This window comes from Paraburkholderia sp. EG286A (assembly GCF_040965375.1).
Lineage (GTDB): Bacteria > Pseudomonadota > Gammaproteobacteria > Burkholderiales > Burkholderiaceae > Paraburkholderia.
In genome coordinates, this window is record NZ_JBFRCB010000001.1 from 1 (window position 1) to 225,106 (window position 225,106).

General features: G+C 66.0%; 214 protein-coding genes and 1 pseudogene (1 of these 215 cut by a window edge). 110 read left to right on the forward strand and 105 right to left on the reverse strand.

Annotation, left to right across the window (positions count from 1 at the left end; all coding sequences use genetic code 11):
* A partial coding sequence (locus tag AB4Y35_RS00005; RefSeq protein ID WP_368702878.1) for a hypothetical protein occupies positions 1-330 on the reverse strand: 330 nt, incomplete at its 3' end.
* A gap of 334 nt (positions 331-664) precedes the next feature.
* On the opposite strand from AB4Y35_RS00005, the gene AB4Y35_RS00010 reads away from it, so the two are divergent.
* Both AB4Y35_RS00010 and AB4Y35_RS00015 read left to right on the forward strand, forming a co-directional pair.
* The gene (locus tag AB4Y35_RS00010; RefSeq protein ID WP_368702879.1) at positions 665-1,132 is read left to right on the forward strand and encodes a hypothetical protein; all 468 of its coding nucleotides are present in this window, start codon (positions 665-667) and stop codon (positions 1,130-1,132) included.
* A gap of 4 nt (positions 1,133-1,136) precedes the next feature.
* Entirely contained in the window at positions 1,137-1,541 is a 405-nt protein-coding gene (locus tag AB4Y35_RS00015) for a helix-turn-helix domain-containing protein (RefSeq protein WP_028202557.1), read from the forward strand.
* A gap of 43 nt (positions 1,542-1,584) precedes the next feature.
* Here the strand turns inward: AB4Y35_RS00015 and AB4Y35_RS00020 are convergent, their stop codons facing one another.
* Positions 1,585-3,210, reverse strand: a complete 1,626-nt coding sequence (locus tag AB4Y35_RS00020; protein ID WP_368702880.1) for a diguanylate cyclase — start codon at positions 3,208-3,210, stop codon at positions 1,585-1,587.
* Positions 3,211-3,371: 161 nt separating this feature from the next.
* On the opposite strand from AB4Y35_RS00020, the gene AB4Y35_RS00025 reads away from it, so the two are divergent.
* Positions 3,372-4,961 carry an inorganic phosphate transporter gene (locus AB4Y35_RS00025; RefSeq protein WP_368702881.1) on the forward strand — a complete coding sequence of 530 codons (1,590 nt, stop codon included), beginning with the start codon at positions 3,372-3,374 and terminating at the stop codon, positions 4,959-4,961.
* 84 nt (positions 4,962-5,045) lie between these two features.
* On the opposite strand, the gene ppk2 is transcribed toward AB4Y35_RS00025, so the two are convergent.
* From ppk2 to AB4Y35_RS00040, 3 genes and pseudogenes are all read right to left on the reverse strand, one after another.
* A complete protein-coding gene (ppk2, locus tag AB4Y35_RS00030) occupies positions 5,046-5,996 on the reverse strand; it encodes a polyphosphate kinase 2 (protein WP_368688480.1) in 951 nt (316 codons plus the stop codon).
* 89 nt (positions 5,997-6,085) lie between these two features.
* Positions 6,086-6,466, reverse strand: a complete 381-nt coding sequence (locus AB4Y35_RS00035; RefSeq protein ID WP_368702882.1) for a VOC family protein — start codon at positions 6,464-6,466, stop codon at positions 6,086-6,088.
* A gap of 246 nt (positions 6,467-6,712) precedes the next feature.
* A pseudogene (locus AB4Y35_RS00040) lies at positions 6,713-7,366 on the reverse strand (FadR/GntR family transcriptional regulator); the annotation flags it as partial.
* Between the two features lie 205 nt (positions 7,367-7,571).
* On the opposite strand from AB4Y35_RS00040, the gene AB4Y35_RS00045 reads away from it, so the two are divergent.
* The 11 genes from AB4Y35_RS00045 to AB4Y35_RS00095 all read left to right on the forward strand — a co-directional run bounded on the left by AB4Y35_RS00045 (position 7,572) and on the right by AB4Y35_RS00095 (position 19,816).
* Positions 7,572-8,363: a (Fe-S)-binding protein gene (locus tag AB4Y35_RS00045; protein ID WP_368702883.1), complete on the forward strand. Its 792-nt coding sequence runs from the start codon at positions 7,572-7,574 to the stop codon at positions 8,361-8,363.
* 11 nt (positions 8,364-8,374) lie between these two features.
* Positions 8,375-9,094 carry a lactate utilization protein C gene (locus AB4Y35_RS00050; RefSeq protein WP_368703807.1) on the forward strand — a complete coding sequence of 240 codons (720 nt, stop codon included), beginning with the start codon at positions 8,375-8,377 and terminating at the stop codon, positions 9,092-9,094.
* Positions 9,091-10,557, forward strand: a complete 1,467-nt coding sequence (locus AB4Y35_RS00055; protein ID WP_368702884.1) for a LutB/LldF family L-lactate oxidation iron-sulfur protein — start codon at positions 9,091-9,093, stop codon at positions 10,555-10,557. Before AB4Y35_RS00050 ends, AB4Y35_RS00055 begins: the two co-directional genes overlap by 4 nt.
* Positions 10,558-10,648: 91 nt before the next feature.
* Complete coding sequence (locus AB4Y35_RS00060; protein WP_368702885.1) at positions 10,649-12,352, forward strand: lactate permease LctP family transporter; 1,704 nt, start codon at positions 10,649-10,651, stop codon at positions 12,350-12,352.
* 384 nt (positions 12,353-12,736) lie between these two features.
* Positions 12,737-15,550, forward strand: a complete 2,814-nt coding sequence (locus AB4Y35_RS00065; protein WP_368702886.1) for a monovalent cation/H+ antiporter subunit A — start codon at positions 12,737-12,739, stop codon at positions 15,548-15,550.
* Entirely contained in the window at positions 15,550-15,903 is a 354-nt protein-coding gene (locus AB4Y35_RS00070; protein WP_368702887.1) for a Na+/H+ antiporter subunit C, read from the forward strand. The genes AB4Y35_RS00065 and AB4Y35_RS00070 overlap by 1 nt, the downstream gene beginning before the upstream one ends.
* The gene (locus AB4Y35_RS00075) at positions 15,900-17,564 is read left to right on the forward strand and encodes a monovalent cation/H+ antiporter subunit D (RefSeq protein WP_368702888.1); all 1,665 of its coding nucleotides are present in this window, start codon (positions 15,900-15,902) and stop codon (positions 17,562-17,564) included. The genes AB4Y35_RS00070 and AB4Y35_RS00075 overlap by 4 nt, the downstream gene beginning before the upstream one ends.
* Before the next feature lies 1 nt (position 17,565).
* Positions 17,566-18,060, forward strand: coding sequence for a Na+/H+ antiporter subunit E (locus tag AB4Y35_RS00080; RefSeq protein WP_368688488.1), 495 nt, complete (start codon positions 17,566-17,568; stop codon positions 18,058-18,060).
* Positions 18,054-18,329 (forward strand): K+/H+ antiporter subunit F, encoded by a 276-nt coding sequence (locus tag AB4Y35_RS00085; protein WP_368688489.1) that lies wholly within the window; start codon positions 18,054-18,056, stop codon positions 18,327-18,329. The genes AB4Y35_RS00080 and AB4Y35_RS00085 overlap by 7 nt, the downstream gene beginning before the upstream one ends.
* A 9-nt stretch (positions 18,330-18,338) precedes the next feature.
* The gene (locus AB4Y35_RS00090; RefSeq protein WP_368702889.1) at positions 18,339-18,737 is read left to right on the forward strand and encodes a Na+/H+ antiporter subunit G; all 399 of its coding nucleotides are present in this window, start codon (positions 18,339-18,341) and stop codon (positions 18,735-18,737) included.
* 287 nt (positions 18,738-19,024) lie between these two features.
* On the forward strand, positions 19,025-19,816 hold the full coding sequence (locus AB4Y35_RS00095) for a DUF4397 domain-containing protein (protein WP_368702890.1): 792 nt from the start codon (positions 19,025-19,027) through the stop codon (positions 19,814-19,816).
* A gap of 52 nt (positions 19,817-19,868) precedes the next feature.
* On the opposite strand, the gene AB4Y35_RS00100 is transcribed toward AB4Y35_RS00095, so the two are convergent.
* Complete coding sequence (locus AB4Y35_RS00100; RefSeq protein WP_324151088.1) at positions 19,869-20,777, reverse strand: LysR family transcriptional regulator; 909 nt, start codon at positions 20,775-20,777, stop codon at positions 19,869-19,871.
* Between the two features lie 159 nt (positions 20,778-20,936).
* Between AB4Y35_RS00100 and AB4Y35_RS00105 the strand changes: the two genes are divergently transcribed.
* From AB4Y35_RS00105 to AB4Y35_RS00125, 5 genes are all read left to right on the forward strand, one after another.
* Positions 20,937-23,060 (forward strand): 3-hydroxyacyl-CoA dehydrogenase NAD-binding domain-containing protein, encoded by a 2,124-nt coding sequence (locus tag AB4Y35_RS00105; RefSeq protein WP_368702891.1) that lies wholly within the window; start codon positions 20,937-20,939, stop codon positions 23,058-23,060.
* A gap of 25 nt (positions 23,061-23,085) precedes the next feature.
* Positions 23,086-24,282: an acyl-CoA dehydrogenase family protein gene (locus AB4Y35_RS00110; protein WP_368702892.1), complete on the forward strand. Its 1,197-nt coding sequence runs from the start codon at positions 23,086-23,088 to the stop codon at positions 24,280-24,282.
* A gap of 10 nt (positions 24,283-24,292) precedes the next feature.
* Positions 24,293-25,429 carry an acyl-CoA dehydrogenase family protein gene (locus tag AB4Y35_RS00115; protein WP_368702893.1) on the forward strand — a complete coding sequence of 379 codons (1,137 nt, stop codon included), beginning with the start codon at positions 24,293-24,295 and terminating at the stop codon, positions 25,427-25,429.
* 52 nt (positions 25,430-25,481) lie between these two features.
* Complete coding sequence (locus AB4Y35_RS00120) at positions 25,482-26,696, forward strand: CaiB/BaiF CoA transferase family protein (protein WP_368702894.1); 1,215 nt, start codon at positions 25,482-25,484, stop codon at positions 26,694-26,696.
* A gap of 266 nt (positions 26,697-26,962) precedes the next feature.
* Complete coding sequence (locus tag AB4Y35_RS00125) at positions 26,963-29,035, forward strand: VTT domain-containing protein (protein WP_368702895.1); 2,073 nt, start codon at positions 26,963-26,965, stop codon at positions 29,033-29,035.
* Positions 29,036-29,051: 16 nt separating this feature from the next.
* Here AB4Y35_RS00125 and AB4Y35_RS00130 read toward each other — a convergent pair whose 3' ends face one another.
* Positions 29,052-29,324 (reverse strand): hypothetical protein, encoded by a 273-nt coding sequence (locus AB4Y35_RS00130; RefSeq protein ID WP_368616668.1) that lies wholly within the window; start codon positions 29,322-29,324, stop codon positions 29,052-29,054.
* A 400-nt stretch (positions 29,325-29,724) separates the two neighbouring features.
* Here AB4Y35_RS00130 and AB4Y35_RS00135 point away from each other — a divergent pair, with 400 nt between their 5' ends.
* Both AB4Y35_RS00135 and AB4Y35_RS00140 read left to right on the forward strand, forming a co-directional pair.
* Entirely contained in the window at positions 29,725-30,810 is a 1,086-nt protein-coding gene (locus AB4Y35_RS00135; protein ID WP_368702896.1) for a Dyp-type peroxidase, read from the forward strand.
* On the forward strand, positions 30,803-31,603 hold the full coding sequence (locus tag AB4Y35_RS00140; protein WP_324161712.1) for a family 1 encapsulin nanocompartment shell protein: 801 nt from the start codon (positions 30,803-30,805) through the stop codon (positions 31,601-31,603). Before AB4Y35_RS00135 ends, AB4Y35_RS00140 begins: the two co-directional genes overlap by 8 nt.
* Before the next feature lie 97 nt (positions 31,604-31,700).
* Here the strand turns inward: AB4Y35_RS00140 and AB4Y35_RS00145 are convergent, their stop codons facing one another.
* Positions 31,701-33,962, reverse strand: a complete 2,262-nt coding sequence (locus tag AB4Y35_RS00145) for a TonB-dependent receptor (protein WP_368702897.1) — start codon at positions 33,960-33,962, stop codon at positions 31,701-31,703.
* Positions 33,963-34,197: 235 nt separating this feature from the next.
* Here AB4Y35_RS00145 and AB4Y35_RS00150 point away from each other — a divergent pair, with 235 nt between their 5' ends.
* The gene (locus tag AB4Y35_RS00150; RefSeq protein WP_368702898.1) at positions 34,198-34,518 is read left to right on the forward strand and encodes a pyrimidine/purine nucleoside phosphorylase; all 321 of its coding nucleotides are present in this window, start codon (positions 34,198-34,200) and stop codon (positions 34,516-34,518) included.
* Positions 34,519-34,692: 174 nt separating this feature from the next.
* Complete coding sequence (locus AB4Y35_RS00155) at positions 34,693-36,081, forward strand: chloride channel protein (RefSeq protein ID WP_368702899.1); 1,389 nt, start codon at positions 34,693-34,695, stop codon at positions 36,079-36,081.
* 4 nt (positions 36,082-36,085) lie between these two features.
* Here AB4Y35_RS00155 and AB4Y35_RS00160 read toward each other — a convergent pair whose 3' ends face one another.
* From AB4Y35_RS00160 to AB4Y35_RS00175, 4 genes are all read right to left on the reverse strand, one after another.
* Positions 36,086-37,234: an enoyl-CoA hydratase/isomerase family protein gene (locus tag AB4Y35_RS00160; RefSeq protein ID WP_368702900.1), complete on the reverse strand. Its 1,149-nt coding sequence runs from the start codon at positions 37,232-37,234 to the stop codon at positions 36,086-36,088.
* 3 nt (positions 37,235-37,237) lie between these two features.
* Positions 37,238-38,023, reverse strand: a complete 786-nt coding sequence (locus tag AB4Y35_RS00165; protein ID WP_368688503.1) for an enoyl-CoA hydratase — start codon at positions 38,021-38,023, stop codon at positions 37,238-37,240.
* Between the two features lie 19 nt (positions 38,024-38,042).
* The gene (locus tag AB4Y35_RS00170; protein WP_368702901.1) at positions 38,043-39,755 is read right to left on the reverse strand and encodes an AMP-binding protein; all 1,713 of its coding nucleotides are present in this window, start codon (positions 39,753-39,755) and stop codon (positions 38,043-38,045) included.
* A 109-nt stretch (positions 39,756-39,864) separates the two neighbouring features.
* Positions 39,865-40,998, reverse strand: a complete 1,134-nt coding sequence (locus AB4Y35_RS00175) for an acyl-CoA dehydrogenase family protein (protein ID WP_368702902.1) — start codon at positions 40,996-40,998, stop codon at positions 39,865-39,867.
* Positions 40,999-41,176: 178 nt separating this feature from the next.
* Between AB4Y35_RS00175 and AB4Y35_RS00180 the strand changes: the two genes are divergently transcribed.
* The 4 genes from AB4Y35_RS00180 (at position 41,177) to AB4Y35_RS00195 (ending at position 44,912) form a co-directional block, all read left to right on the forward strand.
* The gene (locus AB4Y35_RS00180; RefSeq protein WP_368702903.1) at positions 41,177-42,235 is read left to right on the forward strand and encodes an AraC family transcriptional regulator; all 1,059 of its coding nucleotides are present in this window, start codon (positions 41,177-41,179) and stop codon (positions 42,233-42,235) included.
* A gap of 84 nt (positions 42,236-42,319) precedes the next feature.
* Positions 42,320-42,589 (forward strand): DUF4148 domain-containing protein, encoded by a 270-nt coding sequence (locus tag AB4Y35_RS00185; RefSeq protein ID WP_324155253.1) that lies wholly within the window; start codon positions 42,320-42,322, stop codon positions 42,587-42,589.
* A 334-nt stretch (positions 42,590-42,923) separates the two neighbouring features.
* Complete coding sequence (locus AB4Y35_RS00190) at positions 42,924-44,225, forward strand: NCS2 family permease (RefSeq protein WP_368702904.1); 1,302 nt, start codon at positions 42,924-42,926, stop codon at positions 44,223-44,225.
* A 153-nt stretch (positions 44,226-44,378) separates the two neighbouring features.
* Entirely contained in the window at positions 44,379-44,912 is a 534-nt protein-coding gene (locus AB4Y35_RS00195; protein WP_368688509.1) for a cytochrome b, read from the forward strand.
* Between the two features lie 104 nt (positions 44,913-45,016).
* Here AB4Y35_RS00195 and AB4Y35_RS00200 read toward each other — a convergent pair whose 3' ends face one another.
* Positions 45,017-45,307, reverse strand: coding sequence for a DUF1488 domain-containing protein (locus tag AB4Y35_RS00200; protein WP_042266602.1), 291 nt, complete (start codon positions 45,305-45,307; stop codon positions 45,017-45,019).
* Positions 45,308-45,652: 345 nt separating this feature from the next.
* On the reverse strand, positions 45,653-45,874 hold the full coding sequence (locus AB4Y35_RS00205; protein ID WP_324155259.1) for a DUF2964 family protein: 222 nt from the start codon (positions 45,872-45,874) through the stop codon (positions 45,653-45,655).
* Positions 45,875-46,105: 231 nt separating this feature from the next.
* Here AB4Y35_RS00205 and AB4Y35_RS00210 point away from each other — a divergent pair, with 231 nt between their 5' ends.
* The 3 genes from AB4Y35_RS00210 (at position 46,106) to AB4Y35_RS00220 (ending at position 49,612) form a co-directional block, all read left to right on the forward strand.
* Positions 46,106-48,076, forward strand: a complete 1,971-nt coding sequence (locus AB4Y35_RS00210) for a sigma-54-dependent Fis family transcriptional regulator (RefSeq protein WP_368702905.1) — start codon at positions 46,106-46,108, stop codon at positions 48,074-48,076.
* Between the two features lie 88 nt (positions 48,077-48,164).
* Complete coding sequence (locus AB4Y35_RS00215) at positions 48,165-49,283, forward strand: VIT1/CCC1 family protein (RefSeq protein ID WP_368702906.1); 1,119 nt, start codon at positions 48,165-48,167, stop codon at positions 49,281-49,283.
* Positions 49,280-49,612, forward strand: coding sequence for a 2Fe-2S iron-sulfur cluster-binding protein (locus AB4Y35_RS00220; protein ID WP_368688512.1), 333 nt, complete (start codon positions 49,280-49,282; stop codon positions 49,610-49,612). The genes AB4Y35_RS00215 and AB4Y35_RS00220 overlap by 4 nt, the downstream gene beginning before the upstream one ends.
* 89 nt (positions 49,613-49,701) lie before the next feature.
* On the opposite strand, the gene AB4Y35_RS00225 is transcribed toward AB4Y35_RS00220, so the two are convergent.
* Positions 49,702-49,992 (reverse strand): DUF4148 domain-containing protein, encoded by a 291-nt coding sequence (locus AB4Y35_RS00225; protein WP_368688513.1) that lies wholly within the window; start codon positions 49,990-49,992, stop codon positions 49,702-49,704.
* A 390-nt stretch (positions 49,993-50,382) separates the two neighbouring features.
* Here AB4Y35_RS00225 and AB4Y35_RS00230 point away from each other — a divergent pair, with 390 nt between their 5' ends.
* The gene (locus tag AB4Y35_RS00230; protein WP_069261728.1) at positions 50,383-50,646 is read left to right on the forward strand and encodes a DUF4148 domain-containing protein; all 264 of its coding nucleotides are present in this window, start codon (positions 50,383-50,385) and stop codon (positions 50,644-50,646) included.
* 113 nt (positions 50,647-50,759) lie between these two features.
* Here the strand turns inward: AB4Y35_RS00230 and AB4Y35_RS00235 are convergent, their stop codons facing one another.
* The 4 genes from AB4Y35_RS00235 to AB4Y35_RS00250 all read right to left on the reverse strand — a co-directional run bounded on the left by AB4Y35_RS00235 (position 50,760) and on the right by AB4Y35_RS00250 (position 52,493).
* Positions 50,760-51,149 carry a hypothetical protein gene (locus AB4Y35_RS00235; RefSeq protein ID WP_368702907.1) on the reverse strand — a complete coding sequence of 130 codons (390 nt, stop codon included), beginning with the start codon at positions 51,147-51,149 and terminating at the stop codon, positions 50,760-50,762.
* Between the two features lie 127 nt (positions 51,150-51,276).
* On the reverse strand, positions 51,277-51,471 hold the full coding sequence (locus tag AB4Y35_RS00240) for a YqaE/Pmp3 family membrane protein (RefSeq protein ID WP_133185186.1): 195 nt from the start codon (positions 51,469-51,471) through the stop codon (positions 51,277-51,279).
* 44 nt (positions 51,472-51,515) lie between these two features.
* Positions 51,516-51,710 (reverse strand): DUF1653 domain-containing protein, encoded by a 195-nt coding sequence (locus AB4Y35_RS00245; protein ID WP_028202597.1) that lies wholly within the window; start codon positions 51,708-51,710, stop codon positions 51,516-51,518.
* A 114-nt stretch (positions 51,711-51,824) separates the two neighbouring features.
* Complete coding sequence (locus AB4Y35_RS00250) at positions 51,825-52,493, reverse strand: TetR/AcrR family transcriptional regulator (RefSeq protein WP_368702908.1); 669 nt, start codon at positions 52,491-52,493, stop codon at positions 51,825-51,827.
* Between the two features lie 79 nt (positions 52,494-52,572).
* On the opposite strand from AB4Y35_RS00250, the gene AB4Y35_RS00255 reads away from it, so the two are divergent.
* A complete protein-coding gene (locus AB4Y35_RS00255; protein ID WP_368702909.1) occupies positions 52,573-53,196 on the forward strand; it encodes a glutathione binding-like protein in 624 nt (207 codons plus the stop codon).
* Between the two features lie 91 nt (positions 53,197-53,287).
* Positions 53,288-53,500: a hypothetical protein gene (locus tag AB4Y35_RS00260; RefSeq protein ID WP_069261722.1), complete on the forward strand. Its 213-nt coding sequence runs from the start codon at positions 53,288-53,290 to the stop codon at positions 53,498-53,500.
* 16 nt (positions 53,501-53,516) lie between these two features.
* Here AB4Y35_RS00260 and AB4Y35_RS00265 read toward each other — a convergent pair whose 3' ends face one another.
* Positions 53,517-54,242 (reverse strand): GntR family transcriptional regulator, encoded by a 726-nt coding sequence (locus AB4Y35_RS00265; RefSeq protein WP_028202601.1) that lies wholly within the window; start codon positions 54,240-54,242, stop codon positions 53,517-53,519.
* Positions 54,243-54,425: 183 nt separating this feature from the next.
* Here AB4Y35_RS00265 and AB4Y35_RS00270 point away from each other — a divergent pair, with 183 nt between their 5' ends.
* From AB4Y35_RS00270 to AB4Y35_RS00315, 10 genes are all read left to right on the forward strand, one after another.
* Positions 54,426-55,730: a cyanate transporter gene (locus AB4Y35_RS00270; protein WP_368702910.1), complete on the forward strand. Its 1,305-nt coding sequence runs from the start codon at positions 54,426-54,428 to the stop codon at positions 55,728-55,730.
* Between the two features lie 234 nt (positions 55,731-55,964).
* On the forward strand, positions 55,965-56,297 hold the full coding sequence (locus tag AB4Y35_RS00275; RefSeq protein ID WP_368702911.1) for a hypothetical protein: 333 nt from the start codon (positions 55,965-55,967) through the stop codon (positions 56,295-56,297).
* Positions 56,298-56,709: 412 nt separating this feature from the next.
* Positions 56,710-57,402 carry an NADPH-dependent FMN reductase gene (locus AB4Y35_RS00280; RefSeq protein WP_368702912.1) on the forward strand — a complete coding sequence of 231 codons (693 nt, stop codon included), beginning with the start codon at positions 56,710-56,712 and terminating at the stop codon, positions 57,400-57,402.
* A 356-nt stretch (positions 57,403-57,758) separates the two neighbouring features.
* On the forward strand, positions 57,759-57,974 hold the full coding sequence (locus AB4Y35_RS00285; protein WP_368702913.1) for a transcriptional regulator: 216 nt from the start codon (positions 57,759-57,761) through the stop codon (positions 57,972-57,974).
* A gap of 63 nt (positions 57,975-58,037) precedes the next feature.
* On the forward strand, positions 58,038-58,958 hold the full coding sequence (locus AB4Y35_RS00290; protein ID WP_368702914.1) for a ferritin-like domain-containing protein: 921 nt from the start codon (positions 58,038-58,040) through the stop codon (positions 58,956-58,958).
* 63 nt (positions 58,959-59,021) lie between these two features.
* Positions 59,022-60,476, forward strand: coding sequence for an indoleacetamide hydrolase (gene iaaH / locus AB4Y35_RS00295; RefSeq protein ID WP_368702915.1), 1,455 nt, complete (start codon positions 59,022-59,024; stop codon positions 60,474-60,476).
* A 264-nt stretch (positions 60,477-60,740) separates the two neighbouring features.
* Positions 60,741-60,992 carry a FeoA family protein gene (locus tag AB4Y35_RS00300; RefSeq protein ID WP_342918972.1) on the forward strand — a complete coding sequence of 84 codons (252 nt, stop codon included), beginning with the start codon at positions 60,741-60,743 and terminating at the stop codon, positions 60,990-60,992.
* Positions 60,989-62,836, forward strand: a complete 1,848-nt coding sequence (locus AB4Y35_RS00305; protein WP_368702916.1) for a ferrous iron transporter B — start codon at positions 60,989-60,991, stop codon at positions 62,834-62,836. Before AB4Y35_RS00300 ends, AB4Y35_RS00305 begins: the two co-directional genes overlap by 4 nt.
* Positions 62,833-63,135, forward strand: coding sequence for a DUF6587 family protein (locus tag AB4Y35_RS00310; protein WP_368702917.1), 303 nt, complete (start codon positions 62,833-62,835; stop codon positions 63,133-63,135). Before AB4Y35_RS00305 ends, AB4Y35_RS00310 begins: the two co-directional genes overlap by 4 nt.
* Before the next feature lie 128 nt (positions 63,136-63,263).
* On the forward strand, positions 63,264-64,058 hold the full coding sequence (locus tag AB4Y35_RS00315) for a CDP-diacylglycerol diphosphatase (protein ID WP_368703808.1): 795 nt from the start codon (positions 63,264-63,266) through the stop codon (positions 64,056-64,058).
* 23 nt (positions 64,059-64,081) lie between these two features.
* On the opposite strand, the gene AB4Y35_RS00320 is transcribed toward AB4Y35_RS00315, so the two are convergent.
* Positions 64,082-64,588: a MarR family winged helix-turn-helix transcriptional regulator gene (locus AB4Y35_RS00320; protein ID WP_368702918.1), complete on the reverse strand. Its 507-nt coding sequence runs from the start codon at positions 64,586-64,588 to the stop codon at positions 64,082-64,084.
* A 66-nt stretch (positions 64,589-64,654) separates the two neighbouring features.
* On the opposite strand from AB4Y35_RS00320, the gene AB4Y35_RS00325 reads away from it, so the two are divergent.
* On the forward strand, positions 64,655-65,131 hold the full coding sequence (locus tag AB4Y35_RS00325; protein WP_368688528.1) for a carboxymuconolactone decarboxylase family protein: 477 nt from the start codon (positions 64,655-64,657) through the stop codon (positions 65,129-65,131).
* 220 nt (positions 65,132-65,351) lie between these two features.
* On the opposite strand, the gene AB4Y35_RS00330 is transcribed toward AB4Y35_RS00325, so the two are convergent.
* From AB4Y35_RS00330 to AB4Y35_RS00340, 3 genes are all read right to left on the reverse strand, one after another.
* The gene (locus tag AB4Y35_RS00330; RefSeq protein ID WP_368702919.1) at positions 65,352-65,570 is read right to left on the reverse strand and encodes a hypothetical protein; all 219 of its coding nucleotides are present in this window, start codon (positions 65,568-65,570) and stop codon (positions 65,352-65,354) included.
* Positions 65,571-65,615: 45 nt separating this feature from the next.
* Positions 65,616-65,783 (reverse strand): hypothetical protein, encoded by a 168-nt coding sequence (locus AB4Y35_RS00335; protein WP_368702920.1) that lies wholly within the window; start codon positions 65,781-65,783, stop codon positions 65,616-65,618.
* 66 nt (positions 65,784-65,849) lie between these two features.
* Positions 65,850-66,017, reverse strand: coding sequence for a hypothetical protein (locus AB4Y35_RS00340; RefSeq protein WP_368702921.1), 168 nt, complete (start codon positions 66,015-66,017; stop codon positions 65,850-65,852).
* Between AB4Y35_RS00340 and AB4Y35_RS00345 the strand changes: the two genes are divergently transcribed.
* Positions 66,007-66,150, forward strand: a complete 144-nt coding sequence (locus AB4Y35_RS00345; RefSeq protein ID WP_368702922.1) for a hypothetical protein — start codon at positions 66,007-66,009, stop codon at positions 66,148-66,150. The two genes, AB4Y35_RS00340 and AB4Y35_RS00345, sit on opposite strands and share 11 nt — an antisense overlap.
* A 94-nt stretch (positions 66,151-66,244) precedes the next feature.
* Here AB4Y35_RS00345 and AB4Y35_RS00350 read toward each other — a convergent pair whose 3' ends face one another.
* The 3 genes from AB4Y35_RS00350 to galU all read right to left on the reverse strand — a co-directional run bounded on the left by AB4Y35_RS00350 (position 66,245) and on the right by galU (position 69,431).
* The gene (locus tag AB4Y35_RS00350; protein WP_368702923.1) at positions 66,245-67,573 is read right to left on the reverse strand and encodes an ATP-binding protein; all 1,329 of its coding nucleotides are present in this window, start codon (positions 67,571-67,573) and stop codon (positions 66,245-66,247) included.
* Positions 67,570-68,307: a response regulator gene (locus AB4Y35_RS00355; protein ID WP_028202613.1), complete on the reverse strand. Its 738-nt coding sequence runs from the start codon at positions 68,305-68,307 to the stop codon at positions 67,570-67,572. The genes AB4Y35_RS00350 and AB4Y35_RS00355 overlap by 4 nt, the downstream gene beginning before the upstream one ends.
* 179 nt (positions 68,308-68,486) lie before the next feature.
* The gene (galU, locus tag AB4Y35_RS00360) at positions 68,487-69,431 is read right to left on the reverse strand and encodes a UTP--glucose-1-phosphate uridylyltransferase GalU (RefSeq protein ID WP_368702924.1); all 945 of its coding nucleotides are present in this window, start codon (positions 69,429-69,431) and stop codon (positions 68,487-68,489) included.
* A 313-nt stretch (positions 69,432-69,744) separates the two neighbouring features.
* Here galU and AB4Y35_RS00365 point away from each other — a divergent pair, with 313 nt between their 5' ends.
* A complete protein-coding gene (locus tag AB4Y35_RS00365; RefSeq protein WP_368702925.1) occupies positions 69,745-70,590 on the forward strand; it encodes a helix-turn-helix domain-containing protein in 846 nt (281 codons plus the stop codon).
* 143 nt (positions 70,591-70,733) lie between these two features.
* Here the strand turns inward: AB4Y35_RS00365 and AB4Y35_RS00370 are convergent, their stop codons facing one another.
* From AB4Y35_RS00370 to AB4Y35_RS00385, 4 genes are read right to left on the reverse strand one after another with little or no spacing between them, the layout of a single operon-like run.
* A complete protein-coding gene (locus AB4Y35_RS00370; protein WP_368702926.1) occupies positions 70,734-72,743 on the reverse strand; it encodes an acetyl-CoA carboxylase biotin carboxylase subunit in 2,010 nt (669 codons plus the stop codon).
* A 33-nt stretch (positions 72,744-72,776) separates the two neighbouring features.
* Complete coding sequence (locus AB4Y35_RS00375; RefSeq protein ID WP_368702927.1) at positions 72,777-73,565, reverse strand: enoyl-CoA hydratase/isomerase family protein; 789 nt, start codon at positions 73,563-73,565, stop codon at positions 72,777-72,779.
* An 18-nt stretch (positions 73,566-73,583) separates the two neighbouring features.
* A complete protein-coding gene (locus AB4Y35_RS00380; protein WP_368702928.1) occupies positions 73,584-75,191 on the reverse strand; it encodes a carboxyl transferase domain-containing protein in 1,608 nt (535 codons plus the stop codon).
* 35 nt (positions 75,192-75,226) lie between these two features.
* A complete protein-coding gene (locus AB4Y35_RS00385; protein WP_368702929.1) occupies positions 75,227-76,408 on the reverse strand; it encodes an isovaleryl-CoA dehydrogenase in 1,182 nt (393 codons plus the stop codon).
* A 194-nt stretch (positions 76,409-76,602) separates the two neighbouring features.
* Here AB4Y35_RS00385 and AB4Y35_RS00390 point away from each other — a divergent pair, with 194 nt between their 5' ends.
* On the forward strand, positions 76,603-77,328 hold the full coding sequence (locus tag AB4Y35_RS00390; protein WP_069261702.1) for a TetR/AcrR family transcriptional regulator: 726 nt from the start codon (positions 76,603-76,605) through the stop codon (positions 77,326-77,328).
* A gap of 21 nt (positions 77,329-77,349) precedes the next feature.
* Here AB4Y35_RS00390 and AB4Y35_RS00395 read toward each other — a convergent pair whose 3' ends face one another.
* The 4 genes from AB4Y35_RS00395 to AB4Y35_RS00410 are packed head-to-tail and all read right to left on the reverse strand — an operon-like array spanning position 77,350 to position 81,939.
* Positions 77,350-78,837, reverse strand: a complete 1,488-nt coding sequence (locus AB4Y35_RS00395) for a chemotaxis protein CheW (RefSeq protein WP_368702930.1) — start codon at positions 78,835-78,837, stop codon at positions 77,350-77,352.
* Positions 78,838-78,848: 11 nt separating this feature from the next.
* Entirely contained in the window at positions 78,849-79,400 is a 552-nt protein-coding gene (locus AB4Y35_RS00400) for a chemotaxis protein CheD (RefSeq protein ID WP_368702931.1), read from the reverse strand.
* Complete coding sequence (locus AB4Y35_RS00405; RefSeq protein ID WP_368702932.1) at positions 79,384-80,226, reverse strand: protein-glutamate O-methyltransferase CheR; 843 nt, start codon at positions 80,224-80,226, stop codon at positions 79,384-79,386. Before AB4Y35_RS00405 ends, AB4Y35_RS00400 begins: the two co-directional genes overlap by 17 nt.
* A 15-nt stretch (positions 80,227-80,241) precedes the next feature.
* Positions 80,242-81,939, reverse strand: coding sequence for a methyl-accepting chemotaxis protein (locus AB4Y35_RS00410; RefSeq protein WP_368702933.1), 1,698 nt, complete (start codon positions 81,937-81,939; stop codon positions 80,242-80,244).
* 840 nt (positions 81,940-82,779) lie between these two features.
* Here AB4Y35_RS00410 and AB4Y35_RS00415 point away from each other — a divergent pair.
* Together AB4Y35_RS00415 and AB4Y35_RS00420 are read left to right on the forward strand one after the other, a co-directional pair.
* Positions 82,780-83,178, forward strand: coding sequence for a hypothetical protein (locus AB4Y35_RS00415; protein ID WP_368702934.1), 399 nt, complete (start codon positions 82,780-82,782; stop codon positions 83,176-83,178).
* Between the two features lie 25 nt (positions 83,179-83,203).
* Entirely contained in the window at positions 83,204-83,752 is a 549-nt protein-coding gene (locus AB4Y35_RS00420) for a hypothetical protein (RefSeq protein WP_342918989.1), read from the forward strand.
* A 94-nt stretch (positions 83,753-83,846) separates the two neighbouring features.
* Here AB4Y35_RS00420 and AB4Y35_RS00425 read toward each other — a convergent pair whose 3' ends face one another.
* The gene (locus AB4Y35_RS00425) at positions 83,847-87,020 is read right to left on the reverse strand and encodes a transglycosylase domain-containing protein (protein ID WP_368702935.1); all 3,174 of its coding nucleotides are present in this window, start codon (positions 87,018-87,020) and stop codon (positions 83,847-83,849) included.
* 225 nt (positions 87,021-87,245) lie between these two features.
* Between AB4Y35_RS00425 and AB4Y35_RS00430 the strand changes: the two genes are divergently transcribed.
* Both AB4Y35_RS00430 and AB4Y35_RS00435 read left to right on the forward strand, forming a co-directional pair.
* On the forward strand, positions 87,246-87,578 hold the full coding sequence (locus tag AB4Y35_RS00430; RefSeq protein ID WP_028202622.1) for a hypothetical protein: 333 nt from the start codon (positions 87,246-87,248) through the stop codon (positions 87,576-87,578).
* A gap of 221 nt (positions 87,579-87,799) precedes the next feature.
* Positions 87,800-88,069: a hypothetical protein gene (locus AB4Y35_RS00435; protein WP_368688721.1), complete on the forward strand. Its 270-nt coding sequence runs from the start codon at positions 87,800-87,802 to the stop codon at positions 88,067-88,069.
* 107 nt (positions 88,070-88,176) lie between these two features.
* Here the strand turns inward: AB4Y35_RS00435 and AB4Y35_RS00440 are convergent, their stop codons facing one another.
* Positions 88,177-88,911, reverse strand: a complete 735-nt coding sequence (locus AB4Y35_RS00440) for a response regulator transcription factor (RefSeq protein ID WP_368702936.1) — start codon at positions 88,909-88,911, stop codon at positions 88,177-88,179.
* A gap of 373 nt (positions 88,912-89,284) precedes the next feature.
* On the opposite strand from AB4Y35_RS00440, the gene AB4Y35_RS00445 reads away from it, so the two are divergent.
* Together AB4Y35_RS00445 and AB4Y35_RS00450 are read left to right on the forward strand one after the other, a co-directional pair.
* Positions 89,285-90,586: an MFS transporter gene (locus tag AB4Y35_RS00445; RefSeq protein WP_368702937.1), complete on the forward strand. Its 1,302-nt coding sequence runs from the start codon at positions 89,285-89,287 to the stop codon at positions 90,584-90,586.
* 127 nt (positions 90,587-90,713) lie between these two features.
* A complete protein-coding gene (locus AB4Y35_RS00450; protein WP_368702938.1) occupies positions 90,714-92,183 on the forward strand; it encodes an MFS transporter in 1,470 nt (489 codons plus the stop codon).
* A 25-nt stretch (positions 92,184-92,208) separates the two neighbouring features.
* Here AB4Y35_RS00450 and AB4Y35_RS00455 read toward each other — a convergent pair whose 3' ends face one another.
* The 3 genes from AB4Y35_RS00455 to AB4Y35_RS00465 all read right to left on the reverse strand — a co-directional run bounded on the left by AB4Y35_RS00455 (position 92,209) and on the right by AB4Y35_RS00465 (position 93,379).
* The gene (locus tag AB4Y35_RS00455; protein ID WP_324160986.1) at positions 92,209-92,478 is read right to left on the reverse strand and encodes a hypothetical protein; all 270 of its coding nucleotides are present in this window, start codon (positions 92,476-92,478) and stop codon (positions 92,209-92,211) included.
* A gap of 70 nt (positions 92,479-92,548) precedes the next feature.
* Complete coding sequence (locus tag AB4Y35_RS00460) at positions 92,549-92,983, reverse strand: DoxX family protein (RefSeq protein WP_368688546.1); 435 nt, start codon at positions 92,981-92,983, stop codon at positions 92,549-92,551.
* 234 nt (positions 92,984-93,217) lie between these two features.
* Positions 93,218-93,379 carry a hypothetical protein gene (locus AB4Y35_RS00465; protein ID WP_165979491.1) on the reverse strand — a complete coding sequence of 54 codons (162 nt, stop codon included), beginning with the start codon at positions 93,377-93,379 and terminating at the stop codon, positions 93,218-93,220.
* A gap of 187 nt (positions 93,380-93,566) precedes the next feature.
* Between AB4Y35_RS00465 and AB4Y35_RS00470 the strand changes: the two genes are divergently transcribed.
* From AB4Y35_RS00470 to AB4Y35_RS00500, 7 genes are all read left to right on the forward strand, one after another.
* Complete coding sequence (locus AB4Y35_RS00470) at positions 93,567-94,397, forward strand: helix-turn-helix domain-containing protein (protein WP_368702939.1); 831 nt, start codon at positions 93,567-93,569, stop codon at positions 94,395-94,397.
* 521 nt (positions 94,398-94,918) lie between these two features.
* A complete protein-coding gene (locus tag AB4Y35_RS00475; protein ID WP_368702940.1) occupies positions 94,919-98,710 on the forward strand; it encodes a nitrate reductase subunit alpha in 3,792 nt (1,263 codons plus the stop codon).
* Positions 98,707-100,230, forward strand: a complete 1,524-nt coding sequence (gene narH / locus AB4Y35_RS00480) for a nitrate reductase subunit beta (protein ID WP_028202631.1) — start codon at positions 98,707-98,709, stop codon at positions 100,228-100,230. The genes AB4Y35_RS00475 and narH overlap by 4 nt, the downstream gene beginning before the upstream one ends.
* 2 nt (positions 100,231-100,232) lie before the next feature.
* On the forward strand, positions 100,233-100,928 hold the full coding sequence (narJ, locus tag AB4Y35_RS00485) for a nitrate reductase molybdenum cofactor assembly chaperone (RefSeq protein WP_368702941.1): 696 nt from the start codon (positions 100,233-100,235) through the stop codon (positions 100,926-100,928).
* 56 nt (positions 100,929-100,984) lie between these two features.
* Positions 100,985-101,668, forward strand: a complete 684-nt coding sequence (gene narI / locus AB4Y35_RS00490; RefSeq protein ID WP_368688550.1) for a respiratory nitrate reductase subunit gamma — start codon at positions 100,985-100,987, stop codon at positions 101,666-101,668.
* Positions 101,669-101,702: 34 nt separating this feature from the next.
* Complete coding sequence (locus AB4Y35_RS00495; protein ID WP_368703809.1) at positions 101,703-102,491, forward strand: peptidylprolyl isomerase; 789 nt, start codon at positions 101,703-101,705, stop codon at positions 102,489-102,491.
* 33 nt (positions 102,492-102,524) lie between these two features.
* Complete coding sequence (locus AB4Y35_RS00500; protein ID WP_368702942.1) at positions 102,525-103,811, forward strand: nitrate/nitrite transporter; 1,287 nt, start codon at positions 102,525-102,527, stop codon at positions 103,809-103,811.
* Between the two features lie 43 nt (positions 103,812-103,854).
* On the opposite strand, the gene AB4Y35_RS00505 is transcribed toward AB4Y35_RS00500, so the two are convergent.
* Positions 103,855-104,316, reverse strand: a complete 462-nt coding sequence (locus tag AB4Y35_RS00505; protein ID WP_133187752.1) for a universal stress protein — start codon at positions 104,314-104,316, stop codon at positions 103,855-103,857.
* Between the two features lie 901 nt (positions 104,317-105,217).
* Here AB4Y35_RS00505 and flhD point away from each other — a divergent pair.
* A complete protein-coding gene (gene flhD, locus AB4Y35_RS00510) occupies positions 105,218-105,538 on the forward strand; it encodes a flagellar transcriptional regulator FlhD (RefSeq protein ID WP_042266670.1) in 321 nt (106 codons plus the stop codon).
* 11 nt (positions 105,539-105,549) lie between these two features.
* Positions 105,550-106,152: a flagellar transcriptional regulator FlhC gene (gene flhC, locus AB4Y35_RS00515; protein ID WP_051481243.1), complete on the forward strand. Its 603-nt coding sequence runs from the start codon at positions 105,550-105,552 to the stop codon at positions 106,150-106,152.
* A gap of 148 nt (positions 106,153-106,300) precedes the next feature.
* Here the strand turns inward: flhC and AB4Y35_RS00520 are convergent, their stop codons facing one another.
* The 9 genes from AB4Y35_RS00520 to AB4Y35_RS00560 form a co-directional block, all read right to left on the reverse strand.
* Positions 106,301-107,626: an Nramp family divalent metal transporter gene (locus AB4Y35_RS00520; protein WP_368688553.1), complete on the reverse strand. Its 1,326-nt coding sequence runs from the start codon at positions 107,624-107,626 to the stop codon at positions 106,301-106,303.
* Positions 107,627-107,678: 52 nt separating this feature from the next.
* Positions 107,679-108,869, reverse strand: a complete 1,191-nt coding sequence (locus tag AB4Y35_RS00525) for an acyl-CoA dehydrogenase family protein (RefSeq protein WP_368702943.1) — start codon at positions 108,867-108,869, stop codon at positions 107,679-107,681.
* A gap of 84 nt (positions 108,870-108,953) precedes the next feature.
* Positions 108,954-109,610: a methionine ABC transporter permease gene (locus AB4Y35_RS00530; RefSeq protein ID WP_368695411.1), complete on the reverse strand. Its 657-nt coding sequence runs from the start codon at positions 109,608-109,610 to the stop codon at positions 108,954-108,956.
* Entirely contained in the window at positions 109,603-110,718 is a 1,116-nt protein-coding gene (locus AB4Y35_RS00535; RefSeq protein ID WP_368702944.1) for a methionine ABC transporter ATP-binding protein, read from the reverse strand. The genes AB4Y35_RS00530 and AB4Y35_RS00535 overlap by 8 nt, the downstream gene beginning before the upstream one ends.
* Positions 110,719-110,747: 29 nt before the next feature.
* Positions 110,748-111,584 carry a MetQ/NlpA family ABC transporter substrate-binding protein gene (locus AB4Y35_RS00540; protein ID WP_368695409.1) on the reverse strand — a complete coding sequence of 279 codons (837 nt, stop codon included), beginning with the start codon at positions 111,582-111,584 and terminating at the stop codon, positions 110,748-110,750.
* 213 nt (positions 111,585-111,797) lie between these two features.
* Entirely contained in the window at positions 111,798-113,366 is a 1,569-nt protein-coding gene (locus tag AB4Y35_RS00545; RefSeq protein ID WP_368702945.1) for an efflux transporter outer membrane subunit, read from the reverse strand.
* Between the two features lie 23 nt (positions 113,367-113,389).
* Positions 113,390-116,575, reverse strand: a complete 3,186-nt coding sequence (locus tag AB4Y35_RS00550) for an efflux RND transporter permease subunit (RefSeq protein WP_368702946.1) — start codon at positions 116,573-116,575, stop codon at positions 113,390-113,392.
* A 103-nt stretch (positions 116,576-116,678) separates the two neighbouring features.
* Positions 116,679-117,896, reverse strand: a complete 1,218-nt coding sequence (locus AB4Y35_RS00555; RefSeq protein ID WP_368702947.1) for an efflux RND transporter periplasmic adaptor subunit — start codon at positions 117,894-117,896, stop codon at positions 116,679-116,681.
* A gap of 69 nt (positions 117,897-117,965) precedes the next feature.
* Positions 117,966-118,859, reverse strand: a complete 894-nt coding sequence (locus tag AB4Y35_RS00560) for an alpha/beta hydrolase (protein WP_368702948.1) — start codon at positions 118,857-118,859, stop codon at positions 117,966-117,968.
* 188 nt (positions 118,860-119,047) lie between these two features.
* Between AB4Y35_RS00560 and AB4Y35_RS00565 the strand changes: the two genes are divergently transcribed.
* Both AB4Y35_RS00565 and AB4Y35_RS00570 read left to right on the forward strand, forming a co-directional pair.
* On the forward strand, positions 119,048-120,052 hold the full coding sequence (locus AB4Y35_RS00565) for a LysR family transcriptional regulator (RefSeq protein ID WP_368688562.1): 1,005 nt from the start codon (positions 119,048-119,050) through the stop codon (positions 120,050-120,052).
* A 254-nt stretch (positions 120,053-120,306) separates the two neighbouring features.
* Positions 120,307-120,579, forward strand: coding sequence for a DUF4148 domain-containing protein (locus AB4Y35_RS00570; RefSeq protein WP_254316690.1), 273 nt, complete (start codon positions 120,307-120,309; stop codon positions 120,577-120,579).
* Positions 120,580-120,782: 203 nt separating this feature from the next.
* Here AB4Y35_RS00570 and AB4Y35_RS00575 read toward each other — a convergent pair whose 3' ends face one another.
* The 4 genes from AB4Y35_RS00575 to AB4Y35_RS00590 form a co-directional block, all read right to left on the reverse strand.
* The gene (locus AB4Y35_RS00575; RefSeq protein ID WP_368702949.1) at positions 120,783-121,688 is read right to left on the reverse strand and encodes a cation diffusion facilitator family transporter; all 906 of its coding nucleotides are present in this window, start codon (positions 121,686-121,688) and stop codon (positions 120,783-120,785) included.
* A 7-nt stretch (positions 121,689-121,695) separates the two neighbouring features.
* Positions 121,696-122,763: a selenide, water dikinase SelD gene (gene selD / locus AB4Y35_RS00580; protein WP_368702950.1), complete on the reverse strand. Its 1,068-nt coding sequence runs from the start codon at positions 122,761-122,763 to the stop codon at positions 121,696-121,698.
* A gap of 97 nt (positions 122,764-122,860) precedes the next feature.
* Complete coding sequence (locus AB4Y35_RS00585) at positions 122,861-123,643, reverse strand: alpha/beta fold hydrolase (protein ID WP_368702951.1); 783 nt, start codon at positions 123,641-123,643, stop codon at positions 122,861-122,863.
* A complete protein-coding gene (locus AB4Y35_RS00590; RefSeq protein ID WP_368702952.1) occupies positions 123,640-124,674 on the reverse strand; it encodes a M14 family zinc carboxypeptidase in 1,035 nt (344 codons plus the stop codon). Before AB4Y35_RS00590 ends, AB4Y35_RS00585 begins: the two co-directional genes overlap by 4 nt.
* A gap of 390 nt (positions 124,675-125,064) precedes the next feature.
* Here AB4Y35_RS00590 and phnC point away from each other — a divergent pair, with 390 nt between their 5' ends.
* The 4 genes from phnC to AB4Y35_RS00610 all read left to right on the forward strand — a co-directional run bounded on the left by phnC (position 125,065) and on the right by AB4Y35_RS00610 (position 128,800).
* Positions 125,065-125,892: a phosphonate ABC transporter ATP-binding protein gene (phnC, locus tag AB4Y35_RS00595; protein WP_368702953.1), complete on the forward strand. Its 828-nt coding sequence runs from the start codon at positions 125,065-125,067 to the stop codon at positions 125,890-125,892.
* A gap of 58 nt (positions 125,893-125,950) precedes the next feature.
* Positions 125,951-126,937, forward strand: coding sequence for a phosphonate ABC transporter substrate-binding protein (gene phnD / locus AB4Y35_RS00600; protein ID WP_342919012.1), 987 nt, complete (start codon positions 125,951-125,953; stop codon positions 126,935-126,937).
* 8 nt (positions 126,938-126,945) lie between these two features.
* Positions 126,946-127,827 carry a phosphonate ABC transporter, permease protein PhnE gene (phnE, locus tag AB4Y35_RS00605; protein WP_368702954.1) on the forward strand — a complete coding sequence of 294 codons (882 nt, stop codon included), beginning with the start codon at positions 126,946-126,948 and terminating at the stop codon, positions 127,825-127,827.
* A gap of 178 nt (positions 127,828-128,005) precedes the next feature.
* On the forward strand, positions 128,006-128,800 hold the full coding sequence (locus AB4Y35_RS00610) for an EamA family transporter (RefSeq protein ID WP_368702955.1): 795 nt from the start codon (positions 128,006-128,008) through the stop codon (positions 128,798-128,800).
* 28 nt (positions 128,801-128,828) lie between these two features.
* Here the strand turns inward: AB4Y35_RS00610 and AB4Y35_RS00615 are convergent, their stop codons facing one another.
* Entirely contained in the window at positions 128,829-130,466 is a 1,638-nt protein-coding gene (locus AB4Y35_RS00615) for a PLP-dependent aminotransferase family protein (RefSeq protein WP_368702956.1), read from the reverse strand.
* A 127-nt stretch (positions 130,467-130,593) separates the two neighbouring features.
* Here AB4Y35_RS00615 and gabT point away from each other — a divergent pair, with 127 nt between their 5' ends.
* A complete protein-coding gene (gene gabT / locus AB4Y35_RS00620; RefSeq protein ID WP_368702957.1) occupies positions 130,594-131,886 on the forward strand; it encodes a 4-aminobutyrate--2-oxoglutarate transaminase in 1,293 nt (430 codons plus the stop codon).
* A gap of 115 nt (positions 131,887-132,001) precedes the next feature.
* Positions 132,002-133,453: an NADP-dependent succinate-semialdehyde dehydrogenase gene (gene gabD, locus AB4Y35_RS00625; RefSeq protein WP_368702958.1), complete on the forward strand. Its 1,452-nt coding sequence runs from the start codon at positions 132,002-132,004 to the stop codon at positions 133,451-133,453.
* A 91-nt stretch (positions 133,454-133,544) separates the two neighbouring features.
* On the opposite strand, the gene AB4Y35_RS00630 is transcribed toward gabD, so the two are convergent.
* On the reverse strand, positions 133,545-134,162 hold the full coding sequence (locus tag AB4Y35_RS00630) for a hypothetical protein (RefSeq protein ID WP_368688584.1): 618 nt from the start codon (positions 134,160-134,162) through the stop codon (positions 133,545-133,547).
* Between the two features lie 374 nt (positions 134,163-134,536).
* Here AB4Y35_RS00630 and AB4Y35_RS00635 point away from each other — a divergent pair, with 374 nt between their 5' ends.
* Positions 134,537-135,001: a hypothetical protein gene (locus AB4Y35_RS00635; protein ID WP_368702959.1), complete on the forward strand. Its 465-nt coding sequence runs from the start codon at positions 134,537-134,539 to the stop codon at positions 134,999-135,001.
* Between the two features lie 97 nt (positions 135,002-135,098).
* On the opposite strand, the gene pcaF is transcribed toward AB4Y35_RS00635, so the two are convergent.
* The 6 genes from pcaF to AB4Y35_RS00665 form a co-directional block, all read right to left on the reverse strand.
* Positions 135,099-136,301 (reverse strand): 3-oxoadipyl-CoA thiolase, encoded by a 1,203-nt coding sequence (gene pcaF, locus AB4Y35_RS00640; protein WP_368702960.1) that lies wholly within the window; start codon positions 136,299-136,301, stop codon positions 135,099-135,101.
* A gap of 294 nt (positions 136,302-136,595) precedes the next feature.
* Complete coding sequence (gene cyoD, locus AB4Y35_RS00645) at positions 136,596-136,916, reverse strand: cytochrome o ubiquinol oxidase subunit IV (protein ID WP_368702961.1); 321 nt, start codon at positions 136,914-136,916, stop codon at positions 136,596-136,598.
* Positions 136,917-137,528: a cytochrome o ubiquinol oxidase subunit III gene (gene cyoC / locus AB4Y35_RS00650; protein WP_368688588.1), complete on the reverse strand. Its 612-nt coding sequence runs from the start codon at positions 137,526-137,528 to the stop codon at positions 136,917-136,919.
* Positions 137,528-139,537, reverse strand: coding sequence for a cytochrome o ubiquinol oxidase subunit I (gene cyoB, locus AB4Y35_RS00655; RefSeq protein WP_368688589.1), 2,010 nt, complete (start codon positions 139,535-139,537; stop codon positions 137,528-137,530). Before cyoB ends, cyoC begins: the two co-directional genes overlap by 1 nt.
* Before the next feature lie 5 nt (positions 139,538-139,542).
* Complete coding sequence (gene cyoA / locus AB4Y35_RS00660; RefSeq protein ID WP_035512391.1) at positions 139,543-140,436, reverse strand: ubiquinol oxidase subunit II; 894 nt, start codon at positions 140,434-140,436, stop codon at positions 139,543-139,545.
* 410 nt (positions 140,437-140,846) lie between these two features.
* Positions 140,847-141,095, reverse strand: a complete 249-nt coding sequence (locus tag AB4Y35_RS00665; protein WP_368702962.1) for a hypothetical protein — start codon at positions 141,093-141,095, stop codon at positions 140,847-140,849.
* Here AB4Y35_RS00665 and AB4Y35_RS00670 point away from each other — a divergent pair.
* Positions 141,094-141,918 (forward strand): IclR family transcriptional regulator, encoded by an 825-nt coding sequence (locus AB4Y35_RS00670; protein ID WP_254353659.1) that lies wholly within the window; start codon positions 141,094-141,096, stop codon positions 141,916-141,918. The genes AB4Y35_RS00665 and AB4Y35_RS00670 overlap by 2 nt on opposite strands.
* 61 nt (positions 141,919-141,979) lie before the next feature.
* Here AB4Y35_RS00670 and AB4Y35_RS00675 read toward each other — a convergent pair whose 3' ends face one another.
* From AB4Y35_RS00675 to phnF, 4 genes are all read right to left on the reverse strand, one after another.
* The gene (locus AB4Y35_RS00675) at positions 141,980-142,900 is read right to left on the reverse strand and encodes a LysR substrate-binding domain-containing protein (RefSeq protein ID WP_368702963.1); all 921 of its coding nucleotides are present in this window, start codon (positions 142,898-142,900) and stop codon (positions 141,980-141,982) included.
* 125 nt (positions 142,901-143,025) lie between these two features.
* Positions 143,026-143,577 (reverse strand): phosphonate metabolism protein/1,5-bisphosphokinase (PRPP-forming) PhnN, encoded by a 552-nt coding sequence (gene phnN / locus AB4Y35_RS00680; protein ID WP_368702964.1) that lies wholly within the window; start codon positions 143,575-143,577, stop codon positions 143,026-143,028.
* Positions 143,574-144,302 (reverse strand): DUF1045 domain-containing protein, encoded by a 729-nt coding sequence (locus tag AB4Y35_RS00685; RefSeq protein ID WP_368702965.1) that lies wholly within the window; start codon positions 144,300-144,302, stop codon positions 143,574-143,576. The genes phnN and AB4Y35_RS00685 overlap by 4 nt, the downstream gene beginning before the upstream one ends.
* The gene (gene phnF / locus AB4Y35_RS00690; protein ID WP_368688594.1) at positions 144,299-145,054 is read right to left on the reverse strand and encodes a phosphonate metabolism transcriptional regulator PhnF; all 756 of its coding nucleotides are present in this window, start codon (positions 145,052-145,054) and stop codon (positions 144,299-144,301) included. Before phnF ends, AB4Y35_RS00685 begins: the two co-directional genes overlap by 4 nt.
* 220 nt (positions 145,055-145,274) lie before the next feature.
* Here phnF and phnG point away from each other — a divergent pair, with 220 nt between their 5' ends.
* The 10 genes from phnG (at position 145,275) to AB4Y35_RS00740 (ending at position 155,499) form a co-directional block, all read left to right on the forward strand.
* The gene (gene phnG / locus AB4Y35_RS00695) at positions 145,275-145,793 is read left to right on the forward strand and encodes a phosphonate C-P lyase system protein PhnG (protein ID WP_368702966.1); all 519 of its coding nucleotides are present in this window, start codon (positions 145,275-145,277) and stop codon (positions 145,791-145,793) included.
* On the forward strand, positions 145,790-146,431 hold the full coding sequence (gene phnH / locus AB4Y35_RS00700; RefSeq protein WP_368702967.1) for a phosphonate C-P lyase system protein PhnH: 642 nt from the start codon (positions 145,790-145,792) through the stop codon (positions 146,429-146,431). Before phnG ends, phnH begins: the two co-directional genes overlap by 4 nt.
* Positions 146,431-147,561 (forward strand): carbon-phosphorus lyase complex subunit PhnI, encoded by a 1,131-nt coding sequence (locus AB4Y35_RS00705; RefSeq protein WP_368702968.1) that lies wholly within the window; start codon positions 146,431-146,433, stop codon positions 147,559-147,561. Before phnH ends, AB4Y35_RS00705 begins: the two co-directional genes overlap by 1 nt.
* Positions 147,558-148,487 carry an alpha-D-ribose 1-methylphosphonate 5-phosphate C-P-lyase PhnJ gene (locus AB4Y35_RS00710; RefSeq protein WP_368702969.1) on the forward strand — a complete coding sequence of 310 codons (930 nt, stop codon included), beginning with the start codon at positions 147,558-147,560 and terminating at the stop codon, positions 148,485-148,487. The genes AB4Y35_RS00705 and AB4Y35_RS00710 overlap by 4 nt, the downstream gene beginning before the upstream one ends.
* Positions 148,484-149,254, forward strand: a complete 771-nt coding sequence (gene phnK, locus AB4Y35_RS00715) for a phosphonate C-P lyase system protein PhnK (protein ID WP_342919031.1) — start codon at positions 148,484-148,486, stop codon at positions 149,252-149,254. The genes AB4Y35_RS00710 and phnK overlap by 4 nt, the downstream gene beginning before the upstream one ends.
* Positions 149,255-149,264: 10 nt before the next feature.
* Entirely contained in the window at positions 149,265-150,035 is a 771-nt protein-coding gene (phnL, locus tag AB4Y35_RS00720; protein ID WP_368702970.1) for a phosphonate C-P lyase system protein PhnL, read from the forward strand.
* Between the two features lie 45 nt (positions 150,036-150,080).
* On the forward strand, positions 150,081-151,214 hold the full coding sequence (locus tag AB4Y35_RS00725; RefSeq protein WP_368702971.1) for an alpha-D-ribose 1-methylphosphonate 5-triphosphate diphosphatase: 1,134 nt from the start codon (positions 150,081-150,083) through the stop codon (positions 151,212-151,214).
* Positions 151,215-151,693: 479 nt separating this feature from the next.
* Positions 151,694-152,461, forward strand: coding sequence for an ABC transporter substrate-binding protein (locus AB4Y35_RS00730; RefSeq protein WP_321926099.1), 768 nt, complete (start codon positions 151,694-151,696; stop codon positions 152,459-152,461).
* Between the two features lie 245 nt (positions 152,462-152,706).
* Positions 152,707-153,822, forward strand: a complete 1,116-nt coding sequence (locus AB4Y35_RS00735) for a succinylglutamate desuccinylase/aspartoacylase family protein (protein WP_368702972.1) — start codon at positions 152,707-152,709, stop codon at positions 153,820-153,822.
* A gap of 501 nt (positions 153,823-154,323) precedes the next feature.
* Complete coding sequence (locus AB4Y35_RS00740) at positions 154,324-155,499, forward strand: porin (protein WP_368702973.1); 1,176 nt, start codon at positions 154,324-154,326, stop codon at positions 155,497-155,499.
* 163 nt (positions 155,500-155,662) lie between these two features.
* Here AB4Y35_RS00740 and AB4Y35_RS00745 read toward each other — a convergent pair whose 3' ends face one another.
* Positions 155,663-156,004, reverse strand: coding sequence for a zinc ribbon domain-containing protein YjdM (locus AB4Y35_RS00745; protein ID WP_368702974.1), 342 nt, complete (start codon positions 156,002-156,004; stop codon positions 155,663-155,665).
* Between the two features lie 167 nt (positions 156,005-156,171).
* Here AB4Y35_RS00745 and AB4Y35_RS00750 point away from each other — a divergent pair, with 167 nt between their 5' ends.
* The gene (locus AB4Y35_RS00750) at positions 156,172-156,588 is read left to right on the forward strand and encodes a DUF6232 family protein (RefSeq protein ID WP_368702975.1); all 417 of its coding nucleotides are present in this window, start codon (positions 156,172-156,174) and stop codon (positions 156,586-156,588) included.
* Positions 156,589-156,643: 55 nt separating this feature from the next.
* Here the strand turns inward: AB4Y35_RS00750 and AB4Y35_RS00755 are convergent, their stop codons facing one another.
* The gene (locus AB4Y35_RS00755; protein WP_368702976.1) at positions 156,644-159,097 is read right to left on the reverse strand and encodes a glycogen/starch/alpha-glucan phosphorylase; all 2,454 of its coding nucleotides are present in this window, start codon (positions 159,095-159,097) and stop codon (positions 156,644-156,646) included.
* A 535-nt stretch (positions 159,098-159,632) separates the two neighbouring features.
* On the opposite strand from AB4Y35_RS00755, the gene AB4Y35_RS00760 reads away from it, so the two are divergent.
* On the forward strand, positions 159,633-161,054 hold the full coding sequence (locus AB4Y35_RS00760) for an MFS transporter (protein ID WP_368702977.1): 1,422 nt from the start codon (positions 159,633-159,635) through the stop codon (positions 161,052-161,054).
* A gap of 86 nt (positions 161,055-161,140) precedes the next feature.
* Here the strand turns inward: AB4Y35_RS00760 and ltaE are convergent, their stop codons facing one another.
* Entirely contained in the window at positions 161,141-162,145 is a 1,005-nt protein-coding gene (ltaE, locus tag AB4Y35_RS00765; protein WP_368702978.1) for a low-specificity L-threonine aldolase, read from the reverse strand.
* Between the two features lie 153 nt (positions 162,146-162,298).
* A complete protein-coding gene (locus tag AB4Y35_RS00770) occupies positions 162,299-163,021 on the reverse strand; it encodes a peptidoglycan DD-metalloendopeptidase family protein (protein ID WP_368702979.1) in 723 nt (240 codons plus the stop codon).
* A gap of 290 nt (positions 163,022-163,311) precedes the next feature.
* On the opposite strand from AB4Y35_RS00770, the gene AB4Y35_RS00775 reads away from it, so the two are divergent.
* Together AB4Y35_RS00775 and AB4Y35_RS00780 are read left to right on the forward strand one after the other, a co-directional pair.
* On the forward strand, positions 163,312-163,632 hold the full coding sequence (locus tag AB4Y35_RS00775) for a hypothetical protein (protein WP_324161282.1): 321 nt from the start codon (positions 163,312-163,314) through the stop codon (positions 163,630-163,632).
* 130 nt (positions 163,633-163,762) lie between these two features.
* Positions 163,763-164,575: a DUF2968 domain-containing protein gene (locus AB4Y35_RS00780; protein WP_368702980.1), complete on the forward strand. Its 813-nt coding sequence runs from the start codon at positions 163,763-163,765 to the stop codon at positions 164,573-164,575.
* On the opposite strand, the gene AB4Y35_RS00785 is transcribed toward AB4Y35_RS00780, so the two are convergent.
* The 12 genes from AB4Y35_RS00785 to AB4Y35_RS00840 all read right to left on the reverse strand — a co-directional run bounded on the left by AB4Y35_RS00785 (position 164,576) and on the right by AB4Y35_RS00840 (position 176,769).
* Complete coding sequence (locus AB4Y35_RS00785) at positions 164,576-165,499, reverse strand: dihydrodipicolinate synthase family protein (protein WP_368702981.1); 924 nt, start codon at positions 165,497-165,499, stop codon at positions 164,576-164,578. It lies immediately after the preceding gene.
* A 17-nt stretch (positions 165,500-165,516) separates the two neighbouring features.
* Positions 165,517-167,244 (reverse strand): IlvD/Edd family dehydratase, encoded by a 1,728-nt coding sequence (locus tag AB4Y35_RS00790; RefSeq protein WP_368702982.1) that lies wholly within the window; start codon positions 167,242-167,244, stop codon positions 165,517-165,519.
* A gap of 588 nt (positions 167,245-167,832) precedes the next feature.
* A complete protein-coding gene (locus AB4Y35_RS00795) occupies positions 167,833-168,159 on the reverse strand; it encodes a DUF4148 domain-containing protein (protein ID WP_368688609.1) in 327 nt (108 codons plus the stop codon).
* Between the two features lie 209 nt (positions 168,160-168,368).
* The gene (gndA, locus tag AB4Y35_RS00800; protein WP_368702983.1) at positions 168,369-169,781 is read right to left on the reverse strand and encodes an NADP-dependent phosphogluconate dehydrogenase; all 1,413 of its coding nucleotides are present in this window, start codon (positions 169,779-169,781) and stop codon (positions 168,369-168,371) included.
* 119 nt (positions 169,782-169,900) lie between these two features.
* Complete coding sequence (locus tag AB4Y35_RS00805) at positions 169,901-170,515, reverse strand: DUF938 domain-containing protein (protein ID WP_368703810.1); 615 nt, start codon at positions 170,513-170,515, stop codon at positions 169,901-169,903.
* Between the two features lie 36 nt (positions 170,516-170,551).
* Positions 170,552-171,169, reverse strand: coding sequence for a pyridoxamine 5'-phosphate oxidase family protein (locus AB4Y35_RS00810; RefSeq protein WP_368702984.1), 618 nt, complete (start codon positions 171,167-171,169; stop codon positions 170,552-170,554).
* 28 nt (positions 171,170-171,197) lie between these two features.
* A complete protein-coding gene (locus AB4Y35_RS00815) occupies positions 171,198-172,064 on the reverse strand; it encodes an NAD-dependent protein deacetylase (RefSeq protein WP_368695381.1) in 867 nt (288 codons plus the stop codon).
* Positions 172,065-172,084: 20 nt separating this feature from the next.
* Positions 172,085-172,351 (reverse strand): oxidoreductase-like domain-containing protein, encoded by a 267-nt coding sequence (locus AB4Y35_RS00820; protein WP_368702985.1) that lies wholly within the window; start codon positions 172,349-172,351, stop codon positions 172,085-172,087.
* A gap of 86 nt (positions 172,352-172,437) precedes the next feature.
* Positions 172,438-173,202 carry an SDR family oxidoreductase gene (locus tag AB4Y35_RS00825; protein WP_368702986.1) on the reverse strand — a complete coding sequence of 255 codons (765 nt, stop codon included), beginning with the start codon at positions 173,200-173,202 and terminating at the stop codon, positions 172,438-172,440.
* Between the two features lie 27 nt (positions 173,203-173,229).
* Positions 173,230-174,171, reverse strand: a complete 942-nt coding sequence (locus AB4Y35_RS00830; protein WP_368703811.1) for a transporter substrate-binding domain-containing protein — start codon at positions 174,169-174,171, stop codon at positions 173,230-173,232.
* 182 nt (positions 174,172-174,353) lie between these two features.
* Entirely contained in the window at positions 174,354-175,247 is an 894-nt protein-coding gene (locus tag AB4Y35_RS00835; RefSeq protein WP_368703812.1) for a LysR family transcriptional regulator, read from the reverse strand.
* A 112-nt stretch (positions 175,248-175,359) separates the two neighbouring features.
* Complete coding sequence (locus AB4Y35_RS00840) at positions 175,360-176,769, reverse strand: DUF2252 domain-containing protein (protein ID WP_368702987.1); 1,410 nt, start codon at positions 176,767-176,769, stop codon at positions 175,360-175,362.
* A 252-nt stretch (positions 176,770-177,021) separates the two neighbouring features.
* On the opposite strand from AB4Y35_RS00840, the gene gltS reads away from it, so the two are divergent.
* From gltS to AB4Y35_RS00855, 3 genes are all read left to right on the forward strand, one after another.
* Positions 177,022-178,236, forward strand: coding sequence for a sodium/glutamate symporter (gene gltS, locus AB4Y35_RS00845; protein ID WP_368702988.1), 1,215 nt, complete (start codon positions 177,022-177,024; stop codon positions 178,234-178,236).
* Positions 178,237-178,322: 86 nt separating this feature from the next.
* Entirely contained in the window at positions 178,323-178,943 is a 621-nt protein-coding gene (locus AB4Y35_RS00850; RefSeq protein ID WP_368688617.1) for a LysE family translocator, read from the forward strand.
* 192 nt (positions 178,944-179,135) lie between these two features.
* A complete protein-coding gene (locus tag AB4Y35_RS00855) occupies positions 179,136-180,113 on the forward strand; it encodes a 2-dehydropantoate 2-reductase (RefSeq protein WP_042268416.1) in 978 nt (325 codons plus the stop codon).
* A 124-nt stretch (positions 180,114-180,237) separates the two neighbouring features.
* Here AB4Y35_RS00855 and AB4Y35_RS00860 read toward each other — a convergent pair whose 3' ends face one another.
* Both AB4Y35_RS00860 and oxlT (AB4Y35_RS00865) read right to left on the reverse strand, forming a co-directional pair.
* Positions 180,238-181,374 carry a LysR family transcriptional regulator gene (locus tag AB4Y35_RS00860; protein ID WP_368703813.1) on the reverse strand — a complete coding sequence of 379 codons (1,137 nt, stop codon included), beginning with the start codon at positions 181,372-181,374 and terminating at the stop codon, positions 180,238-180,240.
* Positions 181,375-181,396: 22 nt separating this feature from the next.
* Positions 181,397-182,752 (reverse strand): oxalate/formate MFS antiporter, encoded by a 1,356-nt coding sequence (gene oxlT / locus AB4Y35_RS00865; protein WP_368702989.1) that lies wholly within the window; start codon positions 182,750-182,752, stop codon positions 181,397-181,399.
* Positions 182,753-183,124: 372 nt separating this feature from the next.
* Here oxlT (AB4Y35_RS00865) and AB4Y35_RS00870 point away from each other — a divergent pair, with 372 nt between their 5' ends.
* Positions 183,125-184,069, forward strand: coding sequence for a LysR family transcriptional regulator (locus AB4Y35_RS00870; protein WP_110383445.1), 945 nt, complete (start codon positions 183,125-183,127; stop codon positions 184,067-184,069).
* A 103-nt stretch (positions 184,070-184,172) separates the two neighbouring features.
* On the opposite strand, the gene AB4Y35_RS00875 is transcribed toward AB4Y35_RS00870, so the two are convergent.
* The 5 genes from AB4Y35_RS00875 to AB4Y35_RS00895 all read right to left on the reverse strand — a co-directional run bounded on the left by AB4Y35_RS00875 (position 184,173) and on the right by AB4Y35_RS00895 (position 188,683).
* Positions 184,173-185,147, reverse strand: a complete 975-nt coding sequence (locus AB4Y35_RS00875; RefSeq protein ID WP_368702990.1) for a hypothetical protein — start codon at positions 185,145-185,147, stop codon at positions 184,173-184,175.
* 51 nt (positions 185,148-185,198) lie between these two features.
* A complete protein-coding gene (locus AB4Y35_RS00880) occupies positions 185,199-186,011 on the reverse strand; it encodes a fumarylacetoacetate hydrolase family protein (protein ID WP_368702991.1) in 813 nt (270 codons plus the stop codon).
* Positions 186,012-186,026: 15 nt separating this feature from the next.
* Positions 186,027-187,274, reverse strand: coding sequence for a formyl-CoA transferase (gene frc / locus AB4Y35_RS00885; RefSeq protein ID WP_324160147.1), 1,248 nt, complete (start codon positions 187,272-187,274; stop codon positions 186,027-186,029).
* A 463-nt stretch (positions 187,275-187,737) separates the two neighbouring features.
* A complete protein-coding gene (locus AB4Y35_RS00890) occupies positions 187,738-188,466 on the reverse strand; it encodes a GntR family transcriptional regulator (protein WP_133185668.1) in 729 nt (242 codons plus the stop codon).
* Positions 188,447-188,683, reverse strand: coding sequence for a hypothetical protein (locus AB4Y35_RS00895; RefSeq protein ID WP_081771534.1), 237 nt, complete (start codon positions 188,681-188,683; stop codon positions 188,447-188,449). Before AB4Y35_RS00895 ends, AB4Y35_RS00890 begins: the two co-directional genes overlap by 20 nt.
* Positions 188,684-189,241: 558 nt before the next feature.
* On the opposite strand from AB4Y35_RS00895, the gene AB4Y35_RS00900 reads away from it, so the two are divergent.
* The gene (locus AB4Y35_RS00900; RefSeq protein WP_368702992.1) at positions 189,242-189,679 is read left to right on the forward strand and encodes a DUF2917 domain-containing protein; all 438 of its coding nucleotides are present in this window, start codon (positions 189,242-189,244) and stop codon (positions 189,677-189,679) included.
* A gap of 117 nt (positions 189,680-189,796) precedes the next feature.
* Here the strand turns inward: AB4Y35_RS00900 and AB4Y35_RS00905 are convergent, their stop codons facing one another.
* Positions 189,797-190,960 carry a porin gene (locus tag AB4Y35_RS00905; RefSeq protein ID WP_368688626.1) on the reverse strand — a complete coding sequence of 388 codons (1,164 nt, stop codon included), beginning with the start codon at positions 190,958-190,960 and terminating at the stop codon, positions 189,797-189,799.
* 625 nt (positions 190,961-191,585) lie between these two features.
* Here AB4Y35_RS00905 and mprF point away from each other — a divergent pair.
* The 3 genes from mprF to AB4Y35_RS00920 all read left to right on the forward strand — a co-directional run bounded on the left by mprF (position 191,586) and on the right by AB4Y35_RS00920 (position 196,055).
* The gene (gene mprF / locus AB4Y35_RS00910; protein WP_368702993.1) at positions 191,586-194,195 is read left to right on the forward strand and encodes a bifunctional lysylphosphatidylglycerol flippase/synthetase MprF; all 2,610 of its coding nucleotides are present in this window, start codon (positions 191,586-191,588) and stop codon (positions 194,193-194,195) included.
* A 92-nt stretch (positions 194,196-194,287) separates the two neighbouring features.
* The gene (locus tag AB4Y35_RS00915; protein WP_368703814.1) at positions 194,288-195,565 is read left to right on the forward strand and encodes a virulence factor family protein; all 1,278 of its coding nucleotides are present in this window, start codon (positions 194,288-194,290) and stop codon (positions 195,563-195,565) included.
* 205 nt (positions 195,566-195,770) lie between these two features.
* Positions 195,771-196,055, forward strand: coding sequence for a HigA family addiction module antitoxin (locus AB4Y35_RS00920; protein ID WP_342919065.1), 285 nt, complete (start codon positions 195,771-195,773; stop codon positions 196,053-196,055).
* A gap of 11 nt (positions 196,056-196,066) precedes the next feature.
* Here the strand turns inward: AB4Y35_RS00920 and AB4Y35_RS00925 are convergent, their stop codons facing one another.
* Positions 196,067-196,330 (reverse strand): cupin domain-containing protein, encoded by a 264-nt coding sequence (locus AB4Y35_RS00925; protein WP_368702994.1) that lies wholly within the window; start codon positions 196,328-196,330, stop codon positions 196,067-196,069.
* A 478-nt stretch (positions 196,331-196,808) separates the two neighbouring features.
* Here AB4Y35_RS00925 and oxlT (AB4Y35_RS00930) point away from each other — a divergent pair, with 478 nt between their 5' ends.
* Complete coding sequence (gene oxlT, locus AB4Y35_RS00930) at positions 196,809-198,152, forward strand: oxalate/formate MFS antiporter (RefSeq protein WP_368702995.1); 1,344 nt, start codon at positions 196,809-196,811, stop codon at positions 198,150-198,152.
* A gap of 75 nt (positions 198,153-198,227) precedes the next feature.
* On the opposite strand, the gene ahpF is transcribed toward oxlT (AB4Y35_RS00930), so the two are convergent.
* The 3 genes from ahpF to AB4Y35_RS00945 all read right to left on the reverse strand — a co-directional run bounded on the left by ahpF (position 198,228) and on the right by AB4Y35_RS00945 (position 201,803).
* Entirely contained in the window at positions 198,228-199,829 is a 1,602-nt protein-coding gene (gene ahpF / locus AB4Y35_RS00935) for an alkyl hydroperoxide reductase subunit F (protein ID WP_368702996.1), read from the reverse strand.
* A gap of 188 nt (positions 199,830-200,017) precedes the next feature.
* Complete coding sequence (gene ahpC, locus AB4Y35_RS00940) at positions 200,018-200,581, reverse strand: alkyl hydroperoxide reductase subunit C (RefSeq protein WP_368702997.1); 564 nt, start codon at positions 200,579-200,581, stop codon at positions 200,018-200,020.
* 313 nt (positions 200,582-200,894) lie between these two features.
* Entirely contained in the window at positions 200,895-201,803 is a 909-nt protein-coding gene (locus tag AB4Y35_RS00945; protein WP_368688633.1) for a LysR family transcriptional regulator, read from the reverse strand.
* A gap of 127 nt (positions 201,804-201,930) precedes the next feature.
* Here AB4Y35_RS00945 and AB4Y35_RS00950 point away from each other — a divergent pair, with 127 nt between their 5' ends.
* The 7 genes from AB4Y35_RS00950 to AB4Y35_RS00980 all read left to right on the forward strand — a co-directional run bounded on the left by AB4Y35_RS00950 (position 201,931) and on the right by AB4Y35_RS00980 (position 205,623).
* The gene (locus AB4Y35_RS00950; protein WP_342919069.1) at positions 201,931-202,656 is read left to right on the forward strand and encodes a pirin family protein; all 726 of its coding nucleotides are present in this window, start codon (positions 201,931-201,933) and stop codon (positions 202,654-202,656) included.
* A gap of 132 nt (positions 202,657-202,788) precedes the next feature.
* Positions 202,789-203,202 carry a DoxX family protein gene (locus tag AB4Y35_RS00955; protein WP_042268447.1) on the forward strand — a complete coding sequence of 138 codons (414 nt, stop codon included), beginning with the start codon at positions 202,789-202,791 and terminating at the stop codon, positions 203,200-203,202.
* A 135-nt stretch (positions 203,203-203,337) separates the two neighbouring features.
* Positions 203,338-203,481, forward strand: coding sequence for a hypothetical protein (locus tag AB4Y35_RS00960; RefSeq protein ID WP_368703875.1), 144 nt, complete (start codon positions 203,338-203,340; stop codon positions 203,479-203,481).
* On the forward strand, positions 203,478-204,155 hold the full coding sequence (locus AB4Y35_RS00965) for a GntR family transcriptional regulator (protein WP_368702998.1): 678 nt from the start codon (positions 203,478-203,480) through the stop codon (positions 204,153-204,155). The genes AB4Y35_RS00960 and AB4Y35_RS00965 overlap by 4 nt, the downstream gene beginning before the upstream one ends.
* 58 nt (positions 204,156-204,213) lie before the next feature.
* The gene (locus AB4Y35_RS00970) at positions 204,214-204,771 is read left to right on the forward strand and encodes an FUSC family protein (RefSeq protein WP_342919072.1); all 558 of its coding nucleotides are present in this window, start codon (positions 204,214-204,216) and stop codon (positions 204,769-204,771) included.
* A gap of 266 nt (positions 204,772-205,037) precedes the next feature.
* A complete protein-coding gene (locus tag AB4Y35_RS00975; protein WP_368702999.1) occupies positions 205,038-205,166 on the forward strand; it encodes a hypothetical protein in 129 nt (42 codons plus the stop codon).
* A 40-nt stretch (positions 205,167-205,206) separates the two neighbouring features.
* The gene (locus AB4Y35_RS00980) at positions 205,207-205,623 is read left to right on the forward strand and encodes a rubredoxin (protein ID WP_368703000.1); all 417 of its coding nucleotides are present in this window, start codon (positions 205,207-205,209) and stop codon (positions 205,621-205,623) included.
* 26 nt (positions 205,624-205,649) lie between these two features.
* Here the strand turns inward: AB4Y35_RS00980 and AB4Y35_RS00985 are convergent, their stop codons facing one another.
* Positions 205,650-206,504, reverse strand: coding sequence for a response regulator transcription factor (locus AB4Y35_RS00985; protein ID WP_368703001.1), 855 nt, complete (start codon positions 206,502-206,504; stop codon positions 205,650-205,652).
* 130 nt (positions 206,505-206,634) lie between these two features.
* Between AB4Y35_RS00985 and AB4Y35_RS00990 the strand changes: the two genes are divergently transcribed.
* Complete coding sequence (locus tag AB4Y35_RS00990) at positions 206,635-207,465, forward strand: carbon-nitrogen hydrolase family protein (RefSeq protein ID WP_368703002.1); 831 nt, start codon at positions 206,635-206,637, stop codon at positions 207,463-207,465.
* 132 nt (positions 207,466-207,597) lie between these two features.
* On the forward strand, positions 207,598-208,953 hold the full coding sequence (locus AB4Y35_RS00995; RefSeq protein ID WP_368703003.1) for an APC family permease: 1,356 nt from the start codon (positions 207,598-207,600) through the stop codon (positions 208,951-208,953).
* 98 nt (positions 208,954-209,051) lie between these two features.
* On the opposite strand, the gene AB4Y35_RS01000 is transcribed toward AB4Y35_RS00995, so the two are convergent.
* Positions 209,052-209,723: a GntR family transcriptional regulator gene (locus AB4Y35_RS01000; protein WP_342919077.1), complete on the reverse strand. Its 672-nt coding sequence runs from the start codon at positions 209,721-209,723 to the stop codon at positions 209,052-209,054.
* A gap of 385 nt (positions 209,724-210,108) precedes the next feature.
* On the opposite strand from AB4Y35_RS01000, the gene AB4Y35_RS01005 reads away from it, so the two are divergent.
* Positions 210,109-211,266 carry a branched-chain amino acid ABC transporter substrate-binding protein gene (locus AB4Y35_RS01005; RefSeq protein WP_368703004.1) on the forward strand — a complete coding sequence of 386 codons (1,158 nt, stop codon included), beginning with the start codon at positions 210,109-210,111 and terminating at the stop codon, positions 211,264-211,266.
* A 385-nt stretch (positions 211,267-211,651) separates the two neighbouring features.
* Positions 211,652-212,749 carry a DUF2242 domain-containing protein gene (locus tag AB4Y35_RS01010; RefSeq protein ID WP_368703005.1) on the forward strand — a complete coding sequence of 366 codons (1,098 nt, stop codon included), beginning with the start codon at positions 211,652-211,654 and terminating at the stop codon, positions 212,747-212,749.
* A gap of 76 nt (positions 212,750-212,825) precedes the next feature.
* Here AB4Y35_RS01010 and AB4Y35_RS01015 read toward each other — a convergent pair whose 3' ends face one another.
* Complete coding sequence (locus AB4Y35_RS01015) at positions 212,826-213,452, reverse strand: LysE family translocator (RefSeq protein WP_368703006.1); 627 nt, start codon at positions 213,450-213,452, stop codon at positions 212,826-212,828.
* Positions 213,453-213,842: 390 nt separating this feature from the next.
* Here AB4Y35_RS01015 and AB4Y35_RS01020 point away from each other — a divergent pair, with 390 nt between their 5' ends.
* Positions 213,843-214,325 (forward strand): Lrp/AsnC family transcriptional regulator, encoded by a 483-nt coding sequence (locus AB4Y35_RS01020; protein WP_028202732.1) that lies wholly within the window; start codon positions 213,843-213,845, stop codon positions 214,323-214,325.
* Between the two features lie 39 nt (positions 214,326-214,364).
* On the opposite strand, the gene AB4Y35_RS01025 is transcribed toward AB4Y35_RS01020, so the two are convergent.
* The 6 genes from AB4Y35_RS01025 to AB4Y35_RS01050 form a co-directional block, all read right to left on the reverse strand.
* A complete protein-coding gene (locus tag AB4Y35_RS01025) occupies positions 214,365-215,027 on the reverse strand; it encodes a flagellar motor protein MotB (protein WP_368703007.1) in 663 nt (220 codons plus the stop codon).
* A gap of 6 nt (positions 215,028-215,033) precedes the next feature.
* The gene (locus AB4Y35_RS01030) at positions 215,034-215,837 is read right to left on the reverse strand and encodes a flagellar motor protein (RefSeq protein ID WP_368703008.1); all 804 of its coding nucleotides are present in this window, start codon (positions 215,835-215,837) and stop codon (positions 215,034-215,036) included.
* 14 nt (positions 215,838-215,851) lie between these two features.
* Complete coding sequence (locus AB4Y35_RS01035) at positions 215,852-217,075, reverse strand: Crp/Fnr family transcriptional regulator (protein WP_368703009.1); 1,224 nt, start codon at positions 217,073-217,075, stop codon at positions 215,852-215,854.
* A 317-nt stretch (positions 217,076-217,392) separates the two neighbouring features.
* Positions 217,393-217,623, reverse strand: coding sequence for a DUF2783 domain-containing protein (locus AB4Y35_RS01040; RefSeq protein WP_254333091.1), 231 nt, complete (start codon positions 217,621-217,623; stop codon positions 217,393-217,395).
* Between the two features lie 18 nt (positions 217,624-217,641).
* Positions 217,642-219,354, reverse strand: a complete 1,713-nt coding sequence (locus AB4Y35_RS01045; protein WP_368703010.1) for an FAD-dependent oxidoreductase — start codon at positions 219,352-219,354, stop codon at positions 217,642-217,644.
* A 39-nt stretch (positions 219,355-219,393) separates the two neighbouring features.
* A complete protein-coding gene (locus AB4Y35_RS01050; RefSeq protein WP_254320125.1) occupies positions 219,394-220,353 on the reverse strand; it encodes an MBL fold metallo-hydrolase in 960 nt (319 codons plus the stop codon).
* 274 nt (positions 220,354-220,627) lie between these two features.
* Here AB4Y35_RS01050 and AB4Y35_RS01055 point away from each other — a divergent pair, with 274 nt between their 5' ends.
* The 3 genes from AB4Y35_RS01055 to AB4Y35_RS01065 are packed head-to-tail and all read left to right on the forward strand — an operon-like array spanning position 220,628 to position 223,852.
* Positions 220,628-221,500 carry an IclR family transcriptional regulator gene (locus AB4Y35_RS01055; RefSeq protein ID WP_368703011.1) on the forward strand — a complete coding sequence of 291 codons (873 nt, stop codon included), beginning with the start codon at positions 220,628-220,630 and terminating at the stop codon, positions 221,498-221,500.
* A complete protein-coding gene (locus AB4Y35_RS01060) occupies positions 221,488-222,351 on the forward strand; it encodes an IclR family transcriptional regulator (protein ID WP_368703012.1) in 864 nt (287 codons plus the stop codon). The genes AB4Y35_RS01055 and AB4Y35_RS01060 overlap by 13 nt, the downstream gene beginning before the upstream one ends.
* Positions 222,352-222,400: 49 nt before the next feature.
* Complete coding sequence (locus tag AB4Y35_RS01065) at positions 222,401-223,852, forward strand: cytochrome P450 (RefSeq protein ID WP_368703013.1); 1,452 nt, start codon at positions 222,401-222,403, stop codon at positions 223,850-223,852.
* 11 nt (positions 223,853-223,863) lie between these two features.
* Here the strand turns inward: AB4Y35_RS01065 and AB4Y35_RS01070 are convergent, their stop codons facing one another.
* Together AB4Y35_RS01070 and AB4Y35_RS01075 are read right to left on the reverse strand one after the other, a co-directional pair.
* Positions 223,864-224,775 carry a MurR/RpiR family transcriptional regulator gene (locus AB4Y35_RS01070; protein ID WP_028202741.1) on the reverse strand — a complete coding sequence of 304 codons (912 nt, stop codon included), beginning with the start codon at positions 224,773-224,775 and terminating at the stop codon, positions 223,864-223,866.
* A gap of 76 nt (positions 224,776-224,851) precedes the next feature.
* Positions 224,852-225,106 carry the end of an ABC transporter ATP-binding protein gene (locus AB4Y35_RS01075; protein ID WP_368703014.1) on the reverse strand. The gene runs 807 nt beyond the window's last position, so the window shows 255 of its 1,062 coding nt (coding positions 808-1,062); the start codon falls outside the window, past its right edge — the gene reads right to left on this strand; it ends in the stop codon at positions 224,852-224,854.

Genomic DNA, 225,106 nt, shown 5'->3' on the forward strand with positions numbered 1-225,106 from the left:
CTCGTTGGCGAGCTGGCGCTTTTCGGCAAGCCGCAGCATGCGATGCCGGTCCGCGCCGAGCGTTTCGTAGTAGCGCTCGGTATGCAAGCGCTTGAAGCGTGTATAGAAGTCCGGGCCGGGCAGGCCCAAATCGGTCGAGAGCAGCGAGGCATAGTCGGCCTCGCGTGGCTCGCACAACGCGGCCGCGGCCGCCTCGAGCTTTTCGTAACGCACCCGCAACGGCACGTCGCCCGCGAACAGGGCATGAAACGCGCCGTACGGCACGAGCGAGCGCCGGCTCGCAGCGCGGCGCAGCAAACGACCTACCTTTTCATCGAGTTCTTGATTCATCCGCAGCGGCCAGAAAGCGGGCCGCCGCCCATGCCGCGCATCGTTTGACGAAGCGCACAGACGCATTTGGCGGCCCGCGGGATTCAGGGACCCGTTTCGCCACACGATACGCTGCGCGGCGAATCCGGCATTCTGCATTCGTTCATTCGAATCCAATCCGCATTGCAATCGATTCGAAATGTTTGCGAAAACATTCTGCACAAAAAAAGCAAATCACTCCCCGAAATTGCCCCATCGCCGTCATCATCTGCGCCGGATCACGCCAATTTCTTATCGCGCAGGTCAAAAACGCTAACAAACATCTAAAGGTGCGACCTCGGCCATTTAATTCATATTGGATAAGACCGATTCAACTCAATATATGCTGAATACTGAATTAGTCATACAAAACAAGGCCAAGTGTTGCTTTCCAATGTTTGAGCAATTAAGTCAGGTTAAACGGCTGCAATGGGAGCAAACTTCGCATTGCGGGATCGACGCGAAATGGCGGCGCGCATTGTTGACCCACGCGAGTCGGTTGTTTTTTCCCATTAGTTCAGGATTATCCACAAGTCAAGCAGACTATTTTTCCGCTAGCTATACACATTCCCTACAAAAACAATTATTAATATCCGCTGCGGAACACCGAGGCGTTTCGCAACAAGCGCCCTTCACCGGGCGTCGATTTCGCCGTCCGTCATGGTTCCCGCGTCACCGCACCGGCGCCGGATCCATGGCAAGCGACAAGACCCGCTTGCAGGAAGGGTTACAGGAGCGGCACATCCGCATTGCCGCGTGTCCGGAATCTTTCGTCGACGAGTGAACACATGCTTACCCGAACCGAGAACCTGCCGAGCGTCGCGAGAAGAATGGCCGCCGGCCAGATGTTGATGGAAGGCGCGACCGTGAATAGCGTCGCCGACTCACTCCACCTTTCCGCCCAGACGGTGAGGCGCTACAAGTCCATCGTCGAGGACGGCGGCCTTGCAGCGCTCCAGCAAATGAGCGTGGGTGGCCGGCCTTCAGTGCTCGATCAGGCCGCGCTAGGCTGGATCGCGAGCGCCCTGCACGGCTCCGCGCGAGAGCATGGCTTTGCGAGCGATGCGTGGACCAACAGCCGCGTGCGCGAGCTGATCGGCCGCCAGTTCGGCGTGCACTATTCGCGCGTCTATACCTGGCAGATCGTCTCGAACCTCGGCCTCGGCCACCGGCTGTCGAAGTCCGCGCGCTGAACGGCATGGCGGGCGTCGCGCGCCGCACGCAAGCCGGCGCGCCTCAGCCTCGCGTTGCGGGTGCATCGCGGCCTCGGCTTCCGGCTTCGGAATCCACCAGCGGCTGCGCCCCCTCGCCCGTCCATTGCTGTGACCGGACCTGATTGCGGCCCGCTTCCTTGGCCTCGTAGAGCAGGCGGTCGGCGGCGGCCAGCAGCTTCGCGCCGCTGCCGCCGTCCGGCGGATTGCAGCTCGCACACCCCGCGCTCACCGTCACGCACCCATGGTGCGTACCACTCAGCGTGAGATTGTCCGACTCGATGCGTTTGCGGATCTTCTCCGCCATGCGCGTCGCGGCGTCGAGCGCCGTGCCCGGCAGCACCACCGCGAACTCTTCGCCGCCAAAGCGCGCGGCGAGATCGGTTGCGCGCCGCGATCCTGCAGCGATGCGCCCGGCCACGAACACCAGCACCTCGTCGCCGGCGGCGTGTCCGTAGGTGTCGTTGAAGAGCTTGAAGTGGTCGATGTCGAAAAACAGCACGGAAAGCGGCGTGCGTTCGCGCACCGCGTGATGCCACTCCTCCGCGAGACGGCTGTCGAGCGCGCGGCGGTTCGCGAGACCCGTGAGCGGGTCGGTGACGGCGAGGCGCACGAGCTTGCCCTCGGCCACCACCTTGTCGCGCAGCGCGAAGGCGAGCATCCAGGACACCGCAACCCACGCGCCGCCGAACACTGTGGTCATCACGAGCGCGATATAGCTGCGCCGCCGCCAGCCGGCGAGCACGTCCCCTACGGCGGGCGCCACGACGACGATGAACGGCGAGTTGCCCACGTGCGCAAAGGTGTAGATGCGCTCGACCCCGTCGATTGCCGAGTGCGACGTATAGGTGCCGGCGTCGCGACGCGAAAAGAACGCGAAATTCGGCAGGTCCGCGTAGCTCCAGCCGGCGCCGCGCATCGAGGGCGGCTTGCTCGCGAGCAGCGTGCCGTCGCGCATCAGGATGAAGAGGTGGCCGCCCGGGCCCAGGTCGATGCGCTCGAGCAGTTGATCGAGATAGTCGAGGCGCACCCCGAGCAGCGCGACGCCCGCGAACGAGCCGTCGGGCGCGTTGATGCGGCGCGTGAGGCCGATCGTGAGCGCGCCGCCGCGCAGGCGGGAATGGAACGGCTTCGAAAAGAACAGGCCCACATGCGGGTCGCGCTGCTGCGCGACGAAGTAATCGCGGTCGGCGAACGAAATGCCGGTGGCTGAAGCGTCGAAGGCGTTGCTGTGCGAGGCTTTCACATGGCCCGTGGCGTCGATCACATAGGCCCCGCCCAGCCTCGAGGCCGCCGTCGCCCGGTCGAACAGCACGCGCTGGCGCAGCGCCTCGGGCATGCTCCAGGTCTGCGGCTGCTGCGCTGCCTGGACCACGGCCTGCAGCGACAGGTCGTAAATCTCGACATTGCGGGCAATGTCGTTGCTGATGAGCTGCACGAGGTTGCGCGAGTTCTCCTGCGCGTGGCGCAACTCCTCGGCGCGGCCCTCGTAGAGCGCCGCGTAGGTGAGGATCGCCATCACCGTCGCCACGAGCGTGCCGGAAAGCCCCGCGAAGAAGGGATAGTTGCCGATCAGGCGCGTCGCCGCCTTCGCCCGCCCGTGGGCCCAGCGGTGCACCAGAAGACGCAGCGAAAGAACCCGTTTTGGCATCTGCGCAATCCTCTTGCTGACGGCGCGATTCGATGGGGCGCCGGTCTGTCGGGCATGCATCGGGCATGGCTGGCACGAATCCGTCATCAAACGGACACCTGGGCGGTTCAGCATCGGAGGCGAAACCTTTGCCCACTCCCTCCCCCAGGAGCCCGCCTGCCATGCCAGAATTTTCCCTGTCACCGCAACCGGGCACCGCCCCCGCACGCGGGCGCAACGCCAGCCTGCTCGCCTTCCTCGTCGTCATCGCCGCAGGCGCCGTGTACGTGGGGATGCATCTCGCCGACGACCTCTCGCCGGTGCGCGAAAGCTCGGCGATGCCCTGGATCCTGCTCGGCATCGCGCTCGTGATCGCGCTCGGTTTCGAGTTCGTGAACGGCTTCCACGATACCGCGAATGCGGTCGCAACCGTCATCTATACGCACTCGCTTTCGCCCAATATCGCCGTGATATGGTCGGGCGCGTGGAATTTCCTCGGCGTACTCACGTCCACCGGCGCGGTGGCCTTCGGCATCCTGCAACTGCTGCCGGTGGAGCTGATCCTGCAGGTAGGCAGCAGCGCAGGTTTCGCCATGGTGTTCGCTCTGCTCATTGCCGCGATCATCTGGAACCTGGGCACGTGGTACTTCGGCCTGCCTTCGTCGAGCTCGCATACGCTGATCGGCTCGATCATCGGCGTGGGTCTCATGAACCAGCTCATGCACGGCGCGAACGGCACGAGCGGCGTGGACTGGAGCCAGGCGCTCGGCGTGGGCAAGTCGCTGCTCTTTTCGCCGATCATCGGCTTCCTGCTGGCCGGCCTGCTGCTGCTGATCCTCAAGGCCGTCGTGCGCGTGCCCGCCCTCTACTCGGCGCCGAAGGGCAAGGAGCCGCCGCCGTTCTGGATCCGCTCGTTGCTGATCCTCACCTGCACGGGCGTGTCGTTCGCGCACGGCTCCAACGACGGCCAGAAGGGCATGGGCCTCATCATGCTGATCCTGATCGGCACGGTGCCCACGGCCTATGCGCTGAACCGCGCCGTGACGGCCGAGCAGACGCAGACCTTCATCGCCGTCGCCCACGACGCCACCCGCGCGCTCGAGCGCTACACGAACGGCGTGGCCGCGCCCGCCGATCCGCGCGCCGAGGTGGAACGCTTCATCGGCCGCCGCACGCTGTCGAGCACGACGGTGCCCGCGCTCGCCGCGCTCTCGAACCAGGTGGCCGAACAGGTGCGCGGCTACGGCTCGCTCGCGGCAGTGCCGCAATCGGTCGTCGATAACGTGCGCAACAACATGTACGTGGTTTCCGAAGCGATCCGCCTGCTCGACAAGCAGAAGGTGGTGCCCTTCTCGGCCGACGACCTGAAGTCCATCAACAACTTCCGCAGCCAGATCGACCACGCGACGAAATTCATCCCGACATGGGTGAAGGTGGCCGTGGCGATCGCGCTGGGACTCGGCACGATGGTGGGCTGGAAGCGCATCGTGGTGACGGTGGGCGAGCGCATCGGCAAGCAGCACCTGAGCTACGGCCAGGGCGGCTGCGCGGAGGTCGTGGCGATGGTGACGATCGGTGCGGCGGACGTGTACGGTCTGCCGGTCTCGACCACGCACGTGCTCTCCTCGGGCGTGGCGGGCACGATGGCCGCGAACGGCTCGGGCCTGCAATGGAATACGGTGCGCAGCCTCGTGATGGCGTGGGTGCTCACGCTGCCCGCTTCGATCGTGCTGGCTGGTGCGCTCTATTGGGTGTTCAAGCACGTGTTCTGAGCGCGAAAGGACCAGAAAAAAGCCGCGCTCCCTGGGAGGGGAGCGCGGCTTTTTTGATTGATTGCTGCGAAAGCGGGCAACCCCTCAATAAATCTCCGGAATGAACATGTCCTGCGGCACCGGCTGGCGAATGTAATCCGGATGATGCACGCGCGCCGGCAGCGTGACTTGCGGGTGCTCGATCTCGTGATACGGCACCTGGCTCAGCAAATGGTTAATGCAGTTCAGGCGCGCGCGCTTCTTGTCCACGCCCTGCACGACCCACCACGGCGCCTCGGTAATGTGCGAGCGCTGCAGCATCACTTCCTTCACGTGCGTGTAGGCCTCCCAGCGGCGGCGGCTTTCGAGGTCCATCGGCGAGAGCTTCCACTGCTTGAGCGGATCGTCGATGCGGCTCTGGAACCGCACTTCCTGCTCGTCGTCGGTGATCGAGAACCAGTACTTGACGATCTGGATGCCGCTTCTCACGAGCATCTTTTCGAACTCGGGCACCGAGCGGAAGAACTCTTCGTATTCGTCGTCGGTGCAGAAGTTCATCACGCGCTCCACGCCCGCGCGGTTGTACCAGCTGCGATCGAACAGCACCATCTCGCCGCCCGCCGGCAGATGCTGCACGTAGCGCTGGAAATACCATTGCGTGCGCTCGCGGTTGTTCGGCGCGGGCAGCGCGGCCACGCGGCACATGCGCGGGTTCAGGCGCTGCGTGATGCGCTTGATGACGCCGCCTTTGCCCGCCGCGTCGCGTCCCTCGAAGATCACGATGAGCCGGTGACCCGTGCTCACGATCCAGTCCTGCATCTTCACGAGCTCGCCCTGCAGGCGGATCAGCTCGCGGAAATAGACGCGGCGCAGCGCACGCGCCTCGTCGCTGATCTGCAGGCCGCTTTCCTGCAGCCGGTCGTCGACCTCCATTTCGAGCTCTTCGTCGTAAGCGTCGATGAGCTCTTCGTTCAGACGCCGGCGGCGATGCAGTTCGGCTTCCTGCAGCTGCGCATCCGTATGTTCGGCGTGCATCGTGCGGTCCAGTTCATTCATGGCGACTCTCTCCTTGGTCGATATGCTGTCAACTCGCGCCACTATCGGCGCAGCGAGTGTCACGAATATTTCAAATGCATTGTGGCGGCTCAGGTGAGCGGCCTGGCGAAGCTCAGCTCGTGGCCGTCCGGGTCGACGAGATGAAAATAGCGTTCGCCCCACGGCGCGTCGCGCGGCGCGAATTCGGGCCGGGCGCCGGTCGCCAGCGCGTGGGCGTAGAAGGCGTCCACGTCGGCGACGTAGACGATCACGCGGCCCCAGCCGTTCACCGCGCCGTGCGGCCCCTCCAGCAGGTTCAGATAGCAGACGCCGGCCGCGCCGCCCAGTTCGAACGACGCGAAGCCCGCCACCGCCGGCCCGGCTCGCTGCACGAAGCCGAGCGCCTCGTAAAAGGGCACCGACCGCGCGATGTCGCTGACGGTCAGCGTCACGGCGCTCAACGCTACGATTTGCGCGGCGCGTTCGTTCATCTGTTCCTCCTGCTCATGCGGCCGGGTACGGCGTGCGGCCCGGAATGAGGCCCGTCGGCCCGATCAGCCGACTTTAGCAGCGTTCGCGCGCCCGGCGCGAGCCGCAGGCTTTTCCTTTGCGCTGAGAGGCGCCTTGCGCGCGGCTTTGCGCGCCGGCTTACCCGCTTGCGCTGCCGCAGCCGCTGGCGCGGCGCGCGGCGCATCGTCACTGGTCGGACCACTTTCCGGCCAGCCGATCTCCTCTCCCACCCGCGTGCGCACGAAGTCGATGTGCGTCTGCATCGCCGTGCGCGCCTCCTCGGGACGCCGCGCGACGATCGCGTCGCACAGCGTGCGGTGCTGCAGCAGCAACTGGTCCGGCGCGTCTTCGTTCTGCACGCGCAGACCGGTGCCGTTGATGGTGATGTGCTCGCGCAGCACCCCCAGCACGCTCGTGTGCAGGTGCAGGAACATCGCGTTGTGCGAGGCCTGCGCGATCACTTCGTGCAGCTTCGCATCGGTGTCGGCTTCGGCGGCCTTGTCGTCCACTTCGCGCGTGCGCTCCAGCTCCTGCATCAGCGCGCGAATGCGTGCGAGATCCTCGTCGCTCGCGCGCAGCGCCGCAAAATACGCGGTCGCGCCTTCCAGCACGCGGCGAAACTCGAGGATGTCTTCGCGCAAGGCCGGATGATCGGCCACCAGTTGCCCCCACGGCGAAGCAAAGCCCGTGCGCAGCTGGTCGGTGACGAACACGCCCGCGCCCGGCCGGCTCTGCACGAGGCCGCGCGCGGCCAGCCGCTGGATCGCCTCGCGCACCGTGTTGCGCGCCACGTCGAATTCCAGTGCGAGCACGCGCTCGGAAGGCAGCTTCGCTCCCGCGCGCCAGGTGCCGTCGAGCAGCGACGTCTCCATCTGACGCATCACGGTCTCCACGCGCCCGCGCGCGCCTGCCCTGTCCCTCATTGTCATACCCGAGTCTCGTTCTAGCCTGCGGCAAGTGGTCCAACCAGTTTGAACCGTTCGCCCGAAGCGGGAATTATGCGCCCAAACCAGCGCTCGTCTCCAAGCTGCCCGGCCCCGGTCCCGGGGAAGGAGCACGAAAGCGCGCCAAGACACCGAGCGAGACATGAAGCCACGGCAATACCCCACCGAGCGCCCCACCGACGTCTATCTGTTCGCCACCTGCCTCGTCGACCTGTTCGTGCCGCAAGCCGGCCTCGACGCGGTGAAGCTGCTCGAACGCGAAGGCCTCACGGTCCATTTCCCGCGCGGCCAGAGCTGCTGCGGCCAGCCTGCGTACAGCAGCGGCAACCCGCGCCAGGCGCGCGAGGTCGCGCTCGCGCAACTCGGACTCTTCGAAAAGCCCTGGCCCGTGATCGTGCCTTCGGGTTCGTGCGCGGGCATGATGCGCCACCACTGGCCCGCGCTGTTCGACGGCGACGCCGCCAACGGCGCGCGCGCCGAAGGACTCTCGGCGCGCGTGTACGAACTCACGGAATTCCTCGTGCGCGTGCTGGGCGTCGATTTCAACGCGTATGGCGCGCAGGGTGCCGTCCGCCAGCCCGACGAGCGCGTCGTGCTGCACACCTCCTGCGGCGCGCGGCGCGAGATGGGCACGCGCGTGCACGGCGTCGAAGTCGTCGATGCGCTGCCGGGCATCACGCGCATCGAGCACGAACGCGAATCGGAATGCTGCGGCTTCGGCGGCACGTTCTCGCTCAAGCACCCGGACATTTCCGGCGCGATGGTCGCCGACAAGATCGCCTCCGCCTGCGCCACGGGCTGCGAGCGCCTCGTTTCCGCCGACTGCGGGTGCCTGCTCAACATCGGCCACGCGGCGGCGCACAAAGGCGCGCCGCTCGCCGTCGAGCACCTCGCTTCGTTCCTCTGGCGCCGCACCGGCGGGGAGGCCGCATGAACCTCGATACGATGAGCGCGCGGGCGCGCATGCTGCAACGCCTGCGCAGCCATGCGCCCGCCGCGCCCGCCACGACGCTCGAAGCGCTCGACGCACGCATCGACGCGCATTTCAACGGACGCCGGGCGCTCGCCCCGCTAGTGCTGAACCAACGCATCGCGCAGTTCCAGCGCATGCTCGAGGCCGCGCACGCCGAGGTGATCTGCGCGAGCGCCGCAACGTGGGCCATCGAACTCGCCGGGCGCCTCGCAGCGGCAGGCGTGCGCAGCCTGCTGCTCGACACCGCCTGCGCCGAAGGCCAGGCGCTCACCGCAGCGCTGCCGGCCGCCGTGCAGGCGCGCAGTTACGCGCAGCCGATCGAGCAGTGGAAGGCCGAACTCTTCGACACCGTCGACGCGGGCTTCACCGTCACGCGCTCGGGTCTCGCGGCGACGGGCACGCTCGTGGTCGCACCGGACGCGAACGCACCGCGCACGGTCTCGCTCGTGCCGCCGCTGCACGTCGCGCTGATCCACGCGAACACACTGCACGCCGACCTGCATGCCGCCGTGGCCGCGGAGCGCTGGCGTGACGGCATGCCCACCAATCTCGTGATGATCTCGGGGCCTTCGAAGACCTCGGATATCCAGCAGACCACCGCCTATGGCGCGCATGGCCCCCGCGCCCTGTGGGTCGTCGTCGTGACCGATGAGGCTCGCGAAACGAATGTGCAGCACGGAGCCGCCGAATGAGCACGACCACGCAGACCTCGCAGGAAAACACGCTTCATTTCGTCCCGACCGAGCAATTCCGCCTGCGCGCTCGCACGGCGCTCGACGACCCGCAGCTGCGCAAGAGCTTTCGCGGCGCGATGGACTTCCTGCAAGGCAAGCGCGCCGCGCAGTTCCCCGAGGCGGACGAACTCGAAGCCCTGCGCGACCTCGGCGAAGCGGTGCGCCAGCATGCGCTCGCGCGCCTGCCTGTCCTGCTCGAGCAACTGGAAACGAAGCTGCGCGCCAACGGCATCCAGGTGCATTGGGCCGAGACCGCCGACGAGGCGAACCGCATCGTCCATGCCATCGCGCAGCGTCACTCGGCCACGCGCGTGATCAAGGGCAAGTCGATGGCGAGCGAGGAAATCGAGCTCAACCATTACCTCGCGGAGCGCGGCGTCGACTGCATCGAATCGGACATGGGCGAGTACATCGTGCAGCTCGCGGGCGAGAAGCCCTCGCACATCGTGATGCCCGCCATCCACAAGACGAAGGGCGACATCGGGCACTTGTTCGAAGAGCACATTCCCGATACGCCCTTTACCGAGGACGTGGACGCGCTCATTCAAACGGGCCGCCGCGCGCTGCGCCGCGCCTTCGTGGATGCGCAGATCGGCCTTTCCGGCGTGAACTTCGCCGCCGCCGACACGGGCACGCTCTGGCTCGTGGAAAACGAAGGCAACGGCCGCCTTTCCACCACGGTGCCCGACGTGCATATCGCGATCATGGGCATGGAAAAGGTGGTAGCAAAGCTCGAGCACATCGTGCCGCTTTCGAGCCTGCTCACGCGCTCGGCCACGGGCCAGCCCATCACGACGTATTTCAACCTGATCAGCAGCCCGCGCCGCGCAGGCGAGAAAGACGGCCCGCGCGAGGTGCATCTCGTCCTGCTCGACAACGGCCGCAGCCAGGCCTACGCCGACGAGCAATTGCGCGCCACGCTGCAATGCATCCGCTGCGGCGCGTGCATGAACCACTGCCCGGTGTACACGCGCATCGGCGGGCACGCGTACGGCACGACCTATCCGGGGCCGATCGGCAAGATCATTTCGCCGCATCTGCTCGGACTCGACGCGACCGCCGAGTTGCCCACCGCCTCGAGCCTGTGCGGCGCATGCGGCGAAGTCTGCCCGGTGCGCATTCCGATTCCGCAGCTGCTCGTGCGCCTGCGCACCGAGGCGAACCGCGACCCCGAGGAAAGCGTCGCGCATCCGTTGCGCGGCCAGGGCGCGAATCACAGCCGGAGCGAGCAGTTCATCTGGCGCTTCTGGAGCGGCGCGTTCGCGCATCCGCGCGCCTACCGTGCGCTGCGCTGGGCCGTGACGCGTTTGCGCGGCCTCGCGCCCTCGCAGCAAATGGGCTGGACGCAGCATCGCACGCCGCTCAAGCCCGCCCCGCGCAGCCTGCACGACCTGCTGCGCGAACGCGACCAGCCGCAATAGCGTTCATGTCGTCAGGCCTGCGAAATAACGCTCAAAGCAAGCCTGGCGGCCTTACATAAATTTTCTACCCGCATCATCGGAGGAGACCGTAGTGCAACCCTGGTACCAGATCTACACACCGCTCGGCAGTCTGTGGCTGTCCGCGCTCGTGGCCGCCATTCCCATTCTGTTCTTCTTCGTCGCGCTCGCCGGCCTGCGCATGAAGGGCCATGTCGCCGCGGCGATCACCCTGCTGCTCGCGCTCGCCGTGGCGATCTTCGAATACGGCATGCCCGTGCGCCAGGCGCTCGTTTCCGCGGGCTTCGGCTTCGCCTACGGCATCTGGCCGATCGCGTGGATCATCGTCACCGCGGTGTTCCTCTACAAGATCGTCGTGAAGACGGGACAGTTCGAGATCATCCGCGCCTCGGTGCTCTCGATCACCGATGACCAGCGCCTGCAGCTGCTGCTGATCGGCTTCTCGTTCGGCGCGTTCCTCGAAGGCGCGGCGGGCTTCGGCGCGCCGGTGGCGATCACCTCGGCGCTGCTCGTCGGCCTCGGCTTCGAGCCGCTCTACGCCGCGGGCCTGTGCCTGATCGCCAACACCGCTCCGGTTGCGTTCGGCGCGATGGGAATTCCCATCATCGTTGCGGGCCAGGTGACGGGTATCGATCCGTTCCTGATCGGCGCGATGGCGGGCCGCCAGCTGCCGCTGCTCTCGCTCTTCGTGCCGTTCTGGCTCGTCTTCATCATGGACGGCAAGCGCGGCGTGAAGGAAACGTGGCCCGCCGCGCTCGTGGCCGGCGGCAGCTTCGCCGTGACGCAGTACTTCACGTCGAACCACATCGGGCCCGAGTTGCCGGACATCACTTCGGCGCTCGTGAGCCTCGTCGCGCTCGCCGCGTTCCTCAACGTGTGGCAGCCGCGCCGGGCCACGCAAGGCACGAGCGTGAAGGTGAGCGGCGGTGCCGCCGCGCTGGGCGGCTTCGGCGGTGGCAGTTCGCGTGCGGCGGCTTCGAGCCGCAAGGCGTCGCCGTACAGCATCGCGCAGACCGTGCGCGCGTGGTCGCCGTTCATTCTGCTCACGGCCATCGTGACCGTGTGGAGCATCAAGCCGTTCAAGGCGCTCTTCGCCGCGAAGGGTCCGCTCGCGGGCACCATTCTGAGCCTGCACGTACCGGGCCTCGACCAGCTCGTGGTGCGCACGGCGCCGATCGTCGCCTCGCCGAAGCCGTACGAAGCCGTGTTCAAGCTCGACTGGCTCTCGGCCGTGGGCACCGCGATCATGATCACCGCGATCCTCTCCGCGATCCTGCTGCGCATGAAGCCGCGCGCTGCCGTGGCCGCGTTCTGCGAGACGCTCGGCGAACTGCGCCGCCCCGTGCTTTCGATCGGTCTCGTGCTCGCCTTCGCGTTCGTCGCGAACTACTCGGGCATGTCGTCCACGCTCGCCCTCGCGCTTGCGGGGACCGGCGCCGCCTTCCCGTTCTTCTCGCCGTTCCTCGGCTGGCTCGGCGTGTTCCTCACGGGCTCCGATACGTCGTCGAACGCGCTGTTCTGCTCGCTGCAGCACACCACGGCGCACCAGATCAACGTGTCGGATACGCTGCTCGTCGCGGCCAACACCTCGGGCGGCGTGAGCGGCAAGATGATTTCGCCGCAGTCGATCGCGGTGGCCTGCGCGGCAACCGGCCTCGTCGGCAAGGAGTCGTCGCTGTTCCGCTTCACCTTGCGTCACAGCCTGTTCTTCGCGGCTGTCGTGGGCGTGGTGACGCTGATTCAGGCTTATGTGCTGACCGGCATGATTCCGCAGTGATGGCGTAGTCGCGGTCGCGACGCGCCGTCATGCAGTGACGAAGGCCGTCTCCCGCCGCGCGCGGGCGACGGCCTTCTTGCATGTGGGCGCGAAAAGCACGGGTTTTTAAGCGGCCGCTATGTGGTCACCGCGAGCCACGGCGGCAACACGGAGCGGCGCACGGTCGATTTCGGCAAAACGACCCGCGCTCACGAAACCTTCGTCTGGCCGATGTGAAGATCGTCGACGCGCCCCCAGGCCGGAGGACCTGACGCAGGTTTCTTTCGTATGACACCCCGTGACCGCCTCGATGCCACATGAATGAACTCCGTCCCCGTTTGCGGCTATGATCGTGAACTGCGGCGCGGCGGCTCGGCGCCCTGTCGGATCCACGGGGAGTGTCGAATGGCAATGGGGTGGCTCGTCGTACTACCGTTCGTCGCCGCGGCGCTCGTCGCGTTCGCGAGGCCGCTCCTTGGACGCTGGGCGCCCGCCTTCGGCACGTGGGCCGCATTCGCGGCCCCGCTCTTCGGCCTGGGGCTGCTTGGCAGCGAACGCGTGGGCATGGCCACCCATGGCGTGCTGCACTGGCAAGCCGACTGGATCCCGCAGCTCGGGCTCTCGTTCGCACTGCGTCTGGACGGTCTTTCGTTCATGTTCGCGCTGCTCGTGCTCGCGATCGGTCTGCTCGTCTTTATCTACGCGCGCTACTACCTCGCGGGCAGCGAGTCGCTGCCGCGCCTCTACGCGCTGCTATTGCTCTTCATGGGTGCGATGCTCGGCGTGGTGCTGTCGGACAACCTGCTGCTGCTCGTGATCTTCTGGGAACTCACGAGCATCGTGTCGTTCCTGCTCATCGGCTTCTGGCCGTCGCGCCCCGAAGCGCGGCGCGGCGCGCGCATGGCGCTCACCATCACGGGTGCGGGCGGCCTCGCGCTGCTGGCCGCCGTGCTGCTGCTCGGCCACGTCTGCGGCAGTTACGACCTCGACGTCGTGCTCGCGCACGCGGGCCTCGTGCAGCGCAATCCGCTGTATCCGGCGATCCTCCTGCTCGTGCTGTTCGCGGCCTGCACGAAGTCGGCGCAGTTCCCGTTCCACTTCTGGCTGCCGCATGCGATGTCGGCGCCCACGCCCGTTTCCGCGTATCTGCATTCGGCGACCATGGTGAAGGCGGGCATCTTCCTCATCGCGCGCTTTTACCCCGTGCTCGAAGGCACCGACTGGTTCTTCTACGTGACGAGCCTGATCGGCCTCGTCACGCTCACGGGCGGCGCGGCCATGGCGCTCGTGCAGCGCGATCTCAAGGGGCTGCTCGCCTATTCCACCATCAGCCATCTCGGGCTCATCGTGCTGCTGTTCGGCCTCGACACGCAGCTCTCCACCGTCGCCGCGCTCTTTCACACCTTCAATCACGCGGTATTCAAGGCTTCGCTCTTCATGGCGGCGGGCATCATCGACCATGAAACGGGCACGCGCGATCTGGGCCGCCTGCGTGGCTTGCGCCGCTTCATGCCGCATACCGCCGCGCTGGCCGCCGTGGCATCGCTCGCCATGGCGGGCGTGCCGCTGCTCAACGGCTTCCTCTCGAAGGAGATGTTCTTCGGCGAAACGCTTGCGCAAGGACTGCTCGGCGACTTCAGCTGGGTCATTCCCGCGCTCGCCGTCATCGCGGCGGGGCTCTCGGTCGCGTACTCGCTGCGCTTCGTGTGGGGCGTGTTCTTCGACGGCGTGACGCCGCACGACCTTCCCCACTACCCGCCGCACGAGCCTCCGCGCTTCATGAAGCTGCCCGTCGAGATTCTCGTCGTCATCTGTCTGCTCGTGGGCCTCGTGCCGGAGCAGACCATCGGCAAGATGCTCGAGTCCGCGGCGTGGTTCGCGCTCGGCGGCAGCGTGCCCACGTACAGCCTGAGCTTGTGGCACGGCATCAATCTGCCGCTCCTGATGAGCTGCGTATCGTTCGTGGGCGGCGCGCTGCTGTTCTTCTATCGCCGCGACGCGTTCCGCCATCATCGTTCGGTGCTTTCCGAAATGAACGCGAGCGAAGGCTTCGACCGCCTCGTGCAGCAGCTCGAAAAAGCCGCGAGCGTCGTGGTCAATCTCTTCGAAACGCGCTCGCTGCCGGCGTATCTCGCGTGGATGATCGCGGCGATGCTGATCGTGCCCGGCGCGGCGCTCCTCGCGCTCGCTTCGCTGGACGGGACCTACCGCTCGGCGCCGCTCGATGCGATGACGCTGGTCGGCCTCGTGCTGATGGCGCTGATGGCCGTGGGCGTCGTGCTCGTGCGCGCCAATACGCTCTATGCGCTCGTGATGCTGAGCACCTGCGGGCTGCTCGTCACGCTGACGTTCGTGCGTTTTTCCGCGCCCGATCTCGCGCTCACGCAGATCTCCGTGGAAGTGGTCACGGTGCTGCTGCTCGTGCTCGCCATCTACTTTCTGCCCGTCGTGCAGCGCGCGCAGGAGCCACCCGCCGCGCGTGCCCGCAATGCGGTGCTCGCGCTCGCGGGCGGCACGCTGATCGGCGCCGTGGCGTATGCGGTAATGACGCGCGCCCCCATCGACGGCGTCGGCCAGTTCTTTCTCGCGAACGCGCTGCCGGGCAGCGGCGGCCACAACGTCGTGAACGTGATCCTCGTGGATTTCCGCGGCTTCGATACGATGGTCGAGATCAGCGTGCTGGTCGTCGCGGGGCTCGCCGTGAAGGCGCTGCTGCGTGGCCTGCGCCTGAAATCGCCCGACACGGGCCCGGGCGGCCTGCCGTGGTCGTCGCAGTCGCATCCGCTGCTGCTCGCCATTCTCGCGCGCCTCATGCTGCCGCTCACCCTGCTCGTTGCCGTGTTCATCTTTCTGCGCGGCCACAATTTGCCGGGCGGCGGCTTTATCGCCTCGCTCGTGATCTCTATTGCACTGCTGCTGCAATACGTGGCGAGCGGCGTGCTGTGGACGGAGTCGCGCATCCGCATCAACTACCGCGGGCTCGCGGGCCTCGGCATTCTCGTCGCCGCCGCCACGGGCGTAGGCGCGATCGTGCTCGGCCAGCCCTTCCTCACCAGCGCGTTCGGCCATCTGCACCTGCCGCTGATCGGCGAAATCGAACTGAGCACGGCCATGCTGTTCGACCTTGGCGTGCTGGGCGCCGTGGTCGGCACGACGCTCACGATCGTCTCGCACCTCGGCGTGCGCGACAAGGACATGCAATCCGTGGAGAAAAGCTGATGGAAGCCGCCTTCGCCATTACGCTCGGCGTGCTCTGCGCGAGCGGCCTCTACCTGCTGCTGTGCGCGCGCGTGCTGCCGGTGATCCTCGGCATCACGCTGTTCTCGTATGCGATCAACCTGTTCCTGCTCGGCATCGGCCGGCTCTCCACCGGCAAGCCGCCCGTGATCGCGCCGGGCGCGCAGTATGCCGACCCGGTGCCGCAGGCGCTCGTGCTCACTGCGATCGTGATCGGCTTCGCCATGACGGCCTTCACGGTCGTGCTCGCGCTGCGCGCGCTCGCGATCGACGGCACCGATCACGTGGACGGCGACAACCCGCAGCGCAGTGGCCTGGAGATGCGCGGCGAATGAATCACGCTCTCATCCTCCCCATCCTGATTCCGCTGTTCGCGGCCGGCGCAATCGTTGCGCTGCCGCTGCGCGCGAAGCGCTTGCAGCGTGCGATCAACGTGATCGCCACGCTCGCGCTGCTGCCCGTCGCGGTGGCGCTCGCCGAATTCGCGGCGCAAGGGCAGATTGCCAGCTATGCGCTCGGCGCGTGGCCCGCGCCATTCGGCATCGTGTTGCAGATCGACCGGCTCGGCGCACTGATGCTCGTGCTGACCGCGCTGCTCGCGTGCTGCTGCCTGCTCGGCACCACGAGCGCCGATGTGCGGCGCGGGCGCTACTATCGCGCGCTCGTGCAGTTCGAGCTGATGGGCCTGAACGGCGCGTTTCTCGCCGGCGATCTGTTCAATCTGTTCGTCTTCTTCGAACTGCTGCTGATCGCCTCCTACGCGCTGCTGCTGCATGGCGGCGGCCGCCGCCGCGTGCGCAACGGCCTGCACTACATGCTGTTGAACCTCGTCGGCTCGTCGTTCTTCCTGATCGCGCTGGGCGTGCTGTACGGCCTCACGGGCACGCTCAACATGGCCGACGCGGGCGAGCGGCTCGCGCACCTGGACCCCGCGTCGCTGCCGCTCGCGCAGTTCGCGGGCGCGACGCTCATGCTCGTATTCGGCCTCAAGGCCGCGGTGTTCCCCATGTCGTTCTGGTTGCCACAGGCGTATCGAAGCGCAATCGGGCCCGTGGCCGCGCTGTTCGCGATCATGACCAAGGTGGGGATCTACGCGATGCTTCGCTGCGACGCGCTCGTGTTCGGCGCGGCGGGCGGCGTGCTCGACGCGTTCCTGCATCAATGGGCGTGGTGGCTCGCCATTGCGACGATCGTCTATGGCGCGCTCGGCGCGCTCGCGGTATCGAGCCTCAAGAGCACGACCGGCTTTCTCGTGCTGGTCTCGGTCGGCCTGCTGATTGCGGCCGTCACGCTGCAGACCGTGCTCGCGTGGAGTGCGCTGCTGTACTACCTCATCAGCACGACGCTATGCACGGGCGCGCTGTTCATGCTCGCCGATACGCTGGAGTCCGAAGCAAGCGAACCGGCGGCCGTGCCCACTGCAGACGAAACACGCGAGCCCGCCTCGCTCGAATCGCTCGACGACGCCAGCGCGCCCGCCATCACGCCCGAAGCGGACAGCGAGCCGGTCGCGACGTCTCCCAAGGCAGCGGACCCGGAAAAAACGCCCGCGCCCTGGCCCTCGAACCTCGCCGGCGTGCTCTATCTCGCGGCGGCGGTCGGCGCCGTCGGCCTGCCGCCGCTCTCGGGTTTTCTCGGCAAGGCCATGGTGCTCGCCGCCACGCCGCTTGCGCAGGCCGTCGTGCTCTGGCCCGCCGTGCTGGTCGCGGGCCTGCTGTCGATCGTCGCGCTCAGCCGCACCGGCACGCGCCTGCTGTGGGCGATGCCCGCCGCCCGCGCCTACGACGGCGCACCGGCCGCCGCGCCGCGCGGCAGCCGCGCCAGGCTCGCCGCGTGTGCGCTGCTGCTCGCGGGCGTGGTGGCGGCTACGGTGTTTGCCGGCCCGCTCAAGCAGTATCTCGACGCCACCGCCGCGCAGCTGCTCGACCGCGCAGCCTACGTTCACGCGATCCTGCCCGCGCAGGCCGCGCAAACGTCACCGGGCGGAGGAAGCTGACATGCTCAAGAGGCTCTTTCCGCACCCCTGGCTCACCGTCGTGCTGCTCGTATGCTGGGTCTTGCTGATGAACGACGTGTCGCCGGGCAACCTGCTCCTTGGCTTCGTGCTCGGCACCGCGATCGCCTACCGCGTGGGCGAAGGGCTGTGGCTCGCGCCGGTGCGCTTCGGCAAACCGTGGCTGCTCGTGCGGCTGCTCGGGCATGTGCTCTACGACATTCTCGTGGCGAACCTCGAAGTCGCGTTGCTCGTGCTCGGCCCGACGCAGCGCCTGCGCCCCGCCTTCATCGACGTGCCGCTCGACAGCACCCACGAAATCGCCCTTTCGGCACTCATCAGCATCGTCTCGCTGAGCCCCGGCACACTGTGCGCCGAGCTCTCCGACGACCGCCGACGCCTCGTCGTGCACGTGCTCGATCTCGAAGACGAAGCCGCGCTCGTCGCCTTGATCAAGTCCCGTTACGAAGCCCCGCTCATGGAGATCTTCGCATGCTAGCCATCGCCATTCCGGTGTCGTTCGCGATCCTCGGGCTCGCGTTCCTGCTCACGCTCGTGCGCCTCGTGCGCGGGCCTTCGCTGCCCGACCGGCTCGTTGCGCTCGACACGCTCAACGTCAACGCGATCGCGCTGATCGTCGTCTACGGCATCATGCTGCGCTCGACGGTTTTCTTCGAAATCGCGCTGCTCATCGCAGTCATGGGGTTCGTGGCAACCGTTGCGTTCACCAAGTACCTGCAGCGCGGCGACATCATCGAACTGAACTAGGGCTTCGCCATGCAAACCGTCATCGAAGCGATTGTCTGCGTGCTGCTCCTGCTCGGCAGCGCGTTCACGCTGATCGGCGCGATCGGCCTCGCACGCCTGCCCGACTTCTACATGCGCCTGCACGGACCGACCAAATCGACCACGCTCGGCGTAGGCGGCGTCGTGCTCGCTTCCGTCGTGTACTTCAGTGCGCACAACAATTTCGCGAGCCTGCACGAAGTGCTGATTCCGGCATTCCTGTTTCTCACCGCGCCAATCAGCGCGCATATGCTCACGAAGGCCGGGATCCAGCAGCGCGTCACCGTTTCGTCCGTCACACGCGGACGGCCGAACGCCGCCAACGCGAGCGCCAGCGGCGAGCGTGCGCAAGACGCGAACCTGGACAACAAGGGCGCACAGGACTCTTGACTATCGGCGCGGCGCTTCGCGCCGGTAAAAGCTGCCATCGAACGTCGTAACGCTCGCGCGCGCCGGGCCTCACACGCGCTCCGGGCCCCATCGCCCCCCCTCTCCTCATCCCGTTGCGCACACACGCATCGCGCCGATCGCCACGCACGGCACACCAATTGCTGATCGTGCTCGCCCCTATGCAGCATCGCGCCGCCGTCCCGGCTCGCGCAGGGGCGCAATAACAACGCGCGGCCGCAATCGAGGCCGTACACCGTGCAGCCTGAACGAAACGAATGAGGTCAACAATGAAGACGATACGCACCCTGCTCGCGTTTGCGAGCACGGCAGCCCTGCTCACGGCATGCGGCGGCGGCAGCAGCAGCAACGACGTGGGCAAGGAAATCGGCGTGCAGAACCCCGAGATTCATTTCGTGCATGCCCTGCCCGGCGGCCCGAACGTCGATTTTCTGGTGAACGGCAGCGCCCTGCAGACGAACGTCGCGTACAAGCAGGTCACGAACTTCGCCAACATCAACACCGGCAACACCAACGTCTCGTATGCGAGCACGGGCACGACCACGCCGATTGCAAGCGGCGCCTTCGCCGACGTGGCGAAGGGTCACGAGTACACCGTGCTCGCGCTGCCCGCGCTCTCGGGCGGCGACATCGGCCTGATCGACGATCCGTTCGACAAGGGCCTGCTTTCCAGCAGCGCACGCCTGCGCGCGTTCAACGCCACCGTCAATGCGCAGAACCTCGACATTTACATCGTCGCGCCCGGCACGGATATCAACGGCGTGCAGCCGACCTTGCCGGCCGTGGGCTACAAGAACGCCGTGCCCGCGAGCGGACAGGACTCGATCTATATGAACGGCGGCAACTACGTGGCGATCGTCACGGCAGCGGGCAGCAAGACGGCGATCTACGAGTCGGCCTCTTTCAATCTCGCGAACAATGCGGACTGGCTCATTACGACCGTGCCGATCTCGGGTACGCTCTCGCAGCTCCTGCCGGGCCAGATTCACCTGCTCGTCGCGCAAGGCGGCAACACCTCGCAGCCCGCCGTGGAGTACAGCAACACGCTCACGGGCCAATAGGCCGTTGCGCAGGCAACCGGCGCGGCGAGTGGCGGCGTACTACCTGCGCCGATCACGCGTCTGCGCCGCGCCCGGTCTTGCGGGCCTCGCCCAGCACGTAGTCGATGAAGGTGGCCGCCGCCCGCGTGTGGTGGCGGTTCGGCATATAGAGCATGTACATATGCGTGCCGAAAATGCTCAGGCGCCACGCGTCGAGCGACGTGACGGCCGCGCCCTGGCGAATGTCGTCGTGCATCACGTAGTCGGGCACGATGCCCACGCCGAGTCCCGCGAGAATCGACTGGCGCAAAAACAGGAAGTTTTCCGAAATGATCGACGGCTCGAGCAGCACCTCGTGCCGGTCCTCGTTTAGATAACCCGCCAGGCGCAATTGCCGCCCCACCACCGTTGCGGTGATGACGGGCGCGCGTGCCAGATCCTCCAGCGTTTGCGGCATGCCGTGCTTTTCAGCCCACTCGGTGCACGCACACGCGATGTACTTCACCGGCCCCATATCGCGCGCCACGAGATTCTGCGGCGGCTCGTGCATCACGCGCACGGCAATATCGACTTCGTCGCGCAGCAGGTCTTCCACGCGGTTTTCGAACATCACGTCGAGCACGATGCCGGGATACATCCGCTTGAACTGGATGAGCCAGTCCGACATCACGAGCTGCCCGTAGCCGCTCGGCACGGAAAGCCGCACGCGCCCCTGCAGGCTCTGGCCAAGGGTGGAGACCGATTCGCGCGCGGCGAGCAGCGCGTTCTGGATTGCGCGGCCGTGCTCGTAGAGCTTCAGGCCAATTTCGGTCGGCTCGACCCGGCGCGTCGTGCGGCGCACGAGCTGCAGGCCAATCGACTTCTCCAGATGGTTGAGGTGGTAGCTGACGTTCGCGCGGCTCATCTTGAGCCGGCGCGCCGCCTCGCTGAGGTTGCCCGCATCGAGAATCTCGACGAGCAGGGTCAGCGCGTTGACGTCCATGGCACATCCACTGTCAAAAATACTTTGACAGTCTGTCAACAGGAGATGGGATTGTCAATTGGTCCTGGCGCGCCGAGAATCGACGCGAACATGACACATTGCCGCCCGGGCCACCAATATGGCCCGCCAGTCCGGCCCTCTTTTGGAGACAGCATCGCCATGGCATCCGATTCCGTGAACGCCTCCCCCGTCACTCATGAACTGCGCGGCAAGGTGCTGCTCGTCACCGTGGACAATCCGCCCGTCAACGCGCTGGGCGTGGACGTGCGCCGCGGCCTCGCCGCCGCCATCGAGCATGCCGAGGCGAGCGACGCCGTGCAGGCCGTGCTGATCGTCGGCGCGGGGCGCAATTTCATTGCCGGCGCGGACATCCGCGAGTTCGGCAAGCCGCCGCAGCCGCCCGCGCTGCCCGACGTCTGCAACCGCATCGAGGCCTGCCACAAGCCGGTGATCGCCGCCATTCACGGCGCGGCGCTCGGCGGCGGCCTCGAAGTGGCGCTCGCGGCGCACTACCGGCTCGCCGTGGCGGGCGCGAAGCTCGGCCTGCCCGAAGTGCAGCTGGGCCTGCTGCCCGGTGCCGGCGGCACGCAACGCACGCCGCGCCTGATCGGTGCCGAAGCGGCGCTCTCGCTGATGCTGAGCGGCCGTCACGCGAGCGCGCAGGAAGCGCATAAGCTCGGCCTCGTCGACCGGGTAGGCGCGAGCGACGACATTCTCGCCGAAGGCCTCGCCTACGCGCAGGAACTGCTCGCGGCCCATGCGCCGGCGCGCCGCACGCGCGACGCCCAGGCGCTCGCCGATCGCTCCCAGGCGCAAGCCGCGATCGACGCCGCGCGCGCCGAGACCGCGAAGAAGTCGCGTGGCCTGTTCTCGCCGCTGAAGATCGTCGATTGCGTGCAGGCCGCGCTCGATCTCTCGTTCGACGAAGGCCTGCGCTTCGAGCGCAAGCAGTTCCTCGAATGCCTCGAAAGCCCGCAGCGTGCGGGTCTCGTGCACGCGTTCTTCGCCGAGCGCGAAGTGCAGAAGGCCCCTGAAACGAAGAGCGCGAAGCCGCGCGCGATCGACACCGTCGGCGTGATCGGCGGCGGCACGATGGGCGCGGGCATTGCCGTGGCCGTGCTCGACGCGGGCCTGCCCGTGACGATGATCGAGCGCGACGACGCCTCGCTCGCACGCGGCCGCGCCCATGTGGAAAAGGTCTACGACGGCCTCATCGCCAAGGGCCGCATGAAGCCCGAAGCGAAGGCGCAGATCCTCGCGCGCTTCAACGGCAGCACCTCGTACGATGCGCTCGCGAACACCGATCTCGTCATCGAAGCCGTGTTCGAGGACATTGCGGTGAAGCAGGCCGTGTTCGCCGAACTCGACCGCGTGTGCAAGTCCGGCGCGGTGCTCGCGACCAACACCTCGTATCTCGACATCGACGCCATCGCGGCCAGCATCCAACGCCCGCAGGACGTGGTGGGCCTGCACTTCTTCTCGCCCGCCAACATCATGAAGCTGCTCGAAATCGTGGTGCCGAAGCAGGTGAGCGCCGACGTGGTCGCCACGGCATTCGAACTGGCGAAGAAGCTGCGCAAGGTGCCGGTGCGCGCGGGCGTGTGCGACGGCTTCATCGGCAACCGCATTCTCGCGGTGTTCCGCACCGCTGCGGATCATCTGATGGAGGACGGCGCTTCGCCGTACCAGATCGACAAGGCCGTGCGCGACTTCGGCTTTCCGATGGGCCCGTACCAGGTGGTCGATCTCGCGGGCGGCGACATCGGCTGGGCCACGCGCAAGCGCCGCGCCGCCACGCGCGACCCGAAGGCGCGCTACGTGCAGATCGCCGACCGCATCTGCGAGCGCGGCTGGTTCGGCCAGAAGACGGGCCGCGGCTTCTATCTCTACCCGGAAGGCGCACGCACGGGCACGCCCGACCCCGAAGTCGAGTCCATCATCCGCGCCGAGCGCGAACGCGCCGGCGTCGAGCCGCGCAGCTTCAGCGACGAAGCCATCATGCGCCGCTACATGGCCGCGATGATCAACGAAGGCGCGAACGTCGTGCATGAAAAGATCGCGCTGCGCCCGCTCGATGTGGATGTCACGCTGCTCTACGGCTACGGTTTCCCGCGCTATCGCGGCGGTCCGATGAAGTACGCCGATAGCGTGGGCCTCGCCAACGTGCTCGCCGATATCCGCGAGTATGCGAAGGAAGATCCGCTGTTCTGGCGTCCTTCGCCGCTGCTCGTCGCACTGGTCGAGCGCGGCGAGAATTTCGCGAGCCTCAATCAATCGGCCTGAATGTGCCCTGAAGGAGCTTTTCACAATGGACCTGAAATTCACCGCCGAAGAAGAGGCGTTTCGCAGCGAAGTGCTCGCGTTCCTGAACGAGCGCCTGCCGCAGCGCCTTGCCAGCAAGGTGAGCAACGGCCGGCACCTGACGCGCGACGACATGGCGCAATGGCATGCGATCCTCCACGAAAAAGGCTGGCTCGCGAATCACTGGCCGCAGGCATACGGCGGCCCCGGCTGGAGCGCCGTGCAGAAGTTCATCTTCGAGAACGAATGCGCGATTGCAGGCGCGCCGCGCATCGTGCCGTTCGGCGTCAACATGCTCGGGCCCGTGCTCATCAAGTACGGCAGCGAGGCGCAAAAGCGCTACTGGCTGCCGCGCATTCTCGACGGCTCGGACTGGTGGTGCCAGGGCTATTCGGAACCGGGCGCGGGCTCGGACCTCGCCTCGTTGCGCACGACTGCCGTTCGTGACGGCGACCACTACGTGGTGAATGGCCAGAAAACGTGGACCACGCTCGGCCACTACGCGAACATGATTTTCTGCCTCGTGCGCACCGCCACCGACGTGCGCAAGCAGGAAGGCATCAGCTTCCTGCTGATCGACATGAACACGCCGGGCATCGAGGTTCGCCCCATCGTCACGCTCGACGGCGAACATGAGGTTAACGAAGTGTTCTTCACAGACGTGCGCGTGCCGGTGGCGAACCTCGTTGGCGAAGAAAACCGCGGCTGGACCTACGCGAAATATCTGCTCACGTACGAGCGCACGAATATCGCGGGCGTGGGCTTTTCGGTGGCGGCGCTCGCGCGCCTGAAGCGCGCCGCGCAGAACATCACGCGCAACGGCAAGCCGCTTGCAGAGGATCCGCAGTTTGCGGCGCGCATCGCGAAGGTCGAGATCGATCTGGAGAACATGAAGACGACCAACCTGCGCGTGATCGCTGCGGTGGCGGGCGGCGGCGTGCCCGGTGCGGAAAGCTCGATGCTCAAGATTCGCGGCACCGAGATCCGCCAGGAGATTTCCTCGCTGCTGCGCCGCGCGATGGGACCGTATGCCGCGCCGTTCGTCGAGGACGCGCTCGAAGAAGGGTATGCGGGCGAGGCAATCGGGCCCGACGATGCAGCCAGCGCCGCGGCGCAATACTTCAACAACCGCAAGCTGTCGATTTTCGGCGGCTCCAACGAAATTCAGAAGAACATCATCTCCAAGATGATTCTCGGGCTTTGAGAGGCACGCCATGGACTTCCAGCACACAGAAGACCGCCGCATGCTTGCGGATACGCTCAATCGTTTCATCACGGAGCAATACGGTTTCATTACGCGCGATACAATCGCGCGCTCCGAAGAAGGCTTTAGCGCTGACATGTGGCAGCGCTTTGCCGAACTCGGCGTAATCGGCGCGCTGTTCGACGAGGCCGATGGCGGCTTCGGCGGCGCGGGCTTCGACGTCGCGGTGGTGTTCGAAGCGCTCGGGCGCGGACTCGTGGTCGAGCCGTTCCTCGACTCGCTGATCGTCGGCCGCGCGCTCGCCCATGCGGGCAGCGAAACGCAGCGCGCTCGCATTGCCTCGTTCATCGACGGCTCGCAAATCGCCGCGCTCGCGGACGACGAGCCGGGTTCGCACTACGAGGACGCACGCGTGGCGACGCGCGCAGAGAAAAGCGGCGATGGCTGGGTGCTGCAGGGCGCGAAGGGCGTCGTACAGCACGCCGAACACGCCGATGTGCTGCTCGTTTCGGCGCGTACTTCCGGCGATGCATTCGACGAAGCAGGCATCTCCCTCTTCCTCGTGCCGCGCGACGCAGCGGGCGTGAGCCTGCGCGGCTACGGCAAGATCGATGGCGGCCGCGCAGCGGAAGTGGCGCTCGACAACGTGAAGGTGCATGCCGATGCGCTCGTCGGCGCGCAAGGCAGCGGCTTCGCGACGCTCGAACATGCGCGCGGATACGGCATCGTCGCGCTCGCATCGGAGGCCGTGGGCGCGATGGAGATCGCACGCGACTTCACGCTCGAATACCTGCGTACGCGCAAGCAGTTCGGTTTGCCCATCGGCAGCTTCCAGGCGCTGCAGCATCGCATGGCGGACGTGCTGCTCGAAATCGAGCAGGCGCGCTCGGCGGTCATCAACGCGGCAGCGGCGATCGACGCGCCGCGCGCGCAGCGCGAACGTGCGCTTTCGGCCGCCAAGTACACGATCGGGCGCATTGGCGCGCGCGTGGCCGAAGAAGCGATCCAGCTGCACGGCGGCATCGGCATGACGTGGGAATTGCCGCTCGCGCACTATGCAAAGCGGCTCGTGATGATCGATCATCAGCTTGGCGACGAGGATCATCATCTCGCGCGCTATATCGCCTTGGGGCGTGAGGCGGCGTGAGCCATGAAGGGGCGGCTGCGTTGCCCCGACAACGAACCAGGAGTACCAGTTGATGCAGACGGACAACAACAGCTTGCCCCTGGCGGGCGTGCGCGTGCTCGATCTTTCGCGCGTGCTGGCCGGACCGTGGAGCGCGATGGTGCTTGGTGACCTCGGCGCGGAAGTCATCAAGATCGAGCATCCCGACCGCGGCGACGACACGCGCGACTGGGGCGTGCGCGTCGGCAAGACGGAGACTGCGTACTTCAACAGCGTGAATCGCAACAAGCGTTCGATCACGCTCGATCTGCAAACGCCCGAAGGCCAGCAGATCGTGCGCGACCTCGCGAAAACCAGCGACATCGTCGTGCAGAACTTCAAGTTCGGCGGCGCGGAAAAGCTCGGGCTCGGCTACGAGCAGTTGAGCGCGGAGAATGCGCGTCTCATCTATTGCTCGATTTCGGGCTACGACCGCACGGGACCCGAAGCGACACGCCCCGGCTACGACCTCGTCGTGCAGGGTGAAACGGGCCTCATGGCGATGAACGGCGAAGCCCACCAGCCGCCGCTCAAATTCGGTGTGGCGGCCGTGGATCTTTTCACGGGCATGTATTCCGCACAGGCGATGCTCGCCGCGCTCTACGAGCGCGAGCGCACGGGTCGCGGGCGCCACATCGAGATGGCGCTGTTCGACTGCGGCCTCATGATTACCGCCTACTACGGCCTCGAAGCGCTGCTGATCGGCGAGGACCCGCCGCGTTACGGCAATGCGCACCCGTCGATCGTGCCGTATGGCGTGTTCGATGCGGCCGATGGTCCGCTCGTCATCACCGTGGGCAACAACGCGCAGTTCGAGCGCTTTTGCCGCGAGGTGATCGAGCGCGCCGACCTCGCCGACGACGCACGCTACAAGACCAATATCCTGCGCGGGCAGAACCGCGAAACGCTGGTGCCCGAACTCACGCGCGAACTGGGCAGCCGCCCGCGCAAACTGCTGCTCGAACGGCTCGCGCGCGCCGGCATTCCGTGCGGCGAAGTGGCCGGCCTGCGCGAGGCGCTGCTGTCGCCGCGCGCAACGCGTGGCGGGCTCGTCACGCAGCAGCCGCATCCGCATACCGCAAGCGGCACGACGCCGGTGCTCGCGCCGCCGTGGCGCTTCGACGGCGAACGCCTGCCCGTGCGGCACGCGCCTCCGCAACTGGGCGAAGGCACGCAGGAGATCCTGCAGTCGATGCTCGGTTATTCGGCGGAACAACTGGCCGGGTTGAAGGAGAAAGGCGTTATCTGAATCGGGTCCCGGTCGTAGCCGGACTTGCGGGCGCAAAATCCGCCGCCACCCCTTCCGCGTCGCCGCCGCGCGACGCGGCCCCCGCCTGCGCCCCCTCGCTGCGCCCCGCCCGGCCTCGCGTCGCACGTAGTTGCGCGCGCCCGGTTATATTGCGCCTGATGGTCCCGCACGCCGCTTGCGGCTAGTTGCGAACGGCCGGTGCGGACCGGCACCCGCCCGATCTCGCGCCCGTCCCGCGAGCCCCAGCAAACGAACCCGCCCCGCTCATGGAGCACGCCTACGATCATTTGCTGCACCTGCTCGCCGCGCACGCGACGTGGACGCTCGCCTTTGTCGTGGTCGCCGCTTTCCTCGAATCGCTCGCGTTCATCGGCACGTTCATTCCCGGCAGCACGGCGATGTTCATTGCCGGCGCGTTCGCCGCCACGGGCACGATCAACCTCGGCTGGCTCTTCGTCTGCGCGATTGCGGGCGCCGTGGCCGGCGACGGCGTGAGCTTCTGGATCGGCCATCGCTACCGCGGCTCGCTGGCCCAGATGTGGCCGTTCAGCCGCCATCCCGCCATTCTCGAGCGCGCACACGCCTACTTCGTGAGCCACGGCACGCGCAGCGTGATCCTCGCGCGCTTCATCGCGCCGCTGCGCGCCGTGGTGCCGATCGTCGCGGGCATGGCCGGCATGAAGCCCATGCGCTTCTTCATGATGAACGTGATTTCCGCGCTCGTCTGGGCGCCCGCGCATATCGTGCCGGGCGTCGTGTTCGGCGCCTCGCTCCAGCTCGCGGGCGCGGTGTCGTTCCGGCTGGTGGTCGTCATCGGCATCGTCGCGCTCGCGGTCTGGCTCATCTGGCGTTTCGTGCGCATGCTGCTCCTGCACATCGACAACTGGGCCGGCGCGTCGCGCCGCAGCGCGGCGCAGTGGGCGGCGCAGCATCCCGGGCGCGCCTCGAAGCGCATCGCCCGTCTGCTCGACCCCGCGCAGCCCGCGCTCGGCCCCGTCATCGTCATCACGGGCCTCGTGCCGGTCTGCGCGGCCGTGTTTTCCTATGTGCTGGGCAACGTGCTGCGCGGCGCGCCGCTCGTGCAGATCGACCAGTCCGTGCGCCAGTTCCTGCAGTCGATCCGCACCACCTGGGCCGACGAGGCCCTCGCGCGCGTCGAAACGCTCGGCAGCACCTGGACGCTCGCGGCGCTGATCGCGACGGTGGGCATCTGGATGGTGCTGGAGAGGCGTTGGCGCACCATCGCCTACTGGATGATTGCGGCGGCCGTTTCGCAATTGCTCATCCTGATCCTGCGCTTCGTGATCCACCATACGTCGCCGGGAGGCGGCCAGGCCGTCGAGGCCTATGTGTTCCCGAGCGACCGCGTGGCGTCGATGGTGATCGTCTACGGCTTCGTGATGTTCCTGCTCGTGCGCCGCGCGAGCATGCTGGAGGCCGCGCTGGTCGCCGCGCTCGGCAACGGGATCGTCGTGGCCGTGGCGTTCGCGGGGCTCTACTTCGACCGCTTTCTGTTCTCCGACGCCATCGGCGGCGCGGCCTTTGCCGCCATCTGGGTGGCGATCGTCGTGCTCACGTCGCTCTGGCGCTACCCCAAGCGGCCGCCGCAGCGCACCTACGTGCCGCCCATCGTGCTGATCGTGCTGGTCGGCGCCGTTCTGCTGCAGACGGCCGGGCGCATGCCCGCGCCGCCCACGACCGCGGCGGCGCCGCCTGTCGTCCTCTCGCAAATGCAGTGGAGCGATTCGCTGTGGAGGACGTTTGCGTGCTATCGCTTCGACATGAAAGGCGCGCGCCGCGAGCCGATGACGATCCAGTGGGCCGCGAGCGCCGACGATCTGCGCGCCGCACTGCGCGACGCGGGCTGGGCCGAAGGCCCGCAGATTTCGGTGAGAAGCGTGCTATCGCTCGTCGCACCGAACGTGGACGTGATGTCGCTGCCGCTGCTGCCGAAGCTGAACAACGGTCTGCCCTCGCCGCTCGTGTTCGCCCGCGCGCGCCTCGCCGCCAAGCCGGGCGAGGCGGCCGAGCCGGGCAGCCGCCGCGACGTGCTGCGCTTCTGGCCTTCGGGCTACGCGCTGGCGCCGCGGCGCAATGGCAACGGCACTGGCGATGGCCACGCGAGCGACGGGGAACCCACGCCGATCTGGGTCGGCTCGCTCGTCCACGAACGGCTGCGGCGCGGGTCGTGGCCGTTCAACGTGGTCACGACCTATCCCGACGACGTCGCCGACCTCAGCGCTCCCGGCCAGCCGGCGGGCTGGCGTACGCTCGCGCTGCCGGGCGAGGTGAGCTGCGAAGGGCGGCCCGTGAAGCTGATCGTGCAGGGCGGCCGCTGAAAGGGAAAACGAAGGCTCAGGCCGCGCTCTCGGCCCAGCTTCCCGTGGCGTGGAAGCGGTCGATGCGCTTGCGGGCGTCCGCGTAGGCGGCGTCGAGCGCGGCGTCGGGGCCGGTGTAGTTGCGCATCATGTCGTGAAAGCGCACGCTGCGCCCTTCGACATGGGCGTCCGCGCCGTGGCGGCAGATGTAGCCGCTGTAGTGGAACAGCGGCTCGGGCGCACGCGGCCCGAACGCCGGAATCGGCAGCACCCAGATCTCGAAGCCTTCATGCTCGGTGTGGTCCCACATGGCGCGTCTCCTGTCGATCCGGAGTTAGTGCTTTAGCACTTACTCCGGTCCCATGCAAAGCTGTCGATCCGGAGTTAGTGCTTTAGCACTTACTCCGGTCCCATGCAAAGCTGTCGACCCGGAGTTAGCGCTTCAGCACTTACTCCGGTCCCATGCAAAGCTGTCGATCCGGAGTTAGCGCTTCAGCACTTACTCCGGTCCCATGAAAAGCTCCCGATCCGGAGTTAGCGCTTCAGCGCTTACTCCGGCCTGCCCGTCAGGGCACGTCGATATCATGATGACTATCCTCGCACGGCACCCCTCTCGCCTGCAAACGGCCGTTTTCCCCGAGTTTGGCTAAACTATGCGGGCACAGCAGAACCCAAACCCGACTCTGGACTCACGAGCGATACCCCACATCATGACGCCGGCCTCTCTCACGCAGGAACCGCAGTCCGTCTCCAGCGCCGTCACGCGCAATGCCTTCTTCATCGTCGCGACCGTCAACGACGACGCCGCGAGCCGCGCCACCGTGCGCGCCTGGTGCGCCGACGTCGCCAACCTCGTGCGCGCGGTCGGCAAGCGCGTGCCCGCCGGCAATCTGTCGTGCGTGGTCGGCTTTTCATCCGACGCATGGGACAAGCTGTTCGGCGAGCCGCGCCCGGCCGGCCTGCACCCGTTCCGCGAATTCGGCACGGGCGAGCGCAAGGCCATCGCCACGCCCGGCGACATCCTGCTGCACATTCGCGCCGACGAAACCGACCTGTGTTTCGAGCTCGCCACCCAGCTCATGACACGCCTGGAAGGCGCGGTCACGACCGTGGACGAAGTGCACGGCTTTCGCAACTTCGACATGCGCGCGATGATCGGCTTCGTCGACGGCACCGAGAATCCGACGGGCAACGAGGCCGTCCATTTCACGGTGATCGGCGAAAACGAAGATCCCGAATTCTGCGGCGGCAGCTACGTGCTCGTGCAGAAGTACATGCACGACATGAAAGGCTGGAACGCGCTATCCGTCGAGGCCCAGGAGCACATCATCGGCCGCACCAAGCTCCAGGACATCGAACTGGACGAAGCCGTGAAGCCGAGCTGGTCGCACAGCTCGCTCACCACGCTCGAAGACGACGCGGGCAACGAGATCAAGATCCTGCGCGACAACATGCCGTTCGGCCGGCCCGGCTCGGCCGAATTCGGCACCTACTTCATCGGCTACGCGCGCTCGCCCGAGCCGATCGAACAGATGCTCGAAAACATGTTCGTCGGCCTGCCGCCCGGCAACTACGACCGGCTGCTCGACTTCAGCCGCGCCGTCACGGGCGGCCTCTTCTTCGTGCCGTCGCAGACGCTGCTCGAAGCGCTCGCCGAAGTCGACCCGGGCGCCGCACCCACCATCGAGGTGGGTGCCGCCGATTCATCGGAAACAGAAACCGAGCCTGCCGCCGCGCCAAACGCAGACGGCTCGCTCGCCATCGGATCCCTCAAAGGAGCACCCCGGTATGAATAACCTCCATCGCGAGCTGGCGCCCATTTCCACGGCCGCGTGGTCGCAAATCGAAGAAGAAGTTGCGCGCACCTTCAAACGCTCGCTCGCGGGCCGCCGCGTCGTGGACGTCGAGGGCCCCGGCGGCCCGGCGCTCGCCGCAGTCGGCACGGGCCACCAGAACGGCATCGAAGCGCCGCTCGAAGGCATCCGCGCGCGCCAGCGCGAAGTGAAGGCGATCGTGGAACTGCGCGTGCCGTTCGAACTTTCGCGCGACGCCATCGACGACGTCGAGCGCGGCGCCGAAGACTCCGACTGGCAGCCGGCCAAGGACGCGGCCACGCGCCTCGCGTTCGCGGAAGACCGCGCGATTTTCGACGGCTACACGGCCGCGCAGATCACGGGCATCCGCGAAGGCTCGTCGAACCCGATCCTGCCGATGCCGGCCGATATCGCCGACTACCCCACGGTCATCGCCAAGGCGCTCGAGCAGCTGCGCCTGCAAGGCGTGGACGGGCCGTATGCGGTGCTGCTCGGCTCCGATGCGTACACGGCCGTGAGCGAAGCGAGCGACATGGGTTATCCGATTCTCGAGCACATTCGCCGTCTCGTGAACGGCGAGATCATCTGGGCGCCGGCCATCGAGGGCGGCGCGATCCTGAGCACGCGTGGCGGCGATTTCGCGTTCCACCTCGGGCAGGACCTGTCGATCGGGTATTCGTCGCATGACGACAAGAGCGTGAAGCTGTATCTGCAGGAGAGCTTCACGTTCATGATGCTGACCTCCGAGGCTTCGGTGGCGGTGAAGCCGGAGTAAGCCTGCGCTGATTCCTGCAGGCGATGAAAAAGGGGCGCTTCTTGCGGGCGCCCCTTTTTTCATGCCTCGCCGAAAGCGGCGTTAGCGGCGTTCGCGATCACTGATAGAAGTTCACCGTCACGACCGCCGAGCGGCCCGGCGCCCAGGTCGCGTAGATCGGGTACGCGCTCTGGTAGTACTCCTTGTCGAAGAGGTTGTTCACGTTGAGCTGCAGATCGATCTTCTTCGACACACGCCACGTCGCCGCAGCATCGAAGCGCGCATAGCCCGGCGTCCACTTGCGCGATGTCGCCGAAACCGACGCATACGTCAGGCTCGAAACCGTTGCGCCCGCACCCACCGTGAGCTTCGGCAGCACGTCGTAGCTCGTCCACAGCGTGAAGTTGTGCTTGGGCACCATCACCATCGGCAAGCCGGAAAGCGCGGGGCTGGCCGGGCCGGCATCGGTCGTGATCGCATCGAGGTACGAATAGCCGCCGAACACGGACCACTTGTTCGTCACGTTGCCCGCGAAGCCGAACTCGAAGCCGCGCACGCGCTGCGAGCCCGCGTTGATCGTGCCGCCCAGGCCGTCGCTCACGCGCGCGTTGGTCTTGTCGGTCTGGAACAACGCCGTGGTGAGCGAGAGGCGCTGCTCGAGCACGTCCCACTTCGCACCCACTTCGATATTGCGAGAGCGCTCGGGCGCGAGGTCCTTGTTCGTGGCCGTGATCTGGTCGGTGCCGCCGCCGAGACCCGAATTCGAGCCCGGCGGATTCGCCGAGGTGCCGTACGACGCATAGAGGCTCAAGGTCGGCACGGGCTTGAACACGAGGCCGAACTGGTAGCTGAACAGATTCGACGTATTCGACAGATCGGCCACGCCCGCCTGCTGCGCGCTCACGTCATAGCGGTCGAAGCGCAGGCCCGCGTTGAAGATCCAGCGCTCGGAAAGCTGCACGCTGTCGAACATGTACGCCGAAGCGATATTCGTCTGCGTATGCGTAGCGGGCCCCGGGAAGCCCTTGTCGCCATTGAGGACGATGCTGCCCGTCCACGGATTGTTCGGGTTCCAGTTGTTGATCGACGCGCAGTTGTACGCAACCGAGCACGGGCCGCCCGAGCGGATGTTGTTGCCCGCCGAATCGCTCACGAGATAGCCCTCGTACAGGTCCTGCTCGTGGCTGAACTCCACGCCCGCCGTGAACGTGTGGCGCATGCCGTACAGGTCGAACTTGCCGTTCGCCTCGGTCTGGTTCGCGACGCTATTGGTCGCGTACTTGCCGCTCTTGGCCTGCAGGCTGAGGATGTTCGAGGTCGCGCTCGTCAGCTGCGGATTGGTCGCCACGTAGTCGAGCGTCGAGCGGCCGAACATCGTCGTGTTCTTGATCTTCCACGCGTCGTTGATGCGGTGCTCCACCTTCACTTCGCCCGTATCGGTCTGGCCGTAGCGGTAGTCGCGCGTGTTCAGGCCGTAGAACTGGCCGCGGTTGGACGACACCGGCGTGCCGCCCGTCGAGCGGAACGGCACGCTGAAATCGGGCATGTCGTAGGTGTTCAGGTGGTAGTAGCTCACCGTGACCGTGGTCGGCGTGTTCAGGCCGAACGCGATCGAGGGCGCCACGCCCCAGCGTTTGCTGTACACGTCGGTGCGGCCCGCCTGGTCGGCGTCGTGGCCCATGGCGTTGAGGCGGAACGCGGTGGTGTCGTTGAGCGACTGGTTCCAGTCGATGGTGGCGCGCCTGTAGCTATCGGTGCCAAGGCCCACGCTGCCGTTGATGAAGTTGTCGGCCTGCGGCGTTTTCGTCGTGATGTCGATGCTGCCGCCGACCGACCCGCGCCCGGCATACACCGAGTCCGGGCCCTTGATGACGCTGATGTTCTGCACATCGAAGGTTTCGCGGTTCTGCACGCCCGAGTCGCGCATGCCGTCCACGAAGATCGAGTTGCGCGACTCGAAACCGCGAATCACGGGCCGGTCCGCAGACGGATTCGCCGCCGCGTCGCCGCCGAGGAACGTGATGCCGGGCACCGTGCGCAGCGCGTCCTGGAAGGTCGTGACGTTCTTCTCCTTGAGCACCTGCTCCGGAATCACCGTGATGGAGCGGGGCGTGTCGATGAGCGGCGCCGTGAACTTGTACGACTCGAGCGTTTTGGTCTGCATGTCGGAAGGCGCCGAAACGACCTTCACGGCGGGCAGCGTGCTATCGGCAGCCGCGGTGGACGATGCAGGCGTCGCCGCCGCTGCACTCGCGGCGGCGGGGCTATCGGCGGCGGGCGCGGTCTGCGCGTGTGCGAGAGACGAGGCGAAGAAACCGGAGCAATAGAGCGCAGCGACGGAGGCGATGGCGCGCATCCGCGTCGGGAAATGGACGGACATGAGTGAGCGTGTTGGTCGGCGAATTGTCGTAATTGCAAATGCAGATGATTCTCATTTGTGATAGCAATTGTAATAACTCGTCATTTGTTTGTAAACATTCAATTCGCAATTCGTATGGCCGCAGGGCGATGCCATGCGCCCGCCGCGCCCGACAGCCGGTATGATGGCGGCCTCGCCCCGGACGACGCGTCGTCCCGGCGCCCGGTTCCATTCACGAAGACAGAGGAAGACCGCCATGACGGCAGCAGCACAATTCGACCAGGTTTCCGTAATCAAGCGCGCCAACGTCTACTTCGACGGCAAGTGCGTGTCGCACACCGTGCTGTTCGCCGATGGCTCGCGCAAGACGCTCGGCGTGATCCTGCCGGGCACGCTGAACTTCGGCACCGACGCCGCCGAGTTGATGGAAGTGCAGGCCGGCCAGTGCCGCATCCGCCTGGAAGGCACCGACGAGTGGAAGACCTACAGCGCCGGCGAGTCGTTCTCGGTGCCGCGCAAGAGCCGTTTCGACATCGAAGTGGTCGAGACGCTCGACTACGTCTGCAGCTACCTGTAAGCGCTGCGTCGATTCGAACGCCCGCCGCGTGACGCGCGGCGGGCGTTTTCGCTTCTGCCGGGCGTTGGGCGGAGATGCCGGGCGCGCTGAACGTGCTCGACGCGCCGCCCCCCTGCCCTCGCTACAATGGGCGCCAGCCCGTCGCCTGGCGACTCCCACGCCTGTCTTCCCGCCGTGTCATCCCTCACGCCCCAACCCTCGCCGCGCTCTCGCGCCAACGCCGATCGTCCGCCTCCGCGCAGCCCGCTCGTCACGTTGGCGCTCGTGACCGTGCTCACCGGCATCGGCGCGGGTCTCTCCGGCATGCTGCTCGCGCTGCTGCTGCACGCGATCCAGCACGTCGCCTATGGCTACGGCGCGGGGCACATCATCGGCGAGGAGAGCTTTCTGCAGGGCGTGACCGATACCGCGCCCTGGCGGCGCGTAGCGGTGCTCGTGGCGTGCGGGCTGATCGCCGGCGGCGGATGGTGGGCGCTCTATCGCTACGCGCGCCCGCTCGTGAGCATCAGCGCGGCGATCAAGCCGGGCGGCAAGCGCATGCCCATTTTCGCGACCACCGTGCACGCGCTGCTGCAGATCGTGACCGTCGCGATGGGTTCGCCGCTCGGGCGCGAAGTCGCACCGCGCGAGATCGGCGCCGCGTTCGCGAGCTGGCTCGCGAAGCGCACCGGCCTCACCGCCGCGGAGCGCCGCGTGATGATCGCGTGCGGCGCGGGCGCGGGGCTCGCAGCCGTGTACAACGTGCCGCTCGGCGGCGCGATGTTCGTGCTCGAAGTGCTGCTCGGCACGTTCGGCTGGTCGGTGGCGGTGCCGGCGATCAGCACCTCGGCCATTGCAGCCGTGATCGCATGGATCGGTCTCGGCGACGCGCAGCAATACCACGTGCCCGGCTATGGCATCAATGCGCAGCTCGTGGTGTGGTCGGTGCTCTGCGGGCCGCTGTTCGGCGCGGCCGCGCATGCTTTTTCACGCGTGACGAGCCGCGCGCGCGACGCCTCGCCCAAAGACTGGCGGCTACCGCTCTACTCGCTGGTGAATTTCGCGGCCATTGGCCTGCTGGCCATCTGGTTTCCGCAGTTGCTCGGCAACGGCAAGGGCGCGGCGGGCCTGAGCTTCGACGACGATCTCGGCATCGGCCTCGCGGCCACGCTGCTCGTGCTGCGCGTGTTCATCACGACGACCACCTTGCGCGCGGGCGCGAAGGGCGGCCTGCTTACGCCGGGGCTCGCGAACGGCGCGCTGCTCGCCATCGTGATCGCCGGGCTCGTGAATCACGTGTGGCCCGGCCTTTCGCCGGGTGCATTTGCGATCGTCGGCGCGGGTGCGTTTCTCGCCTCTTCGATGCAGATGCCGATCACCGCAACCGTGCTGATTCTCGAGTTCACTCACGCGAATCACGATCTTGCGATTCCGCTGCTGCTCGCCGTGGCAGGTTCGGTCGCGACGCTGCGGTTGCTGACGCGTGCGCAGGGTCCTTCCCACGGCGCGCCGGCACTCGGCGCCGAACGTGAACTACGGCTCGCCGCACTGCGCGAGCCGTCGGCACGCGAGTCCTCCGACTGAACCGTTAGGCGCCGAGGTCCACCAGCGGATGCGCCTCGCCGCGCCACGGCGACGCGAGGAAACGCTGCACGCGTTCGGACCGCACCTCGACGAGCGTGGCGGGCGCCCAGCGCGGCTTGCGGTCCTTGTCGACGAGATGCGCGCGCACGCCCTCGCAGAAGTCGCCTTCCTCGATCGCACGGCCAACGATGCCAAGCTCCATGCGGAAGCACTCGGCGAGCGTCATCTGGCGGCCGCGCAGCAGCGCTTCGCGTGTGACTTCGAGCATCGTCGGCGAATAGTGCGTGAGCGCTTCGAGTGTAGCTTCGAGCCACGCTCGTTCGGCTTGCGCGTGCTCGCGTTCGAGGTCGGCGCGCAGCGCTGCGACGATCTGCTCGACACGCAAGCGGCGGTCGAAGTGCCGCACGACGAGCGGCGTCAACGAAGCAAGCGCGCCGTCGTCAGCCTCGTGACACGGCGCGACGAATACTTCGCGCAACGAAGCATGCACATCGCCCGACCATTGCGCGGCCCGCAGACGCGCCTCGTAGCCATCGAGCCATTCGCCCGGCACGCAGGCATCGGCAAGGCCGCATTGCAGCGCATCCGCGCCGCTGAGCATCGCGCCGGTCAGACCCACGTAAAGCGCCGTCTCCACCGGCAGCTTCGCGAGGAAGTGCGTCGCGCCCACATCGGGCAAGAGCCCGATGCGCGTTTCCGGCATCGCGATCTTCGTACGCGAAGTCGCCACGCGCAGCACGGCCGCCTGGCCGAGACCCATGCCGCCGCCCATCGTCACGCCGTCGAGCAGCGCGACGAGCGGCTTGGAAAACGTGTGCAGCGCGTAGTCGAGGCGATATTCGTCGACGAAGAATTGCTGCCAGCCATTCGCGCCTTCGCGCGCTTTCTCGCGGGCGAGCCGATAAATCGCGCGCACGTCGCCGCCCGCGCAAAAGCCTTTCGGCCCCGCACCTTCCAGCACGAGCGCGACGATGTCGTCGTCCGTGCGCACGCGTTCCAGCAGGACGGCCAGTTCGCGCACCATGGCGTGCGAGAGCGCATTGAGCGCAGCGGGCCGGTTGAGCGTGACGATCGCAACGCGATTGACCACGCGAAACAGCACGTCCTTTTCGGCTTCCGTTGCAGCCTGGGCGGAAGCGGGTGTTGCATTCATTGCCTAGTTCTCCGTTTCAATATGCCAGCGTGGCTTGCGTTTCTCCAGAAACGCGTTGACGCCCTCGCGCTGGTTGGGCGAATCGAACAGATCGACGAAGCGCTCGCGCTCGACGGCGAGCGCGGCGCCGCGCGGCACGCCATTGCGCGCCTGATGGATCAGCGACTTGCTGAAGGTGACCGCTTGCGGGCTCAAACCCGCGACACGCGCGGCCATCGCGAGCGCCGCTTCGCGCGCACCGCCCGTTGCGACGACTTCCTCCACGAGACCAATGCGCAGCGCCGTTTGCGCGTCCACGCGTTCGCCCGTGAGGATGATGCGCTTGGCCCAGCCTTCGCCCACGAGCCAGGGCAAGGTCTGCGTGCCGCAGCCAGAGGGCAACAGGCCCACGGCAGGCTCGGGCAGCGCGAGTTGCGCGTGCGCTTCGGCAATGCGGATATCGCACGCGAGCGCGCACTCCAGACCGCCGCCCATGGCATAGCCGTTGATCGCCGCGATGACCACGGGCCGCGCCTTCTGCAGCGCCTCGAATGCCGCGCCGAACGCGCTCGCCGCCGTGCGTGCGACCTCGCGGTCGCCGCTGGCGAAGGCATTGAGGTCGGCGCCCGCGCTGAAGAACTTCGGCCCGCTGCCGGTGATGACGACCGCGCGCACCTGCGGCTCTCGGTCGAACGCCTCGACGACCTGCTGGAGCTGACGCAAGCCGTCGATCGTAAAAGCATTCGCAGGCGGCCGCGACAGCGTGAGCAGGGCCACCGCGCCCTCATGCGCGTACTCGAATTCGATCATTTCGGACTCCGTGTGGATATCAGCGCAGCTCGGGGAAATCCTCTTCCCAGTACTCGTCGGGCTGGCGCGGGGGCTCGGCGCTGCGCTCCATTTCGCGTCGGCGCAGCTCCACGCGGCGGATCTTGCCCGAGATGGTCTTGGGCAGGTCGCTGAACTGCAGGCGGCGAATGCGCTTGTACGGCGCGAGCTTTTCACGCGAGAAGCGGAACACCTCGCGTGCGAGTTCGGGGCCCGCCTCGAAGCCCTGACGCACGATGACGAAGGCCTTCGGCACCGAGAGGCGCAGCTCGTCCGGACTCGGCACGACCGCCGCCTCGGCGATCGCCTCGTGCTCGATCAGCACGCTTTCCAGCTCGAACGGGCTCAGGCGGTAATCGGACGACTTGAACACGTCGTCGGCACGGCCCACGTAGACGTAGTAACCGTCGTCGCGACGCAGGGCGACGTCGGACGTGTGGTAGTAGCCGTTGCGCATGGCGTATTCGCTCGCCTTCGCGTTGTTCGCATAGCCCGTCATCAGGCCGAGCGGACGGTGCATGAGCGGTAGCGCGATTTCGCCTTCGCTCGCGGGCTGATCGTCGGCATCGACGAGTTCCACGCGGTAGCCAGGCAGCGGCCGTCCCATCGAGCCCGCCACCACGGGCTGGCCCGGAGAATTGCCGATCTGGCAGGTCGTTTCGGTCTGGCCGTAGCCGTCGCGGATCGTAATGCCCCACGCGTGACGCACGCGCTCGATGACCTCGGGATTGAGCGGCTCGCCCGCGCCCACGATCTCGCGCAGCTTCACCGCATAGCTTGCGAGCGGCTCCTGCACGAGCATGCGCCACACCGTGGGCGGCGCGCACAGGGTGGTCACACCGCATTGCACGAGTGCGGCAAGCGTGTCTTTCGGCACGAAGCGCGCATAGTTGTAGACGAACACGCAGGCCTGCGCGTTCCACGGCGCGAAGAAGCAGCTCCACGCGTGTTTGGCCCAGCCCGGCGAACTGATGTTCCAGTGGACGTCGCCGGGCATGAGGCCGATCCAGTACATCGTCGAAAGGTGGCCTACGGGGTAGCTCTCGTGCGTGTGTTCGACGAGCTTGGGCTTCGAGGTCGTGCCCGAAGTGAAATAGAGCAGCAGCGGGTCGGTGGCGCGTGTCGGGCCGTCGGGTTCGAACGCGGGGCTCGCTTCGTACGCGCGCGAAAGCTCGATCCAGCCTTCGCACGCACCGGGCGCCGCGCCTACCGCGATGCGCTTCACGCTCGGGTCGAGTGCATCGAATTTGCCGAGTTCGGCGGCATCCACGACGACGTAGCGCGCGCCGCCCGTTGCCACGCGCTCGCGCACGTCGTCGGGCGAGAGCTGCGTCGTGGCGGGCAGCACGATGGCGCCCAGCTTCATCGCCGCCAGCATCACGTCCCAGAGTTCGACGCGATTGGGCAGCATCAACAGCAAGCGGTCGCCACGCGCCACACCCTGCTCGCGCAGAAAATTCGCCATGCGCGACGAGCGCTCCGACATCTGCGCGAACGAATAGCGCGTACCGCCGTCAGCGAGGTCGTCGACGATCCAGAGCGCCGGGGTGTCGTTGCCGCGCGCCATCACGTCGAAGTAGTCGAGCGCCCAGTTGAACGTGTCGAGCTTCGGCCACGCGAATTCGTCGTACGCGCGCGCGTAGTCGGTACGGTGACGCAGCAGCAGCTCGCGTGCGTCGATGAAGGCCTGCGCGGAAGGGGTGAACCCGGTCATCGTCGTCTCCTGTCGAGCCGGAGTTAGTGCAAAGCACTGACTCCGGTCCCATGCATAGCTATGGCGCATACGCGCTCGCTTATTATTGCTTCGTCTTCCTCACTTCATTTCAAAGCTGCCGTGCAATCACCATCCTCTGCACTTCGCTCGTGCCTTCGTAAATCTGCGTGATGCGTGCGTCGCGGTAGTGACGCTCCACCGGATAGTCGTTCAGGAAGCCGTAGCCGCCATGAATCTGAATCGCGTGGGAGCACACTTCCTCGGCCATTTCGGAAGCGTAAAGCTTGGCCTGCGAAGCCTCGGAAAGACACGGCTTGCCTAGCGTGCGCAGCCGCGCCGCGTGATGCACGAGATGACGCGCGGCGTTGATGCGCGTATGCATGTCCGCGAGCAGGTTGGCCACGCTCTGATGCTTGATGATGGGCTCGCCGAACTGCACGCGTTCGTGCGCATAGGCACGTGCCGCATCGAAGGCCGCGCGCGCGATGCCCAAAGCCTGCGCGGCGATGCCGATGCGCCCGCCTTCGAGATTCGCCAAAGCGATCTTCAGGCCCTCGCCGCGCTGGCCGAGCAGATTGCCTTCGGGAATCGCGCAGTCCACCAGCGAGATCGGGCAGGTGTCCGAAGCGCGGATGCCCATCTTTTTCTCGAGCGGCCCGACGTTGAAGCCGGGCGTTTCGGTCGGCACGATGAACGCGGAAATGCCGCGCTTGCCGGCGTCGGGATCGGTCACGGCAAACACGATGGCTATGTTCGCGCGCGAGCCGTTGGTCACGAACTGCTTGTTGCCGTTGAGCACCCACTTGCCGTCGCGCAGCTCGGCGCGCGTGCGCAGGTTGCTCGCCTCGGAGCCTGCCTGCGGTTCGGTCAGGCAAAACGCGCCGATCAACTCGCCGCTCGCGAGCTTGCCGAGCCAGCGGTCCTTTTGCGCATCGGTGCCGAACTGCAGAATCGGCCCGCAGCCCACCGAGTTGTGCACGCTCACGAGCGTCGCGCACGAGGCGCAGCCGGCCGCGATCTCCTCCATGGCGAGCGCGTAGGCCACGTAGTCGGTGTACGAGCCGCCCTGCTCCTGCGGCACGATCATGCCGAGAAAACCCAGTTCGCCCAGTTGCTTGACGACCTCGTCGGGCAGCCTGCCGTCGCGGTCCCATTGCGCCGCGTTCGGCGCCAGTTGCCCGCTCGCAAAGTCGCGCGCGGCGTCGCGGATCATGCGCTGGTCGTCGGTATAGAACTCGTCCATGTGTGTCCCCTTCCTGTGTCTCTTGCCCTTGCCTTCCACTGTGGCGCGATGCGGCCCCGGCTGCAAGGCTTGCGAAAAGTGTAGGCACGCGAGCGGCCGTATTCGATGCCCGTCACGCTCAAAGTCACTGATCGGATTTACCATATTGGCTGTGACAGCCCCCACGGGAAAAGGATCCATGCAACCGGAGAGAACCCAGACACTGAGCGAAAAAGGCACGATCTCGATGAGCCTCGTGAACGAGACGCTGGCGCTGGCACGCGCGGGCGGCCTCGAAACCGCGCCGCTCACCGATGCCGCCGGCATCGCGCCGGCCGTGCTGCGCGAGCCCGGGGCGCGCGTGAGCGCGGCGCAATACGGCCAGTTGTGGTCGGGCATCGCGCGCGCGCTCGACGACGAATTCTTCGGCCAGGATTCGCACGCGATGAAAAGCGGCAGCTTCATCGCCATGACGCACTCGGCGCTCGGCGCCAGCACGGGCCGCCAGGCGCTGCAGCGCGCCGTGCACTTCATGCGCCTCGTGCTCGACGACCTGTCGGGCGAGATCGACATCGACGCCAAGCGCGTGCGCGTCACGCTCTCGCATCGCGCGGACAAACCCACGCCCACCATGTTCGCGTACGCCACCTGGTTCATCTTGGTCTACGGGCTCGTGTGCTGGCTCGTGGGGCGGCGCATTCCGCTGCTCGCGGCGCGCTTTCGCTGCCCGCAGCCCGCCGCCGCGCACGAATACCAGCTCATGCTCTGCGACGACATGGCGTTCGATAGGCCGGCCACCTGGTTCGAATTCGCGCCGGGCTTTCTCGAACTGCCCGTGATCCAGACCGCCAGCTCGGCGCGGGCGTTTCTGCGCAACGCGCCCGGCAACTTCGTCGTGAAGTACCGCAATCCGGGCTCGTTCGCCGCGCGCGTGCGACGCGCGCTGCGCGCCCTGCCCGTCAATGCGTGGCCCGATGCCGACGCCATCGCACAACGGCTGAACGTGGCGCCCGCCACGCTGCGCCGACGGCTGAGCCAGGAGGGGCACAGCTGCCAGTCGATCAAGGACGAACTGCGCCGCGACCTGGCGATTGCGGCGCTGCAGGAGCCGGGCCGCTCGGTCGCCGATGTCGCCGCCGCGGTCGGGTTCGCGGAGCCGAGCGCATTTCATCGGGCCTTCCGCAAATGGACCGGACAGCGCCCGACCGACTACCGCACGGCAAACGCCCGCAACGACTCTTCGAAACCTCGCGGGTAGCCCGGGAAGCCCTCGATGCGTCTTTGAGTTAATGAGATAGCGCCTATACTTTTAGGGGATATCCCTAATATGAAAGGCCTTGCCATGAACTCACTTTCGCGTGTAGCGCTCGGCGTCCTCGCAGCAGCGTGCTGCTTCGCGTCGGCTGCGGCGGTGGCCCAACCGTACGATCCCTCACAACCGCTGACTCGAGCCCAGGTCCGTGCGGATCTGATCGAATGGCGGCAGGCGGGCTACGATCCGCTCGACTGGATCGACTACCCCGAAAACGCGCAACGCGCGGGCGCGATCGTCGCGCAACGGCGTGCGGCGCGCGCCGGCTATGGCGCTCCCGCCGGTCAAATGCAGCAGTAATCGCTTGATTGCAGGACGGCTGCCGTAACCCGGCACCGGGCGAAGCAACGCCCGGCGCCCGCGAGCGCTCGCGCCCATTTCCTCCCGCCACCGGCGCAATTCGCCGCGCCCTCTCACGCGTGCTACCGCAACGCGCGCTGTTGTACCCGTTCCACGCTCACGACGGCTTTTCTGCGCTCGACGGACAATTGTTTACAATCGCGCCCGTAGCCGCGCGCTGCGGCATGCGCGCGCGTGCATGGGCACGTCAAGGACCTGCCAGCGCCGGCTATACGCAAGACACCACACCAACAAGCAGCGAACAACCCGCTCGACTCTCAAGGGCCCGATCTTCATGGACGCCATCAAACGCTATTTCGGTTTCGAAGAAGCAGGCACCAACCTGCGCACCGAACTGCTCGCCGGTATCACGACTTTCCTCACGATGGCTTACATCATCTTCGTGAATCCGGCCATTCTCGGCGACGCCGGCATGCCGAAGGAAAGCGTATTCGTCGCCACCTGCCTCGTCGCGGCGCTCGCCTCGCTCGTCATGGGCCTCTACGCGAACTACCCCATCGCGCTCGCGCCCGGCATGGGCCTGAACGCGTATTTCGCCTATACGGTCGTGAAGGGCATGGGCTTCACGTGGCAGGCCGCGCTCGGCGCGGTGTTCATCTCCGGGTGCCTGTTCTTCATCGTCACGCTGCTGCGCGTGCGCGAAGCCATCGTCAATGGCATTCCGCATTCGATCCGCGTGTCGATCACGGCGGGTATCGGTCTGTTCCTCGCGATCATCTCGCTCAAGACCTCGGGCGTGGTGGTCGGCAGCCCGGCCACGCTCGTCGAGCTCGGCAACCTGCACGATCCGCACACGATCCTCGCGATCATCGGCTTCTTCGCGATCGTCACGCTCGACGTGCTGAAGGTGCGCGGTGCGATCCTGATCGGCATCGTGGGCGTCACGATTCTCTCGTTCTTCTTCGGCGGCAACCAGTTCCACGGCATCTTCTCGCCGCCGCCGTCGATCATGCCGACTTTCGCGCAACTCGACATCAAGGCGGCGCTCTCCACGGGCGTGCTCAACGTGGTGCTCGTGTTCTTCCTCGTCGAGCTGTTCGATGCGACCGGCACGCTGATGGGCGTGGCCAACCGCGCCGGCCTGCTCGTGCACGGCAAGATGCACCGCCTGAACCGCGCGCTGCTCGCAGATAGCACCGCGATTCTCGCGGGCTCGATTCTCGGCACCTCGTCGACCACGGCGTATATCGAAAGCGCCTCGGGCGTGCAGGCGGGCGGCCGCACCGGCATGACCGCGCTCACCGTGGCCGTGCTGTTCCTCGCGTGCCTGTTCGTCGCGCCGCTCGCGGGCGTCGTGCCGGGCTACGCCACGGCGCCGGCGCTGCTCTACGTCTCGTGCCTGATGCTGCGCGAACTCGCCGATCTGCCCTGGGACGACGCCACCGAAGTCGTGCCCGCCGCCCTCACGGCGCTTGCCATGCCGTTCACCTACTCGATCGCCAACGGCGTGGCGTTCGGGTTCATCTCGTATGCGGGCCTGAAGCTCCTTACGGGCCGTGTGCGCGACGTGAAACTGATCGTGTGGATCATCGCCGCCGTGTTCCTGTTCCGGTACTTCTATCTCGGCAACGCATAAAAGCAAAAGGGTGGCTTCGCGCCACCCTTTTTGTTTTGATTCGCCGCCGCCCCCCTCCGCATCAAACTTCCCGGCCGCACAACTGCCCCGCCCGGCGCGTCCTCCTTATCATAGGGAACTATCGTCAGATTCCCCGCACACAGGAGCCGCCACGTGGCAACTTACCCCGCCGCAACCGAACGCTACACGAAGCCCGCCATCTTCTTTCACTGGGTCATCTTCCTGCTCGTCGCGCTCGCCTGGCTGGCGATCGAGGTGCGCGGCCCCAAGGGCACGGACAGCCGCGTGTTCTGGAGCAACGTGCACTTCTGGGCGGGCTCGCTCGTGCTCGCGCTCGCCGTGCTGCGCCTCGCGTGGCGTCTTTGGCGCGGCGCGCCCGCGGAGATCGACTCGAACGCGCTGCTGTCGTTTCTCTCGCGCCTCGTGCATCTCGCGCTCTACCTTTTCATCTTCGTGCAGCCGCTCCTCGGCATTCTGATGATCAACGCCGGCGGCCATCCGGTCACGCTCGCGGGGTTCAACCTGCAGATCACGCTCATCGGCCCGGACCCGGCTGCGCGCACGTTCCTCAAGGACGCACACGTGCTGATCGGCAATCTGTTCTATTGGGTGATCGGGCTGCACGCGCTCGCGGCGATCGCGCATCACGTCGTATTCCGCGACAACACGCTGCGCCGCATGATCTAGCGGCAAGGCGGCGCACGCGTAAACGAACGCCGCGCCCCAACGGGCGCGGCAAGCAAACTCAGCTGAACGGAAAGCGCCCGCGTCCTGCGGGCGCTTTTTGTTGACTACGCGTTGGCGTGGGCCTGCACGAAACGCACGTAGCCGCTGCGCAGCACGAGGCACTGCGCACGTGTTTCGGAGAGCAAACGGCGCGCGCAGGCCTCGATGCGGTCGCGATGATGGTCGAACGCGCTGAGCATGTCTTCGGCGCGCGGCGAAGCCGCCCCGAAGTGATCTTCCAGCGCCGCCGCCGTGATCAGACACTCCACCCGCTCGCCATCGATCATCGCCGGAAACGCCAAGGTCAGGTCTGGGCCCGAGTACTCGGGCACCTCATTCGGAAACATGATCTGCATGGGGGTCGCCTTTGGTGGAGGGTGAAAAGGCCGCGTTCATCCGTCGTCGGGCTGCCCCAGCCTGGTGCCTGGGAACACCCCGATCCGGTTCGCGCGGATCAACACCAACCCGGGCGAACCACACGTTCGCGCAGGTTGATTTGATTCACTTTAGACGACTTCCTGCCGCCCGCAAGGTCGACATTGTCATACGCCTGAAATAGCCAGCGGCGTGCTCGTCCGAGCCCTTTTTCGCGGGTGCAGCAAGCGCGTGCGCCGTTGCGCGCACAAACACTCTCCTCCCCGGCCCTGCGCCAACGCGCCGCGCCGGTTGCCGCATCGCACCATGCGCGCCGCCCGGGCGCGTCAGGATTCGCGATGCCGGTGCTGATCGAGATCTTCGAGGTCTTTCGGGTGCAGGGTGAGCATCACCACGAACGCGACGATCCCAAGGGCCACGGTCACCATTCCGGAGAGCACGACGTTGTTCTCGTCGAAGATCAATCCGTCAATCGCATACCCGAGGCCAAAGAGCGCAACGAACGTGGCGAGCACCGCCACCACGATCCTCAATTCGCCGTGCACCATGACGAACTCCGCTACTCAGCGGGGGCGCGACGCAAACGCGCCCTCACCTTCATCATGGCACTCGCGCCCGTAAACTCAAGGCGCAGTTGAGGCGACGCCGACGCGGCTGCAACCCGGCTTCAACCCGAATTGGCAGCCGCCGCGGATCCTGTACCATGAACTGCCCCAGAGGCGCCGCTCGCGTAGCCTTGCTGCGCCGCAGCGTAGCGCCCAAAACGACTGGAGACACGAGTGACCCGACGCCCCGTCACGCCGCACGACGCGGCCCGCGCGGACGCCATCGCGCAGGCTCACGCACGCTCGCGCGCACTCGGACTGCGCGCCACCGAGGCGCCCGACTTCGACGCGCTCGCCGGCGCCGACTTGCGCGAGCTGATCGACACGAACCGCACGCTCTATCACCAGGCGCGTCCCGTCATGGACGCCTTGCACGCGCAGATCGTCGATACGCAGAGCATGGTGCTGCTCACCGATCGCAATGGCGTGATCCTCCATAGCTGCGCCGACAGCGACTTCGTCGAGAAAGCGCAACGCGTCGCGCTGCGCCCGGGCGTCTCGTGGGCCGAGCAGCATCGCGGCACGAATGCCATCGGCACGGCGCTGGTGGAAGGCCAGCCGACCACGGTGCATGCGGGCGAGCACTTTTTGCGCGCCAATCACATCCTCACCTGCTCGTGCGCGCCGATCGCAGATCCGTACGGGCGCACGCTCGGCGCACTCGACGTGAGCGGCGAGTCGCGCGGTTTTCACAAGCACACGCTCGCGCTCGTGCGCATGTCTGCACAGATGATCGAGAACCATCTGTTCAACACCGAATTCGCCGATGCCATCCGGCTCCAGTTTCACGCACGCGCGGAATTCATTGGTACGCTCTACGAAGGATTGGCCGCATTCTCGGCAGATGGCACGCTGCTCTGCGCGAACCGCAGCGCCCTGTTCCAGTTCGGCGCGCCGCTCGCCGAGCTGCAGCAGCGCGAGTTCGCGGCGCTCTTCGGCCAGCCGTTCGCGGCGTTCATGCAGCAGCTCATGCGCGCGAGCGGCGAGCCGCTCACGCTCGCCCTGCCAAGCGGCGTGCGCGTGATCGCGCGCGCCACGCCCGGCGCGCCCACGTCGGGCCTCACAACGTTCGCGCGCAGCGCCGTAGCCGAAACGGCTCGCTCGCCGTACACGCCCGCGCCCGCCCAGGCGAAAGCGCCCCATGCCGCCGACACCACGCCGCAGCCCACGCTCGCCGAACTCGATACCGGCGACGAACGGCTCGCCGCCGCCCTGCAGCGCGTGGCGCGCGTGCGCGGCCGCGACATTCCCGTGCTCGTGCTCGGCCGCACGGGCACCGGCAAGGAATGGCTCGCACGGGCGCTGCATCGCGATTCGCCGCGCCGCGACGGGCCATTCGTCGCGCTCAATTGCGCAGCGCTGCCCGACACGCTGATCGAAGCCGAGCTGTTCGGCTACGAGGACGGCGCATTCACCGGCGCGAAGCGCCGCGGCAGCGCCGGCAAGATCGCGCAGGCGCATGGCGGCACGCTCTTTCTCGACGAGATCGGCGACATGCCGCTCGCGCAACAGGTGCGGCTCATGCGCGTGTTGCAGGAGCGCGCCGTCGTGCCGCTCGGCGGTACGCGCGCGGTGCCGGTGGATTTGCGCATCGTCTGCGCGACGCACCGCGACCTGCGCGCGATGATCGCCGAAGGCACGTTCCGCGAGGATCTCTACTACCGCATCAACGGCCTCGTCGTGACGCTGCCGGCGCTGGCCGAGCGCACCGACCTCGACGCGCTCGTCGCCCGCATGCTCGAGATCGTGCGGCGCGAGGTGCCGGGTGCGCCCGCGCGTCTCACGCCGGCTGTTCGGGCGTGCTTCGCGCGCTGCCGCTGGCCGGGCAATCTGCGTCAGCTCGCGAGCGCGCTGCGCACGGCGGCGATCATGGCCGAAGGCGAAGACGCCATCGACATGGAGCATCTGCCCGAAGACCTGATGCACGATTGCGACCCCGCGAGCGACTGCGCACAGCCGTGCGCCGATGCCACGGCCGAAGACCAGGCGGGCGACACGGAACGCGAGCCCGCGCGCCTGTCCGTCTGGCAGTCTCGGCTCATCGAAGAGACCCTCGCGCGCCACAGCGGCAATGTTTCGGCGGCGGCTCGCGAACTCGGGCTCGCGCGCAACACGGTCTACCGGCATCTGCGTCAGCGCCGCTGAGCGCACCGGCCAAGGCGGGCGTCGAAGCGGCTTCTGGCCGCGGCGGCGCCAGGGTAAGCTTGGCGGATCGCTTCCCGCACCGCGCCCCATGGCCTCCGCTCAGGAAATCCACCGCTTCCGGCGCAATCTCGCCGACGAACTCGACAGCGCCGCCGTCTACGACACGCTATCCGCGGTCGAGAAAGACGACGAGCGCCGCCGCATCTTCGCCGAACTCGCGGCCTCCGAGCGCGAGCACGCGAGCGTGTGGCGCGAGAAGCTCGCGGCCAACGGCATCACACCCCGGCCGCATCGGCGCAGCGCAAAAACCCGCCTGCTGCAAACGCTCACGCGCACGTTCGGCCCTTCGCTCGTGCTGCCCACCGTCGCCGCCGCCGAATACGCCGACCGCGACCGCTACGCGCGCGAACCCGGCGCCGAGAAGCTTTCCGCCCAGGAACAGCAGCACGCCGCCATCGTGCAGGCGATCGCCGCGAAGAAGCGCGAGCCCGAACACGGCCACGGCGAAGCGATCGGCGCGGCCGAGTCGTGGCACAAAGGCGCGACGGCGGGCAACGACCTGCGCGCGGCGGTGCTGGGGGCGAACTCGAACTTCTGCCTGATCATGGGCGTGGCGGGCGCGGGCAGCGTTAATCGCACGATCTTGCTCACGGGGCTTGCGGGCCTCGTGGCGGGCGCCTGCTCGATGGCGCTCGGCGAATGGCTCTCGGTGACCAACGCGCGCGAGCTGGCGCGCACGCAGCTCGCGAAGGAAGCCGACGAGCTCGAACACACGCCGGACGCCGAGCGCCACGAGCTCGCGCTCATCTATCAGGCTAAGGGCATCGATCCCGAAGAAGCGCGCCGCGTGGCCGCCCAGATCATGCGCAACAAGGACGAGGCGCTCAATACGCTGGCGCGCGAGGAGCTCGGCATCGACCCGAAGGAGCTGGGCGGCAATCCGTGGTCGGCCGCCGCTGTCTCGTTTTGCCTCTTCTCACTTGGCGCGGCGTTTCCGACCGCCCCGTTCCTGTGGGCGCACGGCGTCACGGCCATCGCGCAGTCGGTGGTGCTGAGCGCATGCGGGCTCGCCCTGGTCGGCGTGTTCACCTCGCTCTTCAACGGGCGCAGCGCAACGTTCTCGGCGTTCCGGCAGATCGTGATCGGGCTTGCCGCGGCGGCGTTCACGGCGGGCGCGGGGCGTCTGCTCGGGGTGTCGCTTTCATGAGCGACAAGAACCACGAAAGCGTGCAGGACGGCGACGGCTCGCCGCGCGTGCCCGTCGTGCGCGTGGAGCCGCTCGGGCGCAGCTTCGAAGCGCCACCGGAACTGACCTTGCTCGAAGCGGCGGCATTCGAGGGCATCCGCTTGCCGCGCATGTGCCGCAACGGCACCTGCCGCGCCTGCCTGTGCCGCGTGGTGAGCGGCGAAGTGAGCTTCACGATCGAGTGGCCCGGATTGAGCCGCGAGGAAAAAGCCGAGGGCTATGTGCTCACCTGTGTGGCCGTCGCGCGCACGGATCTCGTGCTCGACGTGCCCGAGGCGGAAGCCATGTAGCGGCACCAAAACGCTGCGCTGCGCCCAAATGCGAAACGGCCCGCGAATCGAAATCGCGGGCCGTTTTTATCTGCTGACTACCGACAGGCTTACTGCCCGCCGAAGTACACCGATTGCGGACCGGTGCGTGCCGCTTCCGACACATAGCGAGCGCCCGCAACCGACGTCGAGTTGCTCACGCCGCCGAACGAACCATCGGTCTGGGCGACCGGCGCGGCCGTCTGGGGAGCGACTGCAGCCTGGTTGCGGCTCGTTTGCTGGAATTCGACGAGTTGCTGGCGCACCTGCTCGCGGGTCAGACCTTGATCGGCCTGGGCGAACGCGGCCAGCGGAGCAGCCAGAGCAACGGTAAGGGCAACAGCCTTGAGAAGCGACTTCATGATGACAACCTCCGGAATTATTTAGCGTCGATGCGCAACGACGGTGCATACCCTGTCGTGCTCGGCCGGCTCGCTGCGATTCGCCGCATCGGCTGGCTGTGAGTGGATTCTAGGCAAGCGCCCCGGCCGGATACAGACCGATTCAGGCGAATTGGAATTACAGATTTCGCAATAATCCGGCGAGATTTCAGGGCCAGACGATCTGCGGCCTTCCCGCCTTATTGCAAGCGGGCGGCGCAATACTTCAGAAGATTTCGACGCCGATTGTTGTCGTCAGAAGAACACTGAATTCGTTTTCTAGGTATTTACCCTGACCCTCCGACCACATACATTGTCGGCATGGACCACGCCGATGCGATGGCTCCCCACAAAAAATATCGGAGGTTAGTCATGAATTCGTTTCTGAAGGCAGCAGTGCTCGCCGCTATCGTTGCCGTGCCCGCCGCCGCATTCGCGCAGGCACAACCCCAGCAACAACCCGTGACCCGCGCCGAAGTCCGCGCCGATCTCGCGCAACTGCGCGCCGCCGGCTACGATCCGAGCGACTGGATGCACTACCCGGAAAACATTCAGGCTGCCGAAGCCAAGGTCGCAGCGCAGCGCGCGACGGCTTACGGCCCGTCGACGAACGGAACGTCGCAGTCGAGCCAGTAAGTTTCGCGACAACCCCGGCTGTGACGCCGGGTTCTCGTGCAAAGCATCAGGCCCGCCCTCGTGAGAGAGGCGGGCCTGATTCGTTTTGCAACGGATTTTCGGCTCGGCGCGGATCAACGGCCGCCCGGTCCGCCGCCACCGTGACCGCCACCGCCGTGGCCTCCGCCACCATGGCCGCCTCCATGACCGCCGCCCGGCGGCCCCCAAGGTCCGCCGTGGCCCCCACCGTGACCACCCGGACTGCCCGGACCGCCCGGACCGCCACCGTGCCAGCCACCGCCGCCGCCGTGCCAGTCGCCGCCGTGATAATCGCGACCGCCGCCACCGCCCCAGACGCCAATATTCACGCTGCCATAGGTCGGCGCATAGCCCGGCGCGTAGCCGCTGTAATAGCCGGTGGAGTACGGCTGGCCATAGCCGCCGTAACCATAGTCGTAGCCCGGGGCCACCGCACACCCGGCAAGGAGCGCGATGGCGCCCACCGTGAGAACGAACTTGAACATAGCTGACTCCCCTTTCTATTTGTAAGAAAGAAGAATCAGCGTTAAGTTCTTATTGAATTGTGAGCACGGGTTACCGTTGTAACGCGCAACGCGCCTCTGCACGGCGCGTAGACGCCCGCTCCGGGATTTAGCCGCGACGGCCGAGCGCGTCCTCTATTTTCCGGTCGGTCTTGAACTGGCTGAGCGAATACACGGCCCAGATCGCGGCCGGAATCCAGCCGATCAGCGTGATCTGCAGGATCAGGCAGACGATGCCCGCAATCGGACGCCCAATGGTGAAGAACAGGAGCCAGGGCAGGATCAGCGCAATCAGTAAACGCATTCGGCGAAACCTCTAAAGCGTGGAAGAGACGAGTGTGAAAAGAATCAGTTGACGGGCGCGAAGCGCGGCACGAGTCCGCCTTCATACTCGACGAGTTCGAAGAACACATTGGAGGGCCGCGTCCAGATCGTACCGTTCGCCGCGCGATACACGATCATCGTGACGGAAGGATCCGATTCGAGCGTCGCCTCGCAAACCAGTTCGTAAATGCCACCCTTGTAGTGCCTGTAGCGCACCATCGTGTTCCCCTCTTCGAGTGCGCAAGCCGTCCCTGCGCGACTGCGCCAGTGTAACAAGGGAAAGCGGCGTGAGGGCCCGCGTAGCGGGCGCCGGCAGCAACGTTCAGCGTGACATCACTTCGCGCGCCGCCGCGCCGGACGCGCATCGGCCGCAGCCGGCGCTTCGCCGCAGATCAGCGCGACGCCCGCCACCGCCATCGCGCGCAGCGAGGCCCGCGAATCGCCGGCCCGCGCGCGCAGCGCCATGCTGTGCAAGAGCGCGGAGGCAAGGCGCGCGAGCATCGGCGCGCTGGCATCGGGCGGCAGTTCGCCTTGCGCGAGCGCCGCGCGCAGGCGCCGCTCGAACGCCTTGTCGAAGGTGCGCAATCCTGCGGCAAGACGCTCGCGTACCGCCTCGTCGTTGACGGCTTCCACCGCCGCCGTGCCGATCAGCAAGCAGCCGCGCGCCGCATCGTGCGCCGGCAAATACCAGCCGAGCGCGCCGTCGAATACGCGCATCAGCGCCTCGCGCAGCGGCACCGCGCTGTCCAGCGCCGACTCCATCGCCGTGCGCCCCGCTTCCACGTAACGCTCCATGGTTTGCAGATAGAGCGCGTGCTTGTCGCCGAACGCGCCATAGAGGCTCGGCCGGTTCATGCCGGTCGCCTCGCTCAGGTCGTCGAGCGATGTGCCTGCGTAGCCGTTGCGCCAGAACGTATCGCGCGCGCGGGCGAGCGCCTCGTGCGGATCGTAGGCGCGCGGACGCCCGCGTGGGCGGCTATCCTTTTTTGTACTGGATTGCATAGAAATATTGGATCGGCGATTTTTGTTCACTATAGTACAAAAATTCGAAAAGCCCGATAGCCCGCAAAGGAGGAAGACGATGGATCTGTATTTCGCCCCGCTGGCGTGCTCGCTCGCCACGCGCATCGCGCTCTACGAGGCAGGCGCGCAGGCCCGCTACATCCAGGTCGACACGCTCACGAAGCAGCTCGCCGAAGGCGGCGACTTCTTCGCGGTCAACGCACTCGGCCAGGTGCCGGTGCTGCGCGAGGACGATGGCTGGACACTCACCGAAAACTCAGCGGTGCTGCCGTGGGTGGCCGACCGTTTTCCCGAGGCGCGGCTCGCGCCGCCAGCGGGCACGCGCGAGCGCGCGCGCCTGCAGCAATGGCTAGGCTTCATCGGCACCGAGCTGCACAAGGCCGTGTTCGTGCCGCTGCTCGGCAAGGACGTGGACGAGGCCGTCAAGGCCTATGCGCGCGGCAAGATCCCGCGCCGCTTCGGCTTGCTCGCGCAGCATCTCGAATCGCGCACCTTCCTGCTCGACGAGTTCAGCGTGGCGGACGCCTATCTCGTGACCGTGCTGAACTGGGCGCCGTACGTGGGCATCGATGTGTCGCAATGGGAGGCCGTCGCGACCTACGCGCAACGCGTGCGCGAGCGGCCCGCCGTTGCGAGAGCCTTCGCCGAGGAGTACGAGATCTTCAGGCGCACGCGGCACTGAGGCGCGCTTCGTCGGCTATTTTTTCTCGCCCGGCAAGCACTTTTTTGTCGTGCGATAACGTTGCGGTCGCCACATTCGCCGGAGCCGCACCATGGCCACGCTCGAAGCCTTACGCATCGTCCTCGACGACCCGCATACGCCCGAAATCATCCGCAATCACGTCATCGACTCGTTGCAGTACGCGCTGCGCAATCATGGCCAGGTATTCGCCGCGAAAGAGATCGAATGGCTCGCCACGTGGGACGATGCGCGTATCCCGCTCGCCGCTTCGAAGGAGTTGCGCCGGCGCGTAGATCAGGGCTGACGCGCGCCTTGCGCGTTCAGCCGTTCGCGAGATCCGCGAACACCGTCTTGAGATCGCGCCCGGCGCGCGCACGCGCCTGCTGCACCACCCGTTCCTCCAGCTCGCCCAGGTGCGCACGCATCGTGGCGAGCGCCGCCGCGAGGTCCCCCGCCTCAAGCGCCTCGATGATCTGCGCGTGCTCGTCGGGCGCACACATCGACGCCTTCGACGGATCGAACAAGGCCTTGTAAAGCTCCGTTTTCGCGACCAGTTGCGCCAGCGCTTCCACGAGCGCGGCACCGCCCGCCTGCTCGGTCAGCAGCAAGTGGAACTGCCCCGCGAGGCGCACCGCTTCGTCCACGCGCGCCTCGCGCAACGCCTTCTTCTCGCTACGCACGTGGGCCGCGAGCTTGCGCCGCATCGCGGCGTCGAGCGTGCCGCACAGGCTCACCATCACGCCCGCCTCGGCCACCTGGCGCGCGCGGTACACGGCGCGGATGTCGTCCTCCGAGGGCGACGGCACGAACGCGCCGCGATTCGGTTCGAGCACGAGCTTACCCTCGAAGCCCAGACGCGCCAGCACCTTGCGCAACGCGCCGCGCGTGCAGCCGAACGCCGCCGCGAGTTCGCGCTCCACCAGTTGCTGGCCCGGCGCGAGCTTGCCTTCGAGCAGCGCGGAAGAAATCGACGCATAGACATGCGCTTCGACATCGGACGGTTCGTCGGTATCGCGGGGCGGAGCGAGGCGGGAGGATTGAGCCATGGGCAGGCGCGCTAGCTGGGTCGGGTCGCTGGGTCAGGTCGCATTGTAGCGAGCGCCATGGCGAGGCGATATAGACCTGCGCCCATACTCGATCGCCCATGCCGGAGATAGCGGGCGCCGCCAGATTGTTGACAATTATTTTGTATAATGGTCAACCAAACAGCAGCAAAAAGGTTGACCGCATTGAACCCTCAAAACCGCTCCAATCATTCCCAGACGCCGTCCGGCGAGTCGGCCAGCGCGCTTGCGTGGTACGCCGCGATCGTCGCGATCGGCCTGAATCTGCGGCCGCTGCTCACCTCGATCAGCCCGCTCATGACGACCATTCGCAACGACACCGGCCTGAGCTTCTACGGCGCTTCGCTGCTCACGAGCCTGCCCGTCGTCGCGATGGGGCTCGGCGCGTTCGGCACCGGCTTGCTCGCGCGCCGGCTCGGCGAAACGCGCGGCGTCGCGCTCGGGCTCGTGGCGATTGCCGCGGCATGCGCGGCCCGCGCGTTCGCCGCCAGCGGCGGCGCGCTCATGCTCACGGCGGCGGCGGCCGGCGCGGGCGTCGCGGCCATCCAGGCGCTGCTGCCCGCCGTCATGAAGCAGCGCTTCGCCGCGCGGGTGCCGCTCGCAATGGGGCTGTTCTCTGCGTCGATCATGGGCGGCGGCGGGCTCGGCGCGAGCCTGAGCCCGCTCGTCGCGCGCCTCAGCGGTTCGTGGCATGCGGGGCTTGCCGTCTGGGCATTGCCGGCGCTGGTCGCGCTCGCGATCTGGGGGATGTTGAACCACGGGTTCGGCGCAGGCCGCCGCGCACAGCACGCCGCCACCGCGCCCACGCAGGCGCATGCCGACGCGGCAACGGTGCCGGTCTGGCGCAAGCGCCGGGCGTGGACGCTCGGGCTGCATTTCGGCCTCGTCAACGGCGGCTATACGAGTCTCGTTGCGTGGCTACCTGCCTACTATCAGCAGCACGGGGCGAGCGTCGAAGCGAGCGGCTCGCTGCTCGCCGCGATGACGGTGTTCCAGGCCGCCAGCGCGCTGCTCCTGCCGCTTGCCGCGGCGGCGTTCACGGACCGGCGTCCGTGGCTCGTTCTGGGCCTGTGCGGCCAGCTCGTCGGCGTGATCGGCCTCGCCGCATGGCCCGAGGCCGCGCCGCTGCTGTGGGTCGCGGCGGCCGGCGCAGGGCTCGGCGGCACCTTCTCGGTCACGCTCGTCACCGCGCTCGACCATAGCGCGGACCATCGCCTGGCCGCGCGCCTCGTCGCCTTCGTCCAGGGTCTGGGCTTCGTGATCGCCGCGCTCGCCCCCATCGTGGCCGGCCGCGTGCGCGACCTCACGGGCGGCTTCACGGGCGCGTGGATCATGCTCGCCGTATCGATCAGCGCGATGATCGTGCTCACGCTCGCGTTCTCGCCGCGCAGCTACGGGCGCTGGCTCGGCGCGCACGGCCCGGCCGCGAACGGCGCGATCGCGCAAAACCGGGCGACGCTCGACGCCTGAACCGCCCGCACACGCCAGATCGAGCGTCGGCGCAAGCCCCGCAGAGCCGCGGCGCGCCCATGCAACACATGGCCCGCAGCACGTCGTGAAACGTTTGCATAAGCGCCTGTATGAATGTACAGTGCGTGCAGCCGGCCGTTCGTGCCGCCCGGTCGCCGTACCGGGTTACGCCGCCTCATCGCGCCCCGGCGCATGGCGCGGCCCCGGCCTGTACATCGAAACGGAGAACACGACGTGCGATTCTTCATCACGGGGACCTTGCTGGGCGTCCTCGCGTCCACCGCGATCGCCGGGGAACACTACATCGAGATCTGGAATCCGCCGGAAGCGCGCACGCCCTCGGCGCATGCGGGCAATGCCGGCAAGAAGGCGCATCACGGCACGAAGCACAAACTGGCCTCCGCCGACAAGCTCACTACCCGCAAGATCGCCGAACCGGCCGTGCGCGCGCCCGCGCCCACGCTGCCGGCCACGCCGGGCGCCCCCGCGCGCACTGCGCCGGGCAACGGGACCCTGCCGGAAATTCCGCCGCAAATCGGCCCCGACGGCAACGTCCTCACGGTTTGAGCTAGCGCGTAGCCGCAGTCAGCGGCGCAAAGCACGACATACAGCGCGGCACGCAGCTGCCGCGATCATGGCCTCGAAGACCTCGAAGCGCCGCCCGTTTCCGTCTCCAGAAAAAAAACAGCCCCGTCACCGGAGAAGTGCGGGGCCGAATCCCATGTCAAGGAGATGTCATGGAGGAGACGGCTTCATCTTAGCCACGGCCCGGCGCGTGTCCAACCAATGGTTTCGCATATGCATTGCGGGCCGCATGGCGCAGCGCAACGTAGCGCCGCCGGCATATGGATAGAACAAAAAGTCGTTTCGCGCCGTGCGGCGCGCTCTCTAAGATGACCCTTTCCAGCCTGCCAGGCTTCGTGGCTGCGTAGCCCGATCCCGCACGAGCCAGGTCTCATCGCAATTCAGGGAGTTCCGCTTGAGCATTTCCGATTCGCATCGCCGCCCGCTCGTGGTGGGCATCGGCGGCACGACGCGCGCCGCCTCGTCGACCGAGCGCGCGCTCGCTTTCGCGCTGCGCGGCGCCGAAGACGCCGGCGCGCGCACGCAATTATTCGGCGGCACGTTCCTGCACACGCTGCCGCATTACGCACCCGAAGACCCCGTTCGCACCGACGCGCAGCTCGAACTGATCGATGCCGTGCGCGCCGCCGACGCCGTCATCATCGCGACGCCCGGCTATCACGGCGGCGTATCGGGGCTCGTGAAGAACGCGCTCGACACGCTCGAAGAACTGCGGGCCGACGACCGCCCTTATCTGGACGGCCGGGCAGTGGGCTGCATCGTCACGGCCTATGGCTGGCAGGCCGCGGGCTCGGTGCTGACCTCGCTGCGCGCGATCGTGCACGCGCTGCGCGGCTGGCCGACACCGTTCGGCGCGGGCATCAACACGCTGGAGACTCGCTTCGAGAGTGCGCAGCAGTGCTCCGACGCCAAGGTCGCCGAACAGCTCGCAACCGTCGGCCGCCAGGCGGCGCAGTTCGCGCTCGCGTTCGGTGGCCAGGGCCAGGAACACTACGCGGCGCCGCTGGCGAGCGCGTTGAACAGCGTCGGCGGCGCACAGGCCGCCAACGCGCCGCGCACCGAAAAGCGCCTGAGCCTCGCTGTCTGAGACGCTGCCCGACCTCTCCTGCTCGCCCAACCGCACGCCGTCGAGTGCGCGGAGCGGGAAACGTTCCCTAACCCACATTGCCGGCGTCGCGCGGCGCACATCGCGTGCGCCATCCCACAGACGCCGCATATCGTCCGGTCCACATTGAAGCCGGATTCACCCCTCGCCTCATCCGGATCATTCTGCTGACCGTTCCAGGCCACACGTGATTTGCTTGCGACGAATGATTGGTTCCATCGACACATGGCGGCCCGTACGCTGGTCCGTGTCGGCACAGTGAGTGGGCAGCAAAACACACGCGCCACCGAGAACGAGAACCCGGGCAAATCAGCAGAAGATCAGCAGGAAGCGCGGCCATGAACACTCCACTACGCTACAAAGGCTATGTCGTCGCCCCCAGCGCGCGGCAGCTCCCGAACGGCCTTTTCGCCGCCAATCTCACCATTGGCACGCAACCGGGCGCGCAGCATTCGTTCGACGAACTCGATTATTTCTTCGAAGAAAGGCGCGCGCTCGCCTACGCCTGCCGCTGGGCGCGCATGTGGATCGACCAGCAGCGCCGCTGCGCGTGAGCGCGCATGCTTCCTTACGGTTGTGACAGAATAGGAGTCATACCCCCTTCAGATTAGATGCTCATGTCCGAAACCCTGACGCATCCGGACGAAGGCGCAGCCTTCCTCTCCGACCAGGACGCCGCGCTGCGGCGCCGGACTCACGGCACGCCAGGGCCCATCAGGATCGGATCGGACGAACACCGCAAGATGTTCTGCCGGATGCTGCTCGACACCCACGACCCGTACCGCCCCGCCGTGCTCGACTGGCCGGAGCTCGAGCCCGACGCGCTCAGCCGCCTCACGTCGCTGCCGATCTGGGACATCGCGGTGCAGACCGAAGGCCGCGCCTCGATCCGCGTGCTGACTTACGCGCAAACCCTGAGCGACCCGCTGCTGCGCGAAGCAATCGAAATGGATGCGGCCGAGGAAGCGCGCCACAAGGTCGTGCTCTCGCACCTCGTGCAGGCCTACGGCATCGAACTTGCGCCTGAACCCGCATACCCGCCGCCCAGAAAGGCGGAATGGGCGTGGATGTTCACCGGCTATAGCGAGTGCATCGACAGCTTCTTCGCGTTCGGCCTGTTTCGCTCGGCGCAGCGCTCGGGCTTTTTCCCGCCAGACCTCGTCGACACCTTTGAACCGGTGATTCAGGAAGAGGCGCGCCATATCCTCTTCTTCGTCAACTGGGTGGCGTGGTATCGCAAGACCATGCCCTGGTGGCGCAGGCCGTGGCATTCCGTGCGCGTGGCCGCCATCTGGTTCATGCTGGTGTGGGAGCGGCTTGCGATCGCGCGAGGCATCGACGCCAGCGGCAACGCGCGCGACTCGAACTTCCTGCCTGCGAACCGCGAGGTGCTGGGCGACTCGCTCGAACCGCGCGAGATGATCGAACTCTGCCTCGAAGAAAACGACGCGCGCATGAGCGGCTACGACGCGCGCCTCTTGCGGCCGACGCTCGTGCCCACGCTCGCACGCTTCGCGCTGCGCCTTTTGAAGAAGTAGCGCCACAACGTAAAACGCGTGCGTTGTTAGCATGGCTGTATAGCCGCACGAGGAGAACGCTGCATGACCTGGACTGTCGACCAGCAACTGGAACTGAGCGCGACGCAAGCCGTCGAGTCGATCCATGCCGGACAACTGAAGGCCGCCGACTACGTCGCGACGCTGCTCGCGCGCGCGCAGGCGCTCTCCAACCTCAACGCGCTAACCGTGCTCGACGTGGAAGGCGCGCTCGCCGCCGCGCAGCGCATCGACGCGCTCGGCGCCAGCGAGCGTGCGCGACTGCCGCTCGCCGGGCTGCCCGTGGTCGTGAAAGACAACATCAATACGCGCGGCCTGCAGACCTCGGCGGCCACGCCCGCGCTCGAAGGCTTCGTGCCCGCGCGCCACGCGCCTTCGGTGCAGCGCCTCGTCGATGCCGGCGCGATCCTGCTCGGCAAGGCCAACATGCACGAACTGGCGTTCGGCATCACCAGCACGAATCTCGCGCCGCATGCGGGTCCAGTGCGCAACCCCTGGGATCCCGAACGAATTCCGGGCGGCTCCTCCGGCGGCACCGCAGCCGCCATTGCGGCGCGCATCGTGCCCGCCGGACTCGGCACCGACACCGGCGGCTCCACGCGCATTCCCGCCGCGCTGTGCGGCATTGTCGGCCTGCGTCCGAGCGTGGGCGACGGCGGCACGCAACGCCGCTATCACGACCCGCAGGCCGTCGTGCCGATCAGCCATACGCGCGACACGGTCGGGCCGATGGGGCGCACGGTAGCCGATGTCGCACTGCTCGACGCCGTGATCACCGGGCACGGCCCGCTCTCGCCGGCCGCCGTGACGAATCTGCGCATCGGCCTGCCCGCGCCGCTGTGGGAAGGCCTCGAAGCCGCGCTCGAAGACGTGGCGCGCGCCGCGCTCGCGAAGCTCGAAGCCGCAGGCATCACGTTCGTACCGGTCGAAATGAGCGAGCTGCTCGCGCTGAACGACCGCGTGAGCTACGCAATCGCATTGCACGAGCCCATCGACGATCTCGCCGCATGGCTCGTTGCGAACCACGCACCGGCGCAAACCGTGGCCGAAGTCGCCGCGCGCATTGCGAGCCCCGACGTGCGCGCGGCCTACGACGCGGTGCTCGCCGACGCACGCGGCGGCGACTATCACGGCGCAATGACGGTGTGGCGGCCGCGTCTGCAGCAGCTCTATGCGCAGACTTTCGCGGCCAGCGGCCTCGACGCGCTGCTCTTCCCCACGACGCGGCTAGCCGCCGTGCCGATCGACGAACTGAACGGATCGTCTCGCGTGTCGATCGACGGCGCGGCGCCGATCGACGAGATGGAGGCGTATCTGCGCAACACCGATCCGGCGAGCAACGCCGGCATTCCGGGCCTCGCGCTGCCCGCGGGCCTTGTCGACGCGCGCCTGCCAGTCGGGCTCGAACTCGACGGACCGGCCGGCGGCGACCGCAGGCTGCTCGCGATCGGTCTCGCGTTCGAAGCGATTCTCGGGACGCTGCCTGCGCCGGAGATTTGAGCGCACGGGCCACCCTGGCAACGAGCACGCCGCGCGGCGCATCCTTGCCGCGCCGATCGTTTGATTAGCGATCCGGAATAAACCGCCTTCGCGCCGGACACCGCGCGCAACTGCGGCAAATGAGCGCACGCGCCGCCGCTACCCCGCGTCGGCCGCGGGTTCCCCGCCCACCTCGACGGACCCAAGGCGCATTTGCCGCCACAACGACCGCGCTGCCGCTACAATGAGAACGGTTCTCATTCGTTGTAAGCAAGCCCTCCACCTATGCGTCTGACCGATCTGTCCAAAGGAGCGACCGCCCTCGTTGAGCGTGTCGAGGATATCCATGCCCCCGACCCGATCGCGCAGCGTCTGCGCGACCTCGGCTTCGTTGCGGGCGAGCCCGTGCGCGTGGTTGCGCGCGCACCCTGGGGCGCGGACCCGCTGCTCGTGCAGATCGGCTCGACCCGCTTTGCCCTGCGCCGCGCGGAAGCGCAGCGCGTGAGCGTGACGACGAACGGGGAGACCGCGCAATGAGCCTGGTCCCGGTTACGCCGCTGCGCGTGGCGCTCGTCGGCAATCCCAACTGCGGCAAGACCGCGCTCTTCAATCTGCTGACCGGTGCGCGCCAGAAGGTCGCCAACTACGCGGGCGTGACGGTCGAGCGCAAGGAGGGGCGCTTCGCCACGCCCTCGGGGCGCAAGGTGCAGCTGCTCGATCTGCCGGGCGCGTACAGCCTCAATTCGACGAGCCCCGACGAGCGCGTGACGCACGACGTGCTGCTCGGCCGCTACCCGGGCGAGGCCGCGCCGGATCTGATCGTCTGCGTGGCCGACGCGACGAATCTGCGCCTGCATCTGCGCTTCGTGCTCGAAGTGCAGCGCATGGGACGCCCGATGGTGCTCGCGCTGAACATGATGGACGCCGCCAGGCGCCGCGGCGTCGAGGTGAACGTGGGCGAGCTTGCGCGCCAGCTCGGCATGCCCGTGGTCGAAACCGTGGCCGTGCGGCGCGGCGGCGCGCAAGCGCTCATCGAGCTGATCGAGCGCACGACGGCTGAAACACCGCAGACGCAAGCAGCAGCGGCGGGCGACGACCTGCACGGCACGGTGCGCGCCATCCTCGCGAGCGCCGTGACGATGCCGCGCGCCACCGACGCGCGCGACGACGCCATCGACCGCTTCGCGCTGCACCCCGTGCTCGGCCCGCTGATCCTCGCGTTCGTGATGTTCCTCGTGTTCCAGGCCGTGTATTCGCTCGGCAAGCCGCTCACCGACGCCATCGGCGACGGCTTCACCTGGCTCGGCGCGGCCGCCGGCGCGGCGCTGCCCGACGGCCCGCTGCGCAGCCTCGTGACGGACGCGCTGTTCGGCGGCGTGGGCACCGTGCTCGGCTTTCTGCCCGAGATTCTGGTGCTGTTCTTCTTCATCCTTGTGCTGGAGGAGTCGGGCTACCTGCCGCGCGCGGCCTTCCTGCTCGACCGCATGATGGTGGCCGTGGGTCTCACCGGGCGCTCGTTCATCCCGCTGCTGTCGAGCTTCGCGTGCGCGATTCCCGGCGTGATGGGCACGCGCAGCATCTCCGACCCGCGCGACCGGCTCGCCACGATCCTCGTCGCGCCGCTCATGACGTGCTCGGCGCGCTTGCCCGTTTATGCGCTGCTGATCGGCGCCTTCATTCCGCACCGCATGATCTTCGGCGTGTTCAACCTGCAGGGCCTCGTGCTCTTCGCGCTCTACGCCACCGGCATCGTCGGCGCGATGGCGGTGGGCTGGGTCATGAAGAAACTGCGCCGCGACAACCGCGAACACGCGCTGCTCATGGAACTGCCCTCGTACCGGCTGCCGCGCGCACGCGACGTCGCCATCGGCCTGTGGGAGCGCGGCGCGATCTTCCTCAAGCGCCTCACGGGCATCATCCTCGCGCTCACGGTGCTGATGTGGTTCATCTCCACGTTCCCCTCGCCGCCCGCAGGCGCGACGCAGCCCGCCATCGATTACTCCATCGCCGGCTATCTCGGCCGCGCGCTGCAATGGCCGTTCGCGCCGCTCGGCTTCAACTGGCAAATGAGCCTTTCGCTGATCCCCGCGTTCGCCGCGCGCGAAACGGCGGTGGCCGCGCTCGCCACGGTGTACTCCGTGGCGGGCGGCGACGCGGATACCGCCGCGCTCGGCCACACGCTCGCGCAGAACTTCTCGCTCGCCAGCGCGCTCTCGCTGATGGTGTGGTTCGCATTCGCACCGCAATGCATGTCCACGCTCGCCGTGATCCGCCGCGAAACGCGCTCGTGGCGCGCCGTCGTGGTGTCGTTCGGCTACATGTTCGTCGTGGCCTACGCGGCCTCGTTCGTCACGTATCAGATCGCGAGGCACTTCGTATGAGCGCCGGACTCGTCGCGCAATATGCAGTGATCGCGCTGCTCGTGGCCGCGAGCTTCGTCTATACGCTGCGCAAGCTCGCGCCGAAAACGGCTACGCGCGTGCAGGCCGCCATGGCCGCCGTACTGTTGCGCCCGCAACGGAGTGCATTCATGCAGCGCCTCGGTCGCTTCGTGCAGCCCAAAGGCGCGACCGGCGATTGCGGCGACGGCTGCGGCACCTGCGGAACGTGCGGACCGACGCCGGCGGCAACGGACGCCTCGAACACGCAACCGGTGACGTTTCATCCGCGCCGCAAATAAGCCGCGCCAACCGCGCACAAGCGACTGTCACGGGCATTGCGCTACACTGCGCGCTGCGTCGCGCCGCGACGGGTACAGGCTTCGCAGCGCGGCGCGTTTGATCGAATGAACCCAGACACTTCGTGCCGATGCGATCCTTGCGCCTTGCCCCTTTCATGCGGATGTCCCGGCTTGCCGTCGCCACGGCGGCCGTCGTCGCGCTCGCCGCGACCGGCGCCTGTGTGCGCCTCTCCGCGGTCGATTCCAACGGTCTCTGGAAAGTCGTCGGCGGCCAGTGCGTGCCGAACATGCGCGACAAGGGCCAGCCCGGCCCCTGCACCACCGTCGATTTCCAGAAGCGCTATGCCGTGCTCAAGGACATCGCAGGGCGCGCGCAGTATCTCGTGATTCCCACCGACCGCGTGGCCGGCATCGAGAGCCCCGAGATTCTCTACGGCGGCGCGCCCGAATACTGGGTCGGCGCATGGCGCGCGGGACGCTTCGTGGAGGCGAAGCTCGGCATGCCGCTCGCCGGCAACCAGCTCGGCCTCGAGATCAATTCCTCGGAGCGCCGCACGCAGAATCAGCTGCATATCCACGTCGATTGCATGCGCCCCGACATCACGAAAGCGCTCGCGCCGTATGGCGGCATCGCGCCGGGCACGTGGCGCTGGACCACGCTCGACGGCTCGCGCTACCGCGTCACGCGCGTGACGAGCCTCTCGGACAACAACAATCCGTTTCGCGTGGTCGAGCGCGATCTCGGCCCGCAACAGACCATGGCCGTGCAGACGATACTCGTGACGGGCGCAGGCCCCGATGCAAAACGCGACGGCTGGCTCGTCGTCAACAGCGGGCTCGATGTCGATGGCGGCACCGGCACGGCGGAGGGCCTGCTCGACCATGCGTGCAGCCTCGCGCAAACGAAGGGCGCTGCGCAGTAACGCGCAGTCGCGCGCGGACGCATTCAGCCCGCGTCGTCCTCGCGTGCGACGCTCACCAGCCAGCGCCTTATCACCTGCTCCTCTTCGGCCGTGAAGCCCGCGGCCATGCGCGCCTCCAGTTTCTTCACGCGCGCGCGGCACTGCCTGAGCAGCGCTTCGCCCGCATCGGTCACGTCGATCTGCTGAATGCGCCCATGCACCGCGTGCGGGCGCCGCACGATCGCGCCGCCACGCTCCAGATTCGCGACGATCACGCTCACCGTTTGCGGCGTGAGCGCTGCGAGCCGCGCGAGATCGGCGCCCGAAATGCCGGGGTAGGCGGCCAGCATGGTCAGCACGACGAATTGCGGCGGCGTAATGCCGAGATCGTCGAGCGTGCGTTCCATGCGCAAACGGTGCGCCCCGCCCGCCTGGCGCAGCAGGTAGCCGAAATAGCCCGCCTCGCCGCGCTTGCCCTCGCCGACCGCCGGAATGGCGCTCGTGGGTCCGCCCCTTTCCAAAGCCGGGTCTTTCTTCGCTGTCTTGCGCATGATGTCAGAGTTCGAATATGATGTTCGTGCTCTGATATTAACGGCCAAACTTCGCGAGGTCCAGTCATGTCCAGCACGTCTACCCGCATTGCTTACGAAACCTTCGTACGCGACGCCGCCCCGGTGGCCGCCGCGCTCTCCGCCATGAGCAAGGCGGTCGACGCCTCGGGGCTCGAAAAGCCGCTCACCGAGCTGCTGAAAATCCGCGCCTCGCAAATCAACGGCTGTGCGTTCTGCATTCAGTACCACCTCAACATTGCGCGCGAGAAAGCCGTGCCGCGCGTCAAGCTCGATCTCGTGGCCGCATGGCACGAGGCGCCGGAATACTTCAGCGAGCGTGAACGCGCCGCGCTGGCTTACACGGAAGCGCTGACCGCAAAGCTCCATGACGGTGTGAGCGACGCGCTCTACGAGGACGTGGCGCGCCAGTTTCCCGGCGAGCAGATGGCGTTCTTGACCGCCGCCGTGGCGAATATCAATGCATGGAACCGCATTGCGGTAGCGCTGCGCTTCGCTCCGCCGGTGCGCGACGAAGCAGCCTGAGGAAAGGAAAAGTAAGGATTGCACGCATTCCTTACCTGAACTCTTTCCTCGAATTACAAAGCCGCCCCCCGCGGCGAAAGACGACATACGATTGCGCCGACTGAGTGGCCAGACCAGCCGTCTCGGTCGGGCATCGACCATATCGCACATTCACCGGGGGGTTAAACATGTCGATAAGCGCGTTATCCAACTCAAACTCACTGTATTCGACCTGGGCCGCTTACCAGGCAGACGGGCAATCCACGAGCACCAGCCAGATGTCGGGCATGCCCATGGCTTCGGACGCCTCGTCGGACTCGAACAACGTCAATCCGCTTGCGGCCGCCATCGCCTCGGCGCTCTCGTCGCTCGGCTTCACCACGGACAGCACCGCTAGCGCGTCCGCGAGCACCACGAGTTCCGATTCGTCTTCCAGTTCCACCGATTCGACGTCGAGCACGTCGTCCACCTCGTCGACGTCGGCCGATGCGCTTGCCGCCGCGCTTCAGCAATTCCTCGGCGCGCTGTTCCAGGCCGCCGCGCAACAGAGCGGCGTCACCTCGACGGCCACGGACGACAGCAGCGGCAGCAGCGCGGTGTCGTCGGCAAGCGCGACGTCGGCGACGACGGCTTCCAGTTCCAGCACGTCGTCCACGTCGAGCGATACGAGCACGACGACCACTGCGGCAGCGATGATGCCCCCGCCGCCGCCTCCGCCGCCGCCCTCGTCGGCAGGCGGTTACGGCAGCGATCTCGCCTCGGCGATCTCGAACCTCGCGCAGTCGCTTTCGTCGGCTTCGGGCAGCACGTCCTCCGATTCGAGTACGGCAAGCAGCTCATCGAGCAGCAGCAGCAGCAGTTCGGATAGCGAATTGACGTCCGACTTCCAGAACCTGTTGACGGCCATGGGCGCCTCGTCGAGCAGTTCGTCGAGCGGCACGACGTCCGAGCTTCAGCAATTCCTCTCGACGCTCGCGAGCAACCTGCAGCAGCAGGGCCCGGGGGCCGCGAGCGGCCTGTTCGTCAGCACGACGGCCTGATCCACGACGTCCACGAGCGCCCGCTTTCTCAAGCGTTGGCACGTTTGCGCGCCGGTCCGCGAGGGCTCGGCGCGTTTTTTTTCGGGGCGCCGTTTCAGCCGTGGGTGACAGGAAAGCTGAGCTGCACGAGCAAGCCGCCATCGGGGTGGTTCTTGACGTCGCATTGGCCGCCGCTATCGCGCACGAGCCGCGCGACGATGGCCAGCCCAAGGCCGCAGTGGCCTTCGCCGCCGCGCGCCGCATTCAGGCGCACGAACGGCCTCATGGCGGCGGGAATACGCTCGGGCTCGATGCCGGCGCCGTGATCGCGTACGCGTATCTGGAACGATCCGCCTTCGATCGCCGTCGAGATTTCGACCGGCGGCGCGCCATACTCGAGCGCGTTATCGACCAGATTCGTGACGAGCCGGTCCAGCGAGACCTGGGGCAGCTTGAACCGGGGACCGGCACGCAGATCGAGCACGAACAGCGGCCCGTTACCGCCTTCGATTTCGTCAGGATTGCCAAACTGGCTTTGCAGAAAGCCATCGACGCTCAATAGCCTGCCCGCGTCGGGCGACTGTTGTGCGAACTCCAGAAACTGCTGGACGATGTGGGTGAGCGAGTCGACGTCGCGCAGCATGCCGTTGCGCTCCGCCTCCTCGGCCATCAGGGTCGCGCGCAGCTTGAGCCGAGTGAGCGGCGTCTTCAGATCGTGCGCGATGCCGCTCAGCATCACCACGCGGTCGTCTTCGGCCTCGTTCACGCAGCGCATCATGTCGTTGAACGACGCACTCACGTCGCGCAGTTCGCGCGGCCCCTTGCCTTCGAGCGGCGCAATGCGCTCGCCGGTGCCGAACCGGCGCGCCGCCTGGGCGAGGCTCGCGAGCGGCTTCTGGATCTGCCAGGCAGCGAGGAACGACAGCGTGAGCGCCGCCAGCAGCATCGAAATCCCTTCGATGACGAAGCGCGGCGGCGGCGGAATATCGACCGGCACGACGACCCAGCTCGTGCTGCCCGGAAAGCGCACCCACAGTTGCGGCGGGCGCGCGTCGTCCACGGCGAACTGCGTGCCGGGCGGCAACTGTTCGCGCAGATGACGCGTCAAGTCGACGAGCGGTCTGCGCTTCGGTTCGTGCAGATGTACGTCCTTGGGCACGTTCCACACCGGCACGCGGTGCACGCGCAACACGTCGCTCAGGTCGCCACCCCTCGGTGGCTCGAGCGAACCGCCGAGGTGCACCGGGGGCGGCAGCGTGCCGCCGCCGACGTGCTCTTCGCTCGCCACGCGCAGCGCGAGCAGGACACCACGGGCGAAGCCATCGACTTCATGGCGTGGCGGCTGGCGGGCAAGCAGCAAAAACCAGCCGAGCTGCATGGAAAGCAAAACCGCCGCCGAGAGCAACGCCATGCGCCCGAACAGCGTATTCAACGGACTTCTCACTGAATTGCTGCGCCGTGCGCCTCCGAATAATTCGCCGGATCCGGCACGAATACGTAACCCTTGCCGCGCACGGTCTGGATATGGCGCGGATTCGACGGATCGGCTTCGATCACGCGGCGCAGGCGCCAGATCGGCACGTCGAGGCTGCGTTCGTGGAATTCGCGCTCGTCGCGATGCACGATATCGTGGATCAGCGTGCGCGAAAGCACTTTGTAGGGATGCGTGGCGAATACCTTCAGCAACGCGAATTCGCTCTCCCTCAGCGGGATCTGCGTGTCGCCGCAAGAGAGCGTGCGCATCGTGAAGTCGAGTTCGAAGTCGCCGAACCGGTAGCGCCGGCGCGCCTCCGGTGCACTGGCGGTGGACGGGCCGCGCCGGCGCAGGATGTTCTGGATGCGCACGAGCAGTTCGTGCGGATCGAAGGGCTTGGGCAAATAGTCGTCCGCCCCGAGCGAGAGCCCGCGAATGCGGTCGCTCACGGCGCCGCGCGCGGTGACGAAAATGACGGGAATGTCGTCGCCGGCCGCGCGCAGGGCGGCAATGGCCTCGAGGCCGTCGGTCTCCGGCATCATGATGTCCAGCACCACAATGGACGGACGTTCGCGCTCGAGGCGGCGCTGGAGATGGACGCCGTCGTGCAGCACGGCCGTATCGAAGTTATGCGAGCGCAGGAAGCGGCTCAGCAGATCGCGCACGACGGGATCGTCGTCGACAATGAGGACGCTGGGGTTCATGCCGCGATTTTAAAGCAGTGCGGCGGGCGGAACCTTGCACCGTTTCTTACCAATCCTTTCTTCACATCGCCTTGAAAAAGGGTGGCATCGTCAGATACCGCCCGGTCAACACGACGTCATGTTATCGAGGCTGCCGGTTCGCGGGTAACGTTCAATTCTCCTATGCAAACGGCATGGCTTCAATGCGCGAGCCCGGGCGCGACCGGCGCCGGTTGGCTCAGCATCGAACCCGCTGCCCACGCGTCCAGCTGCGCCGCGCCAACGCGCTCGCGCAGCCATGCGTCGAAGGTTTCCTGCAATTCCGCATGCCGCAAGGCGAAGTCGACCGTCGCCTGCACATAGCCGAGTTTGGTGCCGCAGTCGTAGCGCTTGCCGACGAACTCATAGGCCAGCACCTGCTCCTCTTCGCGCATGGAATGAATAGCGGGCGTGAGCTCGATCTCGCCGTTGGCATCGGGTTTCAGCGCGCGCAAATGGTGGAAGATGCTCGGCATGAGCACGTAACGCCCGGCCACGCCGAAGCTCGACGGCGCCAGTTCGGGCGTCGGCTTTTCGATGATGCGGCTCACGCTGATCACGCGCTCGTCCCAATGCCGGCCGTCGATCACGCCATGACTCGTCGACTCGCACGACTCGAATTCTTCCACGGCGAGAACCGAGGAATCGTAATGGCTGAAGATATGGACCATTTGTGCGAGAACGGGAGGCTTGCCGTCGAGCAGATCGTCGGCGAGCACGACCGCGAACGGTTCGTCGCCAATCAGCTTTTCCGCGCAAAGCACGGCGTGCCCGAGACCGAGCGGTTCGGCTTGCCGCACATAGACGCATTCGACATTGGCCGGCTTGATGCTCTGCACGAGTTCGACGAGATTCTGCCTGCCGCGCGCCCTCAGCACGTGCTCGACCTCGTAGGACCTGTCGAAGTGATCTTCGATGACGCGCTTTCCGCGGCCCGTCACGAAGATCAACTCGGTAATGCCTGCACCGATGGCTTCTTCAACGGCATATTGAATGAGCGGTTTGTCGATGACCGGCAGCATTTCCTTCGGGCTCGCCTTCGTTGCCGGCAGAAAGCTCGTATCGATTCCCGCCACCGGGAACACAGCCTTACGAACACCAAGCATGATGACCTCACCTGTCTGGTAGCGGGGCGGTACGGCCATGGTGAAGGACGCTGGGATTTGCATTTCGACCCCAGATCCCTCCATGTGACGGATCAGCTCGGCGACAAGTCCAGGGTTCGGCCGGAGAGGTCTGCCGAAAGCCAACCTCAATGATCGCACTGTTTTTGCGCGAAGTGCGCGCGAGTGGAGGCGGCCGTACGCGGCGCGCACAATGCCTGCGCTGCGCGGCGATTACATGGCATGTAATTGGCGAGCCGCGCATGAGCGCCTATTCTCAATACATGATCGAGTCCGCATCCAACCAGGAGAATCGATGAACCCCACGCGCCCCGACCTGAACGCGCCGCAAAGCGAACTCGGCACCCTGCTGCGCTACTGGCGTGATGCGCGTGGCGTGAGTCAACTCGATTTGTCGCTGGACGCCGGGATTTCCCAGCGGCAAATCAGCTTCATTGAGAGCGGGCGCAGCGTGCCGGGCCGCGACACGCTGCTGACCCTCGCACAGACGCTCGACGTGCCCCTGCGCGAGCGCAACGCCCTGTTGCTCGCCGCCGGCTACGCGCCCGTCTATTCCGATGCGCCCTGGAACGCGCAGGAAATGCAGCATGTCGTGCGGGCGCTCGAGCGGGTCATTCGCCAGCACGATCCGTTTCCGGCCATCGTCATGGACCGGCACTGGAACGTGCTGATGGCCAACGACGCCGCGCCGCGTTTCTTCGGCCACTTCATCGACATGGCGGCGCACCCAGCCCCACGCAACTTGCTGCGTTTGATGTTCGATCCTCAGGGCATGCGCCCATTCCTCGCGGACTGGGAGAACGTTTCGCGAAGCCTGCTGCAACGTGTGTATCGCGAAGCGGTCGGCCGCGTGATCGACGAAGAAACACGCACACTACTTGATGAATTGCTCGCGTTCCCCGGCGTGCCGGGCGACTGGAAAGCGCATCATGGGTCGGCCGGCACGCCCACCATGCCGGTCATTCCACTGAGTTTCATCGACGACGGCAGTGTGCTGCGCTATTTCTCGATGGTGACGAGCGTGGGTACGCCGCAAAACATCGCTGCCCAGGAATTGCGCCTCGAATGCATGTTCCCCGCCGACGACGCCACCGAAGCGCGGCATCGGGAACTGCTCGCCGCGCATGCGAAGGAACATTGAGCGGTGCTCATCCACAAGCGCGAAAAAAAGGGCGCTCCGCTTTAGCAGAGCGCCCCAGGGCAAAACTCTCACGTCGTTCTCCGGCTACAGGGGAAGCCGGAAGGGACCGGTTGCCCCTGCAAGTCAAACCGCCTCAAGCAAGTTCAAGCGGCTTCGAGCACGAGCAATTGCGCGCCGTCGGCCACCTGGTCGCCTACGCCATACAAGACTTCGGTGACCTTACCGGCCGCAGGTGCGCCGATCGTGTGCTCCATCTTCATCGCCTCCATGACGATGAGCGGTGCGCCCTTCTCGACCACGGCGCCCGGCTCGACCAGCACGGCGATCACCTTGCCCGGCATGGGCGCAGTCAGACGGCCCTCGCCGTGCTCCGCATCGGCCGCATGCGCGAGCAGGTTCTGCCACTCGAACGCCAGCGCCGTGCCGAGGCAGAACACATGAAACACGTCGCCGTCGATGAATACGCGGCCCGTCACGCGCTTGTCGCCGATGGTCGCGCCATATTCGTCGGCGCCCTCGCCACGCCACCACGTGTAGCGCGCCGCGTGCCCCGCATAGGCGAGGGTTTCCTCGCCGCCGTCATGCGTATGCGCCACCGTGAACGCGGTATCGCTTTCGACGTCGCGCCAGGAGAGCGATTGCGCGAAGCCGCTATTCAGGCGCCAATGCGAAAGCGCGTGCCACGGCGACGCACCATGCGCCGCGCCGCCCTCACGGCCGAGCAGCGCCGCACTCGCGAGCGCGAGCGCTTCGCGCACCGGCTTCTGCTGCGGCGAGAACAACGCGTCATGGTTACGCTCGATCAGGCCCGTGTCGAGATCGGCATTCGCAAATGGCTCGCAGGTCACGAGCCGCTGCAGAAACTCGACGTTCGTATGCGGCCCCACCACCTCGCACGCTTCGAGCGCACGCTTCATGCGCGCAAGCGCGTCCTCGCGCGTGGCGCCGTGCACGATCAGCTTCGCGATCATCGGATCGTAGAACGGCGTGATGGTGTCGCCTTCGCGCACGCCGCTGTCGATGCGCACGCTCGCGCGCTGGCCCGCTTCGCCGAGCCGGAACTCGACGCCCTCCGGCATGCGCAGATGCTTGAGCGTGCCCGTGGAGGGCAGGAAGCCGCGCGCCGGATTTTCCGCATAAATGCGCGCTTCGAGTGCATGGCCCGTGATCGAAAGCTCCGACTGGCCGAGCGGCAGCGGTTCGCCCGCCGCCACGCGCAACTGCCATTCGACGAGATCGAGGCCCGTGATCATCTCCGTCACGGGGTGCTCGACCTGCAGGCGCGTGTTCATCTCCATGAAGTAGAAGTTAGCGCCCGTCATGATGAATTCGACGGTGCCCGCGCCCTCGTAGTGCACCGCGCGCGCCGCGCCCACGGCCGCCTCGCCCATGGCGCGGCGCACCTCGTCTTCGAGGCCCGGCGCGGGCGCTTCTTCGAGCACTTTCTGGTGACGGCGCTGCACCGAGCAGTCGCGGTCGAACAGGTAGACCGCGCCGCCATGCTTGTCGGCGAACACCTGGACTTCGACGTGACGCGGCCGCGTGAGGTACTTCTCGATCAGCACGCGGTCGTTGCCGAAGCTGCTGGCCGCCTCGCGCTTGCACGAAGCGAGCGCCGCCGCGAAGTCCTCGCTGCGCTCGACCACGCGCATGCCCTTGCCGCCGCCGCCCGCGCTCGCCTTGAGCAGCACGGGGTAGCCCATTGCATCGGCTTCGCGCTGCAGGAGCGCGGGGTCCTGGTCGTCGCCGTGGTAGCCCGGCACGAGCGGCACGGCCGCCGCGTGCATCAGCGCCTTCGCGGCCGCTTTCGAGCCCATGGCGGCGATCGCCTCGACCGGCGGCCCGATGAAGACGATGCCGGCCGCCTCGCACGCGCGGGCAAAGTCTTCGTTCTCCGAAAGAAAGCCGTAGCCGGGGTGAATGGCTTGCGCACCCGTGGCGCGCGCGGCTTCGATGATGCGCTCGTAGCGCAAATAGCTTTGCGCCGCAGCCGCTTCGCCGATATGCACGGCTTCGTCGCAGGCCGCGACGTGCTTGGCGTTCGCGTCGGCGTCCGAGTACACGGCCACGCTCTTTACGCCGAGCCGCCTGCAGGTCGCCGCGACCCGGCATGCGATTTCGCCGCGGTTGGCGATCAGGATTTTGTTGAACATGTGCTGTCCTCGCTTCGTTTCCTGCTTCTTGCCTTATTGATCGCGCCAGCGCGGCGTGCGCTTTTCAAGGAACGACGACACGCCGTCGCGCCCTTCTTCGCTCGCGCGAATACGCGCGATGCGAACGGCGGTGTCTTCGATCAGGGCGTCGTCGATCGTCTGGCCGGCGATGTCCTGCACGAGCTGCTTGCACTCGCGCACGGCATTCGGGCTGTTCGCGCAGAGCGTTTCGGTCATGCGTTGCACGGTGGCGTCGAGGTCTTCGGCGCTCACCGCTTCGCTCACGAGACCGAGCCGCTGCGCGGTGGCGCAGTCGAAGGCTTCGGCCGTGACGAAGTAGCGGCGCGAAGCCTGCTCGCCCAGCGCGCGGATCACGTAAGGCGCGATCGTGGCGGGCATGAGACCGAGGCGCGCCTCGGAAAGACAGAAGTGCGCGCTTTCCACGGCCACCACGATGTCCGCCGCACACACGAGACCCATGCCGCCCGCGTAGGCGTCGCCATGCACGCGGGCGACTACCGGCTTCGGACAGCGGTAGACCGCCGAGAGCATCTGCGCGAGACGCATGGCGTCCGCGCGGTTCTCCGCGTCGGAGTAGCCGGCCATCTTGCGCATCCAGTTCAGGTCCGCGCCTGCGCAAAAAGCCTTGCCGCTGCCGGCGAGCACGATCGCGCGCACGTCGTCGCGCGCGCCGAGCGCGGTGAACGCGGCCGTGACGTCCGCGATCATCGCTTCGTTGAACGCGTTGCGCACTTCAGGGCGATTGAGCGTGACGGTCGCCACGTGTCCGACGACTTCTACGGTGAGCGTTTCGTATTGCATTGTCTGGTCCTCAACGCATCACATGCGGAACACGCCGAAGCGCGTCTCTTCGATCGGCGCGTTCATCGTGGCGGAAAGGCCCAGGCCGAGCACATCGCGCGTTTGCGCCGGGTCGATCACGCCGTCGTCCCACAGGCGAGCGCTCGCGTAATACGGATGGCCCTGCAACTCGTATTGATCGCGAATCGGCTGCTTGAACGCGTTTTCTTCCTCGGCGCTCCACGTGCCGCCCTTCGCTTCGATGCCGTCGCGGCGCACCGTGGCGAGCACGGATGCGGCCTGCTCGCCGCCCATCACCGAGATACGCGCGTTCGGCCACATCCACAGGAAGCGCGGCGAATACGCGCGGCCGCACATGCCGTAGTTGCCCGCGCCAAACGAACCGCCAATGATGACCGTGAATTTCGGCACCTTGGCCGTGGCCACGGCCGTCACCATCTTCGCGCCATTGCGCGCAATGCCCTCGTTTTCGTACTTGCGGCCCACCATGAAGCCCGTGATGTTCTGCAGGAACACGAGCGGAATCTTGCGCTGGCAGCACAGCTCGATGAAGTGCGTGCCCTTCAGCGCCGACTCGGAAAACAGAATGCCGTTGTTCGCGATGATGCCGACCGGGTGGCCCCAGATGTGCGCAAAGCCCGTCACGAGCGTGGTGCCGTAGCGCGCCTTGAATTCGTCGAAAGCCGAGTCGTCGACGATGCGGGCGATCACCTCGCGCACGTCGAAGGGCTTGCGCGTATCCACGGGAATCACGCCGTAAAGGCTTTTCGCGTCGAAGCGCGGCGGCAGCGGCTCGCGCAGCACCACGGGCGGCGTTTTCGTGCGGTTCAGATTGCCGACGATCGAACGCGCAATGGCCAACGCATGCGCATCGTTTTGCGCGAGATGGTCGACCACGCCGGAAAGGCGCGTGTGGACGTCGCCGCCGCCCAGGTCCTCGGCGCTCACTTCCTCGCCCGTCGCCGCTTTCACGAGCGGCGGGCCGCCGAGGAAAATCGTGCCCTGGTTCTTCACGATGATCGACTCGTCGCTCATGGCCGGCACATACGCGCCGCCCGCCGTGCACGAGCCCATCACCACGGCGATCTGCGGAATACGCTGCGCAGAGAGATTCGCCTGGTTGTAAAAGATGCGGCCAAAGTGATCGCGGTCCGGAAACACCTCGTCCTGATTCGGCAGGTTCGCGCCGCCCGAATCGACGAGATACACGCAAGGCAGGTTGTTTTCCTGGGCGATTTCCTGCGCGCGCACGTGCTTCTTCACCGTGACCGGATAGTACGTGCCGCCCTTCACCGTGGCGTCATTGCAGACGATCACGCATTCCTGCCCCGCAATGCGGCCAATGCCCGTGATGATGCCCGCACCCGGCGCGTCGTCGTTGTACATGCCGTAGGCCGCGAGCTGCGAGAGCTCCAGAAACGGCGTGCCCGGATCGACCAGCTGCGCGATGCGATCGCGCGGCAGCAGCTTGCCGCGCGAGAGGTGCTTGTCGCGCGCGGCCTCGCCGCCGCCCAGCGAAAGCTTCAGGATCTTCTCGCGCAGGTCCGCGACGAGCGCTTCCAGTGCCGCGGTATTGGCCTTGAAGTCTTCCGAACGCGGGTTGAGCTTCGATTCGATGACCGGCATCCCGTCCTCCCTTCGTTACCGTGAGTTGCTCAGGATTACATCGTTTCCGCGAACAGCTCGCGGCCGATCAACATGCGGCGAATCTCGCTCGTGCCCGCGCCGATTTCGTAGAGCTTCGCGTCGCGCCAGAGACGCCCGACCGGATACTCGTTGATATAGCCATTGCCACCGAGGATCTGGATCGCTTCGCCCGCCATCCACGTGGCCTTTTCCGCGGTGTAGAGAATCACGCCCGCGCAGTCCTTGCGCACCTGGCGCACGTGGTCCCGGCCGAGCGTGTCGAGCTGGCGGCCCACCGCGTAGAGATACGCGCGGCACGCCTGGTAGGTCGTATAGAGGTCCGCGACCTTGCCCTGGATGAGCTGGAATTCGCCGATGGCCTGGCCGAACTGCTTGCGGTCGTGGATGTACGGCACGACCGCATCCATGACCGCGGCCATGATGCCGGTGGGACCGCCCGCCAGCACGGCGCGCTCGTAGTCGAGGCCGCTCATCAGCACTTTCACGCCGCCGTTGAGCTGGCCGAGGATGTTTTCTTCGGGCACTTCCACGTCCTGGAACACCAGTTCGCCCGTGTGCGAACCGCGCATGCCGAGCTTGTCGAGCTTCTGCGCAACCGAAAAGCCCTTCATGCCCTTCTCGACGATGAACGCCGTCATGCCGCGCGAACCCGCTTCAGGGTCGGTTTTCGCGTACACGACCAGCGTGTCGCAATCCGGGCCGTTGGTGATCCACATCTTCGTGCCGTTGAGCACGTAGCGGTCGCCCTTCTTTTCGGCGCGCAGCTTCATGCTCACGACGTCCGAGCCGGCGTTGGGCTCGCTCATGGCGAGCGCGCCGATGTGCTCGCCGGAAACGAGCTTCGGCAGGTACTTGCGCTTTTGCGCCTCGCTGCCGTTGCGGTGGATCTGGTTCACGCACAGGTTCGAATGCGCGCCGTACGAGAGGCCGACCGACGCGGACGCGCGCGAGATTTCCTCCATCGCGACCATGTGCGCCGTGTAGCCCATGTTCGCGCCGCCGTATTCCTCCGAGACCGTCATGCCGAGCACGCCCAGGTCGCCGAACTTGCGCCAGAGGTCCATCGGGAACTGGTCGGTGCGGTCGATTTCGCCCGCGCGCGGCGCGATTTCCTTCGCCGCGAAGCCGGCGATGCTGTCGCGCAGCATTTCGACTTCTTCGCCAAGCGGGAACTGCAAACCGGGTACGTTGCTCATGTGTGTCTCCAGGGAATCTCGAACCGGGCGTAGCTTCGCCCCATGGACGCACATTTCACGCCAGATTTACGTTAACGTCAATAGGTATTTCTGAGTGACGCTCAAGTTGTCATGTAGATGAAATTTCCTTGTCGGGCGGCGTTTTTTTCGCGGATAATTCATTTCATCCTGACGTAAATTGAATCAAGCTCAATATGGAAGCCGTTGCCCGGAAAGCCGTCCTGCCCGCGTCGCGCCGCCAGCCGGCGGGCCGCAAGTCGCAGCAGCGCGTGCGCGAGATCCTGCAGGCGGGGCGCGAAGTGTTCTCGGAAAAAGGGTACGCACGCGCCACCACGGCCGAGATCGCCCAGCGGCTCGGTGTGTCCGAGGCGACGGTGTTCAGCTACTTTCGGGGCAAACGGGAGTTGTGCGCGCGCGTGATCGGCGACTGGTATGACGAATCGATCGCCGCGATCGAAGGCGGCCTGCCGCGCGACGGCACCGTGCGCCAGCAGTTCGCATTCATCGTGCGCATGCATCTGCAGTTGATGCTGGAGAGCGGCACCGGCATCTGCGAACTGGTGCTCTCGGAAGGCCGCACGCGGCACCATGATCTGAGCGAAGCGCTCGTGGAAATGCAGCGCCGCTACACGGCGCCGCTCATGCGCGTGCTCGCGCGCGGCCAGGAGAGCGGACAGATCCGCAACGACCTGCCGCTGCGGCTGCTGCGCTCGCTGGTCTTCGGGCCCATGGAGCATGTGCTGTGGGACGCGACGCTCGCCAACCGCCGCACGGACATCGACGCCACGGCCGAGCGCCTCGTCGATGCGCTCTGGTCGGCGCTGCAGCCGCCCAACCTCGAACTCGCCGCGCTCGCGCAGTTCAGCCAGGACGTGGGCGAAGCCGTGCGCCGGCTCGAGCGCGAACGCGCCGCGCGCTAGCCGGCACGCGCTCGCCGGCGATCAGACCGCCGCTTCCTCGGCCACGCGCGCGCAGAGCGAAGCGGGGTCGAGCAGCATCAGCGTGCCCTTGCCCGGCAGCTCCACCGCTTCGCGCATGTCGCTGTGCACGCGCGCGCCTTCGTTGCGCGTGAACGCCTGCGGCAAGGTCAGCTGGGCCGAGCCGGTCAGCGTGACGATATCGTCGACCGAATCGACCAGCAGTCCGTATTTTTCGCGCTCGTATTCGACGATGAGCACTTTCGCAGCCGCGAGATCCTCGTACGGCGGCATGCCGTACATCGCGCGCACGTCGATTACGGTCACCAGCACGCCGCGCAGGTTCAGCATGCCGCGCACGACGCCGGGCAGCCCCGGCGTAGGCACGATGTCGTCGCGATAGTCGATCACCTCGCGCAACTGGGCGATGCGCACGCCGATCAACTGGCCGATGCGGAACGTGACGAGCGTTTGCCGCGCGCCCGCGCCGCGTTTTTGCGCCGCCTGCGCAAGGGCGTTTCGATACAGATCGCGATGACCCGCGCCCAGCGCAACGACTCGCTCGTTGGCAAACAACGCGTCGGCGTTCATGAGCAGCACGCCCGCGCCGCCTTCGGCCGCCAGATAACCCGCGAACAGCGAGCGCTGCGCATTGCCGCCATAGGCCGGCATGGGCAGCAGGCCTTCTTCGCGGTACGCAACGATGCTCGCCACTTCGTCCACCAGCATGCCGAAGTGCAGGTCGTTGCGATGAAGCACGACGATGCGCCGCTCGTCCACGCGCGCTCCGTCGCCGCTCACGCGCGCGAAGCCCAGCAACGCGCTGAAATCGAGCACAGGAATCGTCGCGCCGCGCAGGTTCAGCATGCCGATGCAGACCTCGCTGGCCAGCGGCGACTGCTGCAGCGCCGGCACGCGGATGATTTCCTGGATCGCGTCCATCGGCAGCGCGAGCGCCGTGGCGCCCACCTTGAACGAGACGTTCTGGCGGCGCTGGCCCTGGTGCGCACGCCGCTGCGCCGCGGGTGGCGCCGTTTGCGCGAGCTGCGGCATGTCGCGCAGGCTGAGCAGCACCGCGGGCGCGAGCACCTGCAAAATGCGCTCGCCGCCATCGAGCTTGAGTATCGCGTCGATCGCCATGGGCGGGCTGCCCTCGGGCACGTCGAGCGTGATGACCTGCTCGTGCGGCACACGCAGAATCTCGCCCGTCGCGTCGAACAGCAGCCCCACGCGTACGCCGGCGGATTCGACAATGGCGACCTTGCGCGCCGTGCCCGCACTCTCCGCATTCAGGCGCAGCAACAGCCGCAGATCGACCACGGGAATCAGCGTGCCGCGCAGGTTGAATAGCCCGAGCAGATAGGGCGGCGCAAGCGGGATCGCAGTGAGCGCCTCGGGCGGGTTGACGACTTCCTGCAGGGCGGCCACCGGCAAGGCCAGCTCGGTGCCCGCCAGATGGAACGACCCGTACAGCTCGACATTTGGGCCGGCGGCAAGCGTGCGTAGACTCATCGGGTGACTCCTTATCCGGGCAACTGCGAGGGCGACTGCGCGGGCACGGCCGAAGACTGCGGCTCGAGCGAGCGCGAGAAGTGGCGTACGGCGTAGTGCTGCTGTTCGCAGTCGATGGTCAACTGGCGTCCGCACTCGCCGCCCACGTCGACGTGCACGAGTTTCAGACGCGCATCCGTCAGCATCTGGCGCGCGATGCGAACGTTCAGTTCTCCGATTGGTTCGTGGATCGTCGTGCGGTGATGCATCATGTTCGCGCCGCCCGCGAGCACGGCCTCGATATCGCCGTCGCGGGCCTCGTCCGCGCGCATCATGGCGAGCAGTCTCGGCAAGGCTTCGATCACGTACTTCGCGCCGTTGCCGGCCTGCGGCGCGCCAGCCGCCCGCGCGCCGCCCATGGGCTCGGGCAGCAGACAATGCGCGAGCCCGTAGGTCCCACGCGAGCGCCACAAGAGGCCGATGCCCACGCACGAGCCCAACGTCGCGCGCAGAATCTTCGCCTCCTCGCCGCTGCTCACGGCGATCTCACACATTCGCACCTGCACGTCACGCTGGATGCTCATGTTCACGTTCCTCGTTGCGATAGATGAGCGGCTGCTCGAAGGCGAATCCCGCTGCGACGCGGCTCAACGATTCGGACTCGCCCACGATCAGCACGGCGCCTGGCCGCATCGCCCGCCGAACGTTGGCGAGTACGGCCTTCTGGCCTTCGAGATCGAAATAGATCAGGACGTTGCGCAACAGGACCAGATCGAACGGACCCAGATCGCGCGGCACGTCATAGAGGTTGTGGCGGCGAAAGCTCACGTGCGAGCGCAACGCCTCGTTCACGCTGATCGCCGCCGGATCGCCGCGGAAATACCGCTGCACGAGTTCCGGCCGCTGCTGGCGCAGGCTCTCCATGCTGCGGCCGGCGTAGTGCCCGGCACGCGCGGTCGCAAGAATGCCGTCCGAGATATCGGTGCCGACGATCGCGTAACGCAGCGATGGATGCTGCAAACGAAACTCCTCGCACAGCATGGCCGTCGTCCACGCTTCCTCGCCGCTCGAGGCCGCCGCCGACCAGACGCGCAACGGCTCGCCCATGCGCTTCGCGGCCCAGCGCGGCAGGAATTCGCGCATCAGATATTCCCAGATGCGCGGCGTGCGAAAGAACGACGTTTCGTTCGTCGTCACGAGATCGATGAAGTCGCGCACTTCGTCCGTGCTGCCGTCGAGCACGCGCAAATAGTCGCGATAGTCCGGCAGCCCGAGCGTCATGATGCGGCGGCGCAAGCGGCCCTTGAGCATGGTCCACTTGCGCTCGTTCATCGCGATGCCGGTATGTCGGCGCACCTGCTCGAACAGCGCGTTACGCACCGACGGCTCGGCATCCTGATCGATATCCACTGCAGCCTCCAGACTTCACACCACGAAGCGCGCCACCGTCGTGTCCAGACCCAGCGCGCCGCCCTTGAGCGACGCTGCCGCCCTGGCGATCGTGTCGCACGCGCCCGCCGACTTCTCGGTTTCCTCGGCCACCTGCTGAATCGCCGCGCTCACTTCGCGGGCCGCAATGAGCTGCTCGTCCGCGCCGCAGGATATTTCCGAAATGGCCTGGGTCGCGCGGCTCACGCCAGCCACGATCTTCTCGAACGCCTCGCCCGCCTGCTTCGAGATTTCGCTGCCCTGCGCCACGCGTTTGACCGACTCGTTGATGAGCTTCGAGATCTCCTTCGTCGCCTGCGAAGAGCGTTCAGCGAGCTTGCGCACTTCGTCGGCCACCACGGAGAAGCCAAGGCCGTGCTCGCCCGCGCGGGCGGCCTCGATCGCCGCGTTGAACGCGAGCAGATTGGTCTGGCTCGCGATCTCGCCAATGACCTTGATGATCTCGCCGATATCCTCGGACGAGCGGTTGATCAGCTCCATGGCCTCGATCGATCGCGTCACGGCCTTCGCGCCGCGCTCCGCTTCCTGCTGCGTGTCCTTGGCGAGCTGGTCCGCGCCGCGCGAGTTGTCGGCAATCGAATTGATGGACGCGGTGAGTTCCTCGATCGACGCGTTCATTTCCTCGACCGTCGCGCCGAGCAACTGCGCGCCGCTCGCCACGGTGTCCGCGCGTGCGGCGATGTCCTGCGAAGAGTCCTTGAAGGTGCCCGCCGATTCGACCACCTTGCCGATCACGCTCGCGAGGTCGCTCATCATGCCCTTGATGCCGGAAGCCAGTTGATCGATCGGTTCGTCGCCATGCACCTCGACGTCGCCGGTCAGGTCGCCGGCCGCCGCGCGGCTCACCACGGCGAGCAGCTTCTCGACCTTGCGCTGGTCGTCCTGGGCACGGCGCTGCACGCTTTCCTCGAGTTCGACCTGGGCGGTCACGTCGTTGGCGAACTTGATGACCTTGTAGAGCCGGCCATTCACGTCGAAGATCGGGTTATAGGTTGCCTGGATCCAGACTACGCGGCCGCCCCTGGCGATGCGCTTGTAACGTCCCGCGTCGAACTCGCCGCGATTGAGCTTGGCCCAGAACTCGCGATAGTCGGGGCTGGCCGCGTACGCCTCCTCGCAGAACAAACGGTGGTGCTTGCCGAGGATTTCTTCCAGGCGATAGCCCAGCGTGTCGAGGAAGTTCTGGTTCGCGTGCAGCACGATGCCGCCCGTGTCGAACTCGATCACCGCCTGGGCCTTGTCGATGGCTCGCAGGCGTCCTTCGAATTCCGCGTGCTGCTGCTTGGCTGCCGTGATATCGGTGGCGAACTTGATGACCTTGTAAGGGCGGCTGCTTTCGTCGATCACCGGGTTGTACGACGCGTTGATCCAGATCTCACGGCCGCCGCGCCCGAGGCGGCGGTATTCGCCGCGGTCGAACTCGCCACGGCCAAGCCGCTCCCAGAACTGGCGGTACGCCTCGGTACGCACATAATCAGGATCACAAAATATCCGGTGATGCTTGCCGCGTACTTCCTCGAGCGTATAGCCGAGCGTCGCAAGAAAATTTTCGTTGGCGTGAAGAATGGTGCCTTGAAGATCGAATTCGATTACCGCCTGCACACGATTTAGCGCTGCATTGACTGCGCTTAATTCGCGCAATTCGAGCTGACGATCCGGTGTCGATTGTTCCATGGTGCTGCCCTCGTATTGGTTTCGCTTCGATGCAAATCGGATTGCGGCGTGCCGCCGTCAGGTTCGGGCGATTTCTCTCGGATTTTTTTGTGGCGCTCGTGGCGCATGGATGCAGCATCTCTTACCCGTGCATTAACGGCTCACTATTTGGGTAACTTGACCAGGGGTTTGCGCTAAGGCAAACGTTTTCGTTCCGGCCTTCACTCGAAATTGCGTGACGATTTTCCATAAGACGCAAGCGCTTCGATCCGAAACTTCATTTAATGAGAAATGGGTAATTGGAATGCCATTTCATGCAATAAACATTGAAAACGTTTTAGATCTGACTTATTCGGGTATTTAAAAATAAAGGGAGCAAATTTTACAGTGCGCTTTCACCAAGGATATCGCTCGTGCGACTCGCGATTCATGCACGCCGCATGGCCGCCGACGCGCGGTCCGCATCATGAGCAGCGACATCGCGACAAGACAGGCAAGATCCTCATTCATGTCGGATTCCTTATTAATCATGAAAGCCCGCGCCACCACTCGATGGTGGCAAAGCACGAGGAGTCCATGTCGATCTGGCAAAAGGCCTGGATCTATCCAATTATTACAACCGGTCGACGCACGCTCGCACCTCATTGCACGCATTTCCGGGAAAAATGGAGCGCGAAGCGAGCCGTTGCGCGCCGTACGCACTCCGGGGGCCCTTTGCGCCCTGCCAGTCCGGCACCTTCTGTAACAACTCGAAAAATCGGTGCAACTCGCGTAATTGCATTGGTTCCGGCAATGTCATAGCGTTCGATAATTGGCTGGCGCGCGCCGTTGCTCCGGCCTGCCCGTTTCTGGAGATCGTGTGTGAGAAGGTCGAAACTGTTTCTCGGGGCCGCTGCGGCTGCGCTGATCGGCGTGTGCGGCGTAGCACAGGCGGCGCGTGTGGGCGTGTATTTCGGCGCAGGCGTGCCGTATTACTACCCGGTCGCGCCCGCGCCTTACTACTACGCGCCGCCGCCGGCCGTCATCGTCGCGCCGCCGCCCCAGGCGCCCGACTACATCGAGCAGGGGCAAGCCGGCGCCCCGGCGATGGACCCGCAGCAGGGCCCCGTCTATGCCGCGCCTGGCAATGCAGCAGGCGACCAGCAGGCAAACCCCGACACCTGGTATTACTGCGACGAGTCGAAAACCTACTATCCGTATGTGAAGCAATGTTCGTCGGGCTGGCGCGCGGTTCCCGCCCAGCCGGCGCCGTCGAACTGAACACCTTGAAAATATCGAGCCGCACATGAAATACACGTATCTCGCGCTACTCGCTACAGCGGGGCTGCTGAGCGCATGCGCCGTGACGCCCACGGGGCCGAGCGTGATGGCCCTGCCTGGCACGGGCAAGACCTTCGATCAGTTCCGCGCCGACGACGCGAACTGCCGCCAGTTCGCCTTCCAGCAGGTGGGCGGCGTCACGGCGAACCAGGCCGCAACGGGCGCCGGCGTGGGCAGTGCCGTGGTCGGTACGGCGCTCGGCGCGGCCGCGGGTGCCGCATTTGGCGGCGGCCAGGGCGCGGCCATCGGCGCGGGCGCGGGCCTGCTTGCGGGCAGCGCGGTCGGCATGGGCAACGCGCAGGGCTCCGCGTGGGACGTACAGCGCCGTTACGACTACGCTTATCTGCAATGCATGTACGCCACCGGCAACCGCATCCCCGCGCCCGGCAACATGACGATGTCGCAGCCCCAGCAGTTCCAGGCGCCGCAGCAGCAGTTCCAGACTGCGCCGCAACCGCGCTATTTGCCGCCGCCCCCGCCGGGGTCGCCGCCTCCGCCGCCGAGCGGATACTGAAGCTGAAGCGGATATAAACCGCATAAAGAAGAACGCGAGACCTGGTGCATCTGCACCAGTCTCGCGTTTTGCTTTGGATTCCGAATAACCTGAATCAGTGCACGTCGTCGAATTCGAGCCCCTTGCCGTTCCACACCACACGGCGCATTTCGCCCGACTGCGGGTCGATGAGCGTCATCTGCTGCGCGGCGTGGACAGGATCGGGCTTCTCATCGCGGTCCGTCGCAGACCTGGATTCGAGCAGCGGCTGCAGCACCGGCGCGAGCGACTTCAGCAGTTGCACCGACAACGCGCTCGTGAACGTATAGCGCGCCGCGTACGGCTCATGCACCCATGCCGTGAGCGTGCCGTAGAAGCGGTTGCCGATCACGAACACGAAGGTCGCGCTGCGGTTCACCTTGCGCGATTCGATGAGCCGCGCGCCCGGCGCGTACACGTTGAAGCGCTGGTCGCCGGTACCGGTCTTGCCGTACACGGGCAGCGTCTTGCCGTCGGGGAGCGTCATGCCGTCCGCGAGGCGCTTGGCCGTGCCGCCCTCCACCACCGAGGTCAGCAGCTCGCGCACCACCTGCGAAATTTCCGGCGAGATCAACGCCTGCGGCTGCGCGGACGCATGCACGAAGTGCGTCTCGTACGGCGTGCCGCGCGCGAAGTCGAGCGACTCGAAGCTATGCGTCGGCAGCTTTTCGCCATTGCTCGAAATCAGGCCGATGAGTTGCGCGAGCGCCGCGGGCCGGTCGCCCGACGCACCGATCGCCGCGCCATAAGAAGGCGTGATGCTGTCGAACGGATAACCGACCGCGCGCCATGACTTGCCGATCGCGTCATACGCCCGCAGCTCGATCATGTGGCGAATGCGCCGGTTCTGGGTCGCGTGATACTTCGTCTTGAAGAGCCAGCTGTAGGTGTAAAGGCGCGTGTCGCGGCTCTCCTGCTGGACCTGCGCGAGCGTCGCATCCGGGTGCACGCGCATGTAATTCAGCAGCCACAGTTCGAGCGGATGAATGCCCGCAATATAGCCGCGGTCATTGAGGTTGAATTTATCGATGGCGTACTTGTCGTAGTAGTGCGCGAGGTCTTCGTCGTCGAGCCACTGGAACTTCGTGTTCTTGAGTTGCGCGCGCATCTGTGCATCGAACCACGGCAGCTTGCCGTCGGGTTTCACGCTGCGCAGCACGGTCGCAATGCGCGCCGGGCCCTTGCGCGTGTGCTGCAGCAGGATCGCCAGCGCTTCGTCGTTGCTCTTGCCCGCGTAGCGCGTGTAGAAGCGCTTCATGTAGACCTGGCTCTCACCATCGGCAAACTGCGTGAGAAAACGCGTGCGCACGACAGGATCGTCGAGCCATTGCGCGGGCGGCCCCGACGTCTGGATCATCTCGTAGTGGACGATATCGCGCATGAGCCGCACGAACACCAGATTCACCGAATGCTGGAACGCGCGGTGCACGGTCAGAATCTGCGCGTTGTCGCTCGACTCGAAATTATTGAAGCTTTGCGCGCCGCCGCCGGTGTAGAACGTCTCGCCCGGGCTGGCCGAGTACTTGCGCTCGACGGCCGCTTCCAGCATGGAATGCAGCGAGCGATCGGACGTCTTCGAAAGATAGTCGATCGCCCAGCGCGTAAGTGCGTCGCTCGGATCGACTTGCGGCAGCATCGCGCGCAGCGACTTCGCGTCGTCGGCCGCGTAGCGCGCGTGCAGCGCGCTCACGATCTGCAGATACGTCACGAGCGTGCGCAGCTTCGCCGTCGACCCCAGATTCAGGCGCGCGCCCGAATTGATGTCGAACGGCTGGTTCACGCTGTCCGTTTGCACGCGCACGAGGTTCTCGCCACTGCTGCGCTCGAACAGCGTGAAGCTATACGCGATCTTCGAAGGATCGTCGGCGGGGCGCAGCATTTCGAAGCCGACCAGACCCGCCTGGCGCGCGCCGTCCTTGGTCGCGGCGTCGGCGAGGCGGTCGCTCACGGCCTGCTGCACGCTGTCGACCAGCGTGGACGTGGCGGTCAGATCGAGGCGGTCGAGGTCGTAAAGCGTCTTCAGCCCCAGCGCCTGCATGAGCTGGGTGCGCAGCGTCAGCACCGCCTTGCGCTCAACGAAGGAAACCGGCACGCGCTGCGACGGCTTCGAGCGGTCGAGCGTGAGCTGCGTGGCGAGCGCGGCGTCGCGCAGCGCCGGCGTAATCACGCCGCCGGCGCCGAGCAGGCGGATATAGCTGTCGGTCAGCTTCGCGAGCGCCTCGTTGTTCTTTTGCAGGAAGTACGAAGGCGCGCGCTGGGCGATCAGCAGCGAGAGCACCTGGCGGAACGCCAGCGCCTGCGCGTCGAGCGTCTCCGGCGTCAGCGGCGCGCGCAGGACGCGATTGACTTCGCGGAAGTCGCGCCCATACCAGGCGGCAAGGCCGTCGCCGAGACCGTTGACTTCGCCCACACCCGGCTTGGCGGAGAGCGGCACGGAATTCAGGTAGTGCACGAGAATCTGCTGGCGCGCGGGCATGGTCTGCGGGCCGTCCAGATACGCGCGCAGCGACGCGGACGCGATCTGGCGCAGCTTCTCCGGCGGCGTGGAGGTGCGGCCGCCCGTCGAGTGCCGGAACTTCTCGATCTGCGTGGCGAGCGTGCTGCCGCCCGGCGTTTGCTGATGCTGGTTCACGAGGCGCGCACCCTGATCGACGAGCGCGCGGCTAAAGCGTCCCCAGTCGATGGCGGGATTGCGGTTCGGCTGGTCCTGGGCCAGCAGGTATTTGTCTTCGATGAAAAGCAGCGAGTCGCGCACCACGGCCGGCACCGCATCGAAATTCTCATAGGCGCGCTGCGGATATCGCGTATGGAAGAGCGTGGCACCGGAAGCGTCGCGCAGTACGATGCCGGCCTGATCCTTTTCTTCGAACGGCAGGAAAAGCCCCTCGTCGGCGACGGCGATCATGCGATCTGAATCGCGCGCCTGCGCGGCGATCGCGAAACCGCGTTCCGCAAGCCGGTTCTCGAAGGTGGGCAGTTGCGCATAACCGAGCCGCACGTCGTACGGCCCGTTCGTGGTGGGAAAGCGGATGCTGTGGCTCGGCCCGTTCTCGACCGTAAAACCGATATCGCGCGTGAGTTCGGAGAGGTAGCGCGCCTGCAGGCGCGACGTGTCGATTTCGATCTGAACGATGCGCGCGATGATGACGAGGGCAGCCAGAAACGCGACGACGAATCCCCACTTGACCCACCTGAAGAGTGAGCCAGCGCCAGCGGCGCGAACAGGAAAGCGTACCGATGGGCGGTTCATGCGTATTCTCCTGACGTCACGTCAGATTTCCAGACGGCACCCCTTAAATAGTCTATCTCGCTCCGTAGGTTCTTGCGCGCCAGTATGTAGGGCTTCGCACGCACGTCGCACTGCCGCAACACCGATGCCCGGCGCGTGACAGTTTTGCGGCATTTTGCGTCGGCGCCGTGGCACGGCACATGCTCCCGATATAATGATCGACTATTTCGTTGGATACCGGGAAATATGAAGAAGCTTGCCGTGCCCCTTGCCCTTTCGCTCACGCTCGGCGCGTGCGCGTGGTTTCAGAGCAACCCGGACGCCGGTCAGCCGGTCATCGATTCCACAACCAACCGGTCGGTCCAGGACGTCATCTCGTGCCTGACCGTCGAAGCCTCGCGTCACGGCGCCAGCTTCACCACTTCGCCGCTGCCGCAAGGCCAGATGCTCGAGTTCGGCGACTCGAACGTCATCAAGGTTCGCACCGACAACGGCGCGACGACCTACCGCTATTACGCCGGCAAACGCCACGCCTCGAACCTGTGGATCGAGGGTGCGAGTAAAACCTGCGCGCCTTGAACATTTGACAGGCCGTTTTTGCCGGGCCGCCGTCGCGCGGCGTTTCGCGGCGCCCTTCGCGCCCTTTCTATTACAGCCTTTTACATCGATGCGCGCCGTGTAGCGCGCTGACACATTTTCGGCGGGCGTTTTAAGAATCGCTTAAGTCTTCGTCCGCATCATCGCTTCACCTAGAAGAAACGAACGCTGCAGGAGGTTCCGTGAAACAGCAAGACCCGCAAATCCAGGCGACCAGTCAGGTCGACAGCGAGGCCACGCCCGGCGCGAAGCCCGCTCGCCGCACCTTGTTGCGCCGGTTGCTGAGCCACCACGAGCTTGCGACCCTCCTGTTGCTGCTGCATGCGCCGATCGACGCGCACGCCAAACCGGAGATTCCGATGCTCAAGGAAGCCGGCCTCGTCGAGCAAGTGCAGGACGACGCCGGTGACCCGCGCATCCGCCTCACGACGGAAGGCAACGCCGTGCTGCAAGGACTCGGCCTCGCGCGCTGAGGTTGCCGCGCGCGGCGCGCGACGCACCAGACAAAAAAGACGGCGGCACGCCATGCGTGCCGCCGTCTTTTTTTATCGAACTACAGAATGAATCGCAGCGCCTCGCCTCAAGCCGACTCGAGTTCCGCGTCTTCGGCGGCGAGCGCCTCATGTTCGTCCTGCAGGCACAGCAGCCGGTAGCCGCTCTTGTAGACCGGCTGCAGCCGAAAGCCGTTCGGCGTGTCGATCTCCAGCAGCAGACGCAGCCGCGACACGTGGCTGTCGATCGTGCGGGTCAAGGTCTGCAACTCGCGCCCCCACACCATCGCGTAGATGTGATCGCGCGAGAGCACGCGCCCGATATTCGAGAAGAACAGCGCCGCCAGCCGGTATTGCGTGGTCGAGAGCAGCACAGGCTTGCCGTGCACGCTGACCGCCTGATGCCGCAAGTCGAAGTGATAGGCGCCGGCGTCGATCGTCAGGTTCTCGAAGCGGTCGGGAAACGCGCGGCGCAGGAGCGCGTGCACGCGCGCGCGCAGCACCGAAGGACAGACCGGCAGGCACACGTAGTCGTCGGCGCCGATAGAAAACGCTCGGACCACGTTCTCGTCGGAAGCGTCCTCCGAGACGAACAGCACCGGTATCTGGCTGCCGTTCACGGCCCGCAAGGTTTTCAGCAGCTCCGCGCCGGCGATTTGCGAGCCCTGCCAGTCGAGCAGGAGCATATCGACGGTCGAGGCGGCCAGCGTCCTGGCAAGCAAGAGTGCGTCGCCGGACGCAACGCAGGCGTGACCGCATTGCGTCAGCACGCGCTCGAGCTGCTGGCGATGGTCAGCGTCGCGCTGGAGAATCGCGATGCGCATGGTGGGGCCTCTGATGGATCGATGATGAAACCGGGCAATTTTGTGGATATGTGCAAAATCTGCCCATCGGACGAGTCCGAATTCCAGAGCGCTTCACCGTTTTCCCACGGCGGCGCGGGAGCGTCCTGACGGGCCACGCGTCTGGCAGCTCGCAGGCTTCCTGTAGAATCGCGCTCTGGCCTGAAGTCGTCGCACGTCCGCCCACCCTCGCGGACGCGCTGTTGCCGTGCCCCACCCTTGCGCCCGCCTATCCGACGACCGCCGCCCCCGCGCCACGCGCGCACCAGGCAAATTCGGCCATCACGGACGTCCACACGCGTTCCGCACGCGCTACATACAACGTCGTACATAACAACACCCTGGTTTTTCGGAAATGCAAGCAACAGAAATTGGCGTGCGCACGCCTGCCGCTGCGCGCGCGCTCACCCGCAGCGACTACAAGACGCTCGGGCTCGCCGCGCTCGGCGGCGCTCTCGAGTTCTACGACTTCATCATCTTCGTGTTCTTCGCGCCGGCTATCGGCCAGTTGTTCTTCCCCGCAACGATTCCCGACTGGCTGCGCCAGCTGCAGACTTTCGGCATCTTCGCGGCGGGCTACCTCGCGCGGCCGCTCGGCGGCATCGTCATGGCGCACTTCGGCGACCTGCTCGGCCGCAAGCGCATGTTCACGCTCTCCGTGCTGCTGATGGCGCTGCCCACGCTCGCCATGGGCTGCCTGCCCACCTACGCGACGATCGGCGTGCTCGCGCCCGTGCTGCTGCTCGCGCTGCGCGTGCTGCAAGGCGCGGCCGTAGGCGGCGAGGTGCCGGGCGCCTGGGTGTTCGTCTCCGAGCACGTGCCGCGCCGCCATATCGGCTATGCATGCGGCACGCTCACGGCGGGCCTCACGTTCGGCATCCTGCTCGGCTCGCTGATCGCCGCGGCGGTCAATCATCACTACGCCCCGGGCGACATTGCCGCCTATGCCTGGCGCATCCCGTTCCTGATTGGCGGACTGTTCGGCATGTTCTCGGTGTATCTGCGCCAGTGGCTGCACGAAACGCCCGTGTTCGCGGAGATGAAGGCGCGCAAGTCGCTCGCCGACGAAATCCCGCTCAAGGCCGTGCTGCGCGATCACGGCCGCGCCGTGATCGTCTCGATGCTGCTCACGTGGATGCTTTCGGCCGCCATCGTCGTCGTGATTCTCATGACGCCGCCGCTCCTGCAGAAGCAGTTCCATCTCGACGCCACCACGTCGCTGCTCGCGAACTGCGTCGCGACGCTCTTCCTCACGGTGGGCTGCGTGAGCGCGGGCGCGCTGGCGGACCGCTTCGGCGCGCGCCGCGTGCTCGCCATCGGCGGCATTGCCCTCGCCATTGCCTACTACACGCTGTTCCGCCAGATCGCCGTGGACAGCTCGATGCTCATGCCGCTCTATGCGCTTTGCGGGCTGCTGGTCGGCACGATCGGCGCGGTGCCCTACGTGATGGTGAATGCGTTCCCGCCCGTGGTGCGCTTCTCCGGCATCTCGTTCTCGTACAACGTGGCGTACGCCGTGTTCGGCGGCCTCACGCCGATCGTCGTCGCGCTGCTGATGAAGTCGGCGCCGCTCGCGCCCACCTACTATGTAGCCGCGATCTGCGTGCTCGGTGCGATCACGACGCTGTTCTTCAAGGACCCGCATCGGGAGGAGTAAGTGCGCCGCGGTGCGCACTGAATGCGCACGGGACGGCCGCCACTGATCCGGCACCTTTTTGCCGCCGGCTTCGATGTTTCACCTCGCGCTGAAACGTCGAAGCCGGCGAGCGCCCTACCATGGGCGCATGAATACCTCACACCCCACCCCCGTCCATTTCACGCCCGCGCTCACGCGTATCGTCGCGACCGTCAGCGTCGGGTTCGTCGTCACGCAGCTCGACGTCACCATCGTCAATATCGCGCTCGCGCGCATTGCAACCGATCTCCATGCGAAGGTTGCGGGCCTGCAATGGATCGTCGACGCCTATACGCTCGCCTTCGCCGTGCTGATGCTCTCGGGCGGCGTGCTCGGCGACCGCTACGGGGCGCGCCGCCTCTACGCCATCGGGCTCGTGGTGTTCGCGCTCGCCTCGCTGGCCTGCGGGCTCGCGGCCAATCCGGTCATGCTGATCGCTGCCCGCGCGCTGCAGGGCGCGGGCGCGGCGGCCATGCTGCCCAATTCGCTTGCGCTGCTCAACGAAGCATGCCGCCACGACCGGGCGCTCAGGGCGCGCGCAGTGGGTTTCTGGACCGCCACCGGCGCGATCTCGATCGCCGCCGGCCCGGTGGCGGGCGGTCTGCTGATCGCGGCGTTCGGCTGGCGCAGCATTTTCCTCGTGAACCTGCCGCTGTGCGCGGCAGGCCTGTGGGCCGCGCTCGCGTGGATTCCCGCGCCGCGCCGCCCTGCGCACGATGCCAGCGCCGCCGGCGCGCCCGCCGTGCGCAGCCTCGACGTGCGCGGCCAGCTGCTCGCCATCGTGGCGCTCACGGCCTTTACGGGCGCCGTGATCGAATGGCGGCCGCTCGGCTTCACGCACTGGGCGGTGGCGGGCGGCTTCGCGCTCGCCCTCGTCGCAGGTCTTGCGTTCGTCTCGCTCGAAGCGCGCGCACACGACCCCATGGTGCCGCTCGGCATGCTGCGCAACCGCACGTTCAGCGCGGCGGTGCTGTTCGGTATCTGCGTGAATCTCACCTATTACGGCACGGTGTTCGTGCTCGCGCTCTATCTTCAGCATGCGCGAGGCGAGACGCCGTTGCAGGCGGGCCTCGCGTTCATCCCGCTCACCGGCGGCTTCCTGCTCTCGAACCTCGTGAGCGGCCATGTGGTGGCGCATTACGGCACGCGCCGGCCGATGATCATCGGCGCGCTGATCGCGGGGGTCGGCTACGCGCTCTTGATCGGCGTGGACGCCTCGACGCCGCTCGCCTTCGTGCTGCTCGCCTTCCTGCTGATTCCCTCCGGCATGGGCCTGGCGGTACCGGCGATGACAACGGCCGTGCTCTCCTCGGTGGAGCCGGCGCGTGCAGGGACGGCCTCGGCGCTGCTCAATACGGCGCGTCAGGCGGGCGGTGCGGTGGGGGTGGCGGCGTTCGGCGCGCTCGCGGGCGGGGCGGGCGCGGCGCAGGTGGTGGCCGGCCTGCGCGCGGAAACCGCGGTCTCGACGGCGCTCCTGCTCACGGCGGCCGGGCTGGCCTGGTTCGTGAGGACAGAGCCGGCGCATGCGGGCGTGCGCCACGCCGCGCCGGCGCGGGTGAACGAATCGGAATCTCGCTGAGACAACCGCGAGCCGGCGTGCGGCACTACAGCGACGCTTCCTGGATCGCGCCGGAGTCGATTGCGCGGGCGATCAAGCCATCGTTCTGTGCCTTGCGGATGGCGTGAGCGATCAGCTGGTCGGGCTCCTCGAGCTCGGCCTTGAGCGTGCCGATGAGCCCGGAGGCGTCGAGGATCACCAGCGTCTTCGCGGTATCCGCCTCGCTGATGAACACGCGCCGCGTGCCGTCTTCCGCAAGACTCGCGCAGAACTGCCCGGTCTTGCCTGCCACGTTGAAGTCGAAGTTCTGTATCAAGGCCTGCTCCCTCTACACCCGGTTGCCCGGTGGTTGCAATTCGACACTCGCGCCTCGCCACGCGAAGGCGTCAGCCGCGCAGGCCGCCGCCGCGCGGCGCGCGCAGGCCATCAATGGAAGCACGTCCCGCGCCCGTCACGGTCAGCAGCAGGAAACCGCCCGCAATCGCCACGTTCTTCCAGAAATGAATGACCGCCTCCTGTTGCGCCGCGGCCTGGGTCATGTTCCAGAAGTCATGGCCGAGTATCGCCGTGACGATAGCGTACACGGCCAGCAGGAACGCAACCGCGCGCGTGCGCACGCCCAGCACGATCGCAATGCCGCCGAGCAATTCGACGGCGGTTGCGACGATCGCACCGTACGAGGCATACGGCACGCCCTTCGAGTGCAGGTAGCCGACGAACCCCGCGTATCCCAGCAGCTTCATGGCACCGCCCCACAGAAACAGAATGGCGAGCGCGATGCGGGCGATGAAGATGATGAAGGAATCGGCGGGACGGGTCATGGAGGGCTCCGGTATGCAATATCGGAATGACCGCGGGGCGCACGCTCAGTTCCCTCGACGTGAGGCGGCAGTGGCAGACGAGGCGGCACGCGGAATGGCGTGCCATGCGCTGGAGCGAAACGAACTAACTCGGGAGTTGATTCGGAATGCTATGGAATTTGCCTGACGCACCGTGCCGCGATTCGTTCGCGATGCCCCCGAGCGATTGCGCAAACCGACGCAGTGCTGGCACGCTCAATGCTTGTGATGCATGCCGTGCGGCCGATGCGCGTCGAGCCAGCGAGTCAGGCGCGCTTCGAGCGTGCCTCTGCTGCGGCGCGACACGGCCCACATGGCCGCACACACCAGCAACATGACGCCTGGTCCGAGCAGATAAGCAGCAACGGTTTCCCTCATGGCAGTCTCCTCTGCGCGACGCCACAGTCCTGAGAATTTTTATTCTAGGCGATAGCGCGGCACACGGTAAACGTCGTCCACGAATGCAGCAGGGGCGTAAACCCGAGGTTTTCATATATCCGTTGCCGGCCGCTTCTTTACCTCAGACGTAATCGCCTTGCTCACGCGTTTCGCTAGAATCGCCAGCATGAACACGCTCGCTTCCCTCCTCCCCGCCGCGCCGTCCGGCGCCGGGCGCCCCAGCGTCGGCGAGATGCTGCGCGACTGGCGCATGCGCCGGCGCATGAGCCAGTTGCTGCTCGCCACCGAAGCGGAGATTTCGACGCGCCATCTGAGCTTCGTCGAATCGGGCCGCGCGCTGCCGAGCCGCGAGATGGTCATGCATCTGGCCGAGCAACTCGATGTGCCGCTGCGCGAGCGCAACGCACTGCTCGTGGCGGCGGGCTATGCGCCGCTCTATCGCGAGCGAGCGCTCGACGACCCGCAGCTCGCCGCCGCACGCGAGGCGGTCGATCTCGTGCTGCGCGGTCACGAGCCCTATCCCGCCGTGGCCGTGGACCGCCACTGGAATATCGTCGCGACGAATGGCGCGCTCGCGCCGCTCATCGGCGACGCTTCGCCTGCGCTGCTCGCCGCGCCCATCAATGCGCTGCGGCTCTCGCTGCATCCCGAGGGCATGGCGCCGCGCATCGTCAACTGGCATGCGTGGCGCGCGCATCTGCTCACGCGCCTGCAACGTCAGATCGACGCGAGCGGCGACCCCGCGCTCGCCGCGCTGCACGAGGAACTCGCGGCGTATCCCACGCCGCCGGGCGTAGCGAACGCGAGCGCCGAGCCGATCGCGCATCACATTGCCGTACCGCTACGCGTGCGCACGGTGCTTGGCGAACTGGCTTTCTACAGCACGACCACTGTGTTCGGCACACCGGTCGACATCACGCTTTCCGAACTGGCCATCGAGGCGTTCTTTCCCGCCGATCCGCACACCGCTCAGGCATTGCGCAATCACGCGCCTTGACGCGCGGAAGGCGGCCGCGCCGGGTGCGCCGGGTGCGCCGGGTGCGCCGGGTGCGCCGGATAATATGTCGGGCGCGTGAAACGAGCGGGAATAATCATTCTAGATTCATGCGCACGCAACGATCCGGCCATTCTTCGCGCCGCAAAGTATTAGATCGACGCGAATCTCAATCAATTACAAAAAATCGCGCGTCCTTTTGCACCTGATTTACGCGTCATTTCCAGCTCGATGATGCAATCGAGAGAAAGCCACACTCCGCTCTACCGATCGATTCACCCATGAATTCATGGGGATTTCCTTCATCGACAGAAAACTTTAAAACACGAATCGTTTTCAAACATTTCCGCGCGATAACGTGCATTTTGCATAACCGACGTTTTGCCATCAGCCCGACAAATAGTGCGAAAAGTCGATATATCCGTTCAAATACGTCGAAAGCAATTACATTCATCCCCTTTACATCTTCATGTTCCTTGTTTTAAATACGGGTGTCCCCGACGCACACACAAGCTGGAGATGCCATGAGCCATTTTCTGGATCGTCTGCGTTACTTCACGGCGGCACGAACACAATTCGCAGACGGTCACGGCGCCGTCACAGACGAAGACCGAAAATGGGAGGAGGCGTACCGCACACGCTGGCAGCACGACAAGATCGTGCGCTCCACACACGGCGTGAATTGCACGGGCTCCTGCTCGTGGAAGATCTATGTGAAGGGCGGCATTGTCGCGTGGGAAACGCAGCAAACCGACTACCCGCGCACGCGCCCTGACATGCCCAACCACGAACCGCGCGGCTGCTCGCGCGGCGCATCGTATTCGTGGTACCTCTACAGCGCCAATCGCCTCAAGTATCCGCTCGTGCGCAGCGCGCTCGTGAAGCTGTGGCGCGAGAAGCGCCGCACGCTCGACCCCGTTGCCGCGTGGGCCGCCATTGTCGACGACGATGCCGCACGCAAAAGTTATCAAACGCGGCGCGGTCTTGGCGGCTTCGTGCGGGCAGACTGGAGCGAAGTGCTGGAAATCGCGGCCGCAGCGAACGTGCACACCATCAAGCGTCACGGCCCCGATCGCGTGATCGGCTTCTCGCCCATTCCCGCGATGTCGATGGTCTCGTACGCGGCCGGTTCGCGCTATCTCTCGCTCATCGGCGGCGTGTGCCTCTCGTTCTACGACTGGTACTGCGACCTGCCGCCCGCCTCGCCGCAAACATGGGGCGAGCAGACCGACGTGCCCGAGTCCGCCGACTGGTACAACTCGTCGTTCATCGTGATGTGGGGGTCGAACGTACCGCAAACGCGTACGCCCGACGCGCACTTCATGGTGGAAGCGCGCTATCGCGGCGCGAAGATCGTGTCGATCTTCCCCGACTATGCCGAAGGCGCGAAGTTCGGCGATATCTGGCTGCATCCCAAGCAGGGCACCGACGCGGCCCTCGCGCTCGCCATGGGCCACGTGATCCTCAAGGAGTATCACCTCGCCGGCAAGAGCGCCTATTTCGCCGACTATTGCAGCCGGTTCACCGACATGTCCTGCCTCGTCACGCTCGTCGAGCGCGACGGCCAGTACGTGCCCGACCGCTATCTGCGCGCCTCCGACTTCGACGGCGCGCTCGCGCAGGACAACAATCCCGAGTGGAAGACCGTGGTGATCGACAGCGCGACCCACGAGTTCGCGGTGCCGCTCGGCTCGGTGGGCTTTCGCTGGGGCCAGCAGGAAGGCGCAGATCGCGGCAAGTGGAACCTGCGCGAGGAAGGCGTCAATGGCGCGCCGCTCAAACCCGCGCTCTCGCTGGTGGAAAAGCACGACGATGTGGTGGACGTGCTGTTCCCCTACTTCGGCAACGTCGCGCATCCGCACTTCCCGCACACCTCGCACGGGCCGGTGCTGAGCCGCCGTATTGGCGTGCGGCGCGTGGCGACGCCCGCCGGCGAGCGGCTCGTCGCCACCGTCTACGATCTGTTCGTGGCGAACTACGGGCTCGACCAGGGCCTGGGCGGCAAGGACCTCGCGCACAGCTACGACGACGACGTGCCCTACACGCCCGCGTGGCAGGAAGCGATTACGGGCGTGAAGCGCGCAGACGTCATCAACGTCGCACGCCAGTTCGCCGAAAACGCCGACAAGACCGAAGGCCGCTCGATGGTGATCATCGGCGCGGGCATCAATCACTGGTTCCACATGGACATGGCGTATCGCGCCATCATCAACATGCTCGTGATGTGCGGCTGCGTCGGCAAGTCCGGTGGCGGCTGGTCGCATTACGTGGGCCAGGAAAAATTGCGCCCGCAAACAGGCTGGACTGCGCTCGCGTTTGCGCTCGACTGGAACCGGCCGCCGCGCCAGATGAACGCCACCTCGTTCTTCTACGCGCACACCGACCAGTGGCGCTACGATCCGATGAATCCCACGGACCTGCTTTCGCCACTCGCGAACAAGGCCGACTACCACGGCGCGCCGATCGACTACAACGTGCGCGCCGAGCGCATGGGCTGGCTGCCTTCGGCTCCGCAACTCACGAGCAATCCGCTGGAGCTTGGGCGCTCGCTCGAAGACCCCGCCAAGGCCGGCGCCGAAGTCGCGCGCCGCCTGAAAGACGGCAGCCTCAAGCTCGCCTGCGAGGACCCCGACAGTCCCACCGTGTTCCCGCGCAATTTGTTCGTATGGCGCTCGAACCTGCTCGGCTCGTCGGGCAAGGGGCACGAGTACTTCCTCAAGCATCTGCTTGGCACAACGAACGGTGTGCAAGGCGAGGAAGTGGTGAAGGACGGCGTGCCGCGTCCCGAAGAAGTCGTCTGGCATGAGGAAGCGCCCCAAGGCAAGCTCGACCTGCTCTGCACGCTGGACTTCCGCATGTCCACCACCTGCATGTACTCGGACATCGTGCTGCCCACGGCCACGTGGTACGAGAAGGACGACATGAACACGTCCGACATGCACCCGTTCATTCACCCGCTTTCCGCCGCGGTGGACCCCGCGTGGCAGGCGCGCAGCGACTGGGAAATCTTCAAGGCGATCGCGAAGCGCTTTTCCGAGCTGAGTGTCGGCCATCTCGGCGTGGAGCGCGACGTGGTGCTCGCGCCCATCGCGCACGATGCCGCGGGCGAACTCGCCCAGCCCTTCGGCGTGGACGACTGGAAGCGCGGCGAGTGCGAGCCGGTTCCAGGCAAGACCATGCCGGGCGTAGTCACAGTCGAGCGCAACTACCCCGAGACCTATCACCGCTTCACCTCGCTCGGGCCGCTGATGGACAAGCTCGGCAACGGCGGCAAGGGCATTAGCTGGAATACGGAAGAAGAAGTCCACGAACTCGGCGCGCTGAACTACCGCGACCAGTCCGAGGACGCCGGCGACGCAAAGGGCCGCCCGCGCATCGATACCGCGCTCGACGCCGCGGAAACGATTCTCTCGCTCGCACCCGAAACCAACGGTGCGGTCGCCAGGAAGGCGTGGGAAGCGCTGTCGAAGTTCACGGGCATCGAGCACGCGCATCTCGCCGAAGCCCGCGCCGACGAGAAGATCCGTTTCCGCGATATCCAGGCGCAGCCGCGCAAGATCATTTCGTCGCCGACGTGGAGCGGCATCGAGTCGGAGCACGTGTCGTACAACGCGGGTTATACGAACGTGCACGAGCTGATTCCATGGCGCACGCTGAGCGGCCGCCAGCAGCTCTACCAGGACCACGCGTGGATGCGCGCGTTCGGCGAGGCGCTGTGCGTGTACAAGCCGCCCATCGACACGGGCAGCTACGAGAAGATGACCGGCACGCGCTCGAACGGCAACCCCGAACTCGCGCTGAACTTCATCACGCCGCACCAGAAGTGGGGCATCCACAGCACCTACACCGACAACCTGCTGATGCTCACGCTCTCGCGCGGCGGGCCGATCGTGTGGATTTCGGAAAAGGACGCGGCGCAGATCGGCGTGGTCGACAACGACTGGATCGAATGCTTCAACGCGAACGGCGCGCTTTGCGCGCGCGCCGTGGTGAGCCAGCGTATTCCGCGCGGCATGGTGATGATGTACCACGCGCAGGAAAAGATCGTGAATACGCCTGGGTCCGAAATTACGGGCACGCGCGGCGGCATTCACAACTCGGTCACGCGTATTTCACTCAAGCCCACGCACATGATCGGCGGCTATGCGCAGCTCGCTTACGGCTTCAACTACTACGGCACGGTCGGCTCGAATCGCGATGAATTCCTCATCGTGCGCAAGATGAAGAACGTCGACTGGCTCGACGCCGAGGAAACGCCCGTTGGTCCCTTGCCTGCCGCTGTGACTGCGGCCGTCCGCGAAGGAGAAAGCTCATGAAAGTGCGCGCGCAGATCGCGATGGTGCTGAACCTCGACAAGTGCATTGGCTGCCATACGTGTTCGGTCACCTGCAAGAACGTCTGGACGAGCCGCGAGGGGATGGAATACGCGTGGTTCAACAATGTCGAGACGAAGCCCGGCATCGGCTACCCGAAGGAATGGGAGAACCAGGAGCGCTGGCGCGGCGGCTGGGTGCGCAAGGCCGATGGCCAGATCGAGCCGCGTCTGGGCGGCAAGTGGCGCCTGCTCGCGCAAATCTTCGCGAATCCGCATCTGCCGGAAATCGACGACTACTACGAGCCCTTCACGTTCGACTACGCGCATCTGCAGGAAGCGGGCAACACGAAGGCCACGCCGGTTGCGCGGCCGCGCTCGCTCGTGAGCGGCGAGCGCATGGAGAAGATCGAGTGGGGCCCGAACTGGGAAGAAATTCTCGGCGGCGAGTTCGAGAAGCGTTCGAAAGACTATAACTTCGAGAACGTGCAGAAGGAGATCTACGGCGAGTTCGAGAACACCTTCATGATGTATCTGCCGCGCCTGTGCGAGCACTGCCTGAACCCGGCGTGCGTGGCGGCGTGCCCTTCCGGATCGATCTACAAGCGCGAGGAAGACGGCATCGTGCTGATCGATCAGGACAAGTGCCGCGGCTGGCGCATGTGCGTTTCGGGCTGCCCGTACAAGAAGATCTACTTCAACTGGAAGAGCGGGAAGGCCGAGAAGTGCATTTTCTGCTATCCGCGCATCGAGGTGGGCCAACCCACCGTGTGCTCGGAAACCTGCGTGGGCCGCATCCGCTATCTGGGCGTGCTGCTCTACGATGCGGACCGCATTCAGGAAGCCGCTAGTGTCGCCGACGAAAAGGATCTCTACCAGGCGCAGCTCGACGTCTTCCTCGACCCTTTCGATCCCGCCGTAATCGAGCAGGCCGCGCGCGACGGCGTTCCGCAGGCGTGGATCGACGGCGCGCAGCGCTCGCCCGTGTACAAGATGGCGATCGACTGGCGCATCGCCTTCCCGCTGCACCCCGAGTACCGCACGCTGCCGATGGTCTGGTACGTGCCGCCGCTCTCGCCCATCAACGCGGCCGCCAATAGCGGCGAGCTCAGCATGAACGGCTGGCTGCCCGACGTGCATTCGCTGCGCATTCCGCTGCGCTACCTCGCGAACCTGCTTACCGCCGGCGACGAAAAGCCGGTGCAGGTCGCGCTGGAGCGTCTGCTCGCCATGCGCGCGTTCATGCGCGCGCGCCAGGTCGACCGCGTGGACGCCCCGCAGGTGCTCGCGCAAGCAGGGCTCTCGCTCGCCCAGGTCGAGGAGATGTACCGCTATCTCGCGATCGCGAACTACGAAGACCGCTTCGTGATTCCCACCACGCACCGCGAGTACGCGGAAGACGCCTTCGACTTGCGTTCGTCGTGCGGCTTCACGTTCGGCAACGGCTGCTCGGACGGCAAATCGGAGGCGAGCCTGTTCGCGCCGAAGAGTGGGCATCGCAAGATTCCGATTCAGGAGATCTGACCATGTTCGCGGCTCGTCCCCAGCCCATGACGTACCGGCTCGTTGCGTCGCTGCTCGAGTATCCCGATGCGCCGCTCATCGAGGCCGTGCATGAACTGCGCGCGATGGTGCGCAGCGAGCGCGCGTTCGGCGCCGATGCACGTGAGAAGCTCGAACGCTTCCTCGACTATCTCGGTTCGCGCGATCTGCTCGCACTGCAGGAGAACTACGTCGCGTTGTTCGACCGCGGCCGCGCAACGTCGCTGCATCTGTTCGAGCACGTGCACGGCGAGTCGCGCGATCGCGGCCAGGCGATGATCGACCTCGTCCAGACCTACGAGAAGCACGGCATGCTGTTGCAGCCCGGCCAGTTGCCCGACTACCTGCCCGTGTTTCTCGAATACCTCTCGATTCTGGAGGCGAACGACGCGCGCGCGCTGCTGGGCGAAACCGTCGCGATCCTGCAGTCGATCACCGACGAACTGAGCCGGCGCAACAGCCATTACGCGTATGTGATCGGCGCGCTGCTGCCGCTCGCGGGCGCGGGCGGCGCCGACCTGCCCGAGGCCGCGCACGACGACGACGCGGGCAAGCCGCACGACAAGGAGCATCTGCGGGCGCTCGACGCGGCCTGGGCCGACGAGCCCGTGCAATTCATGGGCGCCGAGCGCCCGGCCGTCGCGCCCGTGGCGTTCCACCCGCGCCGCGCGCCGCGCTGAACACCGCAACACGCTAGCTAAGTACGCCGTTCGAACACCGCAAGCAAGGAGCCGTCATGGGCCAATACTTCCATCAGTTTCTGTTCGGCATCTATCCGTATATCTGCCTTGCGGTGCTGCTGTTCGGCTCGCTCGTGCGCTTCGACCGCGAGCAGTACACGTGGAAGAGCGACTCCTCGCAACTGCTGCGGCGCGGGGCGCTGCGCCTTGGCAGCAACCTGTTCCACTGGGGCATTCTCGTCGTGGTGATGGGTCACTTCGTCGGCTTTCTCGCGCCGCACTGGCTCGTCGCGCCGTTCATCTCGGCCACCGTGCACCAGTTGCTCGCCATGGTCGCGGGCGGCGTGGCCGGCAGCTTCGCCATCGTCGGGCTCACGATCCTGATCGTGCGGCGGCTCGGCGACACGCGCATTCGCGTGAACAGCAAGGCGTCGGACATCCTCATCGTGTTCATGCTGTGGGTGCAGCTCGCGCTTGGCCTCGCGACCGTGGTGCTCTCGTCGCACCACATGGACGGCCTGATGTTCGAGCAGCTCACCGATTACGTGAAAGGCGTCGTGACGTTCCGGCCCAATATCGCCGGGCTGCTCGACGGCGTGCCGCTCGTCTATCAAACCCATATCGCGCTCGGCTTCACGATCTTCCTCGTTTCGCCCTTCACGCGCATGGTGCATATCTGGAGCGGCATCGCTTCGGTGTTCTATCTGATCCGTCCGTACCAGCTCGTGCGCAAGCGCTAAATCGCACCAACCGGAACCAGGAGCGCCATCGATGATGAATGCGGTCCCCAATCAAGACCAGCCAGGCCTGCCCGCCCGCGTGAACGACGTCGAGATCGGACTCGCGGCGATCGAGGCCGAACGCGGCAATCACGCCGACGAGCCGGACCCCGCGCTCGCCGCGCGGCGCACGCTCGTCGTGCACGAACTGCTGCGCCAGCGCGCCGTGGCGCTGGACCTGCTGGCGCCCGACGCCGAACTCGACGACAGCGCGATGGATGCGCTGCTGGAACGCGAGCTACGCGTTCCCGAGCCCACGCGCGAAGACTGCGAGCGCTACTACACGCAGCACGCGAAGCGCTTCGTGCGCAACGAACTCGTGTACGCGAGCCACATCCTCTTCGCCATTACCGACCGCGTGCCGCTCGCGCTGCTGCGTCAGAAGGCCGAAGAGACGCTGCGCGAATTGCAGCAGGCGCCGGATACCTTCGAGGCGCTGGCGCGCCAGTTCTCGAACTGTCCGTCGGCGGGCGTGGGCGGCAGCCTCGGCCAGCTCACGCGCGGCGACACGGTGCCCGAATTCGAAGCGGCACTGTTCGACTGCGCCGATATCGGCGTGCTGCCGCGTCTCGTGCGCACGCGCTTCGGCTTTCATCTCGTGCGCGTGGACCAGCGCGTACCGGGCAATCCGGTGCCCTACGACGAAGTCTCGGGCGACATCGCACGCTTTCTCAGCGAACGCGTGCGCCATAAGGCCATCCAGCAGTACGTATCGATCCTGGCTTCCGAAGCGACGCTCGAAAACGCGGCGCTGGAAGCCGCGACGAGCCCGCTCGTCCAGTGAAGTCGACGTGCACCCCCATGCGATGGAGGCAACATGAATCTGCGTAGCGAACCGGCGCGCCCCGTAGCGAGCGCAGCCCAACCCGAGAAAGTCGGCGCGAAGGCATGGTCCGTCCTGCTCGTCAGCACGCTCGCGTTTCTCGTGTGTTTCGTGGTGTGGATGATGTTCGGCGTGCTGGGCGTGCAGCTGCGCGAGGAGCTCCAGCTCAACAGCACGGAGTTCGGCCTGCTCACTGCCACGCCCGTGCTGACGGGCGCGCTCATGCGCCTGCCGCTCGGCGCGTGGACCGACCGCTTTGGCGGACGCATCGTCATGACCACGCTGCTCGTGGTCTGCGCCGTGCCCGTGTACGTCGTCAGTTACGCGAGCGAGCTGTGGCAATTCCTGCTCATCGGGCTCTTTCTCGGTTGCGTGGGCGCCTCGTTTGCGGTGGGTACGCCGTATGTGGCGCGCTTTTTCCCGCCCAGCCAGCGCGGCTTCGCCATGGGCTTTTTCGGCGCGGGCACGGTGGGCGCCGCCGTCAATCTGTTCGTCACGCCGCAGCTGGAGAACCTCTACGGCTGGCGCTTCGTGCCGCGCGTCTACGCCGTCGCGCTGGTCGTGACCGCCGTGATTTTCTGGCTCGGTTCGGCGCGCGATCCGGGCGCCGGCAAGTCGGGCGGCTCGCTGCTCGACTCGTTCAAGGTGCTGGCGGACCCGCGCGTGTGGCGGCTATGCCAGTACTACTCGATCACCTTCGGCGGCTTCACGGCGCTCTCGCTGTGGATTCCGCAATACCTGAAGGCCGAATACGGCATGTCGCTCGTGATGGCTTCGGCCTTCGCCGCGGGCTTTTCGCTGCCGGGCTCGATCCTGCGCGCCGTGGGCGGCGTGCTCGCCGACAAGCTCGGCGCGCACACCGTCACGTGGTGGGGCCTGTGGGTGGCGTGGATCTGTCTCTTCATTCTCTCGTACCCGCCCACCGACTTCGTGATCCACACGATCGACGGCCAGGCGGCGCTGCATATCAGCATGCCGGTGTTCGGCTTCGTTGCCGTGGCCTTCGTGCTGGGCGCGGTGTTCGCGTTTGGCATGGCCTCGACGTTCAAATACGTGGCCGACGACTTCCCCACCAACATGGGCGTCGTGACCGGCATCGTCGGGCTGGCAGGCGGCCTGGGCGGCTTTCTGCTGCCGATCCTGTTCGGCATCCTGCTCGACTGGCTCAAGATCCGTTCGAGCTGCTTCATGCTGCTTTACGGCATCGTGTGGGTCTCGCTGATCCTGCTTTACATCTCCGAAGTCAAGCGCACGCCGATTCTTGGCGAACCGAGCGCCTGAACGGCGCAGCGCTGCCCTGCAGTTCGGGCGTCGTGGCGGCGGCTCAGGCCGCCGCTTTCGCGGGCTCCGGGTCCGCCGCGGTAACGACCAGCACGCTGCACGACACGCGGTCGAGCAGCAGGCGGTCGTCGCGCCCATCCCACCAGCGCTTGAGCGGTCCGCGCCGGTGGTGCGCCACCACGATAAGGTCGGGCTGGAGTTCCGCGCAGTAGCTTGCGATCACGTCGATCGGCCGGCCCACCACGAAGTGCCCGGTTGCCACGAGCCCCTTGTCCTGCAGGCACGCCACCCCGTCACGCAGAATCTCGCGCGCCGCTTCCTCCGCGGCTTCGAACGGCACGGCGGACGCGATGTCCGTCCCCCATTGCAGCGGCGCCTGGTCGAGCACGGCCAGCAAATGCGTTTGCGCGTGGCATTCGCGTGCAAGGTCGGCACCCTCACGCAAAGCCCGGCGGCCTTCGCGCGTTGCGTCGTAACACAGCAGAATCCTGTTGAACGAGGCCATGATCCCTCCCCCGATGATTCCCGGCGCCGGGCGGGCGAACGCGCCATGCCCGCAATGCCGCCTTGATTATTTCAGTTATATCACGTCATGATATAATTGGCACATCGGCAGTCGCTGTATACGGTATAGAAGGTGCGATGGTTATCGACAACGACTTTGAAATCGCCAGGCTGCCCTTCACCCGCGTATCGTCGGCGCGCGGGCCGGTCTGTTTACTGGGCGCAGCCCTCATCGAAGCAGTGCCCTGGCTGACCTGAAGCGGCAAAAAAACCGCCTCACCCGGATGCGTCTCGACAGCGACTCGCAAACGTTTCACAAGTGCGATCTTCGCGCAATATCCAGCCCGCATATTTTCCAGAAACCAACGGTGTGTCCCACCGTCTGCACTCGTAACATCTCAGTTACACATTGCCCTGTTACAGGTCGTCAGGGTCGAAACACCTGTTACAAACTCAATAGTCATAGGTATTAATCCGCAGTGCCGTATTTTTTACCTGTCAACCCAACTCCTTTCTAAACGTTTATTCCACCGGGCGGCCTTTTTCGTCCTTCGGCGATTCGTTGCGCAGGCACCGTCGATCTGGCAAAAACCCTGATAAACCAAGGTGCTACGGGCTGTTTAAGCGCCCCGGTCAGTGTCGCGGGGGCGTGTCGCCAGCCCGATATCAAATTGCAGCAAAACTTACCGAAAATAATTTACAACAGTACGATTATTTTTGATCCGAGGGATTGATTTCTGAGATAAGCCCTCATACAATTCCCTCCAAGGTTGTTACGAGATGTAACAACCTGTATCAAAGAGTCAGATCGAGCCAAAGAGCGAAGATCGACCACAAGACCAGAAAAGATACAACGGCGAAAAAGCCGGGGGGTTAAATTCGGGGCTTCGGAAACTAGAGAAATGGACCGCAGCAGCGAGACGCTGGAATCTATCCGCGAAATTAATTTGTCGTATCTGATGCTCGCACAGCGCATGCTGCGCGAGGACAAGCCAGTCGGCATGTTCCGACTGGGACTGTCGTCGGAACTGGCCGATCTGCTTGGCGCTCTGTCGCTCGCGCAGATCGTCAGGTTGGCCTCTTCCGACCAACTTCTCTGTTTTTTCCGCTTCGACGATCATGCGATGTTGTCCGCGCTCACGCAGACTTCCAGGCATGCCGACGTGGCGGCTACCCATGCGGCCATCCTGCTTGCGGGACAGCCGGCTGGTCAATTCGCCTGAGGGTGACGTCCATGACTACGCGGCGCAGCCTCACCGAAGACGCTCAGGAAGTATTCCGCGCGATCGCACTGATCGAGCTGGGCGCACGCATGCAGGTGCTCGAAAGCGAACTCACGCTCTCGCGCGACCGCATGATCCGCCTGTATCGCGAGATCCGTGGCGTATCGCCGCCCAAAGGTATGCTGCCGTTCTCGGCGGACTGGTACATGACGTGGCTGGCCAACATCCACGCCTCGCTGTTCTATAACACGTACCTGTTCCTCAAGAACGAAGCGCGTTGCTCGCATCTCGACGCGCTCACCAAGGGGTTCCGGCTGTATCTGGAACACTGCCGCCACAGCGGGGCCGAGCCGGCGCTCGACCTCACGCGTGCGTGGACCCTGGTGCGATTTTTCGATGCCGATATTCTGCAGTTGACGCCTTGCTGCCGTTGCGGCGGTAAGTTCGTCGCGCATCGCCACGACCTTCAGCACAACGTCGTGTGCGGCGCATGCCAGCCTCCTTCGCGAGCCGGCAAGACGAAAAAGGCGGCTGCAGCGCGACGGGGCGCCGAGCAGACCGAGAGCGACCTTCCGGTAGTTGTAACATCGGATGGCATTGCCGAGGCTGCGTAAGCGTAGGAGAGCAGATCCGGACTAACCGGACGCGAGACCAAGACGCGAACCCGTCCGGTGCCTGAGCGCACCGGACGGCGAAGCGCTTTCTGATTGCCGCCTTTGCTTGCCGCCTGCATGGCGCGCGCCTGTTACACCTTTCCCTTCTTTAGCTTCCGCTGAACGTCTGCCAGACGAGCCACAGGTTCGCCGCCGAGATCACGACGAACAGGAACCACGCCAGCAACCGCGTGGGCAGCCGGTTCACGAACTCGCCCATCAGCGCACGATCGTTCGTCATGCGAATGAGCGGCCACAGCGCGAACGGCAGCTGCAGACTCAGCACCACCTGGCTTGCCACCAGCAGCTTGCCCACCGCGCCGTTGCCGAGCAGCGCGACGCCCGCGAACGCGGGAATCAGCGCGAGCACGCGCGTAATGAGTCGCCGCTGGTAGCATGGAATCTTCATCCTTAGGAAGCCTTCCATGATGACCTGGCCCGCCACGGTACCCGTGAACGTCGAGCTTTGCCCGGAAGCAAGCAGCGTGATCGCGAACAGCACCGCCGCCGCGCCCGTGCCGACGATCGGGGCGAGCAGCTTGTAGGCCTGTTCGATATCGGTGACCTGGGTGTGCCCGTTGGCGTGAAAGGCCGCCGCGGCCAGTATCAGGATGGCCGCGTTGATGAGCAGCGCGATCAGCAGCGAGACGATCGTGTCGAGGCGCGACAGGCCGATGGCCTGCGCGAGGCTCGCACGGTCGCGCTTGACGGCGCGCGTCTGCACGATCGACGAATGCAGGTAGAGGTTGTGCGGCATGATGGTCGCGCCGAGAATGCCGATCGCCAGATACAGCGGCTCCGCCGAGGAAATGGCGTGCCACGACGGCACCGCGCCCGCGAATACCGAGGGCCAGTGCGGCTTCACGAGCGCGAGCTGGATCACATAGCCCAAACCTATCGTGGCGATAAGCCCGGCCATGATCGCCTCGAGCGAGCGGAAATTCTTGCCCTTCAAGCCCAGCACGATGAGCGTATCGAAGGCCGTGAGCACCACGCCCACCATCAGCGAGCAGCCCAGCAGCAGGTGGAACGCAAGCGCGCCGCCCAGCACCTCCGCAAGATCGCAGGCGATGATCGAAAGTTCGGCGAGCACCCACTGGCCGAGCACCACGGGCCTCGAATAGCGCTCGCGCGAAAGCTCCGCGAGATCGCGCTGCGTGACGATGCCAAGACGCATGGAAAGGCATTGCAGCGCGATCGCCGCGAGGCTCGAGAGCACGACCACGAACAACAGGCTGTAACCGAAGCGCGAGCCCGCCTCGATGTCGGTCGCCCAGTTGCCCGGGTCCATGTAGCCGATCGACACCAGCAGGCCGGGGCCCGCGAATTGCCAGAACTTCTTCCAGAACGGCGCGCGCGGCGAAAACTCGATGCTGCCCTGCACTTCGGACGGGCAGAACGGCGCCGTTGCCGTGGTCGGTAGTCGGAATTCCAACGCTTCCATCCTCAAGGGTTGACGCGTCGCGGCACGTGACGCGATCGGGCCCTCAAGTGTACAGCGTCGGCTGCGGCACTTCTCTCAAGAGCGTATAGCGGCCCACGTCGCGCAGGCGATAGTCGAGCGGATCGTGCAGCGTATGCACGCGCGCATTGCGCCAGAAACGGTCGAGCGCGAGCGCCGCGCCCGTGGCGCGCGCGCCGCATGCCTCGAAAAGCTGCTCGCCGCCCTGAAGCGCGGCGCGATGCGCGACGATCTTCGCCTCCGAAATCGCGAGCGAGACTTCGGCGCGCGTAATCGTGCTCAACGCCTCGCCTTCGTCCCATGCGGCGTCGAGCAGCGCGCCCGCACGATCGGCCAGCACCGCCGCCGCGAGCGACTGCACGCGCATTTCGCCGAAGCGCTGCTGCAGGAACGGGTCGTCGGCCACGTGCTGCACGCCCGAATTGACCCACGGGCGGCCGTTCGCGAGCACGTAGGCGCGCGCTTCCTCGAGCGCGCCTTCGGCGAGGCCCACGAACAGATTCGTCAGCACACCTTGCGAGACCAGCGTGCGCAGCGTGGCGCGCGGCGTGTCGGGACGCTGCAGCACTTCGGCGGCGCGCACTGCCACATTCTCGAACGACACCGTGCCGCTATCGGTCTGACGCTGGCCAATCGGGTCCCAGTCGTCGTGCACCGTGATCCCGGCGCGCGTGGTGGGCACGACCGCGAACACCGGGCTGCCCGTGGCAGGATCGTGCGCGCTCACGGTCATCATCTGCGAACCGTAGGTCCCCGAACAGAATCCCTTCCTGCCATGCAGACGCCAGCCGCCTTCCCTGTCCGGCTGCGCGACGAGCCGCGTGTCGATGGGATTCACGGCATTGCCCCACCACCAGCGATACTCGACGGTGCCTTGCAGCCAGTTCGCGCGCTGCGCGGCGCTGCCCCACAATGCGACGCTCGCAATCTGCAGGCACTGAAAGCCGAGCAGATGCGCAAGCGCGCTGTCGACGCGAGCAAGCGCGCGGATCGTCGCGTAGATCTCGCTCCAGCGCACGCCATCCCGACCGAACTGCCCGCCGAATTCGCGCGGCACGGCGAGCGTGAGCAGCCCGGCGTCGGCAATGCGCTGCTTTTCGGCGCCCGCGTGACCGCCTGCGAGATCGCGTTGCGCCGCGTTCGCGCGCAGCGCTTCGAGCAGCGCGGCGAAACGCGCGTCCTGTTCCTGCCCGCGTGGGCGCTGTGCTTCGTTCATACCCATAGTTCCCGAATGTGATGCCCGAAAAGCGAAGCGCGCAGCAAGCGGGCTGCGCGCGTCATGTCGAACGGCTCGCGCCGCTCAGGTTCGCCGCAAAAGACGCCGCACCAGCGCGTCGCCCGTGAACTGCACCACCGCGACGATCGCAATCAGCAGCACGATCACGGTGACCATGACCGTCGTGTCGAAGCGTTGATAGCCGTAGCGTATCGCGAGATCGCCGAGACCACCCGCGCCGACGGCGCCTGCCATCGCCGAGGAGCCGATCATCGCCACCACGGTGATCGTGAAGCCGCCGAGCATGCCGGGCAGCGCCTCGGGCAACAGCACATGCCAGACGATATGGCGGCGCTGCGCGCCCATGGCCTGGGCCGCCTCGATCAAACCGCGATCGACTTCGCGCAAGCTCACCTCGGCCACGCGCGCGAAGAACGGAATGGCCGCAATGGAAAGCGGCACCACGGCGGCCCACACGCCGATCGTCGTACCAACAAGGAAGCGCGTGAGCGGCAGCAGCGCGACCAGCAGGATGATGAAGGGCGTGGAGCGGAACGCATTGACGAGCGCGCCCAGCGTGGTGTTGAGCGCGGGCCGCTCCAGGATGCCGCCGCGCGCGGTCGTGACGAGCAGCAGCGCGATCGGAATGCCGATCAGGAGTGCGAATATCGCCGATACGCCGACCATCAGCAATGTGTCTCGTATGCCTGCGAGGAGTTCGGTGATCCACACGTCAGACATAGCCCAGCACCTCCACGCGGCTCGCATGGCCACGCGCGCGCTCGGCGAGGGATGCGGCCTCGGCGGCGTTCTGCGCCGGCGCGGTAACAACTAGCCGCCCTTGCGCACGCCCCTGGATCCGCTCGATACCGCCATGCACGAAACGCACGCCCTGCGCGCCGAACGCCTGTGCGAGCGTGGCGAGGTCGGGCTCTTGCACCTCGTCGCCGGTGAAGCGCACGTCGAACAGTGCGTGCGCGCCCGCTTGCGGTTCAGCGTGAATACGCGCCGCCAGATCGTCGGGCAACTCGTGGCCGGGCGTGTGCAAGAGCGCGCGCGTCGCTTCGTGCCGGGGATCGCCGAACACGCGCCACACGGGCCCCTGCTCAACCACCTCTCCGCGCTCGATCACCGCAACCGTGTCGCAAACGTCGCGTATCACCTCCATCTCGTGCGTGATGAGCACGATCGTGACGCCGAGCCGCCGGTTGATATCGCGCAGCAGCGCGAGTATGGCGCGCGTGGTTTCCGGGTCGAGCGCGGACGTCGCCTCGTCGCACAGAAGGATATCGGGCTCGTGCACGAGCGCGCGTGCAATGCCCACGCGCTGCTTCTGGCCACCGGAAAGGCGCGCGGGCCACGCGTCGCGTCGTTCGCTCAAGCCGACGAGATCGAGCAGCACGTTCACGCGCGCCTCGATGTCGGCCTTCGGCACACCCGCGATTTTCAGCGGCAGTGCGATGTTGTCGTGCACGGTCTTGGCGGAAAGCAGATTGAAGTGCTGGAACACCATGCCGATGCGCCGCCGCAGCGCCACCAGAGCGCGCTCGTCGAGTGCGCCCACGTCCACGCCGTTCACGCGCACGCCGCCGCTCGTGGGCTTTTCGAGCCCGTTCACGAGTCGCAGCAGCGTGGACTTGCCCGCACCGCTGCGCCCGATGATGCCGAACACTTCGCCGCGCGCCACCTGCAAGTCGACGCCCGCTAGCGCCGCCTGCACGCCTGGCGCATAAGTCTTGCCGACGTTTTCGAACACCACCGCAGGCTGCGCCGCATCTGCATTGCCCTGCGCTTCGCCCGCCGCGGGCCCCGCCTCGATAAAGCGCGCCGTTCCGAACCATTTCATCATCGCTGCTCCTCGTGCGTGAATTGCGCGCGTTACCAGGCGACCGCGTAGAGGTTGCCGAAGGCCTTGTCGAGTTCCTTGCGCACGGCCGGAGAATGCTGGTAGATGTCGATGAACTTGCGGATGCGCGGATCGTTCACGCTCTCGGGCCGCACCACGAACTGGATCGCGAACGCCTTGTTCTCCACGCCGTCGAAGAGCAGCGCGCTATTCGGATCGGTGGTGCCCGCGAGCTTGATGAAGCTCGGGTAGCCTTGCGCGAGATCGACGTCGTCGAGCGAGCGCGCCAGTTGCGACGCTTCGAGCTGCACGATCTTGAGGTGTTTGGGATTGGCAACGATGTCGAGCGTCGTGGCGCGATAGTCCACGCCCGGCTTGAGCTTGATGAGGCCCGCGCGCTGCAGCAGCAGGAGGCCGCGGCCGCCGTTCACGGGATCGTTCGCGATGGCGACCGTCGCGCCATCCTTCAGGTCTTCGAAGCGTTTCACCTTCTTCGAATACAGGCCGATCTTCATGATCGTGCCCGGCGCGATGGCGACGAACTTGTAGCCGCCCTGCTGTTCGGCGTTTTCCAGAAACGGCTTGTGCTGGAAGTAGTTGGCGTCGATATCCTTGTTCGCGAGCGCAGCGTTGGGCGTATTCCAGTCGGTGAATTCGATGATCTTCACGTCTACACCCTGCGCCTTCGCCTCGCGCGCCGCTTCCTGGAGCGCGGGCGTTTGCGGCGTGGTGGCAATGCCGATCTTGAGCGTCGCAGTGTCGGCGTGCGCGTCGAGCGCCGCTGCCGCAAGCGACACGGCGATTGCCGTCAGCAGACCGAAGCGCTGGAAAAAGGAAGGGCGCCCCACGGCGCGCACGGCACGGATCATCGCTTTCCCCGGATGGAAGTTGGACTTCGTTCAGTGAGGAGCGACGCGATGAGGGCCCATCGCGTTGGCTCCAGATGGGTCCAGACGATGATAGGGGCGCGGCGGGGCCGGGTCTACGAAGCGATTGCGCAAAGGAAATCGCCGCCTGCGATATGCACAGGCGGCGAGCGTTTTGGCTTCTTACGCGGGGGTTAGCGCGCGGTTCAACGCGGTTTAACGCGCCGCGAGCGGCGCCGGCGGTGGCGGCGTAGCGTCGCCGGGCTTCGCGTCGCCCCAGCCGCCGCCCAGCGCGCGGATCAGGTTGACGGTCGCCACGGCCTGCGAACCCTGCAGATGGCTGGCCTGCAATTGCGACACGAGCACCGTCCGTTCGCTGTCGATCACGTTCAGATAGCTGACCTCGCCTTCTTCATACTGCGTACGCGAAAGCGACGCCGACTGCTGCGAGGCGCTCACCGCGTCGTTCTGCTCGCGGATCTGGTCGTCGAGCAGGCGCAGGTCGGATAGATTGTCCTCGACATCGCGGAACGCCACGAGCACCTGTTGCCGGTATTGCGCAACGTCTTCGTCGTACTTGGCGCGCGCCTGTGCAAGATTCGCCTTGCGCCGGCCACCGTCGAACAGCGGCAGCGTGAGCGCCGTGCCCGCGAGCGGCCCGAGCAGGAACGCGCGGCTCGACCACATGAACAGGTCGCCGAGCGTGGCCGACTCGAAGCCCGCTGCACCCGTGATGTTGAGCTGCGGGAAGAACGCCGACTTTGCGAGACCCACGCGCGCGTTTGCGGCCGCCATCGCACGCTCGGCCGCGGCGACGTCAGGGCGGCGTTCCAGCAACGTGGAAGGCAGGCCCGGCGGCACTTGCACGAGCACGGGCGCGAGCGGCGTTTCGGGGAACGTGAAGTCGGCGGGCGCCTTGCCGAGCAGGATCGCGAGGCTGTGCTCCGAAGCCGCGCGCTGACGCGCGACGCCCACCGCGTCGGCACGCGCGCTCGCGAGTTCGTTGCGCGCCTGGGCCACGTCCAGCGCGCTGATGTCGCCTTCCTTGAAGCGGCGCTCGACGAGCTTGAGCGCGTCTTCACGCAGCGTCACCGTGCGGCGGTACAGATCGACGTCCGAGTCGAACTGGCGCAGCTGGAAGTAGTTCTGTGCAACGTCGGCCTGCAACGCGAGCAGCACTGAGAGGTACAAGGCTTCGCTCTGCTGGGCGTCTGCCTGGGAGGCGTGAACGTTGGAACTCACGCGGCCGAACAAGTCGACTTCATAGCTTGCCGTAGCCTGTGCGCGCCACAGCGTTTGAGCGGGCACGTTGTAATTTTGCGGGAAATACAGCGAAGCCGGCGAGGCACGCTGATACGTCGGGCCGAAGCCCGCATCGATCGACGGGAACCACGAGGCGCGCGCGGCCTGCGTCACGGCGCGCGCCTGCTGCACGCGCGCGGCGGCCGCCTTGAGGTCCTGGTTCGCTTCGAGCGCCTGTTGCTCGAGCTTGTCGAGCGTCGCGTCGCCGAACACCGTCCACCATTCGCCGCGATGGGTGTCGTCAGCGGGCTGCGCGGGCGTCCACGTGCCCACGTCGTGCGGATTCGTGCTCTGCGTTTGCTGCGGCGTTTCCTTGTAGGCCGCCGGCACGGCGGCGTCGGGCACCTTGTAGGTCGGCTCGACCGAGCATGCCGCGAGCCAGGCAAAGAGCGCGACGCTCGCCGCGATTCGGGTGATACGCGCGAGATGCCCGCCTCCCGGCGCGGCATTCGCGCTAGAGCGCAAGATGGATTCGTTAGTCATGTTGATCATTTTCCCTTGTCGCCTTACGCGTCGACCATCGACTGCGGCTTGCGCGCATTGTCCTTCTGCGCGACGTGAATCTTGCCGCCCGCGAGCGTGCGCAGCACCACGTAGAACACCGGCGTCAGCAACAGGCCGAAGGCGGTCACGCCGAGCATGCCGAAGAACACGGCCACGCCCATTGCATGACGCATTTCCGAACCCGCGCCGCTCGAGAGCACGAGCGGCACCACGCCCATGATGAACGCGATGGACGTCATCAGGATCGGGCGCAGACGCAGACGGCTCGCCTCGATGGCGGCGGTAAGCGGTGTGTGTCCGTCATGCTCGAGCTCGCGCGCAAATTCGACGATCAGGATCGCGTTCTTCGAAGCGAGCCCCACCAGCACCATCAGGCCGATCTGCGTGAAGATGTTGTTGTCGCCTTGCGTGAGCCACACGCCCGTCAATGCACACAGCACGCTCATCGGCACGATCAGGATCACGGCGAGCGGCAGCGTCAGGCTCTCGTAGAGTGCCGCCAGCACGAGGAACACGAGCAGCACGCTGATCGGGAACACCCAGATGCCCGCATTGCCCGCCAGCACCTGCTGGTACGTGAGGTCGGTCCATTCGAACTTCACGCCGCGCGGCAGCACTTCCGCCGCGATGCGTTCCGCCGCCGCCTGCGCCTGGCCCGACGAATAACCGGGCGCCGGGCCGCCGTTGATGTCGGCCGCGGTGTAGCCGTTGTAGCGCACCACCATCTCGGGGCCATACGTGGGCGTGACCGTGACGAGCGACGAGAGCGGCACCATTTCGCCCGCGGCGTTGCGCGTCTTCAGTTGCAGGATGTCGTCGGCCCGCTGGCGGAACGGCGCATCGGCCTGCACGCGCACCTGATATACGCGTCCGAAGCGGTTGAAGTCGTTCACGTAGAGCGAACCCAGATAGATCTGCATCGTGTCGAACACGTCCGTGACCGGCACGCCGAGCTGCTTCGCCTTCGTGCGGTCGAGATCGACGTTCAGCTGCGGCACGTTGATCTGATAGTTCGTGAACGTCGGGCCCAGCTCCCGCGTTTGCGCCGCGCGCTTGACGAAGTCCTGGGTCGCACGGTTGAGCGCCTCATAGCCGAGCGCACCATGATCCTCCAACTGCATCTTGAAGCCGCCCAGCGTACCGAGGCCGAGCACCGGCGGCGGTGGGAACACGGCGATGAACGAATCCTTGATGCCGGCGTACTGCTGGTTCAGCGCACCCGCAATCGCGCCGGCCGACAGCGCCTTGCCCTTGCGCTCCTTGAACGGCTTGAGCGTGACGAACACGATGCCCGCGCTCGAACTATTCGTGAAGCCGTTCACCGAAAGGCCCGGGAACGCCACGGCGCTTTCCACGCCGGGCTGTTTGAGCGCGATGGCGCTCATGTCGCGAATCACGTTCTCGGTGCGGTCGAGCGCAGCGCCATTGGGCAGCTGTGCGAACGCGATCAGATACTCCTTGTCCTGCGCGGGCACGAAGCCGCCGGGCACGACACGCGCCATCAGCACCGTGGCGGCGATCAGCACCACGTAGACCGCGAGCATCGCGCCTTTGTGGCGCAGCACGCCGTTCACGCCGCGCCCATAGCTTTCCGAGCCGCGATGGAACACGCGGTTGAAGCGGCGGAAAAAGCCGCCCAGCACGAGGTTCATCCCACGCGTGAGCCAGTCTTCCTTCTCGCCGTGACCGCGCAGCAGCAGCGCCGAAAGCGCGGGCGAAAGCGTGAGCGAGTTGAACGCCGAGATCACCGTGGAAATCGCGATGGTCATCGCGAACTGCTTGTAGAACTGGCCCGTGAGACCGCTCATGAACGCGAGCGGCACGAACACGGCCACGAGCGTGAGCGCAATGGCGATGATCGGCCCGCTCACTTCCTGCATGGCCTTGTAGGTCGCATCGCGCGCGGATAGCCCGCTGGCGATATTGCGCTCCACGTTTTCGACCACCACGATGGCGTCGTCGACCACGATGCCGATGGCGAGCACCATCCCGAACAGCGATAGCGCGTTGATCGAGAACCCGAACGCGAGCAGCAGCGAGAACGTCCCGACGATCGACACCGGCACCGCGATCAACGGAATGATCGAGGCACGCCACGTTTGCAGGAACACGATCACCACGATCACCACGAGCGCGATCGCTTCGAGCAGCGTATGCACCACGGCTTCGATACTGGAGCGCACGAACTGCGTGGGGTCGTAGACAATCTTGTAATCCACGCCCGCCGGCATGTCCTGCTTGAGTTCCTTCATCGCCGCGCGCACCTGGTCCGAAATCGCGAGCGAGTTCGCGCCCGGTGCCTGGTTGATGGCGAGTGCAACGGCCGGCTTGTTGTCGAGCAGCGAGCGCAGACCGTATTCCGAGGCCGCCAGCTCGATACGCGCGATATCGCGCAGGTACGTCACGCCGCCATCGGGATTCGTCTTGACGATGATGTTGCCGAACTCGCTTTCCGTGCGCAAACGGCCGCGCGCATTGACGTTGAGCTGGAACGGCGTGCCGGGCACGCTCGGCGACGCGCCGATCACGCCCGCCGCCACCTGCACGTTCTGCTCGCGAATCGCGTTGACCACGTCGTTCGCGGTGAGATTGCGCTGCGCCACCTTCTGCGGGTCGAGCCAGATGCGCATGGCGTAGTCGCCCGAGCCCCACAGCTGCACCTCGCCCACGCCCTGGATGTTCGAGAGGCGGTCCTTCACGTTGAGCAGCGCGTAATTGCGCAGGTACGTCATGTCGTACCGGTTGTCGGGCGAGATCAGGTGCACCACCATCGTGAGCGTAGGCGAGCTCTTGATGGTCGTGATGCCGAGACGCTGCACGTCTTCCGGCAGGCGCGGCAGCGCCTGATTCACGCGGTTCTGCACGAGCTGCGTGGCCTTGTCCGGGTCGGTGCCGAGACGAAACGTGACCGTGAGCGTGAGATTGCCGTCGCTATTGGCTTGCGACTGCATGTACAGCATGTTCTCGACGCCGTTGATCTGCTCTTCGAGTGGCGCGGCGACGGCTTCGGCGATCACCTTCGGGTTCGCACCCGGATACTGCGCGTGGACCACCACCGAAGGCGGCACGACCTCGGGATACTCGGAGATCGGCAACTGGAACAGCGCGATCACGCCGGCCAGCAGGATCAGCACGGACAGCACGCCCGCGAAGATCGGCCGGTCGATGAAGAATTTCGATATGTTCATGGGTTGCTCTTGTTCATGACGCTCAATTTGACGCGAATCTTGCTGCTTAGGCCTCCTGATGGACGTACAGGCGCAGGCTGCGATCGCCTGCGCCCGCCGCCCGTCAGGACGTTTTCGCTGCCTTGGCGCCGGGGTTCGCTGCCGTATTGGTCGAATCGGCGTCGGGGTCGCCGTTCATCGGCACCATATGCGAGCGCACGGCTTCACCGGGGCGCACGCGCTGCGTGCCGTTCACCACCACGTGGTCGTCCGCCTTCAGGCCGCCCAGAATCACGCGCAGGTTGCCCTGCTGGCCGCCCGTTTGCACCGTGCGGTAGGCGACCTTGCCGGTGTTATCCACAACGTAAACAAACTTCTTGTCCTGGTCGGTGCCGATGGCGGCGTCGTCCACGAGCAGCGCCGGGTGCGGGGCGCTGCCGCTCACCTTGATGCGTGCGTAAAGCCCCGGCACCAGCGCGCCGTCGGCGTTGTCGAAGCGCGCGCGCACGCGGATCGTGCCCGACGTGGTGTCGAGACGGTTATCCACCGACTCGATCGTGCCCGTGCGCGAATAGCCCGATTCGTTCGCCAGACCCAGTTCCACCGGCACCTTCGAGCCATTCTTCATGTGGCTGATGTAGTCGAGATAGGTCTGCTCGTCGGCGTCGAATTCGGCGTAGATGGGCGAAACGGAAACGAGCGTCGTGAGCGGCGCGGCGCTCGCACCGGCGGATACGACGTTGCCCACCGTGATCTCGGCGCGCGACACACGCCCGGCAACCGGCGCGACGATGCGCGTGTAGCCCAGGTTGATCTGCGCGGCTTCGAGCGCGGCCTGCGCGGCCTTGAGATTCGCGTTTGCTTCGCGCGAGGCGTTCTGCTTCTCGTCGTAATCGCGCTTGGCGATGGCGTTGTCGCCAATCAGACGCTGCGCGCGCTCCCAGTCGCTTTGCGCGTAGCCCGTGCGCGCCTGGGCGGCGGCAAGCTGCGCAGCGGCTTGATCGACGGCCGCCTGGTACGGGCGCGGATCGATCACGAACAGGGTCTCGCCCTGCTTTACGAGTGCGCCGTCCTGGAAGTTCACGGAGACGATCGTGCCGGAAACCTGCGGACGTATCTCCACTTTCTCGACGGCGGCCATGCGGCCCGAGTAGGTCTGCCAGTCGGTGATCGTGCGGTTGAGCACGGGCGCGACGTCGACCTCGGGCGCGGGCGGCGCTTCAGCGGCAACGGCAGGGTGCGAGTCGAGGCGGATGGCACCGAGGGTGCCGAGGCCCGCGACCACCAGCACGCCAATGACCGCTAGCGCGATACGGGTTCGGGATTGCGAAAAAAGTGACATGTCGGACTCCAGAAATAATGGTTGATTGTTCTTCACTGGTTCGGCAGCACCGCCGCAAGGGTGCTTCGTCTATGACGCCCCCGCGTCGAAGCAACATTGGAAAAACCGTACGGCTTCGCTGAGCGCGGCCGGATGCGCCGCAAGATTCGCGTGCGAAACGCTCGGGTAGCGCACCACCTGGGTGCGCACGCCCGCGTCGATCAGGCGGCTCGCGTACTTCTCCGCTTCGATGTGCAGCACGTCGTTCTGTGCGGTCACGATGAGCGTGGGCGGCAAGCCGCCAAGACGCAGCGATTCGAGCGGCGCGGCGTACGGATGCATGCGCTGCGTCGCATCAGGCAGATACGCGCGATAACACGCCGCGCATTCGCTTGCGGTGATATCCGAGCCCAGGCGCGCCTCGTCGCCAAGACGCGTGAGACTCGGGTCGAGCATCGGCGCAAACAAGGCCTGCGCCGCGAGTTTCACGTCGCCGCGATCGCGGCCCATGAAGGCGAGCACGTTGGCGATCTGGCCGCCCGCGTCATGGCCCGCTGCGATCACGCGCTTCGGACTGCCGCCGAACGCGCGGGCCCGCGTGAGCGCCCACAGCGCCGCGCGATGCGCATCTTCGGGTGCGGCGGGAAACGGGTGCTTCGGCGCGAGCGAATACCCCACGCTCACCACGAGCGCTGGTAAGCGTTCTGCGAGAAACCGCCCCACCGCATCCGCTTCCTCGATGGACCCGCGCACGAAGCCGCCGCCGTGGAAATACAGCAACACCGGCAGGCCGTTCGCGGCTTCGGGGCGGTACAGGCGCAGCGGAATCTGCTGGGCGTAGCCTTCGATCACGACGTCGGTCGTGAGCAGCGCGCGCGCCTTGCCAGGCTTGGCGGACGCGGTAACGGGCAGGGCCGCGGGCACTTCGGCCAGCGGCGCTTCCTCCGCGGAGGTCCAAGACGTTGGGCGTTTAAAGACATCCATGTCAAATCGGCGCAATGCGCGAGAGTAGATTCGAATGAGGCGAATTGTGGGTTCGGCAGACTTGCAAATAAATGCCTATAATCCGGCAACACAATTCGGCGCACCTGAACAATCTGTCTCCTCTTTCTGCGCGGGCGTTTCTTTCGAATGCCGCGCGCCGTGCGACCGAAGCTTTTTGGAGAGTGGCAATGGACCGCCTTCAGGCCATGCAGGTGTTCACCCGCGTCGTCGATACCAACAGCTTCACGCGTGCTGCCGAAACGCTCGACATGCCGCGTGCTTCGGTCACGACGATCATTCAGAATCTCGAAGCGTTTCTCGGCGTGCGCCTCATGCATCGCACCACGCGCCGTCTGTCGCTCACGCCCGATGGCGCGGCGTACTACGAGCGCTGCGTGCGCATTCTCGCGGACGTCGAGGAAACGGAAACCACATTCCAGGATCGCAACCGCAAACCGCACGGCAAACTGCGCATCGACATGCCCGGCTCGATCGGGCGGCTCATCGTGATTCCGTCGCTGTGCGAATTCCACGGCCGCTATCCGGACATCGACCTGCAACTCGGGCTATCCGATCGCCCCGTGGACTTGCTGCAGGAAGGCGTGGATTGCGTAGTGCGCGTGGGGGCGCTGCAGGATTCGTCGCTGGTCGCGCGGCGCATCGGCATTTTCGAAGGCGTGTCGTGCGCGTCGCCGTCGTATCTGGAGCGCCACGGCACGCCGCAAACGCTCGAAGAACTGGCCGAGCATCGCGCCGTGAACTACTTCTCGTCGCGCACGGGACGCGTGATGGACTGGGCGTTTCTCGTCGACGGCAAGGAAGTGGAGGTCAAGCTCAAGAGCATGGTCTCGGTGAACGACGCGGACGCTTACGTGACCTGCGGCATCGAAGGCTTCGGCCTGATTCAGGGGCCGCGTTACATGGTGCTGCCGCACCTGAAGTCGGGCGCGCTCGTTGAAGTGCTGCCCGATTACAAGCCGCTGCCCATGCCGATTTCGGCCGTCTATCCGCACAGCCGCCATCTGTCACCCAAAGTGCGCGTGTTCGTGGACTGGATCGCCGAAGTGTTCGACCGCTGCCCGCTCCTGAGCGGCCGCGCCTCGCTCGACAAGGCCTGCACGATGCGCACGCTCGAAGAGCGCGAAAACGCGCCGTCACTCGAAACGCCGGTGATTTCGGAATGGGCCGCATAGGCCGGGCCGCGTAAGCTGGGCTGCATAGGCCGGGCCGCATAGGCTGGGCCGCATAGGCCGGGCCGCGTAACGCCGTCGCGCTGCGCCAACCCTCGAAGCCGCGCCCGCAAAGGCTTGCGCGGGTGCGGCGCAGCGATTGTTCCGGATTTTCGACAATTGCTTTCGCGTTCCGGCCGTTTATCGCAAACGGCTGCGCAACTACATTTGCTCCTGTCGCCGCGACCCACGTGGCACCAGTACAAAAGGAGCAGATCATGAAACGCACTCTCGCAACCGCCATTGGCGCCACGCTCGTTCTGTCGCTCGCCGCCAGCGCTTCGGTCTTCGCCCAGGACAACAGCGCCCCGAAAACCCGCGCCGAAGTGAAGGCGGAAATCGCCGCCGCGTACCGCGACGGCACGCTGCCCTCGCTGAACAAGACGAGCTACCCCGAGCAAAGCCTGATCGGCCGCACGCAAGCGCAACGCATCGCGCTGCAGGAAAGCCGCGCGAACAACGCCCAACGCGTTGCGCAGGCTGGCGAATAAGCCCGCAAGACGCATCGGTATTTCGATTGCAAGACGAAAAACGTAGGAGTCCAACATGAATCCCAGCGTACCTTCCGAACTCGAGCAGTGGGGCAACACCACGCCCGTGTGGACGCCGTTTCGGCATTGAAATGTGAAGCGCGCGTGAAGATGTGAAATGTGTGCAAGGGCCCGGCGGTTTATGCGACCGCCGGGCCCTTGCATTACCGGTTCACGAAATCCGGCTCAAAAAACACCCAGCGCACGAGGGGGAAGCGCGCCTGCAGATCGGCTTCGATCTCGTTGATCGCTTCGACCATGGTGCGGCTGTGGTCGTACTCGAGCATTTCGCACTGCACCGCCACCATCACCTCCTTGCCCCATTGCAGGGTAATGAGGCTAATGATGCTGCGAATCTCGGGCCGCGCGCGCAGGAACGATTCGATATCGCGCCGCATTTCCGGGCTGGCCGATTCGCCGACGATCATCGACTTCACTTCGCGCGCGATGAACCACGCGATCAGCATGAGCAGAATGCCCACGCCGATCGAGCCGCACGCATCCCATACCGGATTGCCCGTGATGACCGTGAGCAGCACGGCGGCGAACGCAATGGCGAGACCCGCCAGCGCGGCGATGTCCTCGCCCGCCACGACGAGCAGGTCGGAATCGCGCGTTTCGCGCGCCCAGCGCCACAGCGATTGGGTGGGCGCGCCCTTACGAATCTCGCGCATCGCGCCGTAAAGCGAAAACGCTTCGAGCACCACCGAAATGCCGAGCACGACGAGCGCCACATAAACGAATCGCAACGGCTCGCGCGCTATCAGCCGGTGCACGCCCTCGTAGACCGAGAACGCGCCGCCCACGAAAAACAGCAGCAGCGCCACGAGCAGCGAATAGAAGTTGATCGCGCGGCCCGTGCCCATGGGATGCAGCGGCGTGGGCGGCTCGCGCGACTGGCGCAGGCCGAACAGCAAAAGCAGCTGGTTGCCGCAGTCGGCCGTGGAGTGAATCGCCTCCGCGAACATCGATCCCGAGCCCGTGAACGCCGCGGCAGCGTACTTGCAGACCGCTATGCCGAAGTTCGCAGCGAGCGCGTAGAAGATGGCTTTCGGCGATTCTCCGCTCATACGACCCTCACGCGACGTCCACGCGTGCCGGGCCTTCGCTCAGTTCGCCGATCACGCGCGCGTCGCCAAAGCCTTCCGTGCGGAAAATCGCCAGCACGTCGTCCACGCTTGCCGGCGCGCAGGCCACGAGCAGGCCGCCCGAGGTTTGCGGGTCGGTGAGCAGCGTGCGCGCGCTTTCGGGCAGGCTGGACGCGAGTGTGACGGCGTCGCCGTACGAGGCCCAGTTGCGGCCCGAGGCGCCCGTGTACACGCCGTCATCGACGAACTTCTGCACGCCCGGCAGCCACGGCAGCTCGGCGTAACGCACGCGCGCGGTGAGATTCGCGCCGCGCGCAATTTCGAGCGTGTGGCCGAGCAGGCCGAAGCCCGTTACGTCGGTCATGGCGTGCACGCCCGGCAGTTCCGCCAGCGTCGCGCCCGGCTTGTTGAGTAGAGTCGCGGCGGCCACCATCGCCTTGTAGCCCGCGTCGCCGAGCATTTCCTTCTTGAGCGCGGCGGACAGCACGCCCACGCCCAGCGGCTTGCCGAGCACGAGCACGTCGCCGGCTTGTGCCGACGCGTTGCGCTTCACGCGCTCGGGATGCACCACGCCGAGCGCCGCAAGGCCGTAGATGGGCTCCACCGAGTCGATCGAATGGCCGCCCGCCACGGGAATGCCCGCGGCCGCGCACACGTCTTCGCCGCCGCGCAGCACCTGCGCGATCACGTCGTGCGGCAGCACGTTGATGGGCATGCCCACGAGCGCCAGCGCGAGGATCGGCTTGCCGCCCATGGCGTAGACGTCCGAGAGCGCGTTGGTCGCGGCGATGCGGCCGAAGTCGTACGGGTCGTCGACGATCGGCATGAAAAAGTCCGTCGTCGCGACGATGGCCTGCTCGTCGTTGAGCTTGTAGACGGCGGCGTCGTCGGCGGTCTCGGTGCCGACCAGCAGGTTCGGAAACGCGGTGGTGAGCGGTGTGCTGCGGGCGAGCAGCGCGGAAAGCACGCCCGGCGCGATCTTGCAGCCGCAGCCGCCGCCGTGCGAAAGGCTCGTGAGGCGCGGCACGGCGGCGCCAATGGCGGGTTTGTCGTTCATGTCTGGAAATCGTCCTGAAAGTGCCGGATGAGTTTTCGTATTATGGGGCAATCGCCGGACTGGCGATGCGGGCGGCGCGCACGCGCCGCGGCACCGCTCAGCCGCGGCCGGCGGCCCGGCTCGCGGGATTCGCGGCGACGTCGCCCGCGTGGAGCGTATCGACGAGCCATTGCGGATCGTCGTGCGGCAGATCGTGCCCCGCCCACGGATGCGCCACGTGCGGCGCGCCCCAGGCCCGCGCGAGCCGCGCCGAGCAAACCGGGTTCACGAGCCGGTCGCCGCGCGACGACACCACGAGCACCGCACAGCGCGGCACGGCGCGCGCCTTGAAGCGCGCGGCGGCGGCCAGCTGGCGCAGCGCGTTCGCGCGGCTCACGTGGGCGCTCGCGCGGATCGCGCGCCACGTTTCGAGGTCGGACGCGAGCGTGTCGCGGCGCGCGCAGGTGAGCCCGTGGATCAGCGTCTCGGCAATGTTGTCGCTGTCGCCGCCGTCCCAATGCCGCGCCACGCGCACGAGCGCGGGCCACGCCGAGGGCCGCAAGCGTTCGTCCACGCGGCTATGCGGGCGCATGCTCGTGTTCACGAGCACCAGCCGCCCGACTTCTTCGGGGTAACGCAGCGCCCACGCAGTCGCCACCATGCCGCCGAGCGACATCGCCAGCACGCGGTAAGGCGCGCGTGCGCCGTGCCGCTGCGCTTCGGCGCGCAGCGCGTCCACGTAGTCGTCCACCGCGAGCGGCGAGCGTACGTGCGCCGCCGTGCCGTTGCCCGGCAGGTCGATGGGCAGCACGCCGTCGCGCGCCGCAAGCAGCGTGGCAAACGCGCCCCAGTGGCGCGATTCGCGCGTGAGGCCGCGCAGCAGGATCCACGGTCCGCTCATGTGCCCGGCTTGCGATACCAGTGCCCGATCGCGCTTTTCAGCACCTCGTCGCGGATCACGCCCTCGGGCAGCCAGCGCGGCGCGGAATACGCGGCGCGTGTGAGGAACTCGAACAGGTTTGCGTGACGCCGCAATACACGCGCGGTGCGATGCTGCAGGAGCGGATTGAACATGCCCTGGCGCGAAAAGATCTGGCGCGGGTTCTTCTTGATCCACAGCCACGAGCCCAGTTCGAGTGTGAGCGGCAGGAAGATGTTGCTGTCGGGCGCGCGATCGTACGCGCAATCCCACAAGTCGCCGTGCAGCAGATATTGATGGCTCTGCGGTTCGAAGGTGTAGCCGTGGTGCGGATGCGCGCGCTCGAACATCGTCTTGAGCACATACATTTCGGGCAGATGGCGGATGAGACGGCGCGTGCGCGCGTACGGAAACCAGATGCTGTCGGTCCAGCCGTAACCGGAATGGCAGTCGAGCGCGAAGGAAAGCGGGCGCCGCGTGAGTTCTTCGTCGACGATCTTCAGGAGCGCCTGCGCCTCGATCTCCATGGCCGCGCCGCGCCGCCCCCGATACCACGGCAGCCACGAGCCGACGCGCTGGCCGCCCGCGAGAAAAGGCACGCGCTCGTCGGCGTCCTGCGGCGCGTTGCGCATGAGGTCCACGCCGTTCGGATTCGCGCGCGTCGCAAGCCACATGCCGCCGGGATTGAGGATCGGCGCGAACACGATGCGCACGGACTCGAGCTGGCGCAGGAGCAGTTCGTCCCAGGCGAGACGCCCCACCAGCGCGCGCATGTAGTCGAGCACGAGCTGCGAGCCAATGCGCTCGAGCCCATGGATGCCCCCGAAAAAACCAATGCCGGGCGCGGCCGGATCGCGCGAGCCGATTGCCGCCACATAGAGCGGAAACGTGCGGCCGCGCACCTCGACTTCGCCCTCGCTGCGAATGTCGAGCCAGCGTGCGCCGGCATCGAGGATCATCTTGAGGTCCTCGTATTCCTCGAAGCTGTCGGGTAGGAAGCTCAGTGCCTGCATATGGCGCCGGGTTTCGTCGCTCGTTCGGATGGGGCCGCCCAGGTGGGGCCGCCCAGATCGGGCCGCCCAGGTCGGGTCGCGCAGACTGCGGCCGCCGCGTGCGGCCGCATTGTCTACAACTGCCTTGCGAGTGCCGCCCCTGTCGACAATGAGTCAGCAACAAGTCAGGAAAACCAGGGACAGCACGTACGTTGCCCCTCAATATAGCCGCTTCCCATGATATTGAGCGTGACAGATGTTTGGCGTCATGCCTCTGTCACATCTCTTGCGATTTTTTTCCGCCGCGGGAAGGTCGCAAGACATGTAGTCGTCTAGACGTCGCGACACCTTCACTCAACCGTCACAGTCGCTTCCTAGAATGACCCCTCGACTACACAGCGACGGATTGTTATGGACGCCATACGCATCGAACGCCTCTCGAAAAGCTTCGACAGCGGCCGCAAGGCACTCGACGAAATCAACCTGCGCGTAGGCGTTGGTGAGATGGTCGCGCTGATCGGCGCATCGGGCTCGGGCAAATCGACCCTGCTCCGCCATATTGCGGGCTTCACGGCTTCCGACCCGCAGCCTTCGCGCATCGAGATTCTTGGTCGTCCTATTCAGCAGGACGGCCGCATCGTGCGCGAAGTGCGCCGCATTCGCCGCGACATCGGCTTCGTGTTTCAGCAGTTCAACCTCGTGCATCGCCTCACGGTCGAAACGAATGTGCTGATCGGCGCGCTGTCGCGGCTGCCGTTGTGGCGACGCCTCACGGGCCGCTTTCCGCGCGCCGAGCGCGAGCTGATGCTGGCCGCGCTCGGCGAAGTCGGCATCGCGCACAAGGCCGCCGAGCGCGCCTCGAATCTCTCGGGCGGCCAGCAGCAGCGCGCGGCGCTCGCCCGTGCGCTCGTGCAGCGCGCACGCCTGATTCTCGCCGACGAACCCATCGCCTCGCTCGACCCCGCATCGTCGCGCCGTGTGATGGACATGATGCGCATGCTCAACCGCGATCACGGCTTGACGGTGGTCGTCTCGTTGCATCAGGTGGATATCGCCATGGAGTACTGCCCGCGCACCATCGCGCTTCGCGACGGGCACGTGGTGTACGACGGCGCATCGTCGGCGCTCACGCCTGCCCTGTTGCAACAGCTTTATGGCAACGCCGCGCGCGAACTGCTCGAACCCGATGCTGCACCGTCCGCGGCAACGCGCTTCGGCGCGCAGCCGCGCGCGGCCTGATCACGCAAGCCAATCCTTTTCCAACCCGCAACCTTTCACCTCACCACGGACCGCCCCAATGAAACTGTTCCGCTCCATGCTCTCCTGGTGCGCCGCCGGCGCCGTCGCGTTTGCCTCGCTCGGCAGCGCGGCCGCTCACGCGGAAGACCTCAGCTTCGGCATCATCTCGACCGACTCGTCGGCCGTGCTCAAGCAACGCTGGCAACCGTTCATCGACGACCTGAACAAGCAGACCGGCCTGCACGTGAATGCGTTCTTCGCCACCGACTACTCGGGCATCATCGAAGCCATGCGCTTCAACAAGGTGCAGATCGGCTACTTCGGCAACGCTTCGGCCATGGAAGCCGTGGATCGCTCGAATGGCGAAATCTTCGCGAAGGTGCTCTACGCGAACGGCGACGCGGGCTACAAGTCGGTGCTCATCACCAACGTGAACAGCCGCGTGAAGTCGATCGACGATGTGTTCAAGAATACTAAGGATCTCACGCTCGGCTGGGGCGACCCCAATTCGACCTCGGGCACGCTGATTCCGGGCTATTACCTCTTCGCGAAGCGCGGCATTTCGGTGAACGCGACGAACTTCAAGACCGTGCTGCCTTCGAGCCACGAAGCGAACCTGCTTGCCGTAGTGAACAACAAGGTGGATATCGCCACCAACAACACCATCGAGCTTTCCACGCTCCAGCAAAAGCACCCGGACCGCTTTGCCCAGGTGCGCGTACTGTGGACCTCGCCGCTCATTCCGTCCGATCCGCTCGTGTATCGCAAGGACCTGCCTGAGGCCACCAAGCAGAAGCTGCGCGACTTCTTCTACCACTACGCCAAGACCGATCCGCGCGAGAAGAAGATCATGGCCGACATCACCGGCTATGCAGGTTTCGCGCCCGCCACCGACGAGCAGCTCCTGCCGATCCGCCAGGTCGCGCTGTTCCAGCAGAAAGAGAAGATCGCCGCCGACACGCATCTCTCCGACGACGACCGCAAGAGCCAGATCGCGGCCATCGACGCCAAGATCGGCGCGCTCGCCGCACCTGCGAAGCAGTAATGGGCGCAATGGATTTCGACAGCTCACGCGCCGTGCCGCAGTCAGAAGCCGCAAGGCCCGCGGCCGGGCCGGCGACGGCGCCCAACGTCGCCGCCGCGCCGCAAGCGGCCGCCCTTGCGGCGAGCGGCCTGGCAGGCAAGCGCAGCTGGTCCTCGCTCGCGCTCTGGGCCATCGTGTTCGTGCTGCTCGGCGTGGCGTGGCAAGGCGCCGACATGCGCCCGCTCGACCTGTTCACCGACTCTGCGAACATGGGCACGTTCGCGCGCGGCTTCTTCCCGCCGAACTTCTCGGAATGGCGCACGTATGCCCACGAAATGTGGGTCACGCTCGCGGTGGCGCTGTGGGGCACGGCGCTCGCCATCGTCTGCGCGGTGCCGTTCGGGCTCATGTCGGCGCACAATCTCGCGCCCGCGTGGGTGCTGCATCCCGTGCGGCGTTTGATGGACGCCTGCCGCGCCATCAACGAGATGGTGTTCGCGATGCTCTTCATCGTGGCCGTGGGCCTCGGGCCGTTCGCCGGTGTGCTCGCCTTGTGGGTGCACACCACCGGCGTGCTCGCGAAGCTCTTTGCGGAAGCGGTGGAAGCCATCGACCCGCGCCCCGTGGAAGGCGTGCGCGCGACGGGCGCCTCGCCGCTCGACGAGATCATCTACGGCGTGCTGCCCCAGGTCATGCCGCTGTGGATCTCGTATGCGCTCTACCGGTTCGAGTCGAATGTGCGCTCGGCGATGGTGGTGGGCATGGTGGGCGCTGGCGGCATCGGCGTCGTGCTGTATGAGGAAATCCGCTCGTTCGATTATCAGCAGACCAGCGCCGTGCTCATCATGGTGATCGTCGTCGTCACGGCCATCGATCTCATCTCCGCAAGACTGCGCGCGCGCGTAATCTGACGCGTTCCCCCAGAGCCGCGCGAGCCGAATAGAAACACAACCACGGCTCGCGCGGCTTTTCCTATTTCTGGCGGCCACACGCGTTCGCTGGAATAATCACACGATTGCGGCCGCAACGGCCCGCGTCTCCAACACACCATTCGATTCGCAATCCCTGCTGGTCCTGCTCTCGGCACTCATGCACGCGAGCTGGAACGCCTTCCTCCATCTTTCAGGCGACCGCCTCTGGCTGCTAGGCATGTTCTCGGTGCCGTACATCGTCGTGAGCGCGATCGCCGTGTGCGTGCTGCCGCTGCCCGCGCAGGCGAGCTGGCCGTATATCGCCGCTTCGGTGGTGCTGGAGTTCGTGTACTGCTTCACGCTGATCCGCGCCTATCGCAGCGGCGACTTCGGGCAGATCTACCCGATCGCGCGCGGGCTTTCGCCGCTGCTCGTGTTCGGCGGCGCGCTCGTGTTCGCGCACGAAGACCTGCATGCGCTCGCGGCCACCGGCGTCGCGCTCGTATCGCTCGGCATCATGTCGCTCGCCTTCCGGCGCGGCATGCGCTTTTCGGGCGAGAGCGTGCCGTATGCGCTGCTCACGGGCCTTTTCATCGCGATGTATTCGGTCGTCGACGGCCTCGGCGCGCGCCTCGCCGGCAACGGCATCAGCTACATCATGTGGGTGTATCTGCTCTGGAACGTCCCGCAGTTTCTCGTGGTCTGCAAACTGCGCGGCGGCGCGGCGCGGATGTTCACGTCGAAGGCCGCGGTCGCGCGCGGCATGCTCGCGGGCGTGCTCGCGCTCACGGCGTATTGCCTCGTGATCGAGGCGTTCCGTTATTTGCCTATCGCGATGGTTTCCGCGCTGCGCGAACTCTCGTCGGTCTTCGCCGTGCTGATCGGCTGGCTGTTCATGAACGAGAAGCTCACGGCGCGCCGCATGGTGGCGTGCGCGCTCGTGACTTGCGGGGCAGTGCTGATCCGGCTGTGAGCGGCCTGCGCCGTCGCGACGGCTTCGCTCACACGAATGCGGGTAAGGTCGTATCGATCGCCTCGGCAAGCGTGTCGAACGCCGGTGCGATCTCCTCGTCGGGCACGCAGGCATAGCCGATCAGCAAGCCCGGGTTCGCGCTCCCGCGCGACGAGTAATACCCCGAAAGCGGCCGCACCACGATATTGCGCGCGAGCGCGGCTTCGGCCACGGCGCGGTCGTCGCTGCCCTCGGGCAACTGCATCACGACGTGCAGGCCAGCGTCGCCGCCCATCGCGGGCAACGCGTCGCCGTAGCGGCGCGCAACGGCGTCCAGCAGCACCTGGCGGCGCTGGCCGTAGAGCGCACGCATCTTGCGGATATGCGAGGTGAAGTGCCCTTCGGCGATGAACTCCGCGAGCACGGCCTGCTGCAGCAATTGCCCCTCGCGATACAGCTCGGCGCTCGCGGTCGCGAAGCTTTCCGCCAGCGCCTCCGGCGCGACGAGATAACCCACGCGCAAACCCGGAAACAGCGTCTTGCCGAAGCTGCCCACGTAGATCACCTGCCCTGCCGTATCGAGCCCCTGCAATGACGCGAGCGGACGGCTGCCGTAACGGAACTCGCTGTCGTAGTCGTCCTCGATGATCCAGCACTGATGCTGGCGCGCGTACTCGAGCAACATGCGCCGGCGCGCGAGACTCATCACCATGCCGAGCGGGTACTGGTGCGAAGGCGTGACGAGCATGAGCCGCGGCGGCGGCGCGGCGAAGTCGCCGGCCGACGGATTGAGCCCTTCGCTGTCCACGGCGATCGGCCGCGTATTGAGGCCCGAGACGTGCAGCACGCTGCGCACGCCCCAGTAGCACGGGTCTTCGGTCCAGATGGTGTCGCCGGGGTCGGAGAGCAGACGCACGGCCAGGTCGATGGACTGATGAATGCCCGTCGTGATGATGATCTGCTCCGGCGAGCAGCGCACCGAACGAGAGGTGCGCAGATAGTCGGCCAGCACGTGGCGCAGCAGCGCGAGACCGCCGCCGGGCGCGTAGGTCAGCAGGTCCGGGCGCAGGCTGCGCCAGTACTTGTTGTGCAGACGGGTCCATACGCGCGCGGGGAAGCGGGAGACATCGGGCACGCCGGGCATGAACGCGCCGCCCTGGCGCTTCGATACGCCCGCGCTGGTAATCAGGCGCGTGCCGCGTGCCGAGAGTGCGCGCGCTATGGGGCGCTGCGCCTGCGTGGCGGCTTCCAGTCCGCTTGTCGCAGCGGCTGCGGGTGCCCCCGCAGCAGGCGTTTCCGCGCCCTCCGCGCGGTGGCTGTTAGTTGCAACCTTTTCCGCAGGCAGCACGGCTCCTGACTCGCGGCTATTTTTCCGCGTTTGCATAGAGCCAATTTCCGTCGCCCCGACGATCTCGTCGGGTGACGTGTCCGCCACGAAGGTGCCGCGCCCCGTCGCCGACGTGACATAGCCTTCGAGCACCAATTGTTCGTAGACCTGGGTCACGGTATTGCGCGCAATCCCCAGTTCGGCCGCCAGCAGCCGCGACGACGGCACCCGCGCCCCGGCCGGCAGCTCGCGCGACAGGATCGCCTGCTGCAGCAGCTTGTGCAGTTGCCGGTACACCGGCTGGGCGCTGCCGCGGTCGAGCCGTTGCGCCAGCCAATCGGACAGAACACTCGCACGCATCGAAATTGGCTCCTAAAGATTACACTGAATGGCTCTGAAATTTAGAGCCAAACGTGAGTATAGTCGCGACATGGACTGCTTGCCGGTCCGCCAACCAACTTCAGAACTGACACCGATTCCACAGGAGATGAACGTGAGCAAGAACGCCGATCTGCAAAGCCGCAAGAACGCCATTACCCCGCGCGGCGTGGGCGTGATGTGCGACTTCTACGCCGAGCGCGCCGAAAACGCCGAGCTGTGGGACGTGGAAGGCCGCCGCTTCATCGACTTCGCCGCCGGTATCGCCGTGTGCAACACGGGCCACCGCCATCCGAAGATCGTCGCCGCCATCAAGGCGCAGCTCGACCAGTTCACGCACACGGCCTACCAGATCGTGCCGTACGAGTCGTACGTCTCGTTGGCCGAAAAGGTCGCCCAGCGCGCGCCGGGCAGTTTCGCCAAGAAGGCCGCCTTCTTCACGACGGGCGCCGAAGCCGTCGAAAACGCTGTCAAGATCGCTCGCGCCCACACGGGCCGTCCGGGCGTGATCGCCTTCGCGGGCGGCTTCCACGGCCGCACGCTGATGGGCATGGCGCTCACGGGCAAGGTCGCCCCCTACAAGCTCGCGTTCGGCCCGTTCCCGGCCGACGTGTACCACGCCCCATACCCGAACTCGGTCCATGGCATCAGCACGGCTGACTCGCTCAAGCACATCGAGATGCTGTTCAAGGCCGACATCGATCCGAAGCGCGTCGCCGCGATCATCTTCGAACCGGTGCAGGGCGAAGGCGGCTTCTACCAGGCGCCGGCCGATTTCGTGCGCGGCCTGCGCAAGATCTGCGACACGCATGGCATCCTGCTGATCGCCGACGAAGTGCAAACGGGCTTCGCACGCACCGGCAAGCTGTTCGCGATGGAACACTACGACGTGACGCCGGACCTCATGACGATCGCCAAGAGCCTGGCGGGCGGCATGCCGCTCTCGGGCGTGGTGGGCCGCGCGGAAGTCATGGACGCGGCAGCGCCCGGCGGTCTCGGCGGCACGTATGCGGGCAACCCGCTGGCGGTGGCGTCGGCACACGCGGTGATCGAGATCATCGAAGAAGAAAAGCTCTGCGAGCGCGCGACGAAGCTCGGCGACAAGCTCAAGGCCAGGCTCAATGCGATGAAGGCCGACGTGCCGCAAATCGTCGACGTGCGCGGCCCCGGCGCGATGAACGCGGTTGAGTTCTGCAAGCCGGGCACGAACGAAGCCGACGCCGACTTCACGAAGCGCGTGCAAACGGCAGCCCTGAACCGCGGCCTGCTGCTGCTCGTGTGCGGCGTGTACTCGAACGTCGTGCGTTTCCTGTTCCCGCTGACGATCCAGGACACCGTGTTCGACGAAGCGCTCGCGATCCTCGAAGAGTCGGTCAAGGAAGCCGTGGGCGTGCCGGCGTAAGCCTCCACCACATGCTGGCCTGCGAGCAGCGGGCCATCCGCGAAACGGCACACCGGCGCTTGCCGCTGTGCCGTTCGTCGTTCTAAATGAATCGAAGTCAGTCCGGAGTGCAAGCATGAATCTGAAAGACGCATCGCTGCTGCAAACCAGCGCCTTTATCAACGGCGAATGGCAAGGCGCCGAAGACGGCGCTACGTTCGAAGTGAAGAACCCCGCCACCGGTGCGGTGATCGGCACGGTGCCGCGCATGGGCGCCGCCGAAACGCGCCGCGCGATCGCCGCCGCGAACGCCGCCTGGCCCGCCTGGCGCGCGAAGACCGCGAAGGAGCGGAGCAGCATCCTGCGCAAGTGGCACGACCTGATGATGGAAAACGCCGACGACCTGGCGCTCATCCTCACCACGGAACAAGGCAAGCCGCTCGCCGAGGCGAAGGGGGAGATCGGCTACGCCGCATCGTTCCTCGAATGGTTCGCGGAGGAAGGCAAGCGCATTTATGGCGACACGATCCCCACGCCCGCCAACGACAAGCGCATCGTCGTGACGAAGGAACCCGTGGGCGTGTGCGCCGCGATCACGCCGTGGAATTTCCCCGCCGCGATGATCACGCGCAAGGTCGGCCCCGCGCTCGCGGCTGGCTGCCCGATCGTGCTCAAGCCCGCCGAAGCCACGCCGTTCTCGGCGCTCGCGCTGGCCGTGCTGGCCGAGCGCGCGGGCGTGCCGCGCGGTGTGTTCAGCGTCGTGACGGGCGACCCGAAGGCGATTGGCGGCGAGCTCACGAGCAACCCCACGGTGCGCAAGCTCTCGTTCACGGGTTCGACGCCGGTGGGCCGCCTGCTCATGAGCCAGTGCGCCTCGACGGTCAAGAAGGTCTCGCTGGAACTGGGCGGCAACGCGCCGTTCATCGTCTTCGAAGACGCCGATCTCGATGCGGCCGTCGCCGGCGCCATCGCCTCGAAGTATCGCAACAGCGGCCAGACCTGCGTGTGCACGAACCGCTTCTACGTGCACGACGCCGTGTACGACGCGTTCGCGGCCAAACTGCGCGACGCGGTGGAAAAGCTCAAGGTCGGCCTCGGCACGGAAGCGGGCGTGACGCAAGGCCCGCTCATCAACGAAGCGGCCGTGCTGAAGGTGGAATCGCATATCGAAGATGCGCTCGCCAAAGGCGCTCAGGTGACCACGGGCGGCAAGCGCCACGCGCTCGGCCACGGCTTTTTCGAGCCGACCATCCTCACCGGCGTCACGCCCGCGATGAAGGTCGCGCGCGACGAAACCTTCGGACCGCTCGCGCCGCTGTTCCGCTTCTCGTCCGATGAAGATGTGATCAGGATGGCGAACGATACCGAGTTCGGCCTCGCCGCCTACTTCTACAGCCGCGACATCGGCCGCGTGTGGCGCGTGGCCGAAGCGCTCGAATATGGCATGGTGGGCATCAACACCGGCCTGATCTCGAACGAAGTCGCGCCGTTTGGCGGCGTGAAGCAGTCCGGCCTGGGCCGCGAAGGCTCGCACTACGGCGTGGACGACTACGTGGTGATCAAGTACATGTGCATGGCGGGCATGTAACGACCAGACGAAAAACGGGCACCTTCTGAGGCGCCCGTTCGGATCGTAACAAGAAGCCGGCGCCGCGATGCGCCGGCTTTTTTTTGCGCGCTTACTGCGTGGCGGCAACCGGTGTCACCTGCGTCGCATAAGCGGAAACGAACACGGCGTGAACCGTGTCGCCGACTTTCAGGGTCTTGAGGTCGATATCGGGCGTGGCTTGCAGCGTGACGGTCTGATACGCGCCGCGCAGCGTCACTTCGCGCTTCTTCGCGTTGATATGCTGCACCGTGGCCTGGACTTCGACCTGGCGCGCGGCGTCGTAGCCCGACGACGCGGGCAGATACACGTTGGTATCCACACGCTTGCGAATACCCTTGTCCTTGCCCGTTACCTTTTCGGCCGTCATGAGGAGCGCGTTCTTGTAGAGCACGTCGACGGTGTCGCCCACGTTGAGCTGGTCGAAGTTGCTGACCTGCGGGCTGAGCGCGATATCGACATCATTGCCGCGCGGCCCCCGCAGCGTGACGACGCGCGCAGCGCGATCGATGCCGACGATCTTCGCGTGGATATGCACCGGCTCTGCGTTGGCAATCACTTCCTGCGCCGCGCTGGTGAGCGCGGTTTGTCCCTGCGGCGCCGAAGCAGGCGCGTCGTTTTGCGCAAACGCCCCCTGCGAAAGGCCAACGCCCACCACCCATGCCGCCGCCAGAATCGCTGCTTTCGTCATTCACATTCTCCTCGTCAAACGGGTTTGAACTGATTGCCGTATTTGCATCGGCGTGTGGCGCCGAAGTGCGGCCGATTCTACGCGCGGCTTTCAAAACGCGGACGCTACCTGGCCGGAAGCGGGTCAAGTTACCGCCAACAAATACGGCTGATTGCCGAGGGGTTTGCTGAGGCGCAAATTCCTGTGCGATTGTGTGTTGAAACAGATCGCGCAATTGTTGCCAGGCGCGAAATGCTTGTTCCATGCGTGGCGTTGCCAACTGCATCTGCAGGACAGACTCGATACAGCACTTACAGACGATTACACATGGGGCACACCCGGCGATCGACGCTGCTCATACAATCGACGCGTCGAAAGTCCTGGGGGAGACGATAGTGAGGAAAGCACGAACGATCATTGCAGCAGCGGCCTGCGTGCTGGCTTGCGCATCGGTTACGGCTTACGCGCACGGCGGCGGCAATGGTGGCGGTAGCGGCGGCGGCAACGGCGGCGGAAATGGCAATGGCGCCGCACTGGGTGCGGGCGTCGGCGTTGGACACTCGAATGTTGGCCACATGGGCGGGATGTCGCTGGGCCATATGAGCCATGTGGGATTCAGCAACACGAACAGCCACGTTTCGGCGGACCGTGACAGGGGGCTGGCCCGAGCGGGCGACCGGGCGGGGCATCACACGCGCGGCCACAGTTTGCATGCGGACGGCAGGTCGGCGAGCCATATGAGCGAGAGGGGCTTGAGCGAAACGAACAGCCACATCTCGGCCGACCGCGACAAGGGCCTTGCGCGGGCGGCAGACCGTTCGGCATTGCCGTCGCAACCGCACGCAGGCGACCCAACCTGAACGAGTGCGCCACAAGGGAAGACGAGGGCGCGCAGCAAAACAAAAAAGCCGCGGATCAAATCGATCCGTGGCTTTTTCAATTCAGGGCGACCAGATATCAGACACGCTCGATAGCGATCGCAATCCCCTGCCCCACGCCGATACACATCGTGCAAAGCGCAAAGCGCCCTTGCGTGCGATGCAGCTGATACGTGGCGGTCGTCACGAGCCGCGCGCCGCTCATGCCGAGCGGATGCCCAAGCGCAATCGCGCCGCCGTTCGGGTTGACGCGAGGATCATCATCGGCAACGCCGAGCATGCGCAGCACGGCGAGCCCTTGCGAAGCAAACGCTTCGTTCAACTCGATAACATCGAACTGGTCGATGGTCATGTTCAGACGCGCGAGGAGCTTCTGCGTAGCCGGCGCGGGGCCGATACCCATCACGCGCGGCGCGACGCCAGCCGTCGCGATGCCGAGCACGCGCGCACGCGGCACGAGCCCGAAGCGCTGCGCGTTTTCCTCGTTGGCGAGGAGCAGCGCGCAAGCGCCGTCATTTACGCCCGAAGCGTTGCCAGCCGTCACCGAGCCATCCGGGCGCACGACGCCCTTGAGCTTGGCCAGCGCCTCGAGGCTCGTCTCACGCGGATGCTCGTCGCGCGAGAAAACAATCGGATCGCCCTTCTTCTGCGCAATCGTCACCGCGACGATCTCCTGCGCGAGCGTGCCATCCGCCTGTGCACGAGCCGCCTTCTGCTGGCTGCGAACCGCGAACGCATCCTGATCGGCGCGGCTCACGTTGTAGTCGACGGCGACGTTTTCGCCCGTTTCCGGCATCGAGTCCACGCCGTACTGCTGCTTCATCAGCGGATTGACGAAGCGCCAGCCAATCGTCGTGTCGTAAATCGCTGCGTCGCGAGCAAAGGCGCTCGCCGACTTGCCCATGACGAACGGCGCGCGGCTCATGCTCTCCACGCCGCCCGCAATCATCAGCCCGGTTTCGCCCGACTTGAGCGCGCGCGCGGCAATGCCCACGGCGTCCATGCCGGAGCCGCACAGGCGGTTCACCGTCGAACCCGGCACGCCCTGCGGCAAGCCCGCCAGCAGCGACGACATGCGCGCGACGTTACGGTTGTCCTCGCCCGCCTGGTTCGCGCAGCCGTAGATGACGTCGTCGATCGCCGTCCAGTCCACGTCCTTGTTGCGCTCCATCAGCGCCTTGAGCGGCACGGCGCCGAGGTCGTCGGCGCGAACCTGGGAAAGGGCGCCCGCGTAGCGGCCGATAGGCGTGCGAACCGCGTCGCAAATGAATGCTTCCGTCATGTGAGTCTCCTTTCGATCGCAGGCACTTGATGCGATCCCATGCAAAGATGATTGAGATTGACGGACTGCGCGGGCGAAAATGGGAGCTCGAACGCGCACGTCCTCGTGCGATTTGTTCGACTGTCGAACCGATGATCGTTAATCGAACAATTTGACGGCCATAATAGGCGCGTCCTGGGACGAGTGTCAAGCACACGGACCTGGCTCCAAAAACGAAAAAGCCGCACAGGACGGGTGCCCGTGCGGCTTCGCGAGTTCAGGCAGGCGCGAGGCGCCAGCCGGTGAGGCGAACGCTTAACGCGACATCATGAGCGCGCCGACGTTGTGCATGACCCAGATCGTGCCGAAGATCAGGAACGCGGCGGCCAGCACCGTGTACGCGAGCGACAGCACGTTCCAGCCCTGCCCCGGCGACGTGTTCAGATGCAGGAAGAACACGAGGTGCACGACTACCTGCACGAAAGCGAGCACCGCGATCACGATCAAGGCCGTGGTGGCATCGAGCGTGCCGTGCAGAACGACGCCGAATGCGCCCGCGGTAAGCAGCACCGAAAGAATGAAGCCCGCCACATAGCTGCCGAGGCTGCCGTGGGACTCTGCATGAATTTGAGCCATTTAGAGCACGCTCCCCAGATAGACAAAAGTAAACACGCAGATCCACACGACGTCGAGAAAGTGCCAGAAGAGGCTCAGGCACGTGAGGCGGCGGACTTCCTGCTCGCCCAGTTCGCGTGTGCGCACCACCTGGATCATCATCACGAGCATCCACAGCAGGCCGAAGAACACGTGCAGCCCGTGCGTGGCGACCAGCGTGAAGAACGACGACAGGAACGCGCTGCGCTGCGGGCCGGCGCCTTCGGCGATCAGGTGCGAGAACTCGCGCAGTTCGAGCACGAGGAACGACGCACCCAGAATGAAGGTGACGGCGAGCCAGCCGAGCACCACGCCGTTCTTGCGCTGGTGCGCGCCGAGCATCGCGAAACCGTACGTGATGCTCGAAAGCAGCAGCACGGCGGTTTCGAGCGCCACGCCCTGAATGTCGAACAGGTCCTTGCCCGTGGGGCCGCCCGCGAACTGCTGGCTCAGCACGCCGAACGTGGCGAACAGCGCCGCGAACAGCAGGCAGTCGGTCATCAGGTAGACCCAGAAGCCGAATACCGAGTGCGACTGCGGGTGATCGTGGTGATCGAGTTCGGCAAGGGTTGCCGCATTGGTTTTCTGTAACATCAGACTGCCTCCTCGGCGACCAGGTCGCGCTTGGCCACGGCAGCGCCGGTGCCAAAGCGGCTTTCTTCGATCTCGCGGACCTTCGCGGCCGGAATGTAATAACCGTCGTTGTTGCCGAAGCTCTTGAGGATCACCGTCAGCACGACGCCAATGAACCCGAGCACCGCCAGCCACGTGATGTGCCACACGGCCGCGAAACCCAGCACGAGGCTGAACACGCCGATGAAGAGGCCGGCCGACGTGTTCGACGGCATGTGGATGTCACTGTATTTCGCGGCGAGGCCCGGAGCGCGGCCCGTTTCCTTCATGTGCGCGAAAGCGTCGATGTCGTCCACATGCGGAATGACCGCGAAGTTATAGACCGCCGGCGGCGACGACGTTGCCCATTCGAGCGTGCGGCCGTCCCACGGATCGCCGGTCACGTCCTTGCATGCGGCCTTGTTGCGGTTCACGAAGGCCATGACCCACAAGAGGACCTGGAACACGATGCCGAGCGCGATGATCGCAGAGCCAATGGCGGCGACGACGAAGTACGGATGCCATTCGGGCACGTCGTAGTGGTTGGTACGACGCGTGGCGCCCATGAAGCCGAGCACGTAGAGCGGCACGAAGGCCACGTAGAAGCCGACGAACCAGCACCAGAACGACGCCTTGCCGAGCTTTTCGCTGGGCTTCAGGCCGAACACCTTCGGGAACCAGTACTGCAGGCCGGCGAGGTAGCCGAACACCACGCCGCCGATAATCGCGTTGTGGAAGTGAGCGATCAGGAAGAGCGAGTTGTGGAGCACGAAGTCCGCGCCCGGAATCGCGAGCATCACGCCCGTCATGCCGGCGATCGAGAACGTCACCATGAAGCCGACGGTCCAGAGCACGGGGGCGGTGAAGTGCACGCGGCCGCGATACATCGTGAACAGCCAGTTGAAGATCTTCACGCCGGTGGGAATGGCGATGATCATCGTCGCGATACCGAAGAACGCGTTGACGTCGGCGCCCGCGCCCATCGTGAAGAAGTGGTGCGCCCACACGAGAAACGCCAGCACCATGATCGCGCACGAGGCGTAGACCATCGTCTTGTAGCCGAACAGCGGCTTCTTGCAGAACGTGGCCATCACTTCCGAATAGATGCCGAACGCAGGCAGCACGAGGATGTACACCTCCGGGTGGCCCCACGCCCAGATCAGGTTGAGATACAGCATGGCGTTGCCGCCAAGCTCGTTCGTGAAGAAGTGCGTGCCGACGTAGCGGTCGAGGCCGAGCAGCGCGACCGCGATCGTCAGGATCGGGAACGTGGCCATGATGAGCACGTTCGAGCACAGCGCCGTCCACGTGAACACGGGCATCTTCATGAGCGTCATGCCGGGCGCGCGCATCTTGATGATCGTGACGAAGAAGTTCACGGCCGTGATCAAGGTGCCGACACCGGAGAGCTGAACCGACCAGATGTAGTAGTCCACCCCCACGTCTGGACTGAACTGCAGTTCAGAGAGCGGCGGATACGCGAGCCAGCCCACCTTCGCGAACTCGCCGATCACGAGCGAGAGGTTGATGAGGATCGCGCTGATCGCCGTCATCCAGAACGAGAGCGAGTTCAGGAACGGGAACGCCACGTCGCGCGCGCCGATCTGCAGGGGCACGACGAGGTTGAAGAAACCGACCATGAGCGCCATCGCCATGAAGAAGATCATGATGACGCCGTGCGCCGTGAAGATCTGGTCGAAGTGATGCGGCGGCAGATAGCCGGGCGAATCGAACGCCATGGCCTGCTGGATACGCATCATGACTGCGTCGGCGAAGCCGCGCACGAGCATGAGCACCGCCACGATCATGTACATCACGCCGATGCGTTTGTGGTCCACGCTCGTGAGCCACTCGGTCCAGATGTACTTCCACTTGCCGGTCACGGTGACGAGACCGAGCACGCCGACGACGATCAGCGCCATGAACGCCGCCGCGCCCATGATGATGGGCTGATCGAACGGGATCGCCTCTAATGTGAGTTTTCCGAACATGCTGCTTACCCCTTGGTCACGCAGGACGGGTCGAAATTCGTGACGTGCCCGTTGTTGTACTTCGCGATGATGTTATTGAAGAGCTTCGGGTCGACGGTCGAGAAGTACTGCACCGGCGCCTTCTCCTGCGGCTTCGCGACCGTTGCGTACTCGTCCATCGAAAGCTGGGTGGACGACGTCTTCACCTTCTGCACCCACGCGTCGAAGTCCTGCTGGCTCGTGGCGAGCGTGCGGAACTTCATGTCCGAGAAACCCTTGCCGCTGTAGTTGGACGAGAGACCGTCGAAATCGCCCGCTTCGTCGGCGATCAGGTGCAGACGCGTTTGCATGCCCGCCATGGCGTAGACCTGGGTGCCCAGCTGCGGGATGAAGAACGAGTTCATCACCGAGTCCGACGTGATGCGGAAGTTGACCGGCGTGCCCACCGGCACGGCGAGCTGGTTCACCGAGGCAATGCCGAGATCGGGGTAGATGAAGAGCCACTTCCAGTCGAGCGCGACGACCTCGACGTTGATGGGCTTCACGCTCGACTCCAGCGGCTTGTAGGGGTCGAGCTCGTGCGAGGTGCGCCACGTGAGGATGGCGAGGAACAGGATGATCGCGGCCGGAATGGCCCAGACCACCACTTCGATCGCCGTGGAGTGGGCCCACTTCGGCGCGTAGGTCGCGTTGCGGTTCGAGGCGCGGTAGCGCCACGCGAACAGGAGCGTCAGGATGATGACGGGCACCACGACCAGCAGCATGGCCCATGTGGCCGTGAGGATGAGCGACTTCTCGGCCGCGCCCACGCTGCCCTTCGGGTCCAGCACGGCAAAATTGCCGCTGCACCCCGCAAGAGAAACGAGCAACCCGCTGCCGAGGGGGATTAACCACCTTTTAAAGGCTTTTCTGTCTTTCATGTTTGCCTGTTCTTCCGTTGTCCACCAAAACGCGTAACACCCAACACATTTGCATCGCAAATTCGCCACGCAAAATGCACCCGTATCGTATTCAGCGCGATTCTACGGAATGCACCAATCTCAAAATTTGATCTTTGCTAAGGATTAGCCAGCGGGACAAAGCTCGCCCAGGCGAGCGCGACGGAAAGCCGCAAATATCTTTCCAATAGCTTTCACCGAGCAATCACTTACTATGTGAAGGTTTCGGCGTGATGGACAGCGCGCGTGCACGCGAAGACAGGGCGCGAAGATACGCGCGCGGCACAATCGAAGAATGGTCGAAAAATGCGCCAATTTATTCGAATTTCGACATCACTTTTATTTCTTTCTAAATTCGGGCCCCGTCGATATTCGGCTTTTTAATAGTCAATTCACACGTCAATCATTTTTGGCCACAATGAATTGACTAGAATCAAATAACTGAATGTCGAATGATCTGGCGCGCGCATTTGACGCATGTCATGCCACGCGGCACTATCGATGTCGACGCGGGCGCCCTGCCGCGAAAGTTTGCGCCCGCCTCGCCCTCGCCGCCTTCGCCGCTTGTTGGCGAAACCGATCGCTTGGGTTATCTTGATAGGTTCTTCAAGCGCCGCAGCAAGACCGAACGCCACGCCCATGAATTCTGCTTCCAGTGCCTCGCCAGACCGCTCCGCCGACCAGCAGGAGATTCCCGAAAAACCGGGCGACTCCTATGTGCAGTCGTTCGCGCGCGGGCTTTCGGTGATCCGCGCGTTCAACGCCGAGCATCCCGAGCAGACCCTCACCGACGTCGCCGCTGCCACGGGCCTCACGCGCGCCGGGGCGCGCCGCATTCTGCTCACGCTGCAGACGCTCGGCTACGTCGAAGCCGAGGGACGACTCTTCCGCCTCACCCCGCGCATTCTCGACCTGGGCTTCGCGTACCTCACGTCGATGCCGTTCTGGAATCTCGCCGAACCGGTCATGGAAGAGCTGTCGCAGGAAGTGCACGAGAGCTGCTCGGCGGCCGTGCTCGACCGCACCGAGATCGTCTATGTGCTGCGCGTGCCCACGCACAAGATCATGACGATCAACCTCTCGATCGGCAGCCGCCTGCCCGCCTACTGCACCTCGATGGGGCGCGTGCTGCTCGCCTCGCTCGACGACGCCGCGCTCGACGAAACGCTCGGCTCCTCGCCGCTCTATGCGCATACGGGGCGCACGGTCACCGACGTCGGCGAACTCAAGAAGATCATCGCCCAGGTGCGCCAGCAGGGCTGGGCCATCGTCGATCAGGAACTGGAAGGCGGCCTCATCTCGATCTCCGCGCCGATCCGCAACCGGCAGGGCCGCGTGATCGCCGCGATGAACATCAGCGGCAACGCGCAGCGCACCTCGGCGAAGCAGATGGTGAAGACCTTCCTCGATCCGCTTCAGCAAGCCGCGGCGCGTGTGTCCGGCATGGTCGCTCGGCGCACGTAAAGGGGCAACTGACCGCAAGCGGGCGCGACCGGGCGAACCGCCCCGGCGTGCTCGAACCGTTTCAGGCAACCTCGGCAAACACCTGTACGAGCCAGTCGGCGAAAGCGCGCACGCGCAGCGACAACTGGCGGTTCTGCGGATACAGCACCGAGACCGGCAAGGGCGGCGGCGGATGCGCGGGCAGCACGACGCACAGTTCGCCGTTGGCGAGCAGTTCGCGCACGCGATAGCGCGGCACCTGCACGATGCCGAGCCCCGCCAGCGCGCCCGCCGCATAGAGTTCGGCGCCGTTGACGGCCACCGGACCCGGCAGCGTCACGCGGGCGATGCCGTCAGAGGTCGTAAATTCGAGCGGGAGGGCGCGGCCCGTGGCCGGCGAAACATAATTCACGGCACGATGGCGGGGCCGGCCCGGATTGTCCGCGTGCGTGCCGGCGAGTGCCTCGATCGACCCCGGGTCGCCATGCCGTTCGAGATACGCGGGGCTCGCGCAGGTCACCTGCTCGAGCAGCGCCACGCGCCGCGCGATCATCGAAGAGTCGGCCAGCTCGCCCGCGCGCAGCACGCAGTCCACGCCCTCGCGCACGAGATCGACGAAGTGGTCGCCGGAGCCGATGAAGAGCTCGACGCGCGGATAGCGCGCGAGAAAGTCGGGCAGGCGCGGCATCACGAAATACTGCGTGAGCGTGCCCTGCATGTTCACGCGCAAGCGCCCCTGCGGATCGGTATCGCGAAACGCCTCCTCGGTTTCCTCGAGGTCGGCGAGCAGACGCATGCAGCGCTGGTAGTAGGCGTCACCGTCGAGCGTCGGCTTGACCTGGCGGGTGGTGCGTTCGAGCAGGCGCACGCCGAGGCGCGCTTCGAGACGCTTGATCGAGTTGGTGACCGTCGCGCGCGGCAGGTTCAGATCCTCGGCCGCCTGCGTGAAGCTGCGGCGGTCGACGATGCGCGTAAAAATCTGCATCTCCTGGAAACGGTCCAAGGGCATTCTCGTTGAGTTCTCGGGTCGCCTGCATCTTCTCATGGCACCCGCACCCAACCAAAAATCCCCCGGCCCATTCGAGCCCTCAAGCGGCTGTTAAGCGGTGCTCGAGGACGGCGCCGAGACTATCCGGCCGCCACCTGCAGCACGAGCTTGACGAACGCTCCGCCCGCCTCCTCCAGATGCCCCGAGTTGTCGATGCGCGCGAACGCGGCGCCCGACGGTACCTCGAACGGCGCGCGCCGCGCGAGACGCAACGCGACCTGCTCGGGCGTTTCGCGCGCCCGGGAAGCGAGGCGCGCGGCGAGGACGTGCTGCGCGGCTTCGATGTGCACGAGCGTCATGCGCGGGTAGCGCTCGAACGCTTCGCCCGCGTAGGCGCGCGAACCGTTCACCACGACGGTGCAGCCAAGCGCCATCCATTGGTCGACCTCCACGCCCACGCCGTAGCGCAGCGCGTGGCTGCGCCATTGCAACGCGAACAGGCCGCGCTGCGAACGCGCCTCGAATTCGGCCTCGGTGAGCGCGATGTGGTTCTCGCCGCCGCTGTCTTCGCGCGTGATGTAGCGATGCGCGAAGACGACGTCTTCGCCGGACAGGCGCTCGCGCGCGTAGCGCAGCAGCGTGTCCTTGCCCGCGCCCGAAGGCCCCATTACGTAGATCAGGCCGCCCTTCATGCGCGAGCCCCCGCGAACGGCAAGCGGCGCCACAGCGCGAATGGCGCGCCCGGCCCGGGCTCGACGAAGAGCGCCGCGCCGTCCACCGGCAGCGGGTTGGCATCGTGCATCTGCCTGTTCCAGGCATCGACGAGTTGCGCGCACGTTTGCGCGTCGTTCAGCGAATCGGATAGCGTCATGTGAAAGCGGAATTCTTCGAACACGTACGGATAGCCCCATGTTTCGACATAAGCGCGCTGACGCTGCGTGAGCGGCGCGTCGAGGCGCTTCGCGAGTTCGGCGGGCGTTTGCGGGGCGCGCAGCGAGCCGAGCGCGCGCAAAGCGTTGGCGGCCAGCTCGCGCAGCGCGGTTTCAGCGGCATCGTCGGCGGGGCGCAGCGCAACGAAGCGGCCGAGCAGCGCTGCTTCGACACTGGCTTCGAAGCGCGCCTGCCCCTGCGCCCACTGCTGCGCGGCGGCCAGCAGCGCGGCCGGCGTCACGCCCGGCGCGAGACGGAACGGCGGCACGAGGGTGCCGTGCCAGCCGTAGCGGCGTGGCGCGACCGTGAGCGTTTCCAGCGGCTGCGTCAAGCCCGCGAGCCACGGCGGCGGTGCGAGGGTGTCGCCCGTCTCCGGATCGCGGCCAAGCCACGCGCAGCCCGCCCGCCACCACGCCGACTCGCGCGGCGGCGCATAGTAAAGCGCGAAGCGCGTGGCTTCGTTCCAGTCTTCGTGCAGCACGCTCATATGTCGTGCTCCACCATCAGCTGCACGCGGTCGGCGGCGAAGTGCGTGATGCCGTACTTGATCGGCACGCCATCAAGGTCGACGTCGACGTTTTCCACCCACAGCACCGGCTGCTGCCGGTTGATGTTCAGGCGCCGCGCCACCTCGGCCTCGGGCAGCACGCTGCCGATCCGGCTCCACTTGCGCAGATAGTCGGTCACGCCGAATTCGGCGAGCGCCTTCGAGGTGCTGTCGACGCGCTCCATGACCACGGGCAAATCGGCGAAGCGCGCGGCGGGATACCAGCTGCGCGCGTAAGTGAGCGGCACGCCGTCCGACTCGTGCAGCGTTTCGAGCCGGTAGACGAGCGCGCCCGCGCGCAGGCCCAGGGCCTTGGCGACCGTGGGGTCGGCCTTGCCACGCGAGGACGACAGCAGCTTGCCCGCCGCAGAATGCTGATGGCGCTTCAGGTTCTCGGTAAAACGCGTGCGCTTGCCGATGGTGTAGTCGATCGCGCCGGGCTGCACGAAGGTGCCGCGCCCCTGCTCCACGCTCACGAGCCCCAACGCCGCGAGACCCAGCATCGCGCGCCGCACCGTGTGGCGGTTCACGTCGAAGCGGCGCGCAAGCTCGCCTTCGCTAGGCAGCCGGCCGTCTTCGCCGAAGCCCTTCGCGGCGATCTCGGCCGCAAGGATCTGCTCGATCTGCCGCCACACCGCCACACCCGCGCCGCGCTCAAGCAGACTGGACGGCGCCTCGTCGTTCGATGTCATGGTGCTGTCATTCCTCTCGGTTCCAATAGCGTTTTGTGCATTGTAGTGCGCAGGGCGTGATGGAAATATGAAAACCTTCATTGCGTCCGAACTGGACGACTGTACCACTAAACGTCTAGACGTTTAGATGAATAGATGGTTCAATCGAGGTCCAGACAAGGCTGTTCGAAAGGCGCAGTTGCCATGTCCGTTCTCCCCCGTTCACGACACAGGAACTCCGATGAACGCTTCCTCCACCCCATCCTCCGCACCGGCGAGCCGGCGCGCATGGATGGCCGTTCTCGCGCATACCCCGCGCGCCGAGCTTGAAGCGGCGCTGAGCGCCGCGCTCGCCGGTGCGCCCGAGCCCGCCTTCGACTGGCTGCGTCCGCCACAAACCGGACTGGCCATGGTACGCGGGCGCATTGGCGGCACCGGCGACGCCTTCAATCTGGGCGAAGCCACCGTCACGCGCGCCACGCTGCGCCTGCGCGCCTCAAGCACTGAACGCACCGAAGGCGGCGATGCCGGCCAGCCGGGCCCGGTCGGCGTGGCCTGCCATCTGGGCCGCGACAAGCGCCGCGCCGAGCTGGCCGCGCTCGCCGACGCGCTGCTGCAGCTCCCCGCGCGCCACGATCAGTTGCATGCCAGCCTGATCGAGCCGCTCGCCGCGCGTCTCGCCGCACAACGCGACGCGCGCCGCGCCGACGCCGCCAGCACGCGGGTCGAGTTCTTCACGATGGTTCGAGGTGACGCATGAGCGACCAACGCAATGCCATGACGCCCGATCTGCTCGCGGCGCTCGCGCCGGGCTTCGGCGATCCGGTTCACGACACGCAGACGGTGTTCCGCACGCTGCTCGACGCGCTCGCGCGCCCCGGCACGATCGGCGTGATCGAAACGCCGCTGCCGGCGGCCACGTCGGCGGATGCGTCCCCCGCGCGCGCCGGCCTCGCCGCCTTCGCGTCGCTGCTCGCACTCGCAGACTACGCCACACCGGTGTGGCTCGCTCAAGTCGACGCCGCACTCGCAGCCGCGCTGCGCTTTCACGCAGGCGCGCCGCTTGCACAGCAAGCGCGCGAAGCCGCGTTCGCCTATGTGCACGACGCCGCCGCCCTGCCGCCACTCGACGCCTTCGCGAGCGGCACGCCCGAGTCGCCGGAGCAGTCGGCCACGGTGTTCGTGCGTGTCGATTCGCTCGCCGGCGGCGCACCGCTCACGCTGCGCGGCCCCGGCATCGAAACGACCTGCAGCATCGCGCCCGTCGGCCTGCCCGAGCGCTTCTGGCGCGAACGCGCCGCCCTCGCGCCGCACTTTCCGTGCGGCATCGACTTCTATCTCGTGTGCGGCGACCGCCTGATGGGCCTGCCGCGCACCACTCTCGTGGAGATGCACTGATGTACGTCGCCGTCAAAGGTGGAGAGCGCGCGATCGAAGCGTCGTGGCGTCTGCTCGATGAGGCGCGCCGCGGCGATACGCGCGTGCCCGAGCTGAGCGTCACGCAGATCCGCGAACAGATGCGTCTGGCCGTGGCGCGTGTGATGGCCGAAGGTTCGGTCTACGACGAAGAACTTGCCGCGCTCGCGATCAAGCAGGCCGCCGGCGATCTCGTCGAAGCGATCTTTCTGCTGCGCGCGTATCGCACCACGCTGCCGCGTTTTGGTTACACGCAGCCGGTCGAAACGGAAAACATGGTGGTGGAGCGCCGCATTTCCGCGACCTTCAAGGACGTGCCCGGCGGCCAGGTGCTCGGCGCGACCTACGATTACACGCAGCGTCTGCTCGACTTCGCGCTGCTCGCCGAAGGCGACGATGCCGCGAGCGCCGCGCCCCAGGCGCCGCGAGCAACCCCGCCTGAAGAAGCGATGCCGCGCGTGGTCTCCCTGCTCGACAAGGAAGGCCTGATCGAGCAGGAAACGCGCTCGCCGCAGGCGCGCGAGCCCGGCGACCTCTCGCGCGAACCGCTAGCGTTCCCCGCCGACCGCACTGTGCGCCTGCAGAATCTCGCACGCGGCGACGAGGGCTTCCTGCTCGCGATGGGCTATGCGACGCAGCGCGGCTACGCGCATTCGCACCCGTTCGCGGGCGAGATCCGCTTTGGTTCGGTGTGCGTAGAAATGATGCTGGACGAACTCGATGAAGCCGTGGAAATCGGCGAGATCGACTTGACCGAGTGCCAGATGATCAACCAGTTCGCGGGCGCGAAAGACGTGCCGCCGCAATTCACGCAAGGCTACGGTCTCGCGTTTGGCCACGCGGAACGCAAGGCCATGGCGATGGCGCTGGTGGATCGCGCGCTGCGCGCCGAGGAGCTGGGCGAGACGATCGCCTCGCCGACTCAGGACATCGAATTCATGCTCTCGCACAGCGACAACGTGGAAGCTTCGGGCTTCGTACAACACCTTAAGCTGCCGCACTACGTGGACTTCCAGGCCGAGCTGGAACTCGTGCGCAAGCTGCGCGCGCAGCACGAAAACGGCACCAGCGCCGATGCCGATGCCGACGCGCAAAACAGGGAGGCCGCATGAACGCGCCCGATACCTTGCAATCCACCGCAGCCGAAGTCGCGTCGCACGAAACGCAGGCCGTCTCGGGCTACAACTTCGCCTACCTCGACGAGCAGACCAAGCGCATGCTCCGCCGCGCCCTCCTCAAGGCCGTCGCCGTGCCGGGCTACCAGGTGCCGTTCGCCTCGCGCGAAATGCCGCTGCCGTATGGCTGGGGCACGGGCGGCATCCAGGTGACGGCGGCGATCATCGGCGCGAAGGACACGCTCAAGGTGATCGACCAGGGCTCGGACGACACCACGAACGCCGTGAACATCCGCCGCTTCTTCGCGCGCACCACGGGTGTGGCCACCACGCGCCGCACGAGCGAGGCGTCGATCGTCCAGACGCGGCACCGCATTCCCGAAACGCCGCTCACGGACAAGCAGATCCTCGTGTACCAGGTGCCGATGCCCGAGCCGCTGTTCCGGCTCGAGCCGCGCGTGGCCGAATGCAAGAAGCTGCATGCGCTGGCCGACTATGGCCTCATCAGCGTGAAGCTTTATGAGGACATCGTGCAGCACGGCAGCATCGCCACGACGTACGACTACCCGGTGACGGTGAACGGCCGTTATCTCACGTCGCCCTCGCCGATTCCGAAGTTTGACAACCCCAAGCTGCATATGAACGCCGCGCTGCAGCTGTTCGGCGCGGGCCGCGAGCGTCGCATCTACGCGATTCCGCCGTACACGCCGGTGAAGAGCCTCGACTTCGACGACCATCCGTTCGAAGTGCAGCGCTGGGAGCACGCGTGCGCCCTGTGCGGCTCGCGCGAGAGCTTCCTCGACGAGATGATCGTCGACGACGCAGGCAAACGCATGTTCGTCTGCTCGGACAGCGACTACTGCCACGACCGGCGCGAACATGTCGATGCGCACGCAACGAATGAAGCAGGAGAGAACGCATGACGCCGCTGTTAAGCGCAAGATCGCTCACGAAGCAGTATGGCGGCCGCAACGGCTGCCGCGACGTGAGCTTCGACCTGTATCCCGGCGAGGTGCTGTGCATCGTCGGCGAATCGGGCTCGGGCAAGACCACGCTGCTCAACACGCTCGCGCTGCGCACCGAGTCCGACTCGGGCGCGCTGCACTACACGAGCGCGAACGGCGAAACGCTCGACCTGCGCACGCTTTCCGAGCCGCGCCGGCGCCTGCTCGCGCGCACCGAATGGGGCTTCGTGCAGCAGAATCCGCGCGACGGGCTGCGTGCGGGCGTCTCGGCCGGCGCCAATATCGGCGAGCCGCTGATGGCCGTCGGTGCGCGCCACTACGGGCAAATCCGCAGCACGGCGCAGCAGTGGATGCAGCGCGTGGAGCTGGACGCCATGCGCATCGACGAATTGCCCTCGGCGTTTTCGGGCGGCATGCAACAGCGCCTGCAAATCGCGCGCAATCTCGTCACGGGCCCGCGCCTCGTGTTCATGGACGAGCCCACGGCGGGTCTCGACGTGTCCGTGCAGGCGCGCCTGCTCGACTTGCTGCGCACGCTCACGACCAACCTGCATCTTTCGGTACTGATCGTCACGCACGACATCGGCGTGGCGCGCCTGCTCGCGCACCGTTTGATGGTCATGCAAGGCGGCACGGTGGTCGAATCGGGCCTGACCGACCAGGTGCTGGACGACCCGCAACACCCCTATACGCAGACGCTGGTGGCATCCGTGCTGCCGGTCTAGGATGAAAGACATGACTCTGAACTCATCAGCGGGCACGCGCGCGTTCCTCGAAAGACCGGCGCTCATGCTGCGCGCCGAAGACGTGCGCAAGACCTTCACGCTGCACGGCCAGGGCGGCATCGGCATCGAAGCGCTCGCGGGCGTTTCGCTCGACGTGGAGCGCGGCGAATGCATCGTGCTGGTCGGGCCCTCGGGCGCGGGCAAGAGCACTTTCCTGCGCTGCCTGTACGGCAACTATCTCGCCAGCGGCGGCTCGATTGCGATCCGCGACGAGGGCGCGCCGCTCGAACATCTGGAGATCACGGGTGCGGCGCCTCACGACATCCTGCGCCTGCGCCGCAACGTGGTGGGCTACGTGAGCCAGTTTCTGCGCGTGATCCCGCGCGTGAGCGCGCTCGACATCGTGGCCGCGCCGCTCGTTTCGCGCGGCGTGGAGGAAGACGAGGCACGCGAGCGCGCGCAAACGCTGCTGGCACGCCTGAACGTGCCGCAGCGCCTCTGGCCGCTCGCACCCGCCACGTTTTCTGGCGGCGAGCAGCAGCGCGTGAACATCGCGCGGGGCCTGATCGCGCAGCACCGCGTGCTGTTGCTGGACGAACCCACGGCCTCGCTCGACGCGGAAAACCGCGAAGTCGTCGCGAGCCTGATTGGCGAGGCGCGCGAGCGCGGCGCAGCGATCGTCGGCGTATTCCACGACGAGGACACGCGCGAGCGCGTCGCCACCCGCGTACTCGAACTCAGCGCGCCGCGCGCGCAAGCGCCGCTCGGCGCCGCAGCCTAAACCCGCCTGAACGGCGCAAACCGATATCTGATACGGAGCCTGACGATGTTGATCAAGAACGCTCGCATCGTGACGCGAGACGACGTTTTCACCGGCACGCTAAGCGTGGCAGACGGCAAGATCCGCGACATCTCGCGCGGCTCGACCGCCGCGCCCGAAGCCGAAGACTGGGAAGGCGACTTCCTGCTGCCCGGTCTCGTCGAACTGCACACCGACAACCTGGAAAAGCATCTCGCGCCGCGCCCCGGCGTGCACTGGAACACCGACGCCGCATTCGTCATTCACGACGCGCAGATCGCCGCTGCCGGCATCACCACGGTATTCGACGCGCTGGCCATCGGCACGCGCCTCGCCGTGGGCGTGCGCGGCCGCGACGTGCAGCTCGCGAGCGCCAGGGCGCTCACGCGCTTTTCCGAGCGCAACCTGCTGCGCGCCGAGCACTTCCTGCACTTGCGCTGCGAAATCGCCACCGAAGACGTGATCGAGCTGTTCGACACGTTGAGCGACCACCCGCTGCTGCGCCTCGCCTCGGTGATGGACCACACGCCGGGCCAGCGCCAGTGGCACGACCGCGAGCAATGGCGCAAATTTCAGGAGCGCCACGGCAAGTGGACCGACGAGCAGACCAACACCATGCTCGCCGAAATGGCCACCGAGCAGGAACGCTACGCTGACGCGCACCGCCTCGAAATCGTGCAGCGTTGCCGCGCGCGCAACATCCCGCTTGCGAGCCACGACGACACGCTCGTGGAGCACGTCGAGCAGGCCGCCGCCGAAGGCATCGTGCTCGCCGAATTCCCGACCACGCGCGTGGCCGCCGAGGAGGCGAGAAAGCGCGGCATCGCGACGATCATGGGCGCGCCGAACGTGGTGCGCGGGGGCTCGCACTCGGGCAACGTCTCGGCGCTGGAACTGGCACAGGCCGGTTTGCTCGACATCCTCTCGTCCGACTACGTGCCGTCGAGCCTCCTGACCGCCGCGTTCGACCTCGTGACCAAGGCCGACTGGACGCTGCCGCGCGCGGTCGCCACGGTCTCGTGGGAACCCGCCAGCAAGTCGGGCCTGCACGACCGCGGCGCGATCGAGCCGGGCCTGCGCGCGGACTTCGTGCGGGTGACGATGCTCGATTCGCTGCCCGTGCCGCGCGCGACGTGGCGCGCGGGCGTGCGCGTGGTCTGACGTCATCGACGCGGTGCAGCCGATGTGACTGCTGCATCGCAACAAAAAACGGCGCGCCGCCCGGCCCCATTTGAGCCGAAAGCCAACGGCGCGCCGTCGATTCAATTTCAATCACCCTTCAGACTACTGACGATGCCGCGAGCGCGCGGCATCGCATTCTTCCGACTGTTGCGGCAGAGCATCGCGCAGCGCATCCCAAGCCCCTCGCAGCGGCCTCTCCCCATTGGCCTGCACGCCTTGCCCGACAAGGCTTCGCGTTAAATCGTACAAGCGCACGGGCGTACACTTACCGGCACCCTTTCCCGCTATCCGGTATTACACTAGCGACGCAGCAATTTTGACCTGGTAAGCTTGCGCGCGCTTCGCTGGCCGCAGGCTGGCGGGTCCAACAATAATCCGGCGCGAGCCGCGCCGGGAAATGCGCCATGGCGGCACAACCGCACGCGGCGCGCCCTGAACCATCTCGAGGAGTACCCATAGTGAAGAAACTGCTTGCCACCCTCACGGTTGCCGTGCTCGCCGTCTCGGCCGGCGTCGCCCATGCGAAGGACTGGTCCACCGTGCGTTTCGGCGTTGACGCCAGCTACGCACCGTTCGAATCCAAAGCACCCGATGGCAAGCTGGTCGGCTTCGACATCGACCTCGGCAACGAAATCTGCAAGCGCCTGAACGCCAAGTGCGTGTGGGTCGAGCAAGACTTCGACGGCATGATCCCGGGCCTGAAGGCCAAGAAGTTCGACGGCGTGCTCTCGTCGATGACGATCACCCCGCAGCGCGAGCAGCAGATCGCCTTCTCGGCGAAGCTGTTCAACACGCCGACGCGCCTCGTCGCCAAGAAGGGCTCGAGCCTCGCCCCGACGGCGGACTCGCTCAAGGGCAAGTCGGTTGGCGTCGAGCAAGGCACGATCCAGGAAACCTACGCGAAGGAAAACTGGGCACCGAAGGGCGTGAACGTCGTTCCTTACCAGAACCAGGACCAGGTCTACGCCGACCTGATCTCGGGCCGTCTGGACGCCGCGCTGCAGGATGAAGTGCAAGCGGATCTGGGCTTCCTGAAGACGCCGCGCGGCGCTGGCTTCCAGTTCGCCGGCAAGGAAATCCCGACGGGCGCCGCCGCCATCGGCCTGCGCAAGGAAGACGCCGACCTGAAGGGCAAGATCGACAAGGCTATCGCCGACATGATCAAGGACGGCACGTACAAGAAGATCGAAGCCAAATACTTCGACTTCGACGTGTACGGCGGCTAAGCACCGCATCGCGCCGGCGCTGTATCACGGCGCGCGAAGCCCGGGCTTACCGTCCGGGCTTTTTCTTTTCCGGAATTTTATTTCGGATTCCGTATTTTCATGACGATGCCGCAGATGCGCGCGGGCGCGCTGGTTCCGGCAGCGCGTCGAATCGGCTAAGATCGGTCTACGGCCCCTGCGTGTGCTAACGGGGCCATCGTTCACTCCAACACCTTTTGCGGGCCGCCGCGCCTCGCGCACCCATCATGCAAACCCGAAACCACCCGTTGATCGCGCCCGCCCTCGGTACCGCGCGGGAACTTGCCAGTTTCCACTACGGCAAAGCCGGCGGTCCCAAGGTCTATATCCAGTCCTCGCTGCACGCCGACGAATTGCCGGGCATGCTCGTCTCGTGGGCGCTGCGCCGCAAGCTCGCGGACCTGGAAGCTGCGGGCCGCCTGCGCGGCGAGATCGTGATCGTGCCGGTGCCCAACCCCGTGGGCCTGAATCAGCACTGGCTCGGGCATATGATCGGCCGCTTCGAATCGAACACGGCGCAGAACTTCAACCGCAATTTCCACGAGCTCACCGCACTCGTGCTGCCCAGCATCGAAGCGCGCCTCGGGGCCGACGAAGCCGCGAACCGCACCGCGATCCGCGCGGCCATGGGCGAAGCGCTGGCCGCGCAGAAGCCGAAAACCGAACTCGATTCGATGCGCCTCGCGCTCCAGCGCCTTTCGTACGACGCCGACATCGTGCTGGACCTGCATTGCGACTGGGAAGCCGCCATGCACATCTACACGAACCCCGAACTGTGGCCCGAAGTCGAGCCGCTTGCGCGCTATCTCGACGCCAAGGCGTCGCTCCTCGCGCTCAACTCGATCGGCAATCCGTTCGACGAGATTCACAGCTTCTGCTGGTCGGAGCTGCGCGAGCACTTCGGCACGCGCTTCCCCATTCCGTACGGCTCGATTTCGGTGACGGTCGAGCTGCGCGGCCAGCGCGACGTCTCGCACGAGCTCGCCGAGCACGACGCCCAGGCCATCGTCGACTATCTGATCGGGCGCGGCATCATAGAAGGCACGGCCGCGCCGCTGCCGCCGCTCGCCCATGCGGCCACGCCGCTCGCGGGTACGGAGCCGATCGTGGCGCCTGCCAGCGGCGTGCTCGTGTTTCGCGTGGATTGCGGCACGTGGGTGGAACGCGGCGCGGCCATTGCCGATGTCATCGACCCGCTCGCCGACACCGTGACGACGCTGCACGCGGGCGTGAGCGGCGTGATGTACGCACGCCATAGCGCGCGCTTCGCCACGGCCGGCATGGAAGTCGCACGCATTGCCGGCGAAAAACCCATTCGCAGCGGCTCGCTTCTTTCGCTGTAACGGCAACGCCATACCGTAAAAAGGCTCGCATCACGGATGCGAGCCTTTTTACATGAGCGTTTCCCGTGATTTCAATTATTTCGGGTAACTAATTTTTGACTTCCATGAATCGACGGCAATCAACCATGTAAAGCGCGCATTGATCGGCCGTTAATGCGCCCTTGAGATAAATCAAACTCAGCCTGAAGCCAGATTCAAAAGATCGATTAACCCGGCAAATAGAAGAAAGCTTAGAAAAAAATTTTATAAGGCCGATTGCCGCAGCCCGGCCTTTCAAATTGACAGGAAAATCGCCCGCAAAGCCAATAACGGCGGGCTTCGGGCGCCGCTCTCCCCGGCTGCAACCCGTGTGTCGCATCCACACAACAGAATGGCGACATTTTCCCTACAAAGCCTTACTGTCACATTCCTTTCGTTATCGACCCTTAAATTGCAGCCCGTCACATTGACCGGCCCATAAGAGGCCGGAGTAGTCATCTCGTCCTTTACCCGGAGAAACAGTTGAAAAAGAAAATTCTGACCACCGCTATTCTGGCCTCGATCGCAGGCGTTGCCCACGCACAAAGCAGCGTAACGCTGTACGGCGTGATCGACGCGGGTGTGAACTACATCAGCAACGTGAAGAACTCGAACGGTACGAACGGCAGCTCGCACCAGTTCTCGTACGGTGACGGCGTGGCGCAGGGCAGCCGTTGGGGCCTGCGCGGCACGGAAGACCTGGGCGGCGGCCTGAAGGCGATCTTCGTGCTCGAAAACGGCTTCAACAGCGGCAACGGCACGGCAGGCCAGGGCGGCGCGATGTTCGGCCGTCAAGCATTCGTCGGTCTGACGCAGTCGAACATCGGTTCGCTGACGTTCGGCCGTCAATACTCGCTCAGCACGGACGTGCTCGGCTCGCAGTACTCGACCGGTGGCAACACGGTTTCGGGTAACTGGGCCTACCACTTCAACGACGTCGACCAGCTGACCTCGAGCCGCATCAACAACGCGGTCAAGTTCCAGAGCGTGAACTTCTCGGGCTTCACGTTCGGCGCGCTGTACGGCTTCTCGAACTCGACCTCGTTCGCCGGCGCACCGGCAACGGGCACGACGGCCAGCCCGATCGCCGGCTCGTCGCGCGCGTACAGCTTCGGCGCGAACTACGGCTACGGCCCGTTCAGCATCGGCGCTGCCTACACGAACCTCACGTACCCGGGCCAGACCACGCCGTCGACGTCGACGACGATCGCCAACGTGCCGCAGGGCACGCTGCGCGACCTGCGCTCGTACGGTGTCGGTGCCCGTTACATCGTCGGTCCGGCAACGCTGTGGGCCCTGTGGACCAACACGCTGCTCTCGCCGATCGCCGGTTCGTCGACGCTCTACAACGCGTACGAAGCAGGCGGCAAGTACGCCTTCACGCCGGCTATGTCGGCTGCGCTCGGCTACACGTACTCGCGCACCTCGGGCAGCCAGACGGCTCACTGGAACCAGGTCAACGCATCGCTCGACTACGCGCTCAGCAAGCGCACCGACGTCTACGGCCTCGTGTCGTACCAGGACGCATCGGGCACGCTCGCGAACGGCCAGAAGGTTCAGGCGCAGATCGGCGACTCGGGCTCGAACATTTTCCAGCCGTCGGGCACGGGTTCGCAGGATCAAGTCGCGGTTCGCGTCGGTATCCGCCACAAGTTCTAAGCAGCGTCACGTACGCAACAGCGGCGGCCGGCGACTCATAGCGCCGGCTCTGCTCGGCGCGCCGCAGCTCACGCTGCGCGCCGCGCCTTACCGGACGGGGCATCCCTTGGGATGCCCCGCTTTTTTTTGGCTTATCGCAGTCGATGCGCGACGCCACCCTTCGTCACGCCTTCTTGACGAATTCCGATTTGAGGCTCATGGCGCCGAAGCCGTCGATCTTGCAATCGATATCGTGGTCACTGTCCACCAGCCGGATGTTCTTCACTTTGGTGCCCATCTTGATCACGCCACCCGAACCCTTGAGTTTCAGGTCCTTGATGACCGTGACGGTATCGCCGTCCTGCAGGACATTGCCGGCCGAATCGCGATAGACCTTGCCCGCTGTTTCGGCCGGGGCAGTGGCTTGGCCGGACCATTCATGCGCACACTCCGGGCAGATGTAGACGCCCCCATCTTCGTAGGTGAACTCGGAATTGCATTTCGGACAGCGTGGCAGTGGGCTCATGGAGAATCCCTGGTGCCGACGGGGGCATTAAAAGCGCGCAAGTATAGCGGCTTCGGCAGGTGCCCCAACCCGCCATGCGTCCGGCCTGCGACGTTATGTCCGCCGCGACCCCGCCCTGGCCCCGCTTCTGGTACGCTGCGCTCTCTCACCTCGCAGCTATCGAACCGATGGAACTCCCTTTCAACGAAGCCGCCGTCTCGGTCACGCGCAACGCGCTCTCCGCAGCCGGCCAGGTCTTCCCCATGCGCGACATCGAGGACGTGCGTATCGTCATCGGGCGGCGCAGCCGCGTCGTGCCGATCGCGATTAGCCTGGTCGGCGCCGCCGGGGCCGTCGTGGGCGGCGTGCTCGGCTCGGCGGCCGGTCTCGCGTGCGGCGTGATGGTGATCGTGGTGGGCTGGCTCGCGTGGCTCTGGCAGGAAGCCGTGCACCGGCTCTACGTCGTGACGGGCGGAGAATCGCGCGAAGCGGTCACGAGCCTCGACCCGGCATTCCTCGAACGCGTGCAGGAAGCCGTGCGCACCGCCAAGGCCGCGCAAACGGCGCAGGCCGAGGGCGGCACGACGCGGCCCGCAGCGCCCTGATCCCGCTGGAAGCACCGCCGGAAGCACCGCCGGCAGCACTGCGGGCGCTCGCCCCTCACTCCATCTCGATCGACTTCACGTGCCAGATATCGCGGGCGTATTCCGCGATCGCACGGTCCGACGAGAACTTCCCCATCCCCGCTACGTTTTCGATCGCGCTCGCGGTCCACGCCGGCACGTCCATGAAGCGCTGGTCGGCGGCGTCTTGGGCCTCCATGAAGGCAGAATAGTCGGCCAGCACGAGGTAGTGGTCACCCCAGTCCACGAGCGTATGAAAGATGTCCGTGTAGCGTGCCGAATCGTGCGGTGAGAAGAAGCCCGTGCGGATCTGGTCGAGCGCGCGGCGCAGCTCGGCGTTTTCCTCGTAGACCTGGCGCGGCCGGTAGCCCGCGCAACGCAGCTGGTCGACCTGGTCGGACGTGTGACCGAAGATGAAGATGTTGTCCTGCCCCACGGCCTCGCCGATCTCGATGTTCGCGCCGTCCAGCGTGCCCATGGTGAGCGCGCCGTTGAGCGCGAGCTTCATGTTGCCGGTGCCCGACGCTTCGGTGCCCGCCGTCGAGATCTGCTCGGAAAGGTCCGCCGCGGGAATCAGCACCTCGGCCACGCTCACGCCGTAGTTCGGCACGAACACCACCTTGAGCCGGTCGCCCACCACGGGATCGTTGTTGATCTTCGCGGCCACGTCGTTGATGAGGTGGATGATCATCTTCGCCATGCGGTACGCCGACGCGGCCTTGCCCGCGAACAGCACGACGCGCGGCACCCAGTCGCGCTCGGGCGCTTCGAGAATGCGGTTGTAGCGCGTAATCACGTGCAGCACGTTGAGCAGCTGCCGCTTGTACTCGTGAATGCGCTTGACCTGCATGTCGAACAGCGCGTCGGGATTGAAGACGATGCCCGTGCGCTGCAGGGCGCGATGTGCGAGACGCACCTTGTTGCTGCGCTTGGCCGCGCGGAACGCGGCTTCGAACGAAGCGTCGCCGCGCAGCTTGCGCAGCGCGCCCAGTTCGAAGAGATCGCTGCGCCAGCGCGGCCCGATCGCTTCGTCCACGAGGTGCGCGAGCGGCGGGCTCGCCTGCGCGAGCCAGCGGCGCGGCGTGATGCCGTTGGTCACGTTGGTGAAGCGATCGGGAAAGAGGCGCGCGAAGTCGGCGAAGATATCGCGCGTCATCAGTTGCGAGTGCAACTTCGACACGCCGTTCACCTTGTGGCTCGCCACGATCGCGAGATAAGCCATGCGTACGCGGCGCTGGCCATATTCGTCCACGAGCGAGATGCGGCGGATCAGGTCGAGGTCGTGTGCGCCGCGGTCGCTCGCTTCGCGCAGAAATGCCGCGTTGATGTCGAAGATGATTTCGAGGTGGCGCGGCAGGAGGCGCGCCAATAGTTCGATGTCCCAGGTTTCCAGCGCTTCGGGCATCAGCGTGTGGTTGGTGTACGAGAACACGCGGCGCACGTGGCTCATCGCCTCGTCCCATGGCAGATGATGCACGTCCACCAGCAGGCGGATCAGCTCGGGAATGGCCAGCACCGGGTGCGTGTCGTTCAGGTGCACCGCGACCTTTTCGGAGAAGCGCCCGAACGTGCTGTGCGTGCGCAGGTAGCGGCGAATCAGGTCCTGCATCGTCGCGGAGACGAAGAAGTATTCCTGGCGCAGACGCAGTTCGCGCCCGGCCATCGTCGAGTCGTCGGGATAGAGCAGCCGCGAGACGTTCTCGGAGATGTTGCGCGCTTCCACCGCGCGCTGATAGTCGCCCTGGTTGAACGCCGAGAGATCGAGTTCTTCATCCGCGCGCGCGGACCACAGCCGCAGCGTGTTGGTCGCGCTGGTGGCGTAGCCGGGAATCACCGTGTCGTAGGCCATGGCGTTCACGTGCTGCGTGTCGACCCATTCCACATTGCCGTTGCGCTGCATGGTGCGCCCGCCAAAGTGCACGGAGTACTGCACCTCGGGCCGCGGAAATTCCCACGGATTGCCATAGCGCAGCCAGTAGTCGGGCGCTTCGACCTGTTCGCCGTTCACGATCTGCTGACGGAACATGCCGTAGTCGTAGCGAATGCCATAGCCGAAGCCCGGAATGCCGAGCGTCGCCATCGAATCGAGAAAGCACGCCGCGAGCCGGCCGAGACCGCCGTTGCCGAGCGCCGCGTCGGGCTCGTAGTCGAGCACCGTGTCCATGTCGACGCCCACGCTCGCCAGCGCCTCTTTCATCTGGTCGTGGATGCCGAGCGCGATCAGCGCGTTCGAGAACGTGCGGCCGATGAGAAATTCCATCGACAGGTAATAGACGCGTTTGACGTCCTGGTCGTACTGGCGGCGCGTGGTGATCATCCAGCGCTCGACGAGCCGGTCGCGCACGGCGAGCGCCGCGGCGTGCAGCCAGTCCTGCGGACGGGCCGTCACGGCGTCCTTGCCGACACCGTACATCAGGCGATTGGAGAGGGAACGGCGCAGCGCTTCGACGCTGCTTTGCAACTGATCGAACTCGAGACCGATGGCTGTCATCGATTGACTCCTGTCGAGTGCACCTGGTGCAGAGCGCCTGGTGCAGTCCCACGCATAGCGCTGGAAATGGCGGCGCGCCCATAAAGGTGCAGGGCGCGCGGTTGTTCCGGGCCTGCGCCGCGCGCGGCGGTACGGAACGATGACGCATCGGCGCCACGGCGGAAATGGCCGGCACCGCTCGCCAGCGAGCGCAGATCAATTTGCAGAGTAGTGCATTTTCAAATGGCGTGCGGCGGCGCGCCATGCGGGCGCGGAGCGCGGCCGCCAGCCACGCGGAACCCGCCGGCCGCCTCGATCCCTTGCCATTCGGACGGTTGCGCGCGCGCAGCGCGGCGCCACACCTGCGCGTGACGGGCTTGGCAGTTAGTTGCGATATGCCGGCGCGCGGTGGCAGTCGCGCTCGCCACCCAATGCCTTACAGTCGCCCCACGCTCTGGAGCGTCTCCTGCAGAACCCGGCGGGCTCTGTAACAATCGCAAAATTCGTCCGCTCGGCCCGCGCCGCAGCCTTCATCGTCCATCCGCCCGAGACTCCCTTGTCCGAAACCTTTTCCGCGGCGCGCGAAACCCGCAATACCCACAATACCGAGCCGCCCGACGCGCCGATGTCCGCGAAGAACCGCCGCGCCATGGGCGCGGTGATGCTGGCCGTCGCGCTCGCCACGCTCGACACCGCGATCGCCAACACCGCGCTGCCGGCCATCGCCACCGACCTGCATGCGGCCCCCGCCGCCTCGGTGTGGATCATCAACGCGTACCAGCTCGCGATGGTCGCCACCTTGCTGCCGCTCGCCGCGCTCGGCGACATCATCGGCCACCGGCGCATCTATATCAGCGGCCTCGCGATCTTCACGGTCGCCTCGCTCGCCTGCGCGCTCGCACCCACGCTCACCGCGCTCGCCGGGGCGCGCGTGCTGCAGGGGCTCGGCGCGAGCGCCATCATGAGCGTGAACACCGCGCTGATCCGCTTTCTCTACCCGCCGCACCGGCTCGGGCGCGGGCTCGGCATGAATGCGCTGATCGTCGGCGTTTCGTTCGCCGTCGGTCCGACCATGGCCTCGCTGATCCTCTCCGCGGGCACCTGGCCGTGGCTCTTCGCGATCAACGTGCCGCTCGGCGTGCTCGCGCTCGTGTTCGCGCTGCCCGCGCTGCCGCAGACGGCGCGCGGCAAGCACGCCTTCGATCCCGTCGCGGCGGTACTCAACGTCATCACGTTCGCGGCGCTGATCTTCGCGCTCGGCGAGGCCGCGCAGCGCGCGCCCGGCATGGAAGTGGGCATTGCGGCCGTCGTCGCGCTGGTGTTCGGCGCGCTGCTGATCCGGCGCGAGGCCGGGCATCCCGCGCCCATGCTGCCTGTGGACCTGTTCCGCCGGCCGGTTTTCGCGCTTTCGTCGGTCACCGCGATCTGCTCGTTCGCGGCGCAGGGCCTCGCGTTCGTCTCGCTGCCGTTCTATTTCGAAACCGTGCTGATGCGCAGCCAGGTGGAGACCGGCTTCCTGATGACGCCCTGGCCCGTGGTCGTGGCCGCCGCCGCGCCGATTGCGGGACGCCTCTCCGACCGCTATCCGCCGGGCCTGCTCGGCGCGATCGGGCTCGCCATTCTCTCGGCGGGCATGGCGTCGCTGGCGCTGCTGCCCGCGCACCCCTCGGTGACGGACATCGTCGTGCGCATGGCGATCTGCGGCGCGGGCTTCGGCTTTTTCCAGTCGCCCAACCTGCGGGCGATCATGGCGAGCGCGCCGCCCGAGCGCAGCGGCGGCGCGAGCGGCACCATCGCGGTCTCGCGTCTGCTCGGGCAGACCACGGGCGCGGCGTTGGTGGCGCTGTGCTTCGGGATCGTGGGCCGGCACGGCCCGACGCTCGCCCTGGGCCTTGGCTGCGCCTTTGCGGGCGCGGCGGCCATTGCGAGCGGGCTGCGGCTGTTCGCGCCGTCGCACCGGGCGGTGCAGCGCGGGTGATGCGGTTGACGCGGGCCGTACGGGCCGCTGAGGTCTGAGGCAAAGGCACGCGGGAAAAGCGCGCCTTTGCCGGCCCGCTTACTGGCTTATCGCGCGAAGTAGCCCTTCACCGCCGCCACGAACGTGTCGATATCGGCGGCCGTCACGTCGAGGTGCGTGACGAAGCGCGACGCGTACAGCATCTGCGTGAGGATGCCGCGCTCCTTGAGATACGCCTCCAGCGGCGCGCAGTGCTCCTGCGGGAACTGCACGAACACCATGTTCGTGGCCTGCGACATCACCTTCACCTGCTCGATCTGCGCGAGACCGGCGGCGAGACGCGCGGCGTTCGCATGGTCGTCGGCGAGACGCGCGACGTTGTGATCGAGCGCGTAAAGGCACGCGGCCGCGAGCACGCCCGACTGGCGCATGCCGCCGCCCAGCACCTTGCGCCAGCGATGCGCCGCGTCGATGAGCGCGCGGCTGCCCACCAGCACCGACCCCACCGGCGTGCCCAAGCCCTTCGAAAAGCAGATCGACACCGAGTCGAAGCCCGCCGTGAGCGCCTCGAGCGGCTGGCCCGAGGCGACCGCCGCGTTGTACACGCGTGCACCGTCGAGGTGCGTGGCGAGCCCGCGCTCATGCGCGAGCTGCGTGGCCTTCGCGACGTAATCCGCCGGCAGCACCTTGCCGCCGATGGTGTTTTCGAGCGCGAGCAGGCGCGTGCGCGCGAAGTGGTCGTCGATCGGCTTGATCGCCGCGGCGATGCGCTCGAGCGGGATCGAGCCGTCCTCGGCGTTGTCGAGCGGCTGCGGCTGGATGCTGCCCAGCACGGCCGCGCCGCCGCCCTCGTACTTATAGGTGTGGGCCGCCTGGCCGACGATGTACTCGTCGCCGCGCGCGCAATGCGCCATCAGCGCGGCGAGGTTGCTCTGCGTGCCGCTCGGGAAGAAGAGTCCCGCCTCCTTGCCCGCCTCTTGCGCCACGCGCGCCTGCAGGCGCAGCACGGTCGGGTCGTCGCCCCATACGTCGTCGCCGGTTTCGGCGCGGGTCATGGCGGCGAGCATGGCTTCGCTCGGACGGGTGACGGTGTCGCTGCGCAGGTCGATCATTGCGATGAAATCCTCGTGGTTGAAGCACGCGCGGGACGCACTGGCGCGCGCCTGGTCAGGCGCGCGCCGCGCGGCGTGGGAACCATCGAGTGTATTTTCAAACGGCGGCCCAGCGCAATGCCGGGCCGGGCGCAGAGCGCGCTTTCGCCGTGGCTAGTGCGCGAGCAGCGGCAGCGGATCGACGGGCTTGCCGTCGCTACGGACTTCGAACTGAACGCCGCCGGTGCCCATTTCCGCGATCGGCTGGCCTTGCGAGACGGCGTCGTCTTCCTTCACGAGCAGCTTGCCGTTGCGGCCATAGGCCGTCACGACCTGGTCGTTGTGCTTGATGATCACGAGCGGCCCGTAGGCCTCGATCCCCGTGCCCGCGTAGACCACGCGGCCAGCGGCGGCGGCCTTGACCTCCTCGCCGGGCGTGCCGCCGATCACGATGCCGGTGGACTTGCCCGGCACGAAGCGCTGCAGGATCGGCCCGCGCGCAGGCCACGCGAGCGCGATGCTGGGTGCGACGGGCGCCGGCATGGCGACGCCGGCGGCGGCGGGCGCGCCGCCAGGCATCTGCGCCTGCGGCGCAGCCGCTGCGTAGTTGGGCGGGGGCGCGACGCGCAGCACCTGGCCCGGCAGCAGCTGGGCGTTGGCGGAAGGCAGCTGGTTCCAGCTCGCGATGTCCTGGGGACGCTGGCCGAAAGCCCCGGCCACGCGCGAGAGCGTGTCGCCCGGATTGACGCGGTAGTAGCCCGCGGGCACGCCGCTCGTGGACATGGGGGGCGCGCTTTGGGATTCCCAGGGCGCGAAGGTGCTGCTACAGGCGCTGCAGACGAGCGTGAGGGCGGCCAGCGCCGCATACGCGCCCGGGTTTCGCCGTTGTCGATTCATCTTGCTGTTCCTCGCTTGGTCCTCGCGTATGACGAAAAAATACGCATGTGGAGTGCGCGGCGGGCCGCAGGCGTTCGCTTGCGCGCCACCTTCCGCGCGAATGAAGACGGAATAAGCCGGAAATGGCGAACGTCCCCCATTATATCGTTCATGCTCCAGCCGCCTTTTTTCGCCGGCATGCTCGCCCGGCCTGCGTTTGCGCGGGTCAACGCCTATACTGGTTCACGCGTCACCCGATAATCAGATGAAAGGCCTCTCGCTGCAGTCCCATGGCCCTGAGGGATCCGAGAATGAACAAAGCCACCTTTCTTTCGCTGCAGCTCAACGTCGAAGATGTCACGTCGTCGCCGGGCCTCGTCGAATTGTTGAACAACCATCTCATCTTTGCGGCCGACGTGGCCGAAGCCGCCGACGAACTGGTCCAGCACGCCAGCATCGCACGGCTTTCCGGCGCCACCGAGGCGTCCGTGGAAATTCCCGCCGTAGTCATCGAGCGCCTGCGCGATGCGCTCGACACGCTGAGCGGCTATGACGAAACCTGGCTTTTCGCGCTCGAGCCCGGGCGTGCGCTCTTCGACGACATCGCACGCCGGCCGCGCCTGCTTCACTAGTACGCGAACCCGGAGCGGACGGCGCCCTACCCGCATCGCCCGCCCCATTTGCCTGCGCGCCGGCGCCCGTATGCCACGCTGCCGCGCGCGGAGCGCCTTGTTTTTGGCGCGCCAAACTGGGGGAACCGCCGTGAAATCCATTTTGAACCGCCGTAACGCCGCGCTCTCTGGCGCACCATCACGAATCCTGGCCGTCGCCCATGATGCCGCCACGCAGCGCGCCGTCGCAAGCGAAGCCGCGAGCCGCGTCCCGCAATCCAAATCCGAGCCCACCGTGACGCCGCCTGAGCCCCCCGTCGAGATCGAATCTCGCGCAGAGCCGGCCGCGGGCGCGGCCATGCAGCCCGAAGGCGCCGGCGGTCCCCGGCCAGTGTCCACGCTCCATCCGGTACCGGTGATGCCCGCGCACCTGAACGGCCGCCCGGTGCAGATCGCCGACGGCGCCGCATTCGAAGCCCTCCACGCCGCCGACGAGTTGATGACGTTCCGCGTCTTCCGCTGCTTCGCGTATACGGTCAGCCTCTTCTTCCATCCGCCCACGCTCGGCTACTTCGTCGCGCTCCATCAGGAAAGCGTACTGTGGCGCGCGCTGAAAGCCAACGACCTCGACGCGGCCGGCTCGGCGTTTCACCTGATGCAGGAGCAAGCCACGCGCCTCGCCGACGGCGAAACGCGCCGCGTGCAACTCGTCGCGCAAAACGCGGAACTCACGCGGCAGATCGAAGAGTCGGAAGCCCAGGCCGAACGCCTGCGCGTGGACCTGCAGCGCCATGCGGAACAGGAACAGACGGTGACGGGCCGCCAGCACCAGATACGAAAGGACGTCGCTCAGCTGGAGGCGCAGCGCATCGCCGCGCAGGCCCAGTTGAACAAGGCCCACCGGGCGCTGCATCAGCTCAAGGTCGCGACGAGCGAGGGCGTGCCCCATCTGCATGCGCGGTGATCACGCGAGCGGGCCCAGTTGCCGCGCGAATCGCCGGGCGGCTTCGAGGCCGAAGCGGCTCGGCGCCAGCTTCACGTCGCGCTCATGCTCGACGTCGAGGCCCATGCGCCATGCCGCGATGCGCTTGCCGTAGCAAATCAGCGTATCGAGCGACTGCATGACGAAGACGATGGCGGGCAGCACCTGCTGGTACAGGGCTTGTGCGCGCTCGAGATCGCCTGCGCAATACGCGGCGTACACCTGCTGCTGCCAGTCGAAGCAATCGGGCGCGACGATCATGCCCGCGCAGCCCGCGCGCAGGTTGTCGAGCAATTCCAGGCCGCCGCGGCCGTTGAGCACGGGCATCAGGTCGCCGATCTGCGCGATCGTTTCGGCGATCGTCACCGCCGGGCCTTCGCCCTTGAGCACGCGAAAGTTCGGGCATTGCGCGGCGAGCGCGCGCAAACTGCCCGGCGCGAGCCCGACGCCCAGATACTCCGGCGCGTTCTGGATGCCGACCGTCACGTCGAGCCCCGCCATCACGCCAGCGAAGAAGTCGAAGTAGAACGATTCGGGTTGCGCAGGCTCGCCTTGAGCGCGCGCGGGCGGCTGGAGGATCAGCCATGCCGCGCCGCGCCCGATCGCGTGTTGCGCGAATTCGCGCTGCGCCTGCACCGTGGGACCGCTCACCGTGACGGCAAGCGGCAGCGCGCCGCCGCTGTCCTCCTGGGCCCAGTCGATCACCTGTTCGCGTTCGGCGCGCGAAAGCTTGTTGACCTCGGTCGCGAGCCCGAGCACCGCGATGCCCGGCGCGCCGCCGCGCACGGCCGCTTCGACCTGGCGCCGCATGGCGGCGCGGTCGAGACGGGTATTGCGATCGAAGAACGCATAGAGGATCGGGTAGATGCCGGCGATGGCACCGGCGGCTTTGGCTGGCGCGCCCATCGCGTGCTCCGGCGCGCTCAGTGGGAGTCGCGCGGCACGGCCGCGCCGCTCGCGCCGACAAGAAAGTCCAGGTCGGCGCCCTTGTCGGCCTGCAGCACGTGTTCGACGTAAAGCCGGTAATAGCCGCGCTCGGGCAGCTCGGGCGCCTGCCATTCTGTCTTGCGGCGCGCGAGTTCTGCGTCGGAGACTTCCAGATGCAGACGCCGCGCCGCGACGTCCAGCTCGATCATGTCGCCCGTGCGCACGAGTGCGAGCGGACCGCCCGCCGCCGCTTCTGGCGACACGTGCAGCACGACCGCGCCATACGCCGTGCCGCTCATGCGGCCGTCCGAAATGCGCACCATGTCGGTAATGCCCTTTTGCAGCACCTTCTTCGGCAACGGCATGTTGCCAACCTCGGCGAAGCCCGGATAGCCCTTCGGCCCGGCGCCCTTGAGGACCATGATGCAATGCTCGTCGATATCGAGCGAATCGTCGTCGACCTTCGCGTGCAGTTCCTCGACGTTCTCGAACACCACCGCGCGGCCGCGATGACGCAATAGCGCGGGCGTGGCGGCCGAAGGCTTGATGACCGCGCCGTCGGGCGCGAGATTGCCCTTGAGCACAGCGATGCCGGCTTTGGGCTTGAACGGCTGCGCAAACGAGGTAATGACTTCCGCGTTGTAGTTCGGCGCGTCGGCCACGTTTTCCCAGATGGATTTACCGTTGACCGTCAACGCGTCCCGATGCAGCAGCCCTTGCTCGCCCAGTTGCCGCAGCACCGCAGGCAGGCCGCCCGCGTAATAGAAGTCCTCCATCAGATAATGGCCGGAAGGCTGCAGATTCACGAGGCAAGGAACATCGGAGCCCAGTTCCCAGTCGTCGAGCGAAAGCGGCACGCCGATGCGCCGCGCGAGTGCGATCAGGTGCACGACGGCGTTGGTCGAGCCGCCGATGGCCGCGTTGGTGCGGATCGCGTTTTCGAATGCCGCACGGGTCAGGATCTTCGACATCGTAAGGTCCTCGCGCACCATCTCGACGATGCGCCTCCCGGCGAGTTGCGCGAGCACCTGGCGGCGCGCATCGACAGCGGGAATGGCCGCGTTGTGCGGCAGCCCCATGCCGAGCGACTCGACCATCGAGGCCATCGTGGACGCCGTGCCCATGGTCATGCAGTGGCCGCGCGAGCGGTTCATGCACGACTCCGCCTCGACGAATTCGGCCTGCGACATCGTCCCCGCGCGCACTTCCTCCGACATTTGCCACACGCCCGTGCCCGAGCCGATCTCATGGCCCCGGAAGCGCCCGTTGAGCATCGGTCCGCCCGAGACGGCGAGCGCGGGCAAGTTGCACGACGCCGCGCCCATCAGCAAGGCCGGCGTGGTCTTGTCGCAACCGACGAGCAGAATCGTGCCGTCGATCGGATTGCCGCGAATCGACTCCTCGACGTCCATGGACGCGAGATTGCGAAACAGCATCGCGGTGGGCCGCAGGTTCGATTCGCCGAGCGACATGACGGGAAATTCGAGCGGCAGACCGCCGGCTTCGTACACGCCTTTTTTCACGTACTCCGCGAGTTCGCGAAAATGCGCGTTGCACGGCGTGAGTTCCGACCACGTATTGCAGATGCCGATGACGGGACGGCCGTCGAACGCGTCGTGAGGGATGCCCTGATTCTTCATCCACGAGCGGTGAATGAAGCCGTCCTTGTCGGCTTTGCCGAACCAGGCCTGGCTGCGCAAGGGCTTGCGGGTGGAGCGGGTCATGGCGGGGCGTCTCCTGTAGCGAAGCAACTTCAGGGAAACTGCCGCCCGATCATAGGAGTGACGTTCGGACCCGTCAATGTTTGATATGGCGTCCTTAGATATGGACAAAGCGCGCCACAAAAAAGTACGGGCCGGTGGAGAACCGGCCCGTGCTGGACTGCCTTGCAACAACGTACTGCCTACTGCGTTCTGCGTACTGCAACTGCACGGCTGCACCTCTCACTGCGCCAGCCAACTTCAACTACCTTCTGCTCTCTGCATACTGCAACTTCCTGACTGCAACAACTCAGCTACTGCGTACTGCGTATTGCAACTGCACACTGCGAACTGCACCTTCTACTGCAACCACTCTCTGCGTATTGCAACTACAGCAACTTCAGCAACTACAGCAACTACGACTTCTACGGCAACCACTCTCTGCGTATTACAACTGCAACTTCTACCGCAACCACTCACTGCGTATTGCAACTGCAACTTCTACTGCACTCGCTGCTCTCTTCTGCTGCAACTACTGACTGCGTACAGCGACAACTCACTACAGGGGGTAGCTTGCCGGAACCGCCTGAAGCGGTTCCGTTCGGTCAGGGCTTAGTGGCCGAAGTAAATGCGCTGGTTCGGGGCAACTTGCGCCGGTTGCACCGCGGCACCCGACTGCGACGTGCCGACTGCCGGTGCGCCGTAACCGCTGGTGTCACCGGCGGCGAGCTTTTCCTGGCTCACGCGCGCTTGCGCGGCCTGCAGGTTTTCCGGGTAGTTCACATGGTCAGCCGACGGGTTGTAGCCAGCGTGCTCGAGTTGAACCAGTTCCGCGCGCACCTGGGCGCGGGTCAGGCCCTGCTCGCTCGACTGGGCGAACGAGATAGCCGGGATGGCAAGAGCGGCGGCAACGACAACTGCGGGGATAAGCTTGTTCATGATCGGACCTCCATCTGTTTTATGTCCGCTTCGGAACACCGTGTTCGTCAGCGATTGATTACAGTGTAGGCGTCCGGTCACGCTAGGGAAAACCCTAATTCGTCAAAACACCATTGCGATTTTGGTAATAAAAAAAGGTGAGTCCGGCGGACTCACCTTACGATTCCAACAAAGACCGCAACGACAATGCGGCCTTCTGTCTTGCGACCTTACGACCAGTCGGCGTGGAAGCTGCCCGGCTTGTCGATGCGCTCGAACGTGTGCGCGCCGAAGAAGTCGCGCTGCGCCTGCACGAGGTTGGCGGGCACGCGCTCCGAGCGGTAGCCGTCGAAGTACGCGATGGCCGACGAGAACGCCGGCACCGGCACGCCCGCGCTCACGGCCTGGATCACCACGTCGCGCAGCGCCGACTGATAGTTGGCCGCGATGTCCCGGAAATAGGGATCGAGCAGCAGGTTGTCGAGCTGCGGGTCCTTCGCGTAGGCGTCCGTGATCTTCTGCAGGAAGCGCGCGCGGATGATGCAGCCCGCGCGGAAGATCTTGGCGATCGTGCCGTATTGCAGGTCCCACTTGTACTCGTCCGAAGCCATGCGCAGTTGCGAGAAGCCTTGCGCGTACGAAATCACCTTCGAGAAGTACAGCGCGCGGCGCACCGACTCGATGAACGCCTTGCGGTCGCCCGAGAAGGGCTTGGCGTCCGGGCCCACAAGCACCTTGCTCGCGGCCACGCGCTGCGTCTTGAGCGACGAGAGCACGCGCGCGAACACGGCTTCGGTGATGAGCGGCAGCGGCGCGCCGATATCCAGCGCATTTTGGCTCGTCCACTTGCCGGTGCCCTTTTGTGCGGCGCGGTCGAGAATCACGTCGACGAGATCCTTGCCCGTTTCCTCGTCCTTCTTGCCGAAGATCTTCGAGGTGATCTCGATCAGGTAGCTGTCGAGCTCGCCTTCGTTCCATTCGGTGTAGACCTTGCCCAGTTCTTCATTCGAGAGGCCGAGCACCTGCTTGAGCACCGCATAGCTTTCGGCGATCAGCTGCATGTCGCCGTATTCGATGCCGTTGTGCACCATCTTCACGAAATGGCCCGCGCCGTCCGGGCCCATGTAGGCCACGCACGGCTCGCCGTCCGTCGGCGCCTTCGCGGCGATTTCAGTGAGGATCGGTGCAACCAGATCGTAAGCATCGCGCTGGCCGCCCGGCATGATCGACGGGCCCTTGAGCGCGCCTTCCTCGCCGCCCGACACGCCCGTGCCGATGAAGTGCAGGCCCGACTTCGCGAGTTCCTGGTTGCGGCGGATGGTATCGGTGAAGTGCGTGTTGCCGCCGTCGATCAGGATGTCGCCCTTCTCCAGCAGCGGCTTGAGCGCGGCGATGGTGTCGTCGGTGGGCGCGCCGGCCTTCACCATCATCAGGATGCGGCGCGGTTTTTCCAGCGAATCCACGAACTCTTCGAGCGTGTACGCCGGCACGAGCTTGCGATCCGGATACTCGACGATCAGCTCGTCGGTTCGGGCGCGGCTGCGATTGAACACCGAGACCGCGTGGCCGCGGCTTTCGATGTTGAGCGCCAGATTGCTACCCATCACGGCCAGACCTACAACGCCGATTGGCTGTTTGCTCATGTTGTTTCTCCACTTCATTCATTGACGGCGCCGCAACGGGGCGCCAACCGTGCAAGCATAAGGGAAACGTAGCGGCGCTGCGCGAACGCGCGCATGCGCGCCGGACGTTTGCCGACTGCTTAGCGTTTTCGGAACACCAGGCTGAAATTGTTCGCGGGCATCGGCACGCGCGCTTCGCACTCGAAGCCTTGCGCCTGGGCCAGCGCCTCCACGTCCTCCATGTCGCGCACGCCCCAGGACGGGTCGCGCGCGCGCAAGTCGGCGTCGAAGGCCTCGTTGCTCGGCGCCGTGTGCGCGCCTGCGCGCCGGTACGGCCCGTAGAGCACGAGCGCTCCACCCGTAGCAACGCGCGCGCCCGCGCCTTGCATGAGCGCTTGCGCCGCTGCCCATGGCGCGATGTGAATCATGTTGATGCAGACGATGGCGTCCACCGCGTCGATCGGCCAGGGCTCGCGGCGCACGTCGAGATCGAGCGGCGCGCGCAGGTTGGCGAGACCCGAGTGCTCGCGCCAGGCGTCGATCGAGGCGCGGGCGCGCGCGTCGGCGTCGCTCGGCTGCCAGGCGAGGCCGGGAAACGCGGCCGCGAAGTGGACGGCATGCTGGCCGGTACCGCTCGCGATTTCGAGCACGGTGCCCCGCGCGGGCAGCGCGCCGCGCAGCACCTCCAGGATCGGCGCGGCGTTGCGCTCGGCGGCGGGCGCGGACAGGCGTTGGGCGGCTTGCGGTTCGTTCATCGTCTTGCGCTCTTTCGGCGTCTGGTCGGTGTTCACTCAGTACAGCGTGGTCTTGATGCGCTCGGCGAGGCCGGCTTCGTAAGTCTCGGCATCGAACGTCTCGCCATATTGCTCCTCGTTCACGCGGCGCAGCATCTCGCCTGCGCTCGGCAGGTGTGTGCGTTCGACGTGGTGCGACGGGTCCCACAGCTTCGAGCGCACGATGGCCTTGGAGCAATGGAAGTACACGCTTTCCACGTCGATCACGAGCACTGAGCGCGGCGGCTTGCCATCCACGGCGAAGCTCGCGACGAGCGCGGCGTCGGTGCTCACGCGGCCACGCCCGTTCACGCGCAGCATCTCGCCTACGCCCGGCACCATGAACAGCAGCCCCACCTGCGACGAGGCGATCACGTTGCGCAGGCTGTCCACGCGATTGTTGCCGGGCCGGTCGGGCAACGCGAGCGTGTGCTCGTCGAGAATGCGCACGAAGCCGGGTGCATCGCCGCGCGGCGAGCAATCGAGACCTTCCGGACCGCCCGTGGCGAGCACGACGAACGGCGAGCTTTCGATGAAGCGCCGGTAATCCGCGTTGACGTGATCGATTTCCTTGCGCAACGCGCGTTCGTGCGGCGTGCCGTAGTGCGCTTCGAGGTCGGCTAGCGTGGTCAGCATGTGGTCGGTTCCGTGGGGTCGTGAAGTGTCAGGGGGCGAGGCGCGCACCCAGCGCGTCGAGCACGGCCGCACAGGGAGCTTCGAGCTTGAGGGCGAGGAGCGGGTCGGCACGCGTCTTGCCCATGTTGATCGCGGCCACGGGTTTGCCGCGCTGCTGCGCCCACGCGCAGAAGCGGTAGCCCGAGTAGACCATGAGCGAGGAGCCGACCACGAGCACGGCGTCGGCCTCGTCGAGCGCGTTCGAGGCGCTCGCGACGCGCTCGCGCGGCACGTTCTCGCCGAAGAACACCACCGAAGGCTTGAGCATGCCGCCGCACGCCGCGCATGCGGGCACGTGGAAGGCATTGGCGCCGTCGAAGTCGAGATGGGCGTCGCCGTCGGCGGCGGGTTCCGCGCTCGCGCCCGCGATGGCCGGGTTGCGCGCCTCGAGTTCCGGCTGGATCGAGGCGCGCGAATACTGCGCCCCGCAGTCGAGGCAATGCACGTGCGCGATGCTGCCGTGCAGCTCGATCACGTCGCGGCTGCCCGCGCGCTGATGCAGGCCGTCCACGTTCTGCGTGACGAGCGTGCGCGCGTAGCCCGCCGCACCGAGGCGCGCGAGCGCGCGGTGCGCGCCGTTGGGCTGCGCGAGCCCCACCGTGGGCCAGCCGATCAGGCTGCGCGCCCAGTAGCGGCGCCGCATGCTTTCGGAGCCGAGGAATTCCTGCAGCGTGATGGGCGGCGAGCGCTTCCAGGCGCCGTTCTCGTCGCGGTAGCCCGGAATGCCCGAATCCGTGCTGATGCCCGCGCCGGTCAGCACGAACAGGCGCGGATGACGCTCGACGAACGCCTGCAGCGCGTCGAGGGCGGCGGCATCGAGAACGGGAGCGTTGGCAACGAGGATGGATTCGGTCATGGCGGCAGGCAGTAGGCAGTTCAGCGCGAGGGCTTGCCGCCCGACGGCGCGGCCGCTGGCGAAGCCGGTTTTGCGGCACGCTTGCGCGGGGCTTTCGCCTGCGCCTGCGCCTGCCGTTCGGCTTCGCGCGCTTCCCACGCGGCCAGCGCGGCGCGGTAGCGGCCGAACTCCTCGTCGTACAGATCGAAGATGCAGGGGTCGCAGCCGCTATGGCAGCAGTCGTCGTTATCGGGGCATTCGGGCGGCTGGGGACGGGGATCGTCGTCCGGACGCGGGGGCAAAGACATGGGCGCTCGGGCGTCGTGGTGGTTCAGCGGCCAGTATACGGGACGCGGCGGCCGGGCGTGCGGCAGCGCCCGCCCGGCCTACGCGCTCAGCCGCGCCCCACGAACGGCATCTTCGTCGCCATGATCGTCATGAACTGCACGTTCGCTTCGAGCGGCAGTTGCGCCATGTGCAGCAGCGCGTCGGCCACGAGTTCCACGTCCATCAGCGGCTCGACGGCAATCTCGCCGTTCGCCTGCGGCACGCCGCGCGCCATGCGCTCGGCCATCTCGGTCGCCGCGTTGCCGATGTCGATCTGCCCGCACGCAATGTCGTAGCGCCGGCCATCGAGCGAAACGGTTTTCGTGAGGCCCGTGATGGCGTGCTTGGTAGCCGTGTAGGCGGCGCTGAACGGCCGCGGCGCGTGCGCCGAAATCGAGCCGTTGTTGATGATGCGCCCGCCGCGCGGCGTCTGCCGCTTCATGAGCCCGAACGCCGCGCGCGTGCACAGGAACACGCCGGTGAGGTTCGTATCGACCACGGCGCGCCAGTCGTCCACCGAAAGCTCGTCGATGTCCACGGCCGGCGCGTTGCGGCCCGCGTTGTTGAAGAGCAGATCGAGCCGGCCGTAGCGCGTGCGGATCGTCTCGAAGAGCGCCTCGACGGCCGCCGCGTCGGTCACGTCGCATGGCGCCGCCAGCGCCTCTTCGCCGCGCAAGCGGGCCTCGCTCGCGAGCGCTTCGAGCGGCGCGGGCCGCCGGCCCGCCAGCACGACGGCAAAACCGTTGGCCAGCAGCCTTTGCGCGCACGCGCGGCCAATGCCGCTGCCCGCGCCCGTCACCAATGCGATCTTGCGTGGTTCCGTATCACTCATCGTTGCCTCTTTCTTTCGGTTGAGCCTTCAATCGAGCGGCTGGTCGTTGGGATGCGCGAAAAGCGCCTTCATCGGCTCCGACATCGGATAGTCGAGATTCACGCCCGCAGGCGGAATGGGCGACTCGAACCAGCGCCGGTAAAGCGCGAGCGCCTCGCCCGAACGCTCCATCTTCGCGATGGTGTCGTCGGCAATGCGCTTGAAGGCGATGTCGCCGCGCCGGAACATGCAGCCGTACACTTCCGACCTGGCCGGGCTGCCGACGATCGCGTAAGCGCGCGCGTCGTTCAGGTTACGCGCGCTTTGCGCGACCGGCGCGCCAGGCGTTTCGCTCGCCATGTAGCCGGTCGCGAGCGCGGCGTGCAGCAGCGGTTCGTCCATCACGAAGGCAACGGCGCGTCCCGAGCGCACGGCTTCGACGGAATCGCCGTGCGTCTTCGCGACGACGATGCGCATGTTCATCGCGCGCTCCATGTTCCAGCGGCGCAGCAGGCGCTCTTCCGACGTGCCCGCGGTCGTGACCACCGTACGGCCCGCGAGATCCCCGAAGTCCTTGACCGGCGAGCCGCGCTTCACGAGCATGCGCACGCCGTACTCGAAGATGCTGTTGGAGAACGCGACGTCGTTCTCGCGCTCGCGTGTATGCGTCGTGGTGCTGCATTCGAGGTCGATCGTGCCGTTCTGCACGAGCGTGATGCGGTTCTGCGGCGTCACGACGAGTTCGCGCACGCGCAGCTCGGGGAGCTTGAGCGTTTCGCGCACGTTATCCACGATGCGCTGGGTGATCTCGTACGAGTAGCCCGTCGCGTGCTCGCCACCGGCCATATAAGAGAACGGCACGGTGGCCTCGCGCACGCCGATGACGATCGTCCCGGTGTCGCGAATCTTGCGCAGCGTAGGGCTTTCCGGTTCATCGGCATGCCCCGCGCCTGCAAACACGCAGGCGCCCGCGAGCGCGACGTAGCGCATGTGGCCGCACAGCCTTCTGGCGATACCCAACGGCTTTGACTCGCGCTTCAACCGTGTCTCCCCTGGATCTCTCGTTCGTTCGCGTGGAGCGCGCGCACAGCGGCGCTCCCCTCCTGCGCGCGATTGTACCGGCGGCCCGTGCCGGCTCGCGTGATGCGGCGTTGGCTCCCGTGTCCGGGCGCTCACGCCGTGCACGCAGCGGCGAGGCAGCCACGCAGCACTTCCACGAACGCGTTGCCCGCCTGCGAGTCCATGCCGCCTTCGCGCCACATCGCGAACACGCCGACCGTGAGCGCCGGCTCGACGCGCCGGATCGCCACCGGCTCGCCCGCCCCACGCGCGCTGAGTTCGTCGAGCAGCACGCGGCCGATGCCGCGCGCCGCGAGTGCGCGCGCGACGTGCCACGTCTGCGCCTCGACGGCCGCGAGCCGGTCGTCCACGCCTTCGGCTTCGAGCAGGTTGCCGATCGCCTCGCCGAGCGGATCGACGTTGCCGATGCTGATCCAGTCGCCGTCGACGAGATCGCGCAACGCGAGCGGCGCGTGTTCCGGCGTCGGATCGTCGGGCGGCCCGACGCAGACCACGGCCGTGCGCGCCAGTTCGACCGCGGCGATGCCCGGCCGCGCGGGCGGATTGAGCGCGACGCCCAGATCGAGTTCGCGCGTGAGCAGCGCGTTGAGCAGTTCCGCCGTGTGGCGCGTCTGGATCCTGAGCGACACCTCGGGGTAGTCGGCGCGAAACGTCTGCACGGCAGCCGGGATCAGGCTCATGCCGAGGCTCGGCAGGCAGCCGATGCGCAACAGCCCTTGCGGACGCAGCGCCAGATTGCGCGCGAGATCGCGAATGCTGTCGAGGTTCGATTGCAGCTTCTGCGTTTCGGCGAACAGCAACTCGGCCTCGCGCGTGGGCTGCAGGCGGCCGTGCGCGCGGCTGAAGAGCTTGAGGCCCGCGCTGCGCTCCGCATGCGCGAGCACCTTGCTGACCGCGGGCTGCGAAACGCACAGCAGCTCGGCCGCCTTGGAGAGCGAGCCGGTGCGCATGATCGCGTGAAAGACTTCGATATGACGTAGACGCATGGGGCGCATGCCGGGCATGCGTACGAGCCTCATGCGCGGCGCGATGAAAGAAAAGCGCAAGGATAGCGCGTTCGGCTGCGCGCTTCGCCTGCCGGTTCGATTCAGGCTCTGCTCAAACGCGGAAATCGGCGGCCATGTCGTCGTCGCTGCGCGCGACGATCGCGCCGCTGCGCGCGGCCTTGAGGAACACGTCGTAATCGCGCTCGACCTGGTCGGCATAGCTGAACGCGTAGCCCGTGAGCGCCTCAGCGAACTGGTCGCTGCGGCCAATGTACGAAGAGATTTCGATGGCGGCGCTGCCCGACTTCGCATGCGCGCGTGCAAGCGCCCAGCCGCACAAACGCGCATAGCCGCAGAGCAGCGTGCTGTCGAGCAGCTGGAGATCGACCGAAAGCTTCATGTCGCGCAACTGGCGTACGTAGAAATGACGCCCGTTGGGCCCCGTGGTCCAGCCAAGGAAGATATCGCTCGCGGCCTGCAGCAGCCGCTGGCCGTGCACGACGCGCGCGCCTTCATGCTTGATCGAAGGCGACTTGAAGTACTGCGAAACGACCGAGCGACGCGCCTCTTTCACTTGCAGGAAGAGCGGCTTCTCGTGATGATCGACGAGCAGCATCACGAGGCAGCGCGTGCCCACGCTGCCCACGCCCACCACCTTGAACACCAGGTCCTGAATCGCGAAGTGATCGAGCAGTTCGCGCCGGTCGGGCGCGAGCGTCTTCGCGTAATCCTCGTACATGGGCTCGATCAGCGTGCGCCAGTCACCAAGCGTGAACCAGTCGTCTTCGGGTTCGAACAGCGTGTTGACGCCGTGCACGTGAAAGAGCGCGGGCGGGGCGTCGTGAATCGTCCAGTGGTCGCCATCGCGCTCCGCGAGCTTTTCGAGCAGGTTCTCGTGCGTGCGATTGGCGGCCTTCTCCATGCCGCGCCGGATCAGGCGGCGGCCTTCGGGCGTGAGCGCGGTTTCGACCATGCGGTCGAAGGTGATTTTGTCGTACCAGAGATCGAGCGCGCCGTACTCCGCGTACTGGCGCAGGCGGTCGCGATAGCTGGTGACGGCCGCCATCACCAGTTCCTCGGCCACGCCGCGCGAGTAGCGCATGTGCCGCGCCGCCACGACGAAGCTCGCCACGAGGCGCTTCACGTCCCACTCCCACGGCCCGGGCGCGACCTCGTCGAAGTCGTTGAGATCGAACACGAGCTGGCGCTCGGGCGTGGCGAAGGCGCCGAAGTTGAGCAGATGCGCGTCGCCGCAAATCTCCATCGCCATGCCGGTGTTGGTCACACCCGCGAGGTCGTGCGCCTGGAGGATCGCGCTGCCGCGAAAGAACGTGAAGGGCGAAACGATCATGCGCCCGTAGCGCAACTGCACGAGGTTCGGCACGCGGCCTTCGCTGCTCGAGCGCAGCAATGCGAGCGGATCGCGCTTGATGGTGCCGGTTTCCTTGTGGCTCGAACGCTTTGAGCGCTCGCGCGCGGCACGCCCGGCCGCCTCGCGATCAGCAACGGTGCTCCCATTCATGACCTTCTCCGGTTCTTGTACGGTCTCGCGCCATCGTGGCGAACGGGGAAATGCGGGGGTATTCGTCCTGCATGGGCGGCGGCTTTGCGCCTGTGAATGTCTGCCAATTTAAGCGTGGGGCCCCGTTTCGTGCAAGCAACGTGGCCGGCGCCGCGCTGCGCACCATGCGCGCAACGCGCAGGCGCCTGGTGTACCGTGCGCGAAAGATGCGCCGCCAGCCTGGCCCCCTCATCGCCCCGCCGGACACTCGCCATGAACGTCAAAGTCTACGGAACGCTCGTCGTCGCATCGCTCGTGCTGCTGGTCGGCCAGTGGCTCGTCGCCGCCGTGCCGGTCCTGCGCAAATGGACGATACCGGAACCCGTGGCAGGCGGCATCGTCGCCGCGCTGATCGTGTTCGGACTGCACAGCTTCGCGCACATGGACGTGGTCTTCGACACCTCGTTGCAGGCGCCGCTCATGCAGGCGTTCTTCGCCACCATCGGCCTCAATGCGAACCTCGCCAACCTGAAACACGGCGGCCCGGTACTCGTGCGCTTTCTTGCCGTCGTGGTCGCCCTGCTCGTGCTGCAAAACGTGCTGGGCATCTCGCTCGCCATGGCGTTCGGCGTCGATCCGCTGTTCGGGCTGCTGGGCGGGTCTGTGGCGCTCGCGGGCGGCCATGGCACGGGCGCCGCGTGGGGCGCGGTGTTCACCGAGCGCCACGGGCTGCAGTCCGCGACCGAAGCGGCCATTGCGTGCGCCACCTTCGGGCTGATCATGGGCGGCATTCTCGGCGGGCCCGTCGCGCAGCACCTCATGAAGCGCATCGGCGCTCGGGGCGGCGACGCCGCATCCGGCGCCAGCGGCGCGGCGACACCCGATCCCTACGCATTCGAGGAGCCGAAAGCCGAGCAGCCCACCACGCCGGGCGCGTTCATCAACACGCTCACGCTCATCGCCATCAGCCTCGCCGTGGGCGAAGCGCTCTCCGGGCTGATCGCGGGTACCGCGTTCGAACTGCCCACCTTCGTGTGCGTGCTGTTCGTCGGCGTGCTGCTCGCCAATGGGCTCTCGCTCATCGGGCGGCCGGTGGCCGAGCACGCCGTCGCGCTGATCGGCAACGTGAGCCTCGCGCTCTTTCTCGCCATGGCGCTCATGACGCTGCGCCTGTGGGACCTCGCCGCGCTCGCGCTGCCCGTGTTTACGATCCTCGTCGCGCAGACGCTGCTCATGGTGGTCTACGCGATCTTCGTGACGTTCCGCGTGATGGGCGCGAACTACGACGCCGTCGTGCTTTCGGCGGGCCACTGCGGCTTCGGCCTCGGTGCTACGCCGACGGCGATTGCAAACATGCAGGCGGTCACGGCGCGCTTCGGCCATTCCCATCTGGCGTTTCTCGTGGTGCCGATGGTGGCCGCGTTCTTCATCGACATTGCCAACGCCATCACCATCAAGCTCTTTCTCATGCTGCCGGTTTTCCATTGAGCGGCCAGGCGGTTCGCGCGAGGCGCGCTAGAATGGCGCAATTCCCCGCGCGCCGCGCACGGCGCTAACGTTTTTCGAGCGTCATCATGTCCCTCACCGCCTGGCTGTTCTTTCTGCCCGCCTGCTTCGCACTGAACATGGCACCGGGGCCGAACAATCTCCTCTCGATCAACGTGGCCGCGCGGCACGGCTTCCTGCGCGCGTTCGTTGGCGGTACGGGCCGGCTCGTTTCGTTCGCCGCCATGATCGCGCTCGCGGCCGCGGGTCTGGCCGTGGTGCTGCGCGCTTCCGAGGCGGTCTTCTTCGTCATCAAGCTCGCGGGCGCCGCTTACCTCGTGTGGCTCGCCGTGCAGCTCTGGCGCAGCGACGCCAACCCCATCGGCGAGAGCATGGATAGCGACGCCTCGCTCGCGCGCCTCGCGTGGCGCGAGTGCCTCGTGGCGGCGGGCAACCCCAAGGCGATTCTGGTTTTCACGGCCTTCCTGCCGCAATTCGTCGATGTCGCGAGGCCCATCGCGCCGCAGTTCGGCGTGCTCGGCGCGAGCTTTCTCGTGCTCGAATGCGTGGCCATCGCGCTGTACTCGCTCGCCGGCATGTACCTCGGCCGCTGGCTCACCCGCACCACCGTGCGCCGTTGGTTCAATCGCACCTGCGGCGCATTTCTCGGCCTGATCGGCGTGAGTTTTCTGCTCGTGCGGCGCGCCTGAACAGCCTCGTCACACGCCCTTCATCCATAAGCTTCTCTTGATGATTTTCGCGAGAAACTTTAACTGTCGTTAATCGACAGCACCCCCTATGCTCAAACCATCGTCCGGGGTCGCGGCGAGCGGGCAGCTTTTCCCCGACGCTTGCGAAACGCCCTGCGGACAAGCGGTTTTCAACGTCATTGGGGTTTCAACATGAAGATCTGCATCTTTGGAGCGGGCGCCATTGGAGGCATGATGGGCGTGCAGCTCGCACGCGCCGGCGCCGACGTGAGCTTCGTTGCCCGCGGCCCGCATCTGGCCGCGATGCGCGAGAACGGCGCCCGCCTGCTGATGGACGGTGAGGAGTACGTGGCGAAGGTGCGCTGCACGTCCGATCCGCGCGAACTGGGCGTGCAGGACGTCGTCATCATTACGCTCAAGGCGCATTCGGTGGCGGGCGTGATCGACGCGATGCAGCCGCTCCTCGGCAAGCACACGGCGATCGTCACGGGCACCAACGGCATTCCCTACTGGTACTTCTACCAGCACGGCGGCAAGTTCGCGGGCACGCGGCTCGAAAGCATCGACCCGGACGGCGCGCAATGGAACCGTCTCACGCCCGAGCGCGCGATTGGCTGCGTGCTCTATCCGGCCGCCGAAATCGACGCGCCCGGCGTGATCCGCCACGTGTACGGCAAGAAGTTTCCGATCGGCGAGCCTTCGGGCGAGCGCACGCCGCGCATCGTCCAGCTTCATGAAGCCATGCAGGCCGCCGGGTTCGAGGCGCCGATCCGCGAGAACATCCGCGACGAAATCTGGCTCAAGCTGTGGGGCAATCTCTGCTTCAACCCGATCAGCGCTCTCACGCACGCCACGCTCGACGTGATCACCAGCGACCCGGCCACGCGCGCCGTGGCGCGCACCATGATGCTCGAGGGCAAGCGCATTGCCGAGCAGTTCGGCGTGAACTTCCGCGTGGACGTGGAGCGCCGCATCGACGGCGCGGGCGCGGTGGGCGCGCACAAGACCTCGATGCTCGTCGACCTCGAAACGGGCCGGCCGATGGAGATCGATCCGCTGATCACCGTCGTGCAGGAAATGGGCAGGCTGGTCGGCGAGCCGACGCCGGCGATCGACACTGTCCTCGCGCTGGTCAAGCAGCGTGAGCGGATGGCGATGCAGCCGGCGTAACGTCAGTCATCGCGAAGGGGCGGCGCGTGCGCCGCCTTTTTTCTGTGCCGGTTCCGGTGCCGGAAAAACAAAAACGGATCGCTTCGAGCGATCCGTTTTGCTTTGCAGAAGAAAGAAACGCGCGCTATTCGATGCGGGCGTGGGTGCGGGTCACCTGGAGCGGCGGCGGTGTATCGGCGCCGCGCAACGCGACGCGCATCGGCGCGCCGTTCGAGCCGCGCATCGGCGAGCCGTCGATGGACGTTTCCGGCAGCGCTTCGCTATCCGGCGATGAGGCCTGTGCGTCCGAACCGACCGCCACTGCCCCGTCCGCGACTGGCCCGTCCGGCATGAACTGCGACCACGCCGCCTGAGCGCAAGGCCGCAGCGAACGATGGCGACGCCGCACGAGCATCGTCGTCACGTTCACCACGGGATGCAGCAAGCGCGTCACGAGCGGCCCCGCGGGCGCGGGCCAGTGACACGTTGCGTGCGCAACGTCGCCCGCGCGATGCGCATGCCCCCCGCGCGCGCCGTCCACGCACACCGGCAGCACCCCGATGCCCATGCCGAGTTGCGCCATGCGCGCGACGCCCGCCACGTGCGCGAACTCCTGCAGCGGCCTCCCCTCAGGCCGCAGACCGTCCAGCGCACGCATCACCGCGCCGCGGCAACCGGCGTCGCGATTGAGCGTGACGAGCGGTTCGCGCGCGAGATCGTCCCATCGCAGCGCCCCCTGTAGCGCAAGCGGATGGTGGGCGGGCAAGAGCGCGCAAAGCGGCGTGGCCGAAAGCGGCTGCACGTCGAGGTTGCCGCTCGCGAACGGCACGCTTTCCGCGATCACGCCGAAATCGGCCTCGCCCTGCTCGACCGCCTGCAGCACGGCCGCCTGCGGCAAGTCCTGCAGTTGCAGCGTGAGCGAAGGAAACGCCGCCGCGCAGCGCGCGAGCGCGGCGGGCACCCAGGTCGACGAAAGCACCGGGTTGCTGGCCACGAGCACGACGCCGCTATGCGCCTGGTGCGCGTCGCGGCCCTCGTTGAGCGCCATCTCGATCTCGTCGAGCAAGCGGCCGATGCGCCGCTCGAAGCCGCTGCCCGCAAGCGTGAGCTCGACCTGGCGCGTGGTGCGGTCGAACAGCTTGAGCTCGACAGCTTCTTCCAGTTCGCGCACGCAGCGGCTCACCGCCGACTGCGTGAGCCCGAACTCGCGCGCGGCGCGCGTGAAGCTGCGCGCCCGCGCCACCGCGACGAACACCTTGAGCTGCTGGAGCGATACGTTCATCGACATGGCGGGCCCGCGCGCCTCATTCGCCGCTTTGGTTGGACCAGTGCGGCAATCCCGCGCCCGTATTCGTGGCCAGCGTGACGTTGGACTCGTTGCTCGCGTCACTGCTGGCTTCGCTGCTCTGCTCGATCAGCCGCTTGCGCATCGGTGCGAGGAAGAACTTGGCGCTCACGCCTGCCGCGATCGTGATGACCGCAGCCGCGATGAACACCGCGCTCCAGCCGCCCGTAGCGGACAGCACCGAGGCCACCGGCACGAGCAGCGCTGCCGTGCCCTTGGCGGTGTACAGCGTGCCGGCATTCGATGCGGCGAACTTGCTGCCGAAGGTGTCCGCGCAGATGGCCGGGAAGATCGAGAAGATCTCGCCCCAGAACAGGAAGATGAGCGCGGCGAAAGTCATGAACGCATACGGGTTCGTGCCGAACTGCATCATGCCGAGCAGCGCGAGCCCTTCGCCCACGAAGATCAGGAACATCGCGTTCTCACGGCCGATCTTGTCGGAGATGAAGCCGCACAGCGGACGCGTAAAGCCGTTGCAGATGTTGTCGATCGACAGCGTGAGCGTGAGGAGCGGCAGCGTCATGCCGAACACCGTCATCGGAATGCGGGCGAGGCCCCAGTCCTTGGCGATCGGGCCGATCTGCGCCGTTGCCATCAGGCCGCCGGCGGCCACCGCGACGAAACAGACGTAGATCACCCAGAATACCGGCTGCTTGACCATCTGGCCCGGCGTGTAGTCGACGCGCGAGACGAGACGGCGGCCTGCCACGGCGACGGGGCGCGTCACGGGCTTCACGAGCAGGAACGAGAGCACGAGAATCGACACGCCCTGGAGCACGCCGAAGAAGAAGAACGTGTGCTCGTAGCCGGAGCGCGTGATCATGTTCGCAATCGGAATCACCGTCACGGCGGCGCCGGCGCCGAAGCCCGCGGCCGTGAGGCCCGCGGCGAGGCCACGGCGGTCCGGGAACCACTTGAGCGCGTTACCCACGCAGGTGCCGTACACGCCGCCCGCGCCGATGCCCGCGATCACGGCCGACACATAGAGCATCGGCAGCGTCGTGACGTAGGAGTTGATCACCCAGGCGAGGCCTGCGCAAACCGCGCCGCCCGCCACGACCGGACGCGGGCCGAACTTGTCGACCAGCCAGCCTTCCACCGGCACGAGCCAGGTCTCGGTCAGAATGAAAATCGAGAACGCCAGTTGAATCTCCGCCTGGCCCCAATGGTGGCGCGAGTTCATCGGTGCGACGAACAGCGTCCATGCGTACTGCAGATTGGCAACGAGCGCCATGCATAGCATGCCCACCACCAGTTGAAACCAGCGGTTCGTCCAGAACGGACCGCTCTCGCTCCTCTGACCGATTGCATTCATATCGCTTGTCTCCGCTATCTATTCATTGCAGCCTGCATGATTACGGGTCTGCATAAATTGAGGCTTATGGTTTTAACTTTTCACTTCGCTACGCTGTGTTTTTTATTCGCCGGGTGAATCAAAAATCAGAATGAAAATTCGTCAATCCTCATTCACCCTGGCATTACGTCAGACCCCTGAAAACATCGTGAAACAAGGGCTTTTCTACGTGTTGTCCCTTATGAAATCGTAGTTCCGAGCGTTAACCCGAACGTAGCTTCGAGCGCTTTGCGCGGCATTCGGACTCCTTTCAACTTATGCTAGGGTGATTGCTGAATTACTCACAATTAAAGTTTGTTATTATGTGGATTCAGTATCCTTTATGGTTCGGCCATGACGATGCGAAACGCCACGCTGCGCCAGCTCAAGGTCTTCGAGACCGTGGCGCGCCACCTCAGTTTTTCGCGTGCTGCGGAAGAGCTGCATCTCACCCAGCCGGCCGTATCCACGCAGGTTCGGCAGCTCGAAGATCACGCAGGCCTGCCGCTCTTCGAGCAGCTCGGCAAGAAGATCTATCTCACGCCCGCGGGCACGGAGATGCTGCACTACAGCCGCGCGATCATGCAGCAGTTCCACGAAGTGGACGAGGCAATGAGCCAGCTCAAGGGCGTCTCGGGCGGCAAGCTCAACGTCGCCGTCATTAGCGCCGGCGATTACTTCTTTCCGCGTCTGCTGGCCGAGTTCACGCGCCGTTACAAGGGCGTCGCGCTCAACCTCTCCGTGCACAACCGCGAGCAGCTGCTCCAGCAGCTCGCCACCAACCAGACCGATCTCGCCGTGATGGTGCGTCCGCCCCACGCGACCGACGCCATCAACGAGCCGTTTGCGCCCCACCCGTACGTGATCGTTGCGGCGCCCACCCATCCGCTCGCCAACAAGCGCGCCATCAAGCTCAGCACGCTCGCCAACGAGGCGTTCATCGTGCGCGAGCGCGGCTCGGACACGTGGAACTCGATGGAAGAAGGCTTCGCCGGGAAGATCACGAACCTCAAGATCGCCATGGAGATCCAGAGCACCGAGACGATCAAGCAGGCCGTGATCGCGGGCATGGGCATCGCGTTTCTTTCGGCGCATACCATCAGCCTCGAATTGCAGGTCGGTCACCTCACCGTGCTCGACGTCGAAGGCTTCCCGGTCATGCTCAACTGGTACGTCGTGCACCGGAAAAACAAGCGCCTGCCGCCCGTCGCGCTCGCGTTCAAGCGCTTCCTCATGGAGGAAGGCGCGGCGCTCATCGAGAACATTACAAAAGTGTCAGAAGCAAGTTTGCATAAGTAAGGTTTGATGGTTTTTACACGAACCATCATGCATGACTAATCGTTCGCGTCACAGTGCGCGTTCTGTTGTTTTCCCCTGGTCCCGCAGGATGGTCGTTGCGACGTCAGTGCGGCCCTTGCCGCTGACGCAGTGCGCCGCCCCGGCTGCGCCGCCGCCGTGGCAAGTCCTGCGACGCGTGATGACCCGCGCGCCCCGCGCCGCCCTGTGGCGGGTCGCTCGCGGCCAGCCAGGCGGGTTCGAACGCGCCGCCGCCGCAGGCCGCGACCAGCAGTTCGTCCGGCACACCCGCAAAACTTGCGTTGAATGTCGCGCTGAAGGGCTCGCGCGGCGGTGACGCCTCGACGGCGCCCGTGCGTGCAAGCCGCGGCCGCCGGGCGCCGCTCATGAACCGCGCGCCCAGCGCCGCGCACAGTACGCTCGCCGCGACCAGCACGGAGATTTCGAAATCGGGCGATTCACGCGCGCTCAGAAATCCATAGCCGAGCGCCGCGCCTAGCAGCAGCGCGATGACATGCATGACGCGGTCGCCGCGGCCGAACGGCACGCGCCTGCGCGCCGCGCCGCTCGCTTGCGCGCCACGGCTGAAGAGACTCAGCGCGCCGCCGGTCAGCAGCGCGCCGGTTGCCGCCGCAACGAACAGTGCCACACGTTCGCCAGCACTACGCTCGGGCTGCAGCACGTAGCCAGCGAACGCGCCGATCAAGACACTCGCGCCCGCTACCCCGCCCAGCAGCGCCGCCGTCCGCGCGCGCCGCGTGAGGTCGCGCCGGCCAGCCAGGCACAAACCGCCCAGCACGCCGGCTTCGACTGCAACCGTCGCGTCGGGCGCATGCATCCAGCCCGCGGCGATCACGCCGGGCGGCACGGTCAGCAGCAATGCGAACGAAATGGCGAATGCGAGCCGATGCGTGTGCGGCGCACCAGCGCGCCTGGCGCAGCGCAGCGCGGCGCGAGAACGCGACAAAGGCCACGCACGCACCGGCGCGAGCGCCGCCAGTTGTGCAAATGCACAGCCGAGCCATGCGAACAGCGCGCCAGCGCCCAGCCACGCCAGGTCGCCAGCCAGTTGCTCCGGCATCTCTCCTCCTCGCGCGGCATCGCTGCCGCGCGCGTCTTTGGTTTTAGGCCGTCAAGCCGCGCCCGCTACGGCGGCGAGCGACTCGATTTGCGCCGACGCGGCGCCCAGCGCATTGCTCAACGTACCGATCCCTTCGATGGCGACCTCGACCGTTGCGCCATCAACGATCGAGCCTACGCCGAGTGAGGTGCCGCACGCAATCACGTCGCCGGGTTCGAGCGTCAGGTCCTGCGAAATGAGGCTCACCTGCTGCGCCGGCGAGAACACCATGTCGTCGAGCGGATAATTCTGCCGCTCCACGCCGTCGAGTTTCGTGACGACGCGTGCGCGTTGCCAGTCGAACCCGGAAACGATCGCCGGGCCCAGACAACAGAACGTATCGAAACCTTTGGCGCGGCACCATTGCGGGAAGTGCGGATTCTCGGTGATGAGGCCCGCGGCCGTGACGTCGTTGACGATCGTGTAGCCGAAGATCGCCGACTCGGCCTCTTCGACGCTCGCGTCGCGGCAGCGCTTGCCGATCACGATGCCGAGTTCGCCTTCGAAGACGATTTTTCCCGCGTAGTGAGCAGGACGCCGAATCAATTCCGATGAGCCAATCACCGAAGCCGCCGGCTTGATGAGAAAAAGCGGGTGCGCTGGCACCGGTTTTTCGAGTTTCGCGGCGAGTGCGTGAAAATTGTTCCAGAGCGCGACGACCTTGCCGGGCGCACAGGGCGCGAGCGGTGTGAGCGCGCGCAGCGACAGCACCGCCCCAGTGGGCACCGGCTGATCGAGCCCTTCGTATTCGTGCAAGTAACCGTTCTCGACGCGGCCGAACACGATGCTGCCGTCGCTCGCCATCAAACGCATCCACGTTTCCATGTTTCCTCCTGGGTTTCAAACGGCGCCAGAAGCGCGCAGCGAGTGGATCTCGTCCTTCGTGTAGCCGAATTCGGCGAGCACTTCGTCGGTGTGTTCGCCGAGCATCGGCGAGCGCGTGACTTCGGTCGGGCTGTCCGAGAGCTTGATCGGGTTGCCCACCGTGAGGTACTTGCCGCGCACCGGGTGATCCACCTCGACGATCGTGCCGCTCGCGCGCAGCGATTCGTCGCTGGCGATCTCCTTCATCGAGAGAATCGGACCGCACGGAATGTCGTAGCGGTTGAGCACGGCCATCGCGTCGAACTTCGTGCGATGCATGGTCCAGTGCTCGATCTCGTCGAAGATCGCCTTCAGGCGCGGCAGGCGCGCATTCGGCGTGGCGTAGTCGGGATCGTCGATCCACTCCTCGCGTCCGATCAGCTTGCAGATGCGGTCCCAAACGGGCGCCTGCGCGATGAAATAGATATAGGCGTTCGGATCGGTCTCCCAACCCTTGCACTTGAGAATCCAGCCCGGCTGGCCGCCGCCCGATGCATTGCCGGCGCGCGGCACGGCCTCGCCGAAACCGTCGTTGGGATACTGCGGGTACTCCTTCATGACGCCGGTGCGCTCGAGCCGCTGCTGGTCGCGCAGCTTCACGCGGCACAGGTTGAGCACGCCGTCCTGCATGGCCGCGAGCACCTTCTGGCCGCGCCCCGTGTGCGTGCGCTGATAGAGCGCCGTGACGATGCCGAGCGCGAGATGCAGACCGGTGCCGCTGTCACCGATCTGCGCGCCCGAGACGACCGGCGGGCCATCGTCGAAACCCGTCGTCGATGCGGCGCCGCCCACGCACTGCGCGACGTTCTCGTAGACCTTGCAGTCCTCGTAGGGGCCGGGGCCGAAGCCCTTCACCGAGGCGACGATCATGCGCGGGTTCAGCGTCTGGATATGTTCCCAGCTGAAGCCCATGCGCTCGAGCGCGCCCGGCGCGAAGTTCTCGACCAGTACGTCGCAGTCGCGAATGAGCCGCTCCAGCACGCGCTTGCCTTGCGGGTTCTTCGTGTCGAGTGTGAGCGAACGCTTGTTGCCGTTGAGCATCGTGAAGTAGAGGCTGTCCGCGTCCGGCAGGTCGCGCAGCTGCTCCCGCGTGATGTCGCCGGCGCCTGCGCGCTCTACCTTGATCACGTCCGCGCCGAACCAGGCGAGCAGTTGCGTGCAGGTGGGTCCCGACTGCACGTGCGTGAAATCGAGGATGCGCACGCCGTTCAATGCCTTGCCCATGTCATGTCTCCTTATCTAATCGTGGCCGGGCGAGTTTTCGAAAATCGGTGGGGTTGCGTGGGCAGAGGCGTTTCGCGCGATGGCGCGTCATCTGCGTCCTTGAGCAATACGGTATGTGATATATCACAACGAAGCAAGAGGGGAATTGCCCATCGGGAATGCCATTAGAATCGCGTCGAAGCCTTATCCAGCATGGTTTTGGCACAAGTTCGACAGCGTTGATGCGGTGCACACGAGGGAAAACCCCGAGCATTTGCTGCATCTGATATGCCAGATTCCGTGTGAAGGATGCTGTCTGGCAACAGGAGTTGGTCAGGGATGCCAGGGGTTGATGCGCATAAAGTCGGCTGTCGGAGGTCGTTCAGCCGACGCGTGCTGAATGGGCGTGAAGGGACGTAAACGCAAAACGGGAGACCTGAAGGTCTCCCGTTTTGCCCTGAATTCGCGGCGCTAACTGTCCGTCTCAGTCAAGGAAATCGCAGTTCTTCTCGACATAGACCGCGAGATCGAGCGAATGCTGGCGCACGAGCTTTTCCGCCAGTTCGGTGTCGCGCTTCTCCAGCGCCTCGATAATGCGCAGATGATCGACGATCGAGCGCGAAGCCCGGTCGCTCTGCGATATCGTCATGCGGCGAATGGCGCGCACGTGCACGAAGATGTTCTTGATGGTGTCGAGGATGATCTGCGAGCGGGAAAGCTCGACGATCGCCTGGTGGAACGCGATGTTGGCGTCCGAGTACTCGGCGATGTGTTCGGCAGGCGTGCTGTCGCGGAAGTCGTCGAACATGTGGCGCAGCCGCGCGATTTCCTCGTCGGTGGCGTGTATCGTGGCGAGGCGCGCGGCCATGCTTTCGAGCGCGGCCCACATCTGGATCATCTCGACGATCTCGCGCTTGCTCTTGCGCACGATATAGATGCCGCGGCGCGGCACCATGCGCAGGAAGCCTTCCTGCTCGAGCAGCGTCATGGCCTCGCGCACCGGCGTGCGGCTCACGCCGAGCGATTCGCTCAGCACGCGCTCGTCGAGCCGGATTTCCTCGCGCGACTGGTAGATGTCGGCGTCGGCAATGGCCTGGCGCAGCATGGCGTAAGCCTGATCGCGCAGGCTCAGTGTGGCGTTGATGGGCTGCAGCGCCAGCTTGAGCGGCGCCGCTTCCCGGCTTGCTACAACTTCAGTTTGTTCTGACGACATTGATTACCTCTTTTCCGACCTGCGGACGGATTCGCGGACCGAATTGTGCACGACGAACGGCCCTGGCGCGCGGCGCTTCGCCCAAACCGGCGTACCGGCCATGCTGCGCGGCCTGCTCAATGGCAGACTGCGGCAGCCACCTGGCGATCATGACCGTAGCAGCTGCACCCAGACCCACAACCGCTGCACCGAACAGTGCGAGAGAAACGAAATCCATTTGAAGCTCCGCATGATTGAGTAATCGAATACCTCAATCATATGCTGCGTCGCGACAAAAAGCAATATTCTGTATGTGATATATCAGATGCAGTCGTTTCCACACAACACTTCGATGCCCTGGGGGTCTATCAGGGGTTCGCTCCCACATTGTGGGCACGGCCAACCGGATATCTATGAAAAACAACCAATCCTAGTGAGAAACCGGTGCTGCCCGCAAGGGGATATGCCATCGAAGGGCACGATCGCGTCATGCAACGGTGGGAACGAGACTCGCACGCAACACGAACTGCGGCCGCCAATGCCATTTAAGCATTTCAGGTTGACAGCGCTGCGAGGCACCCCGCACACTCGACCCATGCACACTTCCTTCACCCACCTCGTCATCGCAAACACGATGAATCATCCGTGGAAAACCCATACGGGTATCCCACGGGGATGGTGTGCGTACTAGCAGTCTGTCGTCACGCAAATCACAAGCCCCGCCGGCATCGACGGGGCTTTTTGTTTTTCTGGGTGACAGCGCTCCGTTCGTCGGCTCCAAAAACTGGAGAAAACGATGGATGACGCTTTTCAGGCAGCCTCACTGACCGCTTCACAACCCGCTTTACAGCCCGCCTCACAACCCGCTCTGCACGCCGTTGCGGACGCAACCGACCGTTTCGACGATCCGTTGCCCGTCCAGTCTGTCCACTTTGCCGTGCCGCCCATGCGCACGATCACCTGGCGCGTGAATGCGTCGGCCACACTGCGGGTTCAGGTGGCCCAGGTGTGGGTCACGCGCGCCCGCTCGCCCTACGACCACTGGCTGCAACCGGGCGAGACGCTTCGGCTCGAGCGTGGCGAGCGCATCTGGCTCAGCACCGAGGCCGCCTTGCCGGCGCGCGTGAGCATCACGAGCGCCTGGCAGCCGCCGTTTGCGGGCGTACGGCGCGGTATGGAGCGCCTCGCCGCCTGGCTTGCGCTGCTCACGCTCCGGCGCTCGCGCGAGGCGTGATGTGCGAAGCCCTGGCGCTTGATGCGCGTTGAGGCAAAGCCAGAGCCGCAAACGCCAAAACGCCGGATGCGCCGCCCAACTGGCGCATCCGGCGTCGTCGTAAGTCGAAGCGCGCGATCAGAACTTGTGCCGCAGCCCGAGGTTCACGATGGTCTGGTTCGACGTGCCCGAGTAACCATACGAGCCGACCGACGCCTCGGCCGGCATCGAGCCGCCCGTGCCGTTGCCGGTATCGCCGCTCGCATGCTGCCAGGCCGCCGTCATATAGAGGTCGGTGCGCTTCGAGAGGCTGTAATCGGCGCCGAGCGACACCTGGTTGTAATTCGCCGACGTATCGCCATTGGCGTGCGTGTAGCTGTAGCCAATGCCGAGCAGCAGCGCCGGGTTCAGCTGATAGTTCACGAAGCCCTGGCCGGTGTTGTACTTTTGCGTCTCGCGGAACACCGAGCTGCCGTCCGGCGAGTAGCGCGCGTTGCTGTAGCCGAGGCCGAGCGTGAACTGGCCGAGCTGATACTGCGCCGCCGCGCGCGCGATGGTGAGCGAGTGTGCCGTGGCGTAGCCGGAGTTGATCGGGCCGTCGAAGGTGCCGTCCGAAGTACTCGTCCAGCCGCCGGTGCGAATGCCGTTCACGGCCTGGCTGTTGGTCGCGTAGAAGTAGCCGCCCGCCAGCGCGAGCGGACCGTTGGTGTAGTTGACCGCCGCCGAGTACGACTGTTCGGCGCCTGTCGAGCCCGCAATGCCGCCAAACGAGTACATCGCCGCAGCCTGGAGGCCGCTCCATACGGGCGTGGTGTACTTGACGGCGTTGTTCACGCGAAAGCTGTTGTCGTAGTTGTCGACGTCGCCGGGCGTGGCGAACACGGAGCCGAAATAGTTGTCCGCCGTGATGCCCTGCACGAGGTCGATGAGCGGGTCATACTGCCGCCCGAGCGTGAGCGACCCGTACTGCTCGGCTGTCAAGCCCACGTATGCCTGTCGGCCGAACAGCCTGCCACCCTGCGCGAGCGCGCCGGTGGACGGGTTGAAGCCGCTTTCCAGCTGGAAGATCGCCTTGAGGCCGCCGCCGAGATCTTCGGCGCCCTTCAAACCCCATCGCGAGCCGGAGAGATTGCCGAAGCTGCTGTTGCCGAGCGTCCAGAGGTTTTTGCTGCCGTCGGCGTGATTGACGTAGGTGATCGACGTGTCGATCGTGCCGTACAGCGTCACACTGGTCTGTGCCTGAGCCGTGCCGGCAACCCCGAGCGCGGCCAGCGAAAGGGAAGTCAAGGCTAGTCTTTTCACGTCATTCTCCCGGCGCAGTAAAACAACTCTTGACCAAAGCAGACTAACTCGCCCGTCGCGCATTGTAAAAGGAATAAACAAGCTGTCTCGAATTAGTGACAGCGATTTCAGGAAGCGCCTGGCTAACAGCCCAAACATTATCTCCGGCTGCGAAACAATCACGAGGCGCCTGCCTGCAACGCCCGCCACGCAAGGCTTGCGGCGCACCGGCCTGAACGGCGCGTGTTTCAGTATGCGATAAACGCCCGCCCATTACTCACAACTTAACGATTACCTTGCCGTTCAATCCATCTGTTAATTAGGCTCTGCAAACATCAATCACGAAAAGATTATTCCCTAATTAAATCCACTAGTTACGGCGCGCCATCGCGCCGAATTGATCCGCACCCAATAGCGGTTTCTTGCACCGGGGCGTCAACCGGCGGGGAGTCCTATGCGTTTGCTGAGCTTAACTAGTCCTTTCCGAACGATTACGATTCGGCTCGAATTTCCGGTTCGCGCGCGAGGTGCGCGAGAACCGGCCTCGAAAGAACGTAAGCGCAAAACGCGAATAAACACGATGTCACCGCCGGGGAAGCTGTAACAGTCGATACGGCGACATCGCAGAGAGCCACCAGACCGATCCATGTCTCAATCGCATTCTTCGCGCGCGGCGCGCGCCCTCGGGGCGCTGCGCCGCCGTGCCGGTGCCCTGCACCTGCAGCGCTTCGTCGCGCCGGTGTTCGCGCTCGGCATCTGCGCGCTGCTGCTGGTCGTGTTCCAGCACCTCTCGCGCACGGTCGACTACCACTCGGTGATCCGCCAGCTCTGGACGCTCACGCCCGCCCAATGGGTCGGCGCGCTCGCCGCCACGGCCGTGAGCTTCGTCGCGCTGGTCGGACGCGACGCCGTGGGCCTGCGCTACCTCGGCGCGCGCGTCTCGCGCGGCGCGCTGTGGGCCGGCGCGATCGCCGGCTCGGCGCTCGGCAACGTCACCGGCTTCGGCGCACTCACGGGCGGCGCCGTGCGCTGCCGCGTCTATGGCGGCGCGGGCGTCACCGCCGCGCAGATCGGCCGCATGACGGTGTTCACGAGCGTCACGCTCGCCCTCGCCCTCGTGCTCATGACCGCGCTCGGCATGGTGGGCGCCGCCGGCACGCTCTCCGGTCTGCTGCACCTCTCGCCCGACGAGCTGCGCCTGATTGGCGGCGTGGTGCTCGGCTGCGGCGCGGTGATGGTCATCCTTTGCCCCGCAAGCGCGCGCGAGATCGAGCCGTTCGGCCGCGCCTGGCTGCGCTTTGCGGTGCCGGCGCGGCGCGACCTCGTCGCGCAGCTGCTGCTGGCCGCGCTCGACGTGGTCGGCGCCGGGCTGGCGCTCTGGTCGGTCATGCCGCATGCCCTCCTCGGCTTCCCCGACTTCCTCACCGTGTATTGCGCCGCCATGCTGCTCGGCCTGATCGGCCACACGCCCGGCGGCATCGGCGTGTTCGAAGCCGCGATGGTCTACGCGCTCGGCCCGAGCGTGCCCACCTCCAAGGTGCTTGCCGCGCTGCTCGCCTATCGCGCGATCTACTTCGGCGCGCCGCTCGCGCTCGCGGCGGCGGTGCTCGCCGTATTCGAGGGCCGCGCGCTCAAGACGCCGCTCAGCGCCCGCTTTGCGAAGCGCGGCGCCGACGGCGTCTCGCAACTCGCGCCGCTCTTCCTCGCCATCGTGACGTTCGTGACCGGCAGCATGCTCGTGATCTCGGGCGCCACGCCCGCGTTCTCCAAGCGCATCGCGCTGCTGCAAACCATCGTGCCGCTCTGGGTGCTCGAAAGCTCGCAACTGATGGGCAGCCTCTTCGGCGTGTTGCTCCTGTTCGTCGCGCGCGGTCTGCTGCGGCGCCTGGACGCCGCCTGGTGGCTCGCGCTCGTGATCGCCGTGGCCAACCTCGCGCTCTCGCTCGCCAAGGGCCTCGCCTTCGTCGAAGCGGGCGTGCTGGGCGTGCTGATCGTGCTGCTCCTCGGCACGCGCAAGCGCTTCAATCGCCACTCGTCGATGTTCTCCGAACGCTTCACGCCGGCCTGGCTCGCCTCGGTCGGTTGCGTGATCGCGCTCGCCGTATGGGTGCTGCTGTTCGCGTTCCGCGACGTACAGTACTCGCAGAGCCTCTGGTGGCAATTCGCCTTCCACAGCCGCGCCCCGCGCGCGCTGCGCGCCACGCTCGGCGCCGGCGTGTTCGCCGCCGCGCTCGCGCTGTGGCAACTGCTGCGCCCCGCCGCCGGCCGCTTCGTGATGCCCCCGAGCGAAGACCTCGAAGAGGCCGCGCGTATCGTGCGCGCGCAGGAGCGCAGCGACGCGGGACTCGCGCTGATGGGCGACAAGAGCTTCCTCTTCTCCGCCTCGCGCAAGGCATTCCTCATGTACGCGAAGCGCGGCCGCACGTGGGCGGCGCTGCACGATCCGGTCGGCCCGCGCGAAGAGTGGCCCGCGCTGATCCGCGAATTCGTCACGCTCGCCCATGCTCACAACGGCCGCGCGGCGTTCTATCAGGTACGCGCCGACGCGCTGCCGCTCTATCTCGACGCCGGCCTCACGCTGATGAAGCTCGGCGAGGAAGCGCGCGTGATGCTGCAGGAATTCGATCTCAAGGGTCCGCAGCGCGCGCATCTGCGCTACGCGCTCAAGCGCGGCGAACGCGACGGTTTTTCGATCGAACACATCGAGCCCACGCAGATGGGTGCGAGCCTGCCGGTGCTGCGCGCGATCTCCGACGCCTGGCTGCAGGACCGCGAAGCGCGCGAAAAGAGCTTCTCGGTGGCCGCGTTCGACGACGACTATCTCGCCGCGCAGTCCGTGTTGCTGATCCGCCAGAACGGCGAGCCGCTCGCCTTCGTCACCTTCATGACGACCGATCTGAACACCGACGCGACGGTTGGCGTCATGCGCCATCTGCCGGGCGCCTCGCCCTACGCGATGGAGTATCTGTTCACGCAGCTCGCGCTGCATCTGAAGGCCGCCGGCTACCAGTCGCTCTCGCTCGGCATGGCACCGCTCTCGGGCATGGGTCCGTCGCCGCTCGCGTCGTCGTGGCACCGGCTCGCGGGCTTCATCTGGCGCTTCGGCGGCCGTTTCTATAACTTCCGGGGGCTGCGCGGCTTCAAGAACAAGTTCGCGCCGCGCTGGGAACCACGCTATCTGGCCGCTTCGGGCTCGATCAGCGTGTTCATCACCCTCGCCGATCTATCGCTGCTGGCAGGAGGCTGGCGCTCATGACATTCCGTATTTCCAGGCTGCCGCGCATTGCAGGCACGGCAGCGGGCGCCGCTGTGCTCGCGTTTTTCACGGCTCACGCCAACGCCGCTTCGATGCCCGCCTCGACGCCCGCCTCCGCCGCGACGATGCACGTTTCCGGCGGCCGTTACGGCGAAGTCGCGGTGACGAAGCCGGGTGGCGCGATACGCGGCTTCACCGTGCTGTTCTCGGCCGACAAGCACTGGAGCGCCGCCGACCAGACGCGCGCCGACGCACTCGCGCAGCATGGCGCACTCGTCGTGGGCGTGGATACGGAGCGCTATGCGCAGAACCTCGCCGCCGTGAAGAACGAGGCCTGCCACAAGCTTTACAGCGACGCCGAAGCGCTGAGCCACCAGCTCGAACGCCAACTGGGCTCCAGCGAGTACTACGCGCCGATCGCCATCGGCAGCGGCCAGGGTGCACTCATCGCACAGCACATGCTCTCGCAGGCGCCCGCGAACACGATGGCGGGCGCCGTGTCGCTCGATCCGGCCGCGAAGCTCGACGCGCGCTTCGCGCCCTGCCCGGCCGACCCCACGCTCTCGCGCGGCAATGGCCTGCCCGGTTTCTTCGAGCAGGGCGTGACGACGAAAGATGCGCGCGCAACCGGTCCTGGTGCATCGCGCACCTTCGCCCCCGGCGTTGCCGACGCCGACAAGATCGTTGCGCTCACATCGAATCACCTGCGCGTCGTGACGGAAAGCGAAGAGGACGTGTCGGACCTGCCGCTCGTCGAACTGCCCGCGGCGCACCCCACCGACATGCTCGCGGTGGTGATCTCGGGCGACGGCGGCTGGCGCGATCTCGACAAGACGATTGCAGAAGCGCTGCAAAAGCAGGGTATTTCGGTGATCGGCTGGGACGCGCTGCGCTACTTCTGGAGCGAAAAGACGCCCGAGCAAACGAGCCACGATCTCGCCCGCGTGCTGAAGACCTACGGCTCGCGCTGGCATGCGCAGCACATCGCGCTGGTGGGCTACTCGTTCGGCGCGGACGTGATGCCGTTCGCCTACAACCGTCTGCCCGACGCGTTGCGCGCGAAGGTGTCGTACATGTCGCTGCTCGGCTTCGCACCGGACGCCGACTTCCAGATCCGCGTGACGGGCTGGCTCGGCATGCCCGCCAGCGACAACGCACTGCAGGTGCGCCCGGAACTCGCGAAGGTGCCGCCTTCGATCGTGCAATGCGTGTATGGCGCGGGCGAGAAAGACACGCTGTGTCCGGCGCTCGTGAATACCGGCATCGACGTCGTCAAGACGAACGGCGATCACCACTTCGACGGCGACTACAACGCGCTCGCCGGGAAGATCATCGCGGGGTGGAAGAGGGAGATCGCGGTGCGGGGGTAAGGGAGCGCGTCGCTTTTCCATGTTCGCTTGACGCGAACGGACTTTGGTCGACTATAACGCCGTGCGTCATATGACGCACGGCGTTATGCTTTGGCATGGCGATCCAAAACTTCCATGACAAGGAAACGGCACTCATCTGGTCCGGTGCGCAGTCGCGGCCACGCCCATGACGTCGAAATCGTCGACTACCACTGAGGTGCGGACTATGAAAAAGCTCCGGAACGTCCATCCCGGCGAAGTGCTGCAGGAGGAATTCCTCACGCCGATGGAGATGAGCCAGAACGCGCTGGCGCGAGCCATGAAAGTACCGCCGCGGCGCATCAACGAAATCGTGCATGGCGCGCGCAGCGTGACCGCTGACACCGCGCTGCGTCTGTCGATCGTATTCGGCACCTCACCGCAGTTCTGGATGAACCTCCAGAGCGACTACGATCTGGAGGAAGCCGCAGGAAACGCCGATCTCTCGGAGCTTCGCCCCCTCGCGGCATAGGCGCCCCGCCCTCACTTCCTCCCCACCAGATACTGCACGCCCTGTGGCCCGTAGCGCTCGGCGTGCGGCAGGTTGGCGGCGAGATGAAACACGTCGCCGGCCTTGTAGAGCCGCTCCTCGCCGCCCACGCGGATGTGCAGTTCGCCCTCGATGACCAGCGCCTTCGCTTCGAACGGATGCGAATGGACCTCCATGACGCCGGCTTCGCGCGTCACGACGACGGGCTCGGGAAAGCCTTCCTCAGCCAGGCTGCGGATGAATGTTTCGCGCTGCATGATTCGTCTCCTCGATCGGCGGTGTCGACCCGCCGGCAGCCAGTTTGGCACGCGTACCGGGACGCTGCACGACCTCGCGTCCTGCCGGGCCGCCAACTTGCGCGCAAAACCGGCGGCCAACCTTTCACTCAAATCAATCTGAAAGGCTTTAGAAAATTTTCTCCTTACATTACCAAAAGCTTTCAACTATAACGACATCACATGTCGCGATTTCCGCTATCTCGCGCATGCCTCAGCCCGTCCGGCCTAGCCGGCGGGCTTTTTTTCTGGCGCCGGCGGCATCGGTCACAAGCTTTCAAAAACCATACTCATCAATGCCCGGAGCTAGTAGAAGCCCTGAGATGTCTTCCGCTTGACTTCATTGATATATTACATATTGTGTAAACGACTGTCAGCTAAACGACAGGATTTGCGACTGCGATTCTGGCAACGACCGCCCCTCGCAGAAGACATTCATTCGAAGAAACCGGAGACACACATGGAGCATCGGCAAGGAGGGGCGTCGCGATTCGCGTCGCCGTGGACGCAACTCGTGCTCGGCGTCATCTGCATGGCGATGATCGCCAACATGCAGTACGGCTGGACGCTGTTCGTCAATCCGATCAACGAGAAGTATCACTGGGGGCGCGCCGCGATTCAGGTCGCGTTCACGATCTTCGTCGTCACCGAAACCTGGCTCGTGCCCGTGGAAGGGTGGCTCGTCGACAAGTACGGGCCGCGTCCCGTGGTCGTGGGCGGCGGGCTGTTGTGCGCGGTTGCCTGGGTGCTCAATTCGGTCGCCGCGTCGCTGCCCGTGCTCTATATCGCGGCCGCCATCGGCGGGCTCGGTGCGGGCGCCGTCTATGGCACCTGCGTCGGCAACGCGCTCAAATGGTTTCCGAACCGGCGCGGGCTCGCGGCCGGCATCACGGCGGCGGGCTTCGGAGCCGGCTCGGCTGCGACCGTCGTGCCGATCGCCAACATGATCAAGAGCAGCGGATACGAATCCACCTTCCTCTGGTTCGGTCTGGGGCAAGGGATCGTCGTGCTCGTGCTCGGCTTCGCGCTCAGCGCGCCCGCCTCGCACGGCGTAGCGGCGGCGAAACGCGCCATCGGACAAATGGGACACGCGGCGAAGCAGGTCGCGCAGAGTGCGAGCGCCGTCTACAACGCTAGCCCGCGCGAGGTGGTTGCGTCGCCCATCTTCTGGGTGATGTACGCCATGTTCGTGATGATGGCCGCAGGCGGCCTGATGGCGACCGCGCAGCTCGGCCCCATCGCGAAGGACTTCGGCCTGCACGACTCGCCCGTCTCGCTGCTCGGCCTCACGCTGCCTGCGCTCACGTTCGCGCTCACCATCGACCGCGTGCTCAACGGTCTCACGCGACCCTTCTTCGGCTGGGTATCGGACCGCATCGGCCGCGAGAACACGATGTTCGTCGCGTTCGGCATCGAGGCGATCGGCATCGTGCTGCTCTCGCAATACGGCCACAGCCCGACGGCGTTCGTCGTGCTCACGGGCATCGTGTTCTTCGCATGGGGCGAGATCTACAGCCTCTTCCCCGCCACCTGCGGCGACACCTTCGGTCCAAAGTTCGCCGCGACCAACGCGGGTCTGCTCTACACCGCGAAGGGCACGGCCGCGCTGCTCGTGCCGTTCACGAGCGTGATCACCGCGGCAACCGGCAGCTGGCACGCGGTATTCATGCTCGCCTCGGGCATGGCGGCGGTCTCCGCCCTGCTCGCCGTGTTCGTGCTCAAGCCATTGCGCCAGGCCCATCGGCAAAAGCATGCGGAACCGGCGGCCGACTTCCCGTATGGCAGCCCGCTCGTGCAGGACTGAGCCGCCTCATCTCGCGAAACCATAAAAAAACGCCGGCGTGAGCCGGCGTAAAGAGAGACTGCTACAACCCTTTGCTTAGGCGACCACGGGCGCCGCCTTCGCGTCTTCTTCCTGTTCCACCGACGAGCGGATCAGATAGTCGAATGCGCCGAGCGATGCCTTCGCGCCTTCGCCCACGGCGATCACGATCTGCTTGAACGGCACGGTCGTCACGTCGCCCGCGGCGAACACGCCCGGCACCGACGTCTGGCCCTTCGCGTCCACTTCGATCTCGCCGTGCTTCGACAGCGCCACCGTGCCCTTGAGGAACTCGGTGTTCGGCACGAGGCCGATCTGCACGAACACGCCTTCGAGTTCGAGATGACGCTTCTCGCCCGACGTGCGTTCGAGAAAAGCGAGACCCGTTACCTTCTGGCCGTCGCCGGAAATCTCCGTGGTTTGCGCGTTCACGTGCACCGTGACGTTCGGCAGGCTGCGCAGCTTGCGTTGCAGCACTTCGTCCGCACGCAGTTGTGCGCCGAATTCGAGCAGCGTGACATGGCTCACGATACCGGCCAGGTCGATCGCCGCTTCCACGCCCGAGTTGCCGCCGCCGATCACCGCCACGCGCTTGCCCTTGAAGAGCGGGCCGTCGCAGTGCGGGCAGTAGGCCACGCCCTTGTTCTTGTACTGCTGCTCGCCCGGCACATCGACGTTGCGCCAGCGCGCACCGGTGGCGAGCACGACGCTCTTCGCGCGCAGCGTCGCACCGCTTTGCGTGCGCACTTCGAAGCCGTTGCCCGTGGGCACGAGCGCATCGGCGCGCTGCAGGTTCATGATGTCGACGTCATAGGCGCGCACGTGCTGCTCCAGCGCCGTGGCGAACTTCGGCCCTTCCGTTTCCGTGACCGAGACGAAATTCTCGATGGCCATCGTGTCGAGCACCTGACCGCCGAAGCGCTCGGCGAGCACGCCGGTCTTGATGCCCTTGCGCGCCGCGTAGATCGCAGCCGCAGCGCCAGCGGGGCCGCCGCCGACGATGAGCATGTCGAATACATCCTTCTGGTTCAGCTTCTCGGCAGCACGCGACGAGGCGCCGGTGTCGAGCTTCGCGAGAATCTCTTCCACGCCCATGCGGCCCTGGCCGAACACTTCGCCGTTCAGGTAGATGGTCGGCACGGCCATGATCTGGCGCTTCTCGACTTCGTCCTGGTAGAGCGCGCCGTCGATCGTGACGATCTGCACATTCGGGTTGAGCGCAGCCATCGCGTTGATCGACTGCACGACTTCCGGGCAGTTCTGGCACGACAGCGACATATAGACTTCGAACGAGAACGCGCCGTCGAGCGCCTTCACCTGTTCAATGGTGTCGTTCTCGAGCTTGACCGGGTGGCCGCCCACCTGGAGCAGCGCCAGCACGAGCGACGTGAATTCGTGGCCCATCGGAATGCCCGCGAACGTGACCTTCACGTCGGAATTCGCGCGCTTGATGTCGAACGAAGGGGTACGCGCGTCGCCGGCTGCGGCGCCACGGCGTTCTTCGTGGGAGATGCGATTCGAGAGCGATGCGATGTCCTGCAGCAGTTGCTGCAGTTCTTGCGACTTCTCGCCATCGTCCAGGTACGCAACGATCTCGATCGACTGCGTGACTTTTTCGAGGTAGCTTTTGAGTTGATCTTTGAGGTTGGCGTCGAGCATGGCTTTTTTTCCGGCTAGAGAAGAAGCGGGGGAATTCTAAGTATTGCCTGGCAATTTCGCCGTTCCGCTTATGGCGTCGAGAGGCGAACAGGGCACCCGGGCCGCGGCCGCGTGGGCGCGGCCCGGGGATACAGCTAGTGAGACTTCGGCGTCATGCGATCAGGGCGATCGCATTTGCACAGCGACGCTTAGATCTTGCCGACGAGGTCGAGCGACGGCTTGAGTGTTTCAGCGCCCGGCGTCCACTTGGCGGGGCAGACTTCACCCGGGTGTGCTGCCACGTACTGGGCAGCTTGCACCTTGCGCAGCAGTTCCTTGGCGTCACGGCCGATGCCGTTGTCGTGGATTTCGCACAGCTTGATCTCGCCTTCCGGGTTGATCACGAACGTGCCGCGCAGTGCCAGACCTTCTTCTTCGATCATGACGTCGAAGTTGCGCGTGATTGCGCCCGTCGGGTCGCCGACCAGCGGGTAGTTGATCTTGGCGATCGTGTCCGACGTGTCGTGCCATGCCTTGTGCGTGAAGTGCGTGTCGGTCGACACACCGTAGACTTCAACGCCCAGCTTCTGGAATTCTGCGTACTGGTCAGCCAGGTCGCCGAGTTCGGTCGGGCACACGAAAGTGAAGTCGGCCGGGTAGAACACGACAACCGACCACTTGCCCTTGAGGTTTTCCTCAGAGACCGGAACGAACTTACCGTTGTGGTATGCGGTTGCCTTGAACGGCTTGACTTGCGTGTTGATGAGAGACATGCGTTGTTTCCTCGCTCTGGGTTGGGAAAAGGTATGGACGAAGATTACGGGAACCGCGTCCGTTTGAAAAATTGGTTGCTTTGATCGCGGGTATTAACCCTGCCTATCGGACCCCATAGCGTCCGTCAAAGCCCGCCGGCATGGGGGTTCCGCGCCCGCATCGCGCGGCCCGAGCAACCCTCGGGGCGGTGAGCATACAACGAAACTGCGACAATGCGCCTCACGCGGCCGCGCTGTCATGATGCGTTCACGAAGCTCTACCCGTTAGATGCAGGCGCAACGGCCCTTCTGCAAGGGCCGCAGGCTTGCTGCGTCAAAGCGCCCCGCCACGCGCGGTTGCCGCACGCGCCGCGAGCCGCTCGCGCAAGTATTGCGTGAATGCGCGGATCGTCACGGAAGCTTCACGATGCTGCGGGTACAGCGCATGGAGCGCGTTGGGCGGCGGCATGAACGGTTCCAGCACCTCCACCAGCAGGCCCGCGTCAACCGACCCCGCGACGATGAAGTCCGGCAGATAGCAGATGCCGAGCCCGGCAATGGCCGCGTCGCGGATCACTTCGCCATTGTTCGCGCGCAGCGGCCCGTGCACGTCGAAAGGCGTGCGCACGCCGTCGACGATGAATTCCCACGGCGCGCGGCCCTGCTGCCCGTACGGCAGGCAGGCGTGCTGCGCGAGCTCGGCGGGCGTTTGCGGCGCGCGCCGCCGGCGCCGGTAGCCGGGGCTGCAGCAGGCGATCATGCGCACGTCGATGAGCTTTTGCGCGACCAGCGTGGAATCCGCCAGCCGGCCGATGCGCAGCGCCATGTCGAAACCCTCGCCGATCACGTCGACGGTGCGGTCGCTCAGATCCATGTCGAAGCGCACGTCCGGATGCTCGCGCAGAAATTCGGCGACGAGCGGCGAAAGGTGCGCCATGCCGAACGACATCGGCGCGCTCACTTTCAGGAGGCCGCGGGGCTCGCTGCGCCGGTCCGACATGGCCTGCTCGGCCTCCGAGACGTCCGCAAGGATGCGCTTCGCGCGCTCGTAGAAGTCCTGGCCGAGGTCCGTGACCGCCAGCTTGCGCGTGTTGCGCACGAGCAGGCGCGCGCCCAGATCGGCCTCCAGCGCCGCCACGCGCCGACTCACGAACTGCTTGGAAAGCCGCAGCCGATGGGCTGCCGCCGTGAAATTGCCCGCATCTACGGTATTCACGAAGATCCGCATGTCGTCGAGTTGCATTGCGATTGTCCACTTCAATGTGACAGTGAGTCGTATTTTACGGCGATTCAAGTCGATTTGATTGACCTAAAATTCTTCCATCGCAACCCGTCAACCGAATCGAAACGATTCACACAGAGAGACGAAAATGATCGAACTTCGCAAGGCAGACCAACGCGGCCGCGGTGAACATGGCTGGCTCAGCTCGCGTCACACGTTTTCGTTTGCCAACTACTACGATCCGAAGCAAGTGGGCTTCTCGGACCTGCTCGTGATCAACGACGACCGCGTGGCCCCGGCGCGCGGCTTTGGCAAGCACCCGCACCGCGACATGGAAATCTTCTCGTACGTGCTGGAAGGCGCGCTGGAGCACAAGGATTCGATGGGCACGGGCTCGGTGATCGTTCCCGGCGACGTGCAGCTGATGAGCGCCGGCACCGGTGTCGCGCACAGCGAGTTCAACCACTCGGCCGACGAAGGGGTGCACTTCCTGCAGATCTGGATTGCGCCGAACGTGAAGGGCGCGCAACCGCGCTACCAGCAGAAGAACATCGCCGATGAGGAAAAGCGCGGCAAGTTCCGCCTGATTCTCTCGCCGGACGGCGCCGAAGACTCGCTGCTGCTGCGCCAGGATACACGCGTGTATGCCGGCCGCCTCGACGGCGCGGAAACGGCGAAGGTCGAAGTGGGCGCCGACCGCTACGCCTACGTTCACGTGGCGCGCGGCAGCGTGAAGCTGAACGGCGTGGAACTGGGCGAAGGCGACGGCGCGCGCATCCGCTCCGAGCGCGAGTTGAGCTTCAGCGACGGACACGATGCAGAGGTCCTGGTGTTCGATCTGCGTAATATCGAAGTGTCGGAGCTTTGGTCTTAACCTGCGCGTCGCGCCTGAGGTTATGCTGGCGCAGACCGGCGCGCGGCGGTCCGCTCACTGAGAGCGGGCCGCCGCCCGGCGAAGCGCGAACTGATACGTAGTGAACTGCTTAAAACTTCTTCGGAGAAAAACATGCGATACAACCTGTTCGGGCCGGGCAACGACGTCGTGCTGCTGGTCTCGCGCATTCTGCTGACTTCCCTGTTCATCCTGTTCGGCTGGTCCAAGATCACCGGCTTTTCGGGCACCGTCGACTACATGGCGCACGTGGGCGCGCCCGTGCCGATGCTGTCGGCCGTCATCGCCGTGATCATGGAGTTCGCGGTCGGCATCCTGCTGCTCGTGGGCTTCTACACGCGGCCCCTCGCCGTGCTGCTCGCGATCTATACCGTTGCGACCGCCTTCATCGGCCATCACTTCTGGACCATGACCGGCGCCGATCAAATGGCGAACATGATCAACTTCTACAAGAACATCAGCATCGCCGGCGGCCTGCTCGCACTCGCAGTGACGGGTCCGGGAGCGATCTCGATCGACAGGAAGTAACGCACGGTTTTGTTTGACTGCGGAAAGGCGCGATGCTGGATGGCATCGCGCCTTTTTTGTATGCGTGAGAATTTGATCAAATTTGCTACTCGAATTGGCCGTGCGAAGATTTGATCAAATCTCAAGGAGACACGCGTGCAAGCTCGTCAAGGCGTGCTCATCACGCCGTTCCACAACATGATGCTCGTGTGCCCGGAAACGACCGGGGCCGACGTCGACGGCCTGCTTGCCGCCTTCGATGCCTGCGCGAATGAACTGAGCGAACTCAGCACACGATGAAGACACGCGCACATCAATCGCTGCAGGACGAGACTTACGCCACGCTGCGCCGCTGGCTGAGCCTCGGGCGCTTCGTGCCGGGCGAGCGTCTGCGCATCCACGCGCTCGCGGAACAACTGGGCGTGGGCGAGATGCCGGTGCGCGCGGCGCTCGTGCGCCTCGCAGGCGAGTCCGCACTCGTGAACCTGCCCAACCGCGGCGTGGTCGTGCCACAACTCACGCGCGCGCAGTTCGACGACGTGCTCAACATGCGCGTGATGCTCGAAGGCGAAGCGGCGTTTCTCGCCGCCACGCGCCTCACCGCCAGCGAAATCGCGCAGCTCGACGCGCTGTGCGCGCAGATGGCCGAGGCGCTCGCGCAGAACAAGCGCACGCGCTATCTCGACGCCAACGAAGCGTTCCACCTCGTGCTCTATCGCGCGAGCGGATCGGCGCTGCTCGTGGATCTGATCGAAACGGTGTGGCTCCAGGTGGGCCCGATCTCGAACCTGCTGTTCGACGACGCCGACTTCACGCGCACGCTCAACGATGCGCACGAAGGCCTCATGCGCCGGCTCAAGCGCCGCGACGCGCAAGGCGCGCGGCGCGCCGTCGAGCGCGACTTGCGCCACGCGGCAAAGCCGTTGCGCATGCATTGCCTGCCCGACGATCCGCACACGGTAAACACGGCTTGATATGCTTGGCAGCGCGCCCGCCTGGCCTCACGTTTTTTCTTACGACCGATCACGCGCAATGCACGACCCACAAGACAACCTCTACGCCTATCTCACTTCGCTCCAGCAATCGGCGCTGGGCGCGCTCAAGCGCCTGCCGCTCAGGAGCCGCGCCGCGCAAGGCACGCTCATGGCGCTGCGCGCCGTCTGCGCAGCGGGTCTCGCGTACAGCATCGGCCGCGCGCTCCACACCGAACAGGCGTTCTGGGCCGCGATCACGGCGATTGCCGTGACCCAGCACGACTACGCCGATACGCTCGCGCAGTCGCGCGACCAGTTCATCGGCGCGATTGCGGGCGGCGCGGTGGGGCTCGCAACGGCGGCGTTCGGCCCGGAAAATCTCGCGGCCTACCTCGTCGCCGTGAGCGTGGTGATCATCGGCTGCTGGTGCCTGAGCGTGAGCACCGCCGCGCGACTGGGCGCGATCACCACCACCATCGTGCTGCTCGTGCCCATGAACGGGCCGGTGTGGGACGTCGCGCTCTTTCGCGTGGCGCAAGTCGCCATCGGCATGGCCTGCGCGGTGCCGGTCAGCTGGCTGTTCTCGTATGTCGAACGGCGCTGGCTGCAGTTGTGAGCCGCTTCTCTCAACGCCTGCGAAATAAACCATCTCCGCGCGCTCAGGAATCCGGCCCGGATTAGCGGCGATAATCGATGCCGCTGTGCGGCGCAGGTTGCCGGGGGCGAAATCTGCGGCGCGTGCGCACAGTCGCCCCGCAAATGCCCCCGTCGACGCGAAATCGTGCGAAACTCCCCCGCCGCGCTCTGCCGCCGTCATGCCGATGATGGCGGTTTTTCGGGGCGCAATCGAGACCGCAACCCACGCCGCCGCAAGATCACCCTATGAACACCACCCCCCGTCCCGCCGCTTCGAACGCCAAGTCCGGCAAGTCCATCTCGCTCCTGCAAATGCTCGCGCTGATCGGCGCTTTCGGCATCGCGGCCTCGCTGCTGTTCCGCTACTTCCTGTAAGTGCGGCGCGTCAGGGGCATCAAGCCAACCGTTTTCGCTCATGTACAAGAAAGGCGTCGCCCTCGAAATCCAGTTCTCTCCTGAACGCCTGAATGACGGCGCAGGCGACCCGTACTGGATCGACCTCACCGCCGACGAAGCCGCCGCGCTGCTTGCCACGCTGCAAAGCAAGCTCGCTGACCGCGAGAGCACCGCAGCGCCGCTCGTCGTCGCGCTCGACACCCCGCCCGAAGGCGCCGCGCCCGAGGCATCGGCAAGCGCCTCGACGGCTGCGGCCAGCGCCGACGACGGCCTCAAGCAATGGGTCTGCGTGATCTGCGGCTGGGTGTACGACGAAGCCGCAGGCGCCCCCGACGACGGCCTCGCTCCCGGCACCCGCTGGGCCGACGTGCCCGACGACTGGCGCTGCCCGCTCTGCGACGTGGGCAAGGAAGACTTCGCGCTCGTCGAGTTCTGACGCGCGCCGTCAAAGGCGCGCGGCGCTCATGCGCCCACGCGCCCGAGTGGCTCGTAGAAGAGCGCAAACAACTCCGACTGCGAACTCACGCCGAGCTTCGCGTAAATATGCTTCTTGTGCGCACGCACGGTCTCGAACGAAATTTCGAGCCGCTCCGCAATCGCACGCGTGGAAAAGCCGCTCAGGCTCAAACGCACCACTTCGATCTCGCGCGCGGTGAGCGCCACGCGTCCGCTTTGCTGCGTGACCGCCTCGATGCGGCTGGCGAAGCCCGCCTCGCTCAACTGCCCCTGCTGCGCCGCGCTGTCGGCTTCGGCCACATCCGACGCGACCGCCTCGGCAACACCTTCGGCAAACGTCTCATACGCAAGCCGCTGCTTCATGAGCGCGACCACCCACGGCGCGAACATCGCGAACAGCGCAATATCGCGCTCCGTGTAATGGTGCTTTGCGCCTAGCGAGAAAATCAGCGTGCGCGCTTCGTCGAGCGGCACGTTGAACTGCACTTCGTCGCCGATGATGTTGCTCTTGAAGTAGCGCTGGTAATAGTCCGTCATGCTGAAGTTGTCGGGCGCGACTTCGGCGAGCGTGACGAGCCCCGCGCGCGGCTTTTCGCTCGCGTTCAGATAGAACGGATCGAGCAGGTACATCCCCTCCAGATACGCGCGGAACAACAGATCCACGGTGCCGTCGGGCATGGGCGACTCGGCGCACACGAGCGGCGCGCGGTCGCGCCGGAAGACGAGCGCAACCCAGTTGTCGAACGCGACGAAGCGCTCGACCACACGCGTCATGCGGGTCCAGAAGTCGGGGCCGTCGAGGGCGTCGATCAGCGTCGCGATATGGTGATGGAACGCGCGGTCCCGCCAGTCCAGTTCCATGAGGGGCTCCATGGGTCCTCCGATCAGGGTACCCCTGCAGGGTAATTTCTCGACAAAAATAACGTGGAGATAATAGCCGCTCCAGACGCCCACGCGGTGCTTTACGTAATACATAAGGAAGGAGACAGGCATGCAACTCGAACTCGCGCAGATCCCGGTCGTGGACGGCGCAGTCGCTCCCAACCTCGCCCGCGTACTCGACGCTACGGCCAAACGCCGCGCAGGCAGCGATCTCATCGTCTTCCCCGAAGCCACGCTCACGGGCTTTCCCACCCGCGAAAACGTGCGCGATGTGGCCGAATCGCTCGAAGGTCCGTCTTTGAGCAAAGTCCGTGACGCCGCGCGCGCTGCCAACATCGGCGTGGCGGTCGGCCTCGCCGAGCGCGACGGCGACCGCTTCTACAACACGACCGTCCTGATCGACGAACACGGCGACATCGCGCTGCGTTACCGCAAGACGCATCTGTGGGCCACGGACGTGGGCGTGTTCACGCCCGGCGACCGCTTCGAGGTGTGCGAATACAAGGGCACGACCGTGGGTCTCCTGATCTGCTACGACATCGAGTTTCCCGAAACGGCGCGCGCCGTGGCCTCGCTCGGCGCGGAAATGCTCGTCGTCACGAACGGCAACATGGATCCGTTCGGCCCCGTGCATCGCCGCGCGATCGTTGCGCGCGCCATGGAGAACCAGATGTTCGCCGCGCTCGTGAACCGCACCGGCGACGGCGACGACAACCTCACGTTCCCCGGCGAAACGGCGCTCGTGAGCCCGTTCGGCGACGTGCTCTGCGAGTTGAAGAACGAAGACGCGGTGCTGCACGCGAAGGTGGATCGCACGCTGCTCGCGCAAAGCCGCGAACACTACAGCTATCTGCACGACGCACGCATTGCACTCAATCTCGCGGACGAGAACGACGCGCAAGGTCGTCGCTCGCTCAGTATCCGGCCGCGCACGCGCTAATGGCCTTAGCAGCGTCAAGCAGCAAAACCCGGTAACAAGCCCGGCAACCAGCGATCCGGCAAGCCGCCATGCGCGGCTCGCCAGGCTCGCCCATGCCTGCCAGAACCGCAGCACCCAGGAGACAACTGCATCATGAAGCCTGCCTCGCCGTCGCATGAACGCGGCACTCAAGAACCTCACCTGAAGCGCACACTCGGCCTGCCGTCCGTGCTCCTGTTCGGCCTCGCCTATATGGCGCCGCTGATCGTCTACGGCACCTACGGCGTGCTCGCCGGCGCGAGCCAGGACACCGCCGCCCTCGCGTATCTCATCGCGCTCGTCGCAATCGTCTTCACGGCGCTTAGCTACGGCAAGCTCGCGCGCCTTTTCCCGGTCGCGGGTTCGGCCTACACGTACACGCGCAAAAGCTTCAATTCGCACCTGGGCTTCATGATCGGCTGGGCCACGCTGCTCGATTACTTCTTCCTGCCGATGGTGATCTGGCTGATCGGCGCGGCGTATCTTGGCGCGGCGTTCCCGAGCGTGCCCACCTGGATCTGGATCGTCGCGTTCATCGTGCTCACGAGTGCGCTGAACGTCATCGGCATCGAACTCGCGGCGCGTTTCAACATCGTGCTGATGATCGTGCAGCTCGGCATCGCGGCCATGTTCGTAGTCCTGTGCTTGCACTACGCCTCCGCGGCCGCGGGCCCGGGCGGCCTGATCACGGCGCAGCCGTTCTTCCAGCCGCACGTGCCGCTCTCGGCCACGATGGCGGGCGCCGCGATCGCCGCGTATTCGTACCTCGGCTTCGACGCCGTTTCCACGCTCACCGAGGAAACCATCGAGCCCGAAAAGACCATTCCGCGCGCCATCGTGCTGATCGCGCTGGTGGGCGGCGCGATCTTCGTGATCGCCGCGTACACGCTGCAGCTCGCGCATCCGGGCGCCGTATTCAAGGACCCCGATTCGGCCGCGTTCGAAATCGCACGCAAGGTGGGCGGCGATATCTTCGTGACGATTTTCCTCGCGGGCCTGATCCTCGCGCAGTTCGCCTCGGGCATCTCCGCGCAGGCCAGCGTGGGGCGTCTGCTCTATGCGATGGGCCGCGATGAGGTGCTGCCGAAGTCGATCTTCGGCTACATCCACCCGCGCTTTCGCACGCCTGCGATCAACATCGCCATCGCCGGTGTCGTCGGTCTGATCGCGCTGAAACTCGACGTGGCCACCTCCACCTCGTTCATCAACTTCGGCGCGTTCCTCGCGTTCACTTCGGTGAACCTGTGCGTGATCCGCCAGTACTTCAGCGGCGCTGCAGGCACGCGTGGCTTCGGGTTGCTCGGCGGCGTGGTGTTCCCGCTGATCGGCGCCGTGACCGACATCTGGCTGCTGTGCAGCCTCGAAAAGACCGCCATCGTGCTCGGCGTGGTCTGGTTCGTACTCGGCCTCGTGTACCTCGGCTGGATCACGCGGTGCTTCCGCCAGGCGCCGCCGGAGATGGCGGTGTAAGCGCAGCGCTCCACACGTAAGTCTGCTGCAATGAAAACGGCGAGCGTCCCTCACGGGGTGCTCGCCGTTTTTCCATTCTGCGCAGCGAAAAGAAACGCTTAGCTGTCCAGACCAGCCAGCCGCGCCGCGGCCATCACTTCGCGCCTGGTGTCGAGAATATGCCGCTCGATCAGCGCCACCACTTCATCCACGTCGCGCCGCTTGCAGGCATCGACGATCGCATAGTGATCGCTTTGCACCTCGTTCTTTTCCGTATCGAGCGACATGCGCAGATGCGGATATCGATTCGTCGTGCTCAGGCAGTACTCCTCGATCATCTTGCGCAGCCGCGAGTTATTCGCGGGCGCGCACAGCGCCAGATGGAACTGGCGGTTGCATTCGGCCCACTCCGCGGGTGACGACGCGGCGTCGTACGCCGCGAGAATGCGCTTCATCACGTCGATGTCGCCCGCCACCATGTTCGGCACCGCGAGCTTCGCCGCATAGGTCTCAAGCGCCGCGCGAATGTCGAGCAGCTCGCAGATCTCCTGCGTTGACATGGCGATCACCACCGCGCCGCGATTGAGCTGGTAGCTCACGAGCCCTTCGGCCTCGAGCTGGCGCAGCGCCTCGCGCACGGGAATGCGGCTCGCGCCGAAGCGCTCCGCGAGGCTCTCCTGGCGCAACTGCGCACCGGGCGGCAGCACGCCGCGCAGGATCTCGTCGCGCAGCTGGTCGCGGATCGTTTGAGGCAGCGATCGCTGGTCTTCCTTGGCCTGCACTGTCGTCATGAGCTCGTGGGCGTCGGGCGGACGAACGCCGTCCGACGAAAAAGTGTTGTCGTCAATATTTTTGCCTGCCAGAATTGGATACAATCCAGTCGCTTCTGGATATTTATGCTGGCAGTACGGATCCGCCAGCCATTCCCACTGTGCCGTGTCCTTCTCTGGAGACTGTATAGGTTTCTGTAAGCATCTGAAAACCAAGCAATTTTAGCGTATCCACCGGGCCGTCCCGGGGCTGTTGCGTGCGCAACGGTTTCGCCCGGCAAACCGCCATCTGGCGGCCGGTTCCTTTTGCTTCACCCCTGCGCAAAAAGGCACGCCGCGCGCTCCGAACGCGGTGCGGGCCCGGCTGCGCCCATGAAAAACGTAGACCGCTGAGGAGAGAACCAGAATGAACCCAAGCAAACCCCATCTGCGCCTGCGCGCGCCCGTTGTGCTTGCCGCCGTCGCGGCCCTGTGGAGCGCCGGCGCGCTCGCCCAGGCCACCGACGTCAAGATCGGCTTCGCCGCCCCGCTCACGGGCGGCCAGGCTCACTACGGCGCGGACTTCCGCAGCGGCGTGCAAATGGCGATCGACGACGAGAACGCCACCAACCCGACCATCGGCGGCAAGCCCGTGCACTTCGTGCTCGACGCCTACGACGACCAGGCCGACCCGCGCACCGGCACGACCGTCGCGCAAAAGCTCGTGGACGACGGCGTTGCGGCCGTGATCGGCCACTTCAACTCGGGCACCAGCATTCCCGCCTCGCCGATCTACGCGAAGGCCGGCATTCCCGAGATCGCGACGGCCACCGCGCCCACCTATACGCGCCAGGGGCTGCCCACCACGTTCCGCCTCGTCACGTCCGACGCACAGCAAGGCAGCGTGCTCGGCGAGTACGTCGTGAAGGACCTGAAGTTCAAGCGCTTCGCCGTGATCGACGATCGCACGGCCTATGGTCAAGGCGTGGCCGAAGAGTTCGCCAAGGCCGTGAAGGCAGCGGGCGGCACGGTGGTCGCGCAGGAGTTCACCAACGACAAGGCCGTGGACTTCCGCTCGATCCTCACGCACATCAAGTCGGCCGACGCCGACGCGATCTTCTACGGCGGCGCCGACACTCAGGCCGCGCCGATGCTCAAGCAAATGAAGTCGCTCGCGATCAAGGCCACGCTGATCGGCCCCGACATGATGCACTCGGACGAACTCATCAAGATCGCCGGTCCGGCGGCCGATGGCGCGCTCGCTTCGTCGGGCGGCAGCCCGCTCGACCAGATGCCGGGCGGCAAGCGCTACGTCGAGCGCTACACCAAGCGCTTCAACAAGCCGGTCGAACTGTACTCGCCGTACGCGTACGACGGCACGCGCGCCGTGTTTGCCGCCATGAGGAAGGCGAACTCGACCGATCCGCACATCTACCTCGCTTCGCTCAAGACCACCAACATGAAGGGCGTGACCACGAACGAGCTGGCCTACGACCAGTACGGCGACCTCAAATACGGCGGCGTGACGGTCTACAAGGTCGTGAACGGCAAGTGGCAGCCGCTCACGACGGTCGGCACGAAGTAAGTCGACGGAACGAACCGATGAAGTGAGCCCACACTGACGCCGCGTTGCGGGCGCGGCGGCGAGTGTGGCCCGACGATTTAGCGCATTGCGCACAGGAACAGCCGGCGGTACCCGGCTGCGGCGCACGCCAGCGAGTGCTCTTCTCCGCTCGCTGTCCCGGGCGCCGGGTTGACACGGGCTTTCGCGTTGGGCGGAGGCCCGTTTTTTTCGTCATGTGGAATGTAAGCTTCGGGACGCCTTCGTCCGGCTTTCGAAATGCCTCGAAAAAACGAGCGTTCGGTCGCGCGCAGCGGAACCGAACTACAATGCATGCCGTCCGATGCAATGCCGCATTGCTGCCCTGTTTGCCCCGAACATGTCCCGTTTTTCGAAAGTTGTCCCTCGTTTGCCCGTCCCGCTTCGCAGCGCCGCCCTCGCCGTAACCACGGTGACGCTGGCCGCTGCGCTCGGCGCGTGCTCATCGCCCAAGCCCAAGTTTCAGGAAGATCAGCTACTGAGCACCGCGCCGAGCCAGTTCTCGCGCAGCTTCAGCTACGCGAGCACCGACGCCTGCGAGTCGTCGCGCCGCGCGCTGCTGAGCCAGGGCTACATGACGACAATGACGCGCAACGACACCGTCGACGCCACGAAGAACTTCCAGCCGACGATGGATCAGCACATCGTCGTGGAGGTGCACGTGGTCTGCACGCCGGGCGATGCGAGCAATACGAGCATGGTGTACGTGAACGCCGTGCAGAACGGCTACGCGCTCAAGAAGAGCGATACCTCGGCGAGCGTCGGGCTCTCGATTCTGGGGTCGGTTTCGCTGCCGATCCGCTCGAACAGCGACGAAATGGTGAAGATTTCGAGCGAGACGATCCAGTCTGGCCCGTTTTATTCGCGCTTCTTCGATCTGGTCGGGCGGTACTTGAGCGCTTCGGCGCGCAGCGAGCCTGTGCCGGGTGCCGGCGCGATCAAGATTTCGCCGTTGCCGCCGCCGATCGAGCCGGTCACGGCAAGCGCCGCGCCCGCCGCGACTACGGTGGGGTCGGCCGCGCCGGCCGCCGCTGCGGCGGCTGCGGCGACGGGTGCGGCGGTGTTGCATGGCAGCACGCTGCCGGCCGCGCCGGTCGTGACGGCGCCACCGGCTGCGCCCGCGCCAGCGCCGGCGCCTGCCACGGCGGCACCCGCCCCCGCCGCTTCTGCTCCGGGCGCATCCGCACCGGTCGACCACGGCGCTGCAGCCGCGGCGGCGATCATGGGCGTGCCGGCGCCGGTTGCGGCAAACCCGCAGGCTGCGGGGCTCGCGACGAGTGTGACCACTCACAATGCGGCGATGCCCGCGGCGGCGTCTGCGGCCGTGGCGGCGTCGGCTAGCGTAGCGGCGGCACAAACGCTCGCATCGGCCTCCGGCACCCAGAGCGTGGCAGCGGAATCGGCAACGCCGTCAGCTGCCGCCGCCACCCCGACGGCAGCGCCGGCCGCATTGACTCCCTCGCCTTAAGCGCCGCCGCGCGCCGAACCGGCGTCACGCCAGCCCGCTCGCGCCCCCTCGCGCGAGCCATCCGCCGCCTGCGCGCTCAGCGCAAGCCGGCCATCATCGCGCCCATTCCCACGAGCAGGCTGCCCATCAGGCGGTTCACGGCGCGCATGCGCCTCGGCCGCTGCAGCACGTGGCGCAGCCGGTGCGAAAACAGCGCCATCGAAGCCACGCCGCCCGCAAACAGCAGCGCGAACGTCGCCGCCAGCAGCCAATACTGACGGTTGGCGCTCCAGGGCGCATCGGCGCTCATGAACTGCGGGAAAAACGACGGGAAGAACAGCAAGGTCTTCGGATTGAGCCCGGAGGTCGCGAATCCGCGCCAGAACAAATCGCGACGGCAGGCATCGTCGGCATCGGCAGGCGCATCCGTGCCCGTCAAAGAGCGGCTGCGCCACTGCTTGCACCCCAGCCAGACCAGATAGGCCGCGCCCAGCCAACGCAACAACGTAAGTGAATGCTCACTAATGAGCAGCAGCGAATTGAGGCACAGCGCTGTCAGCGCGAGCTGGAGCAGCACCGCGAGCGTGCCGCCCCAGACGCAGGGCAGCGCGCGGCGCCAGCCGGCGTGCAGCGCCTGGCTCATGGTGAGCACGTTGACGGGACCGGGCGTGTAGACAAGGACGAGCGCGGCGGCGAGAAAAGAGAGATACAACTGGATCGACATTGCGGGGCGTGCTGGCGAAGACGGGGTGACGAACGGCGCTCGGGGTCGCGGGGTATTAAAAACGGGCAACAAAAAACCGCGCGAAAGCGCGGTTTTCAAATGCCATCTGCCTGACCGGACACTGCTGCCTGCGTGGTGAACGCGCGCAACGCCCGGTAGCCGCCGCAGGGTGCAACGGAAACGGCCCTGACGGACCACCGCGGCTCGTGGCTGCGGCGGCGCTCCCCACAGCGGGGAGGTGGCCGCGTGGGTCGTGCCAGGCAAGAAGGCATGTGGAAAATATACCGGGGAATTGCGTGGATAGGCTTCCGGTTTTCAGGCAAAAACGGCCAATAGACAGAATCTTCTTCCGCTAGAATTGCATCTACCTGTACAAGATTCTTTTTCGCCATGAGCCCCCGTGAACGCCCGCCCAAAGCGCTCGACAACCAGGACCGCAAGATCCTCAGCGCCCTGCAAAAGAACGCCCGACTTTCCAACGCCGAACTGGCCGAGCAGGTGGGCATGTCCACCACCGCGTGCTGGAATCGCACCCGCCAGCTCGAAGCCGATGGCTATATCGACGGCTATGTCGCGCTCGTAAACCAGCAAAAGCTGGGCTACGCCGACATCGTGATTCTGGAAGTGACGCTCGACCGCCACGAAGACGACGCGCTCGCGCGCTTCGGCGCCGAACTCGCGGCGCTGCCCGAAGTACTGGAGGCCTATCTCGTCTCCGGCGAGTACGACTACTGGATCAAGGTGGCGGTGGATGGCACCGCCGGCTACGAGCGCTTCCTGCGCGAGAAGCTCTATCGCATCTCGAGCATTCGCCACAGCCGGTCGATGTTCGCCTTGCGCTGCATGAAGGATGTGCCGTCCATGCAGGTGTGACGCGCGTTTGCCTTGGCGACCACGCGAAGGGCGTGAGCGTCAGCGCTGCACGATCAGCGTCACGCGCCGGTTCAGCGCGCGGCTCGCGGGGTCGTTGCCTGCCACGAGCGGGAAGTTGTCGGCGCGGCCAATCGCGGCGAGCCGGTGAGGCTCGATGCCGCGCTCGACCAGAAAGCGCACCACCGCGCCCGCGCGCGCCGAAGAGAGCTCCCAGTTCGACGCGAATTTCGCGTTCGCGATCGGCGTGCTGTCGGTGTGCCCTTCCACGAGGATATTGCCCGCCGGCGCCGCGCGCAGCACCTCGGCGATACGGCCCAGCACGCCAAGCGAATCGGGCAGCAGCGTGGCATCGCCCGCGTTGAACAGGATCTTCGCGTTGATGCCGATCTCCACGCCGCGCGCCGCCGGCACGATCGTGATCTCGCCGCGCTGGCGCAACGTTTCGAGCGCGGCGAGCAATGCCTGATCGACGGCGGGCATTTTCACGGCCGCTGCCGTCGTGTTCGTAGATTGCGCTGCCGATCGTATTTCGGATTCCTTATGCTTCGCCAGCTGCATCGCGTAGAGCGCGAGGAACAGCACCATCAGCGTCGTGATCAGGTCCGCGTAGGAGATGAGCCAGCGGCCGGAACTCGATTCGCCGCCCTCGTCCTCGTCGTGATCGAATTGTGCCGTGAGCGGCAAATCTTTATCGGAAAGCATGGGCGGTCAGCTCGCGCGCGTCGTGTCCAGCGCCCATACGTTCGCTTCGCCCTGAAAACCGCCGCGCTTGCCGCCCACCTCGCCAGCGAGGCGCGTGGCGATCGTATGGGGCGACTCCTTGCGCGAAATGGCGAGCAGGCCGTCGAGATAGAGCTTGCGCAGGCGCAGTTCGCTTTCGATATGCGCGCGCATCTTGCCATACAGCGGCAGAAAAACCAGGTTCGCGAAAGCCAGGCCATAAAGCGTGGCGATGAAGGCCACGGCAATGCCGGGCCCAAGTTCGGCAGGCTCGATCAGATGCCCCGTGACCTGAATCAGGCCGAGCACCGAGCCGAGAATGCCGAACGTGGGCGCATAGCCGCCCGCCTGCTGCCACACGCGCGCCGCCGCCATGTGCTTGCGCCCGGAGGCTTCGAGTTCGCGCTGGAGCGCATCTTCGAGCACGGCGGTCGACACACCGCTCGCAAGCAGTTCGAGCCCGCGCCGAGCGAACGGATGAATGCCCTGCAGATCCATCGACTCGAACGCGAGCAGACCATTGAGCTTGGCTTGATCGCCCCATTCCAGCACGGCGGCGAGGCTCGCTTCATCGACGCGCGGCGCCTTCACGAAGGCCATGCGCAATTGCTTGATGGCATCGAAGAAACGCGCCCACGTGTTCTGGATCATCACGGCGCCGAGCGTGCCGCCCAGCACGATGGCCAGCGCCTCAGGCTGAAGCAGCGTGACGAAATGGCCGCCTTCGAGCGAGAAGCCCGCGACTACGGCGAGCGCGCCAATGGCGATACCAATCAGGGTAAGCAGATCCATGCGCGTCTCCCAACTCAGCGATCCGCCTGGCGTCCGCCAGGCGTCTTGAGTGCACGCACCGCTGCAAGCAGGCGCTGCTCGATATCTTCGACTTCCACAGGATCGATCTTGATGTCGCGGCGCATGACCCACGACACTTCGTTCTTGCGTGCGTCCGCCATCACGGAGAGCAGGCGCTCGGATACGGCCGGATCCTCGATCGAAGCGAGCAGTTTCGCGAGATCGTAGGTATCGAGCGCGCTCACGGCTTCGAACAGCGTACGTTGATCGACGAACAACAGATCGTCGAGCGACTTGAGTTCGCCCGAGCCTCGGCCCGTGCGCTTCGAGAAATACGCCACGCCCTTTTGCTCGACGAAGTTGAGCACCTTCGACTTGCGGAACGCGAAGACCTCGTCGGCGATTTCAGCGTGCGAGAGCTTGTTGAGAATGACCTTGCGCTCCACGCCGATCAGCGCTTCGAGATCGCCCAGTTCGATCAGTTCGAGTTCGCTGTTGATCGACACATCGAGATCGCTGTCCGCGACCTGCGTGGCGCGCTCCACGATGCGCACAGGGTCGAACGTCACCACCTGGCGGCCCAACGCGCCTTCTGCCGCTGCCGCGTTGTTGGCGAGGTGCGTGGCCTGCCCGCTTTGCATCGCGACGAGATTGAGCTTTTCCATGCGCCGGAGCATGGCCATCACATGCGGACGCGAATGGCCGGCCACCGCACGGCATTTCTGCACGACGTCGGCGAGCGGCACGCTCACTTCGGCGCCGCTCGCGCCGTGTCGCGACCAGGTATCGCCGCCTTCGGCGCGATCGCTCGCGCCTGCGATCAGCGCGAGCACATGCGCGTACGACAGCACGCCCGGCATGAAGTCGGCATGGGTGTAGGTGGCGAGCAGATCGTCCTTCGCCTTGACGCGCCGCGTGAGCGTGCGCACCACATGGCGCAGCATCGGCGTGACGCGTTCGAGTTCCTCTTCGATGAGGCTCGCGGGCACGACGGTCAGTTGGCAAAAGCTGAGCGCTTTCGCCGTGTTCGGTCGCGGTTCCGCGCCGAGCAGCGCGGTCTCGCCGAAAAATTCGCCGCGTCCGAGCGTGGCCATCACGACTTTCTTGTCGTCGCAGCGCGTGGAGATTTCGACCTTGCCGTCGGCGATCACGAAGATCAATCGTTCGCCTGCAAAGCCTTCCGAATAAATGATCTCGCCCGGCGCCGCCGTACGCGACCATGTTTGACTGCGATTCAAGTTCTATCCCCGGAAAACGATTCCATCGCCCGCATTTGTCTGACTATCTTATGCGTTTGCGAAGTGAGTGCTATGAGCCGCGTTTACGGCGTTTTCCAGGACGTTCTTGAATCAGCTTGCATAGTTGGCCCGCGTGGAAAGCATGCCGAAAGCCCTTGTCGCGAGTCTATGCGCCGAGGTGTCATGCGCGCTTTGCGAACGCAAACGATTGCTTGCGCGAGAAGTGCTGTAAATGGCGATGAATTGCGTGCGGGAAAATGAATGCGGCCAGTTTGCACTGGCCGCATTCATTAACACTATCAGTCTCTTTCAGTCTTTCACGCCGCAAGTTTTCCCGTCGCACCGTTGCTCGCTGGCGCACTCACGCCTGCGCGCGCGAAGCGAAGCGCTTGCATCAGCGTTTCGTGCTCGCCGATGTGGTTCGCGAGCAGCAGGATCAGCTGCGCATTGGCCGATTGACTCTGCGCCTCGTCGAGATCGCGATGCATGTCGATCAGCGCTTCGTAAAAGTCGTCCGGTCTTGCCAGGTTCGGTTGGGTGTTCAGCATGGTTGTCTCCTCGCTCCTCTATGCCGTGCCTTGCACGCACAGCGCCCGCTTGAGCGCGCTCTCCACGCGCGCCGCATCGGCGCGCCGCCAGCGTGCGCTCACGTGCTGGTCCGGACGAATCAGATAGAACGCGCCGTCCTGCGCGCCGTAGCGCTGCGCCGCCAGCCCTTGCACGTCGCGCAACACCACCGTCGATGCGGGCAGACCCGCCGGCACAGCCGCATCGCCTTCGAGCATCACGACGAACTTGAGCGGCACCGCAGAACGCGAGAGCGCCTGCAGCGTGTCGAGCGTCGCGGTATCGAACGCCGAGCCCGCGCGGCTGAACACGAGGCCCGCGAACTGGTCGCCCAGATGCGCGAGCAGCCAGCTCTCGTCACCCGCTGCGTTTTGCACCGGCGCGTCTGCACACGAAGCGCCCGGCTCCATCTGGCCGTCGAACGTCTCTTCGTCGGGCGTGTTCAAGGTCGATTCGCGCAGCACCGCCGGCACGGAAAGCCGGCCGCTGTTCACCAGTTGCCGCGCAAAGGCATGCTCGCGGGCAAGCGTGAGCACGGCGTCGCGGAACACGCGGCTCACCGCGCTCTTGGGCGTGATGAAGTCGGTCGAGCGCGTGGAGTTGCGGATGTTTTCGTCGGCGGCGTATTCGCGCTCGCTCGCGTAGGTATCGAGCAGCGCGTCGGGCGCATGGTTCTCCAGCACCATCGCGAGCTTCCATGCGAGGTTCTCGCCGTCCTGGAACCCGCTATTCGCGCCGCGCGCGCCGAACGGCGAGACCAGATGCGCCGAGTCGCCCGCGAACAGCACATTGCCCTGGCGGAAGCTGTCCATGCGCAGGCACGAGAACGTGTAGATGCTCACCCACTCCAGCTCGAACTTCACGTCGGGCCCGAGCAGCGCGCGCACACGCGGAATCACGCGCTCGGGCGTTTTTTCGAGCACCGGGTCGGCGTCCCAGCCGAGCTGGAAGTCGATGCGCCAGACGTTGTCGGGCTGGCGATGCAGCAGCACCGACTGGTTCGGATGGAACGGCGGATCGAACCAGAACCAGCGTTCGGTAGGAAAGTCGGCTTCCATCTTCACGTCGGCGATGAGGAAGCGGTCCTTGAAGGTGCGGCCGTGGCTGTCGAGGCCGAGCAGCTTGCGCAGCGGGCTGCGCGAGCCGTCGGCGGCCACCACGTAGCGCGCGAGCAGCGTGTACGGGCCATCGGGCGTTTCGATTTCGAGCGCGACATGCGCATCGGCGGCGCCCGGCGTGCCGTGCTGCGCGACGCCCGTCACCTTGTTTTTCCAGCGGATTTCGAGGTTGGGCAATGCCTGCGCACATTCGAGCAGGTAGCCTTCCACGTAGTACTGCTGAAGATTCACGAAGGCGGGCCGATGATGGCCGCTTTCGGGCAGCAGGTTGAACGTGTAGACGAGTTCGTCCTTGCGAAACACCTTGCCCACGTTCCAGCTCACGCCCTTTTCGACCATGCGGTCGCCGCAGCCGAGGCGGTCGAAGATATCGAGCGAGCGCTTGGAAAAGCAGATGGCGCGCGAGCCCGTGGAAAGCGTGCAGTCGTCGTCCACGAGCACCACCGGCACGCCTTGCCGCGCGACGTCGATGGCCGTCGCGAGGCCCACCGGCCCCGCGCCGACCACCACGACCGGACGCACGCACGCGGCGGCGTCCGGAGTTTGTTCGCTGCATCGCGCGTAGTCGAAGGTCAGCGTCTGATAGTCGATCATCGTTTTGTCTCCACCGTCTCCAGCCTGTCAAGCAGCACTTCAATCCTGCAGCGCGTCCCACATCTCCTTGTCGCGCTGCGCCGTCCAGATGCGCGGATGCGTAATGCCGCTCGCCTCGTCATACGCGCGCGTCACGTCGAACGGCAGGCAGTGCTCGTAGATGAACACGTGGCCGAACTTCGGGTCCATCGCCTCGCGCGTGAGCGACATCGCGCCCTTCAGGTCGAGCTTCTGCGCCACGGCGGCGCGGCCTTGCGCGAGCAGCGTAGTCACGAAATCTTTCGTGTAGTCGAGACCCTTGTTGACTTCCGCGGGGTTGAGCAGCGCGGGGCCGCGGCCCGGCACGAGCTTTTCGGCGCCCAGCGAGCGCAGCGCTTCTAGCGTGGCGGGCCAGTCGGCGAGCTGGGCGTCGCCGCAATAGCACGCAGCGTCGTATTCGACGAGGTCGCCCGAGAACAGCACCTTCTGCTGCGGCAGCCACACCACCGTGTCGCCCTTCGTGTGACCCGAACCGAGGTGCGCGATCTTCACTTCGAGCTTGCCGAGGAACAGCGTGATTTCCTTCTCGAACACGAGCGTGGGCCACGTGAGGCCCGGCACCGTTTCGACGCCCGCGAACAGACGCGGGAAGCGCTCGATTTCCGACTTCATGTCGGCTTCGCCGCGCTCGACGATCATTTCATACGTGCCGCGGCTCGCGATGATCTGCTGTGCGCCTTCCTTGAAGTACGCCGAAGCGCCCAGCACGCGCACCGCGTGATAGTGCGAGAGCACGACGTATTTGATGGGCTTGTCGGTGACCGTGCGGATCTTCGCAATGAGGTCCTGCGCCATGGCGGGCGTGGCCGTGGTGTCGACGATCAGCACGCCGTCGTCGCCGATGATGACGCCCGAGTTGGGGTCGCCTTCCGTGGTGTACGCGTATGCGTTTTCCGAGAGCTGCGTGAAGGTGACCTTCTTTTCTTCGAGGTCGGCCTGGGATGCGAACGCCTTTGCCATGTTGAGTCTCCGTATCGAGGGGCTCTTGAAGCCGGGGCGGGGCGAAGCGCGCACGGGCCGGGCGCGTTGGGCGCCAGCCCTGGTTGTCTCGCCCCGTTTGAAATTGAAATGGACCGCTGTTGTGCCGGGGTGAGGCCATGATGGTCTTCCCGTTTTTATTTGTCAATAGCGAATTACATCGTTATACGTTAATTTCTGACCAAAGCACGCTGCAGTCCGTACAGCTGCCGCCGTTCAGTTAACATGGACCCTTTTTCAGCCAGAGAAAAGCGCAATGAGACGTCGCAATGAAAGCGCCGCGTCCGCGCCGGAAAGCAGCGCGACGGCGGCCCGCACGCAGCGCGGCATCCAGAGCGTGGAGGTAGGCGGACGCCTGCTGCGCGCCCTCGCCGACGCGCGCGCGCCGCTGGGCGCCAGCGATCTCGCGGCGAGCGGCGACATTCCGTCGAGCCAGGCGCACGCCTATCTCGTGAGCCTGACGCGCCTCGGGCTCATCAAGCGCGACGCGCTTTCGGGGCGCTATGAACCCGGTCCGCTCGCGCTGCGCCTCGGCTTGCTGCATCTCGCGCAGCAACCCGCGCTGCGCGAGGCCGTGCCGCGCGCCGCCGCACTCGCGCAGGCGCTCAACTGCAGCGTCGCGCTATGCATTGCCGGGCCGCAGGGGCCGACTATCGTGCGCTACGAGCACGCGAGCCTGCCGCTACACGTGAACCTGCATGTCGGCACGGTGATGTCGCTGCGCGCCACGGCCACGGGCCGCGTGTTCTGCGCGTTCCTCGGGCCCGAGGCGCTCGAAGCCGCATGGGCCACGCAAACCGCGCAGCCGGTGTGGCGCGGCACCAGCCACGTGGCCAGTGCCGCGGGCGCGCCCCAGGAAAGCGCGCCCGATGCCGCCTTCCTCGCCTCGCTCGACGCCATCCGCGCGCGCGGCTACGAACTCGCCATCGACGCGCCCAGCCCCGGCGTGAGCAGCGTATGCGTGCCCGTGCTCGGCCCTGGACGCGAACCGGGCCTCACGCTCACCGCCATCGGCGCGAGCGGAGTGATCGACGTGCGCGACAACGGCGCGGTCGTGCGCGCGCTGCGCGACGCCGCTGCTGAAATCACCGCCGCCGCTTTTTCATCGACACCGACATGCCCCGAGTAAGCGCCAAGCCTCCGCGCGATGAAGCGATCGAAGACGCCGCGGCCAGCGTCGCGCCCGAAGCCGACAAGCCGCAACGCGGCATCCAGTCGCTCGATGTCACGGGCGAGCTGCTGGCCGCGCTCGTCGCGGCGGGCACGCCCTTGCCGTTGCGCGACCTCGCCGCCGCCGCGGGCATGGCGCCCGCCAAGGCCTTCCCGCACCTCGTGAGCCTGCAGAAGATCGGCCTGCTCGCACGCGACGCGGCGGGCCGCTACGAAGCGGGACCGCTCAGTCTCGAACTCGGCCTGATCGGCCTTGCGCGTCTTTCGCCGGTTCGTGAAGCCGATGCCGAGCTAGTGGGCCTCGCCGCCGCCACCGCGATGAGCGTCGCGCTCGCGGTGCCGGGGCCGCTCGGCCCGACCGTCGTGCGTCTCGAAGAATCGGCGCTGCCGCTGCACGTGAGCCTGCGCCCCGGCACGGTGATGTCACTCGTCAACACGTCGATCGGTCGCGTGTTCGCCGCATGGGTCGACGACGATGTGCGCGCAGCCCTTCTTGCCCAGGACGAACTGCGGCTCGCGGGCGCGAAGCCGCGCGAGGGCGCCACGCCCGCCTACCTCGCGCGGCTCGCCGCCATTCGCGCCGAAGGCGTGGACACGGCGCTCGACAAACCCATTCCCGGCATCAGCACCGTGACCGCGCCCGTGTTCGACCACACCGGCAGCGTATGCCTCGTGCTCGCGGTGATGGGGCCTTCGGGCAGCCTCGACATCGCGCGCGAAGGCACGGCGGCGCAACTGCTGATCGCCGCCGCGGAACGCCTCTCGCGGCGCTTCGGTTACATGGAAGGCGCGGCGGCCGCGCCGCTATGAGCGCCTTTAGCACGCGATATAAAAACGACCACGTGATGAGAACCACCCCATGAGCACGGCATCCACCGGACAAGCATTGCGCCAGATCGCCGATTTGCCCTGCCCGCGCGGCCTGCCGCTCGTCGGCAATCTGCTGCAGCTTTCGCCGCCGCGTCTGCATCTGATCCTCGAACAATGGGCCGCCGAACTCGGCGCGCCCTACCGCTTCCAGGTGGGCGGCATCCCCATCACGATCTGGACCGATACCGAGCTGATCCAGCAGATCATGCGCGAGCGTCCGCATCGCTTCCGCCGCTATCAGCCGATCGAAGCGGTGTTCGAGGAGATGGGCTTCAACGGCCTTTTCTCGGCAGAAGGCGTTGCGTGGGAACCGCAGCGCAAGCTCGTGATGCAGGCGCTCTCGATCCCCAACATCAAGGCGTTCTACCCCACGCTGGCCGATATCACGCAGCGTCTTCACACCCGCTGGCAACGCGCGGCCGAGCGCGGCGAAACCGTCGAGATGACCGACGACCTCAAGCGCTACACGGTGGACGTGACGAGCGCGCTCGCGTTCGGCGAAGATCCGCGCACGCTGGAGCGCGATCACGGCGTGATTCAGGAGCACCTGGAGCGCATCCTGCCGGGCGTGATGAGGCGCACCAACGCGCTCTTTCCGTACTGGCGATATGTCAAGCTGCCGGCGGACCGCAAGCTCGAGCGCTCGCTCGAGGAAGTGCACCGCTACGTCAACGCGATGATGGCGCGCGCCCGCGAGCGCATGCGCGACGAGCCGTCGGATGCGCCGCGCAATCTGCTCGAAGCGATGCTCGCGCAGCAGCAGGCGCCGGGCGGCGAGACGACCATCAGCGACGCGCAGATCCGCGCGAACGTGCTCACGCTCCTGATCGCGGGCGAAGACACGACCGCCGACTCCATCGCGTGGACGCTGCCCTACCTCGCCGCGGATCCGGCCTTGCAGCAGCATCTCGGCGACGAAGCTTCACGCGTGCTCGGCAATTCGACGGTCTGCCCCGACTACGCCACGTTGAAGGACCTCGATATTTTCGAGGCGATCTGCATCGAAGCCACGCGTCTGCGCCCGGTGGCGTCCGTGCATTCGTTCGAGCCGCTGGAAGACGTGGTGGTGGACAACGTGGCGTTGCCCAAGGGCACGCGCATGTTCTTCGTCGCGCGTCCCGCCATGCTCGACGCGAAGCATTTCGCCGATCCGCAGCGTTACGATCCGTGGCGCTGGATGAAGCGCGGCGAACGCGAAGCCGATGACGGAAAAGCCCATGACGTGCGCGCTTATCTGCAGTTCGGCGCCGGGCCGCGCGTGTGTCCTGGCCGCCATCTCGCGACGGTGGAAATGCGCCTCGCGCTCTCGATGCTGATGCAGTCGTTCACGATCGAACTGGCGATCGATCCCGCGAAGATTCAAGAAGTGCAGGCGTTTACGATGGTGCCGGATACGATGCCGGTGAAACTCAAGCCGCGCGAGCGCACTGCGGCTGCCTGAGCGTCAATGCGTCAACGCCCGTCCTCGGGCGTGCCGACCGTGGAAGCATCGTCGGGCGCGCCGTCGCTGCGCGCCTGCGCATCGCGCATCTTGGCAAGCGCCTTGGGCCCGAGGCCGAGCGACACGCCCAGCGCGAGCGCATCGAGCACCGCGAGATGCGCGATGCGCACCACGGCGGGCGCGTGCGCATCGCTCGCGGCGGGCACGCGCAGCAAAAGCGGAATATCCACCACCCACGCGAGACGCGAGCCCGCACTCGTGAGCGCGATGGTCGTCGCGCCGCGCTCCTTGGCGATCTGTATGCTCTCGTTCACCTCCACGCTGCGCCCCGACTGCGAGATCGCGAACGCCACGTCGCCCGGTTCGAGCAGCGCCGCGTAAAGGCGCTGCAGATGTGCATCGGTGAACGCGCTCGCGGCGATGTCGAGCCGCAGCAGGCGCAGCGCCGCGTCTTGCGCAACGAGCCCCGAACCCGCGCCCACGCCGAAAAAATACACGCGCCGCGCGCTGGAAAGCGCCGCGACGGCGGCCTCGAACACCGCCGTATCGAGCGAAGCGCGCGCATGGGTCACGCCCTGCACGACCGACTCCGTCACCTTGTCGAGCAGGGTGCCGACCTCGCCGGCCCACCCGGCGCCACTTGCCTCGCCGCCCGTCATCTCCGTGGCGAGCGCGAAGGGCACGTTGCCTGCCGCGCTCTGCGCGAGCCGCATCTTGAAGTCGCGCAGGCCGTGCGCGCCCACCGCGCGGCAAAAGCGCGTGACGGAGGGCTCGGACACGTCCGCGCGCAACGCGAGTTCGGTGATGCTCGCGCGCATGGCGAAGTCGATGTCGGCAAGCACCATCTCCGCGACCTTGCGCTCGGCGGGACGCAGCGACTCCGCGACATTGCGGATGTGATGGATCAGGTTGGAGACCGGCAAGCTGTTTTTCCCGTGGAAGATACTAGGGTCTGCTCACATGAGGGCCCGCTATCCAGTTTCGATGCGTGCTTCCGCTTCAATCGAGCCGCTTGCCGCTTTCAGTATCGAACAGATGCAGGTGCGCCAGAGGCAAACCTAGCGTCATGCGCTGGCCCGGAGAAACGTCCGGGCGCGCGCGTGTCGTGACGCACCATGTCGTCTCGCCTATTTTCCCGTACAAGTGGGTCTCCGCGCCAGTCGGCTCGATCACGTCGACGTTGAACGGCACGTCGCCGCCCGCCTCGATGTGCTCGGGCCGCACACCGAGCGTCACGCGCGCGCCCGCCTGGGC

Bases quoted from the DNA above. Each gene is read 5' to 3' on its own strand.
- AB4Y35_RS00015 (WP_028202557.1), top strand. From the start codon at position 1,137: ATGCTTACCCGAACCGAGAACCTGCCGAGCGTCGCGAGAAGAATGGCC.
- AB4Y35_RS00020 (WP_368702880.1), bottom strand. From the start codon at position 3,210: ATGCCAAAACGGGTTCTTTCGCTGCGTCTTCTGGTGCACCGCTGGGCC.
- AB4Y35_RS00025 (WP_368702881.1), top strand. From the start codon at position 3,372: ATGCCAGAATTTTCCCTGTCACCGCAACCGGGCACCGCCCCCGCACGC.
- ppk2 (WP_368688480.1), bottom strand. From the start codon at position 5,996: ATGAATGAACTGGACCGCACGATGCACGCCGAACATACGGATGCGCAG.
- AB4Y35_RS00035 (WP_368702882.1), bottom strand. From the start codon at position 6,466: ATGAACGAACGCGCCGCGCAAATCGTAGCGTTGAGCGCCGTGACGCTG.
- AB4Y35_RS00045 (WP_368702883.1), top strand. From the start codon at position 7,572: ATGAAGCCACGGCAATACCCCACCGAGCGCCCCACCGACGTCTATCTG.
- AB4Y35_RS00050 (WP_368703807.1), top strand. From the start codon at position 8,375: ATGAGCGCGCGGGCGCGCATGCTGCAACGCCTGCGCAGCCATGCGCCC.
- AB4Y35_RS00055 (WP_368702884.1), top strand. From the start codon at position 9,091: ATGAGCACGACCACGCAGACCTCGCAGGAAAACACGCTTCATTTCGTC.
- AB4Y35_RS00065 (WP_368702886.1), top strand. From the start codon at position 12,737: ATGGCAATGGGGTGGCTCGTCGTACTACCGTTCGTCGCCGCGGCGCTC.
- AB4Y35_RS00070 (WP_368702887.1), top strand. From the start codon at position 15,550: ATGGAAGCCGCCTTCGCCATTACGCTCGGCGTGCTCTGCGCGAGCGGC.
- AB4Y35_RS00075 (WP_368702888.1), top strand. From the start codon at position 15,900: ATGAATCACGCTCTCATCCTCCCCATCCTGATTCCGCTGTTCGCGGCC.
- AB4Y35_RS00080 (WP_368688488.1), top strand. From the start codon at position 17,566: ATGCTCAAGAGGCTCTTTCCGCACCCCTGGCTCACCGTCGTGCTGCTC.
- AB4Y35_RS00085 (WP_368688489.1), top strand. From the start codon at position 18,054: ATGCTAGCCATCGCCATTCCGGTGTCGTTCGCGATCCTCGGGCTCGCG.
- AB4Y35_RS00090 (WP_368702889.1), top strand. From the start codon at position 18,339: ATGCAAACCGTCATCGAAGCGATTGTCTGCGTGCTGCTCCTGCTCGGC.
- AB4Y35_RS00095 (WP_368702890.1), top strand. From the start codon at position 19,025: ATGAAGACGATACGCACCCTGCTCGCGTTTGCGAGCACGGCAGCCCTG.
- AB4Y35_RS00100 (WP_324151088.1), bottom strand. From the start codon at position 20,777: ATGGACGTCAACGCGCTGACCCTGCTCGTCGAGATTCTCGATGCGGGC.
- AB4Y35_RS00105 (WP_368702891.1), top strand. From the start codon at position 20,937: ATGGCATCCGATTCCGTGAACGCCTCCCCCGTCACTCATGAACTGCGC.
- AB4Y35_RS00110 (WP_368702892.1), top strand. From the start codon at position 23,086: ATGGACCTGAAATTCACCGCCGAAGAAGAGGCGTTTCGCAGCGAAGTG.
- AB4Y35_RS00115 (WP_368702893.1), top strand. From the start codon at position 24,293: ATGGACTTCCAGCACACAGAAGACCGCCGCATGCTTGCGGATACGCTC.
- AB4Y35_RS00120 (WP_368702894.1), top strand. From the start codon at position 25,482: ATGCAGACGGACAACAACAGCTTGCCCCTGGCGGGCGTGCGCGTGCTC.
- AB4Y35_RS00125 (WP_368702895.1), top strand. From the start codon at position 26,963: ATGGAGCACGCCTACGATCATTTGCTGCACCTGCTCGCCGCGCACGCG.
- AB4Y35_RS00130 (WP_368616668.1), bottom strand. From the start codon at position 29,324: ATGTGGGACCACACCGAGCATGAAGGCTTCGAGATCTGGGTGCTGCCG.
- AB4Y35_RS00135 (WP_368702896.1), top strand. From the start codon at position 29,725: ATGACGCCGGCCTCTCTCACGCAGGAACCGCAGTCCGTCTCCAGCGCC.
- AB4Y35_RS00140 (WP_324161712.1), top strand. From the start codon at position 30,803: ATGAATAACCTCCATCGCGAGCTGGCGCCCATTTCCACGGCCGCGTGG.
- AB4Y35_RS00145 (WP_368702897.1), bottom strand. From the start codon at position 33,962: ATGTCCGTCCATTTCCCGACGCGGATGCGCGCCATCGCCTCCGTCGCT.
- AB4Y35_RS00150 (WP_368702898.1), top strand. From the start codon at position 34,198: ATGACGGCAGCAGCACAATTCGACCAGGTTTCCGTAATCAAGCGCGCC.
- AB4Y35_RS00160 (WP_368702900.1), bottom strand. From the start codon at position 37,234: ATGAATGCAACACCCGCTTCCGCCCAGGCTGCAACGGAAGCCGAAAAG.
- AB4Y35_RS00165 (WP_368688503.1), bottom strand. From the start codon at position 38,023: ATGATCGAATTCGAGTACGCGCATGAGGGCGCGGTGGCCCTGCTCACG.
- AB4Y35_RS00170 (WP_368702901.1), bottom strand. From the start codon at position 39,755: ATGACCGGGTTCACCCCTTCCGCGCAGGCCTTCATCGACGCACGCGAG.
- AB4Y35_RS00175 (WP_368702902.1), bottom strand. From the start codon at position 40,998: ATGGACGAGTTCTATACCGACGACCAGCGCATGATCCGCGACGCCGCG.
- AB4Y35_RS00180 (WP_368702903.1), top strand. From the start codon at position 41,177: ATGCAACCGGAGAGAACCCAGACACTGAGCGAAAAAGGCACGATCTCG.
- AB4Y35_RS00185 (WP_324155253.1), top strand. From the start codon at position 42,320: ATGAACTCACTTTCGCGTGTAGCGCTCGGCGTCCTCGCAGCAGCGTGC.
- AB4Y35_RS00190 (WP_368702904.1), top strand. From the start codon at position 42,924: ATGGACGCCATCAAACGCTATTTCGGTTTCGAAGAAGCAGGCACCAAC.
- AB4Y35_RS00200 (WP_042266602.1), bottom strand. From the start codon at position 45,307: ATGCAGATCATGTTTCCGAATGAGGTGCCCGAGTACTCGGGCCCAGAC.
- AB4Y35_RS00205 (WP_324155259.1), bottom strand. From the start codon at position 45,874: ATGGTGCACGGCGAATTGAGGATCGTGGTGGCGGTGCTCGCCACGTTC.
- AB4Y35_RS00215 (WP_368702906.1), top strand. From the start codon at position 48,165: ATGGCCTCCGCTCAGGAAATCCACCGCTTCCGGCGCAATCTCGCCGAC.
- AB4Y35_RS00220 (WP_368688512.1), top strand. From the start codon at position 49,280: ATGAGCGACAAGAACCACGAAAGCGTGCAGGACGGCGACGGCTCGCCG.
- AB4Y35_RS00225 (WP_368688513.1), bottom strand. From the start codon at position 49,992: ATGAAGTCGCTTCTCAAGGCTGTTGCCCTTACCGTTGCTCTGGCTGCT.
- AB4Y35_RS00230 (WP_069261728.1), top strand. From the start codon at position 50,383: ATGAATTCGTTTCTGAAGGCAGCAGTGCTCGCCGCTATCGTTGCCGTG.
- AB4Y35_RS00235 (WP_368702907.1), bottom strand. From the start codon at position 51,149: ATGTTCAAGTTCGTTCTCACGGTGGGCGCCATCGCGCTCCTTGCCGGG.
- AB4Y35_RS00240 (WP_133185186.1), bottom strand. From the start codon at position 51,471: ATGCGTTTACTGATTGCGCTGATCCTGCCCTGGCTCCTGTTCTTCACC.
- AB4Y35_RS00245 (WP_028202597.1), bottom strand. From the start codon at position 51,710: ATGGTGCGCTACAGGCACTACAAGGGTGGCATTTACGAACTGGTTTGC.
- AB4Y35_RS00250 (WP_368702908.1), bottom strand. From the start codon at position 52,493: ATGCAATCCAGTACAAAAAAGGATAGCCGCCCACGCGGGCGTCCGCGC.
- AB4Y35_RS00255 (WP_368702909.1), top strand. From the start codon at position 52,573: ATGGATCTGTATTTCGCCCCGCTGGCGTGCTCGCTCGCCACGCGCATC.
- AB4Y35_RS00260 (WP_069261722.1), top strand. From the start codon at position 53,288: ATGGCCACGCTCGAAGCCTTACGCATCGTCCTCGACGACCCGCATACG.
- AB4Y35_RS00265 (WP_028202601.1), bottom strand. From the start codon at position 54,242: ATGGCTCAATCCTCCCGCCTCGCTCCGCCCCGCGATACCGACGAACCG.
- AB4Y35_RS00285 (WP_368702913.1), top strand. From the start codon at position 57,759: ATGAACACTCCACTACGCTACAAAGGCTATGTCGTCGCCCCCAGCGCG.
- AB4Y35_RS00290 (WP_368702914.1), top strand. From the start codon at position 58,038: ATGTCCGAAACCCTGACGCATCCGGACGAAGGCGCAGCCTTCCTCTCC.
- iaaH (WP_368702915.1), top strand. From the start codon at position 59,022: ATGACCTGGACTGTCGACCAGCAACTGGAACTGAGCGCGACGCAAGCC.
- AB4Y35_RS00300 (WP_342918972.1), top strand. From the start codon at position 60,741: ATGCGTCTGACCGATCTGTCCAAAGGAGCGACCGCCCTCGTTGAGCGT.
- AB4Y35_RS00305 (WP_368702916.1), top strand. From the start codon at position 60,989: ATGAGCCTGGTCCCGGTTACGCCGCTGCGCGTGGCGCTCGTCGGCAAT.
- AB4Y35_RS00310 (WP_368702917.1), top strand. From the start codon at position 62,833: ATGAGCGCCGGACTCGTCGCGCAATATGCAGTGATCGCGCTGCTCGTG.
- AB4Y35_RS00315 (WP_368703808.1), top strand. From the start codon at position 63,264: ATGCGATCCTTGCGCCTTGCCCCTTTCATGCGGATGTCCCGGCTTGCC.
- AB4Y35_RS00320 (WP_368702918.1), bottom strand. From the start codon at position 64,588: ATGCGCAAGACAGCGAAGAAAGACCCGGCTTTGGAAAGGGGCGGACCC.
- AB4Y35_RS00325 (WP_368688528.1), top strand. From the start codon at position 64,655: ATGTCCAGCACGTCTACCCGCATTGCTTACGAAACCTTCGTACGCGAC.
- AB4Y35_RS00340 (WP_368702921.1), bottom strand. From the start codon at position 66,017: ATGGCCGTCAACAGGTTCTGGAAGTCGGACGTCAATTCGCTATCCGAA.
- AB4Y35_RS00355 (WP_028202613.1), bottom strand. From the start codon at position 68,307: ATGAACCCCAGCGTCCTCATTGTCGACGACGATCCCGTCGTGCGCGAT.
- galU (WP_368702924.1), bottom strand. From the start codon at position 69,431: ATGCTTGGTGTTCGTAAGGCTGTGTTCCCGGTGGCGGGAATCGATACG.
- AB4Y35_RS00365 (WP_368702925.1), top strand. From the start codon at position 69,745: ATGAACCCCACGCGCCCCGACCTGAACGCGCCGCAAAGCGAACTCGGC.
- AB4Y35_RS00370 (WP_368702926.1), bottom strand. From the start codon at position 72,743: ATGTTCAACAAAATCCTGATCGCCAACCGCGGCGAAATCGCATGCCGG.
- AB4Y35_RS00375 (WP_368702927.1), bottom strand. From the start codon at position 73,565: ATGCAATACGAAACGCTCACCGTAGAAGTCGTCGGACACGTGGCGACC.
- AB4Y35_RS00380 (WP_368702928.1), bottom strand. From the start codon at position 75,191: ATGCCGGTCATCGAATCGAAGCTCAACCCGCGTTCGGAAGACTTCAAG.
- AB4Y35_RS00385 (WP_368702929.1), bottom strand. From the start codon at position 76,408: ATGAGCAACGTACCCGGTTTGCAGTTCCCGCTTGGCGAAGAAGTCGAA.
- AB4Y35_RS00390 (WP_069261702.1), top strand. From the start codon at position 76,603: ATGGAAGCCGTTGCCCGGAAAGCCGTCCTGCCCGCGTCGCGCCGCCAG.
- AB4Y35_RS00395 (WP_368702930.1), bottom strand. From the start codon at position 78,837: ATGAGTCTACGCACGCTTGCCGCCGGCCCAAATGTCGAGCTGTACGGG.
- AB4Y35_RS00400 (WP_368702931.1), bottom strand. From the start codon at position 79,400: ATGAGCATCCAGCGTGACGTGCAGGTGCGAATGTGTGAGATCGCCGTG.
- AB4Y35_RS00410 (WP_368702933.1), bottom strand. From the start codon at position 81,939: ATGGAACAATCGACACCGGATCGTCAGCTCGAATTGCGCGAATTAAGC.
- AB4Y35_RS00420 (WP_342918989.1), top strand. From the start codon at position 83,204: ATGAAATACACGTATCTCGCGCTACTCGCTACAGCGGGGCTGCTGAGC.
- AB4Y35_RS00425 (WP_368702935.1), bottom strand. From the start codon at position 87,020: ATGAACCGCCCATCGGTACGCTTTCCTGTTCGCGCCGCTGGCGCTGGC.
- AB4Y35_RS00430 (WP_028202622.1), top strand. From the start codon at position 87,246: ATGAAGAAGCTTGCCGTGCCCCTTGCCCTTTCGCTCACGCTCGGCGCG.
- AB4Y35_RS00440 (WP_368702936.1), bottom strand. From the start codon at position 88,911: ATGCGCATCGCGATTCTCCAGCGCGACGCTGACCATCGCCAGCAGCTC.
- AB4Y35_RS00445 (WP_368702937.1), top strand. From the start codon at position 89,285: ATGCAAGCAACAGAAATTGGCGTGCGCACGCCTGCCGCTGCGCGCGCG.
- AB4Y35_RS00450 (WP_368702938.1), top strand. From the start codon at position 90,714: ATGAATACCTCACACCCCACCCCCGTCCATTTCACGCCCGCGCTCACG.
- AB4Y35_RS00460 (WP_368688546.1), bottom strand. From the start codon at position 92,983: ATGACCCGTCCCGCCGATTCCTTCATCATCTTCATCGCCCGCATCGCG.
- AB4Y35_RS00465 (WP_165979491.1), bottom strand. From the start codon at position 93,379: ATGAGGGAAACCGTTGCTGCTTATCTGCTCGGACCAGGCGTCATGTTG.
- AB4Y35_RS00470 (WP_368702939.1), top strand. From the start codon at position 93,567: ATGAACACGCTCGCTTCCCTCCTCCCCGCCGCGCCGTCCGGCGCCGGG.
- AB4Y35_RS00475 (WP_368702940.1), top strand. From the start codon at position 94,919: ATGAGCCATTTTCTGGATCGTCTGCGTTACTTCACGGCGGCACGAACA.
- narH (WP_028202631.1), top strand. From the start codon at position 98,707: ATGAAAGTGCGCGCGCAGATCGCGATGGTGCTGAACCTCGACAAGTGC.
- narJ (WP_368702941.1), top strand. From the start codon at position 100,233: ATGTTCGCGGCTCGTCCCCAGCCCATGACGTACCGGCTCGTTGCGTCG.
- narI (WP_368688550.1), top strand. From the start codon at position 100,985: ATGGGCCAATACTTCCATCAGTTTCTGTTCGGCATCTATCCGTATATC.
- AB4Y35_RS00495 (WP_368703809.1), top strand. From the start codon at position 101,703: ATGAATGCGGTCCCCAATCAAGACCAGCCAGGCCTGCCCGCCCGCGTG.
- AB4Y35_RS00500 (WP_368702942.1), top strand. From the start codon at position 102,525: ATGAATCTGCGTAGCGAACCGGCGCGCCCCGTAGCGAGCGCAGCCCAA.
- AB4Y35_RS00505 (WP_133187752.1), bottom strand. From the start codon at position 104,316: ATGGCCTCGTTCAACAGGATTCTGCTGTGTTACGACGCAACGCGCGAA.
- flhD (WP_042266670.1), top strand. From the start codon at position 105,218: ATGGACCGCAGCAGCGAGACGCTGGAATCTATCCGCGAAATTAATTTG.
- flhC (WP_051481243.1), top strand. From the start codon at position 105,550: ATGACTACGCGGCGCAGCCTCACCGAAGACGCTCAGGAAGTATTCCGC.
- AB4Y35_RS00525 (WP_368702943.1), bottom strand. From the start codon at position 108,869: ATGAACGAAGCACAGCGCCCACGCGGGCAGGAACAGGACGCGCGTTTC.
- AB4Y35_RS00530 (WP_368695411.1), bottom strand. From the start codon at position 109,610: ATGTCTGACGTGTGGATCACCGAACTCCTCGCAGGCATACGAGACACA.
- AB4Y35_RS00535 (WP_368702944.1), bottom strand. From the start codon at position 110,718: ATGATGAAATGGTTCGGAACGGCGCGCTTTATCGAGGCGGGGCCCGCG.
- AB4Y35_RS00540 (WP_368695409.1), bottom strand. From the start codon at position 111,584: ATGATCCGTGCCGTGCGCGCCGTGGGGCGCCCTTCCTTTTTCCAGCGC.
- AB4Y35_RS00545 (WP_368702945.1), bottom strand. From the start codon at position 113,366: ATGACTAACGAATCCATCTTGCGCTCTAGCGCGAATGCCGCGCCGGGA.
- AB4Y35_RS00550 (WP_368702946.1), bottom strand. From the start codon at position 116,575: ATGAACATATCGAAATTCTTCATCGACCGGCCGATCTTCGCGGGCGTG.
- AB4Y35_RS00555 (WP_368702947.1), bottom strand. From the start codon at position 117,896: ATGTCACTTTTTTCGCAATCCCGAACCCGTATCGCGCTAGCGGTCATT.
- AB4Y35_RS00560 (WP_368702948.1), bottom strand. From the start codon at position 118,859: ATGGATGTCTTTAAACGCCCAACGTCTTGGACCTCCGCGGAGGAAGCG.
- AB4Y35_RS00565 (WP_368688562.1), top strand. From the start codon at position 119,048: ATGGACCGCCTTCAGGCCATGCAGGTGTTCACCCGCGTCGTCGATACC.
- AB4Y35_RS00570 (WP_254316690.1), top strand. From the start codon at position 120,307: ATGAAACGCACTCTCGCAACCGCCATTGGCGCCACGCTCGTTCTGTCG.
- AB4Y35_RS00575 (WP_368702949.1), bottom strand. From the start codon at position 121,688: ATGAGCGGAGAATCGCCGAAAGCCATCTTCTACGCGCTCGCTGCGAAC.
- selD (WP_368702950.1), bottom strand. From the start codon at position 122,763: ATGAACGACAAACCCGCCATTGGCGCCGCCGTGCCGCGCCTCACGAGC.
- AB4Y35_RS00585 (WP_368702951.1), bottom strand. From the start codon at position 123,643: ATGAGCGGACCGTGGATCCTGCTGCGCGGCCTCACGCGCGAATCGCGC.
- AB4Y35_RS00590 (WP_368702952.1), bottom strand. From the start codon at position 124,674: ATGCAGGCACTGAGCTTCCTACCCGACAGCTTCGAGGAATACGAGGAC.
- phnC (WP_368702953.1), top strand. From the start codon at position 125,065: ATGGACGCCATACGCATCGAACGCCTCTCGAAAAGCTTCGACAGCGGC.
- phnD (WP_342919012.1), top strand. From the start codon at position 125,951: ATGAAACTGTTCCGCTCCATGCTCTCCTGGTGCGCCGCCGGCGCCGTC.
- phnE (WP_368702954.1), top strand. From the start codon at position 126,946: ATGGATTTCGACAGCTCACGCGCCGTGCCGCAGTCAGAAGCCGCAAGG.
- AB4Y35_RS00610 (WP_368702955.1), top strand. From the start codon at position 128,006: ATGCACGCGAGCTGGAACGCCTTCCTCCATCTTTCAGGCGACCGCCTC.
- AB4Y35_RS00615 (WP_368702956.1), bottom strand. From the start codon at position 130,466: ATGCGTGCGAGTGTTCTGTCCGATTGGCTGGCGCAACGGCTCGACCGC.
- gabT (WP_368702957.1), top strand. From the start codon at position 130,594: ATGAACGTGAGCAAGAACGCCGATCTGCAAAGCCGCAAGAACGCCATT.
- gabD (WP_368702958.1), top strand. From the start codon at position 132,002: ATGAATCTGAAAGACGCATCGCTGCTGCAAACCAGCGCCTTTATCAAC.
- AB4Y35_RS00630 (WP_368688584.1), bottom strand. From the start codon at position 134,162: ATGACGAAAGCAGCGATTCTGGCGGCGGCATGGGTGGTGGGCGTTGGC.
- pcaF (WP_368702960.1), bottom strand. From the start codon at position 136,301: ATGACGGAAGCATTCATTTGCGACGCGGTTCGCACGCCTATCGGCCGC.
- cyoD (WP_368702961.1), bottom strand. From the start codon at position 136,916: ATGGCTCAAATTCATGCAGAGTCCCACGGCAGCCTCGGCAGCTATGTG.
- cyoC (WP_368688588.1), bottom strand. From the start codon at position 137,528: ATGTTACAGAAAACCAATGCGGCAACCCTTGCCGAACTCGATCACCAC.
- cyoB (WP_368688589.1), bottom strand. From the start codon at position 139,537: ATGTTCGGAAAACTCACATTAGAGGCGATCCCGTTCGATCAGCCCATC.
- cyoA (WP_035512391.1), bottom strand. From the start codon at position 140,436: ATGAAAGACAGAAAAGCCTTTAAAAGGTGGTTAATCCCCCTCGGCAGC.
- AB4Y35_RS00670 (WP_254353659.1), top strand. From the start codon at position 141,094: ATGAATTCTGCTTCCAGTGCCTCGCCAGACCGCTCCGCCGACCAGCAG.
- AB4Y35_RS00665 (WP_368702962.1), bottom strand. From the start codon at position 141,095: ATGGGCGTGGCGTTCGGTCTTGCTGCGGCGCTTGAAGAACCTATCAAG.
- phnN (WP_368702964.1), bottom strand. From the start codon at position 143,577: ATGAAGGGCGGCCTGATCTACGTAATGGGGCCTTCGGGCGCGGGCAAG.
- AB4Y35_RS00685 (WP_368702965.1), bottom strand. From the start codon at position 144,302: ATGAGCGTGCTGCACGAAGACTGGAACGAAGCCACGCGCTTCGCGCTT.
- phnF (WP_368688594.1), bottom strand. From the start codon at position 145,054: ATGACATCGAACGACGAGGCGCCGTCCAGTCTGCTTGAGCGCGGCGCG.
- phnG (WP_368702966.1), top strand. From the start codon at position 145,275: ATGAACGCTTCCTCCACCCCATCCTCCGCACCGGCGAGCCGGCGCGCA.
- phnH (WP_368702967.1), top strand. From the start codon at position 145,790: ATGAGCGACCAACGCAATGCCATGACGCCCGATCTGCTCGCGGCGCTC.
- AB4Y35_RS00705 (WP_368702968.1), top strand. From the start codon at position 146,431: ATGTACGTCGCCGTCAAAGGTGGAGAGCGCGCGATCGAAGCGTCGTGG.
- AB4Y35_RS00710 (WP_368702969.1), top strand. From the start codon at position 147,558: ATGAACGCGCCCGATACCTTGCAATCCACCGCAGCCGAAGTCGCGTCG.
- phnK (WP_342919031.1), top strand. From the start codon at position 148,484: ATGACGCCGCTGTTAAGCGCAAGATCGCTCACGAAGCAGTATGGCGGC.
- phnL (WP_368702970.1), top strand. From the start codon at position 149,265: ATGACTCTGAACTCATCAGCGGGCACGCGCGCGTTCCTCGAAAGACCG.
- AB4Y35_RS00725 (WP_368702971.1), top strand. From the start codon at position 150,081: ATGTTGATCAAGAACGCTCGCATCGTGACGCGAGACGACGTTTTCACC.
- AB4Y35_RS00735 (WP_368702972.1), top strand. From the start codon at position 152,707: ATGCAAACCCGAAACCACCCGTTGATCGCGCCCGCCCTCGGTACCGCG.
- AB4Y35_RS00745 (WP_368702974.1), bottom strand. From the start codon at position 156,004: ATGAGCCCACTGCCACGCTGTCCGAAATGCAATTCCGAGTTCACCTAC.
- AB4Y35_RS00750 (WP_368702975.1), top strand. From the start codon at position 156,172: ATGGAACTCCCTTTCAACGAAGCCGCCGTCTCGGTCACGCGCAACGCG.
- AB4Y35_RS00755 (WP_368702976.1), bottom strand. From the start codon at position 159,097: ATGACAGCCATCGGTCTCGAGTTCGATCAGTTGCAAAGCAGCGTCGAA.
- ltaE (WP_368702978.1), bottom strand. From the start codon at position 162,145: ATGATCGACCTGCGCAGCGACACCGTCACCCGTCCGAGCGAAGCCATG.
- AB4Y35_RS00770 (WP_368702979.1), bottom strand. From the start codon at position 163,021: ATGAATCGACAACGGCGAAACCCGGGCGCGTATGCGGCGCTGGCCGCC.
- AB4Y35_RS00775 (WP_324161282.1), top strand. From the start codon at position 163,312: ATGAACAAAGCCACCTTTCTTTCGCTGCAGCTCAACGTCGAAGATGTC.
- AB4Y35_RS00785 (WP_368702981.1), bottom strand. From the start codon at position 165,499: ATGGGCGCGCCAGCCAAAGCCGCCGGTGCCATCGCCGGCATCTACCCG.
- AB4Y35_RS00790 (WP_368702982.1), bottom strand. From the start codon at position 167,244: ATGACCCGCTCCACCCGCAAGCCCTTGCGCAGCCAGGCCTGGTTCGGC.
- AB4Y35_RS00795 (WP_368688609.1), bottom strand. From the start codon at position 168,159: ATGAACAAGCTTATCCCCGCAGTTGTCGTTGCCGCCGCTCTTGCCATC.
- gndA (WP_368702983.1), bottom strand. From the start codon at position 169,781: ATGAGCAAACAGCCAATCGGCGTTGTAGGTCTGGCCGTGATGGGTAGC.
- AB4Y35_RS00805 (WP_368703810.1), bottom strand. From the start codon at position 170,515: ATGAACGAACCGCAAGCCGCCCAACGCCTGTCCGCGCCCGCCGCCGAG.
- AB4Y35_RS00810 (WP_368702984.1), bottom strand. From the start codon at position 171,169: ATGCTGACCACGCTAGCCGACCTCGAAGCGCACTACGGCACGCCGCAC.
- AB4Y35_RS00815 (WP_368695381.1), bottom strand. From the start codon at position 172,064: ATGACCGAATCCATCCTCGTTGCCAACGCTCCCGTTCTCGATGCCGCC.
- AB4Y35_RS00820 (WP_368702985.1), bottom strand. From the start codon at position 172,351: ATGTCTTTGCCCCCGCGTCCGGACGACGATCCCCGTCCCCAGCCGCCC.
- AB4Y35_RS00825 (WP_368702986.1), bottom strand. From the start codon at position 173,202: ATGAGTGATACGGAACCACGCAAGATCGCATTGGTGACGGGCGCGGGC.
- AB4Y35_RS00830 (WP_368703811.1), bottom strand. From the start codon at position 174,171: ATGCGCTACGTCGCGCTCGCGGGCGCCTGCGTGTTTGCAGGCGCGGGG.
- AB4Y35_RS00835 (WP_368703812.1), bottom strand. From the start codon at position 175,247: ATGCGTCTACGTCATATCGAAGTCTTTCACGCGATCATGCGCACCGGC.
- AB4Y35_RS00840 (WP_368702987.1), bottom strand. From the start codon at position 176,769: ATGAATGGGAGCACCGTTGCTGATCGCGAGGCGGCCGGGCGTGCCGCG.
- gltS (WP_368702988.1), top strand. From the start codon at position 177,022: ATGAACGTCAAAGTCTACGGAACGCTCGTCGTCGCATCGCTCGTGCTG.
- AB4Y35_RS00850 (WP_368688617.1), top strand. From the start codon at position 178,323: ATGTCCCTCACCGCCTGGCTGTTCTTTCTGCCCGCCTGCTTCGCACTG.
- AB4Y35_RS00855 (WP_042268416.1), top strand. From the start codon at position 179,136: ATGAAGATCTGCATCTTTGGAGCGGGCGCCATTGGAGGCATGATGGGC.
- AB4Y35_RS00860 (WP_368703813.1), bottom strand. From the start codon at position 181,374: ATGAACGTATCGCTCCAGCAGCTCAAGGTGTTCGTCGCGGTGGCGCGG.
- oxlT (WP_368702989.1), bottom strand. From the start codon at position 182,752: ATGAATGCAATCGGTCAGAGGAGCGAGAGCGGTCCGTTCTGGACGAAC.
- AB4Y35_RS00870 (WP_110383445.1), top strand. From the start codon at position 183,125: ATGACGATGCGAAACGCCACGCTGCGCCAGCTCAAGGTCTTCGAGACC.
- AB4Y35_RS00875 (WP_368702990.1), bottom strand. From the start codon at position 185,147: ATGCCGGAGCAACTGGCTGGCGACCTGGCGTGGCTGGGCGCTGGCGCG.
- AB4Y35_RS00880 (WP_368702991.1), bottom strand. From the start codon at position 186,011: ATGGAAACGTGGATGCGTTTGATGGCGAGCGACGGCAGCATCGTGTTC.
- frc (WP_324160147.1), bottom strand. From the start codon at position 187,274: ATGGGCAAGGCATTGAACGGCGTGCGCATCCTCGATTTCACGCACGTG.
- AB4Y35_RS00890 (WP_133185668.1), bottom strand. From the start codon at position 188,466: ATGTCGTCAGAACAAACTGAAGTTGTAGCAAGCCGGGAAGCGGCGCCG.
- AB4Y35_RS00895 (WP_081771534.1), bottom strand. From the start codon at position 188,683: ATGGATTTCGTTTCTCTCGCACTGTTCGGTGCAGCGGTTGTGGGTCTG.
- AB4Y35_RS00900 (WP_368702992.1), top strand. From the start codon at position 189,242: ATGGATGACGCTTTTCAGGCAGCCTCACTGACCGCTTCACAACCCGCT.
- mprF (WP_368702993.1), top strand. From the start codon at position 191,586: ATGTCTCAATCGCATTCTTCGCGCGCGGCGCGCGCCCTCGGGGCGCTG.
- AB4Y35_RS00915 (WP_368703814.1), top strand. From the start codon at position 194,288: ATGCCCGCCTCGACGCCCGCCTCCGCCGCGACGATGCACGTTTCCGGC.
- AB4Y35_RS00920 (WP_342919065.1), top strand. From the start codon at position 195,771: ATGAAAAAGCTCCGGAACGTCCATCCCGGCGAAGTGCTGCAGGAGGAA.
- AB4Y35_RS00925 (WP_368702994.1), bottom strand. From the start codon at position 196,330: ATGCAGCGCGAAACATTCATCCGCAGCCTGGCTGAGGAAGGCTTTCCC.
- oxlT (WP_368702995.1), top strand. From the start codon at position 196,809: ATGGAGCATCGGCAAGGAGGGGCGTCGCGATTCGCGTCGCCGTGGACG.
- ahpF (WP_368702996.1), bottom strand. From the start codon at position 199,829: ATGCTCGACGCCAACCTCAAAGATCAACTCAAAAGCTACCTCGAAAAA.
- ahpC (WP_368702997.1), bottom strand. From the start codon at position 200,581: ATGTCTCTCATCAACACGCAAGTCAAGCCGTTCAAGGCAACCGCATAC.
- AB4Y35_RS00945 (WP_368688633.1), bottom strand. From the start codon at position 201,803: ATGCAACTCGACGACATGCGGATCTTCGTGAATACCGTAGATGCGGGC.
- AB4Y35_RS00950 (WP_342919069.1), top strand. From the start codon at position 201,931: ATGATCGAACTTCGCAAGGCAGACCAACGCGGCCGCGGTGAACATGGC.
- AB4Y35_RS00955 (WP_042268447.1), top strand. From the start codon at position 202,789: ATGCGATACAACCTGTTCGGGCCGGGCAACGACGTCGTGCTGCTGGTC.
- AB4Y35_RS00965 (WP_368702998.1), top strand. From the start codon at position 203,478: ATGAAGACACGCGCACATCAATCGCTGCAGGACGAGACTTACGCCACG.
- AB4Y35_RS00970 (WP_342919072.1), top strand. From the start codon at position 204,214: ATGCACGACCCACAAGACAACCTCTACGCCTATCTCACTTCGCTCCAG.
- AB4Y35_RS00975 (WP_368702999.1), top strand. From the start codon at position 205,038: ATGAACACCACCCCCCGTCCCGCCGCTTCGAACGCCAAGTCCGGCAAG.
- AB4Y35_RS00980 (WP_368703000.1), top strand. From the start codon at position 205,207: ATGTACAAGAAAGGCGTCGCCCTCGAAATCCAGTTCTCTCCTGAACGC.
- AB4Y35_RS00985 (WP_368703001.1), bottom strand. From the start codon at position 206,504: ATGGAACTGGACTGGCGGGACCGCGCGTTCCATCACCATATCGCGACG.
- AB4Y35_RS00990 (WP_368703002.1), top strand. From the start codon at position 206,635: ATGCAACTCGAACTCGCGCAGATCCCGGTCGTGGACGGCGCAGTCGCT.
- AB4Y35_RS00995 (WP_368703003.1), top strand. From the start codon at position 207,598: ATGAAGCCTGCCTCGCCGTCGCATGAACGCGGCACTCAAGAACCTCAC.
- AB4Y35_RS01000 (WP_342919077.1), bottom strand. From the start codon at position 209,723: ATGACGACAGTGCAGGCCAAGGAAGACCAGCGATCGCTGCCTCAAACG.
- AB4Y35_RS01005 (WP_368703004.1), top strand. From the start codon at position 210,109: ATGAACCCAAGCAAACCCCATCTGCGCCTGCGCGCGCCCGTTGTGCTT.
- AB4Y35_RS01015 (WP_368703006.1), bottom strand. From the start codon at position 213,452: ATGTCGATCCAGTTGTATCTCTCTTTTCTCGCCGCCGCGCTCGTCCTT.
- AB4Y35_RS01020 (WP_028202732.1), top strand. From the start codon at position 213,843: ATGAGCCCCCGTGAACGCCCGCCCAAAGCGCTCGACAACCAGGACCGC.
- AB4Y35_RS01025 (WP_368703007.1), bottom strand. From the start codon at position 215,027: ATGCTTTCCGATAAAGATTTGCCGCTCACGGCACAATTCGATCACGAC.
- AB4Y35_RS01030 (WP_368703008.1), bottom strand. From the start codon at position 215,837: ATGGATCTGCTTACCCTGATTGGTATCGCCATTGGCGCGCTCGCCGTA.
- AB4Y35_RS01040 (WP_254333091.1), bottom strand. From the start codon at position 217,623: ATGCTGAACACCCAACCGAACCTGGCAAGACCGGACGACTTTTACGAA.
- AB4Y35_RS01045 (WP_368703010.1), bottom strand. From the start codon at position 219,354: ATGATCGACTATCAGACGCTGACCTTCGACTACGCGCGATGCAGCGAA.
- AB4Y35_RS01050 (WP_254320125.1), bottom strand. From the start codon at position 220,353: ATGGCAAAGGCGTTCGCATCCCAGGCCGACCTCGAAGAAAAGAAGGTC.
- AB4Y35_RS01055 (WP_368703011.1), top strand. From the start codon at position 220,628: ATGAGACGTCGCAATGAAAGCGCCGCGTCCGCGCCGGAAAGCAGCGCG.
- AB4Y35_RS01060 (WP_368703012.1), top strand. From the start codon at position 221,488: ATGCCCCGAGTAAGCGCCAAGCCTCCGCGCGATGAAGCGATCGAAGAC.
- AB4Y35_RS01065 (WP_368703013.1), top strand. From the start codon at position 222,401: ATGAGCACGGCATCCACCGGACAAGCATTGCGCCAGATCGCCGATTTG.